176 protein-coding genes, 10 pseudogenes and 1 riboswitch (2 of these 187 cut by a window edge) are annotated in these 230,686 nt (G+C 72.1%); of the genes and pseudogenes, 84 read left to right on the top strand and 102 right to left on the bottom strand.

What is annotated here, in order from left to right; genetic code table 11:
- Positions 1-3,374, top strand: the 3' portion of a protein-coding gene (locus tag AMK33_RS01890; RefSeq protein ID WP_073930890.1) for a GH92 family glycosyl hydrolase. It extends 430 nt beyond the left edge of the window; only the last 3,374 of its 3,804 coding nucleotides appear in the window; its start codon lies beyond the left edge, outside the window; it ends in the stop codon at positions 3,372-3,374.
- Between the two features lie 164 nt (positions 3,375-3,538).
- Positions 3,539-5,503 carry an alpha-glucuronidase gene (locus AMK33_RS01885; RefSeq protein ID WP_073930889.1) on the top strand — a complete coding sequence of 655 codons (1,965 nt, stop codon included), beginning with the start codon at positions 3,539-3,541 and terminating at the stop codon, positions 5,501-5,503.
- Here AMK33_RS01885 and AMK33_RS01880 read toward each other — a convergent pair.
- The 6 genes from AMK33_RS01880 to AMK33_RS01855 are packed head-to-tail and all read right to left on the bottom strand — an operon-like array spanning position 5,497 to position 13,288.
- A complete protein-coding gene (locus AMK33_RS01880; protein ID WP_073930888.1) occupies positions 5,497-7,515 on the bottom strand; it encodes a beta-galactosidase in 2,019 nt (672 codons plus the stop codon). The two genes, AMK33_RS01885 and AMK33_RS01880, sit on opposite strands and share 7 nt — an antisense overlap.
- Positions 7,512-8,195, bottom strand: a complete 684-nt coding sequence (locus tag AMK33_RS01875; RefSeq protein WP_073930887.1) for a hypothetical protein — start codon at positions 8,193-8,195, stop codon at positions 7,512-7,514. The genes AMK33_RS01880 and AMK33_RS01875 overlap by 4 nt, the downstream gene beginning before the upstream one ends.
- The gene (locus AMK33_RS01870) at positions 8,192-9,709 is read right to left on the bottom strand and encodes a GH39 family glycosyl hydrolase (RefSeq protein WP_073930886.1); all 1,518 of its coding nucleotides are present in this window, start codon (positions 9,707-9,709) and stop codon (positions 8,192-8,194) included. Before AMK33_RS01870 ends, AMK33_RS01875 begins: the two co-directional genes overlap by 4 nt.
- Positions 9,706-11,367, bottom strand: coding sequence for an ABC transporter substrate-binding protein (locus tag AMK33_RS01865; protein WP_073930885.1), 1,662 nt, complete (start codon positions 11,365-11,367; stop codon positions 9,706-9,708). The genes AMK33_RS01870 and AMK33_RS01865 overlap by 4 nt, the downstream gene beginning before the upstream one ends.
- 53 nt (positions 11,368-11,420) lie before the next feature.
- Positions 11,421-12,302 (bottom strand): carbohydrate ABC transporter permease, encoded by an 882-nt coding sequence (locus AMK33_RS01860; protein WP_073930884.1) that lies wholly within the window; start codon positions 12,300-12,302, stop codon positions 11,421-11,423.
- On the bottom strand, positions 12,296-13,288 hold the full coding sequence (locus tag AMK33_RS01855; RefSeq protein ID WP_073930883.1) for an ABC transporter permease: 993 nt from the start codon (positions 13,286-13,288) through the stop codon (positions 12,296-12,298). Before AMK33_RS01855 ends, AMK33_RS01860 begins: the two co-directional genes overlap by 7 nt.
- A gap of 265 nt (positions 13,289-13,553) precedes the next feature.
- Here AMK33_RS01855 and AMK33_RS01850 point away from each other — a divergent pair, with 265 nt between their 5' ends.
- Positions 13,554-14,546, top strand: coding sequence for an acetylxylan esterase (locus AMK33_RS01850; RefSeq protein ID WP_073930882.1), 993 nt, complete (start codon positions 13,554-13,556; stop codon positions 14,544-14,546).
- A gap of 62 nt (positions 14,547-14,608) precedes the next feature.
- On the opposite strand, the gene AMK33_RS01845 is transcribed toward AMK33_RS01850, so the two are convergent.
- The 4 genes from AMK33_RS01845 to acnA form a co-directional block, all read right to left on the bottom strand.
- Positions 14,609-15,703 (bottom strand): lytic polysaccharide monooxygenase auxiliary activity family 9 protein, encoded by a 1,095-nt coding sequence (locus AMK33_RS01845; protein WP_073930881.1) that lies wholly within the window; start codon positions 15,701-15,703, stop codon positions 14,609-14,611.
- A 191-nt stretch (positions 15,704-15,894) separates the two neighbouring features.
- The gene (locus tag AMK33_RS01840) at positions 15,895-17,259 is read right to left on the bottom strand and encodes a caspase, EACC1-associated type (RefSeq protein WP_073930880.1); all 1,365 of its coding nucleotides are present in this window, start codon (positions 17,257-17,259) and stop codon (positions 15,895-15,897) included.
- A 13-nt stretch (positions 17,260-17,272) separates the two neighbouring features.
- Entirely contained in the window at positions 17,273-17,662 is a 390-nt protein-coding gene (locus AMK33_RS01835; RefSeq protein ID WP_073931481.1) for a hypothetical protein, read from the bottom strand.
- A 123-nt stretch (positions 17,663-17,785) separates the two neighbouring features.
- On the bottom strand, positions 17,786-20,509 hold the full coding sequence (acnA, locus tag AMK33_RS01830) for an aconitate hydratase AcnA (protein WP_073930879.1): 2,724 nt from the start codon (positions 20,507-20,509) through the stop codon (positions 17,786-17,788).
- Positions 20,510-20,816: 307 nt separating this feature from the next.
- Between acnA and AMK33_RS01825 the strand changes: the two genes are divergently transcribed.
- Both AMK33_RS01825 and AMK33_RS01820 read left to right on the top strand, forming a co-directional pair.
- Positions 20,817-21,023: a DUF4236 domain-containing protein gene (locus AMK33_RS01825; protein ID WP_073930878.1), complete on the top strand. Its 207-nt coding sequence runs from the start codon at positions 20,817-20,819 to the stop codon at positions 21,021-21,023.
- 75 nt (positions 21,024-21,098) lie between these two features.
- Complete coding sequence (locus AMK33_RS01820) at positions 21,099-22,628, top strand: UDP-N-acetylglucosamine 1-carboxyvinyltransferase (protein WP_073930877.1); 1,530 nt, start codon at positions 21,099-21,101, stop codon at positions 22,626-22,628.
- A 100-nt stretch (positions 22,629-22,728) separates the two neighbouring features.
- Here the strand turns inward: AMK33_RS01820 and AMK33_RS01815 are convergent, their stop codons facing one another.
- From AMK33_RS01815 to AMK33_RS01760, 12 genes are all read right to left on the bottom strand, one after another.
- The gene (locus tag AMK33_RS01815) at positions 22,729-23,544 is read right to left on the bottom strand and encodes a histidinol-phosphatase (protein WP_073930876.1); all 816 of its coding nucleotides are present in this window, start codon (positions 23,542-23,544) and stop codon (positions 22,729-22,731) included.
- A gap of 4 nt (positions 23,545-23,548) precedes the next feature.
- Complete coding sequence (locus tag AMK33_RS01810) at positions 23,549-24,337, bottom strand: SDR family NAD(P)-dependent oxidoreductase (RefSeq protein ID WP_073930875.1); 789 nt, start codon at positions 24,335-24,337, stop codon at positions 23,549-23,551.
- Positions 24,334-25,335, bottom strand: coding sequence for a hypothetical protein (locus tag AMK33_RS01805; RefSeq protein WP_143203796.1), 1,002 nt, complete (start codon positions 25,333-25,335; stop codon positions 24,334-24,336). The genes AMK33_RS01810 and AMK33_RS01805 overlap by 4 nt, the downstream gene beginning before the upstream one ends.
- On the bottom strand, positions 25,332-26,522 hold the full coding sequence (locus tag AMK33_RS01800; RefSeq protein WP_201262942.1) for a methionine adenosyltransferase: 1,191 nt from the start codon (positions 26,520-26,522) through the stop codon (positions 25,332-25,334). The genes AMK33_RS01805 and AMK33_RS01800 overlap by 4 nt, the downstream gene beginning before the upstream one ends.
- Positions 26,523-26,570: 48 nt before the next feature.
- Positions 26,571-27,587: an NAD-dependent epimerase/dehydratase family protein gene (locus AMK33_RS01795; RefSeq protein ID WP_073930872.1), complete on the bottom strand. Its 1,017-nt coding sequence runs from the start codon at positions 27,585-27,587 to the stop codon at positions 26,571-26,573.
- Positions 27,584-28,030: a type II toxin-antitoxin system RatA family toxin gene (locus AMK33_RS01790; RefSeq protein WP_073930871.1), complete on the bottom strand. Its 447-nt coding sequence runs from the start codon at positions 28,028-28,030 to the stop codon at positions 27,584-27,586. The genes AMK33_RS01795 and AMK33_RS01790 overlap by 4 nt, the downstream gene beginning before the upstream one ends.
- Positions 28,031-28,096: 66 nt before the next feature.
- Positions 28,097-29,269: an acyl-CoA dehydrogenase family protein gene (locus tag AMK33_RS01785; RefSeq protein ID WP_073930870.1), complete on the bottom strand. Its 1,173-nt coding sequence runs from the start codon at positions 29,267-29,269 to the stop codon at positions 28,097-28,099.
- Between the two features lie 189 nt (positions 29,270-29,458).
- Entirely contained in the window at positions 29,459-30,112 is a 654-nt protein-coding gene (locus AMK33_RS01780; protein ID WP_073930869.1) for an HAD family hydrolase, read from the bottom strand.
- Between the two features lie 44 nt (positions 30,113-30,156).
- Entirely contained in the window at positions 30,157-30,942 is a 786-nt protein-coding gene (locus AMK33_RS01775) for an ABC transporter permease (RefSeq protein WP_073930868.1), read from the bottom strand.
- Positions 30,935-31,936: an ABC transporter ATP-binding protein gene (locus tag AMK33_RS01770; RefSeq protein WP_073930867.1), complete on the bottom strand. Its 1,002-nt coding sequence runs from the start codon at positions 31,934-31,936 to the stop codon at positions 30,935-30,937. The genes AMK33_RS01775 and AMK33_RS01770 overlap by 8 nt, the downstream gene beginning before the upstream one ends.
- Positions 31,926-32,486 carry a hypothetical protein gene (locus tag AMK33_RS01765; RefSeq protein WP_235617946.1) on the bottom strand — a complete coding sequence of 187 codons (561 nt, stop codon included), beginning with the start codon at positions 32,484-32,486 and terminating at the stop codon, positions 31,926-31,928. The genes AMK33_RS01770 and AMK33_RS01765 overlap by 11 nt, the downstream gene beginning before the upstream one ends.
- Complete coding sequence (locus tag AMK33_RS01760; RefSeq protein WP_073931480.1) at positions 32,483-33,523, bottom strand: hypothetical protein; 1,041 nt, start codon at positions 33,521-33,523, stop codon at positions 32,483-32,485. Before AMK33_RS01760 ends, AMK33_RS01765 begins: the two co-directional genes overlap by 4 nt.
- 238 nt (positions 33,524-33,761) lie before the next feature.
- Between AMK33_RS01760 and AMK33_RS01755 the strand changes: the two genes are divergently transcribed.
- Together AMK33_RS01755 and AMK33_RS01750 are read left to right on the top strand one after the other, a co-directional pair.
- A complete protein-coding gene (locus tag AMK33_RS01755; RefSeq protein ID WP_073930865.1) occupies positions 33,762-35,036 on the top strand; it encodes an aspartate aminotransferase family protein in 1,275 nt (424 codons plus the stop codon).
- Positions 35,037-35,099: 63 nt separating this feature from the next.
- Positions 35,100-36,071 (top strand): class I SAM-dependent methyltransferase, encoded by a 972-nt coding sequence (locus AMK33_RS01750; protein WP_079194710.1) that lies wholly within the window; start codon positions 35,100-35,102, stop codon positions 36,069-36,071.
- A gap of 29 nt (positions 36,072-36,100) precedes the next feature.
- Here the strand turns inward: AMK33_RS01750 and AMK33_RS01745 are convergent, their stop codons facing one another.
- From AMK33_RS01745 to AMK33_RS42090, 9 genes are all read right to left on the bottom strand, one after another.
- Positions 36,101-36,829, bottom strand: coding sequence for a helix-turn-helix domain-containing protein (locus AMK33_RS01745; RefSeq protein ID WP_235617945.1), 729 nt, complete (start codon positions 36,827-36,829; stop codon positions 36,101-36,103).
- Positions 36,830-36,927: 98 nt separating this feature from the next.
- Positions 36,928-38,214: a DegT/DnrJ/EryC1/StrS family aminotransferase gene (locus AMK33_RS01740; RefSeq protein WP_073930863.1), complete on the bottom strand. Its 1,287-nt coding sequence runs from the start codon at positions 38,212-38,214 to the stop codon at positions 36,928-36,930.
- Positions 38,211-38,738 carry a (d)CMP kinase gene (locus AMK33_RS01735; protein ID WP_201262941.1) on the bottom strand — a complete coding sequence of 176 codons (528 nt, stop codon included), beginning with the start codon at positions 38,736-38,738 and terminating at the stop codon, positions 38,211-38,213. The genes AMK33_RS01740 and AMK33_RS01735 overlap by 4 nt, the downstream gene beginning before the upstream one ends.
- Positions 38,735-39,706 (bottom strand): hypothetical protein, encoded by a 972-nt coding sequence (locus AMK33_RS01730; protein ID WP_073930862.1) that lies wholly within the window; start codon positions 39,704-39,706, stop codon positions 38,735-38,737. The genes AMK33_RS01735 and AMK33_RS01730 overlap by 4 nt, the downstream gene beginning before the upstream one ends.
- Positions 39,703-40,737 (bottom strand): phosphotransferase enzyme family protein, encoded by a 1,035-nt coding sequence (locus tag AMK33_RS01725; RefSeq protein WP_073930861.1) that lies wholly within the window; start codon positions 40,735-40,737, stop codon positions 39,703-39,705. Before AMK33_RS01725 ends, AMK33_RS01730 begins: the two co-directional genes overlap by 4 nt.
- Positions 40,730-41,842, bottom strand: a complete 1,113-nt coding sequence (locus AMK33_RS44650) for an inositol-3-phosphate synthase (protein ID WP_073930860.1) — start codon at positions 41,840-41,842, stop codon at positions 40,730-40,732. Before AMK33_RS44650 ends, AMK33_RS01725 begins: the two co-directional genes overlap by 8 nt.
- Before the next feature lie 511 nt (positions 41,843-42,353).
- On the bottom strand, positions 42,354-43,133 hold the full coding sequence (locus AMK33_RS01715; protein ID WP_073930859.1) for an SDR family NAD(P)-dependent oxidoreductase: 780 nt from the start codon (positions 43,131-43,133) through the stop codon (positions 42,354-42,356).
- Positions 43,134-43,157: 24 nt separating this feature from the next.
- Positions 43,158-43,640 carry an NUDIX hydrolase gene (locus AMK33_RS01710; RefSeq protein ID WP_073930858.1) on the bottom strand — a complete coding sequence of 161 codons (483 nt, stop codon included), beginning with the start codon at positions 43,638-43,640 and terminating at the stop codon, positions 43,158-43,160.
- A complete protein-coding gene (locus AMK33_RS42090) occupies positions 43,637-44,731 on the bottom strand; it encodes a hypothetical protein (protein ID WP_073930857.1) in 1,095 nt (364 codons plus the stop codon). The genes AMK33_RS01710 and AMK33_RS42090 overlap by 4 nt, the downstream gene beginning before the upstream one ends.
- Positions 44,732-46,003: 1,272 nt before the next feature.
- On the opposite strand from AMK33_RS42090, the gene AMK33_RS01700 reads away from it, so the two are divergent.
- Positions 46,004-46,729 carry an SDR family NAD(P)-dependent oxidoreductase gene (locus AMK33_RS01700; RefSeq protein ID WP_073930856.1) on the top strand — a complete coding sequence of 242 codons (726 nt, stop codon included), beginning with the start codon at positions 46,004-46,006 and terminating at the stop codon, positions 46,727-46,729.
- A 146-nt stretch (positions 46,730-46,875) separates the two neighbouring features.
- Here the strand turns inward: AMK33_RS01700 and AMK33_RS01695 are convergent, their stop codons facing one another.
- The 6 genes from AMK33_RS01695 to AMK33_RS01670 all read right to left on the bottom strand — a co-directional run bounded on the left by AMK33_RS01695 (position 46,876) and on the right by AMK33_RS01670 (position 53,674).
- The gene (locus AMK33_RS01695) at positions 46,876-47,268 is read right to left on the bottom strand and encodes an ester cyclase (RefSeq protein WP_073930855.1); all 393 of its coding nucleotides are present in this window, start codon (positions 47,266-47,268) and stop codon (positions 46,876-46,878) included.
- 137 nt (positions 47,269-47,405) lie between these two features.
- Complete coding sequence (locus AMK33_RS01690; RefSeq protein WP_073930854.1) at positions 47,406-48,098, bottom strand: SDR family NAD(P)-dependent oxidoreductase; 693 nt, start codon at positions 48,096-48,098, stop codon at positions 47,406-47,408.
- A gap of 138 nt (positions 48,099-48,236) precedes the next feature.
- Complete coding sequence (locus AMK33_RS01685; protein WP_073930853.1) at positions 48,237-49,061, bottom strand: alpha/beta fold hydrolase; 825 nt, start codon at positions 49,059-49,061, stop codon at positions 48,237-48,239.
- A 152-nt stretch (positions 49,062-49,213) separates the two neighbouring features.
- Positions 49,214-51,973 carry an ATP-binding protein gene (locus tag AMK33_RS01680; protein WP_235617944.1) on the bottom strand — a complete coding sequence of 920 codons (2,760 nt, stop codon included), beginning with the start codon at positions 51,971-51,973 and terminating at the stop codon, positions 49,214-49,216.
- A gap of 172 nt (positions 51,974-52,145) precedes the next feature.
- On the bottom strand, positions 52,146-52,808 hold the full coding sequence (locus AMK33_RS01675) for an NADPH-dependent F420 reductase (protein WP_073930851.1): 663 nt from the start codon (positions 52,806-52,808) through the stop codon (positions 52,146-52,148).
- On the bottom strand, positions 52,805-53,674 hold the full coding sequence (locus tag AMK33_RS01670) for a helix-turn-helix transcriptional regulator (RefSeq protein ID WP_235617943.1): 870 nt from the start codon (positions 53,672-53,674) through the stop codon (positions 52,805-52,807). Before AMK33_RS01670 ends, AMK33_RS01675 begins: the two co-directional genes overlap by 4 nt.
- Before the next feature lie 112 nt (positions 53,675-53,786).
- Here AMK33_RS01670 and AMK33_RS01665 point away from each other — a divergent pair, with 112 nt between their 5' ends.
- The 5 genes from AMK33_RS01665 to AMK33_RS01645 all read left to right on the top strand — a co-directional run bounded on the left by AMK33_RS01665 (position 53,787) and on the right by AMK33_RS01645 (position 57,976).
- A complete protein-coding gene (locus AMK33_RS01665; protein ID WP_073930849.1) occupies positions 53,787-54,485 on the top strand; it encodes an SDR family NAD(P)-dependent oxidoreductase in 699 nt (232 codons plus the stop codon).
- A gap of 190 nt (positions 54,486-54,675) precedes the next feature.
- Positions 54,676-55,068 (top strand): ester cyclase, encoded by a 393-nt coding sequence (locus tag AMK33_RS01660; protein ID WP_073930848.1) that lies wholly within the window; start codon positions 54,676-54,678, stop codon positions 55,066-55,068.
- A 301-nt stretch (positions 55,069-55,369) separates the two neighbouring features.
- Positions 55,370-55,708, top strand: a complete 339-nt coding sequence (locus AMK33_RS01655) for a hypothetical protein (protein WP_073930847.1) — start codon at positions 55,370-55,372, stop codon at positions 55,706-55,708.
- A complete protein-coding gene (locus AMK33_RS01650; protein WP_073931478.1) occupies positions 55,705-57,285 on the top strand; it encodes a sodium:solute symporter family transporter in 1,581 nt (526 codons plus the stop codon). The genes AMK33_RS01655 and AMK33_RS01650 overlap by 4 nt, the downstream gene beginning before the upstream one ends.
- Before the next feature lie 82 nt (positions 57,286-57,367).
- On the top strand, positions 57,368-57,976 hold the full coding sequence (locus AMK33_RS01645) for a dihydrofolate reductase family protein (RefSeq protein WP_073930846.1): 609 nt from the start codon (positions 57,368-57,370) through the stop codon (positions 57,974-57,976).
- Positions 57,977-57,993: 17 nt separating this feature from the next.
- Here AMK33_RS01645 and AMK33_RS01640 read toward each other — a convergent pair whose 3' ends face one another.
- The gene (locus tag AMK33_RS01640; protein WP_143203795.1) at positions 57,994-59,244 is read right to left on the bottom strand and encodes a poly(ethylene terephthalate) hydrolase family protein; all 1,251 of its coding nucleotides are present in this window, start codon (positions 59,242-59,244) and stop codon (positions 57,994-57,996) included.
- Between the two features lie 710 nt (positions 59,245-59,954).
- On the opposite strand from AMK33_RS01640, the gene AMK33_RS01630 reads away from it, so the two are divergent.
- A complete protein-coding gene (locus AMK33_RS01630) occupies positions 59,955-60,803 on the top strand; it encodes a hypothetical protein (protein WP_073931477.1) in 849 nt (282 codons plus the stop codon).
- 93 nt (positions 60,804-60,896) lie between these two features.
- Here AMK33_RS01630 and AMK33_RS01625 read toward each other — a convergent pair whose 3' ends face one another.
- Together AMK33_RS01625 and AMK33_RS01620 are read right to left on the bottom strand one after the other, a co-directional pair.
- Positions 60,897-61,961, bottom strand: coding sequence for a tellurite resistance/C4-dicarboxylate transporter family protein (locus tag AMK33_RS01625; protein ID WP_201262940.1), 1,065 nt, complete (start codon positions 61,959-61,961; stop codon positions 60,897-60,899).
- A gap of 208 nt (positions 61,962-62,169) precedes the next feature.
- Complete coding sequence (locus AMK33_RS01620; protein WP_073930843.1) at positions 62,170-63,366, bottom strand: trypsin-like serine protease; 1,197 nt, start codon at positions 63,364-63,366, stop codon at positions 62,170-62,172.
- A gap of 330 nt (positions 63,367-63,696) precedes the next feature.
- On the opposite strand from AMK33_RS01620, the gene AMK33_RS01615 reads away from it, so the two are divergent.
- Positions 63,697-64,251, top strand: a complete 555-nt coding sequence (locus tag AMK33_RS01615) for a hypothetical protein (protein WP_073930842.1) — start codon at positions 63,697-63,699, stop codon at positions 64,249-64,251.
- 70 nt (positions 64,252-64,321) lie between these two features.
- Positions 64,322-64,513, top strand: a pseudogene (locus AMK33_RS45125) (hypothetical protein); the annotation flags it as partial.
- 209 nt (positions 64,514-64,722) lie between these two features.
- Here AMK33_RS45125 and AMK33_RS01610 read toward each other — a convergent pair.
- On the bottom strand, positions 64,723-65,664 hold the full coding sequence (locus tag AMK33_RS01610; RefSeq protein WP_073930841.1) for a sigma-70 family RNA polymerase sigma factor: 942 nt from the start codon (positions 65,662-65,664) through the stop codon (positions 64,723-64,725).
- 10 nt (positions 65,665-65,674) lie between these two features.
- Positions 65,675-66,883 carry an NAD(P)/FAD-dependent oxidoreductase gene (locus tag AMK33_RS01605; protein ID WP_073930840.1) on the bottom strand — a complete coding sequence of 403 codons (1,209 nt, stop codon included), beginning with the start codon at positions 66,881-66,883 and terminating at the stop codon, positions 65,675-65,677.
- A 325-nt stretch (positions 66,884-67,208) separates the two neighbouring features.
- Between AMK33_RS01605 and AMK33_RS43520 the strand changes: the two are divergent.
- The 6 genes and pseudogenes from AMK33_RS43520 to AMK33_RS01575 form a co-directional block, all read left to right on the top strand.
- Positions 67,209-67,460, top strand: a pseudogene (locus AMK33_RS43520) (MerR family transcriptional regulator); the annotation flags it as partial.
- Positions 67,461-67,761: 301 nt separating this feature from the next.
- Positions 67,762-67,980, top strand: a complete 219-nt coding sequence (locus tag AMK33_RS41060) for a hypothetical protein (RefSeq protein WP_235617984.1) — start codon at positions 67,762-67,764, stop codon at positions 67,978-67,980.
- A 139-nt stretch (positions 67,981-68,119) separates the two neighbouring features.
- Positions 68,120-68,278, top strand: a complete 159-nt coding sequence (locus tag AMK33_RS42360) for a hypothetical protein (RefSeq protein WP_158075106.1) — start codon at positions 68,120-68,122, stop codon at positions 68,276-68,278.
- 154 nt (positions 68,279-68,432) lie between these two features.
- Entirely contained in the window at positions 68,433-70,124 is a 1,692-nt protein-coding gene (locus AMK33_RS41055) for a PE-PGRS family protein (protein WP_107424986.1), read from the top strand.
- A gap of 15 nt (positions 70,125-70,139) precedes the next feature.
- Positions 70,140-70,420, top strand: a pseudogene (locus AMK33_RS43515) (hypothetical protein); the annotation flags it as partial.
- Positions 70,421-70,546: 126 nt separating this feature from the next.
- The gene (locus AMK33_RS01575; RefSeq protein WP_073930839.1) at positions 70,547-71,542 is read left to right on the top strand and encodes a hypothetical protein; all 996 of its coding nucleotides are present in this window, start codon (positions 70,547-70,549) and stop codon (positions 71,540-71,542) included.
- Positions 71,543-71,747: 205 nt separating this feature from the next.
- On the opposite strand, the gene AMK33_RS01570 is transcribed toward AMK33_RS01575, so the two are convergent.
- Both AMK33_RS01570 and AMK33_RS01560 read right to left on the bottom strand, forming a co-directional pair.
- Complete coding sequence (locus tag AMK33_RS01570; protein WP_073930838.1) at positions 71,748-72,821, bottom strand: hypothetical protein; 1,074 nt, start codon at positions 72,819-72,821, stop codon at positions 71,748-71,750.
- A gap of 332 nt (positions 72,822-73,153) precedes the next feature.
- Positions 73,154-74,476, bottom strand: coding sequence for a hypothetical protein (locus AMK33_RS01560; RefSeq protein ID WP_073930836.1), 1,323 nt, complete (start codon positions 74,474-74,476; stop codon positions 73,154-73,156).
- Positions 74,477-75,075: 599 nt separating this feature from the next.
- Between AMK33_RS01560 and AMK33_RS43510 the strand changes: the two are divergent.
- Positions 75,076-75,684, top strand: a pseudogene (locus AMK33_RS43510) (eCIS core domain-containing protein); the annotation flags it as partial.
- Between the two features lie 1,074 nt (positions 75,685-76,758).
- On the opposite strand, the gene AMK33_RS01550 reads toward AMK33_RS43510, so the two are convergent.
- Positions 76,759-77,061, bottom strand: a complete 303-nt coding sequence (locus AMK33_RS01550) for a trypco2 family protein (protein ID WP_073930835.1) — start codon at positions 77,059-77,061, stop codon at positions 76,759-76,761.
- 91 nt (positions 77,062-77,152) lie between these two features.
- Between AMK33_RS01550 and AMK33_RS01545 the strand changes: the two genes are divergently transcribed.
- Genes AMK33_RS01545 through AMK33_RS01525 form a run of 5 tightly spaced genes read left to right on the top strand, consistent with a single transcriptional unit; the run spans position 77,153 to position 84,579 of the window.
- Entirely contained in the window at positions 77,153-78,475 is a 1,323-nt protein-coding gene (locus AMK33_RS01545) for a S1 family peptidase (RefSeq protein ID WP_079194705.1), read from the top strand.
- Positions 78,476-78,521: 46 nt separating this feature from the next.
- Positions 78,522-80,831 (top strand): tetratricopeptide repeat protein, encoded by a 2,310-nt coding sequence (locus AMK33_RS01540; protein ID WP_073930834.1) that lies wholly within the window; start codon positions 78,522-78,524, stop codon positions 80,829-80,831.
- Positions 80,832-80,888: 57 nt separating this feature from the next.
- Positions 80,889-82,295: a hypothetical protein gene (locus tag AMK33_RS01535; RefSeq protein WP_235617942.1), complete on the top strand. Its 1,407-nt coding sequence runs from the start codon at positions 80,889-80,891 to the stop codon at positions 82,293-82,295.
- On the top strand, positions 82,292-83,311 hold the full coding sequence (locus AMK33_RS01530) for a hypothetical protein (RefSeq protein WP_079194704.1): 1,020 nt from the start codon (positions 82,292-82,294) through the stop codon (positions 83,309-83,311). The genes AMK33_RS01535 and AMK33_RS01530 overlap by 4 nt, the downstream gene beginning before the upstream one ends.
- Positions 83,308-84,579, top strand: a complete 1,272-nt coding sequence (locus AMK33_RS01525) for an ABC transporter substrate-binding protein (protein ID WP_073930833.1) — start codon at positions 83,308-83,310, stop codon at positions 84,577-84,579. Before AMK33_RS01530 ends, AMK33_RS01525 begins: the two co-directional genes overlap by 4 nt.
- On the opposite strand, the gene AMK33_RS01520 is transcribed toward AMK33_RS01525, so the two are convergent.
- On the bottom strand, positions 84,580-85,038 hold the full coding sequence (locus AMK33_RS01520; protein ID WP_143203794.1) for a hypothetical protein: 459 nt from the start codon (positions 85,036-85,038) through the stop codon (positions 84,580-84,582).
- Positions 85,039-85,237: 199 nt separating this feature from the next.
- On the opposite strand from AMK33_RS01520, the gene AMK33_RS01515 reads away from it, so the two are divergent.
- From AMK33_RS01515 to AMK33_RS01505, 3 genes are all read left to right on the top strand, one after another.
- Complete coding sequence (locus AMK33_RS01515) at positions 85,238-86,236, top strand: hypothetical protein (protein WP_235617941.1); 999 nt, start codon at positions 85,238-85,240, stop codon at positions 86,234-86,236.
- A gap of 209 nt (positions 86,237-86,445) precedes the next feature.
- Positions 86,446-87,135 carry a hypothetical protein gene (locus tag AMK33_RS01510; protein WP_073930830.1) on the top strand — a complete coding sequence of 230 codons (690 nt, stop codon included), beginning with the start codon at positions 86,446-86,448 and terminating at the stop codon, positions 87,133-87,135.
- Positions 87,136-87,176: 41 nt separating this feature from the next.
- On the top strand, positions 87,177-87,587 hold the full coding sequence (locus tag AMK33_RS01505; protein WP_073930829.1) for a hypothetical protein: 411 nt from the start codon (positions 87,177-87,179) through the stop codon (positions 87,585-87,587).
- Here the strand turns inward: AMK33_RS01505 and AMK33_RS01500 are convergent.
- From AMK33_RS01500 to AMK33_RS01480, 5 genes are read right to left on the bottom strand one after another with little or no spacing between them, the layout of a single operon-like run.
- Positions 87,574-88,233 (bottom strand): ABC transporter ATP-binding protein, encoded by a 660-nt coding sequence (locus AMK33_RS01500; RefSeq protein ID WP_073930828.1) that lies wholly within the window; start codon positions 88,231-88,233, stop codon positions 87,574-87,576. The two genes, AMK33_RS01505 and AMK33_RS01500, sit on opposite strands and share 14 nt — an antisense overlap.
- The gene (locus tag AMK33_RS01495) at positions 88,226-89,206 is read right to left on the bottom strand and encodes an ABC transporter ATP-binding protein (protein WP_073930827.1); all 981 of its coding nucleotides are present in this window, start codon (positions 89,204-89,206) and stop codon (positions 88,226-88,228) included. The genes AMK33_RS01500 and AMK33_RS01495 overlap by 8 nt, the downstream gene beginning before the upstream one ends.
- Positions 89,203-90,090: an ABC transporter permease gene (locus AMK33_RS01490; protein ID WP_073930826.1), complete on the bottom strand. Its 888-nt coding sequence runs from the start codon at positions 90,088-90,090 to the stop codon at positions 89,203-89,205. The genes AMK33_RS01495 and AMK33_RS01490 overlap by 4 nt, the downstream gene beginning before the upstream one ends.
- Before the next feature lie 5 nt (positions 90,091-90,095).
- Positions 90,096-91,064, bottom strand: coding sequence for an ABC transporter permease (locus tag AMK33_RS01485; RefSeq protein WP_073931471.1), 969 nt, complete (start codon positions 91,062-91,064; stop codon positions 90,096-90,098).
- Between the two features lie 20 nt (positions 91,065-91,084).
- Positions 91,085-92,674, bottom strand: a complete 1,590-nt coding sequence (locus tag AMK33_RS01480; RefSeq protein WP_073930825.1) for an ABC transporter substrate-binding protein — start codon at positions 92,672-92,674, stop codon at positions 91,085-91,087.
- Between the two features lie 202 nt (positions 92,675-92,876).
- Positions 92,877-93,059: riboswitch (cobalamin riboswitch) on the top strand.
- Positions 93,060-93,089: 30 nt separating this feature from the next.
- Between AMK33_RS01480 and AMK33_RS01475 the strand changes: the two genes are divergently transcribed.
- Genes AMK33_RS01475 through AMK33_RS01460 form a run of 4 tightly spaced genes read left to right on the top strand, consistent with a single transcriptional unit; the run spans position 93,090 to position 95,790 of the window.
- Positions 93,090-93,809, top strand: coding sequence for an energy-coupling factor ABC transporter permease (locus tag AMK33_RS01475; protein ID WP_073930824.1), 720 nt, complete (start codon positions 93,090-93,092; stop codon positions 93,807-93,809).
- Positions 93,806-94,180 (top strand): energy-coupling factor ABC transporter substrate-binding protein, encoded by a 375-nt coding sequence (locus AMK33_RS01470; RefSeq protein WP_073930823.1) that lies wholly within the window; start codon positions 93,806-93,808, stop codon positions 94,178-94,180. The genes AMK33_RS01475 and AMK33_RS01470 overlap by 4 nt, the downstream gene beginning before the upstream one ends.
- 6 nt (positions 94,181-94,186) lie before the next feature.
- Positions 94,187-94,936 (top strand): cobalt ECF transporter T component CbiQ, encoded by a 750-nt coding sequence (gene cbiQ / locus AMK33_RS01465; protein ID WP_073930822.1) that lies wholly within the window; start codon positions 94,187-94,189, stop codon positions 94,934-94,936.
- Entirely contained in the window at positions 94,933-95,790 is an 858-nt protein-coding gene (locus AMK33_RS01460) for an energy-coupling factor ABC transporter ATP-binding protein (protein ID WP_073930821.1), read from the top strand. Before cbiQ ends, AMK33_RS01460 begins: the two co-directional genes overlap by 4 nt.
- Before the next feature lie 184 nt (positions 95,791-95,974).
- Here AMK33_RS01460 and AMK33_RS01455 read toward each other — a convergent pair whose 3' ends face one another.
- Both AMK33_RS01455 and AMK33_RS01450 read right to left on the bottom strand, forming a co-directional pair.
- Complete coding sequence (locus AMK33_RS01455; RefSeq protein ID WP_107424985.1) at positions 95,975-100,816, bottom strand: DNA repair ATPase; 4,842 nt, start codon at positions 100,814-100,816, stop codon at positions 95,975-95,977.
- Between the two features lie 552 nt (positions 100,817-101,368).
- Positions 101,369-103,414: an SPFH domain-containing protein gene (locus AMK33_RS01450; protein WP_073930820.1), complete on the bottom strand. Its 2,046-nt coding sequence runs from the start codon at positions 103,412-103,414 to the stop codon at positions 101,369-101,371.
- A 382-nt stretch (positions 103,415-103,796) separates the two neighbouring features.
- On the opposite strand from AMK33_RS01450, the gene AMK33_RS01445 reads away from it, so the two are divergent.
- Entirely contained in the window at positions 103,797-104,855 is a 1,059-nt protein-coding gene (locus AMK33_RS01445) for a PucR family transcriptional regulator (protein WP_073930819.1), read from the top strand.
- A 15-nt stretch (positions 104,856-104,870) separates the two neighbouring features.
- On the opposite strand, the gene AMK33_RS01440 is transcribed toward AMK33_RS01445, so the two are convergent.
- The 5 genes and pseudogenes from AMK33_RS01440 to AMK33_RS45120 all read right to left on the bottom strand — a co-directional run.
- Positions 104,871-105,314: a DUF6299 family protein gene (locus tag AMK33_RS01440; RefSeq protein WP_073930818.1), complete on the bottom strand. Its 444-nt coding sequence runs from the start codon at positions 105,312-105,314 to the stop codon at positions 104,871-104,873.
- A 239-nt stretch (positions 105,315-105,553) separates the two neighbouring features.
- A complete protein-coding gene (locus tag AMK33_RS43505) occupies positions 105,554-105,835 on the bottom strand; it encodes a zinc ribbon domain-containing protein (RefSeq protein WP_073930817.1) in 282 nt (93 codons plus the stop codon).
- 1,104 nt (positions 105,836-106,939) lie between these two features.
- Complete coding sequence (locus AMK33_RS01425) at positions 106,940-107,338, bottom strand: RidA family protein (RefSeq protein WP_073930815.1); 399 nt, start codon at positions 107,336-107,338, stop codon at positions 106,940-106,942.
- A complete protein-coding gene (locus tag AMK33_RS43500) occupies positions 107,335-108,546 on the bottom strand; it encodes an acyl-CoA dehydrogenase family protein (RefSeq protein ID WP_443030903.1) in 1,212 nt (403 codons plus the stop codon). The genes AMK33_RS01425 and AMK33_RS43500 overlap by 4 nt, the downstream gene beginning before the upstream one ends.
- Positions 108,547-108,612: 66 nt before the next feature.
- A pseudogene (locus tag AMK33_RS45120) lies at positions 108,613-108,879 on the bottom strand (acyl-CoA dehydrogenase); the annotation flags it as partial.
- Between the two features lie 117 nt (positions 108,880-108,996).
- Between AMK33_RS45120 and AMK33_RS01410 the strand changes: the two are divergent.
- The 3 genes and pseudogenes from AMK33_RS01410 to cysC form a co-directional block, all read left to right on the top strand.
- Positions 108,997-110,619: an AMP-binding protein gene (locus AMK33_RS01410; protein WP_073930814.1), complete on the top strand. Its 1,623-nt coding sequence runs from the start codon at positions 108,997-108,999 to the stop codon at positions 110,617-110,619.
- Positions 110,620-110,654: 35 nt separating this feature from the next.
- Positions 110,655-111,476 carry a PaaX family transcriptional regulator gene (locus AMK33_RS01405; protein ID WP_073930813.1) on the top strand — a complete coding sequence of 274 codons (822 nt, stop codon included), beginning with the start codon at positions 110,655-110,657 and terminating at the stop codon, positions 111,474-111,476.
- A 111-nt stretch (positions 111,477-111,587) separates the two neighbouring features.
- Positions 111,588-112,133: pseudogene (cysC, locus tag AMK33_RS01400) on the top strand (adenylyl-sulfate kinase); the annotation flags it as partial.
- Positions 112,134-112,164: 31 nt separating this feature from the next.
- Here cysC and AMK33_RS01395 read toward each other — a convergent pair.
- Complete coding sequence (locus AMK33_RS01395; protein WP_073930812.1) at positions 112,165-114,558, bottom strand: bifunctional salicylyl-CoA 5-hydroxylase/oxidoreductase; 2,394 nt, start codon at positions 114,556-114,558, stop codon at positions 112,165-112,167.
- Between the two features lie 3 nt (positions 114,559-114,561).
- A complete protein-coding gene (locus AMK33_RS01390; protein WP_073930811.1) occupies positions 114,562-115,389 on the bottom strand; it encodes an enoyl-CoA hydratase family protein in 828 nt (275 codons plus the stop codon).
- Positions 115,390-115,586: 197 nt separating this feature from the next.
- On the opposite strand from AMK33_RS01390, the gene AMK33_RS01385 reads away from it, so the two are divergent.
- Positions 115,587-116,033, top strand: a complete 447-nt coding sequence (locus tag AMK33_RS01385; protein ID WP_073930810.1) for an ATP-binding protein — start codon at positions 115,587-115,589, stop codon at positions 116,031-116,033.
- A 15-nt stretch (positions 116,034-116,048) separates the two neighbouring features.
- On the opposite strand, the gene argF is transcribed toward AMK33_RS01385, so the two are convergent.
- From argF to AMK33_RS01315, 13 genes are all read right to left on the bottom strand, one after another.
- Positions 116,049-117,056, bottom strand: coding sequence for an ornithine carbamoyltransferase (gene argF, locus AMK33_RS01380; protein ID WP_073930809.1), 1,008 nt, complete (start codon positions 117,054-117,056; stop codon positions 116,049-116,051).
- An 85-nt stretch (positions 117,057-117,141) separates the two neighbouring features.
- A complete protein-coding gene (locus AMK33_RS01375) occupies positions 117,142-118,365 on the bottom strand; it encodes an arginine deiminase (protein ID WP_073930808.1) in 1,224 nt (407 codons plus the stop codon).
- A 30-nt stretch (positions 118,366-118,395) separates the two neighbouring features.
- Positions 118,396-120,075 carry an HEXXH motif domain-containing protein gene (locus AMK33_RS01370; protein ID WP_073930807.1) on the bottom strand — a complete coding sequence of 560 codons (1,680 nt, stop codon included), beginning with the start codon at positions 120,073-120,075 and terminating at the stop codon, positions 118,396-118,398.
- 449 nt (positions 120,076-120,524) lie between these two features.
- The gene (fxsT, locus tag AMK33_RS01360; RefSeq protein WP_073930805.1) at positions 120,525-124,805 is read right to left on the bottom strand and encodes an FxSxx-COOH system tetratricopeptide repeat protein; all 4,281 of its coding nucleotides are present in this window, start codon (positions 124,803-124,805) and stop codon (positions 120,525-120,527) included.
- A complete protein-coding gene (locus AMK33_RS01355) occupies positions 124,805-125,842 on the bottom strand; it encodes an AAA family ATPase (protein ID WP_073930804.1) in 1,038 nt (345 codons plus the stop codon). Before AMK33_RS01355 ends, fxsT begins: the two co-directional genes overlap by 1 nt.
- Entirely contained in the window at positions 125,842-127,326 is a 1,485-nt protein-coding gene (locus tag AMK33_RS01350; protein WP_079194700.1) for a VMAP-C domain-containing protein, read from the bottom strand. Before AMK33_RS01350 ends, AMK33_RS01355 begins: the two co-directional genes overlap by 1 nt.
- Positions 127,327-127,531: 205 nt before the next feature.
- Positions 127,532-130,090: a polynucleotide kinase-phosphatase gene (locus AMK33_RS01345; RefSeq protein ID WP_073930802.1), complete on the bottom strand. Its 2,559-nt coding sequence runs from the start codon at positions 130,088-130,090 to the stop codon at positions 127,532-127,534.
- Positions 130,087-131,550, bottom strand: coding sequence for a 3' terminal RNA ribose 2'-O-methyltransferase Hen1 (locus tag AMK33_RS01340; RefSeq protein WP_073930801.1), 1,464 nt, complete (start codon positions 131,548-131,550; stop codon positions 130,087-130,089). Before AMK33_RS01340 ends, AMK33_RS01345 begins: the two co-directional genes overlap by 4 nt.
- 164 nt (positions 131,551-131,714) lie before the next feature.
- Positions 131,715-132,638, bottom strand: a complete 924-nt coding sequence (locus tag AMK33_RS01335) for an LLM class F420-dependent oxidoreductase (RefSeq protein ID WP_073930800.1) — start codon at positions 132,636-132,638, stop codon at positions 131,715-131,717.
- Positions 132,639-133,243: 605 nt separating this feature from the next.
- Positions 133,244-133,714, bottom strand: a complete 471-nt coding sequence (locus tag AMK33_RS01330; protein ID WP_073930799.1) for a DUF6099 family protein — start codon at positions 133,712-133,714, stop codon at positions 133,244-133,246.
- Between the two features lie 149 nt (positions 133,715-133,863).
- Positions 133,864-134,211, bottom strand: a complete 348-nt coding sequence (locus AMK33_RS01325; RefSeq protein WP_073930798.1) for a nucleotide pyrophosphohydrolase — start codon at positions 134,209-134,211, stop codon at positions 133,864-133,866.
- A complete protein-coding gene (locus AMK33_RS01320; RefSeq protein ID WP_073930797.1) occupies positions 134,204-135,493 on the bottom strand; it encodes a biotin transporter BioY in 1,290 nt (429 codons plus the stop codon). The genes AMK33_RS01325 and AMK33_RS01320 overlap by 8 nt, the downstream gene beginning before the upstream one ends.
- A 273-nt stretch (positions 135,494-135,766) precedes the next feature.
- Positions 135,767-136,162 (bottom strand): cell division protein SepF, encoded by a 396-nt coding sequence (locus AMK33_RS01315; RefSeq protein WP_073930796.1) that lies wholly within the window; start codon positions 136,160-136,162, stop codon positions 135,767-135,769.
- A gap of 179 nt (positions 136,163-136,341) precedes the next feature.
- Here AMK33_RS01315 and AMK33_RS01310 point away from each other — a divergent pair.
- Together AMK33_RS01310 and AMK33_RS01305 are read left to right on the top strand one after the other, a co-directional pair.
- A pseudogene (locus tag AMK33_RS01310) lies at positions 136,342-139,458 on the top strand (FAD-binding and (Fe-S)-binding domain-containing protein).
- A 209-nt stretch (positions 139,459-139,667) separates the two neighbouring features.
- On the top strand, positions 139,668-140,246 hold the full coding sequence (locus AMK33_RS01305; RefSeq protein WP_073930795.1) for a YdeI/OmpD-associated family protein: 579 nt from the start codon (positions 139,668-139,670) through the stop codon (positions 140,244-140,246).
- 31 nt (positions 140,247-140,277) lie between these two features.
- Here AMK33_RS01305 and AMK33_RS01300 read toward each other — a convergent pair whose 3' ends face one another.
- The 4 genes from AMK33_RS01300 to AMK33_RS01285 form a co-directional block, all read right to left on the bottom strand.
- Positions 140,278-141,768, bottom strand: coding sequence for a glycoside hydrolase family 3 protein (locus AMK33_RS01300; RefSeq protein WP_073930794.1), 1,491 nt, complete (start codon positions 141,766-141,768; stop codon positions 140,278-140,280).
- 9 nt (positions 141,769-141,777) lie between these two features.
- Positions 141,778-142,608 carry a carbohydrate ABC transporter permease gene (locus tag AMK33_RS01295; RefSeq protein WP_073930793.1) on the bottom strand — a complete coding sequence of 277 codons (831 nt, stop codon included), beginning with the start codon at positions 142,606-142,608 and terminating at the stop codon, positions 141,778-141,780.
- Positions 142,605-143,591, bottom strand: a complete 987-nt coding sequence (locus AMK33_RS01290; protein ID WP_073930792.1) for a carbohydrate ABC transporter permease — start codon at positions 143,589-143,591, stop codon at positions 142,605-142,607. The genes AMK33_RS01295 and AMK33_RS01290 overlap by 4 nt, the downstream gene beginning before the upstream one ends.
- 88 nt (positions 143,592-143,679) lie before the next feature.
- Positions 143,680-144,960, bottom strand: coding sequence for an extracellular solute-binding protein (locus AMK33_RS01285; protein ID WP_073930791.1), 1,281 nt, complete (start codon positions 144,958-144,960; stop codon positions 143,680-143,682).
- A 371-nt stretch (positions 144,961-145,331) separates the two neighbouring features.
- Here AMK33_RS01285 and AMK33_RS01280 point away from each other — a divergent pair, with 371 nt between their 5' ends.
- The 7 genes and pseudogenes from AMK33_RS01280 (at position 145,332) to AMK33_RS01255 (ending at position 153,127) form a co-directional block, all read left to right on the top strand.
- Positions 145,332-146,096 carry a GntR family transcriptional regulator gene (locus tag AMK33_RS01280; RefSeq protein WP_073930790.1) on the top strand — a complete coding sequence of 255 codons (765 nt, stop codon included), beginning with the start codon at positions 145,332-145,334 and terminating at the stop codon, positions 146,094-146,096.
- Between the two features lie 171 nt (positions 146,097-146,267).
- Complete coding sequence (locus AMK33_RS01275; protein ID WP_073930789.1) at positions 146,268-147,791, top strand: glycoside hydrolase family 3 protein; 1,524 nt, start codon at positions 146,268-146,270, stop codon at positions 147,789-147,791.
- Positions 147,792-147,880: 89 nt separating this feature from the next.
- The gene (locus tag AMK33_RS01270; protein WP_073930788.1) at positions 147,881-148,906 is read left to right on the top strand and encodes a phytanoyl-CoA dioxygenase family protein; all 1,026 of its coding nucleotides are present in this window, start codon (positions 147,881-147,883) and stop codon (positions 148,904-148,906) included.
- Entirely contained in the window at positions 148,903-150,219 is a 1,317-nt protein-coding gene (locus AMK33_RS01265) for a DUF6271 family protein (RefSeq protein ID WP_383463578.1), read from the top strand. The genes AMK33_RS01270 and AMK33_RS01265 overlap by 4 nt, the downstream gene beginning before the upstream one ends.
- Positions 150,216-151,388: pseudogene (locus AMK33_RS01260) on the top strand (type III PLP-dependent enzyme); the annotation flags it as partial. The gene AMK33_RS01265 and the pseudogene AMK33_RS01260, both read left to right, overlap by 4 nt.
- Positions 151,383-151,922: a GNAT family N-acetyltransferase gene (locus tag AMK33_RS43495; protein ID WP_235617972.1), complete on the top strand. Its 540-nt coding sequence runs from the start codon at positions 151,383-151,385 to the stop codon at positions 151,920-151,922. The pseudogene AMK33_RS01260 and the gene AMK33_RS43495, both read left to right, overlap by 6 nt.
- Positions 151,923-151,927: 5 nt before the next feature.
- Positions 151,928-153,127: an MFS transporter gene (locus AMK33_RS01255; protein ID WP_073930787.1), complete on the top strand. Its 1,200-nt coding sequence runs from the start codon at positions 151,928-151,930 to the stop codon at positions 153,125-153,127.
- A 53-nt stretch (positions 153,128-153,180) separates the two neighbouring features.
- Here the strand turns inward: AMK33_RS01255 and AMK33_RS01250 are convergent.
- The 6 genes and pseudogenes from AMK33_RS01250 to AMK33_RS01230 form a co-directional block, all read right to left on the bottom strand.
- Positions 153,181-153,822, bottom strand: a pseudogene (locus tag AMK33_RS01250) (superoxide dismutase).
- Between the two features lie 70 nt (positions 153,823-153,892).
- Entirely contained in the window at positions 153,893-155,311 is a 1,419-nt protein-coding gene (locus tag AMK33_RS01245; RefSeq protein WP_073930786.1) for an Nramp family divalent metal transporter, read from the bottom strand.
- A 98-nt stretch (positions 155,312-155,409) separates the two neighbouring features.
- Complete coding sequence (locus AMK33_RS01240) at positions 155,410-156,369, bottom strand: phosphoglycerate dehydrogenase (RefSeq protein ID WP_073930785.1); 960 nt, start codon at positions 156,367-156,369, stop codon at positions 155,410-155,412.
- Positions 156,366-157,145, bottom strand: a complete 780-nt coding sequence (locus tag AMK33_RS01235) for an HpcH/HpaI aldolase family protein (protein WP_073930784.1) — start codon at positions 157,143-157,145, stop codon at positions 156,366-156,368. Before AMK33_RS01235 ends, AMK33_RS01240 begins: the two co-directional genes overlap by 4 nt.
- A gap of 32 nt (positions 157,146-157,177) precedes the next feature.
- A complete protein-coding gene (locus tag AMK33_RS44645; RefSeq protein WP_268817345.1) occupies positions 157,178-157,312 on the bottom strand; it encodes a hypothetical protein in 135 nt (44 codons plus the stop codon).
- 32 nt (positions 157,313-157,344) lie between these two features.
- Positions 157,345-158,382, bottom strand: coding sequence for an aldo/keto reductase (locus AMK33_RS01230; protein ID WP_073930783.1), 1,038 nt, complete (start codon positions 158,380-158,382; stop codon positions 157,345-157,347).
- 155 nt (positions 158,383-158,537) lie between these two features.
- Here AMK33_RS01230 and AMK33_RS43490 point away from each other — a divergent pair, with 155 nt between their 5' ends.
- From AMK33_RS43490 to AMK33_RS01215, 3 genes are read left to right on the top strand one after another with little or no spacing between them, the layout of a single operon-like run.
- Entirely contained in the window at positions 158,538-160,124 is a 1,587-nt protein-coding gene (locus AMK33_RS43490) for a four-carbon acid sugar kinase family protein (protein ID WP_073930782.1), read from the top strand.
- Positions 160,121-161,125 carry a 4-hydroxythreonine-4-phosphate dehydrogenase PdxA gene (pdxA, locus tag AMK33_RS01220; protein WP_073930781.1) on the top strand — a complete coding sequence of 335 codons (1,005 nt, stop codon included), beginning with the start codon at positions 160,121-160,123 and terminating at the stop codon, positions 161,123-161,125. The genes AMK33_RS43490 and pdxA overlap by 4 nt, the downstream gene beginning before the upstream one ends.
- 25 nt (positions 161,126-161,150) lie before the next feature.
- A complete protein-coding gene (locus AMK33_RS01215) occupies positions 161,151-161,954 on the top strand; it encodes a DeoR/GlpR family DNA-binding transcription regulator (protein WP_073930780.1) in 804 nt (267 codons plus the stop codon).
- Positions 161,955-162,224: 270 nt separating this feature from the next.
- On the opposite strand, the gene AMK33_RS01210 is transcribed toward AMK33_RS01215, so the two are convergent.
- Positions 162,225-162,899, bottom strand: a complete 675-nt coding sequence (locus AMK33_RS01210; protein WP_073930779.1) for a MerR family transcriptional regulator — start codon at positions 162,897-162,899, stop codon at positions 162,225-162,227.
- Between the two features lie 102 nt (positions 162,900-163,001).
- Here AMK33_RS01210 and AMK33_RS01205 point away from each other — a divergent pair, with 102 nt between their 5' ends.
- Complete coding sequence (locus tag AMK33_RS01205; protein WP_073930778.1) at positions 163,002-164,441, top strand: MFS transporter; 1,440 nt, start codon at positions 163,002-163,004, stop codon at positions 164,439-164,441.
- A gap of 85 nt (positions 164,442-164,526) precedes the next feature.
- On the opposite strand, the gene AMK33_RS01200 is transcribed toward AMK33_RS01205, so the two are convergent.
- The gene (locus tag AMK33_RS01200; RefSeq protein ID WP_073930777.1) at positions 164,527-165,819 is read right to left on the bottom strand and encodes a cellulase family glycosylhydrolase; all 1,293 of its coding nucleotides are present in this window, start codon (positions 165,817-165,819) and stop codon (positions 164,527-164,529) included.
- A gap of 391 nt (positions 165,820-166,210) precedes the next feature.
- Between AMK33_RS01200 and manA the strand changes: the two genes are divergently transcribed.
- Together manA and AMK33_RS01190 are read left to right on the top strand one after the other, a co-directional pair.
- On the top strand, positions 166,211-167,434 hold the full coding sequence (gene manA, locus AMK33_RS01195) for a mannose-6-phosphate isomerase, class I (protein ID WP_073930776.1): 1,224 nt from the start codon (positions 166,211-166,213) through the stop codon (positions 167,432-167,434).
- Between the two features lie 164 nt (positions 167,435-167,598).
- Entirely contained in the window at positions 167,599-168,555 is a 957-nt protein-coding gene (locus AMK33_RS01190; RefSeq protein WP_235617939.1) for an ROK family protein, read from the top strand.
- Between the two features lie 589 nt (positions 168,556-169,144).
- Here AMK33_RS01190 and AMK33_RS01185 read toward each other — a convergent pair.
- Together AMK33_RS01185 and AMK33_RS01180 are read right to left on the bottom strand one after the other, a co-directional pair.
- Positions 169,145-170,173, bottom strand: a complete 1,029-nt coding sequence (locus AMK33_RS01185; RefSeq protein WP_073930775.1) for a LacI family DNA-binding transcriptional regulator — start codon at positions 170,171-170,173, stop codon at positions 169,145-169,147.
- Positions 170,170-172,710: a glycoside hydrolase family 2 protein gene (locus tag AMK33_RS01180; protein ID WP_073930774.1), complete on the bottom strand. Its 2,541-nt coding sequence runs from the start codon at positions 172,708-172,710 to the stop codon at positions 170,170-170,172. Before AMK33_RS01180 ends, AMK33_RS01185 begins: the two co-directional genes overlap by 4 nt.
- A 263-nt stretch (positions 172,711-172,973) precedes the next feature.
- On the opposite strand from AMK33_RS01180, the gene AMK33_RS01175 reads away from it, so the two are divergent.
- The 3 genes from AMK33_RS01175 to AMK33_RS01165 all read left to right on the top strand — a co-directional run bounded on the left by AMK33_RS01175 (position 172,974) and on the right by AMK33_RS01165 (position 176,313).
- On the top strand, positions 172,974-174,299 hold the full coding sequence (locus tag AMK33_RS01175) for an ABC transporter substrate-binding protein (protein ID WP_073930773.1): 1,326 nt from the start codon (positions 172,974-172,976) through the stop codon (positions 174,297-174,299).
- Between the two features lie 179 nt (positions 174,300-174,478).
- Entirely contained in the window at positions 174,479-175,453 is a 975-nt protein-coding gene (locus tag AMK33_RS01170; protein WP_073930772.1) for a carbohydrate ABC transporter permease, read from the top strand.
- Positions 175,450-176,313: a carbohydrate ABC transporter permease gene (locus tag AMK33_RS01165; protein WP_073930771.1), complete on the top strand. Its 864-nt coding sequence runs from the start codon at positions 175,450-175,452 to the stop codon at positions 176,311-176,313. Before AMK33_RS01170 ends, AMK33_RS01165 begins: the two co-directional genes overlap by 4 nt.
- A 117-nt stretch (positions 176,314-176,430) precedes the next feature.
- On the opposite strand, the gene AMK33_RS01160 is transcribed toward AMK33_RS01165, so the two are convergent.
- Positions 176,431-176,976, bottom strand: coding sequence for a GNAT family N-acetyltransferase (locus AMK33_RS01160; RefSeq protein ID WP_073930770.1), 546 nt, complete (start codon positions 176,974-176,976; stop codon positions 176,431-176,433).
- Positions 176,977-177,102: 126 nt separating this feature from the next.
- Between AMK33_RS01160 and AMK33_RS01155 the strand changes: the two genes are divergently transcribed.
- The 10 genes and pseudogenes from AMK33_RS01155 to AMK33_RS43480 all read left to right on the top strand — a co-directional run bounded on the left by AMK33_RS01155 (position 177,103) and on the right by AMK33_RS43480 (position 188,800).
- Positions 177,103-178,359 carry an ATP-grasp domain-containing protein gene (locus AMK33_RS01155; protein ID WP_201262939.1) on the top strand — a complete coding sequence of 419 codons (1,257 nt, stop codon included), beginning with the start codon at positions 177,103-177,105 and terminating at the stop codon, positions 178,357-178,359.
- Positions 178,356-179,207 (top strand): Rossmann-like domain-containing protein, encoded by an 852-nt coding sequence (locus tag AMK33_RS01150; protein ID WP_073930769.1) that lies wholly within the window; start codon positions 178,356-178,358, stop codon positions 179,205-179,207. Before AMK33_RS01155 ends, AMK33_RS01150 begins: the two co-directional genes overlap by 4 nt.
- Positions 179,204-180,283, top strand: a complete 1,080-nt coding sequence (locus tag AMK33_RS01145; protein WP_073930768.1) for a PLP-dependent cysteine synthase family protein — start codon at positions 179,204-179,206, stop codon at positions 180,281-180,283. Before AMK33_RS01150 ends, AMK33_RS01145 begins: the two co-directional genes overlap by 4 nt.
- Positions 180,280-181,314 (top strand): annotated as a pseudogene (locus tag AMK33_RS01140) (dipeptide epimerase); the annotation flags it as partial. The gene AMK33_RS01145 and the pseudogene AMK33_RS01140, both read left to right, overlap by 4 nt.
- 199 nt (positions 181,315-181,513) lie before the next feature.
- On the top strand, positions 181,514-182,797 hold the full coding sequence (locus AMK33_RS01135) for an MFS transporter (RefSeq protein ID WP_073930767.1): 1,284 nt from the start codon (positions 181,514-181,516) through the stop codon (positions 182,795-182,797).
- On the top strand, positions 182,794-183,588 hold the full coding sequence (locus AMK33_RS01130) for a class I SAM-dependent methyltransferase (RefSeq protein WP_073930766.1): 795 nt from the start codon (positions 182,794-182,796) through the stop codon (positions 183,586-183,588). The genes AMK33_RS01135 and AMK33_RS01130 overlap by 4 nt, the downstream gene beginning before the upstream one ends.
- 10 nt (positions 183,589-183,598) lie before the next feature.
- Entirely contained in the window at positions 183,599-185,176 is a 1,578-nt protein-coding gene (locus tag AMK33_RS01125; protein WP_073930765.1) for an ABC transporter substrate-binding protein, read from the top strand.
- On the top strand, positions 185,173-186,126 hold the full coding sequence (locus AMK33_RS01120; protein ID WP_073930764.1) for an ABC transporter permease: 954 nt from the start codon (positions 185,173-185,175) through the stop codon (positions 186,124-186,126). The genes AMK33_RS01125 and AMK33_RS01120 overlap by 4 nt, the downstream gene beginning before the upstream one ends.
- The gene (locus AMK33_RS01115; protein ID WP_073930763.1) at positions 186,123-186,953 is read left to right on the top strand and encodes an ABC transporter permease; all 831 of its coding nucleotides are present in this window, start codon (positions 186,123-186,125) and stop codon (positions 186,951-186,953) included. Before AMK33_RS01120 ends, AMK33_RS01115 begins: the two co-directional genes overlap by 4 nt.
- A gap of 50 nt (positions 186,954-187,003) precedes the next feature.
- On the top strand, positions 187,004-188,800 hold the full coding sequence (locus AMK33_RS43480; protein ID WP_079194741.1) for an ABC transporter ATP-binding protein: 1,797 nt from the start codon (positions 187,004-187,006) through the stop codon (positions 188,798-188,800).
- Between the two features lie 23 nt (positions 188,801-188,823).
- Here the strand turns inward: AMK33_RS43480 and AMK33_RS01100 are convergent, their stop codons facing one another.
- The 3 genes from AMK33_RS01100 to AMK33_RS01090 all read right to left on the bottom strand — a co-directional run bounded on the left by AMK33_RS01100 (position 188,824) and on the right by AMK33_RS01090 (position 195,738).
- Positions 188,824-190,227 carry a glycoside hydrolase family 43 protein gene (locus tag AMK33_RS01100; RefSeq protein WP_073930762.1) on the bottom strand — a complete coding sequence of 468 codons (1,404 nt, stop codon included), beginning with the start codon at positions 190,225-190,227 and terminating at the stop codon, positions 188,824-188,826.
- Positions 190,228-190,750: 523 nt separating this feature from the next.
- Positions 190,751-192,829, bottom strand: coding sequence for a HEAT repeat domain-containing protein (locus AMK33_RS01095; RefSeq protein ID WP_073930761.1), 2,079 nt, complete (start codon positions 192,827-192,829; stop codon positions 190,751-190,753).
- Between the two features lie 179 nt (positions 192,830-193,008).
- Positions 193,009-195,738: a helix-turn-helix transcriptional regulator gene (locus AMK33_RS01090; RefSeq protein ID WP_073930760.1), complete on the bottom strand. Its 2,730-nt coding sequence runs from the start codon at positions 195,736-195,738 to the stop codon at positions 193,009-193,011.
- Between the two features lie 123 nt (positions 195,739-195,861).
- Between AMK33_RS01090 and AMK33_RS01085 the strand changes: the two genes are divergently transcribed.
- From AMK33_RS01085 to AMK33_RS01070, 4 genes are all read left to right on the top strand, one after another.
- Complete coding sequence (locus AMK33_RS01085; RefSeq protein WP_073930759.1) at positions 195,862-196,248, top strand: nuclear transport factor 2 family protein; 387 nt, start codon at positions 195,862-195,864, stop codon at positions 196,246-196,248.
- 11 nt (positions 196,249-196,259) lie between these two features.
- Positions 196,260-196,898, top strand: a complete 639-nt coding sequence (locus AMK33_RS01080; RefSeq protein ID WP_073930758.1) for a CatB-related O-acetyltransferase — start codon at positions 196,260-196,262, stop codon at positions 196,896-196,898.
- On the top strand, positions 196,895-197,785 hold the full coding sequence (locus AMK33_RS01075) for a Vgb family protein (protein ID WP_073930757.1): 891 nt from the start codon (positions 196,895-196,897) through the stop codon (positions 197,783-197,785). Before AMK33_RS01080 ends, AMK33_RS01075 begins: the two co-directional genes overlap by 4 nt.
- Before the next feature lie 181 nt (positions 197,786-197,966).
- A complete protein-coding gene (locus tag AMK33_RS01070; RefSeq protein WP_073930756.1) occupies positions 197,967-198,626 on the top strand; it encodes a DUF5701 family protein in 660 nt (219 codons plus the stop codon).
- A 51-nt stretch (positions 198,627-198,677) separates the two neighbouring features.
- Here the strand turns inward: AMK33_RS01070 and AMK33_RS01065 are convergent, their stop codons facing one another.
- The 5 genes from AMK33_RS01065 to AMK33_RS01045 are packed head-to-tail and all read right to left on the bottom strand — an operon-like array spanning position 198,678 to position 203,457.
- On the bottom strand, positions 198,678-199,517 hold the full coding sequence (locus AMK33_RS01065; protein ID WP_201262938.1) for an urease accessory protein UreD: 840 nt from the start codon (positions 199,515-199,517) through the stop codon (positions 198,678-198,680).
- Entirely contained in the window at positions 199,514-200,209 is a 696-nt protein-coding gene (gene ureG / locus AMK33_RS01060; protein ID WP_073930755.1) for an urease accessory protein UreG, read from the bottom strand. Before ureG ends, AMK33_RS01065 begins: the two co-directional genes overlap by 4 nt.
- Before the next feature lie 35 nt (positions 200,210-200,244).
- Positions 200,245-200,919, bottom strand: a complete 675-nt coding sequence (locus AMK33_RS01055; protein WP_073930754.1) for an urease accessory protein UreF — start codon at positions 200,917-200,919, stop codon at positions 200,245-200,247.
- A gap of 44 nt (positions 200,920-200,963) precedes the next feature.
- Positions 200,964-202,811, bottom strand: a complete 1,848-nt coding sequence (locus AMK33_RS01050; protein WP_073930753.1) for an urease subunit alpha — start codon at positions 202,809-202,811, stop codon at positions 200,964-200,966.
- Positions 202,795-203,457: an urease subunit gamma gene (locus tag AMK33_RS01045; protein ID WP_073930752.1), complete on the bottom strand. Its 663-nt coding sequence runs from the start codon at positions 203,455-203,457 to the stop codon at positions 202,795-202,797. Before AMK33_RS01045 ends, AMK33_RS01050 begins: the two co-directional genes overlap by 17 nt.
- Positions 203,458-203,761: 304 nt before the next feature.
- Between AMK33_RS01045 and AMK33_RS01040 the strand changes: the two genes are divergently transcribed.
- Complete coding sequence (locus AMK33_RS01040; RefSeq protein WP_073930751.1) at positions 203,762-204,979, top strand: DUF4241 domain-containing protein; 1,218 nt, start codon at positions 203,762-203,764, stop codon at positions 204,977-204,979.
- A 192-nt stretch (positions 204,980-205,171) separates the two neighbouring features.
- Here AMK33_RS01040 and AMK33_RS01035 read toward each other — a convergent pair whose 3' ends face one another.
- A complete protein-coding gene (locus AMK33_RS01035) occupies positions 205,172-206,521 on the bottom strand; it encodes a Cys-Gln thioester bond-forming surface protein (protein WP_073930750.1) in 1,350 nt (449 codons plus the stop codon).
- A 580-nt stretch (positions 206,522-207,101) separates the two neighbouring features.
- On the opposite strand from AMK33_RS01035, the gene AMK33_RS01030 reads away from it, so the two are divergent.
- Entirely contained in the window at positions 207,102-208,889 is a 1,788-nt protein-coding gene (locus AMK33_RS01030; protein WP_079194696.1) for a subtype B tannase, read from the top strand.
- Between the two features lie 8 nt (positions 208,890-208,897).
- Here AMK33_RS01030 and AMK33_RS01025 read toward each other — a convergent pair whose 3' ends face one another.
- The 5 genes from AMK33_RS01025 to AMK33_RS01005 all read right to left on the bottom strand — a co-directional run bounded on the left by AMK33_RS01025 (position 208,898) and on the right by AMK33_RS01005 (position 215,411).
- Positions 208,898-209,974 (bottom strand): peptidase C39 family protein, encoded by a 1,077-nt coding sequence (locus AMK33_RS01025; protein ID WP_073930749.1) that lies wholly within the window; start codon positions 209,972-209,974, stop codon positions 208,898-208,900.
- A gap of 277 nt (positions 209,975-210,251) precedes the next feature.
- Positions 210,252-212,354 (bottom strand): iron ABC transporter permease, encoded by a 2,103-nt coding sequence (locus AMK33_RS01020; RefSeq protein ID WP_073930748.1) that lies wholly within the window; start codon positions 212,352-212,354, stop codon positions 210,252-210,254.
- On the bottom strand, positions 212,351-213,421 hold the full coding sequence (locus AMK33_RS01015) for an iron-siderophore ABC transporter substrate-binding protein (protein WP_073930747.1): 1,071 nt from the start codon (positions 213,419-213,421) through the stop codon (positions 212,351-212,353). Before AMK33_RS01015 ends, AMK33_RS01020 begins: the two co-directional genes overlap by 4 nt.
- A gap of 91 nt (positions 213,422-213,512) precedes the next feature.
- Positions 213,513-214,370 (bottom strand): ABC transporter ATP-binding protein, encoded by an 858-nt coding sequence (locus AMK33_RS01010; RefSeq protein WP_073930746.1) that lies wholly within the window; start codon positions 214,368-214,370, stop codon positions 213,513-213,515.
- A 165-nt stretch (positions 214,371-214,535) separates the two neighbouring features.
- Positions 214,536-215,411 carry a helix-turn-helix domain-containing protein gene (locus AMK33_RS01005; RefSeq protein ID WP_073930745.1) on the bottom strand — a complete coding sequence of 292 codons (876 nt, stop codon included), beginning with the start codon at positions 215,409-215,411 and terminating at the stop codon, positions 214,536-214,538.
- Positions 215,412-215,816: 405 nt separating this feature from the next.
- Between AMK33_RS01005 and AMK33_RS01000 the strand changes: the two genes are divergently transcribed.
- The 10 genes from AMK33_RS01000 to AMK33_RS00955 form a co-directional block, all read left to right on the top strand.
- A complete protein-coding gene (locus AMK33_RS01000; protein WP_073930744.1) occupies positions 215,817-217,295 on the top strand; it encodes a sugar transferase in 1,479 nt (492 codons plus the stop codon).
- 79 nt (positions 217,296-217,374) lie between these two features.
- Positions 217,375-218,691 (top strand): nucleotide sugar dehydrogenase, encoded by a 1,317-nt coding sequence (locus tag AMK33_RS00995; protein ID WP_073930743.1) that lies wholly within the window; start codon positions 217,375-217,377, stop codon positions 218,689-218,691.
- A complete protein-coding gene (locus AMK33_RS00990; RefSeq protein ID WP_073930742.1) occupies positions 218,681-219,961 on the top strand; it encodes a glycosyltransferase family 4 protein in 1,281 nt (426 codons plus the stop codon). The genes AMK33_RS00995 and AMK33_RS00990 overlap by 11 nt, the downstream gene beginning before the upstream one ends.
- On the top strand, positions 219,958-221,328 hold the full coding sequence (locus tag AMK33_RS00985; RefSeq protein WP_073930741.1) for a polysaccharide biosynthesis protein: 1,371 nt from the start codon (positions 219,958-219,960) through the stop codon (positions 221,326-221,328). Before AMK33_RS00990 ends, AMK33_RS00985 begins: the two co-directional genes overlap by 4 nt.
- Positions 221,325-222,842, top strand: coding sequence for a Wzz/FepE/Etk N-terminal domain-containing protein (locus AMK33_RS00980; RefSeq protein ID WP_073930740.1), 1,518 nt, complete (start codon positions 221,325-221,327; stop codon positions 222,840-222,842). The genes AMK33_RS00985 and AMK33_RS00980 overlap by 4 nt, the downstream gene beginning before the upstream one ends.
- Positions 222,843-222,845: 3 nt before the next feature.
- Positions 222,846-224,780 carry an asparagine synthase (glutamine-hydrolyzing) gene (gene asnB, locus AMK33_RS00975; protein ID WP_073930739.1) on the top strand — a complete coding sequence of 645 codons (1,935 nt, stop codon included), beginning with the start codon at positions 222,846-222,848 and terminating at the stop codon, positions 224,778-224,780.
- A gap of 18 nt (positions 224,781-224,798) precedes the next feature.
- Positions 224,799-226,970, top strand: coding sequence for a bi-domain-containing oxidoreductase (locus tag AMK33_RS00970; RefSeq protein ID WP_073930738.1), 2,172 nt, complete (start codon positions 224,799-224,801; stop codon positions 226,968-226,970).
- The gene (locus AMK33_RS00965; protein ID WP_073930737.1) at positions 226,967-228,928 is read left to right on the top strand and encodes a heparinase II/III family protein; all 1,962 of its coding nucleotides are present in this window, start codon (positions 226,967-226,969) and stop codon (positions 228,926-228,928) included. The genes AMK33_RS00970 and AMK33_RS00965 overlap by 4 nt, the downstream gene beginning before the upstream one ends.
- Before the next feature lie 3 nt (positions 228,929-228,931).
- A complete protein-coding gene (locus AMK33_RS00960) occupies positions 228,932-230,458 on the top strand; it encodes a right-handed parallel beta-helix repeat-containing protein (RefSeq protein WP_073930736.1) in 1,527 nt (508 codons plus the stop codon).
- 1 nt (position 230,459) lies between these two features.
- On the top strand, positions 230,460-230,686 hold the start of the coding sequence (locus tag AMK33_RS00955) for a hypothetical protein (protein ID WP_073930735.1). Its footprint extends 1,006 nt past the window's final position; 227 of the gene's 1,233 nt are visible here — the first part of the coding sequence; its start codon is at positions 230,460-230,462; the stop codon falls past the right edge of the window.

Below are 230,686 nucleotides of genomic sequence, written 5' to 3'. Positions count from 1 at the left end.
CCAACGACGCCGCCGAACGCGACCCGAGGGACTGGACCCTCAAGGGCTCCACCGACGGCGAGGACTGGAAGACCCTCGACACCCGGTCGGGCGAGACGTTCGCGGAACGCTTCCAGACCAAGATCTACGACATCGACGCCTCCGCCGTCGCCGAGTACCGGCACTTCCGGCTGGAGATCACCAGGAACGGCAGCGGCGGCATAGTCCAGCTCGCCGACGTCCAGTTCTCCACCGGCGACGACGAGGCGCCCGTTCCGCAGGACATGCTCTCGCTGGTCGACCGCGGCCCCACCGGCTCGCCGACGGCCAAGGCGGGCGCCGGGTTCACCGGGAAGCGCGCCCTGCGCTACGCCGGCCGGCACACCACCGACGGGCGGGCGTACTCGTACAACAAGGTGTTCGACGTCAACACGAGGGTCGACCGGAACACCGAACTGTCGTACCGGATCTTCCCCTCGATGGCGGACGGCGACCTCGACTACGACTCCACCAACGTCTCCGTCGACCTCGCCTTCACCGACGGCACCCACCTGAGCGACCTGCGCGCCACCGATCAGCACGGCTTCCCGCTCACCCCGCAGGGGCAGGGCGCGTCGAAGATCCTCTACGTCAACCAGTGGAACAACGTGGTCTCCCGGATCGGCTCGGTGGCCGCCGGCAAGACCGTCGACCGCATCCTGGTGGCGTACGACTCCCCCGAGGGCGAGACCAAGTTCCGCGGCTGGCTCGACGACGTGGCGCTGAAGCCGGTGAAGCCCGAGCGGCCGAAGGCCCATCTCTCCGACTACGCGGTGACGACCCGGGGCACCAACTCCAGCGGCGGCTTCTCGCGCGGCAACAACTTCCCCGCGACGGCCGTGCCGCACGGGTTCAACTTCTGGACCCCGGTCACCAACGCCGGTTCGCTGAGCTGGCTGTACGACTACGCGCGCGGCAACAACGCGGACAACCTGCCGACGATCCAGGCGTTCAGCGCGAGCCACGAGCCGAGCCCCTGGATGGGCGACCGGCAGACCTTCCAGGTGATGCCGTCGGCCGCCTCCGGCACCCCGGACACCGGCCGTGAGGAGCGCGAGCTGGCGTTCCGGCACGAGAACGAGACCGCGCGGCCGTACTACTACGGGGTGCGGTTCGAGAACGGCCTGAAGGCCGAGCTGGCGCCGACCGACCACGCGGCGGCGATGCGCTTCACCTTCCCCGGCGACGACGCGAGCGTGCTGTTCGACAACGTCACCGACCAGGCCGGCCTGACCCTCGACGAGGAGAACGGCACCTTCACCGGCTACTCGGACGTCAAGTCCGGGCTGTCGACGGGCGCGACCCGGCTGTTCGTCTACGGCGAGTTCGACAAGAAGGTCACCGAGGGCGACGCCAGTGGCGTCAAGGGCTATCTGCGCTTCGACGCCGGCAAGGACCGCACGGTCACGCTGCGCCTGGCCACCTCCCTGATCAGCGTCGACCAGGCGAAGGACAACCTGCGCCAGGAGATCGGCGAGCGCACCTCCTTCGACAAGGTCAAGCGCGACGCCCGGAAGCAGTGGGACAGGATCCTCGGCAAGGTCGAGGTCGAGGGCGCCACCCCGGACCAGCTGACCACGCTCTACTCCAGCCTCTACCGGCTGTACCTGTACCCGAACGCGGGCCACGAGAAGGTCGACGGGAAGTACAAGTACGCGTCCCCGTTCTCGAAGATGGAGGCGGCCGACACCCCGACGCACACCGGCGCGAAGATCGTCGACGGCAAGGTGTACGTCAACAACGGCTTCTGGGACACCTACCGGACCACCTGGCCCGCGTACTCCTTCCTGACCCCGTCCAAGGCCGGTGAGCTGGTCGACGGGTTCGTGCAGCACTACAAGGACGGCGGCTGGACCTCGCGCTGGTCCTCCCCCGGCTACGCCGACCTGATGACCGGCACCTCCTCGGACGTCGCGTTCGCGGACGCGTACGTCAAGGGCGTCGACTTCGACGCGGAGGCCGCGTACGACGCGGCGGTGAAGAACGCCACCGTCGTGCCGCCGTCCTCCGGTGTGGGCCGCAAGGGCATGGCCACCTCGCCGTTCCTCGGCTACACCAGCACCGACACCCACGAGGGCCTGTCGTGGGCGCTGGAGGGCTACCTCAACGACTACGGCATCGCGAAGATGGGCGAGGCGCTCTACGAGAAGACGGGCGAGAAGCGCTACGAGGAGGAGTCGGCGTACTTCCTGAACCGTGCCCAGGACTACGTCAACATGTTCGACTCCGAGGCCGGCTTCTTCCAGGGCAGGAACGCCGAGGGCGACTGGCGGGTCGAGTCCTCGAAGTACGACCCGCGCGTGTGGGGTCACGACTACACCGAGACCAACGGCTGGGGCTACGCCTTCACCGCCCCGCAGGACAGCCGCGGCCTGGCCAACCTGTACGGCGGCCGGGACGGCCTCGGCGACAAGCTCGACGAGTACCTCTCCACCCCCGAGACGGCCTCCCCCGAGTTCAAGGGGTCCTACGGCGGTGTCATCCACGAGATGACCGAGGCGCGGGACGTCCGGATGGGCATGTACGGCCACTCCAACCAGGTCGCCCACCACGCCCTGTACATGTACGACGCGGCCGGGCAGCCCTGGAAGACGCAGAAGAACGTGCGCGAGGTGCTGTCCCGCCTCTACACCGGCAGCGAGATCGGCCAGGGCTACCACGGCGACGAGGACAACGGCGAGCAGTCGGCCTGGTACCTCTTCTCCTCGCTCGGCTTCTACCCGCTGGTGATGGGCAGCGGCGAGTACGCCATCGGCTCCCCGCTGTTCAAGAAGGTCACCGTGCACCTGGAGAACGGCCGCGAGCTGGTCGTCAAGGCGCCGAGGAACAGCGCGCGGAACGTCTACGTGCAGGGCCTGAAGGTCAACGGCAAGCGCTGGAACTCCACTTCGCTGCCGCACTCGGTGATCTCGAAGGGCGGCGTCCTGGAGTTCGACATGGGCTCGCGTCCGTCGTCGTGGGGCACGGGCGAGAACGCGGCGCCCGTGTCGATCACGAAGGACGACGAGGTGCCCACGCCCCGCAAGGACGCGCTGAAGGGCGAGGGCGCCCTGTTCGACGACACGTCGGCGACCGGCGCCACGGTGTCCACCGTGGAACTGCCCGTCACCGGGGACACCGAGGCGGTGCAGTACACGCTGACGTCCTCGGACCGCACCAAGGCACCCACGGGCTGGGTGCTCCAGGGCTCGGCCGACGGCACGACGTGGACGGACCTCGACCAGCGGACGGACGAGACCTTCCGCTGGGACCGCCAGACACGCGCCTTCTCGGTCGACCGGCCGAAGGCCTACGGCCACTACCGGCTGGTGCTGACCGGTGAGGCGACGCTGACGGAGGTGGAACTGCTGAGCTGAGCCGACCTCCGCTCACATGGCGGGTCCGGACCTTGTCCGGGCCCGCCTTCTCCATGGATTTCCGCAGGCCAACGGGTACCTCTCAGGTCACTGGTGCACCAGAATGGGGACCGCCCCCGGTGCTCTCCGGGCGGCGCTTCCAATGGCAAGGGGAGAGCACGGACATGACGTACTCGGGGGACTTCGACGCGGCCTGGCTGCCGTCGGCCGCGTTCCGGGCGGTCGGCAGTCGGCGTTCGCTGGTACGCGCCGCCGACGCCGGGCCTCTGGTGGAGACGGTGTACGGCGAACTGGCCGACGCCTGCGCGCGGTTCGGCGGGCGGGTCGTGCGGGACGGCGGCGAGGACGCCGAGCTGGTGCTCGAACTGGCCGACGGTGATCTCGGCGACGAGGGTTTCGCGCTCACGCGACGGGACGGCACCACGACCGTCACCGCGTCCGGCGGACGCGGGCTGCTGTACGGCCTGTTCCACGTCGTACGGCTCGGAGAGGACGCCTTCGCCGGTGAGCGTGCCCGCGAGGAGCACCGCCCGGCGTACGCCTCGCGCATGCTGGACCACTGGGACAACGTGGCCGTGCACCCGGTCATGGGCCAGGTCGAGCGCGGCTACGCGGGCGGTTCGCTGTTCTGGGCGGACGGGCGGGCGCGCGGGGACCTCGACCGGGTGCGGGCGTACGGCAGGCTGCTCGCGGCGTGCGGGATCAACGCCGTCGCCGTCAACAACGTCAATGTGCACGCGACCGAGGCGCGTCTGCTCACCGACCGGATCGGTGAAGTGGCGGCGATCGCCGATGCGTTGCGTCCGTACGGCATCCGCACCCACCTGTCGGTCACCTTCGCCGCGCCGATGGTGCTGGGCGGGCTGCCCGCCGCCGACCCGCTGGACGAGGCGGTGCGCGGCTGGTGGACGGAGGCGACCCGCCGGGTGTACGAGGAGATCGGCGACTTCGGCGGGTACGTCGTGAAGGCCGACTCGGAGGGCCAGCCCGGCCCGTTCGCGTACGGCCGCTCGCACGCCGACGGCGCGAACATGCTGGCCGCCGCGCTGGAGCCGTACGGCGGCACGGTGCACTGGCGGGCCTTCGTCTACGACCACCACCAGGACTGGCGGGACCGGAGCACCGACCGGGCGCGGGCCGCGTACGACCATTTCACCCCGCTGGACGGGGAGTTCGCGGCGAACGCGGTGCTCCAGGTCAAGCACGGGCCGATGGACTTCCAGGTGCGCGAGCCGGTCTCCCCGCTGATCGGCGCCATGCCGGACACGCGGATCGCGGTGGAGCTCCAGGTCACGCAGGAGTACACGGGACAGCAGCGGCACGCGTGCTGGCTGGGTCCGATGTGGAGCGAGGCGCTGCGGTTCCGGCCGGACGGTGAGGTGAGCACCGGGCGGCTGGCGGACGGGCTGGTGGCCGTGTCGAACGCCGGCGACGACCCGTTCTGGACCGGTCATCCCCTCGCCCAGGCCAACCTCTACACCTTCGGGCGGCTGGCCTGGGACCCGGCGGCGGATCCGCGGGCCGTCCTCGGCGAGTGGATCGCGCTGACCCATCCGGGGGCGGAGGAGCGGCTGGTCGACGGGCTGCACTCGGTGCTCGACGGCTCCTGGTCGACGTACGAGAAGTACACCGCGCCGCTCGGTGTGGGCTTCATGGTGCAGCCGGGGCACCACTACGGGCCGAGCGTGGACGGCTACGAGTACAGCCCCTGGGGCACCTACCACTTCGCCGACCGTGACGGCGTCGGCGTGGACCGCACCACGGCGACCGGCACCGGGTACGCCGGTCAGTACGCCAAGCCGTGGGCCGAGGTGTACGAGTCACCGGAGACCTGCCCCGACGAGCTGCTGCTGTTCTTCCACCATGTGCCGTACGGCCATGTGCTGCACAGCGGCAAGACCGTGATCCAGCACGTCTACGACACGCACTTCGAGGGTGTCGAGGAGGCCGAAGAGGCCCGCCGGGTGTGGGCGGGCCTCGCGGACCTGGTGGAACCGGCACGTCATGCGCGCGTGGCCGAGCGGTTCGAGGAGCAGCTGCGCAGCGCCCGTGAGTGGCGCGACCAGGTCAACAGCTACTTCCTGCGCAAGTCCGGGGTGCCGGACGAGCAAGGGCGGACCGTCTACTGAAGGCGCAGGACCGCCACGCCGAGCGGGTCGAGGGTGAACGGCTCGTCCCGCTCGGTGCGTTTGCCGGTGAGCAGGTCGACGGCGGGGGTGTGGGCCGTCAAGCGGGCCGGTTCCGGTGCGTGGTTGAGGAGGAAGAGCAGGCGGGTGCCGTCGGGGGCGACGCGGGTCGCGGTCTCGACGGCGGTGTGGTCGGCGTAGGGGCCGACGAGGTCGTGGCGGGCGAGGATCCGGCGGAGCACGTGGTCGACGCCCGGCTGGTCGAGGGCCGTGGCGACGTACCACGCCTCGCCCTCGCCGACGCGGTGGCGGGTGACGGCCGGGGTCCCGGCGTAGAAGTCGGCGCCGTACGTGCCGACCGGTTCGGCGCCGCGCGGCCGCACGATCTCGAAGACCAGGCGGGCGCCGGCGGTGAGGTCGCCCAGGTGGACGGGGTTCACGACGTCCTCCTGGCGTGCGTCCCATTCGTCGATCCGGATGCCCATCAGCGGGGCGAGCGGTCCGGGCACGTCGGTGAGGAAGGCCCGGTCGTGCTCGTCGACGCGGCCGGAGAGGAACGTCGCCAGCACGGTCCCGCCGCGTGCGGTGACGGCCTCCAGGCGGGCCGCCAGGCCGTCCTTGACCATGTGCAGCACGGGGGCGAGGACCACGTCGTACGGGGTGAGGTCGGCGGTGACCGGGACGACGTCCACGTCGGCGCCGGCCTGGCGGGCGGCCCGGTAGTAGGCGTGCGCCACCTCCTGGTAGCGGACCAGCCGGGAGGGGCCGTCGGACATCTCCAGGGCCCACCAGCTGTCCCAGTCGAAGAGGAGGGCGGTGCGGGCGGGGGTGCGGGCGCCGAGCGTCGCGCCGCCCAGGGTTTCCAGCTCCTCTCCCACCTCGGCGACCTCCCGGAAGACGCGGGTGTCGTCGCGGCCGGCGTGGCCGATGACCGCGCCGTGGTACTTCTCGCAGGCGCCGCGTGAGGCGCGCATCTGGAAGTAGAGCGCGGCGTCCGCGCCGTGGGCGATGGCCTGGTACGTGGCCAGGCGCAGTTCGCCGGGGCGGCGCAGCGGGTTGACGTCGCGGCAGGCGGTGGTGGACGGGGTCTGCTCCATCAGCCAGAAGGGGGCGCCGTCCTTGAGGCCGCGCATCAGGTCGTGGGCGAGGGCGGCGACGGTGGGCGGGGCGTCCAGGGGCGGGTAGCTGTCCCAGGAGGCGAAGTCGAGGTGGGGCGCCCAGCGGTGGTAGTCGAGGGGGCGGAACATGCCCATGAAGTTGGTGGTGACGGGCGTGTCCGGGTCATGGGCGCGGATCGCCTCCTTCTCGGCGAGGAAGCAGCCGAGCAGGGCGTCCGTGGTGAAGCGGTGGTAGTCCAGGGTGATGCCCTGGAAGGCGGTGTGGTCGGGGCCGCGCCAGTGCTCGGTGAGGGCGCTGGGCGGCTCGATCTGGTCCCAGTCGGTGTAGCGGTGCGACCAGAACGTCGTCCACCAGGCGTCGTTGAGGGCGTCCAGGGTGCCGTGGCGCTCGCGCAGCCTGGCGCGGAAGGCGTCGGCGCACAGGTCGCAGTAACAGGCGCCGCCGTACTCGTTGTTGATGTGCCAGGCGAGTACGGCGGGATGTCCCGCGTACCGTTCGGCGAGGCGGCCGGCCAGGGCGGTGGCGGCGCGCTTGTACGCCGGTGAGCTGGGGCAGAAGTTGTGGCGCTGGCCGTAGCGGTGGCGGCGGCCCTCGAAGTCGGTGCGGTTGACCTCCGGGTGGCGCTTCGCCAGCCAGGGCGGGAGGGCGGCGGTGCCGGTGGCGAGGCAGACCCGGCGGCCCTCGGCGGCGGCGCGGTCGAGGATGCGGTCCAGGACGGTGAAGTCGTAGGTTTCCTCGGCGGGTTGGGTGAGGGACCAGGAGAAGACGCCGACGGTGAGTGTGTCGATCCCGGCCTGGGTGAACAGGTGGTGGTCCTCGTCCCACACCTCCTCGGGCCACTGCTCGGGGTTGTAGTCGCCGCCGTAGGGGATCTTCGGGGTGCGGGGCGGGGTCATGCGGTGAAGTCCTCCTGGGTCTCGGCGATCACCGGGCGGCTGCTGTGCAGCAGGGACAGCAGCAGGGGGGCGGCGAGCAGGGCGGGCAGGGCCTCGGTGAGCAGGGCGGTGCCGACGGCCGTGAGGATCAGCAGCGAGAGGGTGCCGAGGGTGGCGCGGGGGTGTCGCAGCAGGAAGTAGGCGGCGAGGCGGGCGGTGTCGCGGGTGCGGAAGGTGAACAGGGTGGTGAGGACCAGGGCGTGCGCGCCCCACAGGAGGGAGCCCGTGCCGATCAGCGCGAGGAGCGCCGCCCACCAGCCGGGGAGTCCGGTGGCGGAGAAGTGGGTGAGGGTGAAGGCGATCACCGTGAGCCAGGCGAGGAGCGGTGCCCACAGCTTCAGCACGGATACGGCGTTGAGCCGCCAGCCGCGCAGGAAGGCGCGGGCCGGGTGGAGGTCGGTGAGGTCGCGGCTGCGGTGGTGCAGGGCGTAGAGGGCGGCGGAGGAGGCCGGGCCCAGGGGCAGCAGGCAGAGGGCGGCGAGGGGGAGGTTGGCGGGGTCGGGTGCGAGGAGGAAGAGGCCGGCGAGGCCCGGCGCCGCGGTGAGCAGCAGCAGGGCCTCGACGGTGACGAGCGTGTGGATCAGCGCGGCGGCCCGGGACAGCGTCCCGGTGCCGAACGCGTCGGCCCGTACGGTGCTCACGGCACCTCCCGGCCGAGCAGCCGCCGCTCGTCCCACCAGGGCGGGGTCTCGTCGTCGACCGGGGTCAGCTCGACGAGGGTGATCTCGTGGCGGGCCAGGGTGAGGTCGAGGTCGGCGCGGCCGTCCTCGATGGGCAGCCGGTGGTGGGCGCGGGCGGGCTCGGACGCCTCGTGCAGGACGTCGAGCTGTCCGGGCTCCGGGGAGCGGGGGCTGCCCATGTGCCGCCAGGCGGTGTACGCGTTGCCGCGCTCCTCGTCGACCGAGGAGCGGCGGACGAACGCCTCGCCGCGCGGGGCGGTGCCGAGCGGCAGGGACAGGCGCAGGGTGTGCCGGTCCGGGCCGGGTGTCCGCCCCGTCGGGTCGACGGGGGCCCAGGCGAGGACGGTGACCCGGCCGTCGGCGTGCCGGGTCACCAAGTGGTCGTCGTCCCGCGCCAGTCGCTCCTCCCCCGTGCGGGACATGAAGGCGTAGAGGTGGTAGGTGGGTTTGCGCAGTTGGCGGTGGGTGAGCAGGCCGAAGCCGCCGTGGAAGAGCGCGGTCGGGATGCCGGTCTCCTCGAAGACGTCGCTGAACGTCCAGTAGGAGAAGGAGTCGGCGTGGTCGCCGCCGGCCGTCACGACCGGGGCCAGGTAGGCGGCGTGGAAGGCGGTGTCGTGGACGGGGTTGTCGGGGCGGTAGGAGGAGCTGAACTCGGTGATGTGGACGGGCAGGCCCTCCAGCCGGGTGCCCTCGAGGGACCGGCGTGGCTCGGCGAACTGGTCGAGGAGGTCGCTCGCCGGGGCCAGTGTCTGGTGGACGCCGAACGGGACGTGCTGGGCGGGTCCGGAGCTGTAGGCGTGCCGGGAGACGAAGTCGACGGGCACGTCCCGGCGTTCGGCGAACTCGGCGAACCGCTCCATCCAGCCGTCGGCGCCGGGCGAGACCGCCGGGCCGCCCACCTTCAGTTCGGCGTCCACCTCCTTCACGGCGTGCGCGGTCGCCTCGTACAGCCGGTGGTAGGCCTGCTCGTCGGCGTTCAGCCAGAAGGCGGTCAGGTTGGGCTCGTTCCACACCTCGACGGGCCAGGTGCGCACCTCGTCTGCGCCGTAGCGGTCGACGAGGTGGGCGAGGGTGGCGCGGACCAGGTCCGTCCACTCCTTCTCGTCGGCGGGCGGGGTGACGTTGCCCTTCCACCAGAAGACCGTCTTCTCCCCCGAGGCCAGGGCGCTCGGCATGAAGCCGAGTTCGAGGAAGGGGCGGATGCCGAGGCCGAGGCAGGCGTCGAGCACCTGGTCGAGGTAGGTGAACGAGTGGTGGGTGCGGCGGGCGCCCTGCCACTCGTACGGACGGTGGATGCCCAGGCCGTCGCTGAGCAGGCCGTGGCCGCGCAGGTACCGGAAGCCGATGTCGCGCTGGAGCAGGGCGAGGGAGTCCTGGTAGTCGCGGCGCAGGGCGAGGTCGAGGCGGCCGGTGCCGACACAGGCCCGCCAGGCGTCGGACAGCCGGCCGTTCGGCGCGTCGGGGACGCGGATCACGCGTTCTCCTTCTTGAACCGTTCGTAGGCCTGGTTGTGCAGGTCGATGAACCGGTCCATGTTCTTGGCCTTCAGTTCCTTGACGTAGTCGTCCCACTCGGAGAGCGGGCGCTTGCCGAGGACGAACTGGAGGGCGTTCTGGGTGACGTGGTCCTTCAGCGGGGTGTCCCAGAGGGTGGCCTGCTCCTGCTCCTCGGCGCGCAGCGGGTGCGGCGGGTCGGTGGGCAGCGGCTCACGCCGGGCCATGGCGTCGGTGAACTTCTTCTCGTCGGGGCTGAAGGAGGAGGAGACCAGGGCCCAGCTGCCGCCGTAGGTGAACACGCCGTTGTAGAAGCCGAAGTCCTTCTGGAGGTCCTTCGGGGCGTCCGGGTCGGAGCCCATGAGGCTGATGCCGGGCCTGAGCTCGTACTGTCCGGGTCCCGAGCGGGTGAAGGTGGTGTTCTCCACGCCCCACTTGCAGAACTCCTGGCCGGCGTCGGAGTACCAGAGCCAGTCCACGAACTGCATCAGGGCGACGAAGTCGTCGCCCTCCAGGGCCTTGCTGGAGATCATCATGCCGTTCTCCAGGCGGGCACCGCCCAGGACGACCGGGCCGGCGGGGCCGATCGGCACCGGGATCATCTCGATGGTGGCGCCCTTGACCTGCTTCTCCAGGTTGTAGCGGTAGTTCTGCACCAGTTCCTGCGGGTTGGCGCTGATCGCGAAGGACTTCTCCGCCAGGATCTTCCTGAACGCCTCCTCGTCGGTCTGGGTGAAGCTCTCGGGGTCCATCAGCTTCTCGTCGACCAGCTTGTGCAGGTATTCGACGACCTGGCGGAAGGCGTCCGTGGCGCCGGTGAAGGCGAACTTCTGAGCCTTGGCGTCCCAGCTGGTGTTCAGGTACGACCAGCCGGCCCGCACGCCGTACGCCTGGCCGAGGTACTGGAACAGGGCGCCGGCGGGGAAGGGGGTGTTGGTGCTCCAGCGGTCGGTGAAGGGGTAGAGGTCGGGGTACTCCTCCTTGAGCGCCTTGAAGGTCTGGTACACCTCGTCCCAGGTGGTGGGCAGGCTCAGGCCGTGCTTGTCCAGGATGTCGGTGCGGAAGGACAGCGAGTAGCCCTGCTTCACCTTCTCGTGCAGTCCGGGCAGCAGGTAGTAGTTGCCGTCGGACTGGCGCAGTGAGTCGACCTCCGGCTGGAGGTTCCATCTCTTCACCTTGTCCCGGAAGTTGGGCATCAGGTCCACGTACTTGCTGACCGGGAGGATCGCGCCCGAGGAGACGAACGCGCTCTCCGCGCCCGGGTAGGTCTTGGGGATGAGGAGGGGGGCGTCGCCCGCGCCGATGAGCAGGCTGCGCTTCTTCTCGTAGTCGCTCAGCGGGACGGGGGTGGCCTTGAAGGTGACGCCCGTGCGCCGGGTGAGCTCCTTCCAGAACAGCCAGTCGCCCTTCATCGGGTAGTTCGGGTTGTTGTTGTGCAGGATGGTGAAGGAGAGCGGCTTGGTGGCCTTGAACTGCTGGCCTGCCTGGTAGTCCCTCATGGCGCCGTCGCGCTTCTTCGACAGGTCCTTGGCGTCGTCGCCGCCGTCACCGCCGCTGCCACAGCCGGTGAGGGCGGCGAGGCCGATGAATCCGGCGGCGCCGAGGAGCTGGCGCCGGGAAAGCTGTCCGGTGTTCTTCACGGGGAACTCCCTTGACACGTTCGCGAGTTGGGGGAAAGGGGGTGGTGCGCTGGTCAGCCCTTGACCGCGCCGAGCATCACGCCCGAGACGAAGTAGCGCTGGACGAACGGGTACAGGCAGAGGATCGGCAGCGAGGTGAGCACGATCGTGACCGCCTGGATGTTCGCGTTGACCTGGGTGAGGTTCTCGGTCGCGGCGCCGGCGCCGGTGCCCGCGGTGGCGCCCGCGAGGAGGTTGCGCAGATAGACCGTGACCGGCATCAACTCGGTGCGGTCCATGTAGAGGAACGCCGAGAACCAGGAGTTCCAGAAGGACACCGCGTAGAAGAGGATCATGGTCGCGACGACCGCCTTCGACAGCGGCAGCACGATCCGCAGCAGGATGCCGTACGTACTGAGGCCGTCGATCTGCGCGGCCTCCTCCAGCTCCGACGGCAGGCTCTCGAAGAAGGCCTTCATCACCAGCAGGTTGAAGACGCTGATCGCGTTCGGCAGGGCGATCGCCCACACGCTGTTCTTCAGGCCGAGGCTGGTGATCAGGACGTAGTTGGGGATCAGGCCGCCGGTGAAGAACATGGTGAAGACGGCGATCCCGACCAGGGTGCCGCGCCCCTTGAGGTTCTTCTTCGACAGGACGTAGGCGTAGCAGGTGGTCAGCACCATCGCGACGGCGGTGGAGACCACCGTGTAGAAGACGGTGTTGCCGTAGTTGCGCCAGAACATCGAGTCGTTGAAGACGATCTCGTACGTGGTGAGGTTGAAGCCCTTGGGCCACAGTGTCACCTCACCGGTGCGGATGTGCTGCTCCCCGCTGAACGAGCGGGCGATGATGTTGACGAAGGGGTACAGCGTCACCAGCACGACCAGCGTGAGGATCACGCCGTTGACGCCCTGGAAGACGCGGTAGCCGCGGGTCGGCCGGTTGACGCTCACCACAGGCTCGTCCCCACGGTGCGGCGCGAGAGCTGGTTGGCCGAGGTGATGAGCACCAGGCCGATGATCGCCTCGAACAGGCCGATCGCGGCGGCGTAGCTGAAGCTGTTGGACTCCACACCGGTCCGGTAGAGGTAGGTGGAGATCACGTCGGCGGTCGGATATGTCAGCGGGTTGTAGAGCAACAGGACCTTCTCGAAGCCGACGGCCATGAACGTGCCGATGTTGAGGATCAGCAGCGTGATCATGGTGGGGCGGATGCCGGGCAGGGTGACGTGCCAGATCTGCTGCCAGCGGTTGGCGCCGTCGATGCGGGCGGCCTCGTACAGGTCCTCGTCGATGGTGGTGAGCGCGGCGAGGTAGAGGATCGTGCCCCAGCCGGCGGTCTGCCAGATCTCCGAGCCGACGTAGATGGTGCGGAACCAGTCGGGTTCCTGGATGAACCGGATCGGGTCGTGCCCGAACCAGCCGAGGACATGGTTGATCGGACCGTCCGTGGCGAGCATCTGCAGCGTGATGCCGGCGACGATCACGATCGACAGGAAGTGCGGCAGGTACGACACCGACTGCACGAAGCGCTTCAGGGAGTTCCTGCGCACCTCGTTGAGCAGCAGGGCGAGGACGATCGGGATCGGGAAGCAGAAGACGAGCGTGAGCCCGCCCATCCACAGGGTGTTCCTGAACACCTGCCAGAAGGTCGGGTCGGACAGGAACATCTCGACGTAGCGCAGTCCCACCCAGTACTCGCCGAAGACCGAACCGCCCGGCTCGAACCGGCGGAACGCGATCACGTTGCCGATCATCGGCAGATAGCGGAACACCAGGAAGAACAGCAGCGGCAGCACGGCCAGCGAGTACAACTGCCAGTCCTTGCGCAGTGCGCGCCGCCAGCCGGTGCGTGCGGGTGAGCGCGTGCGACGTGGGGGTTTCTTCGTCGGCGGCGGGTCCTGCGTGCCCGGCGGTGGAGCCGACGTGGTGGAGGTGCTCATTGCTCGGGCCTCCCGTATGCAGGGCGCGGAGCCGAAAGTTTCGGGCCCTTACCGGTAACTTCGCGGCAACCTATGAGCAGCGGTAAGCGGTGTCAATGGGTGGTGCATGCCGGAAATTCGAGGGGTCGCGACGGCGACGGATCCGGTACGCATGGCTGTGGGAATGGACCTTGATCTGTTAACGTCCCCAAAACTTTCTGGTGCGCGCCCGCAACGATCGGCCGTACTGCCCGTTCGACTCCGCTTCGACTCTGCGAGGTGCCCCGTGCCCGCGTTCGACCTGCCTCCGGCTGAACTGGAGCGCCACCGCCCGGACATCGAGGAGCCGGCCGACTTCGACGCGTTCTGGGAGCGCACGCTGAAGGAGGCGTCGGCCGCGGGGGATCCGCTGGTCTCGGTACGGCCGGTGGAGAACGGGCTGCGGCTCACCGAGACCTGGGACGTGACGTTCCGCGGCTTCGCCGGCGATCCGGTGCGCGCCTGGTTCAGCCTCCCCGCGAACGTGGCCGAACCCCTTCCGGCGGTGGTGGAGTTCGCGGGTTACGGACGCGGACGCGGCCTGCCGCACGAGCGGCTGACCTGGGTGAACGCCGGGTACGCGCATCTGCTGATGGACAACCGGGGCCAGGGCGACCAGTACGGCTGCGGCGGCGACACCCCCGACCCGCACGCCCTGGCGCCGGGCGGCCCCGGTCCGGCGGTCCGCGGTCTGCTCGACCCGAGGGACTACCACTACCGCCGGCTGATCACCGACGCGGTGCGCGCGGTGGCCGCCGTACGCGCGCTGCCCGGAGTGGACGCCGGCCGCGTCGCGGCCGTGGGCAACAGCCAGGGGGGCGGACTCGCGCTGGCCGTGGCGGGCCTCGTACCGGATCTGGCGGCGCTCCTGGTCACCGCCCCGCTGCTGTGCGGCATCCACCGCGCCCTGGACCTCACCGACGTGCCCCCGTACGGCGAGATCACCGCCTACCTCTCGGTCCACCGGGGCGCCCAGGAGGCCGCCTACCGCACCCTCTCCTACGTCGAGGGCGTGTCCTTCGCCCGGCGTGCGCACGCCCCGGTCCACTTCGGGGTCGGGCTGCGCGACACGGTCTGTCCGCCGAGCGGGGCGTACGCGGCGTTCAACCGGTACGCGGAACGCACGGCCGGCGATCCGGCCAAGGTGCTCCACGCCTATCCCTTCAACGGGCACGAGGGCGGGGACGCGGTGCATGTACGGCGCCAACTGGAGTGGCTCGCTTCGCTGCTGGGTGACTGACGGGGTGCGCGGGCGGCACCGATGACGACCGGACGCGCCATCGGGGCCGCCCACGGGGCGGTTCAGCCGACCCGGCAGGGCAGGGTCGTCGTACTGTCACCGCCCGGGCCGGAGACCACATAGCCGAACGTGGCGCTCTCCCCCGGATCGAGGGAGCCGTTGTAGCCGGCGTTGTGGACCATCACGTCCTGGCCGTCGTAGGTGGCGTTGCCGCTCCACAGGCTGTCGACGCTCTGGCCGGACGGGAGGGTCCAGTCGACCATCCAGCCCAGCATCGGCACGTCGCCGCTGTTGGTGACGGTCACCTCGGACTGGTAGCCGCCGCTCCAACTGCCCGTGGTGCTGCGGGTGGCGGTGCACTCCCCCGGAACGGGGTCGGGTTCGGTCGGGTCGCCGGGGTCCTTGACACCGGTCACCTCGCCGTCGCCGCCGTCGAAGACGACGTCCGAGCAGGAGTAGAAGGTCTCCGCGCTGTCCGAGCGCTGCCAGACCATGTAGATGACGTGCCGGCCGGACTTGCCCTCCGGGAGCTGTCCGCTCCAGCGGTAGTCGGCCTCGACGCTGCCCGGGGACCCGTGGAGCGGCGGGTGGTCGACGGAGAGGAAGGGCTCCTCCTCCATGTCGGCCCAGCTGAGGGCCCGGGTCGGGTCGAAGCCGTCCTTGGTGACGTAGACGTGGAACCAACCGGGGTGCGCGGCCCAGGCGTTGTAGGAGAAGTCGACGGTCGCGCCCGAGGTGAGGTGGGTGAGCGGCCAATCGGCGCTGGGCGTGTTGAAACCGGTGAAGTTGGTGTTCCCGCCGCTGCACAGCTCCCCGTCGGGCACGAAGCCGCGGGTGCGGCCGGCACCGTCGGAGCGCAGGACGGAGAACCAGTTGTAGAAGGGGGTGGTGCCGCTGACCTGGGCGGCGGCCCTGCAGGCCGGGTTGACCGGCTTGATCTCGCCGGTGTCGGTCAACGCGTCCTGCCAGCACAGGAAGGTGCGGCTGCCGGGTTTCATCGGCGTGCCGTGGGCTTCCGCCTCACCGCCCGCCGTCACGACCAGGCCGACGGCCGGGATGGTGGCGAGCAGGGAGACCAGGACGAGGAAGAGGGCTCGGGTGCGGGTGGGGAGCGCTGATCGGGGAGCCGCCTCGCTCCCCGGTCTAGTTGTGATCATGACACACCTGTCCGCGACTGTGGGGTTGACGGATCATGCAGGGGTGCGTGGAGGGGCGAGGTGGGAGTGTCCCGACGGCGGGTTCCGGTCCGCCTGAGTGTGGGAGCGCTCCCACCTCGTCCGTGAGGGGACGGTAGCGCGGGGCAGCGCGCTTGTAAACGGTTGCCGCACCGGGGAGTCGTACCGGTGGGTCAGTCCGGGGCGCCGATCAGCCGCTCGACGTGGTCACCGGCCGGCACTCCTTCGCAGAGCCGGACCACCTGCGCCAACACGCCTTTTCCACCGGGGACGTTGAGCGCGGCCCGCACGATGCCCACCACGTCCTCCCGGAGCCGGACGCCCCTGAGATCGACCGGGCGGCCGATATGGTCACCGAGCAGCGTCGCGAACAGGAGGCGGCCCTGCGGGTCCTCCATGCACGACAGCTCACAGAGCGCATCGACAAGTTCCAGCAGCAGGAACGGCTCCGGCCACGAGGTGTCGGCCGGCTCCAGCCGCGCCCGCAGATCGTCGGCCGCGGCCTGCCCCTCGAAGAGGGCGACCGTCGACAGCAGGGTGCCCTCTCCGCCGTCCCGGTTCAGCGCCGCCCGTACGATCGCGACCACGTCCTCGCGCTGCCGGACACCCCGCAGATCGACCCGGCGGGACAGCCGCTCCCCCAGCACGGTCGCGAACTGGTGGCGACTCCGCGCGTCCTCCATGCACGTCAGGTGGGACAGCGCCCCGGTGAGGACGAGCAACGGTGACACCGGGCTCGCGGGGGGCCCGGGCCGCGGCGGCTTCACCCGATCGGGCGGCGTCGGCAGCACCGGCCGCGCCGCCCGCGCCACCACGACCCTGCGCTCCAACTCGGCCCACATCAAGGGGTGTTGCGACACCGGGGACTTCTGCAGTTCGTCGAACACGTAGTCGTACAGTTCGTGCACGCCGATCAGACCGTCCCCGTCACGGTCCGCCTCGCCGGTGCCGAGTCCCCTGATCACGGCCCTGGTGAACCGGGAGGACTCCGGCTCCGGGTCCAGTTCGGTGAGCCGCCCGTCCTCCCAGGCGTACTCGGTGCGGTTGGTCGCGGTGAGCACCGCGCGGCCGTGTCCCGCCAGTTCGTCGCCGACATGGACCGTGGTGTCGCCCTTGCCGCCGGCCAGGAAGGCGCCGCTGTAGCAGCAGTCCAGGAGCAGGACGATCGACCGGGCCCGGCAGGCGCGCATCCGCTGGTGCACGAACAGGGCGGGGACGGACGTGGAGGCGAGCAGCCGCCGGTCGGTGTCCCCGGCGGCGAAGTGCAGTTCGCCGCTGTCGCTCTTGAGGCCGTGGCAGGAGATGTGCAGCAGAAGCAGGTCGTCCCGGCGGCGGTCGAGGAAGAAGTGCTCGATGGCCCGGGTCACTTCCCGATGGCTGCCGTCGACGACCATGCTCACCTCGAAGTCGCCGGTCTCCGGGTCCTCGAGCACCTCCGCCAGCGCCTGGGCGTCCCCGGCGGGCGACCGCAGCCGCCGCAGCGCCTCGTTGTCGTAGCGGCCCGTCGCGACGAGGAGGGCGTAGCGTCCCGCGGACACGGTCGTACGCCCCTCACTCACCCTGGCCGTCGGCCGCCGGTTCCGCCTCGGGACCGTGCGCGGCCAGGAAGTCGTCGACGATCCGCCGTTGGTCGGCGGAGGAGACGGCCTCCAGTTCCAGGCTGTCCTCGCCCAGGGTGACGCTGACCGTGCGCACCGGGCGGTTCTCGATCCAGGTCCGCACCAGGTCGAGCACCGAGCGGAGCGCGATGGGGGCCAGGGTCACGGCGAGCGCGCCGACGGCGAACGCGTCCACGGGCTTCGCTCCGTCGGGGACGTCCCCGGAGCGGACAGGTTCGACGTAGTCGACGTCCAGTTCGAGCAGCCGCTCGCGCAACTGGAGTGCGAGCTGGTCGAGTTCTTCCTGGTCGCTGTCCTGACCGCCGGTCAGGACAAGACGCATGCGTTCCGTGCGGCCCACCGCCACCCCCGTCATCCGGTGAGGCTTCAGCGTACAACGGCGGCAACGGCGAGGGCCGTATCCCCGACGCCGGGGATACGGCCCTCAACTGCCCTGCCGGACCGCTTACTTGCGGATCAGGCTGCGCAGCACGTACTGCAGGATGCCGCCGTTGCGGTAGTAGTCGGCCTCACCGGGGGTGTCGATGCGGACGACCGCGTCGAACTCGACGCCCGTGTCGGTGGTGACCTTCACCGTGCGCGGGGTGGTGCCGTCGTTCAGCTCGGTGACGCCGGAGACGGAGAAGGTCTCCTCGCCGGTCAGGCCGAGGGACTCGGCGGTGTGGCCCTCCGGGAACTGGAGCGGCAGGACGCCCATGCCGATGAGGTTCGAGCGGTGGATGCGCTCGTACGACTCGGCGATGACGGCCTTGACGCCGAGCAGCGCGGTGCCCTTGGCGGCCCAGTCGCGGGACGAGCCGGAGCCGTACTCCTTGCCGGCCAGGACGACCAGCGGGATGCCCTGCTCGATGTAGTTGCGGGAGGCGTCGTAGATGAACGACACAGGGCCGTCCGCCTGGGTGAAGTCGCGGGTGTAGCCGCCCTCGGTGCCCGGCGCGATCTGGTTGCGCAGGCGGATGTTGGCGAACGTGCCGCGGATCATGACCTCGTGGTTGCCGCGGCGCGAGCCGTAGCTGTTGAAGTCGCGGCGCTCGATGCCGTGCTCCGTGAGGTACTTGCCGGCCGGGGTGTCGGCCTTGATGGCGCCGGCCGGGGAGATGTGGTCGGTGGTGACCGAGTCGCCCAGCTTGGCGAGCACGCGGGCGCCGGCGATGTCCTCGACCGGGGCCGGCTCCATGCCCATGCCCTCGAAGTACGGGGGCTTGCGCACGTAGGTGGACTCGCCGTCCCACTCGAAGGTGTCGCCGGTCGGGATGGGCAGCGCCTGCCACTGGGCGTCACCGGCGAAGACGTCGGCGTAGGACTTGGAGAACATGTCCTCGCCGATCGCGTTGGCGACGACGTCGTTGACCTCGGCCTCGGAGGGCCAGATGTCCTTCAGGAAGACCGGGTTGTTGTCCTGGTCGTACCCGAGGGCCTCGCGGGTGATGTCCACCTTCATGGAACCGGCGATCGCGTAGGCGACGACCAGCGGCGGGGACGCCAGGTAGTTCATCTTGACGTCGGGGTTGATCCGGCCCTCGAAGTTGCGGTTGCCGGAGAGCACCGAGGTGACCGCGAGGTCGTGCTCGTTGACCGCCTTGGAGACCTCCTCCGGCAGCGGGCCGGAGTTGCCGATGCAGGTGGTGCAGCCGTAGCCGACGAGGTTGAAGCCGACCTTGTCGAGGTACGGGGTCAGGCCCGCCTTCTCGAAGTAGTCGGTGACGACCTTGGAGCCCGGGGCGAGGGTGGTCTTGACCCACGGCTTGCGGGTCAGGCCCTTCTCCACCGCCTTCTTGGCCACCAGGGCGGCGGCGACCATGACGTACGGGTTGGAGGTGTTGGTGCAGGAGGTGATGGCGGCGACCGTCACGGCGCCGTGGTCGAGGGTGTAGGTCGTGCCGTCGGCGGCGGTGACCTCGACCGGGTGGGAGGGGGCGCCGTTGGAGATGGCCGGGGCGTCGGAGGCCGGGAAGGACTCCTTGCTCGCCTCGTCGACGTCGCCGCCGTCCTTGACGTAGTTGCGCACGTCCTGGGCGAACTGGGCCTTGGCGTCGGCGAGGACGATGCGGTCCTGCGGGCGCTTCGGGCCGGCGATGGAGGGCACGACCGTGGAGAGGTCGAGCTCCAGCTTCTCGGAGAAGTCCGGCTCGGCCTTCGGGTCCAGCCAGAGGCCCTGCTCCTTGGCGTACGCCTCGACCAGGGCGACCTGCTGGTCGCTGCGGCCGGTCAGGCGCATGTAGTTCAGGGTCTCGTCGTCGATCGGGAAGATCGCGGCGGTGGAGCCGAACTCCGGCGACATGTTGCCGATGGTGGCGCGGTTGGCGAGGCTCGTGGCCGCCACACCCTCGCCGTAGAACTCGACGAACTTGCCGACGACGCCGTGCTTGCGCAGCATCTCGGTGATGGTGAGCACGAGGTCGGTGGCGGTGGTGCCGGGCTTGAGCTCGCCGGTGAGCTTGAAGCCGACGACGCGCGGGATCAGCATGGAGACCGGCTGGCCGAGCATGGCGGCCTCGGCCTCGATGCCGCCGACGCCCCAACCGAGGACGCCGAGGCCGTTGACCATGGTGGTGTGCGAGTCGGTGCCGACCAGGGTGTCGGGGTAGGCCTTGCCGTCACGGACCATGACGACACGGGCCAGGTGCTCGATGTTCACCTGGTGGACGATGCCGGTGCCGGGCGGGACGACCTTGAAGTCGTCGAAGGCGGTCTGGCCCCAGCGCAGGAACTGGTAGCGCTCGCGGTTGCGGCCGTACTCCAGGTCGACGTTCTGCTTGAAGGCGTCGTTGGTGCCGAACTTGTCGGCGATGACGGAGTGGTCGATGACCATCTCGGCCGGGGAGAGCGGGTTGATCTTGTTCGGGTCGCCGCCCAGCTCCTTGACGGCCTCACGCATGGTGGCGAGGTCCACGACGCAGGGCACGCCGGTGAAGTCCTGCATGATCACGCGGGCCGGCGTGAACTGGATCTCCTGCGACGGCTGGGCCTGGGAGTCCCAGCCGCCCAGGGCGCGGATGTGGTCGGCGGTGATGTTCGCGCCGTCCTCGGTGCGGAGCAGGTTCTCCAGCAGCACCTTCAGGCTGTAGGGAAGGCGCGCGGAGCCCTCGACCTTGTCCAGCCGGAAGATCTCGTACGACTCGTCGCCCACCTGCAGCGTGCTGCGGGCGTCGAAGCTGTTCGCCGACACGACAGTCTCCTTCATTGATGTGCGCGTACCACCGCATCCTGCCGCCACGCCGCCCTGGCCTATCCGCTAAGGTAAGGCTAAGTTAGGTAGCCCTTACCAGGGTGGCGGCTGCGGTGCGCCTCGGCAGATATCTCGATGTCGAGATAACTCTAGTACACGAGGGCCGAATGGTCATGCCCGGGCCCGGTTCACCCGGCCCGGTGCGCCACCCCCACCCTCCGCCGCGCCGCGGTCCGGCGCCATCTTTGCGCCCGGACGGGGTAACCGACTGAAACGGAGTCAGTTCGGGACGGGAAGGGACACAGGAATGCCGCTCACGTTTCGCAAGAGCTTTCGGATCCTTCCGGGGGTACGGCTGAACATCAACAAGCGGTCGTGGTCCATCACCACCGGCGGCAAGAACGGCCCTCGCCACACCCGGAGCAGCACGGGACGTCGTACGACATCGATGGATTTGCCCGGACCTTTCGGATGGCGCCGGACCCGCCAGACCCGCCGCACCAGGGGATACTGACGTCACATCACCCGACCATCACTCGAATGGACCCCCCAAGAGGTGCCATCTCATATCTGAGATAACCTCATCCTCATGTCAGACGACTACCTCGTACGCATCGGCAAGCTCATCCGTGACGCCCGTCAGCACCGCGGGTGGACACAGGCCCAGCTCGCCGAGGCGCTCAACACCAGCCAGAGCGCCGTCAATCGGATCGAGCGCGGCAACCAGAACATCAGCCTTGAGATGATCGCCCGGATCGGCGAGGCCCTGGACAGCGAGATCGTCTCGCTGGGCTACGCCGGCCCGATGCATCTGCGCGTGGTGGGCGGCCGCCGGCTCTCCGGCGCCATCGACGTCAAGACGAGCAAGAACGCGTGCGTGGCACTGCTGTGCGCCTCGCTGCTCAACAAGGGGCGCACCGTGCTGCGCCGCGTCGCCCGCATCGAGGAGGTCTACCGCCTCCTGGAGGTGCTGAACTCCATCGGCGTACGCACCCGCTGGATCAACGACGGCGTCGACCTGGAGATCGTGCCGCCGGCCGAGCTGGACCTCGCGTCCATCGACGCGGACGCCGCCCGCCGCACCCGCTCCATCATCATGTTCCTCGGCCCGCTGCTGCACCGCCTGGACCGCTTCATGCTGCCGTACGCCGGCGGCTGCGACCTCGGGACGCGCACCGTCGAGCCGCACATGATCGCGCTGCGCCGGTTCGGCCTGGACATCGCCGCGACGGAGGGCCAGTACCACGCGGTGGTCGACCGCTCCGTCGCCCCCGACCGCCCGATCGTGCTGACCGAGCGCGGGGACACCGTCACCGAGAACGCGCTGCTCGCCGCCGCCCGGCACGACGGCACCACCGTCATCCGCAACGCGTCCTCCAACTACATGGTCCAGGACCTGTGCTTCTTCCTGGAGGCGCTGGGCGTCAAGGTCGACGGCATCGGCACCACCACACTCACCGTGCACGGCGTGCCCACCATCGACGTCGACGTGGACTACTCCCCCTCCGAGGACCCGGTCGAGGCGATGAGCCTGGTGGCCGCGGCCGTGGTGACGGAGTCGGAGCTGACGGTCCGCCGGGTCCCCATCGAGTTCCTGGAGATCGAGCTCGCGGTCCTGGAGGAGATGGGCCTCGACCACGACCGCACGCCGGAGTACTTCGCCGACAACGGCCGTACGCGCCTGGTGGACCTCACCGTCCGCCCCTCCAAGCTGGAGGCGCCGATCGACAAGATCCACCCGATGCCGTTCCCGGGACTGAACATCGACAACGTCCCGTTCTTCGCGGCGATCGCGGCGGTGGCCCAGGGCAAGACCCTCATCCACGACTGGGTCTACGACAACCGCGCCATCTACCTGACCGACCTCAACCGCCTCGGCGGACGCCTCCAGCTCCTCGACCCGCACCGCGTCCTGGTCGAGGGCCCGACCCGCTGGCGCGCCGCCGAGATGATGTGCCCGCCGGCGCTGCGCCCGGCGGTGGTCGTCCTCCTGGCCATGATGGCGGCGGAGGGCACGTCGGTCCTGCGCAACGTGTACGTCATCAACCGCGGGTACGAGGACCTGGCGGAGCGGCTGAACTCGATCGGGGCGCAGATCGAGATCTTCCGGGACATCTGAAGGTCCTCGGAAAAGACGCCGCCACACCCCTTCCGACCCGTGTAAACGCGGGGCAAGAGGGGCCGTGGCGGCGCCTTCGGGACTTCTCTGCCGACCGGCGTCAGGCCAGGGGGACCGTGCGGGGCACGCCCCGGCGGAACACCGTCCAGGTGCGAAAGCCGATGTCGTGCAGCACGCGCACCACGTCCGGGTACTGGTCGCAGACGCGCTCCGGGACGTGCGCGTCGGAGGCGAAGGTGAGGGGCACGCCGAAGTGGTGGGCGCGCTCCAGGAGGTCGTGCTCCGGGTACCAGCCGCCGTGCATCTTGGTACCGCCCGAGGTGTTGACCTCCATCACGGCACCGGCGTCGCGGATCGCCCGGAGCATCTCGTCGGCCGCGGCCGGCGCGGGGACGGTCCCCAGTTCCGGGTGGTTGCCCTTGAGGGCGTCCACGTGCCCCATCACCTGGAAGAGCCCCGAGCGGGCGCACTCCGCCACCGCACGGAAGTACCGTCCCTTGACCGCGGCCAGTCCGTCCTCGCCGTCCTCGACGGTCTCCCAGCGGGTGGTGTCGAAGATGTCCCGGCCCTCGAACATGTGGACGGAGCCGATGACGTAGTCCAGCGGGTACCCGGCCAGCTCCCTGGAGTAGGGGTCCATCCGGCCCCGGAAGAAGTCCGCCTCGGTGGAGACGAGGATCTCGATGCTGCGGGCGAACTCCTCCTTCAGCGCCAGGGCCTCGGCGACGTACGAGGGAAACTCCGACTTGGGCATCGCCACCGGGGGCAGCGCGTGGTCGGCCTCCTCCGCGAACATGGGTGTGTGGTCGGACAGGCCGAGCACCTTGACGCCCTTGTCGAGCGCCGCCGTGACGTAGTCGCGCAGCGGACCGGTGGCGTGCCCGCACCGCTCGTGGTGCGTGTGGAGGTCGATCACCGGCTCACACCGCCAGGTATCCGCCGTCGACGGGCAGGTCGGTGCCGGTGATGAAGCTCGCCTCGCCGGAGAGCAGGAACGCGATCGGCGCCGCGATCTCCTCGGGATCGGCGAACCGCCTCAGCAGGAACTTCCCGCCGTGTTCGGGCGCCGCCTCGGCCGTCGCCCGGTCCAGGCCCAGGGCCTCGCGGTGGAAGCGCTCGTTGTTGGCGTTCCAGACGGTGCCCGGGCTGACCGAGTTGACGCGGATGCCGCGCGGGGCCAGTTCCTCGGCCGTGCACCGGGTGAAGCCCAGTACGGCGGACTTCCCCGTGTTGTACGTCAGGTAGCCGCTCTGTGAGATGTGCGCCGAGATCGAGGCCATGTTGACGACGGCCGCGTCGGCGTCGCGCTCCGGGAGGCCCGCCACGAACTCACGGGTGACGAGCGAGAGTCCGACGATGGTCGGGTCGAGCGCGGCGTGCCAGTCCTCGGCGGTCGCCTCCAGCCCCTTGAAGACGAACCCGGCAGCCAGGTTGACCAGCAGTGTCGGCCGGTCCCAGTCGTCCGGGAGGCCCGCGAAGGCGGCCTTGACGGCCACGGTGTCCATGACGTCGCCCACCGCGAGCCGGACCTCGTACCCCTCGGCCGTCCACTTCTCGGCCGCGGCCCGGCCGTGCTCCACGCTCCTGTCGTAGACCAGGACCCGGCAGCCCTCGGAGCACAGGCGCTCGACGACCGCGGCTCCGATGCCCTGCGCGCCGCCGGTCACCATCGCGGTGCGTCCGGCGAGTCCTCGTGCCCGGCCCCTCATCCTGCCGACTCCTTCGTGGTGGTCCATCGTCCGACGAGGCGGACGGCCTCGTCGCGGTCCAGATTCTCGGTGGCTCCGTGCGGGGACAGCGTCCGCCCGGTGCCGTCGGTGACGTCCGGGTCGGTGGCGAGCGCGGCCACCGCGTCCAGATCCACGCCCGCCCGGCCCAGGGCCCGGCCGAAAGAGGTGCCGCCCAGGCCGTCGCCGTCCCCGGCGGTGAAGTACCGCCAGTTCTGGAACATGCCCTCCAGGTGTCCCGCGGACAGGTGCACGGCGTTGCGCCCCTCCGAGAGCTCGATGCCGTGCTCGCGGGCGAGGGCCCCGAGGTCACCCCGCAGCGATCCGGGTGCGGCGTGGAACGGGTGCAGCTCGCCGAGTACCTCGTCGCGCAGCTCCGCCACGGGTCGCTCGCTGTGGCACTCCAGCAGGCCGACCAGGGCGTTCGGAGCGCGGTACCCCTGGTCCAGGGCCGGCAGGAAGCCGTTGAGGACCACCGTCGGCCGGCCGCCCACCTCGGTGACGGAGGCGTACGAGCCGGAGCCGAGCTTGCTGATGCCCGCCTCCCGGCAGCGGTCCTCCAGCGCGCGCGGCGACAGGCCGCCATGAGCCATCGCCACGTAGGCCGGGAGGACGTCGCGGACGCCCGTTCCCTCCCGCAGGGCGTCGAGTTCGCGACGGGCACCGGAGGTCAGCGCGGCGACGCCGTCGACGGCCACCCGGTGCAGGCGGGGATAGTGCAGCAGCAGATCGCCACGGGCGGCGAAGTCCGCGGCCGGGACCACCGCGCAGCGCAGGACGGACACTCCCTGGCGGCCGAGTGCCTCCACCGCCGCCGTCGACATGCCGGCGGCGTGCGGGGCGGCCATGACCTCGGGCTTGACCACGACGGCGACGTGGCTGCCGCCCTCGGGCGCCGGTGCCTGCGGCCGGCCGCTGTCGGCGCGGCGCCGGGTGTCCAGCGCCGCGGCCGACAGGGCGCGTACCTCTTGGGGTGTCACCACAGGGTGATGCCCGTCTCGATCAGTTCCGCCGTCAGGTCGCCGGAGCTCGCGACCGTCTTCTCCACCAGCTCCTTCAGCGCGGTCTCGTCCGCGTCGGGGGAGGTGACGACGACCTCGTCCGGGGCCTCCAGCGGGGCTTCCTTGGAGGTGAAGATGTGCACCTGGGAGGGGCCGCCGAACCGCTCGTGGACCTCGCGGGCCAGGCGCGTGGCCATCACGTTGTAGATCTTGCCGGTGTGGTCGAGCGGGTTCTTGCCGGCGGGCGCCTCGATGCTCATCGGGCGCATCGGGGTGATGAGGCCGTTGACGCGGTTGCCGCGGCCGACGACACCGACGTCACCGGTGTCGGCGACGGAGCCGATCGCGGTGAGGTACGGGCGGCCGTTGCGGTCGGTGGCGTTCATCAGCATCTGCGCGTCCTGGATGCCGAGCGAGGCCACGTACGCCTCCAGCTCCTGCTGGATGACGGACTTGCGGGCCCAGTACTGGTCCATCGTCTCGATGTCGGCCGCGAGGAACGGCATGTTGACGACGAGGCTGAACGTGTTCCGGCGGCGGCTGCCGAAGACCTTGACGTCCCATCCGGTGTCGGCGTGGCGCTTCTTGAAGTCGGCGCCGTTGACGAGGTTCTCCAGGCCGAGCACCACCGTCTCCAGGCGCGACAGCGGCGCGTAGCCGTGCAGCAGGTTGGTGTCGTTGGAGACGAGACCGGAAGCCCGCAGCGGCACCAGGTCGGCCGCGGAGGCCGGCTGGTAGCGGGAGACGCCGCGGCCCGAGCCCTGGTGGTCGACGATGCCGAGCTCGACCACCAGGTGACGCCCGGGATCGAAACCGGTGGTGACCTCGGAGAGGACGTCGGCGGCGGCACGGAACATGATGTCGTGCACCGGGATCTCGGTGGAGCCGACGCGGTAGGCGCCCTTGCCGAACACCTTGACGCGGTACGGGGCGGTGATCTCGCCCCGCCCGAAGTCGACGTCGGCGCCGCCGCCGTACAGCGTGACCTTGTCGAACCAGTGGTGGGCGACGCCGCCGAACTCCTTCAGGCAGTGCTGGGAGTAGTAGCGGGACATGCGCTCCGCCATGGCGTCGCACATGGTGTCGGGGTGACCGACGCCCTTGCGCTCGACGAGCTCGTAGGGGAGGTCCTCGACGGTGCGGGAGTCTCGTTCGATCGACAGCATGGCCATCTCTTCTCGGGTGATGAGGGGGAGGCGGGAGAACGGGGACGGTCAGGCGCCCCAGGGGCGCGGTACCCGGCGGGCGGAGACCTCGTGGGTGTCGGCCCAGCGCCGGACCGACCGGTACAGCACGTCCCGCGTGTCCGGGACCCGGACGGTGACGTCGAAGGGGTCGGTCACCGACAGGTAGCCCTGGTAGGCACGGAACGCGGTCACCTTCAGCAACTGCGCCCGGTCCAGGTACTCCTCGGCGAACGGCAGGTAGAAGCGGTTCCACTGCTCGGGCGTCACGTACGGCAGCCGGTCCAGCGGGGTCACGTCGTGCTCGGCACGCCAGTCGTTCAGGGCCTCGAGAACGGTGTCGAAGGCGTCGCCGACCCGCTGGGCGCCGTCGCCCCGGCCGAGCACCGACAGCCGGTGCCCCTGCGGTGGACCGGAGTCGAGCAGCCGGGTCACGTGCTCGGCGACGTCGTCGGTGCTGACCATGTCCAGCAGGCCCTTCTCCTCCGCGACGAGCGCGGGCACGGCGCCGTTGCACATCGCGGCGGGCAGCCAGAAGAAGCCGCTGTAGCGGTCGAGCGCGCCGTCCGCCCGGGCCCCCGTGACGATCGGGAAGCGCACGATGTCGGCGCCGTCCCGCTCGGCGTTGACGATCCGCTCGGCATGCGCCTTGGACCACTCGTAGGAGTTGCGGTAGGCGTCGCGCGAGGGCGAGGCGATGTCGCCCTCGAGGCCCGTGACGAAGGACGAGGACAGGTGGACGAAGTGGGCCTCGGGGCCGGCCAGGGAGAGCACCGCGTACAACGGCACGACGTTGGCGTCCTCGGCGTCCTCGTCGGGGAGGTTCCAGCGGGTGTCGGCGGCGCAGTGGACGACGGTGTCCCAGGGGCCGCGCAGCTCCCGCGGCGGCTCCTCCGTACCGATGTGCCAGGCGGAGTGGTGCTCCCCCTCGCCGCCGCGGCGGCTGACACCGTGCGGTGTGTGGCCGGCCGCCCGCAGCGCACGCATGACGGCGCTGCCGACCGCCCCCGTGGCACCGGTGACCAGGATCCTCGCGGGCACGGTCACGAGACCGCCGTGATCCGCCGCTCGATGGCGTGCAGCATGTGCTCGGCGTTCTCCCGCAGTGCCTTGGTGGCGACCGGGTTGAGCATGTCGGCGAGGAGCGGGATGCCTATCTCGAAGTCGACGACGAAGGTGACGGCCGATGTGCCGCCGCCGGTGTCCTCGACGCGCCAGTACCCGTTGAAGACGTCGAGGTCCCCGGAGACCTGGTCGAAGGACATGACCCTCGCGTCGTGGTCGAGCGTGTCGACCTCGATCCACTCCAGGACCGAGCCCTTGAGCAGGACGGACCACTCACTGGTACGGGCCCCGGTGTCGGTCTCGCCGATCACGGTGACCGACTCGACGTTCTCCATGTAGGCGGCGTAGTCCTCGAGGCGGGTGACGGCCGTCCAGGCCTCGGCCGCCGGGGCCTTGATCGGCAGGTTGACCTCGACATGCGGCATGGTGGTGTGTCTCCTTGTGTGGTGCCCGGGGTGGGTTCCGTGGCGTCCGGCGGCAGGGGCGGGGCGTCAGTCGGCCGGGTCGAAGGTGATCTCACGCCCCGTTCCGAAGCTGCCGACGACCTCGTCGCAGACCAGGAGGGACGGCGGGTGGTGGTGGGCGGCGAGCGAGTCGAGCGCGAGCCCGGCCGCCTGCTGTCCGCGCCCGTAGAGACGGCTGCCGACGACCGGGGTGAGGAGGGACACCACCCGGTCGCGGGTGTCGCTGAGGGTGGCGCGCAGGCCCACCGCGGCGGCCATGGCCGCCGCTCCGTCCAGGGCGCCGCTGTCGATGTCCGCGGCGAGCTGACGGCAGGCGCCGCCGAGGGTCAGCAGTTCGCGGGTGGCGCGGCCGAGCAGGGCGGTGCGCGGGCCGAAACGCCGCGAGACGTTCACACCGTGGTACGCCGTGTCCAGCAGGCCGCTGAGGACACCGTGGTACGTGGCGGTCAGCAGCACCGAGAACCAGGCCATGCCGGAGGTGACGTTCTCGTCGATGACGTCGGCGGGGCCGCGGTGGAAGACGAGCCGGTCGTCGACCTCGACGTCCCGCAGGACCAGCCGGGCGGTGTCGGACTCCCGCATGCCGAGCGAGGGCCATTCCCCCTCGGCGTCCAGTCCGGGCGAACTGCTCGGGATCAGGGCGAGGATGGTCTCGTCGGTGCCGGTGACGCGGGCCGTCAGGCAGACCAGGGTGGCTGTGGTGGCCAGCGAGCAGGGGTACTTGACGCCGCTGACGCGGTAGCCCTTCTCGGTCCGGACGGCCTCGGAGCGGCTGGTCATGAAGTTGGGGCTGCCGCCGGGCTCGGCGAACGCGGACGCCACGAGGGCGCCGGAGCGTGCGATGCCCTCCAGCAGCATCCACGTGGTGTCGCGGTGCCGTCGGAAGTAGTCGACCATCAGGCCGACCGTGAAGGCGTGCATGTTCAGGGCGACCGCGGCGGAGGGGTCGAGCCTGCCGAGCGTGCGCTGCGCCGCGGCCGTCTCGGCCAGGTTCGCGCCGGCGCCGCCGAGGTCCTCGGGGATCGGCAGCGCGGCGTATCCGCCCGCGGCGAGGTCCTTGATGCGTTCGGTGCCGGTGACTCCCTCGCGGAGCCGGGGCGGCGTCCACGCCGTGCTCCAGCCGGCGTCCAGCAGAGCCCGGTGCGGCGGCACGCCGTCGTCGTCGGGGTGTCCTGCCGTGTTCTCGGCAGCCGTGCCCATGGTTCTCCCTTCGCCCGTCACGGACCGGCCGGCCCGGTGGTCCGCGTGCCCGGCTCGCCGTGACGGATCGACTCTAGGCAGCGCGAACGCCGTAGTTCAGCGGGTGTTTCTTTGTGCGGAACGCGAGATCGCGCGGATGCGGCTCCGCCGGTCGTCACAGGTCCGGCACGGGCCTTGCACGGCCCGTCGTCACAGATCGAGCAGGGTGAAGAACGCGTCCGGCACGGGAGCGCCGGGCGTCACGCGGACGGTGTCCCAGCCGAGGGCCGCGGCGGGTAGGAGGTCGAGTTCGGCCGAGTCACCCACCATCACCCGGCGCTCGAAGTCGCCCTCACCGATCCGCCGGAACGCGCGGGCGTCGGGCTTCTTCGGGCCGCCGTCGGCGGTGAACAGTCCCCGGTCGAAGATGTCGGGCGCCTCGGCCCGGCGCAGCAGGTCCCACATCAGGTTGCCGGGCAGGTAGCAGTTGGACAGGAGCCGGAGCGTGTGACCCGCCTCGTGCGCCCGGCGCGCGGCCTCCGCGACCGGCGCGCACAGGACGTACTCGTCGGGGTCGGCGCAGCCCAGCGCTCGCCACAGGGCCCCCTCCACCGCGGCCCGCTCCCGGACGGCGTCCTGGGCGCGCAGCGCGCCCTCCATCAGGTCGAGGGTCGCGGGCTGCGAGGCGCCCGGGTCCGTCATGGCCTCGTACAGGGTGCCGTACACGGTGTGCACGACGGCGCCGGCGGACCTGGTGTCCAGCTCGAGCGCGTCGGCGAGGACGACGGTGAACCGTTCCGGGCCCGGCAGCGGCCGGGACGTGACCAGGGTGTCGAAACAGTCGAGGACGACGAGCGCGGACATGGGTGTCCCTCTCTGACGGCGTACCGGGTCCGGCGGCGTACGGCTCAGGACCAGGAGAGTTTGCGGTGGTCGGCCCGGAAGAAGACGAGGGTGACGACGGTGAGGCCGGCCGTGAAGGCGCAGAGGACACCCGCCGGCAGCAGGACGTCCGCGACTCCGCCGCCGCGCAGGATGACCTCGTTGAAGCCTCGCATCGCCCAGTAGCTGGGCACGGCGGGAGCGAAGGGCCCCGCCCAGTCCGGCATCGCCGACTGGGGGGTCAGGGCGCCGCCCAGTCCCGCGAAGACCAGGGCCAGGATGTTGGCGATGACGCTGAGCTGGGAGATCGTGCGACACAGCGCGACCAGCGCCATGCCCACCATGACCACGCAGAGCGCCAGCGGCAGCGCCACCACCACCAGGGCGAGGTAGGAACCCGTCACTCGCAGGTCGAACAGCGCTCCCCCGGCCCCGAAGATGACGGCGAGCTGGAGCACCGCGGCGGCCAGCGGCACGACGATGCGCGCGGCCAGCAGCTCGACCGGGCGGGCGGTGCTCGCGCGCAGCCGGGCCCAGGTGTTCCAGCCGTGCTCGCGGAACATGGCGAAGCCGACCACGTTCACCAGGAAGAAGAGGAACATCACCGCCATGCCGGGGACGCCCTGTTCGGCGCCGTTGACGTCGGCGGTCTCACCGCCGGCCCGCAGGGCTGCGCGGAACAGCGGCTGCATGAAGCCCATGATGAGCAGCGGCATGACCGTGCGGACCACCAGGGGCGCGGGGTCGCGCAGCAGCAGCCGGACGTCCTGCCGGACGAGGGCGGTGATCCGCGTCAGTGCCCCGTCACGCATGCTGCTCCGCCTCGATCCTGTCCGTGCTCGCGTGGCCTTCCCCGTTGCCGCTGTGCTGCCCTCCGGTGAGCCTCAGGAAGACGTTGTCGAGGCTGGGCCGGACGACGCGCAGGGCGGACAGCCGGGCGGCGGCGTCGCCCAGGGCGGCCAGCACCCGGGCCGTGACCAGGTGGGGCTGTTCCACCCGGACGAGGAGCGTCTCCCCCTGCCGGGCCACCGGCCAGGGCAGGTCGAGTTCGGGAGGCGCGCCGGAGAAGACCAGTTCCACGGCGCTGTCGCCGTGCCGCCGGACCAGTTCGTCGACGGAGCCGCGGGCGATGACGCGCCCCCGGTGCAGGACCGCCACGTCCGCGGCGAGGTCCTCGATCTCGGGGAGGTAGTGCGTGGAGTAGCAGACGGCGGTGCCCTGCGCGGCCAGCTCCCGTACGTGGGCGACGAGGCGGGCCCGGGTCTCCACGTCGACACCCGCGGTGGGCTCGTCGAGGAGCACCAGCCGCGGCCGGTGGATCAGTGCCATCGCGGTGTGCACACGGCGTTGCTGGCCGCCGGAGAGCCGGGACGCGGGGCGGTCCATCAGCCCGGTGAGCGCGAGGGGTTCGGCCACCTCCTCGGTGCGCCGCCGGGCCTCCTTGCCGCGCAGACCGGCCAGTTCGGCGAAGAACCGCAGGTTCTGGCGCACCGTCAGGGGTGGGTAGATGCCCAGTTCCTGCGGAGCCAGGCCGAGTTCGCGGCGGGCCCGGCGCGGATGCCGCGTCACGGAGTGACCCAGCACCTCGATCTCCCCGGCGTCCGGCCGCAGAAGGCCCGCGACCAGGGACATCAGCGTGGTCTTGCCCGCGCCGTTGTGTCCCAGCAGGCCCACGATCATGCCCTCGGCGATCTCCAGGTCGACGTGGTCGAGGGCGATCGTGCCGCCGTAGCTCTTGCCGGCTCCGCGCACGGAGAGGGCCGGTGGCCGGCCCGGGGCACGGACCGGCCCCGACTCAGTCGGCACGGCGCGTCCAGGCGTCCGGCAGCAGCGGGGGCAGACCGACGCGGTCCATCAGAGCCTGCCAGGTACGGGCGAGTTTGAAGCCCTTCATCATGCCGCTGCCGGACCGGACGTCGGGCAGCGGTTCGGTGTACCCGAGCTGCGCCTCGGTCTCCGCGAGGTGGTCGCGCAGCCGCTGGAGCCACGCCTCACCGCGTTCACCGGCCGCGTCCAGCCCCTCGGCGGCGAGCGCCGTCCCGGCCTCCGCCTCCTCGACGGGGAGACCGGCGAACGGATCGAAGGCGGCCTCGTCGTGGCCGTACATCAGCTCGCCCTCGGTGCGCAGCCCGCGGATCGACAGCGACAGCTGGATCAGGTCGTACGCCATGAGGACGGCGACCTCGCCCTGTCCGGCGGCGACGGCGCCCTCGACGTCCTCCAGGCGGGCCCGGCAGCCCAGGAGGAGACGGGCGGCGCCGTGGCCGCGGAAGGTGAGCAGCCGCCGGAGGTCGGCGGACGCGTCGGCGGGACCGGTGGCCGTATCGCCGGTCACGGTCGTGGGGGAATGTGTCACGCGGGAACCTCCGGAGCCGGGTGGGCGACACCGAGCCACACCATGTTGTGCGTGAAGAGCGGAAGAAGATCCTCGGGGGGCGAGGTGCCGGCCGGCCCCGACCAGACGACGCCGTCGCTGTCGACGGCCGGCAGGCCGAGCCGCCGTACTTCCAGGGCCCGCAGCTGCCAGCGGTCCACGACCGTGCGGTCGTCCAGTTCCATGGCCCCGGCGCCGGTGGCCCAGCGCAGCACGGTGTGCAGCGTCCCGGCAGGGCCGACGAGCCGTTCGACGGCGTCGAGGCAGAACGGCACCCGCTCGCGGGGATCGGCGGGCGTCAGGACGGTGCGGAGCAGCCGCAGGTTCTCGTGGTCGCCGAGCACCTTCAGCTTCTCGCCCGCCCACTTGGCGGCGAAGTACAGCTCCCCGCCGTCGGCCGCACGGGCGTTCAGCGCGGCGACGACCGCCTCGCGGGCCCGGACCGCGGCTGTCAGCGGCTTGGCGTCGAGCAGCCAGCGGGCGGCCTGTGCGAGCCGGTGCGCCTCGACCACCCACCACTCCCGCAGGACTTCCTCGAGCCACGGCCCGCGCAGCCCCGCATGCCAGACGTCCCAGGGCTCGACGACCGCGAGGGGCAGTCCGAGGGCGAGCCGGGAGACGGTGCTGAGGGTACGGCGCCGGTGGTTCCAGGCGTCCTCGGTGACGCTCTCGAAGCGCGGCCACGGCTCGGCGGTCAGCGCGGCGGTGCTGTCGCGGACGGTGCTCGCCCGGCGGATGCCGATGTCGATCAGCGTGCCGTGCTCGTGGGACTGGATGGGGAAGCGCTTGAGGTTCTCGTTCTCGACGAGCACCAGGAGATCGAGGTCGCTGCGCACGTTGCCGAAGCCCGCGAGCACCGACCCGGCGGCCACCGCGAGGACCGGCGCCCCCATGCCCTGGTCGGCCTCCTTGAGCACGGCGTCCCTGCTCAGTCCCCGCAGGTCGAGGAAGGCGGCGAGGCGCCTCTCCAGGACGTCCGGTTCGGGGTACGCCACAGCGCCCGGGGAAGTGGTCTCCATGCGTCGGTGCACCTTTCGGATACGGACGGCGAGGATGATCACCCTGTCAAGGGCGCTGTCCGGGTTCAACGCGTGTTCCGGCAGCCGGAACACCGCTTCTCAGGGACGCACGCGGAGGGCTAGAACCGTGTCCCGACAGCTGCGGACCGTCCGCCCCGCCGACCGGCTGCGCTCCCGGAGGGGCACCGCGTCGCGCGGTCCGCGATCCGCCGGACCACGGAAGAGGACGGCTGCGCACATGACCGCGAACACCGGTGACAGGACGGCCCGGGAGGCACTCACCGCGATCCGGCGGCACCTCTCGCCGCAACTGGCCCTCGTCTACGGCATGAACGGCTCCGGCGCCGTCGAGGCGCGGGGCGAGGGCGCGCGGATGCGCCTGTCCGACGGCCGCACCGTGCTCGACTTCGGCAGTTACGCGGTGACGCTGCTGGGCCAGCGCCACCCGGCCGTGGTGACGGCGGTGCGTGACGAGCTGGACGCGATGCCGGTGTCCAGCCGGGTCCTGGGCAACCGGGCCACCGCGGCGCTCGCCGCGGCGCTGGCCGGCTGGGCCGACCCGGGCCGCCTGACGAAGGTGTGGCTGGGGCTGAACGGCGGCGACGCGGTGGAGGCGGCGCTGAAACTGGCCCGCCGGGCCACCGGCCGCCGACGGGTGATCGCGGTCGAGGGTGCCTACCACGGCAAGTCCATGGGCGCGCTGGCCGCGACCTGGAACGCCCGCTACCGCGAGTCCCTGGAGCCGCTCCTCGGCGGGGTGACCCACATTCCCGCGGACGTCTCCGCGGTACCCGGCGCCTTCGGGGGCGAGGAGGTCGCCGCCGTCCTGTTCGAGCCCGTGCAGGGCGAGGGCGGCGTACGGCCCCTGGACCCCGCGTTCCTGAAGGCCCTGGCCGGCGCGGCCCGCGCCCACGGTGCGTTCGTCATCGCCGACGAGGTGCAGACCGGGCTGCGCCGCTGCGGCCCTCGCCTGGTCAGCACCGGCCTCGGTCTCGAGCCGGACGCCGTACTGCTCGGCAAGGCACTGGGGGGCGGGGTGCAGCCGGTGTCCGCCGTGGTGGCGACGCCGGAGCTGTACGCGCCGCTCGCCGCGGACCCCTTCGTGCACACGACCACGTTCTCCGGGCACCCGCTCGGTGCCGCGGCCGGTGTGGCGGCGCTGCGGGTGGTGGAGGAACTCGCCCCGCGCGGCGCACGCCTGGCGGAGGTCTTCGGCTCCGGCCTGACCCGGCTGGCGGAGCGCTACGCCGGTCTGGTCACCGCGGTGCGCGGACGGGGCCTCCTGTGGGGCGTCGAGTTCGCGACGCGGGCCGCCGCCGGCGAGGTCCTGGTGGAGCTCGGCCGCCGGGGTCTGGTCGTCTCGCCCTGTCTGGGCCGGCCGGAGGTGCTGCGGTTGCTGCCGCCGCTGGTCGCCACGGACGAGGACGCCGAGGAGGCACTCGCCCTGCTGGATGCCGTCTACTCGGCGGTGCCCGACGAGTTCCGGACGCCGGCCGCCGCGGCCCGGCCCTGACCGTCCGGCGCCCCGCTCCACGACCGTCCGGGCCGGGCCCGGCGACAACGCGAGGAGGACGAGATGAGCACGGAACCCGGCGCCCCGGCCGGAACCCGGGAAACACAAGAGACACAGAAGACTCAAGAGACACAGGGGACTCAGGGGACTCAGGGGACACAGGCGACGCCCGACCAGACCGGCGTCCAGTACCGCTACCACCGCGACCTGTTCCCCGCGCTGCACGACTGGGAGAACACCGAGCGGGCCATCGTGGAGTTCACCGGCGAGCAGGGACCCGAAGGGCTCCTGGGCCTGGACCAGATGGGTCACTTCGGCCCCCAGGGTTGCGACGCCGTGGTCGGCGCCGTCGTCGCCCGCCCGGGCCCCGACCGTGCGGTGGACCTGTGCGAGCTGGGCAGCGGTTTCGGTGGCGCGCTGCGCTACACCGTGGACAAGCTCGCCGCCGCGGGCGTCGAGGTGCGGCGCTCCTACGGTGTCGACCTCGTCGCCGAGCACTGCGAGGTCAGCGCCCGGATCAGCCGCGCACAGGGCCGCACCACGATGACGGAGCTGTGCGCCTCGGCCACTGCCGTGCCCCTCCCCACCGCCTCGCTCGACCTGGTGCTGGTCACGGGCTCGATGCCGCACTTCCCCGACCCGGGCGCCGTACTGCGCGAGGCGGCACGGCTGCTGCGGCCCGGCGGGCTGCTGGTGTTCACCGAGGAGGTGAGCCTCACGCCGGACGGCGAGGAGCCCTCGGAGGCGTTCCGCGCGATCCATCCGCGCGGCGTCTTCTTCACCACGTCGCTGACCGACCGGACGGACCAGCTGGCCCGGGCCGGTTTCGGCGACGTGGAGCGGAAGGACCTGACCGACTGGGCCGTGGCACTGCTCGCCGACCGGCTGAAGGTGGTGCGCATCTTCCGCGGGAGCGTCGCGAACATCTACGGGGGAGCCTCGGCGGACCTCATCCGGGACACCCTGACCGCGGCCCGGGAGGAGTACCTCGCGGGCAGGCTGCTGCCCACGCTGTTCGTGGCCGGGAAGCCGTAGCCGGGAAGGCCGGCGGATGCCGTACGCCGTCAGGAGGCGGTCAGCAGTTCGGGATTGCGCTGCAGGGCGCGGGAGACGGCGGCGCACGCGGCCTTGAGGTGCGCGGCCGCCAGGCCCACGTGGAACCCGGCCTGCGGCCCCGCGACGGCCAGTGCCCCGGCGGCCGCGCCGGATGCCGTCAGTACCGGGGCGGCGACACCGACCACGCCGGGCACGTCGCGGACGACCGCGAAGCCCTGATGCCGCACGCGGGCCGGCTCGACCTCCCGGACGCGCGCGCCCCGGCCGGCCACGGCGTCGTCCTCGGCGCCGAAAGCACGGAACACCCTCGTCGCGGCCCGGTCGGAGGCCCGGGTCTCCTCCATGCCCAGTCCGCGGCCGGGTTCGTGGGTGCGCCGTACGGCGTCCACCAGGGCGGCGTCCGCGCCGGTGGGGTCGGCGATGAAGACGAACGCGCTGCCGTGGGTGAGCCGGTGCAGTTGTTCCGCGTGCGGGAAGGCGATGTCGCGGAGCATGAGCTGGCGGGGCACCCGGGCCCCCAGCATGAACAGGCCCATGCCGAGCCTGAGTCCTTTCTCCCCGCGCTCCAGCATGCCCTCCTTGACGAGCTCGGTGATGATGCGGTGGGCCGTCGCCTTGGGCATGTCGGCCCGGCGGGCGATCTCGGAGAGCGGGAGTTCCGGCTCGCCGGACCGGAAGGCGCGGAGGACGCCGAGACCGCGCGCGAGCATGGAGCGGGAGCTGTTATCGACGGACAAAAGGATGACCTCCGTGTCGGGGCGGAGCGGTGGTGCGGCGCCGGCCCGGTACGCGACCGGGCGTACCGGGCCGACGCGGGCTCCGAGAGGGGGAGCCGCTACGCGGCGAGGGCACCGGCGGCGTGCCGGTCGCGCAGTTCCTCGGCGTGGGTGACGACCTTGCGGATGCCTTCGGCCCAGGCGTCCATCAGGTCGGGGCGCTCGTCGGAGTACGTGGGCAGCCGCAGCACGCGGGCGATGTAGGCGTCGGCGCCCGGAAACTCGTCGCCCCGGTACACGCGGTAGGTGTTGTCCCCGGGGTGGTACGTGCCGGAGTGCCAGGACGGGCTCCGGAAGGCGGCCTCGCGGTGCAGCGGAGGCGAGGTGGGCCGGGTCAGCGGGACGCCCTCGGCCCTGACGGCGGCCGTGAAGACGTCGACGGGCAGGCCGCCGAGCTCCTCGGCGACGTAGAGGGGCTGGTAGCTGACGTAGTGGGCGACGCGGTCGACGTGCTGCTGTCGCACCGGCGGGGTGATGCCGGGGATGTCGTCCAGGAGGGCGCCGAGCCGGCCGTAGTTCCGCTCGCGTCCGGTCAGCACGGTGTCGAGCCGGGCGAGGGCGCCCCGGGCGAGGGCCGCGCCGACCGGGTGGATGCGGTAGTTGAGGCCGAAGCCGGTCCGGCCGTAGGCGCCGTACTCGTCGCTGGTGACGTCCTCCTCGCCGCGGTCGATGCAGTGACCGAGCATCACCGCGCGCTCGTAGATCCTGCGGTCGTCGGTGACAAGGACGCCGCCCTCGCCCGCCGTGACCTGCTTCTTGGCCTGGAGGCTGAAGGCGGCGACATCACCGTGGCGGCCGACCGGCCGGCCCGAACACTCCGCGCCGTGCGCCTGGGAACAGTCCTCGACGACCGCGAGGCCGTGTTCGCGGGCGAAGGCGGTGATGCGCTCCATGTCGGCGGGGAAGCCCATGAGGTGGGTGACCACGACGGCCTTCGTGCGCGGCGTGAGGTGGGCGGCGAGCCCGTCGGGGTCGAGGATCCCGGTGTCGGGATCCACGTCGGCGAGGACGGGGACACCGTTGCAGGTGAAGACCGGCATGGCGGTGGCGAGGAAGGTGTAGGCCGGGGCGATGACCTCGTCGCCGGGACGCAGATCCAGGCCGAAGAAGGCCGAGTGCAGGGCGGATGTGCCCGAGTTGACGGCGAGGGCGTGGGCGGCGCCGAGGCGCTCCCGGTAGCCGTTCTCCAGGGCCTGGACCTCGCCTTCGCTGCCGTTGTAGGTGATCTCACCGCGTCGCAGCATCGCGGTGACCGCTCCGATGTCCTCCTCGGTGATGTTCGGCCACTTGGGTCGCTCGGCCGGGGTCAGCAGGGGCTCTCCGCCGAGGAGCGCGAGTCGCGTCATGCCCGTTCCTTACTGAGTAGTTCTCGGATGTCGTGCGGGGTCCGCAACCGCAGGCAGGGCACGGAGCGGGCCTGCATGCGGGCGAACAGGTCGGTGTTGGTGCGCCGGACCACGGGGAACTCCCGGTGAGCCCAGAGCACGAGCTGCAAGGCGCTGCCGGGGCGTTCGCGGTTGCCGTTCCACAGTTCCTCCCGCGTGCGCAGCCGTCGTACGGTGCGACGCAGCAGCCGGGCCGTGGTGGCGCCGCGGGGCGGGTCGACCCAGACGACGGTGTCGGCGAGTTCCTCGAGGACCGGGTGGGCCGCGTCGTACTGCCCGTCGGCGATCCAGCCGTCGGTACGGTCCAGGGCGGCGACGTCGGCGAGGAACTCGTCCTCGGGACGCCTCTGCCAGCCCGACGCCCAGAACATGGCGTCCAGCTCGTAGTGGGGCAGACCCCGAGCCTCGGCGAGGGCGCGGGCGACGGTGCTCTTGCCCGCGCCCGAGGGGCCGACCACCCACACCCGGCTACCGGTCGTGCTCACGTCCTTCGCCTTTCTTCCCTTGCGAGGGGTGGTACGGGGATGTCTCCGTCCAGGAGCCGGGTCAGCGCGGCGGTTCCGTCGTGCAGGGCGGAGAAGTCCTGCCGGAGTTCGACGCCGGGCACCTGTGCCGCCAGGCGGGCGAGGAGGTCCTGCCGGACCGCCGGCGGGACGGGGCCGAAGAACGGCAGCAGGAAGTCGGCGTGCTTGACCGCGGTGGGCAGTTCGTTGGCCGTGAGCCGGGCCAGGGTCTCCTCCGGGCCGAGGGGCACGACACCGGGTTCGGGGTGGAACCGGGGGAAGACCAGGACCCTGACCGGCGCCTCGGCCAGCAGCGGAGGGCCGCCCACGAGGTCGCGCAGTTCCGCCGGGTGGAGCAGGCGGTCGGTGTCGCCGGGCAGTCCGACGACGGCGAAGGTGTCGCCGCGCACGGAGACCCGACGGGGCCAGCCCCGTCCGGTCCAGCCGCCGCCGTCCGTACGGACGGAGACGTCGTCGTTGCCGACGAAGCGGAGCCCGTGACGCAGGGCGGACAGGACGGTGGAGGTCTTCCCCGCTCGTTTCGCGCCCAGCACGAGCGCGCCGTGCCTGTCGTCCCGGGCGACCAGCCCGGCGTGCAGGAAGACCTCCGGTTCCTCCGTGTGCATCAGCCGCAGCAGGATGCGGGTGAACCGGACCAGGTTGTGCCGCAGGAAGGAGCGTGGCATCGCCGGGTCGAACAGCACCTCGCGGGCCGTTCCGTCGTACCAGAGCCGGGTGGGGGGTTCGGTGGCGCTGGTGATGACCACCTCCTCCCCCGCCGGCCGCTCCCGGTCCGCGGTCCCGATCCGCCAGCGGGCGTCGTCGGGACCGCCGGGCTCGGTGGCGACCCGGACGTAGGGGCCGAGCAGCTCCCGGACGTACGCGGCCGAGTCGCGGCTCACGTCCAACGCCACCGCGTGCCCCGAGGTGCGGCACACGTACCGCGTCATCGCGGAGTTCCCTGCGGAGCTGTGGCGATGACGTCGGAGAGGATGCCGCGGACCACGCCGGCGCCCTCGGCCCGCCAGCCGAGGTACCACTCCAGGATGCCCGGGGCGCGCCGCGCGACCTGCCGGAGGTAGGCGGGCGACGGGACGAAGTTCAGCTCCAGCACCGGGATGAGGGAGCCGAGTTCGTCCGGTGTGAGCGGCTCGCGCGCCGTCGCGGCGGCGAGGACCGCCCGGGCCCGGTCCGGCAGGACCTGGAAGCTGCCGCGGGCCTCGCGGGGCAGGAACAGCAGCGCCCGTGCCACGTCGTAGACGCGGGAGCGCAGCTGCAGCGCGTCCCAGTCGAGGACGCAGGCCAGCTCCCCGCTGTCGGAGTACAGCAGGTTGGAGCCCGCGACCTCGCCGTGGGTGAGGACCTCGGGGAGGTCTCCGTACCCGGCGAGTTCGGTGCGGGCCCGGCGCAGCACCGCCGCGTAGGCGCGCCGGGCGTGGGCGCGCACGGCGGCGCTCACGTACGGGGCGGCTATCTCGTCGACCTCGTCCAGCGCCGCGTGCGGGGGCCGCTCGGTGGTGAGCCAGAACTCCAGGTTGCGGGTGGAGCTCTGGCCGTCCGCGGGCAGCCCGTCGACCGGGACGCGGTGCAGTGCCGCCAGGAAGGCACCGGCCTGTTCGATGTCGCCCGGCCGGCCCACGTCGAAGGGCCGGCCCTCCCGCCAGGGCCGCAGTTGCCAGACGGAGCCCTCGTGGACGGCCGAGCTGTCTCCCTCCGCTGTCGGCAGGGGAGCCGCGACCGGGATGCCGGCGGCGGTCAGCCGGGGAAGGGCGGCGTGCTCGAAGGCCAGCCACTGCGGGGCGACGTCCCGCCCGAGCCGCTTGAGCGCGTACTCCCCCTGCGAAGTGGTCACGCGCCAAACGGTGTTGACGCTCTCCCGGTTCAGTGACCACGCCCGGTGGGTACCGAGGCCGTAGCTCCGGTCGAGGACGCGGGCTACGGCGGGGTCGCGATCGGGCAGCCAGGAGGCGGGGTCAGGCATTCCCGTCGACCGCCTGCAGCGCGTGGTGCTCGCCGGCCTTGCGCACGAAACCCTGGAAGTCGTGCAGTGCCTCGGACTCCTTGGCCCCCGTCCTCGGGCTCTTGAACAGGAAGGCGCAGACGGGGTCGATGATGCCGACCATGCCCTGGCGGGAGGCGCTGTGCGCGGCGCGGACGGCGTTGGCCAGCACTGCGGCGGCATTGGGGCTGTCCTCGACCTCCAGGCGTAACTCCATGTGCACGGGGGCGCCGATGATGCTTTCGCCCTCGATGCGCAGGAAGCACACCTTGCGGTCGCCGAGGTGCTTGACGAAGCCGTTGGGGCCCGCGGCGACCTCGCGGGAGTCGATGCCGGCGTTGGCGAGGGCCTTGCGCTTGGAGACCTGCTTCGAGTGGGACCTGGCCGGGTCGGAGAGGTTCAGGAAGTCGGTGTTGCCGCCGACGTTGAGCTGGTAGTTGTCCTTGACCTCGACACCGCGGCTCTGGAAGAGCTCGATCAGGGCGGTGTGCAGGGTGGTGGCACCGAGGTGGCTGCGCAGGTCGTCACCGAGGAGGGGGACGCCACGCTCGGTGAACAGGGCTACCAGCGCGGGGTCGTTGGCGACGGGCTCGGGGGTGGCGTTGACGAAGCCCGCGCCCGCCTCGGCGGCGGCCCTGGCGTACGTCTGGACGGCCTCGGTCGAGCCGGTGGGCAGCAGGCAGACCACGACGTCGGGTCGTGCGGCGGCCAGGGCGGCGGCCAGCGACTCCGGGGTCGCGACGGCGGTGGCGAGATGGGCGTCGACGGCGTCGCCGAGCGCGCCGTCGAGGCCGTCGAGCAGCGGGCCGGCCTGGACGGTGACGCCCAGGTGCGGCACGTCCACGTGGCGGACGGCGGCGGTGCGTCCCGCGTACACGGCCTCCGAGAGGTCCTGGCCCACCTTCAGGGCGTCGACGTCGAAGGCCGCGACGAACTCCACGTCGCCGAGACGGTGACCGCCGATGTACTCGTGCATCACGCCGTTGGAGGGGCCGGGCCGCTCCCGGTCCAGGACCACGGACTGCACGAAACTGGAGGCGCAGGAACCGACGCCGGCCAGCGCGACCCTGATCACGTTGTTACTCAATGTATTCCTCCGGACGTATACCTGACGATCGACAGGGATTACTCGGCGTACTGAGGCATCTCACGCGGCGTCGAGGCATCTCACTCGGCCGCGGATCGGTGCGAACAGTGGATCTGGTCCAGCAATGTTCGCCCGGTTGCGGCAAACGTATATCAGTGGACTCCATTTATCCACCAGGCGAATCCAACAAACCCCGTGAGGGCATCTCTCCGCCACATGTGACGCCGATATCCTCAAACGCACCTCATCGTGCATCGCGCCGAATTCGAGCGTCTCACGCATGCCCCCGAAAAGCGCAGGGAAAGGGAGCAGAAAATGGGCACCACAGGCCGCCCGCAAACCTCGGGTAAAAAAACAGGAGAGATCTACGGCGGGTGCGGGTTCACGAGATCATCGGCGTCGGGTGAGCGGCGCCGGACAAGAGAACGGGGCGACAGCTCCTTTCCGGACGGAGCAGCCCCGCATCACGATGTGCCGTCGTGCCGGAAGGCCCTCGCACGGCACGACGACATCACGTCACGGTGAGCCCGGCATCGACCATGAGGTTCTCACCGGTGATGAAACCGGCCTCCGAGGAGAGCAGGAAGGCGACGGCGGAGGCGATCTCCTCCGGGTCGGCGGTGCGGTGCAGCATGTGCCGGCCGCCGATGTCCGGACGGGCGTCCGCCTCCTCTCGCGACACTCCGTACTTCTCCTTGTAGCGGCGCGCGAGGTTGTCGCTCCAGACCGTTCCCGGGCTCACCGCGTTCACCCGGATTCCCGCCTCGGCCAGGTCGGTGGCCATGCAACGGGTCATGCCGATGATGGCGGCCTTGGTGGCGCTGTAGGTGACGGACCGGGGTTGCGCGATGTGCGCGGAGATCGAGGAGACGTTGACGACGCTGCCGCCGCCGGCGGCCTCCATCAGGGGCGCACTGTGTTTGACCATCAGGGCGTGGCCCATGATGTTGACGTCCGTGACGCGCCGCCACTCCTCCACGGTGGCCTCGATCCCGCGCGTGATGAACGCGGCGGCGCAGTTCACGAGGAGTTCGACACCGCCGAACGCGGTCCGTGTCGCCTCCACCGCGGCCACCACGTCGCTCTCGTCGGAGATGTCGCCGTGCGCGAAGCCGACGCGCTCACCGCCTGGGCGCCGTGCCAGTTCCGCGACCACGGACTTCCCGAACTCTTCGTTCGTGTCCATGATCATGACGCGGGCGCCCTCCTCGACGAGGCGCTCGACGACCGCCCTGCCGATACCCTGGGCGCCGCCGGTCACCAGGGCGGGCCGTCCTCGCAGTCCCTTCACGTGCTGGTCCCTCCGGTTCCGTGCTCAGCTGCCGACGACATCGGGCTCGGCGGGGGCGCCGTCGGTGAGCACGGCGCGCAGCCGGGGTGCCAGATCGGCGGGCACCAGCCGGTCCGTGGCGGCGTCCAGCTCGTCCAGCGTCCACCACCGGTGACCGGAGACCGTGTCGATCTCCCCCTGGCTGAAGCCGCTGGTGTCGACGGAGAAGTGGGAGACGCGGCAGAGGTAGAACCGCTCGCGGCAGTCGTAGGTGTTGCCGCCCCAGGAGGCGACGGCCTTCCGGTACCAGATCTGGGGGCCTATCTCGAACTCCGTCCGTCCGGTCTCCTCCTCGACCTCCCGGCGCAGGGCTTCCTCGGGGGACTCCCCTTCCTTGATGCCACCGCCCACCGGGTACCAGAAGGTCTCGCCGTCGGCGTCGTCCACGCTGGAGAACAACAGGAGTCTGTCGTCCTCGTCCAGCAGCAGAGCCCGGGCGCTGTAACGGATCTGTGGGGTGGTTGTCACGAGGGGTCTCCTGTCTTCCCGGCACCGGCGCGCGGGGCGAGCCAGGCCGTCAGAACGTCGCTCTTGTAGGTGGCCGGTGTCCACGCGCCGTGCCGGGCGGGCACGGCGGCGGCCAGTTCGCCGAGCCGGCCCTTGATGTCACCGGCCGGTTCGGGGGTCGCGTCCGCGGACAGCCACCGGCCGCGGTACGCCGTGTCGGGTACGAGGATGTGTTCTGCCAGGGCGGCCACGACCTCCCCCTCGGCGACCGGGCCGGACAGGGGCCGCGGGGCGCCGGTGTTCTCGAGCAGCACCAGCGTGTCGATCCGCGTGGAGGCCAGGAACTCGACACCGGCCAGACGCCGCATCTCCCCGTTGCTGAGCGAGATCTTGCCTTTGGGGTCCGGCCTGCGGACGGCCGCCTCACCGTGTCTGATCAGTCTGTCCTTCTCGCCGGGCCGGATACCGAGACCGGCCGCCGCTTCCCGGGTGAGGCGGGTGGACAGCGGCAGACCGACCACGGCCCATTCCGGGCCGTCGGCCAGCAGCAGGCACCGGTCGGTGGCGACGCAGTGGCCGCCCGCGCGGGCGAGCTGGACGGAGGCCGAGGTCTTGCCGGCGCCGGAGGGACCGGCGAGGACCACCCCGGTGCCGTCGGGCAGGACGGCCGCCGCGCCGTGCAGCATGAGCGCGCCGCGGTCGACGAAGTGCTCGCGCACCAGTTCCCGCATGGTGCGGGTGACGACGAGTCCCAGCTCGTGCTCGTGCGCGGCGACGATCTCCCAGGCGAGGAAGTCGGTGGTGATCAGGGCGTGCGAGAACTCGTGCCCCTCCTGCGAGACGAGGACGAACGCTCCGTCCTCGTTCCGGTGGCAGCCGTACCACCAGCCGGCGTAGGACTCACGACGCTCGGTCGCCGGTCTCGCGGTCAGCTCCGCGAGTCGCGACGGGGAGCTGACGGCTTCGATGCCGATCCGCGTGGCAGCCCGATCCGGCTCCTCACGGGCGAGCTGGTGCTGGCTGCTGACGTAGCCGAGGACCTCGGGGTCCTCGGCCCGGACCCGTAACTCCAGGTCGTGCCAGGTCGTCCGGGTCTCGCGTTGTGATCCCAAGGTGGAACGCCTCCATGACGCAGAAGAAGTGATCGTGCGGCCCCGGTACGCGGGTGCTCTATCTCCCCCGCGTACCGGAGCCGAATGCGGTCACGACCGATCCTCCTGTGGCGGACGTCTCCGCAGGAGCTGCTTCTGCGCAGGAGCGCGTTCTCTTCAGCATTCAGCTTCTTTCTGTTGCGACAGACAGTGATCACCTCAGCGGATATCCACTGCGGCACTTGTCTTCATGCCGCGGCAGACCCTCACCGCATGGCCAGATCACCTCCCGAAAGATACGGAAGAGGCCGGGCGGCGTTTATCGGTTCTCAGTGACTGGGCAAAGTGCGAACTGGCTGGTAAGTTACTGACCCGTTGGTCTCCGGGTCTCACCTGCCGGCCCCGTGGGTTTACGGACTGCAGGGGATCCTCTCAAACATCATTGTAACTTTCAACGCTCCAGTTCCCTTTCGGCGAGGACGAGCGGGGCGGTTTCCCGCATGAAGGACCACCGGCACACCGACTCGACCTCCTCACCCCTTCCGATAATGTGGCGCGAAATCGGCGCGGACTTGTCCGGCGTGGGCAGATTCAACCTTTTCTGACCTCGGCCGAACGATGCCGGGCCGAGCACCGGGGCCGACTGATGGACACCTGCCGTGGCGCGATTCTTGTCATTGGTCGGCGGTGAGGCGGGCGGTCGGCGGATCGACCGCGAGGCGCTATTGAGCCTGAACTCGCGATGTCACTGGCCGGTTATCGAGGGGTGATCGTCAAGCCCGTCTCCGTGAGGCGGCCGTTCATGGGAGGGCTGCGGTACCGGATATGACGAAGACCACTTCCTGCGCGCCGTGGGTTTCGGCGCCCCCGACCGCAGTGCCTTGCCACACCCCTGCCGACCCGTGTGAACGCGAAGGTCGCCGAGGATCCCGCGCCGTACCGGATGTACTCGCGCCCGGTTTCCCTGATCCACTGGTTCTCACCGGTGGACACGCCGTGCGCGAGGAGCGCGGAGGCGTGCGGTCGGATGTCGGGGAGGTCCAGTCGGGCCGTCGGCGGCGAGCCCTGTGAGCCTGGGAGTTCGAGCCGCGTGCTCGTCGCCGTCAGCGCTGCTCCGGTCTGTCGGTCCGGTGCGCCACGAGCCGGTGGTGGTTGTCCTCCGGGGAAGGAAGAGAGCCGTGGCACTATGGTCGGCAGGAGCTCGACGGCGAGGTCGGGCATCGGCTGGTCGCTGAGCCGGACCCGGTCCCGGCCGGCACCAGAACATGCGGATCTGCTGTTGGAGGACGAGCTGTGTCGACCATCGCGATCGTGGGGGCGGGGCCGCAACTCGGGTTCGCCATCGGTGCGAAGTTCGCCGAGAAGGGCGGCTTCGACGTGGCGCTCGTGGCGCGACGTGAAGCTCAACTCGCGGCCATGGTCGACAGGTTCCGGAGCGCAGGGGTGTCGGCTGCCGCTTTCCCGGCCGATGTCACTGACCGCCCGGGTCTCGAGAAGGCGCTGGCGGCCGCGGAAGAGCACTTCGGGTCCATCGACGTCCTGGAGTACTCACCCGCCCCGACGCTGTCGGACCTGGCGGACCGGCCGCTCGTCTCCGCGGTCGATCTCACCGTCGAGGCGGTTCTGCCCGAGCTCGAGACCAACTTCTTCGGCGCGGTCGCCGCTGTCCGCCAGGTGCTTCCCGGCATGATCGACCGTGGTGCCGGCACCGTCATCGGTACGAGCGGTGCCGGATCGGGCCCGATGGTCGTCCCGCAGGTCGCCAACGCGAACGTCGCGAACGCCGCCATGCGCAACTGGCTCCTCGCACTGAACGAGTCACTCGCCGACCGCGGAGTGCACGTCGCGCACGTCGCCCTGGGCGCGCACATCGGGAGTGGCCGGCCGAACTCGGAGCCGGACGTGATCGCCGACCTCTACTGGAAGGCCCACGTCGAGCGCGACGCCCCCGAAGTCTTCCACTACGACCTGCCCGAGGAGTTCGAGTTCCGGCTCGCCGACAAGTTCAGGACCGACTGAGTCCGGTTCGGGTGTGGACCGCGTCGCGGCACCCGCTCCCGGTGGCGTGGATGGCGTGCCGGGCGTTGAACAGAGCGTGGTGCCCCGGCCTTCCGGCCGGGGCACCACGCTCGCGTCGGGCTCCGCGCCGGCCGAGTCCGACCGGGTCAGCCCGCGAGCTGCTTCTGCAGGGCCTCGGCGTCGTGGACGGCCGACATGTACAGGAACTTCCCGTCGCGGACCCGGTAGATGGCGTACTCGACGATCTCGATCGACTTGCCGGTGGGAGCCGCGCCGAGCCACTCCTTCGTGGGGGTGCCGGTGTTGATGGCGCGGACGGCGATGTTGTCGCCGTTGATGGCGAGCTCCTGGACCTCCCAGTGGAAGTCGGGGACCGCGTCGACGATGCTGTTCAACTGTGCGACGAGAGCCTCGCGGGAGCTCGGCTCACTGTGCATGACGATGGATTCGTGGACGAACTCGTCCATGCGGTCGAACTCGCGCGCGTTGAGCGCGTCGACGTAACGCTGGTAGAAGTCGCGCAGGTCGGTGTCGGACATGGGTCTTCCCCTTTCTGTGGGCCCCGGAAGTGGGGCGGGTTCTGTGGGCCCCGGAACTGGGGCGGGGGGCGAGCGGAGTGTGGTGGTGGCCTGGGTGATGGCGGCTTCGGCGGCCTGGGGCCGGTCGGCGGCGCGTGTCACCAAGGGAGCACACCGGCACGGTCGGTCACCGTGCCGGTGGGCGTGTCCGGCCCGAGGGTGGCGATGCGCACCGCCGCCTCGGCGCCCTCCTCGACGCTGTGCCCGACGAGGCCGGTGAACTCGGTCGCGGTCTGGCCGGGGTCCACCGCGTTGAAGCGGACGTCGGGGATCGCCTTGGCGTACTGCACGGTCAGCATGGCGACCGCGCTCTTCGACGAGCCGTAGGCGGCGAGCGGATACTGCGACTCGACCCGCTCCGGGTCCTGGACCAGCGTGAACGACCCGAGTCCGCTGGTGACGTTGATGACGGAGGGAACGGTCGCCGCTCGCAGCAGAGGCAGGAACGCGCGCGTGACGCGTACCAGCCCGAAGACGTTGGTCTCGTAGATGTGGCGGAGCTGACCTGCCGTCATGTTCTCGGGTGCGGTCACTTCACCGAGAATTCCGGCGTTGTTGATGAGGACGTCCAGGTGGCCGACCCGCGCGCGCAGCGTCCGGGCCGCCGCGTCGACCGACGCGTCGTCGGTCACGTCCAACTGGACGAAGTCGGCGCCGAGCCGGTCGGCGGCCTTGCGGCCGTTCTCGGCGTCCCGGGCTCCGATCCAGACCCTCTGGCCCGCCTCGACGAGTCGGCGCGCCGTCTCGTAACCGATCCCCCTGTTGGCACCGGTGATCAATGTGGTCGTCATGTCCTGCTCTCCTGTACGCGTCTTCGGTGCGGGTGCTCCCGGGCAGCGGTTCCCGGGAGCACCCGTGGGGCCGGTCCGTGGTGGTGCGGCTGGTTTCCGTACCGCGCCGGTGAACTGTCCGCCGGTACCGGGCCGGTGTCAGCTCTCGATGAAATCGAGGAGGTCGGCGTTGACGGTCGCGGCGTTCACGGTGCACATGCCGTGCGACAGCCCCGGATAGACCTTCAGGCTCGCGTCCTTGACCAACGTGACGGCCACCTCGGCGGAGGCGGCGATCGGAACGATCTGATCGTCGTCGCCGTGCATGAAGAGCGTGGGCACGTCGATCGCCCGGAGGTCGTCGGTGAAGTCGGTCTCCGAGAACGCCTTGATCCCCTCGTAGTGCGCCTGCGCGCCACCGGCCATCCCCTGGCGCCACCAGTTCCGGATGACACCCTGGGACGCGTCCGCGCCCGGGCGGTTGAACCCGTAGAACGGCCCGGAGGCGATGTCGAGGTAGAACTGGGAGCGGTTGGTGGCCACGGCCTCGCGGAAGCCGTCGAAGACCTCGACCGGCAGCCCTCCCGGATTCGATTCGGTCTGGACCATGAGCGGCGGGACCGCTCCGATGAGGACGGCCTTGGCGACCCGTCCGGCGCCGTGCCGGGCGACGTACCGGGCGACCTCTCCACCACCGGTGGAGTGGCCGACGTGGACGACGTCGCGCAGGCCGAGGTGTGCCACCACTGCGGCGGCGTCCGCCGCGTAGTGGTCCATGTCGTGCCCGTGGCCGACCTGGGCGGAGCGCCCGTGCCCCCGGCGGTCGTGGGCGATGACGCGGTAGCCCCGCTGGACGAGGAACAGCAGTTGGGCGTCCCAGTCGTCCGAGCTCAGCGGCCAGCCGTGGTGGAACATGACGGGCCGGCCCGAGCCCCAGTCCTTGTAGAAGATCTCGGTCCCGTCGCCGGTGGTGACGTACGGCATGGTCTGCTCCTCGTGGTCCGGCCCGAGTGCCGGGCGGATTCGCTGTCTCCACGAGAGTGGCTCAGCCGCCGTACCGACAGCCTCCGTCAGCTGACTGACATCCGGCCGGCGGATTGCTTACGCCGGGGCCGGGACAGTACTACCGCCGACCGTCACGGCCGGGCGGCCGGCGGCTCGGGGGGCAGCGCGTCCAGAGCGTCGCGGAGCCCGGCGCGTGAGGTGATGCCCAGTTTCGGGAACACTCGGTAGAGGTGGGACGACACCGTCCGCGGCGACAGGAACAGACGCGACGCGATCTGCGGGCTCGACAGCCCCGTCGCCGCCAGCCTGGCGACCTCCAGCTCCTGCGGGGTGAGGGCCTCTCCCGCCTTGCTCCGGGCAGTCCGCGTCATTCCGGTGGCCCTCAGTTCCGCCGCTGCCCGGTCCTCCCACGGGTGGGCCCCGAGCTCCTCGAAGAGCCTGCGGGCGGCAGTGAGCTGCGTCCGGGCGTCGCGGTTGAGTCCCTGACGGCGCAGCCGCTCGCCGTATGCCAGATGAGCGCGGCCGGCCTCGAAGGGCCACTGTTCGATGCCCGGCAGTGCGAGGGCTTCCTCGAAGCGCTCGGCCATGTCCTCGGGGGCCGATGTCATCGCCGTGATCGTGGCCGCGCAGAGCGCCAGCCGCGACGACAGGCGGCCGACACCGGCGTCGCGTATCGCGTCCGCGTGCCACCGCGCCTCCGTGTGCCGCCCGGAGCCCACGGCGGCCTCGACGAGGTCCGGTGCGGACAGCACCGCCTCGTGGTTGAAGGGCGGCAGTGTGCCGGGGGCGCAGATCGCCGTGGCGTGCCGGTAGGCCGTCTCGAAGTCCGCGGCGCCGAGGGCCGCCCGGGCCAACGCCTGGTGGGCGTGGTTCTCCAGCCGCCGCAGGCGCCTGGGCCCCGACCAGTCCCGGAGGTTCCCGCAGTGCTCATGGCACGCGTCGAGGTCGCCGCGCTGCGCTGCGGCCATCGCGGCGACGTAGTGCCCCCCTTGGGCGAACAGGGGGTACCCCGTCTCCTCGCACAGCGCGATGAGTTCGGCCGCGGCGTCGGCCGACGCCTGCAACCGGCCGGCGTACAGGTCGTCGAGGGCGGCGAAGACCAGGGCCGGCATGCTCGCCCCCACCGCGCCGCCGTCGCGTATCACCCGGGACACCGCCTCGCGGCAGCCCGGGAGCCGGTCGAAGTACGAGGCGGCCAGGGCGGTGCGGACGACCAGGTCGGCGTCGGTCTGGCCCCTCAGCCGCGCGATCTCCTCGTCCAGACGGCGCAGCATGCCGTCGGTGACGGAGCCGAGGTCGTGGTGGATGCGCGCCAGTGACGTCGCGGCGGCGGGCGATGCCTCGGGGAACCGGGCGAGCACGTCGACCAGAGGTTTCCAGTGCTCCTGCCGGCCCGAGAACTCGCTGACGATCGTGAGGGTGAAGAGCGCGGTCTCCAGCTCGCCGTGCGGCGGGCCGGACGGGGCCGGGGCCTGCTCGATCGCCTCCATCAGGAGCGCGTGGGCCGTGTCGGCGTCACCCTCCGTGACGAGCACCAGGTAGCCGGCGGCCGCGGCCGCCGAGAGCGACCGGGCCGCCGGATCGCCCTGCACCTCGCGCATGATCTCGTGCGAGATCTCCAGGTGGCCCGTGATCCAGACGGCGATGTACGCGGCCTGCGACATCCGGCGCCTGCGGTCCGCCCGGTCGGGACTCAGCTCGGCCGCGCGCCGCATCCTCACGACCGCGCCGTCGGCGTCGCCGCGCCGCAGGCTGCTTCGGGCCGCCGACTCGATCACGGCGGCGACCGCCTCGTCGGGCACCGTCGTGGCTCTCGCGAGGTGATCACCGCGCCGCTCGGGCTGGTCCGCCAGCGCGTCGGCCAGCCGACGGTGGGCGCCGCGCCGCTGCTCGCCGGTGGAGCCGTCGACCACCGCGGACCTGACCAGCGGATGCCGGAAGCGCACGGTACGGCCGTTCTCCTCGACCATGACCAGGTGGTCGCGCTCCGCCGGAGCGAGTCCCTCGAGCCCGCCCGGCCCACCGGCCACCTCGAGGACGCCGATGTCGCCGGAGCCTTCGAGGACCGCGAGCAGCAGCAGGTCGCGCGTTCTCGGCGGCAGCCGTTCGACGCGGGCGCCGTACAGGGCACGGACGTCTCGCCCCGGGCCGCTCGCCCACCCCACCCCGTTGCCGTTCCGGTCGCCGGACACACTGGTGGACCCGGCGAACTCGAGCAGGGCGAGGGGGTTTCCCTGCGCTTCTCGCGCCACGGTCGAGAGGACTCGAGGGGGGAGGTGAGCGAAGCGCCGGGACAGCAGTCGCAGTGCGTCCGTGTCGCTCAGCGGTCTGACCTCGACCTCTGTCAGGCCGGTGGCCCGGAAGGGTTCGTCGGACTCCGCACGCTGGGCCCCGATCAGCCCGATGCGGCGACCGCCCAGTCTCCTGGCGACGAATCCCACCGCGGACCGGCTCGCGTGGTCGACGACATGGAGATCGTCGACCACGAGGAGCAGCGGCTGCTCCTTCGCGGCCTCTTCGAAAAGCGACAGCGCCGCGTTCAGGACGGTGATCCGGCTCGGCGCGGGACCGACACCGAGACCGAGCGCGACCTCGAGGGCCTCCCGCATGGCCCGCGGCAGACGCCCGAGCTCGTACGACAGTGCGGCGACGAGCTGGTGGAGCCCCGCGAAGCTGATGTCCGTCTCGTACTCGACGCCGCTCCCGCGGACGACCCGGGCTCCCTTCGCGAGTGCCAGCTCGGCGGTCGCGTCGAGGAGCGCCGTCTTCCCCACCCCCGGCTCACCGGTGAGCAGGACGGTGGCTCCGTCCGACGCGGCCTTGTCCAGGAACATCGCGAGCTCGCCGAGCTCGCGGTCCCGGCCGACCAGCCCGGTCGGACCGAAGTCCACGCCTGTCACTGTTCCCGCCCGCCTGGCATCCGCCGTGCCGCTCCTCCTGCCGCGCGAAGCGGTCGAACGGCCCGCCACGCACATGGCCGGAAAGTATCTCACCGGCGGGCGGTGTGCGCGAGGGAACCCTGTCGCGAGCCGGCCCGGCGCCCGGGGCCGTCCGACGCCGGGCTCAGCCTCGGACGGGGTACCTGATCGGGCGCGCGTCGGCCAGGTTGGCGGCGAGTCGCTCGCGCGTCTGGTGGGCGTGCGACAGCCAGGCGGGCTGGCCCGGTCCGCTGCGCCAGGACTCGCTGAGCGGACTGTTGTCGACGGTGTCGAATCCGAACTCGTCGTACAGGCGCGTGACGAGCTCGACCGCTTCGGGGTGGTCGCTGGAGACCGAGAGGGCGTGCCGGCCGGGGGTGCCCGGAGGGCTGGCGGAGAGGAAGAGGCGCGGGGCCTGGATGTGGGTGAACGCCTTGGCGACCTTCGAGGCGGGCAACTGCTCCTGCCGCAGCTCGTGCACGGTCTTCTCCCCCGAGTCGACGGCCGGGAAGTGGCCGTCGCGCCAGGGCATGTAGTTGTTGGTGTCGAGCACGATCTTGCCGGCCAGCTGCTCCACCGGCATGTCGTTGACCAGTTTCAGGGGGACGGCGATGATCACGAAGTCGCCCGCTTCGGCGGCGTCGGCCGCTGTCGCGGCCCGGACCGAGGGGCCGAGCTCGTCGACGAGGTGCGTCAGCGTTTCCGGTCCCCGTGAATTGGCGATGACCACCTGGTAGCCGTGGGTGACGGCCGCGCGGGCGAGCTGGCTGCCCACCTCGCCCGCTCCGATGATGCCGATCGTCCTCACGCGTCGCTCCTTGGGGGTGAGACGATGCCGGCGCTCTCGAGCCTGGACTCGTCCTCGCTGCCGGGGACCGCCGTGTAGGCGACGACCTTGAGGTCGGTGTCCCCGTCCGTCAGGACGTCGCAGTCGACGTTCACTTCCCCGATGTCGGGGTGCCGGATGGTCTTGCGGTCCTCGGCGTGCCGGCCCACGGCGGCATCGGCCCAGAACGCGGCGAACCGGGGGTTGCCGGCGACCCTGCCGGCCACCAGCTCGGTCACGCGCGGATCGTCGGGGAACCGGGCCGCGGCCCGGCGCAGGTCGGCCACGAGGGCCCGGTCGGCGGCCTCGGCGTTGACCGGGATCACCGGCCAGCTCGTCAGACGGCCGCGGTCCGAGGCGACCGGGAAGCGCAGCCGCACCAGGTTGCGCTCCTCGGTCCCGATCCGCGTGGGGTCGCCGAACAGCGCCGCCCACCTGGGGTTCCACCAGACCAGCTGCCAGTCCGCGGCGAAGACCGCGACCGGAGTGGAGTCGAGCAGGGGCAGCAGCCGTCGCATGCTCGGCGGGATGTCGTAGACGACCCGCTGGTCCTGAGGCGGCCGGAACCCGGCGAGCCGGTGGAGGTGGTCCCGCTCGTCCTGGGAGAGCCGCAGCGCACGGGCCAACGAGCCGACGATCTGCTCGGAGGGGCTGACGGCCCGGCCCTGCTCGAGTCGCACCAGGTAGTCGACGGAGAGACCGGCCAGCTCGGCGAGCTCCTCACGTCGCAGGCCCGGCGACCGGCGCGCCCTGTCCACCGGCAGTCCGACGGCTCCCGGCGAGAGCCGGTCCCGCCAGGCCCGAAGTGTCGCTCCCAGCTGGTTGTCGACGGCGTGTCCCTTGTTCACCACCGCATCGTAAGCAGCTCATGTCCCTCCCGGTGCTCGCCCGGGTGGTACTGCTGTTCCTACCGAAAACCGTTCCCTGGCTGGTCCGGCAGGCCCGGCGAAGGCTTGGGGCATGTCCAAGACCACGTTCATCACCGGTGCCAACAAGGGCCTCGGTTTCGAGACCGCCCGCCGCCTCACCGAACTCGGCCACACCGTGCTCCTCGGTTCCCGCGACGTCGACCGCGGACGCCGTGCGGCGGCCGAACTCGGCGCCCGCTTCGTACGGATCGACGTCACCGACGACGCCTCGGTCGCGGCCGCGGCCGCCGACGTCGCGGCCAACGAGGGCCGGGTCGACGTCCTGATCAACAACGCCGGAATCACCGGCGGCGTCGTGTCCGCCGAGGAGCTGACCGGCGCGGAGGCCACGGTGGTGTTCGACACCAACGTGGCCGGCGTCGTGCGGGTCACCGCGGCCTTCCTGCCGCTCCTGCGCGCGTCCGGCGCTCCGGCCGTCGTCAACGTCAGCAGCGGACTGGGGTCCGTCGCGCTCACCCACGACCCCGAGCGGGTCGAGTCGAAGGTGATCGCCCCCGTCTACGCGGCCTCCAAGGCCGCCGTCACGATGCTGACCACGCAGTACGCGAAGGCGTTCGGCGACATCCGGTTCAACGCCGTCGACCCCGGCCACACCGCGACCGACCTCAACGGCCACACCGGCACCCAGACCGTGACCGAGGGAACCGACGCCATCGTGACGCTGGCCACCGAGAACGCCGGCGCCGGAACCGGCCGGATCATCGACCGTTACGGCCCCCTCACCTGGTGAAGCGAAGCGTCACCGTCGTGTGCGGCGCGGCGAACCCGGTACTCCCGGTCCCCGGGCTCACGAGGACTCCGGGCCACCACCGTCGCCGTCCCTGGCCTCAGCAGCAAGTCGGGCGGGGCACCGGTCCTCGCCACTCCCCGTCGATTCGGTCCCCGCACGGGGACCGACAACGCCCCAGAAGGAGAAACCGATGACCGACTCCGGCCTCGAGGACTGGTACCTGCGCTACGTGGCGGCGCTCAACGCCCACGAGTTCGACGGCATGGACGAGTTCATCGCCGACGACGTCGTGCTGAACGGCGAACCGGGCACCCGCGACGACGTCATCACGGTCCAGAAGTACGACATCGACGCCGTTCCGGACCTCCACTGGGAGGTCGAGGAGCTGCTGTTCGACCGGGACCGGATCGCCGTACGCGCGGTCAACACCGGCACCCCGGTGAAGGAGTGGCTCGGCGTTCCCCCCTCCGGCGCCTCCTTCGAGATCGTCGAGTACGCCATCTACAAGGTCAGCGACGGTCGCTTCGTGCAGATGACGGCGCTGCACGACTCGTCCGACCTGCTGCGGCAGCTGGCCGCCTGACCTAGCCGGCGCCGGCGCGGTGTCCCAGGAGAGCCCGGGACACCGCGCCGCCGACTGCGGCGTCCCGGGGGGGGTCCTTCGGCACTTCTCCGAGATCTCCGAGGTATCCGAGTACCTTCGCGTTCCCGCCCGCACAGTGCCCGTTCACCGTCCGCACGGCTCCGGATTGGGCGGGAGAACAGTTCTGCCTCCGCGGCGCACGGAGCCGTGCGGAGGTCTGGTTGACTCCGTCCGCCCACCCCCACACCCGTACCCGCGCCCCCCTCCGGGGTGCCGGATCGACGTGAGCGGAGCCACCCACATGTCCTTCGGACCGCAGCCCCGGCACGGGCCGCCGCACCATGACGAGCCCTCGGCCGGCGCCCGGCCTCCGGCGGAGCACGAGCGACACGACGACGGGGAGGCGGCGCGACTGGCCGTCGGGCTGCGGCTCGGCGTCCGGATCGCCGTCGTCTGGCTGCTCTACGTGCTGCCCGCCGCCCTCGTACCGGCCGTGTACGGCACGCGGATCGCCGGGCCGGTGAGCCTCGGCGCGCTCCTGGCCGTGGTGCCCCTCGCCGTCGGTGTGCACGCGCTGGTGGTGTACGGGCGACGGGTCGACCGGATCGAACCGCGGCCGGACGCCCGGAGGTGGTCGTGACCACGCTGCTCGATCCCTCGTCCCGGTCCCTCGTCCTCGCCGTGTTCTCGGTGTTCGTCGTGATCTGCCTGATGCTGTGCGTCGTCACCGGCGCCGACGAGGACGACCGGGCCCTCGTACGGTCCGACAGCCGCCGGCTGCGCTCCTGGCAGCAGGGCATCGCGATGGGCGGCGACACCACCACGGTCGCGACGGTCACCGTACTGGTGGGCATGGTCGCCACGTCCGGCTTCGACGGCCTCGGCGTCATGCTGGGCAGCCTGATCGGGGTCGTGCTGCTCCTCGTGCTGATCGTCGAGCCGCTGCGCGGGCACGCCTCGCTGACGGCCGCGGACATGCTGGACGCGCGCGGCAGCGGCGGGCCCGCCGTACGCGTCTCGTGGGGCGTGGTGACCCTGCTCGTCTGTTTCCCGCTGCTGGTCGTGCAGTTGGTGGTGGTCGGCAACGTCGCCGCGGCGCTGATCGGGCAGCCCGGTGCGCGGACCGGCTGCATCGTGGTGATCGGCTGCGTGATGACGGCGCTGGCCGTCAGCGGCGGGATCCGGGGCACGGGCGTGGTGATGATCGCGAAGTCGGCGATCGCCCTGCCCGTGCTGGTGGTCGCCGCCGTGCTCGTGCTCCACCGCTTCGGCGGGGACCCGGGGCGGCTGCTCGACGCCGCCGCGCACGGCTCGGGGATGAGCGAGGCGTACTTGCGTCCGGGCGGCTACACCGGTGAGGGGTGGGTGGGGGCCGTGAACCGGATCGGGCAGACCTTCGGCATGTCGATGGCCACGCTGGCGATGCCCGCCGTGCTGATGCGTGCGATCTCGGCGAAGAGCCCGCGCGGCGCCCGGTCCGGCGGCCGCTGGATGCTCGGCGAACTCACCCTGCTGTACGGCGCGCTCGCCGTCGTCGGTGTCGGCGCTGCGGCCCTCGTCGGCGAGGCGCTGCGCGAGGCCGGTCCGGCGGCGCAGGTGTTCACGCCGCTGTTGCTCGGGCGGGCGCTCGACAGCGGCGGCGTCCTGGTCGCGGCCCTGGCCTGCGTCCTCTTCCTCACCGCGCTCGCGGCCGTGGTGGACGTGACCCTCGCCGCCGGCATCGCCCTGGGGCGGGACGTGCTGGGTGCGTCCGGCAAGCTCTCCGGCAGGCTCCCGGCGGGCAGGGCGGACGGTGCCGCGTCGCGGTGGTCGGCGGCGCTGACGGGGGCCCTCTCCGCGGTCGTGGCGGTCGTCGCCGCCGACTGGAACCTGGTGGTCGTCTCGACGCTCTGGCTCGCCGTCTGCGGCGCCGCCCTCGCTCCCGTCCTGCTCTACGCCCTGTACTGGCCCGGGTTCACCGCCCGCGGCGCGCTGTGGTGCCTGTGGGGGGCCACGGCGCTGAGCATCGTGGCGCTCGCGCTGTCGCCGTACGTGTCCGGCGCACCCGGGTCGATCTTCCCGGAGTACGACTTCAGGATCTGGGACGTGACGATCCCGGGCCTGGTGACGGTGCCGGCCGGTTTCCTGCTGGGCTGGCTGGGCAGCGTCACGGATCCGCGCCGGGCGGCGGGCGGTGTACCGGGGTCGGAGCGCCGCAGGGAACTGGACACCGTCTGAACGATCCGCGTGCCGCCTACCGATGACTTTCGGTGGGTGGCACGGTCATACCCGGTACACGCACCAGGATTCGGAGGACACCATGCCGCGGAAGATCACCGCCAGCCTGTTCATCTCGCTCGACGGCGTCGTCGAGGCGCCCGATCAGTGGCATTTCCCGTATTTCAACGACGAGATGGGAGCCGCCGTCGGCGCGGGCATGAACACCACGGAGGTCCTGCTCTTCGGCCGCAGGACGTACGACAGCTTCGCCGGCGCCTGGCCCGAGCGGGAGGCTGCGGGCGGCGAGGACGCGGGCTTCGCCAAGCAGCTCGGCGACATGCGGAAGATCGTGTTCTCACGCAGCCGGCTCGACCTGCGGTGGCGGAACTCCGAGCAGGCGCAGGGTGACGTCGCCGAGGTCGCCGCCGCGCTGAAGGGCGAGCCGGGCGGTGACATCTCGCTGAGCGGCTCGGTCTCCGTCGTCCGGCAGTTGCTGGCCGCGGGCCTCCTCGACGAACTGCACCTCCTCGTCCACCCCATCGCCGTACGCAGGGGCATGCGCCTCTTCGACGAGGGCGAGCCGTCGATCCCGCTGAAGCTGCTGAAGTCGGAGACGTTCACGACGGGCGTGCTGAACCTCGTGTACGGACCCGACACCGCGCCGCCGACGGGCGGTTACGAGGAGGCCGTCACCACGCTCGGGGAGTGACGGCCGGCTCGGAGGACCTACCAGTTCTTGTACTGGACGTCGCCGAGGCCGCAGAAGACGCAGCCGGGGCTCAGGAAGTCCTGGGTGCGGCGGAATTCCTCGTCGGCCAGGTGCCACCGGAGCCAGGCGGTGATGACGTGCTGTCCCTTGCGGGTGGCGAGGATGTGATCGGTGCCGTCGAGGATGTTGAACCACACCGGCACGTCGGTGTTGGTGTAGTCGCGTTCCATGTTGGCGGTGGCGAAGTCCTCGTCACCGCCGATGTAGAGGGCCGGGTTGCGGAGGCTGTCGGGGCCGTTTCCGTCGAACGAACCGCCGGCCACGTGGACGGTGGTCTCCAGCCGCGGTTCGTCGGCCACGTCGAACGTGCCGATGGACCCGCGGGAGTGGCCTCCGAAGGCCACCTCGGAGGTGTCGAGGTCCCCGTACAGCGGGCTGCCCGGACTGGCGTTCTGGTCCTCCAGCCAGTCGAGGGCGTCGACCATGTAGGCGCCGCTGCTGGACGAGACCTCGCTGTAGACGACGAACCCGTGCGAGGCCCACTGGCGCAGCATGTCCTCGTAGTCGGCGGGGTCGGACCCCGCGCCCGGGCCCCAGACGAGGACCGGGTGGTCCACACCGTCCCGGCCGGCGTCGGAGGGGTACACCAGCCAGCCGTCGTCGCCGGGGCCGGCGGAGTCGTCGACGGTCACCGTGTACGGACCGGGCTCGGTGACGTCGTCCACCGGGGGCAGTGACCCGGTCGGCGGGTCGGTCGGACCTCCCCCGCCGGCGGCCTCGATCAACACGTCGTCCACGGTCAGCGTCTCCAGAAGACCGTTGGCATCCAGCGAGAACCGCAGCCGCAGGTCACCGCCCTCGGCTGAGTCCGGCAGGGGGAACGACACCGCGCCCGTGGCGGTGCGCGCCGACTCCAGCGTGGTGAACGGGCCGCCGTCGACCGAGTAGGCCACGGTGAAGGTCTCACCGAGGTCCAGCCCCGATGCCGCCCGGGTGTAGGACAGTGTGAGGTCGCCGTACCCGGTCAGGTCGATGGGCGCGGACACCATGGACGGGTCGGAGAACAGCGACCCGCTGAGGCGGGCGCCGTACGTTCCGGTGCTGACGGAACCGGAAGCGGTGAAGGTGCCGAGCCCGTCGGAGAAGTCCTCGCTGTAGACCGGCACGGCGGCGGAGGCGGGGGTCGTCGCGACGCCCGCGGTTCCCAGGGCCGTGATGCCGACGGCCACGGCACCGAGTAAGCGCAGGTGCCTGCTGGTACGAGACATGTTCGGAATCCCTTCTGGCCACGCCGGTCGACCGCGTCGGCGCGCCCTTGTCGGTTGCGCGAGTCGTGCCTGCCGCCGGTCCCCGCGGATCGTTCCGGGACCGGCTCGCGCCGAGTCAAGCGGGCGGCCGGGAAGGAGGAATCGGTGAAATCACCGGCCGGGCCGGCGTCGGCGGGCAGGGCGAACGGCACGACCGGGGCGCCGGCACTCCGGTCACAGGCCGGGCGTCGGCGGCTTCGTGGCTCGCGCGGAGCAGAAAGAGTGGCCGTCCCCTTGGAATCCCCCTGGGATCTCTCCGGGGCTTCCGACCGCGTCCACGGGCACGACCGTGAAAGAGTCGAAGCGCCATCTGACCGGGTCGGGTGCTCGCAGCTACCCATCGCGGCAGGTCACGGGGCTGCCTGCTCCCTTCCGGGACATCCGAGGGGCGGTGGCGTGACGCTGCGTCGCCTTCGTGTCGAGGCCGGCGACGCCCGCGGGGACCTCCACCCGCACCCCCTCCCGGCGGACGCCGAACCCGCCGCGCTCCGCACCAGCGGCCGCGGCCTGACACTCGCGACCGCCCTCGCCGACCACTGGGACACCGTCTCCTGTCCCACCCAGCGGCAAGACCGTCCGGGCCACGCTCACGACGCCGGTCGCCGAAGCGTGATCCGCGCGCCCAGTGGCCGGTGGTACCGATCCGCGGCGTCCCGTACGGTCGGCCCGTGATGATCGAATCGAGTGAGCCGCGCAGGCTCGGAGTGCCGGTGTCCGAGGCGCGGTTGCGTTTCGAGGCGGAACGGCGGGAGGCCGGGGGTGGGCCGGGCCGCAGGTTGCTCGTGGTCGACGGGGAGCCCGCCTTCGAGCTCAGCTTCTGGTGCGGGACGTGCCCGTTCCTGTTCCGCCGACTGGAGACCGCCCGGCAGACGTTGTCGCTGGAGAGCGTGCGGGAGCGGCTCACCGGCACGCCGGCCGGTCCGGACGTCGACGGCGTCATCGAGACGTTCGGCGCGTTGCTGCCGGAGGGCGAGTACCTTCCGGTGCCGCTTCGCGTGGAGCCCCGGCTGGTCGTCCCCGGCCGGGAAGGCGACTACTTCAGCGGCGAGCAGGTGGCCACGTGGGGGCTCGACCAGTTCTGGGGCCTCCCGGAGTACCCGCACACGTCGTACTACCGGACCTTCGAGACCGCGGTCGACGCGTCCGCCCACCTCTACGAGTTCGTCGTGCCCATGGTTCCCCCGACGTGGAACGCGCGGGAGCGCGTCGAGGAGTACGTCGAACTCATGGGCCGGGGAACGGTCCCGACGGCCGTGGCGGTCTCGACGCTGGACGTGTGCGAACCCGCTCTCGACCTGTCAGCCGACCACTACCGGCACTGGGGCCTGACGCACTTCCTCCTCGACGGCCACCACAAACTGGAGGCCGCGGCCACCACCGGCCGCCCGGTGCAGCTTCTTTCACTCCTGGCCCTGGGTGAGGGCCTGGCCGGTCCTGAAGACTGCGCCCGACTGCCCGCCCTGCGCGCCCGGCCCCCCTCGGCCCGACCGACCCCCTCCTCTCCGAAGGAGCCGCGGTGAGCCCTGACGGAATCGTGAGGCGGATCGGCCCGGGCCGGTGCGGGTTCGGGAAGGGGCCGGCGGTGCCTCCGACCGCTCCGGAACCCCGGCCGATCACGTCCGTTCCGGCTCCCGCGACCTGGTGGTGAACAGGGTGTGGAGCATGGCGAGGAGGACCAGGGTCCAGGCGGTGAGGGCGACCCAGAGCCAGGTCCGGCCGATCCATTCCACGATGGGGAGGTCGTCGGCACGGCCGAGGTACATGCCGGCGACGGCGTACATGCCGAGGGGGAAGACGATGCTCCACCAAGTGGGCTCGTAGGCGAGGGGCACCCGGTGGACGTAGTGGCGCCAGACGCCGACGGCGATCAGTACGGGGATGAGCCAGGTCGCGAAGCACCAGAAGACGACCGACAGGCCGGCCACCAGTCCGCGCACCGCGTCGACCATGGGGGCGCTCTCCATCTCCACGATGCGCGCTCCCGCGACCACCGTGATGGCGACCGCGCCCATGGATACCCAGTAGGGCGGGTCGAGTTCGCGCGGTTCGAGGGGGTAGAGCATCAGGCGGAGCGAGACGAAGATCGCGGAGGCGGCGTAGAGGACGCAGCCGACCGACCAGGAGAAGACCGCGACGACGGCCAGGCCGTGGCGTGCGGCCTCGTAATGGGGCTCCAGGGTCGCGGCGGCCACGGCGACCGACTGGCTGGCGACCACCCAGACGAACCAGGTCCCGTTGGCGGCCGCCACGACCGGGCGTTCGCTGCGGCCCAGGACCGCCGCCCAGGGGATGGTGTAGCCGAGGACCACCCAGGTGAGCGCGGCGATCACGAGGAGGACGGCGGCGGGGACGAAGTGGCCCTGGCCGGCCAGGCCGACGGCGAGGACGTCGGTGCCCGCCACGAAGGTGAAGAAGAGGAACGCCTTGCGGGTGTCGTGGACGTCCGCGGCGAGCTCACGGCGGTGCGCGACGAAGCGCCGGACGGTGAGGACGACCAGCAGGCCGTACTCGACGGCGGTGAGGACGAGGAGGGACCGGGCCGTCAGGGTCCAGCCGCGCAGTTGGCAACCGACGGAGAGGATGCCTGTGGCCATGACGAGGGCGAAGTACCCGGGGGACAGACGCGCCGGTGTCAGGCCGGCCAGCCGGGGTGACGGGGGCAGTGGCGTGGAGAGCACTCCGGCACCGTATGTGATCAGAACCCCGCTGGTCCTGGGACGTTCGGCCCTCCCGGTGATGACGGGCGTGCTCCGCGGCCCCGGAGCGGTCCACGGACGGACGGCGGCTGTCGGGGCCACCGCGACGGGAATCGGCGTCCTCCCGGCCGTGAGGGCAGGGAGGACGCCGGGCGGGCCCTGGCGCGGGCCGCGAGGACGGATCTACGATCTACTTGTTGATCCAGATGCCGAAGTCCCGCGTGGCCGTGTAGAAGTCCTGGAAGCCCAGGCGTGACCCCGCACTGCGGGTCAGCGTGCCCTTGGCTATCGCGCCGCCGCCGGCGGAGGCGGTGTAGACCGGGCCGCCGCTGTCACCGCCGCGGGCCACGTCCTGGCCGTCCATCTGCTCCGCCTCCACCAGGTCCTCGGAGTCGTTGTAGAAGAAGAGGACCTTGATGTTGCAGACCGGGCCGCCGGTGGCCCGGGCGCTGGTGACTCCGGACTGGCACAGGTATTCGCCCGGGAAGACGTGGTCCCAGCCGTCGACCCGCACGCCCGCGTCGCTGTCGGGTCCTCCGGTGTACATGAAGTTGTCGGAGTTCGTGGGGATGAGCATCACGTCATGCGCGTCATGGGACTTGGTGGAGGTGCCGATGTAGGTACCCTGCGGGTTGGTGAACCGCTGACCGCTTCGACCGCAGTGCTCAGCGGTGAGCAGGTAGGTCGCGCCGCTTCCGTCACGCACACCGAACCCGGCCGTGCACCAGGAGTTGCCGAAGCTTATCTGTGCTCCGCCCGACCACGGCGCGCCGTCGTTCACACGGGAGCGTTCCTGGAGGGGCTCCTCGCTGATCGTCTTCACGGGCACGCCGGCGACCTGGCCGACCGGGCTGTGGTCCTGCGCGGCGGAGGCGGTGCGTGCCGCGCGGGTGGTGTTCTGTGTCAGTACCAGTCCGCTGCCGTCCGTGGGGATCTTGACGCTGTGGCCGAGTGAGGGGTCCTTCTCCAGCCGTGCCTGTAAGAGCTCGGAGGCGTCCTTGAGTTCGGCCAGCGAGTGGTCCGCGGCGACGATGTGCACGGGGGCGGTCTTGCGGGCCCGCTCCGCGGCCCGCTGTACGGGCTCGGGCAGATCGCCCTTCCACCACAGGGTGACGTGGTCCTCCTGGAGGCCGATGCCCGTGTAGCCCTCGTAGTGGCCCTGCTCCTGGGCCTTGGCCAGGATGCTCGCGGCGGCGACGAGGGGGCGCTGCTCGTTCATCTTCCGCAGATTGTCGTCGCCGACGACCTGTGAGATCGGGACGGCCTTCTCGCTGTCGCCGTCGCGCCGCTGCTCGGCGCTGGCGCCCGGGGCGAGGGTGCCGACGAGCGCCATCGCCGCGATCAGGGCCGAACCCGCGGACCACAGGCCGGTTCTGCTGTATCCCATGAGTATGCCTTTCCTCTTGCCGTAGCCGTCTGTGTCCAGACGTCACGGGCATCCTCATGGGCCCCGATCCACATTCGATCCACAGATGATCCACACCGCCCGGCCCTCGGCGGAGTCGGCAGCTCTCAGCAAGGGGGAGACCGTGGGCCGTTCCCCGGACGGACCGCTGCCGCCACCGCCTCGATCCAGCGGCCGTACCGGTCGAGCGCCTTGTGGAGCAGGTCGAGACCGCCTACGGTGCCGAAGCCGCAGAGGACCGTATTATCGGGTCGCCCCACCTGGTGGCCACCCCCGGGCGTGCCCCCATCGCTCAGCCAAGGAACAACGCACGTGGTACGTCGAAGCCAGAGCAGCAACCCCCGTTCGGTCGTCGTCCTGACCTCGGGTACGGACTGGCACGGCCGCGCCGCCAGTCAGCGGCCTTCAAGCGGCGGCGACTTCCCCTTGCCCAAAAAGCAGGCGGGGAAGATTCAGGTTCTGCAACGCACGATCAGACTCCTGCAGATGGCCGGCACCACCAAGCACCGGTCCGAAGCTCGCTACCTCTTCAGCCGGGCCCGGGCCCTTGTCGAAGCCCTTCCGGCTTCGCAGACCGTGCGGGAGCGCCAGCAGCTCTCCCAGCTTCGGAAGAAGTTCACAGCGGGCGGCAAGGCAGCGCCCCAGAGTGGCAAGAAGCCCAAGCCGAGCCCAGTCCTGAGGTCCAACGTCACCCCGAAGACCAAGCCGCAGCCGGTTCCGAAGCCTGACCTGGCCCCGAAGCCCAAGCCGAAGTCCCGCCGAAAGGCAAAGCGCGGCCCGTTTCCTGAGCTCGGTAACCGTTACATCGACCGTGCGGCCCTCGGCTACAGCCCCACGGACGAGACCAAAGGCTCCCGAACGCGGTGAGGACGTGCCGTCCGACACTCCAGCGGACGGCACGCCCTCAAGTCGCTCGGCGCTCCGACGCGAACCGCCCCCTCCCCCGACGGCGGAGGGCGACCGGGACACCGCGCGCCTGGCCCGGCTGGTGGACGCCGCCGCCGAACGACTGCGCTCCGGGGCCGACATCTCGTACGGCCGCCACCTCGAACGCCCCTCGTACCTCACCCTGGCCCTGGTGACCTGCTCCCCGAACCGCACGCTCCCCGAACCGGCCCGCCCGTGCGCGTGGGAGGCGGAACGGGTGCGCCGTTCAGGCTCGGCGGGTGCGGACGCGGTCGCGGTTCTCGCGCACGACGGTGAACCCGGCCGATCGGGAGAACGCCACCGCGGCCCCGTTGGCGGACGGTGTCACGACGGCGACCGCGCTCGCGCCCCGAGGGGCGAGGGCTGCGCCCGCGAGGGTCCGGACGCGTCACCGGCCTCCGGTGGCTCCGGTCACCACGCGGTGATGGCCGGCGCGTCGGGTTCGTGCTGTCGCCAGGCCTCGCCCAGGCGCGCGAGCCGGTCCGGGGCGGCGATGCCGCGCAGGCACGCGACCTTGCCGTCGCTGACGTCGAACACCACGGCGCCCACGACCCGGTCGCCGATCACGGCGAGGAGGGCCGGGGAGCCGTTGACCGGCGCGATGTGGAACACGGGCGAGCCGCCGGCCAGCCGCCGCTTCGCCGGCGTGGGCCTGAACCCCGCCCGCACGAAGGAGGCGACGCGCTCGCGCGTCGTGAACCGCAGCAGCCGCTTGGCCCGTCCGGCACCGTCCGAGACCGCCGTCACGTCGTCGGTGAGCAGCTCGACCAGCCGTTCGGTGCGTCCCGACGTGGCGGCGGCGAGGAACTCCTCGACGACCCGGCGCGCGGAGGCGGGGTCCACCTCCTCGCTGCCGCGGCGGCGCTCGGCGGCGACCCGGACCCGGGCCCGGTGGGCGTGCTGCTGGCTCGCGGACTCGGTGACGTCGAGGATCCGGGCGATCTCGGCGTGGCTGTACGAGAAGGCCTCGCGCAGGACGTAGACGGCCCGCTCGACCGGTGAGAGGCGCTCCATGAGGGTCAGTACGGCCAGGGACACCGATTCGCGCTGCTCGAAGGTGTCGGCGGGGCCGAGCATCGGGTCGCCCTCGAGGAGCGGCTCGGGCAGCCAGGCGCCGGCCGCGCGCTCGTGGCGCGCCTGCGCCGAGCGGAGCCGGTCGAGGCAGAGGTGGGTGACGACCTTGGTCAGCCACGCCTCCGGCACCTCGATCCGTTCGCGGTCCGCGGCCTGCCAGCGCAGGAACGCGTCCTGCACCGCGTCCTCGGCGTCGGCGGCCGAGCCGAGCAGGCGGTACGCCAGCGAGGCCAGCCGGCCCCGGCCGGCCTCGAAGCGTTCGACGGCTGCGCTGTCCATGTACGGCAGCCTAGGCGGCGGCCCTCGCGCCGGCCCGGTCGGGTGCGCCGGCCGGGTCGGGCGCGGTGGTCAGGCGGCGCTTGCGCTTCGGCATGCCGAAGGTCGGGTGGGCGATGCCCCACCCGGCCCCCTTGAGCACGCCCGACTTGAACCGCGCGGCGGTCCGGCCGCCCAGGTACCAGGACTTCGGCCGGACGTCCCCGTCCACCATCTGGATGATCGCGTCCCGCCGACCGAGGCTGATGTGGTTGCCCTGGTACTTCAGCGCGGTGGTCGGGACCTCGCCGCCCGTCAGGCGCGCGACGATCGCGGCGGTCGCCTGCATGTTGGTGATGCCGGCCGAGGCGCAGGACATCGGCAGCGGCCGGCCGTTCTCGCCGATCGCGTAGGCGCAGTCGCCGGCGGCGTAGACGTCCGGGTGCGAGACCGAGCGCATGGTGCGGTCGACGACGATCTGGCCGGTTCCGGCGACCTCCAGACCGCTTGCGGCGGCGAGGGGGTGTACGGCGAACCCGGCCGACCACACGGTCACGTCGGCCGGGACGGACGTGCCGTCGGCGGCGATCGCGCGCGTCGGCTCGACGGCTTCGATGGCGGTGTGCGCGTGGACGGTGACGCCGAGCCGGTCGAAGGCTCGGCGCAGGTGACGGCGGGCCTTCGGGGAGAGCCAGGCGCCCGGCTCGCCGCGGGCGGCGAGCGCGACCGAGAGGTCGGGGCGGGACTCGGCCAGCTCGGTGGCGGTCTCGATGCCGGTCAGCCCCTCGCCGACGACCAGCACGGTGCCGCCCTCGCCCAGACCGGCCAGGCGCTCGCGCAGCCGCAGCGCCGAGGACACGCCGGTCACGTCGTGGGCGTGCTCGGCCGCGCCGGGGACGCCGTGGTGGGCGACGGAGCTGCCGAGCGTGTAGAGGAGCGTGTCGTACGCGAGCTCGCCGTCGCCGTCCTCGCCGGTCACGGTGACGGTCCCGCGGTCGGGGTCGACGCCGGTGACACGCGCCACGCGCAGCCGCACCCCGGTGCCCGCGAACACGTCGGCGAGCTTGCGGGACGCGATGTCCTGACCGCTCGCGAGCTGGTGGAGCCGCATCCGCTCGACGAAGTCGGGCACGGCGTTGACGACGGTGATCTCGGTGTCCGCGGGAGAGAGCCGGCGGGCCAGGTTTCCGGCGGCGAAGGCCCCGGCGTATCCGGCGCCGAGGACGACGATGCGGTGCTTCATGGCGTTGCTCCTGTCTCGTTCGCGTGCCCTCTGAACGAGATGGCGCCCCGATTGCTGACAGCAGCCGAGTGTGACATGGGTCACCGAACCCGGAGCGGTTCACGCCGCCGACCAGGACGGCGGGTCATGTGACGGGTGGCGCAACCGACAGCCCGTCCGGTTCTGGCGGGGTGCCGCGTTCACAACCTCCCGGAGGTCGCGAGGCCCCGGGTCTCCGGTTGCCGGCCGGCTGACCCGCTCCTGCTTCCAGGCCGTGATCACCGGCTCGATCGACGTCCACGGCACGCTTGACCCTCAAGCCGCTTGAGACGCCATAGTGCTTGCCATGGACGATATGTATCCGATCGGTGATGCCGCCCGGCGTACCGGCCTGAGCGTCAGTGCGATCCGGTTCTACTCCGACGCGGGGATCATCACTCCCACCGAGCACACCGGCGCTGGACACCGGCGCTACGACATCCGTGCCATCGCGGGTCTCGAGCTCGTCCGCACCCTTCGCGAACTGGGCGCGAGTCTCGACGACATCCGTCAGTTGCTGGCCGACAAGATCACGCCGACGGATCTCGCGACGGCTCATCTGGCGCTCGTCGAACGCCAGCTCAGCCGCTTCCAGGCCCGGCGGGCCGTTCTGCGGACCATCGTCAGACAACGCAGTACGACCGCACAGGTGAGTCTCATGCACAAGCTGGTGTCCATGTCCGATGACGACCGTGTCCGGCTCGTCGAGGAGTTCTGGACCGACGTCACCGACGGCCTCGACGTCCAAGGCTTCTTCGTCGACTACCTACGCCCGTGGTGGCCCAACCTGCCGGCGGATCCGACCTCCGAGCAGCTCGAGGCATGGATCGAACTGGCTGACATGAGAACGCTCGGGACCGGTGCCCGGCACCCTCGCCCCGGAACGGGTCCTGCGCGGCGTCGGCGAGGCGGACCGCGAGCGGCGTCTGCTGGCCGCCGTACAGGACGAGTTCGGTCTCTCCCTGCCCCGGCACGCCCTGGCCGAGGGCATCCTGCCGCATCTGACCACCCGGTCCTGGAACCGCGCGCCGCGGGAGGGCGAGTCCTACGCGTACGCCACGATCAGCTTCGGGCAGTGACGAGGACGCGCGTGGCCCTGGCCGGATGCGCCACCCTCCGAGCGTCCACGTATTGACAACGTAAACACACAGAAACGAACCTCCCCAAGGCGTGAGGGTGCACGCTCCCTGCAAGATGTACCCATCTTGCACGAGACGGGTGGAACCGGGGAGGGGCAAGGAGATCGACCGCTTCCGCCGCGAGGTGCGGATCATGCGCATGCTCTCCCAGGGCCACCCGAACCTCACCCTGCTGATCGACGGCGGCGTGGACGCGCCCCGGGCGGCAGCGGTCTGCCCTATCTGGCCATGGAGCTAGCGACCATCAGGGAGCCTGCCCACCCACGCGGGTACGGGCTCCCGCCGGGAGCGGAATTCCTCGCATACGCCAAGCGAACGAAAGGGCACCGCTCTGCCCCGGCAAATGCCCCATCCACCCTTCCAACGGGACCGAGGACAGGTCAGTCTGAGGGATGCACACACGGCAGCAGCAGCGACAGGAGCGGCAGCAGGACCGGGACGCGCGGCAGAGACGATCGGGCTTCCCGTCGCGGACGGTGGACGACCCCACCGGCCTGCTGGCGCTCCAGCGCACCGCCGGGAACCGGGCCGTGACCACAGCGGTCCAGCGGGTGCGGCAGGAGGAGACCGAGGCGGAACCTCCTTCCGACGAGGCGTCCCTGGAGACGTCCACCGACCCGGACGCGGCGATCGTGCGGCTGGCCCGGTCGATCGAGGAGCACGCGCGTCAGAAGAAGCGGAAGTTCAACATCTGGGAGCCGCACAAGAAGTGGCCGGAGGACTGGCTGCCTCCCGATGCCAAGTTGCGGTGGGTCCTGGAACGGCGGCTGGTCCTTGGCGAGGTCTTCCAGGAGAAAGAGCTCAAGGACATCGAGTTGCTGTCGGAGAAGCGGCCGGCGTGGCTGAACCGTGTAGGCATCGGCACCATGGCGGAAGGCCTCAAGATCGCCGAGGGGCGGAGGTCCGCCGCGGCGAAGGCAAGCACATCCGAGGACAAGGGCAAGGGCAAGGCCACGGAGGAGAAGCCCGACTACTCGGACTGGCTGAAGCTCACCCCGGGCCGGCGCATCCTCGCCGCGACGCTCGCCTTCCGGACCCAGCGACCCGCCCCCGGCGCCCCCGTCCCGGTCAACCCCGCCTACACCCTGGGCCGTTTCATGCGGACCCAAGGGCTCGCCGAGGACAGTGAGGAGCGCCGGGAGCTGGAAGCGGAGCGGGACACTCAGATCCGGGAGACGGCCCTCGACACCCTGGTCCCGGAGAGCGTGCCGGAGGACCGGAAGCACCCCGGGGCGGAAGAACTCGCGCCGGAGCACGAGTCGCAGGACGCCTTCGCCCGGAAGATCCTCACCAACGTCCTGCTGATCCTGCGGCACGGCCTGCAGTACACCAGGGACAAGAAACACGTCGACTACCGGGAAGGTGACGTCATCCGGGCCCTCGCGCACGGCGGACGCGTGAACATCCGCGTCCCCGCCCTCCAGGACGGCGACAACCCCCATCAGTTGCTCGAATTCCTCGGCGTCACCGAGGACGGCAAGCAGGACGAACACGTCAAGGAACGCGGCTTCGCCACGCACCGCTCCTCCATCGGCCCGAACAAGGGCGGGACGTCCGGCCGTTTCGTGGAGAAGGGCGGCCTCGGGGCGTCACTGACGAATGTGGCGTCGAAGGCCGTCCCGGGCGTGACCACCCCGAAGCTGCTGGGGATCGACCAGGCGATCGGCGGCATCGGCACCAAGGACTGGAACGGCGACGTCATCCTCCCCAACGGCTCCTACGGCCACATGCTCCTGGTGTTCACCGCACCGACCACGTCCACGGACGGCTCCCTGCTCGTCGGCATCGAGACGATCGCGCCGGGCGCCTCCAGCCCGGTCGGCTACCACCACGGCGTCAAGTCCACGGAGACGACCGCCAACCCCGAGTCCGCGTTGCATGGCCACAAGCCGGACAAGATCGGCGACGGCAAGATGAAGAACAACCAGCGGCTGGTGGAACTGGCGAAGATGGGCGGCGACGGCAAGAGCTGGCACGCCTTCCTCGACGAGATCAAGAGCGACTGGGCGGACCGGGTCCGGGCGGCCAAGACCTCGGAGGAGGAGCGGGAGCTCTACAAGACACTGGTCGGCCGACGGGAGTAGGAGGGAGCCGTCGGAGTCAAGCCCCGCTCACTGGTGCGGGGCACCTGGGACGAGGCGAAGGAGGCGGCGGCCTGGCTCGGTGAGCGGCTGGCCGAGTACACCCCCGGTTCGCGGCAGAGGGCGACCGGGACACCGCGCGCCTGGCCGGGCTGGTGGACGCCGCCACCGAACGCCTGCGCTCGGGCGCCGACGTGTCGTACGGCTGCTAGCTCGAACGCCCTTCGTACCTCACCCTGACCGTGGTGACGTGCTCCCCGAACCGTACGACACCCGAACTGGCCTGCCCGTGCGCGTAGAGCAGACCCGGCACTCGCCCCCGCCCTGACCGCCCGCCTCGGTGTCAACCTCAGAGGTATCCACCAAACGGGTGATTACATCCCAAAAGCCAACGAATATTCTTGCTTCGCGCATAGTTTCACCTCATGCCCAACGTCAGTCACGACACCCTGCACGGCTTCCTGCCGGGACGTCCGAAAGCGCTGAACCGTGCGCTGGACCTCCTGGACCTCGGAATCCCGCCCGGTGTCACCACCGAGACCCTCCCGACGGACGCGTCCGGCGCCCCGAAGATGTTCACCCGGCAGATGGACTCCGTGCTGCGGGTAGTCCGTCCCGACGGGCGTGATCCGTTCATCCTGCTGGTCGAGGCGCAGACCGGCATCGAGACGAAGAAGGAGACCTCCTGGCCGTACTACGTCGCGTACTTGCGTGACCGGTACAGACTCGAGGTCGTCCTGCTGGTCCTGTGCGTGGACACGGCGACGGCGGCGTGGGCGGCCAGACCTCTGCACACCGGTCTGGGGCGTCCCACCCAGGTGACGGTGCCTCACGTTCTGGGCCCGGCGAACGTTCCGCGTGTGAGCCGGATCCAGGACGCCTCGGCCGACCTGGACTTCGCCGCGTTCTGCCTGTGGATCCACAGCAACGACCCGGACATCGAGGGCATACTGACGGTCATGGGCGAGGCCTTGGCCCAGGACACGGACCGCGAAGCGCGGGACGACCTGGCGGGACTGATCGAGGACGGCTTGGGCAGCGAACACGCCCGGAAAATCTGGAGGAACCTGATGGAAACCCTCTTCACCCCAAGGCGAGGCACCATCGTGGGCGACGCCCGTCTAGCAGGACAGGAAGAAGGACGCGAGGAAGGACGCGTGGCCGGAAAGGCCGAGCAGCTGTTGCGCCTGATGGAGCGCCGCGGCTTCTCGATGACGGAAGAGACCCGACAGCGCGTCACCACCTGCACGGACATGCCGCTCCTGGACCTCTGGTTCGACCGCGCCATCGACGCCACCACCCTCGACGAGATCTTCGCCACCCCCTCCTCCACGGACCGCGTCCCCTCCCCCGCCCAGAGCCCGGAGCACACCGCAGTTCCCGGCCAAGGGCTGACGGACCCCAGGCCCTCGGCCGGCTGACACCAAGGGCGCGCACCCGGCCGCACCCCGATCGATGGCGGCGCGCAGCTGTTCTGCCTGATGAGCCTCGTCTCGGCGTGCTCCACATGGAGCTGCGTGACGCCCCGCGGGTCTCCTTCGCCTCGACGCTCCCGGTCATACTGCCGCGCGCCTGGACATCTCCGTCACCGGCACTTCCGTGCCCGTCCGTCCCGGAGCCGACAGTTCATTGGATCAGGTCGGTGTGCGGGTGCTCGGGGGAGGTCGGGCAGACGTAGAGCTGCATGTTGTCGGCGCTGCCCACTTCCACCCTCGTCGGCTGCGCGGGGGACAGACCGGCACGGTGACCGGCGGCGTAGGCGGCGGCCCGGTCCTCGGACGGCGCCCAGCCGCGCGTACCACCGTCCCATTCGAAGGAGGCGATGGTCAGCAGCGGGACCATCCGGGCGTCGCAGACAGCGCAGTACCGGCGGTATGGGTCGGTGCGGCCCCACGGCGGCCAGCCACCGGCCTTCCAGCCGGGGGCGTCGGCCAGATTGCCGTCGTAGAACTCCGCCGGGTAGTCCGCGTACGAGCTGTCCACCTCCGCACCGGCTGCCTGCCATCTGCTCCAGTCCCCCACCACCTGCCTCAACTCCGGGCTCAGATCGAGGCTGTCGGGATACTCGGTGATCGCTTCCGGTGCCAGCAGACACGGCTCCGGCACGTAGCCCGGGTAGTTGGCCTCGTACGGTTCCGGTGGTGTGGCGAGGACATCGACGACCGAGGCGGCGGACCGCCAGAACACCGCAGTCGCGGGCTTCCAGTCCGGCTCGTGGTCGTAGGGGCACCAGAGGACCTGGAGCAGATCGGCCTCTCCGGGCGGCCGCAACAGGGGTACGTCGCGCACGTACAGCTGAGCCACGGGCAGCAGGGGGACCGGGCACTCCGCGGGCCAGGGAGGGCCGGCGTCGAGCCGCTCCGCGAGCCTCGCGGCCTTCTGTTCCATGGCCACCTCCTCCTCGGGCGTGAACGAGGGACCATAGGGGTCCTCATGCCGCTGGGCCAAACCGTGCCTGTCGAGCCGCACTTCCGCCGGCGACTGGCGGAACCCGCTGTCACCGTGCAGGTGCGAGTCCTCACAGTGCGGCCAGGGTTCCTCGGCCGGCCACAGCAACGGGCCCCCGACCGAGCTGTCCCCGACCGAAGGCGATCCCGGGCGGGGATGCAGCCGGATCGCAGGACGCGCCAGTGGAGCCAACTCGGGAAAGACCGCGGTCACCTCGACGGGCCGAGGCGGAGTAGTCCGTACGAAAACCATGCCGGTGATCCTGCCACCAGCCGCTGACATTCCCCCGCCGCCTCGATCGGCGTCCACGCTCAACCGACCGCGAAGGCTTCCCACCGACCGCCGAACCGCTCGACCGACCCGGCCGCGGGCATGCTCCGGAACATCGGGAACCCTCAGCCGCTCCACGGACACCGCGTCCGACCCGCTCCCCACCGGCGGACGCGTCCTGCCCCTCGTCACCACCCTCACCGACCACTGGGACCGCGTCCCCTCCCCACCCAGCGGCAAGACCGTCCGGGCCGTGCTGACGACGCCGGTCGACGGGTGACGGCGCCGACCGGGGAGAGCCGGAACCCGCGCGCCTACGCCTCCGCGGGCAGCGCGGGGAACACGACCACCGAGCCGTCCCGGTCACGGGCGATCTCGATCGCCACGTCCGTCGGACGGCCGTTGACCGCGACGCCGTCGCCCAGGCGGCGGAGCCGGTACGCCACGCGCAGGAGCCGGTCGACCTCACCGGTCGTGAAGACGGGGCGCTTGCTGCTCGGGCGTGCCAGCTCCAGCGTCGACAGGCGCACCAGCACCCCGGCGATGCCCGACTCCAGCTCGTCGAGACGCCGCTCGTCGTCCTTGAGGGCGCGGGCGAAGTTCTCGAACAGGTTGTCGGGCTCGCTCTGGGCTCGCTCGACCGCCTGGAGGACGTTGACGCGCCGCTTCAACGCCATGGCCAGCTCCGCCAGTTCGACGTGGGTGCGGAACGTGCCGCCCTGGTCGTCCACGCCGGGGAACGACTCGGTCAGCGTGCCGATCTCGACGGGCTCGCCGGCGGGCAGCTTGTCGAGCGCGCTCCGCCAGCGGGCCAGACGGATGTCGGCCTTGCTCAGTGCCGTGTCGATGGTGTGCACCGCTGAGTCGAGTCCCAGCGAGACACCGAGCTTGCCCTGGTCGAGCAGGATGGCCGTGGCCTTGTCGATGGCGGGACGGCAGCCGTTGAGTGCGCTGTGCTCGTCGTCGAGCTTGTCGGCCTGAAGCTGCTCCAGCAGGTCCGTGATGTGCGCGATGGCCTGCTGCCGCTTGCGGTCGGCGTGCGCGCTCACCCCGACGGCCACCGCCATCAGCACGAGCGGAGCGGCCACGGTGAGCACCGCGCCGCCCGCGGCCGCGGCTCCGGCGGTCGCACCCGCGCCACCGACCGTGCCCGCCGCCGCCGCTCCGCTGACCGGCACAAGTGTCGCTTTGGCGGCGATCTGGCCCGTCGCCGAATGCACGAGGTCGCCGTAGAACCCGCCCGTGGACCCCTTCGGCTCCATCCAGCGAACCAGCCCCTGTCCGAACTCGGCGGCGACCTTCGCCGGGACCACCACGCGGCACAGGATCTCGCCGGAGGCCGTCGCCTTGGCGGCCGTGGCGGAAGCCTTCGCCGACTCGGTGATGAGCTGCGACAGGTGCTGCGCCAGGGGGCTGGCGGCATCGAGCGGGATGCCCTGGCTGCGGTCGAGCTTGTCGGGCAGCGGGTGCGCCTCGAGCGTGGCGATCGGCTGGTCGGCCAACGCGGCCAGCACGCCGCGCAGTTCGGCCAGCCGCTCGGCCGTCATCGGCCCACTCCCGATCACCGCCGGCACCTGGGCGTCACGTGTCGCCAGCGTCCAGACCGGAACGTTCGGCGCCTTGCGGTAGTCGATCATCGTCCCCTCAACTCATCCCCACGTCAGCCTGCGTCTGACGTCCCGGCAGAACGGTATAGCCGAAACCACGGACCGTGTGTCACTCGATCCGCATCGACCACCTCCCGGCACAGCGGGCCGGCACAGGCGACGCGAGCACAACGACCGGCGCCCGCTCAGTGACTGGAACCATGACAGTCGAACAATTCCCAGCACATGCTCCGTTGACAGTGCCAACAAGCCACTCTGGCGTTGCTTATGCACGCGGGGGTCACGTCACGGGGGACGGTCCTCTCGTCCGGACCGCGCGGGAACGGGACGTACAAGTTCGCGCTGTGCGCGGAGTCCCTCGTGACCGCCGACGAGCGGCCGGGGCTCGGCCGCCTCGCACGCCTTGAACGGCGGGCCGGAACGGGTCGGTTACGGTGGTGTCACCGGATTCCCGTACCGGGCGTCGCGGAGTGTACGTGCTCGACCTGCGAGCAGGATCCGGGCGCGATGCCGGGATGTGTCCGTTCGGGCAGCGGTTCGTGCCCTCGTTTCCGTCCGCCCGGCTCTGTACGTCGGTCCGGCCGTGCACGAGAGTGGACGCCCGGTACAGCAGGTCACCGGAGGATGTCATGCGCGCTCAGCGAACCGCCCAGCAGACTGACGACGAGATGCTCCGTTCCGCCCACGGGAACGTGCGGCGGCCGGCCTCCGCCGCAGCGGCCCTGCCCGGCGGTCCGCTCTCCGCCGTGAGCCCGGCGTCGCTGCAGGCCCTTCAGCGCTCCGCCGGGAACGCCGCCGTCCGCCGCATGCTCGAGGAACGGCGTGCCGGCTCGGACGGCGGGCAGCCGTCACCGGTGGTGCAGCGCTCGAGCGTGCACGATGTGCTGAACGCTCCGGGCCGCCCCCTGGATCCAGCCGTCCGGGCCGAGTTGGAGCCCCGGATGGGTGCGGACTTCTCCGGTGTCCGCGTCCACGACGACACCGCGGCCCGTGCATCCGCCGCCGAGGTCGGCGCCCGCGCCTACACCTCCGGGCACCACATCGTCATCGGCGAAGGCGGCGCCGACAAACACACCCTGGCCCACGAGCTCACCCACGTCATCCAGCAGCGGCAGGGCCCGGTCGCCGGCACCGACAACGGCAGCGGCCTGAGAATCTCCGACCCTTCCGATTCCTTCGAACGGGAAGCCGAAGCGAACGCTCACCGGGTGCTGGCGGACCACGCCCCCGTCCAGCGGATCGTCGACGAACCCCTCGCACCGTCCACCACGATCCAGCGGATGAGGGACGAAGATTTCGACGAACTGATGAACGAAAGGGACATCGACGCATCGGACGAAGAAATGGATTACGAATTCGCGTTCGACGAGGCGTTGCGTTTCGCCCCTCCCGGCACCGTGACGGCGGAGGAACCCGCCGAGAATCCCGTCGCGAAGCCCACGGACGGCGCGTCCCGCCTGAAGCGCGCCAACGCACGTCGTACGAAGCGCGGAGTGCCGGCGAAGGGCGACCTTGTCGGGAGCAAGCCGGAGACGCCGTTCGGAGCGGTTTCCCTGAACCAGGGATACCAGGGAGACCTGGGGACCGTGGTCAAGAGCAAAAAGGACGACTACCCCGGGACGGAGGGGCGGGACTGGGAGAGGTACGCCCACCTCCTGCCGCAGTTGAGCCCTGCGCAGAGAGTGGCCCTCGCGGACGCGGTGGGGAAGGGCTCGCTGGCCGCCGACGACGAGCACCTCTTCAAGGACGATGTCAAAGCGAAGCGTGCCGCCGCCGTCATGTACGGCGTGGCACACAACTCCGAGGAGCTCCGGTTCCCCGGAGCGAGCAAGGCCTTGCGCGCGGCGTTGAGGAAGAACGGCGGAAACTACTCCGTGGAAGAGTTCTACGAGAATTTCCCGATGGCGAAGCCCGGTGGCGCGGGGTCGTTCCGGGGGGATCCCCAGCTGTCGTCACGGACGCTGGCCACGCTGGAGGAAATGTCCGACTCCTCCGAGGAGGAATGAGCGTTTCCGATCCACGCCGCGCCCACCGCGCGGCCTGCCGTCCCACCTGGGACGCGGTACCTCGTCCTTGACGTCCTCGCCCTCGTGGGCGGGGACGATTCCCGCCTGCCGCGCCGTGGAGGACCGCGGTGTCGGGTGGGTTCCCGCTTCGCCGCGCGGTGCCGGGACGACACCACGGCGCCGAAGGGGGCGACGCGCGCCCGATCATGAGCGAGGCGTGCGTCGCATGTCGTTGCCCCACCCGTCACCGGATGGTCGTCGACGCCGGCGTCCGGCTCGTCGTCGCGGTCTCCACCACTCCGCGGGTCAGTACACCTCGCGCCCGACCTCGTGGTGACGGCCGTCGGGGCGGGGAAGGGGTTTGAGGGCCACCTCGATGCGGTGGGTGGAGTCGTGGCTCACCGAGCCGCCCAGGCGGGCCTCGACGACGCCCAGGCGCAGACCCGCGCCGCCCTCGCCGGCCCGGTGGAACTGCACCGAGAACTCCAGGCTGACCTGCTCCACGTGGAACCGCCAGTCGCTCTCCGCGCCTTCCGCCTGGGCCCGCGCCAGCTCCGCGCGCACCGTGCCGATGGCCTCCGCCAGACCGATCGGTTCCGCATTCGCCATATCAACACACCGCCACTTTCGGCTGATTGACCGATCCACCCTGCTCACAAGTCTAGGGACGCCCCACGCTTTGCACGTAATGTGAGACGGCATGGGGGAACTGCGTGCGGACTGGAGACTCAGGCTGCGACGCGAGGACGCGCACGGCCCCGTCTGCGGCGCCGGCGTGCTCGTCGACCAGTACACGGCGCTGACCTGTGCGCACGTGGTGCGCCGGCCGGACGCCGTCATGTGGCTGGAGTTCGCCGAGAACGGCGGGCTCGAACCGGTCTCGGCGCGGGTCGCGCCCGGTGGCTGGCTGGCGGAGGGTGCCGGCGGTGAGGACGTCGCCGTGCTGCGGCTGGACAGCCCCCGTCCGCAGGCGCGCCGTGCTCCGCTGGAGACCGGGCTGTGGGGCGGCATGGAGGTGTACGCGACCGGTTACGCGGAGGGCTTCGACGACGGCATGAGCCTGTGGGGGCGGATCGGCGGCGCCAGCGGTGAGCGGGTCCAGCTCGACGCCGTCACCAGGTCGGAGGTGGTGCGCGCCGGGTTCAGCGGCGCCGGTGTGTGCACCCGGCCCCAGGAGGACCGGCCCGCCCGCGTGGTGGGGCTCGTCGTGAGCTGGCGCGGGGACCTGGGCGCGGCCCTGCCCGAGGACAACCGGCTCTCCTTCTCGTATCTGATCCCCGTCGGACGCATCGCCGAACTCTCGCCGGTCATCAAGGAGTTGAGCAGTCCGGGCGCCTGGGACCACGGCTTCGAGGAGCGGTTGTCCCGATGGTTCGACGATCCGGACGAGGACCCGGTGAAGATCACCGTGGTGGCACCGGGCAGTGGCAAGGACCGGTCGCTGCGCCATCTGACGCACCGCGCCCATGTCGTCCATCGTGGCGGCGCCAGCAGGCCGGACCTCATCGACCACGCGCTGGACCAGGTCACCTTCCCGGCCGGTGAGTACCTGGCGTACTGGGACTGGCTGCGCGGCGCCAAGGCCCGGCCGGAGCGGGCGGCCGACCGTGCGCCCGTACGGCCGGTCACGGTCCTCGTCGACGGGCTCGACGAGGAGCCGCAGCCGGGTCCTCTCATCGAGATCCTCGCCCGATTACGGATGTTCGGCTTCCGGCTGCTGCTCGTCTTCCGCCACGAGGGCGGGCCCGGCTGGGCCGCGTCCCGTGACCTCCTCCTGCGGCCCGCGCTCCTCCACCACGCGGACACCCTGCTCGACCGCTTGCAGCGCGCGGAGTTCAGCCGGGCGATACGCCGCGACATCGTCGACAGCGCCTCCCTCGGCTCCGTGACCGAGACCGCCGACCGGCACCGCGCCACCCGCCGCCTGCTCGACGACGTACGGGACCCGCAGCAGCAACTCACCCGGCTGCGCGCGCTGATCAGGGCCCTGCGCGCCGACCTGAGACGCTGCGGGGACCGGTGACGCCGTGCACCGTCCGGGCCGGGCGGCGAAGGAGGAGCACGCGAGGATGACGACCTGCCCGCACCGGCGTTTCACCGGAGCTCCCTGCGGCGGCGCCGTACTGCCCACCGGCTACTGCGCCACGTGCGGTCGCGCGCAGGACGGCCCCGGACTGCCCGCCCTGCCCGAGGACCCCCGCGAACTCGGCCCCCGCGAACTCCTCGCGCTCCCCGAGCGCGAGCCGCGCCCCGCCGGGGAACGTCTCGTCCGGCCCGAGGCACCGCCGCGCATCCGCATGAGCTGCTCGTCCGCCGACTGCGGCATCACCTTCGCCCCGCCCTACACCGAGGGCCCGGTGCCGATCGAGGGGTTCTGCCCGGCGTGCGGCGAGCGCTACTCGTACCGGCCCGAACTCGTCGAGGGCGACCTGCTGCGCGACCAGTACCGCGTCATGGGACCCATCGCGCACGGCGGCCAGGGCTGGGTCTACCTCGCCGAGGACACCCATCTCGGTGACGTCGTCGCCGTCAAGGGACTGCTCAACCGGTACGAGCACGACGGCGCCCGCCTCGCCGACGTCGAACGCCGCAACCTCGTCGCCATCCGTCACCCCCGCATCGTCCAGATCCGCGACTTCGTGGCCCGCCGGGACGACACCGGTCAGGTCACCGGCGGCTACATCGTCATGGACGACGTCGGTGACGGCACCCTCGCGAAGGTCGCCGAGGAGGTCCGGCGCGGGGAGTCCGTCCTCGACATCGAGCACGTCGCGGCGTACGGCTGCCAGATCCTCGAAGCCTTCGTCCATCTGCACGCCGACGGCGAACGGGTCTTCGTGTACGGGGACATGAAGCCCTCCAACGTCGTGCACCACCGGGACGGCATCAAGGTCATCGACCTCGGCGGCATGCGCGAACAGGGCCAGAGCCTGCCGCCCGCCCATGTCACGCCCGACTACATGGCGCCCGAGACCGGGACGTCGGCCGTGCCCACCGTCGCCCACGACCTGCACACCGTCGGCGTCACCCTGCGGGAACTCGCCCGCTGGGCCGTCGCCGACGTGCCCGGTCTCGGCACCGCCTCCTTCGACCGGGTCGTCGACCGTGCCGTACGGACCGACCCGGGCCGCCGCTTCGCCGACGCACGCGAGATGGTCGGCCAACTGCGCGGCGCCCTGCGGGAGATCCGCGCGCTGCGCGGCAAGAGCGATCCGCCGGAGCCCTCCGACCACTTCCGGCCGTCCAGCAGACTGCCCGGCGCCCGGCTCGGCACGGTGCCGGACATCGGGCACTGGCTGGACCGGCCCCGCCGCGACCGGTACCAGCCTCCCGTGGCACCGGTCCTCGACCTCGGCACGCCCACCCCCGCCGAGATCGCCGCCTGTCTGCCGGTGCCCAGGCCCTATCCGGGCGATCCGCAGGCCACGCGGTTCGAGGTGAGCAGCGGCTACGACCCGGGCCGGCTCCTGGAGCAGGAGGAGGAGAAGCCGCGCTCGGTGGAGATCCGCCTGCACAACGTGCGTGTCCTGCTGGGCCGGAACACCCGCGACGACCTGCGGCGGGCCCAGGAGGAACTCGACACGGCCGACTCCGTCCCCGGGCCGTCCGCCGTGCGCCGGTGGCGGCTGGAGTGGCACCGCGCCCTGCTCGCGCTGTGCAGCGCCGACCTCGACGACGACCCCCGGCAGGTCGCCGAGGCCCGCCACCACTTCACCCAGGTCCACCTCGAACTGCCCGGCGAGTACGCGCCCAAACTGGCCCTCGCCCACTGCGCGGAGTGGCTCGGCGACGACACCGCCGAACCCACGGCCAAGGAACTGTACGAGGCGGTGTTCGCCCGCAACCCCGCGCACGGCGGCGCCGCCCTCGGCCTGGCCCGGCTCGCGCTCCGCGCGCGCGACCGCCGGACCGCCATCGACGTGCTCGGCCGGGTCGGGCAGGGCACGCTGGACCACACCGTCGCCCGGATCGCCGCCTTGCGCATCCGCGCGGCCCGGCTGCCCGGAGACGGTGACCCGCTGCCCCTGCCCGCCGAGGTCGACGCGGCGCTGGCCGAACTGCACGGTCTGGTGGGCCGGCGTCCGGGCGACGGGGAACCGAGCCTGTCCGAGGACGAGGCGCTGCGCCTGAGCACCGAACTCCACGAGTGGAAACTGGACGCGGTGCACAGCCTCAGCGACCGTCCCGGCGCTCCGGGAGGGGGAGCCGGACGGCTCACCGCCCACGCCCTGCGCCGGCTGAGCGCGCCGGAGCGCGCGTCGCGCGAGCGGCTGGAGTCGCTCTACCGGCGGCTGGCGGCACACCACCACGAGCCGGCCGCCGCCCACGAGCACCTGGTGGACCTCATGCACGCGGTACGGCCGCAGACCGTGTTCTGACCGCACGGCACGACGGAACGGAACAGCACCCGGCGACGAAGGTGAAGGAAAGGATCGGTGACGTACGACATGAGCAGCCCCACCCGGCAGCCGCAGCCGGGCATCCGACTCCACGTCGACCTCGGCGATGATCCGCGCCCGCACCGCAGCGCGAAGATCGAGGCGCATCTGCGGGTCGACGTGGCCGCCGACGGCGCCCCCACCGACCTGCCCGCGGTCCAGCTCGCGGTGATCATCGCGGTGGACGTCGCCGAGTCCAACCGGGCGGCCGTCCGGCACGCCCTGCCGGCGGCGCTGCGCGCCCTGCCCGACCGGATCTCCTTCGCCGTGCTCGGCAGCGGTCCCGAGCCGGTCCGCTGCTATCCGCGGGGCGACGACGAGTGGGCCGTCGCCGACCAGGGCGCAAGACGCCGGGCCGCCTTCGTCGCGGGCTCGCTCCCGCTGCACCGGGAGGGTCCGCGTCCCGCGGGGTACGCCGCCTGGGTGGCCGGGGCGCGTTCCCTGCTCGCCGGCCGGCCGGTGTCCGTACGCCATCTGGTGCTGATCACCGACGGCAGCAGTGCCGCCGCCACCGACGGGCACCGGCTGGAGGAGGAACTGGAGGCCTGCGCGGGGCAGTTCACCTGTGATGTGTTCGCCGTGGGCTCGGACTGGGCGCCCGACCCGCTGCTCACCCTCGCCGAACGGCTGCACGGCACGGCCGAGTTCGTGGACGACGGGCTCGGCCGTGCGATCACCGCCGCCATCCAGCGGCTGCGCCGGGTGCACACGCCCCAACTGCCGATCGAGGTGACCGTACGGCCCTCCGTGCGCCAGGTCTCGCTCAGCGAGAAGGCGCCCCGGCCGCACCGCCTCGGCGGCCTGCCCGAACCCGGCCGGCCGCACCGCTGGAGCTTCCCGACCTACCAGTGGGAACAGGGCGGACGCGACTACCTGCTCACCCTGGTCGCCGACTCCGACGGCGACCCGCTGGAGACCGAGCTGCAGTTCGCCATGGTCTCCATCGGTGATGTCCACGCGCCCGTCACCGCCCGCTGGCACCTCCCCGAGCAGTCCCCGCCGCACGCCCCGGCGGGCGCCGACAGCGTGCGCACCCTCAACGCCACCGCCAGGATGCGGAGCGCCCTGCGCCAGGGACTCGTCGCCCTGCGGGAACACCGGCGCGACACCGCGGAGGACCGCCTGGGGCAGGCCGCCCGGCTGGCGGTGCGGTTCGGCACGGACTGGGTGCTGGACGAGATCCGCGCGGTCGCCCACATCGAGGACGCGGCCGAAGGGCGGGTCCGGCTGCGCGCCGTCGACGCCGGCACCCTCGGCCCGATGATCCTGCGCGCCGGGTCCCGTCCCGGCGGCCCCCTGGCCGACGCCGTCGGCGCCCGGCCGGGTCCGGGCTGCGGCAACTGCGGTGCCCCGGCGGGGAGCGAGGCCCGTTACTGCATCGTGTGCGGGGAGAGACTGCTGTGACGGCCGGACGCGCCGCCTCCCGGCACCGGTACTCCCCCGCCGCGTTCTGGCGCGGGCGCCTGGGCTCCTGGCGGACCCGCCGGCTGCTGGAGGCGCATCTGCTGGTGCTGTTCCTGCTCACGGCCGTGGCGTCGACCGCCCTGTTCCTCTCCAGCCGTCAGGTCCAGCACGGCGCCGAGGCACTGGCGTCCCGCGAGGCGCCGGCCGTGCAGGGGCTCGCCGCCAGCAGGCTCGCGGCCCTGCGCGCCCAGGAGGAGGTCGACCACCTGGTAAAAGAGAACCTCATCGGCGTCGTGGGCTCGGGCGAGGCCTACCGGTCCCAGCTCTCGGCCGCCGACCAGGGCCTGTCCCGGATCGCCGACCGCACGGACCAGGACCTCGGCACGGTCAAGGGTCTGCTCGCCACCTACAGCGACTCCCTCGCTCTCGGCACGTCCCTCTACCGTGACCAGCCCCTCATGCGGGAACTGAGGCTCCGGGAGGCCGAGTCGCTGCTCACCCGCGACACGGTGGGAGTCGCACCGCGCCTGAAGGTCCTGCAGCGCACCCAGTTGGAGCACGCCGAGGCCACGGCCGCCATGGGATGGTGGCAACGCGCCGGGTGGTGGATCACCGAACTCGCCCTGATCGCGGTGGCGCTGACCCTCCTCTCGGCGCTGTTCGTGCTGCGCGACCGCTGCGGCCGTGACTGGAATCCGTATCTGCTCGTGGCCTTCGTCCTCACCGTGCTGCTCGCGGTGGTCCCGCTGATGACGGCGTACTCCACCCAGGACGATCTCGCCGGAGCGCTCGCGGATCTGCGGCGGATCACCGAGGAGTCCTGGCGGAGCGGCCCGCCGGACGAGGCGCAGCAGAAGGTAACGGAGATGTCGGAGGAGGTCCGGCTGCGACTGGCCGACGGCGCGTGGGCCGAATCGGTGCACCGGGGTGCTCTCGTCGGGAGCCTGCTGGCCGTCGTCCTGCCCGCGCTGGGGCTCGGCCTCCGGCTCGACGAGGACTACTGGAGGCGACGGTGACCCGGCGGTTCAGGATGCTGGTGTTCGTGGTGGTCGTGCTGCTGATCGCGGCCGGCGGCATGGTGGTGGTCTGGGCGCAGCACGACGACGAGGAGCCGGTGACCATCCTCGGGACGTGGACGGCCGAGCAGGAGGAGCAGTTCGAGGACGTGCTGCGGGGTTTCGGCGTCCCCTTCCGCTACCAGGGCACCGCGGCCCAGCGGGAGGTGCTGCTCTCCAAGGTGCAGTCGGGTGAGCCCCCGGACATCGTGATCATGCCGGGCCTCGGCGAACTCGCCGAGTACGCCGAGAGCGGCCTCCTGGAGCCGCTGGACGAGTTCTACGAGCCGCGGGAGTACGGCACTCCCTGGATGTCGGCCGGTTCGTCCTCCGGTCATGTGTACTGGGTGCCGGTCAAGGCGGATCTGAAGAGCATCGTCTGGTACCGCGAGGGTGAGGAGCCGGGTGATTCACCTGCTCCGCTGAAGAGTTGGTGCATCGGCATGGGGGACGACGGCGCCTCCGGCTGGCCCGGCACCGACTGGATCGAGGACCTCGTGCTGCAACGGGAGGGCCCGGAGGTCTACGAGAAGTGGGCGCTGGGCACGGGCGGGGTGAAGTGGTGGCGAAGTGATCCGGTGCGCACCGCCTGGGAGGCCTGGGCCGGTCTGCTGCGGCAGGACGAGCGCGCGGCCGAGGATGCTCTGCTCACCGACCACCGCGGCGACCCGGACGGCCACGGTCTGCTGTTCGACAGCCCCCGAGGCGGGTGCTCCTTGGAGCACCAGGGTTCCTTCGCGCTCTCCTTCTACCAGTCCGAAGCGAAGCACGCGCGCCTGATGGACTCCGCTCCGCTCCTGCCCGACGGCGGCGGCCGGGCCCGGGCCCGCGAGGTGACCGGCGACTTCGCGGCGCTGTTCAGCGACCGCCCCGAGGCACGGGAACTGATCGAAAAGCTGGCCTCGAAGGAGGGCCAGCAGGCATGGGCCGACCGGGCGGGCGTCTTCTCGGCGAACCGTCGGGTGAAGCCGCAGGGCGACGCGGTCAAGGTCGAGATCGCCCGGCGGCTCCGTGAAGGGCCCCGCTGCCTGGACGCCTCGGACGTCATGGCACCCGCCGTGCGGGACGCCTTCTACGAGGCCGTACTGCTGACCATCGCACGGGCCGCCGCCGGCCGGGACCCCGACGTTCCGGGCCTCCTCCAGGACGTGCAGCGGGTGCAGGACGCGCAGTCCGCACCGGGGGCCGGCGGCAGAGCGGCTCCGAAGACGGTGTGCAGTACGCGGTGATCAGTCGAGGTCCGGCGGGAAGACGTGGTGGGCTCCCCCGCGGACGAGGACCCGCCAGGCCTCGATCCGCCCCGAGCAGTCGGGGAACGCCTCCAGCCGGAACGCGGGCTCCCAGCTCACGGTGAGTTCACCCGCCTCGCCGACGGTCACGCCGCCGACGGAGGGGCGGAGTTCGCCGAGCACTCGGTTGAACGTGGCGGTCCGGGCGTCGTAGACCATGCGGAACTCGTCGAAGGCCTGTGGTCCCGCGCCCTTCTGCGCGTACCGCATGTCCGCGGAGCCCAGGAGGATCCTCCCGTGCCGCACGATCCGGAACGGGCACTGCATGTGGACCATGACCGTCTCGCCCCGGAGGCCGTCGAACTCGACGACGCCCATGTCCACCGCTCTGCCGACGGAGCGGACGACCGTACCCGCCAGGATCCGGGTGATCTCGTCCACGCGGGTCCCAGCAGCCACCGAACAGCCCCCGCCCTCCTCGAGAATGTGATGACAGTTATACCCCCGGCCCGTACAACCTTTCGAGACGCTGACCCGTCTTCCCAGTGACCACTTCGGTCGCGTTCACGAGGAGACCGTCATTTCCGCCATACGCAAGACCCTCACCGCCACCGCCGTCGCCACCGCGGTCCTGGCGGGTTCCGCCGCCTGCGGCACCGTGGAGAACCTGTCCGCGGGACAGAAGCTCGACCAGGCCTTCGAGAAGCTCGGCAAGGAGCGCTCGCTCTCCCTCGAGCTGGACCTGGACACCGACGCCGCGTCGCTGAAGGCGCTGGACGCCGGGTCGGCGCCCGAGGACGCGATGCCCGAAGAGGTCGCCGAACTGCTCAGCAGTGCGCGGATCTCCCTGTCGGTGCAGTCCAAGAAGCCGCTCGAGGAGTCCGGCGAGAAGGACTTCAACGGCATGGCGCTGAAGTTCAGCGGCCCGGACGGCGGCCTGTTCGAGTACCGGATGGTCGGCGACTACACCTACCTGCGTGCCGACCTGGACGCGATCGGGCGGATGAGCGACAGCCCCATGCCGTCGGCCGACGAACTGCCCGACAGCGCCGGCGCGTTCAAGAAGCTCCTCGCCGGTGAGTGGCTCAAGGTCGCGACGAAGGACCTGGAGGAGACCAGCGAGCAGATGTCGGGGGCGGAGGGCGCCGAGGCCGGGGAGCCCTCGGCGGAACCCACGCTCGACGCCAAGACGCAGAAGAAGCTCACCGAGGCACTGCGGCAGGTCATCGCCAAGGAGGTCGACTTCAAGACCTCCGAGGGGTCGGACGGCACCGAGCACATCAAGGCCACGGCGCCCTTCCGCACGCTGATGACCGAACTGACCGACGAACTCGGCCCGTTGGCGAAGGAACTGCCGCCTGGCGCCGAGCTGCCGACGGCCAAGGACCTCAAGGACGCGCCGAACGAGAAGGTCACCGCCGACTTCACGCTGAAGAACGGCGAGCTGACCGAGGTCTCCATCGACCTGGCCAAGCTGACGGAGAGGGCGAAGGTCAAGAAGTTCGCGCTGGTGCTGCGCCTGGGCAAGGGCGAGAAGGCCACGGCCCCGGCGAACGCCACCGAGGTGAACATCGACGAGCTCATGGAGGGCTTCTTCGGCGGCTTCGCGGCAGGGGCGCTCGGCGAGGAGGAGTTCGTGGAGGGCACCGAGGGCTGATCCAGAGGTCCGTGGCGGGGCGCCGTTCTCCCTGAGGGGGAGACGGCGCCCCGTCTCGTGCGAGCACACGGTGGCCAAGCCGCACGCCCCGCACAAGATTCCGGCTGATCCGGCGAGTTGGCGCGAAAGCCGATCAACCGGTCTTCACGTCTTCTACACTTCAGGGCGCGCACAGAGCGCACAACGGGGGCTGCGGGGGGTGTCGAGGCGTGTCGGGGGACGAGCAGAACCACAACTTCAGGGCCGACGCACGGGATCGCAACACCATCCTGCAGGCCCTCGGCGACATCAACATACGTGTCTCGAAACGGGCCGGATTCATGAGTGTGCTCGCCGCCGCCGTCGGCGCGGTGGCTCTGTACGCCTTCGTCTTCGACGGAACGGAGCAGCGTTCCGGTCTCGCTCCGCAGGCACAGCGCTCCGGTGCGGGCGACTTCGGAAGCGCCACCACCGAAACCCCTCCCGGGGCCCCTCCCGAGGCGGCGACCGGGAGCGGGAGCTCCGATGCGCCGCAACCGCCTGCCGAGCAGTGGCGGGGCACCTTGGTGCTCGGCCTCCAAAGCCCCAAGGAACTGGACTCCGACCCGCCCAGCACCCCGGGCCTCTTCGGCGGTGGTGACATCAGCATCGGGCTCCTCGACTCGTGGCAGGTCATGCCGGGCATCGGGAGGACGGTGACGCAGTGGACGGGGGACGGGAGGACTCCGGGCCACGCGGACTGCGCCGAGGCGACGGACGCCGGTTCGAGCACCGCGCCGGCGAGTTCGGGCACCGTGCTGTGCGTACGGACCGACGAAGGGCGCGTCGCCCGGCTGGTGGTGACGAAACTCTCGGAGGGCGTGCTCACTTCCGTGGAGATGGACGCCGTCATCTGGGAGCCGTCCGCCGACGCGACGTGACGCGTACGGCATGACCGACACAACCGGAACATGGAGGCAGCGTGGATCCAGTGGTACTGGCGGCCGGGACCGCCCTGGTGAGTGCGATGGCGACCGACGCCTGGCAGCAGGCGCGTACCGCGATGGTCGATCTGTGGCAGCGTGTGCACCCCGCACGGGTCACCGCCATCCAGGAGGAGCTGGACGAGGTGCGCGAGGAGGTCCTCGCGGCACGCGGCGCCGACGACGCCGACGCGGAGACCGGGCTCGCCCAGGACTGGCAGCGGAAGCTCCAGCGGCTGGTGAACAACGATCCGGGGCTGGCACGGGAGCTGCAACGCGTGCTGGATCAGGAGCTGGCTCCCCTCCTGCCGCAGCGGGGCGATGCGGCCGGTCCCGGCACGGTGACGGCGACGGTGACGGCCAGGGACAACAACACCATCATTCAGGGACGCGACATCACCATCCGGTGACCGTCTTCCAGTCGGCCGTGCGGTCGCACCAGCGGTTCAGGAGGGCCCGGTCGTGGCCCACGGCCAGCAGGCCCGCGCCCGTCGAGGTGCGGTAGGCCTCGACGACCCCGACCAGCGCGGCCGTGGTCGACGCGTCCAGCATGGCCGTCATCTCGTCGCAGATCAGCCAGCGGGGGCGCAGCACCAGCGCGCGGGCGAGGCAGGCGCGCTGGAGCTGGCCGTCGCTGACCTCGTGGGGGCGGCGGGTGAGCAGGTCGGGGGTCAGGCCGACGGTTTCGGCGAGTTCGGCCACCCGGTCGGGGACGGACGAGCGGCGGCCCGTGGCGCGCAGGGGTTCCGCGATCAGGTCGGCCAGGCGCAGACGCGGGTCGGCGGAGAGGCGGGGCTGCTGGAAGACGACGCCGACGGCGGTGCGCAGTTCGCGTGGGGCGCGGTGGCGCCAGCGGTGTACGGGGGTGCCGTCGAGGACGACTTCCCCGGCGTCCGGGCGGTGGAGGAGGGCGGCGACCCTCGCGAGGGTGGACTTGCCGCAGCCGCTGGGGCCGAGCAGGCCGACGGACTCGCCGGGGGTGACGGTGAGGGTGGCGTCCCGTACGGCGGGGGCCTGTCGGTCGTATCCGGCGGTGATGGCGCGTAGTTCAAGCACGGATGTCCTCGGGGGTGGGTGCCGGGGCCGGGTGGTGGCAGGCGACCGACCCGGTGAAGGGCGGGAGGGTCGTGCAGGTGTCCGTGGCGCGGTCGCAGCGGGGGGCGAAGGCGCAGCCGTCGGGGAGGGCGCCGAGTTCGGGTGGCAGTCCGGGGATGGGGGTGAAGGACCGGTCCGGGAGTGCCTCCAACAGGCCCCGGCTGTAGGGGTGGCGTGGGCCCGGTGTGCCGAAGAAGGCGCTTGCTTCGGTCAGTTCGACGATGCGGCCCGCGTACATGACGGCCACCCGGTCGGCGACGCGTTCCGCCGCCGCGAGGTCGTGGGTGATCATCAGGAGCGCCCGGTCGCCGTCGGCGTCGACGTGGCGGCGCAGTTCGTCGACGGTGCGGTCCACCAGGTCGCGGTCCAGGCCTGTGGTGGGTTCGTCGGCCAGGAGGAGGGGTGCCTCGCCCACCAGGGCGAGGGCGGTGGCGGCGCGCTGGGCCAGGCCGCCGGAGAGTTCGTGGGGGTGGCGGTCGAGGTGGCCCGGCGGGAACCCGGCGCGTTCGGCGGCCTGTTCGGCCGCGGTGCGCAGGGCCGTGCGGCCCCGGACGCCGGTGAGCTGGGCGACCGTCTCCTCCAGTTGGGAGCGGATGGTGCGTACGGGGGTGAGGTGGGCGGCCGGGCTCTGCGGGATGAGGCCGATGCGGCGGCCCCGCACGGTGCGGGCGAGGGTGCGTTCGTCGGCGGTCAGCAGGTCCAGTCCGCCGAGCAGCGCGCTGCCGGCGGTCTGGGCGTTGGCGGGGAGCAGGCCGAGGAGGGCGGAGGCGAGGACGGACTTGCCGCAGCCGCTCTCGCCGATCAGGGCGAGACATTCGCCGGGCGCCACGTCGAAGTGGGCGTCGGTGACGGCGGCGACGCGGCGCCCGCCCGGCAGCAGGAAGCGTACGGACAGTCCTCGGACCGACAGCACGGGAGGTCGCTCGGTCGTCACAGCGTCAGCTCCGATCGGCGGCGGGGGTTGATCCGCTCCCGCCAGACACCGGCGAGGCCGGCGACGGCGAGGGTGGGGATGATCAGGAACAGGCCGGGGAAGAGGGTCGGCCACCACTGTCCGGCGAGCAGGGAGCCGCGGGCGCCCTGGATGAGGGTGCCGAGGCTGGCGGTGTGGGTGGGCAGGCCGAGGCCGAGGAAGGACAGGGCCGACTCGTGCCACATGGCGTGCGGCACCATGAGGACGGCGGCGAGGCCGGCCTGGGGCAGCACACCGGGCAGCAGGTGCCGTACGACGACCCGCCACCGGGAGGCGCCGCCGGAGACGGCCGCGTCGATGTAGGGGCGGGAGCGCAGCGAGAGGACCTCGGCGCGGACGATCCGGGCGGTGGACAGCCAGTGGGTGAGGCCGACGGAGATCACCACCGGCCAGACGCCCGGCCGGAACATGGCGACGATGAAGACGCCGAGCAGCAGGTGCGGTACGGAGGAGAAGGTGTCGACCAGGCGCATGACCGCGCGGTCGACCCAGCCGCCGAGCGCGCCGGCGGTGGCGCCGACGGCGGTGCCGATCACGGTGGCGGTGAGGGCGGCCACCACGCCCACCAGCAACGACACCCTGAGCCCGTAGACGCAGCGCAGCAGCAGGTCGCGGCCCACGTCGTCGGTGCCGAAGGGGTGGGACCAGGACGGCGGCAGGAGTTTGGCGGCGAGGTCGACGGCCTGCTGGTCGAGTCGGACCAGCGGCGGTACGAGGAGCACCGCGAGGACCGTCACGGCGACCAGGGTCGCGGAGACGCGCAGGCGGAGGGTGTGGGTGGAGCGGCGGGCGGTGCCGTGTGCGCGCCACACCGTCTTCGTCACGGCGGTGGTGGTGTCAGCCATGTGGGTCACATCTCATTCAGCTTCACCCTCGGGTCGATCAGTCCGTAGAGCAGGTCGGCGAGGAGGTTTCCGGCGAGGACGGCGGCGGTGGCGAGGGTGGTCAGCGCGGCCAGCAGCGGGAAGTCGACGGAGGTGGCCGCCTCGACGGTGGCCGCGGCGATGCCCGGCCAGCTGAACACGGTCTCCACCAGCAGGGCGCCGGTGATGAGTTCGGGGACGCGGGAGCCGATCAGGGTGAGCACGGGGAGCAGTCCGGAGCGCAGGGCGTGGCCGAGCAGGACGGTGCGTTCGCTCAGGCCGCGGGCGCGAGCGCCGCGCACGGGGTCCTCCGCGAGGGCGTCGCCGACGCCCTGACGGACGTACAGCGTGAACCAGGGCAGTTGGGAGACGGCGAGGACGCCGGCGGGCAGGATCAGGTGGCTCGTGACCTGGCCGAAGGTGACCTGTTCGCTGCCGGTGTCGGTGAGGCCGCCGGCCGGGAGGACGTCCAGTTCGAGGGCGAACAGCCAGACGGCGAGCAGGGCGGTCCAGAAGACCGGGGCGGCCTCCAGGGCGTACGCGAGGGAGGTGACCGTACGGTCGAGGAGCGAGCCGGGGCGGCGGGCGGCGAGGACGCCGAGCACGGTGCCGAGCAGGACGGCGGCGGCGAACGCGACGGCGCACAACAGGGCCGACCAGACCAGGCGTTCGCCGATCACCTCGGCGACGGGCTGGCGCATCACGGTGGACTGGCCGAGGTCGCCGCCGAGCGCGGAGGTCAGCCAGTCCCACCAGCGGGCGGTGAACGGCCGGTCCACGCCGAGGTTCTCCCGCAGCCGGTCCAGGGTCTCCTGGTCGGCGCCGAGCGCGGCGGTGCCGGCGTACGCCTTGACGGGGTCGAAGGGGGAGGCGGCGGCGACGGCGAACACGCCGAAGGTGACGACGAGCAGCACCGGCACGGCGAACAGGGCCCGCCGTGCCGTGAGCCGGGTCATCTCTCCCCAGGGGAGGGCGGTCATGTGGCGGGCTGCCAGTCCTCGACGTTCCACCAGGGGCCGCTGGCGAAGCCGTGCTCGTGCGGTTCGGTCTGGGTGGTGAGGTCCTTCCAGCGGTCGGCGAGGACGTACATGTGGTCGATGTGGGTGAGGAAGGTGTAGCCGGGGTTCTTCACCAGTTCGCGCTGGAGGGTGTCGTAGGCGGCCTTGCGGTCCTCCGGGTCCTGGCTGCGGCGGCCTGCGTCGAGGGCCTCGTCGACGGCCGGGTTGTCGTAGAGGGCCATGTTGTTGAAGCCGTCGCCGGCGAGGGAGGAGTGCAGGAGCGTGTAGAGGCCGAAGTCGGGGTCGCCGGTGCTGCCGAAGCCGGCGAGGACGGCGTCCCGGTTCATCCGGGGTTCGATGACCTCCCAGGTGGCACTCTCCACCTCGACGTCGATGCCGGCCTTCTTGGCGTCGGAGGCGTAGGCGAGGGCGTGGTCCTGGCGGACCTTGTCGCCGGAGGGGTAGTAGAGGGTGAAGCGGGCGGCGCGGCCGTCCTTGGCGCGGATGCCGTCCTCGCCGGCCTTCCAGCCGGCCTCGTCGAGGATGCTCTTGGCCTCGTCGAGGTCCTGGGGGCGGTCGATGCCCTCGGCGTACCAGGGGTCGTCGACGGGCAGCGGGCCGTAGGCGGGACGGCCGGCGCCGTCGAGGATCTTGTCGACCATGGCCCGGCGGTCCACGGCGAGGTCGAGGGCGCGGCGGATCGCGGTGTCCCCGGCGACGGGGTTGCCGGTGGGGAGGCTGACGGCGCGGAAGTCGTACGACGTCGCCCGGTACGTCTTCCTGCCGTCGTCGTTCTTGAAGGTGGCGGCGAGGTTGGGCGGGAGGGTCGCGCCGTCGAGGTCGCCGGAGCGCAGCCGGGTGGCGCGGACGTCGTCGTCGGCGATGATCGCCATGGTGAGCTTTTTCACCTTCGGGGCGCCGCCCCAGTAGTCCGGATTGGCCTTGAAGGTGAGCTTTTCGCCCTTGCTCCAGCCGGTGAGGACGTACGGTCCGGTGCCGACCGGCTCGGTGTTGAAGGAGCCGGTGTTGGGGTCCTGTCCGCCCGCGATGTGCTCGGGGACGACGGGCAGCACCGTGCGGGCGGCGAAGGCCGCGTAGGGGTAGTCGAGGGTGAAGACGACCTTGTCGTCGCCGTCGGCCCGGACCTCCTTGATGGCGTCCAGTTCGCTCTTGGCGGTGTTGTTGGTCTTCTCGTCCAGCACGGTGTCGTACGTGAAGACCACGTCGTCGGCGGTCAGCGGCTCGCCGTCGCTGAACTTCACGCCGTCGCGCAGGGTGTACGTGTAGGTGCGGCCGCCGTCGGTGACCTCGGGGAGCGCCTTCGCCAGGGCGGGCTTCAGCTTCATGTCGGCGTCGCGGGCGAGGAGTCCGTCGAAGATCTTGGAGTTGCCGTCCTTGCCGTAGCCGAGCAGCGGGCTGAGCGTGTCCGGTTCGGACGGGACCCCGATCACGACGGATCCGGCGGACGCTCCGCCGTCCGCGCCGCCGTCGCTCGGCGCCGAGCAGGCGGTGACCGCACCGGCCATCGCGACCACGGCGGCGGTACCCCGTATTCGTCGGGTCGTCATCGAACCTCACATCCCTGTTGCCCGGAAATCGTTGTTGCATATTAATTGCAGCTAGGTACTGCCCAGGACGGCGGCCCCCCACTCCCCCGCTCCGACGGACGGCGCCGCTCGTGTCAAGTGCGCAGGTGTGCGCCGGGGTGCGAGCCGCCGGGCGCCGTCCGCGCGCCCCCGGCGGCCGCTTGTCACCGGACCGGAACGGGCACTACTGTCACCACGCCTTGGTGACGGGAAATCGGTGCGATACCGGTGCGGCCCTCGCCACTGTGATCGGGAAGTCCGGCTCCAGTCCTCGCGGACGGCCACTGGGTCCCTCGGGACCCGGGAAGGCGGAGCACGGGCGGTGGTACCCGTCAGCCAGGAGACCGGCCAAGGCACGTCAACCATCCACGAGGTGCTGGAGAGGGTCTGCTGAGCCATGCACATAGCCGAGGGTTTTCTGCCACCTGCGCACGCGGTCGCCTGGGGTGTCGCGTCGGCGCCGTTCGTCGTCCACGGAGCCCGGTCGCTCATCCGTGAAGTCAGGGAACATCCCGAGAGCACGCTGCTGCTCGGCGCGTCGGGAGCGTTCACGTTCGTCCTGTCCGCGCTGAAACTGCCGTCGGTCACGGGGAGTTGCTCCCACCCCACCGGCACGGGTCTGGGCGCGATCCTGTTCCGGCCGCCGGTCATGGCGGTGCTGGGCACCATCACCCTGCTGTTCCAGGCACTGCTGCTCGCCCACGGCGGGCTGACCACACTGGGCGCCAACGTCTTCTCGATGGCGGTCGTCGGCCCCTGGGCCGGATACGGCGTCTACCGGCTGCTGCGCCGGTACGACGTGCCGCTGATGGTGGCGGTGTTCTTCGGCGCGTTCGTCGCCGACCTGTCGACGTACTGCGTGACGAGCGTGCAGCTGGCGCTCGCCTTCCCCGACCCGGGGAGCGGGTTCCTGGGCGCGCTGGGCAAGTTCGGCTCCATCTTCGCCGTGACGCAGATCCCGCTCGCGGTGAGCGAGGGGCTGCTGACCGTGCTGGTGATGCGCATGCTGGTGCAGTCGAGCAAGGGGGAGCTGACGCGGCTCGGGGTGCTGGTGACGTCGGCGGCCGGGCGGAAGACGGCGAAGTCGTCCGACTCGGCGGAGGCGGTGGCCCGATGAGCCGCAACGCGAAGATCAACACGCTGCTGCTGGTGCTGGTGGCCGCGCTCGCCGTGCTCCCGCTGGCGTTCGGGCTCGGCGACCACAAGGAGGAGCCGTTCACCGGCGCGGACGCCGAGGCCGAGACGGCGATCACCGAGATCGACCCTGACTACGAGCCGTGGTTCTCCCCGCTGTACGAACCGCCGTCCGGCGAGATCGAGTCGGCGCTGTTCGCCCTCCAGGCGGCGGTCGGCGCGGGCGTCCTCACGTACTACTTCGGGCTGCGGCGCGGGCGGCGGCAGGGGGAGGCGCGGGCGCTGGCGCGGCTGCGGGCCGAGGCGGACGCGGACGCCGGTGACGAGGCCGCTTCCGAACGACGACGGGTCTGACGGCACGTGCTGCCGATCGACGCGGCGGCGCACAGCAGTCGCTGGCGCCGCCGTCATCCCGTGGACAAGGCCGTACTGGGGCTGGGACTCACCCTGCTCGCCATCTCGCTGCCGCCGTGGCCGGGCGCGGCCCTGGTGCTGGTGACGGCGCTCGCGGTGCTGCTCGGCCCGGCGGGGGTGCCGGGGCGGCGGCTGTGGCGGGCGTACCGGGTGCCGCTGGGCTTCTGCGTCACCGGGGCTCTGACGCTGCTGGTGCGGGTGGGCGGGCCGGGCGGGTTCGTGTCCTGGGCCGAGGACGGGCCGCTGCGCGCCGGGGAGTTGATGCTGCGCACGTCGGCGGCCTCGCTGGGCGTGCTGCTGTTCGCCTTCACCACACCCATGTCGGATCTGCTGCCGCGCCTGGTGCGGGCCGGGGTACCGGCGCCGCTCGTGGACGTGGCGCTGGTGACGTACCGGATGAGCTTCCTGCTGCTGGACTCGGTGCGCCGCATCAGGGAGGCGCAGGCGGCCCGGCTCGGACACACCACCCGCGCGGCGGCCTGGCGGTCCCTCGGCGGACTCGGCGCGACCGCGTTCGTCCGGTCCTTCGACCGGGCGGCGCGACTGCAGACCGGGCTGGCCGGACGCGGTTACGACGGCACCCTGCGCGTGCTGGTGCCCGAGGCCCGTGTCTCCGTCCGGTTCACGGCGCTGAGCGTGGCGCTCCTTGCGGCACTGGCCGCCCTCACCTTCGTACTGGAAAGGCCACTGCCGTGAACGAGTCCGTGCTGGTCGCCCTGCGGGGCGCGTCGTTCGCGTACGAGGACGGCCCGCCCGTGCTCAGCGGCCTGGACTTCGAGGTGCGCGAGGGGCGCGCGTTGGCGCTGCTGGGGCGCAACGGCAGCGGGAAGACGACGCTGATGCGACTGCTCAGCGGCGGACTTCGCCCGGACAGCGGCGAGTTGACCGTCGAGGGCCGGGCGGTGCGGTACAACCGGAAAGGGCTGACGGCGCTGCGCACCACCGTGCAACTGGTGGTGCAGGACCCCGACGACCAGTTGTTCGCGGCGTCGGTCGGCCAGGACGTGTCGTTCGGGCCGCTCAACCTCGGCCTGCCCGACGCGGAGGTGCGCGCCCGGGTGGCGGAGTCGCTCGCCGCGCTGGACATCACCGCCCTCGCCGACCGTCCCACGCACCTGCTGTCCTACGGGCAGCGCAAGCGGACGGCGATCGCGGGCGCGGTCGCCATGCGGCCCCGCGTCCTGGTCCTCGACGAGCCGACGGCGGGCCTGGACCCCGACGGCCAGGAACGCCTCCTCGCGACCCTCGACGGCCTGCGCGAGAACGGCACGACGGTCGTCATGGCCACCCACGACGTGGACCTCGCCCTGCGCTGGGCCGACGACGCGGCCCTGCTCACCCCGTCCGGCGCACACACCGGCCCGGCGGCCGACATGCTGGCCCGCACGGAACTCCTCGCGGCGGCGGGGCTGCGGCTGCCGTGGGGAGTCACGGTCGCGCGGCTTCTGCGGGCGCGGGGGTTGCTGACCGGTACGGCCGCCGGCCCCCGGACTCCGGAAGAGCTGGCGTCGCTGGTGACCGCGTCCACCACGGACACCGACGTCCCGTGAGGGACGGTCGGGTCGCGTGACCGATCTCCACCAGCACGGTGTGTACGACGAGGGGCAGGCGCCGTCCGTCGCCGAGGTACACGCGGGCGGCCCGGCGGCGGAGGTGACGCCGAGCCGTATGCCGCGCGTGTCTCGGACGACCAGGGTCCGGTGGGCACCTCCGCGGGAGCAGGGCGGGGCATCGTCAGTTGTTCTCGGGGGTCGGGTTGGCCATCAGCCGGCGCGGGTCCGCCGCCCGGGTGATGGCCGACTCGACGGCGGCGATGCGGTCGCCGAGGAGGGCGAGGGCGGCCACCGCACGGGCCAGGGCGTCGTCGTCGGGACCGCCCAGGGTCAGGGCGCGGACCTGGGCCGCCTTCAACTCGGCCCAGCGGGCCGACTGTTCGGCGGTGAGTCGGCCGCGCAGTTCGGCGAGCTTGAGCAGGTTCGACTCGGCGCCCGTGGTGAGGGTCTGGGCCTCGGCCGTGTAGTGGTCGTCGATGACGGCGGCCAGCTCGGCGGCGTTCATGACGGGCTGGATCCGCTGGGCGATCTTGTTCATGTTGCGGTAGGAGCCCTGGAGGCGGAACGGCGGCTCGGTGCGGGCGTCGTCGGACTGGGCGGCGGAGGCGATGTACGCCGCGTTGACGGTGAGGACGGTCCGGCGGGCGGTGAGCAGGTGGCGCAACACCGCCAGGACGCGGTCCAGTTCGGTGGGGGCGTAGGGGTGGGTGAGGCGGTCGGCGCGGGCGGTGGGGTCGTTCTCGGCGAGGCGGATCAGCAGGTCGAGGTCGGCGCGGTCGCGGCCGGCGAGCGGGGCGAGCACCGGGTTGGCGGTGAGGGCGTTCTCCACGAAACTGAGCGCGAAGACGTCCTCCTTGCCGGTGAGGACGTCGCCGAGGTTCCACACGTCGGCGCGGTTGGCCAGCATGTCCGGAACCCGGAAGGCCTCACCGGACTCGGTGTAGGGGTTGCCGGCCATGCAGACGGCGAACCGCTTCCCGCGCAGGTCGTAGGTGCGCGGCTCACCCTCCCACACACCCTCCATCCGGCGCGTGGCGTCGCACAACGGGATGAACTTCTGGAGCAGTTCGGGCGAGGTGTGCTGGATGTCGTCCACATACAACAGGGTGTTGTTGCCGGCGGCCAGCGCGAAGTTGATCTTCTCGATCTCCTGGCGGGCGGTGGCGTTCGGTGCCTCGGCCGGGTCGAGCGAGGTGACCGCGTGGCCGAGCGCGGGGCCGCTGATCTTCACCAGCACCAGGCCGAGGCGGTCGGCGACGTACTCCATGAGGGTCGTCTTGCCGTAGCCGGGCGGGGAGACGAGCAGCAGCAGGCCGCCGGTGCCGGTGCGGCCGGACTCGCCGGTGGTGCCGAGCTGTTTGGCGAGGCTGTCGCCGACCAGCGGGAGGTAGACCTCGTCGACCAGGCGGTTGCGGACGAACGACGACATCACGCGCGGCCGGTGGTCGTCCAGGCGCAGCCGGGTGCGCTCGGCGGTCACCAGTGCGGTGCGGCGGCGCTGGAAGGCACGGAAGGCGGGCACGTCACGCTCCCTGAACTCCTCGGTGCGGGCGAGGAATTCGTCCAGGCGGAGGGTGAGGCGGCGGTCGGTGATCCGGGGGTGGGTGCCGAGCAGGCCGTCCACGGTGACGGTCAGGGGCGCGTCCGATGTGTGGCGGGGCGTGTCCGGGCAGAGTTCGGCGGCCACGGCCTCGGCGAGGTCACCGGCGGTCAGCTCGTCTCCGGTGGTCGCGGCGTACGCGGTCAGCCAGGCCTCGACCAGTTGGCGGCGGGCGGTGAGGTCGGCGAGGGCGGGGAGGTCGTCGTCGTAGGCCTCGGTGGTGACCTTGCGGCGGAACGTGTCGAGGAGCGTGCGGGTGCGGGCGCTGATGACGAAGCCCTCGGGGCCGGTGGTCAGTTCGTCGAAGAGGTAGGCGGCGCAGGCCTCCGGGCGGACGGGGGCTGAGGCGTCCCAGACGCCTATGGTCCGGGCGAGTTCCTTCCGTAGCGCGTCGAGGGCGGGCGGCGGCCCGAAGGCGTCGCGGACGCGGGCCAGGGAGCGGGCGCGGCGGGTGAGGTCGGCGCGCTCCTGTGCCGTGGTGCCGTGCGTCCAGTACAGCAGGGCGTGGGCGCGGGCGGTGGGCTCGTGGCGCAGCAGGCCCGCGCCGTCGTACAGGGGCAGTACGGCGGTGAGGATCGCGGTGGCGTCATGGTCGTGGACGCCCCGCTCGTACCCCTCGTCGTACGCCTCCTCGGCGGTCCGGCGGACCAGGGCGGCGAGGTCGTCGGCGCCGGTCAGGGCGTCGGGGCCGGGTTCGTGCAGCAGGCGGGCGGCGAGGTGCTCGGCACGGTAGACCTCGGGTGACTCGGACGGCAGGTGCCGGTTCCAGAGCGGGCGGTCGGCGAGGAGGGCGGGGTCGGTGACGGGGGCGCGGTAGTCGGTGCCGGTGAGGGCGAGCGCGAGGCCGTCGCCGTGCGGGACGACGGTGAGGTCGAGGGGCTGGGTGGAGACGGCGAACCGGTGGTCGCCCAGCCGGATGGCGCGTCCGCCGTCCGCGTAGAGGTCGGTGCGGTCGCGCAGGGCGCGGGCGGCCTCCTGGCGGGCGGAGCGCAGCCGGCCGTCGAGTTCCTCGGCGCGGACGCGGTCGCCGAGTCCGCGCAGTTCGTCGGCGGTGCGGCGGACCTTGGTGACGAGCGGGTCGGAGGCGAAGTAGGTGCTGACCGCGTCGGTGTCGGGGAGCGTGGCACAGCGCCGGGTGATCGTCTCCAGTACGCGGTCGGCGGCGGAGGCGAGCTGTTCGGCGCGGCGGGCACGGGCGTCGGAGAGGCTCTGCTTGCGGGCGGAGAACGCCTCGTAGAGTTCGGTGCGCCGGTCGGCGAGCTCGCCGAGGACGTCGTCGAACTCGGCGAAGCGGGACTCCAGGGCCTCCAACTGGGCCAGGACCCGTGTCAGTTGCTCGTCGCAGGTCTCCGGGGTGTCCGCCGCCGCGAGGGCGCCGGTGACCGTCTGGCCGAGGAGGGAGAGTTCGGCGGCGAAACCGGCTCGCGCCTCCCGGTCGAGGAGGGACCGGCGACGGGCGTCGAGGGTGGCGCGGGCACGGTTGACACCGCCCATCTCCTCGGCGACCCGCTCCAGGACGACCGTACGGACGGTGGCGTCGGCGATGTCGAGCCCGGCGACCACCTCGGTCACCGTGCGCAGGCCGTCGGCCAGTTCGTCCAGATGGGCGGCGACCGGGGCGGCCTCGGCGGTGGTGGTGACCGACTCGGCGTCGGCGACGAGTCGTTCGACGTCCGCGTGGTGGGCGGCGAAGGCGTCCTCGCGGGCCAGGAAGGCGATCGCGCGCTGCCCGAAGGAGGCGAGGTCGCCCTCGGCGCCGTCGGCGAGTGCGTCGATGCGGGCGTGATCCGCGTACCGCATGTCCTTCAGGGTCAGCAGATGGCCCTGGGCGTGGCGGAGTTCGGTCAGTCCGGTGACCCAGGCGGCGGCCTCGCGGGGCTGCTCGCCGCGCAGCCGGCGCACCACCGAGGCGATCCGGTCCGCCGCCTCGTCGAGCGCTTCGGCCGCCCGGTGGGTGAGGTCGCGTACGGTCTCGAACTCGGCCAGTACCTGGTCGGCGGTGGCGCGCATCTCCGTCAACGGGGCGCGCAGGTCGCCGAGTTCGCTGTCGCCCAGCCAGTGGTGGGTGTCCAGGGCGCGGACACAGGCGGCCGCCAGGGCCGTGTACACCTCGGTGGTGGGGGTGGTCTCGGCGACGGAGCGGGCCAGGGACAGACAGTCGGAGATGCCGCGTACGAGGTCGGCGTTGCCGACCCGGGCCAGCGGGCCCTCGCCGACGGGCTGGGCGGCGGCGTGGGTGTCGGAGACGTAGGGCGAGTGCCACAGCTGTACGGGGTGGACGCGGGCGGGTTCGTCGCCGTCGGGACGCAGCAGGGCGAGGAGTCCGTCGTCGAACAGCGCCCAGCCGTGGCAGGCCATCGGGGTGGCGACCGCCTCACGGATGAGGTTGTACGACAGCAGCAGCGCGCGTCCGTGTCCGGGCGCGTGGAAGACGTACAGCACGTCCTCGCCGTGCGGCGAGCGCACCTCGTGTGCGAACTCCATTCCGGTGGTGTCGAGTTCGTACGTCTTGTGGGGGCCGGCGGCGAGGCAGTAGCCGCCGGGGAAGACGATGCCCTGGTCGTCGGGGAGCCGGCGGGGGCCCTGTCCGATGCCGTCGAGGCGGACGACGGACCGGGTGAGGGTGTTGAAGACCAGGTGGCGGTGGGCGGTCTCCTTGTAGGGGAGGATCCGCAGCAGGATCAGGGGGCCGACGCGGGCGTGGGCGATCTCGGCGTCGGCGAGGGACTGCAGGGGCTCGTCGACCGGTTCGCTGTGGATGCCGTCGGGGGTGCCGGTGTCGTTCTCGGTCTTGACGGTGAGGGTGCCGCCGAGGGTGTCGACGAAGACCTCGCCCTGGACGGAGACGTGCGGGTGGCGGCCGAGGACGTGGTCCTCGCGGGTGGTGGGCGTCCAGTCGATGTCGGCGGGCGGGGTGCGGGCGTGGTCGCGGTCGCCGCGCGCGTCCAGGAAGACCGCCGACCGGCCGTCCTCCGGGATCGTCCAGCGCAGGACGCGGATGTCGCCGGCCTTCTCGCCGGTCTGGAAGACGGCGAGCAGCTTGCCGTCGACGCGGCGCAGCCGCAGCAGGCGGGCCTGGCGGTAGTAGCGGTGCAGGGCGGCGAACTCGCGGACGAAGTCGGGGTCGTCGAGGAGTCCGGGGACGGCGTCGTCGGGGAGGCGGTTGAGGTCGCGGTCGTGCGGGGCGAGGACGTCGGTGACCGCGGTGCCGGCCTCCGGGCGGGGCCGGGTGTCGTAGCCGAAGAGGAGTACGTCGCCGACGGCGACGATGTCGCGGGGCACGGCGGTGCGGTCGGTGCGCAGCCGCTCGGTGCCGGTGAGGCGCAGTTCGGGGGCACCGAACTCATCGGCACGGCGGTGGTTCAACGCCTCGGTACGGCGGGCGAGTTCGGCGGCCTGGGCGGCGAGGCGGTCGCGCAGCACCTGGTAGGCGCCGCCGTCGACCGCCGCGTCGGTCCCGCCCGGCGCGGGCGTACGGGACGCCCCACGGGGCCCGCCGGCACCGGCCCGCTCACGAGCGGTGTCCGCGCCGGACGCCTCACGGGATCCGGCCCGTCCGGACGCCCCACGGGATCCGCCCGGCTCGGACCTCCCGGGGGCTCCGCCCGGCCTGGAGTCCCCGTCGCGCCCGCCCGGGCCGGAGGCCGCCCGGGACCGGCCCCCGTCGGGCGTGCCCTGCGTTCGGCCCGTGCCGGAGGACCCCCGGGAACGGTCCGAGCCGAGCGCCCCCTCGGAGCCGACCGCTCCGGGCGTGCCGTGGAGGGCACCGGGCGCAGAAGCGGTGCCGGGCGCGGAAAAGGCGCCGGTCCCGGAATGACCGGGAGCGGTGCTGGTTCCGGGTGTGCCCGGGCCCGGCGTTCCGCGCGGGGCCGTGTTCGGGGGCTCGTGGGTGCCGGTGGTCATGGCTGGCTGCCTCTCGGAAGGTGCGGTCGGGAGCCGCCGTCCCCTGTGCGGCGGCTCCCGACCGGAGGGTGGTCAGGCCCTGGCGTGGCCGTTCAGCTCGGCCAGCGGTGTGTCCGAGAGGCCCAACTCACCGGCTTTCTCGATCAGTTCTTTGAACCGGCCGGTGTTCTCACCGCCCTGCTGCATCAGTCGCATCAGCAGCGCGGACACCGTGAGGTTCTGCACGTCGGCGGTGGAGACGGAGCCCAGGATCCGGCTCAGGTCGTCGGTGAAGCTCGCCGAACCGTCCAGCCAGGGCCCGGCGAGGGCCTGCGCCGTCTCGGAGTGCCGGACGAAGCCGTCCACGCCCTTGCCGAGCGCGATCGAGGACACCAACCGGTCGAAGAACACCGACTCGCCGCCGACGATGTTGATGTCCGCGTTCTCCAGTCCGGTGGCGAGGACCGTGGCCTGTGCCTCGGCGACCTGCCGCTGCACGTCCAGTCCGGCCAGCCGGATCTCCTTCTCGGCCTCCAGCCGCAGCCGGTACTCCTCGTGGCCGCGGGACGCCTCGTCGAGGGCGGCCATCGCCGCCGCCTTCTCGGTGAGGCCGGCCGCCTCCGCGCGGAGCCTGCCGCTGATGGCCTCCGCGTCGGCGAGGGCCTTGGCCCGCGCCCCCTCGGCCTCCGCGCGCAGCCGGGCCTGGGTGGCCTCGGCCTCGGCGCGGCCCGCCTTCTCGATGACGTCGGCCTCCTTGTCGCGGACCTGCACGACGGCCAGCCCCTCGGCCGCGGACTCCGCCTGGACGCCCTCGGCCAGCCGCAGCTTGGCCCGTGCGTCGAGGTCTGCGGTCTTCAACCGGGCCTCGGCGAGGGTGAGTTCCTCGGCGGCGCGGTGCGTGGCTGCCTGCTCGGCGGCCTCCGCGGCCTTGATGTCCTTGACCAGCTTCTCCTGCGCCTCGGCCTCCGCGGCGATGATCACGGCCTGACGCTGCCGCTCCGCCTCCTCCACGGCACGGAGCTTCTTGATGGCCTCCTCCTGCTCGGCGACCGTACGGTCCACGGCCACCCGCTCCCGGATGACCTCGGCGATCTCCCGCTTCTCCGCCTCGACCTCCTTGTCGGCGGCGATCCGGGTCAGCTGGGTCTCCCGCTCGCGGGCGATGACCTCCAGCAGGCGGTCCTTCTCGATGCGCTCGCTCTCGACGGCGATGACCCGCTCGCGGTTCTTGGCGGCGACGGCGACCTCACGGGCCTGGTTCTCGCGCTGCACGCCGAGCTGCTCCTCGGTGCGCAGGAAGGCGCTCTGCGCGCGCAGCCGCTCCTCCTCCACCACCCGCGCGGTCTCGGCCTCCTCACGGGCCCGTACGGTCTCGATCTCCCGGCGCTGCTTGATCTCGGCGTCGGCCTGCCGGCGCTCCAGCTCCAGGATCGCCTCGCGGGCGTCGACGTCCTGCCGGGTGATCTCCTTCTGCTCGTTGCGCTGGGCCTCGTTGGTGCGGACGTGCTCCACCGCCGTCAGCTCGGTGATCTTGCGGATGCCCTGCGCGTCGAGGACGTTGCCCGGGTCGAGCTGGGTCAGCGGCGTCTGCTCCAGGTAGTCGATCGCCGCGTCCTCGAGGTGGTAACCGCTGAGGTCGACGCCGATGACCTCGATGATCCGGTACCGCAGTTCCTCGCGCTTGGTGTAGAGGTCGGTGAAGTCCATCTGCTTGCCGACGGTCTTCAGCGCCTCGGAGAACTTGGCGTGGAACAGCTCCTGCAGCGTGTTGCGGTCACTGGCCCGCGCGGTGCCGACGGCCTGGGCGACCTTGATGACGTCGTCGACCGTCTTGTTCACCTTGACGAAGAACGTGATGCGGATGTCCGCGCGGATGTTGTCCCGGCAGATCAGCCCTTCCTTGCCGGCCCGGGTGATCTCGATGGTCTTCACCGAGATGTCCATCACCTCGGCCTTGTGCAGCACCGGCAGCACGACCGACCCGGTGAAGGTCACATCGACCTTGCGGATCTTGGAGACGATCAGCGCCTTGCCCTGCTCCACCTTGCGGAACAGTTTGGAGACGACGAGCAGGCCGATGAGCATGAGCAGCAGGGCGACGCCGACGAGTACGGCGATGCCCACGGTGGCGGCATCCATGGGACACGTCCTCCCGGGCTAGAAAGTAAGTCGAGCGGTGCCTCGTTGGCGAGGCGGATGAAGGTCCGGTGGAGGAGGAGACGGCTCAGTCGGCGCCGCGGTTCTGCGCCGGACGCGGACGGATGCCGTCCGCATCCCGCGCGCCCTCCCGTTCACCGCTCACCGTTCACGTTCGTGGGGGTAGCACCGCTCCCCTCCGGGTTCCGGCGCGGGCACCTGCCGGTGCCCGGCACCGGAACCATCCGCGGTGCTCCCCGCGGACCATGCTGCCCGCTCGGGGCGCGCTCGCGCATTGCCGGAACCCGGCAATATTCATTAGGGTCTTGATGCCGGTGCGACACAACCGGCGCGTCAGGGAAGCGTCAAGAACCGGGGGGAACGCGTGACGGAACGGGATGTCCCGGAGGAGTATCTGGAGGGCTATACCCGCATTCTGGCCGAGGTCGCGGCCACGGGCAGACGCCTCACCCGCGACGAGATCGCCTCCCGGCGGGCCCTGGGGGAACGGGCCGCGGAGGCCGGGTTCGGTCTGCGTTCCCTCGTCAGCGCGCATCTGTCCGGCGCCCGCGGTGCGTGGCCGCGCGGAACGGACTCGGCCGACGGCGCGCTCGCGGCCGTACAACAGGTCGTGGACGCGTTCGCCGAGGGGTACGAGCGGGCGCAGCGGCTGGCGGTACGCCAGGAGGAGGCTGCGCGGCGGGAGTTCATCGACGACCTGCTCTACGGCCGCAGCGATCTGGGGCGGCTGGCGGAGCGCGCCGAGCGCTTCGGGCTGCGGCTGTCCCACGAGCACGCGGTCGCGGTCGCCCGGGGCGCGGTCGCCTACGACGAGGGCGACCCGGTGCCGCGGCAGGTGGAGCGCGCCCTGATCTCCCGGTTCGGTGACCGCAGCATCCTGCTCACCACCAAGGACGGGCGGCTGCTGTGCATCGCGCCCGGACACCAGAGCGAGGTGCTCACGTACTTCGCCAAGCAGGCGCACGCCGCCACCGACGGTGGCCAGGTCGCCGTCGGGCGCCCGCAGTCCGGTCCTGGCGGTGTCGTCCAGTCCTACGAGGAGGCCCTGAGCTCACTGGAGATAGCCGAGCGGCTGGGGCTCGACGATCCGGTGCTGCGCGCCGCCGACCTGCTCGTCTATCCCGTGCTGGCCCGCGACCGCCAGGCCATGGCCGACCTGGTGCACAACACCCTGGGGCCGCTGACCACGGCCCGCGGCGGTGCCGCGCCCCTCCTGGACACGCTCACCGCGTACTTCGACTCCGGCTGTGTCGCCGCGGAGGCGGCCCGGCGGCTCTCGCTGAGCGTGCGCGCGCTGACGTACCGCCTGGAGCGCATCCACAAGCTCACCGGCGCCAACCCGTCGGACGCGTCCCACCGCTACATGCTCCAGACGGCGGTGATCGGAGCGCGTCTGCTGGACTGGCCGGCCGGCGAGCTGTGAGCGGCCGGGCCCGGGTCAGCCCTCGACCAGGGTGATGTCCCGGTGCTCGATCGCGTGGGGGACGGGCAGCAGGAGGATGCCGCTGGGGCGCAGCTCCATGAGGGTGGCCTCGACACGGGCCCGGCCCGCCTCGATGACGCCCGCGGGCACGGTTCCGGTGTTCTCCCAGCGGTGCTCCTTGCCGTCGCAGACCGCGCGGGTGCCGCCGACGGAGTAGTGGGTGTCGGACGAGGGCCGGCTGACCGAGGAGCTGACGAAGACCGGTCCGTCGCCGCCGAGGCAGCGGTAGGTACCGGAGAGGGTGACGGACCCGTCGGCCATCCGGCCCTCCGCGTCCACCGTCACGGACTCCGAGGGGGCGGCGGGGGCGGCCGACGCGGGTGAGGGGGCCGCCGCGGCGAAGCCGAGCAGCAGCAGCGCGGAACCGGCCGCGGCGCCGAGGGCGGGACGTACGGGCATGGGGAACCTCCCGGAATGGGCGTGATGAGGGGTTCCACAAGTACCCGGCGCGGGGTCCGGGGCCGGTCATCGTCACCCCTTCGGTGGCGAGTCGGCCCCGGCCGTCGGGGAACCGTCCCGGGATCGTCCGGGGGCTGTCACGTTTCCCGGCGGTCGGTTCCGACGCATGCACGGCCCGGGCATGGTCTGCGCATCCGATCCATACGGATCGTTCCACCAATCTGACATCCTCCCCCTCCTCAAGGGAGGGGGATTGCGACCCGGGTGGGTTGGGGTTCACGGGTGCTCGAGCGGTTGGTGGCCGCTGTCACCCCTCCGGCACCGGCTGTGCGCCGGGGGCGGGGGATCCCGCCCTGTCCTGCCGCGACGTTGACTGCCGCGTTCTCGTCGGCGTTGCAGGTGAAGCCGCAGGACACGCAGAAGAACTCGGCTTGGCTCTTGCGCGAGTCCTTCTCGATCCAGCCGCAGGCACTGCACCGCAGCGACGTGTAGAAAGCGGGTACGTCCTGTGGCCTTCTCACCGGTGCGGCGGCGCGGCAGACCCCAGCCCCGGGCCAGGATCGCACGGTTCGGCCCCGCCTTCTGCCGGACGTCTCTGCCCGGCTGCTCGTCGGTTCCTCTCGCGGAGGCGGTCATGGGCGTGATGGTGAGCTTCTCGAACCGGATCAGACGGCAGGTGCGGGCGAGCACGGTGCTGGTCTTCCCGCCCCAGTCCTTTTCGGCGAACCGTCCGGATGGGACTCCGGAACGCGGTCGGCGCCGATGACGCGGAAGCCCTCGTGCACATGCTTCCTGCGCCAGGTCGGCTCACCGAACCCAGAATGGACACCCGAGGCTGTTCGGGACTGGTGGCGCGACCGTGGGCGGGTCATCGAGTACCTGGAGTCCCTCCTGCCCGGATGGTCGTCCAGCGACAGGCCGGACGAGCGGGAAGCCGCGGAGGGGCTGAGGGACTTTGCCGCCTACATCACTGAAGGGCTCGGCGCGGACCTCCGGAAGTACCTCTTCCGGCTCGAAGAGGGCTGCTGTCCGAAGAACTCCGGACCACTGCCTGAGCTCCGATGAGCAAGGACGGCCATGGGGTGCCCGGTGCTCTCGCACCTGGACACCCGTGAAGTGGGCTCGGGTACGCCGTGGCGCGACCTCGATGACCGTGGCCGTGCCACAGCCCGACACGCTCGGATGCTGCCAAGTACCAAGACCTCTGCCCACTGTTTTCAGTGACTCGACTGCGATCCGCCCAACCGGTCAGCCAGTCGGTGCAGTTCGGACAAGCCTGTGCCCGTTGTCCCGTCCTGGTCATTCACGCGACAGAACGTCCGCGGTTCGTCGAGATCCGCGACAACCTCCTCGCGCGCATCCTGGAAGCCGAACACGAGGGCTCGCTCGTCAGGAACCGGGTCGCCGCCCATCCCTCGACGACGAAACCGCCACTCACAGAGCGCAGAAATCATGGGACACGAAAGTCCCCCTGTCCTGCAGACCGTCCATCAGCCCCACGGTCCGCTTCACGTCCGAGGCGAGCTGCTCCCCGACGGCCGGGTGGTCGCCCCGCACCGGGTTCCCCGCCGACCGGCTCGCGGTCGCCGCCTGAGCCGGTCGCCGCCTGGGCCGGTCCGCCCCTCTCAGGGCAGCAGGGCGAAGCCGTCGAGTTCCACCAGGGCCTGTTCGTCCCACAGACGGACCACCCCGACGACCGCCATCGCCGGGTAGTCCCGGCCGGCCAGCTCCCGCCAGATACGGCCGAGTTCGCGGGCGTGGGCGCGGTACGCGGCCACGTCGGTGGCGTAGACGGTGACGCGGGCCAGGTCGGCGGGGGTGCCGCCGGCCGCGCGCAGGGCGGTGAGGAGGTTGGTGAGGGCCCGCGTGAACTGTTCGGGCAGGGTGTCGCCGACCACCTTGCCGTCGGCGTCGAGGGCGGTCTGGCCGGCCAGGAACACCAGCCGGGAGCCGGTGGCGACGACGGCGTGCGAGAAGCCGGCCGGCGGGGAGAGCTCGGGCGGGTTGACGCGCTCGGCGGTCACCGGTCCTCCAGGTTCCTGTACAACTCCTTGGCGATGATGCCCCGTTGCACTTCGCTCGCTCCTTCGTAGACGCGGGGTGCGCGGACCTCGCGGTAGAGGTGTTCGAGCAGGTGCCCGCGTTGCAGGGCGCGGGCCCCGTGCAGCTGGACGGCCCGGTCGACGACGTACTGCGCGGTCTCGGTGGCCAGCAGCTTCGCCATCGCGGCGCGCCGGGGGACGCCGTCGGCGCCCTCGTCGTACGCCGTCGCCGCCGCGTACACCATGAGCCGGGCGGACTCCGTGCGCAGCGCCATCTCGGCGACCTGGTGGGCGACGGACTGGAGGTCCTTCAGCTTGCCGCCGAACGCGTCCCGCCGGGCGGTGTGGGCGAGGGTCGCGTCCAGGGCGGCCTGGGCCATGCCGACCGCGAAGGCGCCGACACTGGGACGGAACAGGTTGAGGGTGTCCATGGCGACCCGGAACCCCCGGTCGACCTCGCCGAGCACATCGTCAGCGGTGACTGGTACGGCATCGAAGCGGAGGGCGCCGATGGGGTGCGGGGAGAGCATGTCGAGGGCGGCCCCGGTGAGTCCGGGCCGGCCGGCGGGCACCAGGAAGGCGGTCACGCCACGCGCGCCGGCACCGGGGGTGGTACGGGCGAAGACGGTGTAGAAGTCGGCCTCGGGGGCGTTGGAGATCCAGCACTTCTCCCCGGTGAGCCGCCAGCCGGAGGAACCGTCGGGCTCGGCGGCCAGGGACGACGGCGGATCGGATACGGCAGCTTCCCCCGCCGGTCCGTCCCCCGCCGGCACCGGCCCGGTCGCCCGCGCGTGGACGCCCGCCCGGCCGTCGCGCGCACCCGACACCGGCGCGGCCGTCTCCTCGGTCCCCATCGGAACACCCCGCGCACCGGCGCGCCCGTGCCACGCCGCCGCACCGGGATCCTCGTCCCGCGGCCCAGCACCCACTCGGCCCTCACGCACACCATCACGCTCGCCCGGCACCGAGCGGCCTCGCGCCGACACATCCGGGGGCGCGGCCGGTCCGGCCGGCCGGGCATCCGGAACCCCGCCGCGCTCGCCGCGCCGCGATGCGTCCGGCGGCTCGTCCGGCGGTGCGGCCCGCCGGGGTGCCGCCGTCGGGGCGGCCCTGCCGTACGGCTCCGCCGTGAGGGACAGGGCCGCCGCGTCCGAGCCCGCGTCCGGCTCGGTCAGGGCGAAGGCCGCCACCGCGGTACCGTCGGCCACTCGGGGGAGCCAGCGGGCGCGCTGGGCGGGGGTGCCGTGGGTGTGGACGGGGTGGGCGCCGAGGCCCTGGAGGGCCAGGGCGGTCTCCGCCTCGGTGCAGGCGTGGGCCAGGGACTCGCGCATCAGGCACAGCTCGAGGGCACCGGAGGTGAACAGGCGGGACAGCAGACCGAGGGTGCCGAGTTCGGCGAGGAGGGGGCGGTTGACCCGGCCGGGTTCACCCTTCTCGGCGAGTGGCCGCAGGCGTTCCGCGGCCAGGGTGCGCAGCTCCGCGCACCAGGCGAGTTGCGCCGGTTCGAGCGAGAATGCGGTCATCGCCGGTCCCTTCCCTCGCCGCTGGGCCACTCCCGAGGTTATCGCGGACCGTTGACTGCCGTCACCAACGCGATACGCTCCTGATGCGAGCCCACCACGCCAAGGGGGCGAACCGCCATGAACCCACGGGCCACCGCGCACGTCGACACCTTCGCCCGCGACCACCTCCCGCCACCCGACCAGTGGCCCGAGCTCCGCTTCGACCTGCCGGAGCTGCACTACCCCGACCGGCTGAACTGCGCCGCCGAGCTGCTGCACGGCCCGCCCGACGCCCGCCCGGCGTTCCGCACCCCCGACGGCGCGACCTGGACGTACGGCGAACTGCGCGCCCGCGTGGACCGGCTCGCGCACCTCCTCACCGGCGACCTCGGGATCGTCCCCGGCAACCGGGTGCTGCTGCGCGGCCCCACCACACCGTGGCTGGCCGCCTGCTGGCTGGCGGTGCTGAAGGCGGGCGCGATCGCCGTCACCGTGCTGGCCCAGCAGCGCCCGCACGAGCTGAGCACCGTCTGCGAGATCGCCGAGGTCCACCACGCCCTGTGCGACATCAGGGCCGTCGACGACCTCGCCAAGGCCGAGATCCCGGACCTCTCCCTCACCACCTACGGCGGCGACTCCCCCGGCGACCTGCTGAACCGCCCGGCGCCCACGACGCCGTACGAGGCCGTGCCGACCGCGGCCGACGACGTGGCGCTGATCGCCTTCACCTCCGGCACCACCGGACGTCCCAAGGGCTGCATGCACGTCCACCGGGACGTGCTGGCGATCGCGGACACCTTCTCCCGGCACGTGCTGAAGCCGGTCGCGGACGACGTGTTCGCCGGCAGTCCCCCGCTGGGCTTCACCTTCGGCCTCGGCGGCCTGGTGGTGTTCCCGCTGCGGGCCGGGGCGAGCGCGCTGCTCCTCGAACAGGCCCGCCCCGACCAGCTGTTGCCCGCGATCGCCGAGCACAGGGTGTCGGTGCTGTTCACCGCGCCCACCGCCTACCGCGCGATGCTCGCCGGACTCGACGGCCACGACGTCTCGTCGCTGCGCCGCTGCGTCTCGGCGGGCGAGAACCTGCCCGCCGCCACCTGGCGGGCCTGGCACGAGCGCACCGGGCTGCGGATCATCAACGGCATCGGCGCCACCGAACTGCTGCACATCTTCGTCTCCGCCGCCGACGAGGCGATCCGCCCCGGAACGACGGGAGTTCCGGTCCCCGGCTGGCAGGCGCGCGTGCAGGACGCCGACGGCACGCCCGTGCCCGACGGCCGGCCGGGACTGCTCGCGGTGCGCGGCCCCGTCGGCTGCCGCTACCTCGCCGACCCGCGCCAGCGGGAGTACGTGCGCGGCGGCTGGAACATCACCGGCGACACCTATGTCCGCGACCCCGACGGCTACTTCCGGTATGTCGCCCGCGCCGACGACATGATCATCTCGGCCGGGTACAACATCGCGGGCCCCGAGGTCGAGGACGCCCTGCTGCGCCACCCGGACGTCGTGGAGGCGGCGGTGGTCGGGCGGCCGGACGAGGCACGCGGCCAGGTCGTGGTGGCGTACACGGTCGTCGAGGAGGGCGCGGAACGCGACGCCGAGGCGCTGCGCGCCTTCGTGAAGTCCGAACTCGCTCCGTACAAGTGCCCGCGGGAGATCGTGTTCATGGACGCCCTGCCCCGCACGGCCACCGGCAAGCTCCAGCGGTTCCGGCTGCGCGCTCCCACCGGTGCTCCCACCGGGACGGGGGACGAGCGTGCGTGATGCCGGGGAACCCCGCCATCCGTGTACGACTTAAGATGATCAACGTGTCCGACCAGCAAGCCCCCCACGCTCCGAGATCCCTCATCGTCACGCTCTACGGCGCGTACGGCCGCTCCGTGCCGGGCCCGGTGCCCGTCGCCGAGCTGATCCGGCTGCTGGCCGCGGTCGGCGTGGACGCCCCGTCCGTCCGCTCCTCGGTGTCCCGGCTCAAACGGCGCGGCCTGCTCCTCCCGGCGCGTACCGCACAGGGCGCGGCCGGATACGAACTCTCGCCCGAGGCACGTCAGTTGCTCGACGACGGCGACCGCCGCGTGTACGCCACCGATCCGCCGGAGGACGAGGGCTGGGTGCTCGCCGTGTTCTCCGTACCGGAGTCCGAACGGCAGAAGCGGCACGTCCTGCGCTCCCGGCTGTCCGGACTCGGCTTCGGCACGGCGGCCCCCGGCGTGTGGATCGCCCCCGCGCGGTTGTACGAGGAGACCAGGCACACCCTGGAGCGCCTGCGCCTCGACAACTACGTCGACTTCTTCCGCGGCGAGCACCTGGGCTTCGCGCCCACCGCGGCGGCCGTGGCCCGCTGGTGGGACCTGGCCGGGATCGCCGAGCAGCACGAGGCGTTCCTGGACCGGCACGCGCGGGTGCTGCACGCGTGGGAGCGGCGCACGGACACCCCGCCCGAGGAGGCCTACCGCGACTACCTCCTCGCCCTGGACTCCTGGCGCCACCTCCCCTACACCGACCCCGGCCTGCCCGCCGCCCTGCTCCCCGCCGACTGGCCGGGCACCCGCTCGGCGGCCGTCTTCCGCTCCCTGCACGAGCGGCTGCGGGACGCGGGGGCGGTGTTCGTGGGCGTGTAGCGGCCCGGCCCCGCTCAGCCAACCCTCAGCTCGTTCATCCCGTCCTCTCACATTCCTCGCCTAGCCTTCATCGCGTCGTAGGGCGGACGGGGGAAGAGAGGACGGTTGCGCATGACCACCACGGCGAGGCCCCAGGGGGCCACCGTCTGGCTCACCGGGCTGCCGAGTGCGGGCAAGACCACCGTCGCCGGACTGCTCCGTGACCGGCTGCGGGCGGACGGGCGCAGGGTGGAGGTCCTCGACGGCGACGAGATACGCCGCTTCCTCACCGCGGGCCTCGGCTTCTCCCGGGCCGACCGGTGCGCGAACGTGCGGCGCGTCGGCCTGGTCGCCGAGGTGCTGGCCCGCAACGGCGTGGTCTGCCTCGTCCCCGTCATCGCCCCGTACGCCGAGAGCCGCGACGCGGTGCGCGCCCGGCACGCGGCGAGCGCGACACCGTACTTCGAGGTGTACGTCGCCACTCCGGTGGAGGTCTGCGCCGCACGGGACGTCAAGGGCCTGTACGCCCGTCAGGCCGCCGGCATGCTGACCGGGCTCACCGGCGTCGACGATCCGTACGAGCCGCCCACCGACCCGGCGCTGGTCCTGCGCACCCAGTCGCAGACCCCGTGGGAGTCGGCCGACGCGGTCCACGCGATGCTGGCGGAGCACGGGCTGGCCCGGCGGGCGGGGCTCGCGACGTCCGAGGTCAACTCCCGAGGCCGAGACGGGGTTTGGGTGCGTCCGTACGGCCGGTCCGGGGCCGCCTGCTGCCCGCCCGGTACGGTGCCGGCCAGACCGCGCCCGGCCCCTCGTAACCCTGCTCGGCCGCCGCGTGGAGCGTCCAGTGGGGGTCGTAGAGGTGGGGGCGGGCCAGGGCGCACAGGTCCGTACGCCCGGCCAGGATCAGGGAGTTGACGTCGTCCCAGGAGGAGATCGCGCCGACCGCGATCACCGGGACGCCCGCCTCGTGCCGTATCCGGTCGGCGAACGGGGTCTGGTACGAGCGCCCGAACTCCGGTGTCTCGTCGGCCACGACCTGCCCGGTCGACACGTCGATCGCGTCGGCGCCGTGCGCGGCGAAGGCGCGGGCGATCGCGACCGCGTCGTCGGCCGTGGTGCCGCCCTCCGCCCAGTCGGTGGCGGAGATCCGGACGGTCATCGGCCGGTCCCCGGGCCACACCGCGCGCACCGCGTCGAACACCTCCAGCGGGAAGCGGAGCCGTTTCTCCGGTGAGCCGCCGTAGGCGTCGGTGCGGTGGTTGGTGAGCGGGGAGAGGAAGCCGGAGAGCAGGTAGCCGTGGGCGCAGTGCAGTTCCAGCAGGTCGAAACCGGCCCGCGCGGCCCGCACGGCGGCGGCCGTGAACTGTTCCCTCATGTCGGTGAGCTGGGCCCGGGACAGTTCGCGGGGGACCTGGCTGTCCGGCCGGTACGGCAGGGGCGAGGCGGCGACGAGGGGCCAGTTGCCGTCGTCGAGCGGCTCGTCCATGCCCTCCCACATCAGTTTGGTCGAGCCCTTGCGGCCGCTGTGGCCGAGCTGCACGCCGATCGCGGTACCGGGTGCCCGATCGTGGACGAAGTCGGTGATCCGCCGCCAGGCCTCGGTCTGCCTGCCGGTGTAGAGGCCCGCACAGCCGGGCGTGATGCGCCCCTCGGGGCTGACGCACACCATCTCCGTCATCACCAGTCCGGCCCCGCCCAGCGCGCGGGCGCCGAGGTGCACGAGGTGGAAGTCGCCGGGGACGCCGTCGACCGCCGAGTACATGTCCATGGGCGAGACGACGACCCGGTTGCGCAGGGTCAGTCCGCGCATCCGGAACGGGGTGAACATCGGGGGCGTACCGGGCGGGCAGCCGAACTCGCGCTCCACGGACCCGGTGAAGCGGGCGTCGCGCAGCCGCAGGTTGTCGTGGGTGACGCGGCGGCTGCGGGTGAGCAGGTTGAAGGCGAACTGGCGGGGTGGCTGGGCGAGGTGGAGGGGCAGGTTCTCGAACCACTCCAGGCTGGCGCGGGCGGCGCGCTGGGTGGAGGCGACGACCGGTCGGCGTTCCGCCTCGTACGCGGTCAACGCGGTTTCCAGGTCGGGCTGTTCGTCCAGACACGCGGCGAGTGCCAGCGCGTCCTCGACGGCGAGCTTGGTGCCGGAGCCGATGGAGAAGTGCGCGGTGTGGGCGGCGTCGCCGAGGAGCACGATGTTGCCGTGCGACCAGCGGTCGTTGACGACCGTGCGGAAGGTGGTCCACGTGGAGTTGTTGGACTTCAGGGGGCGTCCGCCGAGCGCGGCGGAGAAGATCTTGGCGCAGCGTTCGACGGACTCCGTCCCGTCCATTTCGTTGAATCCGGCGGCGTGCCAGACCTCCTCGCGCATCTCGACGATCACGGTGGAGGCGTCCGCCGAGTAGGGGTAGCCGTGCAGCTGCATCACGCCGTGCTCGGTCTCGGCGATCTCGAAGCGGAAGGCGTCGAAGGGGAAGTCGGCGGCCAGCCAGATGTAGCGGCAGCGGTGCTCGGTGATGTGGGGACGGAACACGTCCGCGAAGGTCTCGCGGGTGGTGCTGTGGACTCCGTCGGCGGCCACGACCAGGTCGTACGTCTCCGCCAGCCGGGCGGGGGCGGGGGCCTCGGTCCGGAAGCGCAGATCGACTCCGAGGGAGTGGCAGCGGTCGTGCAGGATCTCCAGGAGGCGGTGCCTTTCCAGGGCCGCGAAGCGGTGTCCTCCGGAGGTTTGGAGGGTGTTCCGGTGGACGATGTCGATGTCGTCCCAGTGGACGAAGGCTTGCTGGAGGGCTCCGTAGACCTCCGGGTCGGCGTGTTCGATGCCGCCGAGGGTCTCGTCGGAGAGGACGACGCCGAAGCCGAAGGTGTCTTCGGGAGCGTTGCGCTCCCACACGGTGATCTGGCGGTCGGGGGCGAGGCGCTTGAGCAGCACGGCGGTGTAGAGGCCCCCCGGGCCTCCGCCGATGATCGCCACCCGAAGGGGGTGGTTTTTCTCGTTGGGCGGGTGCGGCGCCGTCGTGGCTTGTCGCGCCCACGCGGCGGTAGCCGCAAATTCAGAACAGCCCCGCGCCCCCAGCGGTGTCGCAGTCCCCTGAGTCGAGAACATTCGCTACCTCCCCTGCCACTTCGGGGGCCTCTTCTCCGTGAACGCCGCGTGGAATTCCGCGTAGTCCTCGGCGTTCATCAGGAGGGCCTGGGTCGAGGCGTCCAGTTCGATCGACGCCGACAGGGGCATGTCCAGTTCGGCTGTCAGGAGGGCCTTCGTCTGGGCGTGGGCCAGGGCGGGGCCGTCGGCCAGGCGGTGGGCCAGGGTCTGGGCGGCCTCGTCGGCGTGGCCCTCGTCCGTCAGTGCGCTGATCAGGCCGATGCGTTCGGCCTCCGGTGCGCGTACCGGTTCGCCCAGCATCAGCAGCCGGGTGGCGTGGCCCAGGCCGACGACCCTCGGGAGCAGGTACGCCGCGCCCATGTCGCCGCCCGACAGGCCGACCCGGGTGAAGAGGAAGGCGAAGCGGGCGCTGGGGTCGGCGACCCTGAAGTCGGCGGCCAGGGCGAGGACCGCGCCGGCGCCCGCCGCCACTCCGTGCACCGCGGCGATCACGGGGAACGGGCACTCCCGTACCGCCCGCACCACCTGGCCGGTCATCCGGTTGAAGTCGAGGAGCTGGGCGGTGTCCATCGAGAGGGTGGCGCCGATGATCTCGTCGACGTCGCCGCCGGAGCAGAAGCCGCGCCCCTCGCCGGCCAGCACCAGGGCGCGTACGGCCCGCTCCCGGGACAGTTCGGCGAGCAGGTCGCGCAGGTCGGCGTAGGCGCCGAAGGTGAGCGCGTTGAGCTTGTCGGGGCGGGCGAGGGTGACGGTGGCGACGCCGTCGGCGACGTCGACGCGCAGATGCTCCCAGCGGGCGGTGCGGGCGGCGGAACCGGTGAAGGGACTCATGAGGGCGGCCTCCTAGGGCGGGCACTGCGCTGCTCAGTGAGTTCTGCCCCATGAAGTTATCACCCGTCGGTGACTGCCGTCACGTGCACGCGATACGCTGTTCGGGCGCCGTCATGCGCGCGGCGGGACCCGCCCCCTCGAAGGGCCGTACAGGGTGCGCCGTACCATGGAGGGCTGAAAGCAGGAGCACCCGCTCCATGAACGGACTCGCTGTGCACGAACCTCCCACCGCCTCCACCTCCTGGCGCGTCGCGCTGCCGCACACCACCGCGGCGGTGCCCGTGGCCCGTGCGCTGGTCCGTACGGCGCTGGCCGAGCGGGAGCACTCCGCCGACTGCGACACGGCGGAGCTGCTGACGGCGGAGCTGGTGGCGAACGCCGTGGAGCACACCTCGGGGAGCACGCCGATAGAGCTGGTGGTGCGGCTGCTGCCGACCGGCTGCCAGGTCGAGGTGCACGACGCCGACCCGGAGCCGCCCGGCGATCTCACCCGCCCGACGCCCCTCGGCATGCCCGACCCCTGGCAGGAGCACGGGCGGGGACTGCTGCTGATCCGCACCCTCAGCTCGTCCTGCGGGCACCGCCCCACCGAGTCCGGCAAGGCGGTGTGGTTCCGGCTGCCGGGCCAGCGGCGCCCGGTCTGAGCGGGACGCGGGAGCTCAGGCGAGGGTCGCGACCAGGACGGCCTTGATCGTGTGCATACGGTTCTCCGCCTCGTCGAAGACCACCGAGTGCGCCGACTCGAACACCTCGTCGGTCACCTCCAGGGAGGTGAGGCCGTGGGTCTCGAAGATGTCCTGGCCGACCTTGGTGCCGAGGTCGTGGAAGGCGGGCAGGCAGTGCAGGAACCCGACGTCCGGGTTGCCGGTGGCGCGCAGGACGTCCATGGTCACCGCGTACGGGGCGAGGGCCTTGATCCGCTCGTCCCAGACGCCCTTGGGCTCCCCCATGGAGACCCAGACGTCCGTGGCGACGAAATCGGCGCCCGCGACGCCCTCGGCGACGTCCTCGGTGAGCGCGATACGCGCCCCGCTCGACACGGCCAGCTCCCGCGCCCGGTCGACGATCTCCTGGGCGGGCCAGTATGCCTTCGGGGCGACGACACGGACGTCCATGCCCAGCAGGGCCGCGGTCACGAGGTAGGAGTTGCCCATGTTGAAGCGGGCGTCGCCGAGGTAGGCGAAGGCGATGTCGGTGAGCGGCTTGGCGCTGTGCTCGGTCATCGTGAGCACGTCGGCGAGCATCTGGGTGGGGTGCCAGTCGTCGGTGAGCCCGTTGTAGACGGGCACCCCCGCGTACGCCGCGAGCTCCTCCACCTTGGCCTGGCTGTCCCCCCGGTACTCGATCCCGTCGAACATCCGGCCCAGCACCCGCGCGGTGTCCTTCACGGACTCCTTGTGGCCGATCTGCGAGCCGGACGGGTCGAGGTACGTCGTCGAGGCGCCCTGGTCGGCGGCCGCGACCTCGAACGCGCAGCGCGTACGCGTCGAGGTCTTCTCGAAGATCAGCGCGATGTTCCTGCCCCGCAGGTACCGGTGCTCGGTCCCGGCCCGCTTGGCGGCCTTCAGTTCGGCGGCCAGCTCCAGCAGGCCGAGGAACTCCGGCGCGGTGAAGTCCAGCTCCTTGAGGAAGTGGCGGCCGGCGAGGGCGGTCGGGACAGTCGCCATGGGGCGCTCCAGGGATGGGGGACACGAACGCCTGGAAGTCTATACGAAGTTTTGTATTTCTATACAGTTCCTTCGCGCGGCTTCCTCACACCGCGTCCCGCTGGACGGGACAGCTCATGCAGCGCGGCCCGCCCCTGCCCCGGCCCAGCTCGCTGCCGGGGATCTCTATCACCTCGATGCCCTGCTTGCGCAGGTGCGTGTTGGTGGTGGCGTTCCGCTCGTAGGCGACGACGACGCCCGGTTCGACGGCCAGGACGTTGCAGCCGTCGTCCCACTGCTCGCGCTCGGCGGCGTGCACGTCCTGGGTGGCGGTCAGCACCCGGATCTCGCTGAGCCCCAGCGCGGCGGCGATCGCGCGGTGCATGTGCTCCGGCGGATGGTCGGTGACCTTCAGCTCCTTGTCCCCCGCGCCCGGCTCGATGGTGTACGAGCGGAGCATGCCGAGGCCCGCGTACTGGGTGAAGGTGTCGCCGTCGACCATCGTCATCACGGTGTCGAGGTGCATGAAGGCGCGCCGCTTCGGCATGTCGAGCGCGACGATGGTCTCGGCGGAGCCGGCCGCGAACAGCTTGTGCGCGAGCATCTCCACCGCCTGCGGGGTGGTCCGCTCGCTCATCCCGATCAGCACCGCGCCGTCGCCGATGACCAGTACGTCCCCGCCCTCGATGGTGGACGGGTAGTCGGCCTGCCCCTCGGACCACACGTGGAAGGGCTCCGCGCGGAACAGCGGGTGGTGCCGGTAGATCGCCTCGAAGTGCACGGTCTCGCGCTGCCGGGCCGGCCACCGCATCGCGTTGATGGCGACACCGTCGTAGATCCAGGCGGAGGTGTCGCGGGTGAAGAGGTGGTTGGGCAGCGGGCCGAGCAGGAAGTCGTCGAGCTCCATGGCGTGGAAGCGCACGGAGGTCGGCTCCGGGTGGGCGTCCAGGAACTCCCGCTTGGTCATCCCGCCGATCAGCACCTCGGCGAGCTCGGGCGCCGGGAGCGTCTCGAACGCGGCCCGCAGGTGGTCGGTGGCCAGCGGGCCGTACTCCTTCTCGTCGAAGACGCGGTCCAGGACGAGCGCGCGGGCCGCCGGGAGGTCCAGCGTCTCCGAGAGCAGGTCACCGAAGAGGTGGACGGTGACGCCCCGGTCGCGCAGGACGTCGGCGAACCCGTCGTGCTCGGCGCGCGCCCGGCGCACCCAGAGCACGTCGTCGAAGAGCAGGGCGTCCTTGTTGCTGGGGGTGAGCCTTTTGAGCTCGAGATCGGGCCGGTGCAGGATGACGCGGCGCAGCCGCCCGGCCTCGGAGTCGACGTGGTAGGTCATGCCTTTCATCCTGACCGTCCGGGCGCGTGTTCACCCCTGTCCCCGGGTGATCGACTCGGGCCGGGCCAGCAGCCGCCGTGCTCCGGGCCCGCGCTCCAGCCCGGCCCGGGCGACGATCCACCCGGCGAGGAGGTGCGGGTCACCGGGATCGCGGGCCAGGTCGTCGTCGTACCCGACGAGCGCGGCGGCGGCGTCACCGGCGGCGAGGTGTTCGTCGGGGGTACGGGGGTCGGTGGGCGGGAGGGCGAAGGCGTGGGTGCGGACGTCGGGCCAGGGGGCGCGGTCGGGGCGGAAGCGGAGGGGATCGCCCGGCCGCTCGGGCGGTGCGGTCGGGGCGACGTTGCGCAGGCGCCACTCGGTGCGGTGCAGGGCGGCGGCGGTGCGGGCGCGGGTCAGGGCGGCTTGGGGCACGGGCTCGCGCAGCCAGGTGTCCAGGCTCCGGGCGAGACCGGTGACCAGGGCGTGCCCGGTCTCGGTGAGGCATCCGCTGGTGAGGAGGGTGCGCACGACGAGCCTGCTCTGCGTCCGGCGCAGTGCGAAGTGGTAGGCGGCCGTCTCGGCGTGCTCCGGGTCGGACAGCCGGTCCCGCCAGAACCCGGCGACGCCGGTGAAGGCGTAGGCGCCGTGCAGCAGACCGGTGAGGTGGCGCGGGTCGGGGCGCCACGGGGCGTAGTAGCGCTCCGCGCGGTCGTCGCGCAGCAGCGGGAAGAGGTGGAAGAGCGCGGCGAGCTTGCTGTGCTGGAACTCGTGGACCAGCGCCTCGGCCAGGGCGAGCGGCGAGGAGGGGCGGGCGACGACCATCGCGCCGTAGGAGTCACCGCTGGACGCCGACACGCGGACGTCGGGCGGCGGCGGGGGCAGCAGGCCGGTGCGGGCCCACGGTACGACGGCCCGGATCACGGCGGGGTCGAGCCGCCCGGGGCCCGTCCCCTTCCCGGCCGCGAGGATCGCGACGGCCTCGTCGAACAGCCGCTGCCAGGCCACGGCCTCGTCGGCGTCCAGCCGGGCGGGCGGCACCGGGTCGTCGAGGTCGCGGTAGGGGTCCAGGTCCTCCAGGGGTACGGCGACGGGGCCGACCGTGAGGGTACGGAGGGGGAGCCAGCGGGTGTCGTCGACGGGCGGTGCCTCACCCACCGGGACGGGCGCGGGGCGGCAGGTCAGGCTCGCCCGCCGGCCGTCGCGTCCCGGGCCGGTCAGGGTCAGCTCTCCGGCACGGGTGCTCGCCCTGCCCGCCGACAGGCCGGCCGCGCCGTCCGGGAGGCGGGCCAGTCCCAGGCCCGGCAGGTGCAGCGCGCCGTCGTCCAGCGGGACGCGCAGGGCCGTCTCCGTACCGGCGTGCAGCGAGGCGACCACCGCGAGGGTGTTCAGCCTGGCCGCCTCCACCCACAACCGCGGCCCGGTCGCGGTGCCGTGCACCCTGCGCAGCATGTGCGCGATCCAGGCGCCGGTCGTCGGGGCGAGCAGCAACCGCTCGACCGGCTCGGGCGCCCGCTCGGCCGCCTCCTTGAAGACCCGCCAGGCCTCCGCGACGGGGCTCAGCGGCGTGGGCAGGTCCCAGAGCTGCTTCAGCAGGGTCCGCAGCAGCAGCAACCGGCGTGCGCGCTCGCCCTGTTCGAGGAAGGCGACGGCCCGGTCGGAGTGGCCGCCCGCGGCGAGTTCCGCGAAGAGGGGCGCGGGCATGCGGAGCGTGCTGGGCTGCTCGCTGGTCATCACCGGGACCTCCGGTCGGGGGAACGGGTGTGCGGGGACCCGGGTACGGCCGGCGCTGTTACTCGGCCCGGGCGGGCTCGCCGCCGCCCCGGATGCTGCCGCGGGACCGCAGGACCTCGGTCAGCAGGCGTGTGTCGGAGTGGAGCGGTGCCAAGCCTTCCACGGCTGTCAGAGGGAGTGCCGTGAGGTCCACCAGGTCCGACTCCCACCCACGGGTGTCCGTGACGGCTGACCGCTCATGGGCGGACGCCGCCGCATGGTGCAGAGTGGGTGGCTGATCCACGGTGTGTCCCCTCCTCGCACGGTGACGCCTGATGCCCCCGTGCCTCCATTCCATCATGGCCGTTCCCACCCGCGCCGGGATCGCACGATCATGCCACTCAATCACGTCCCACGACGCGGGGCGCCGAACTCGTGCGGGATTCCGATGAGTTGCTGCCCGCTCGTCACTACAGCGGCATGGGTGCCAGGTCGCACTCGATGCGGCGGTGCAGACGTGCCGCGACGAGCCAGGGATGGTCCGCGCCGACCACGCGGGTGAAACCCTCCACCGCCTTGCGCTGCGTTACGTCCGCCTCCGGTCCGCGGCCCAGGCCGCGCAGGTCGAGGGCGAGATTCGCGGTGCAGGACAGGGTCAGCGGATGTTCCGCGCCGGCGACCTCGGCGAGGAGCGCCAGATTGGTCCTGTCCATCCGGTGTGCCAGGTCGAAGTCCAGCCGCGCGTACGCCGTGTTGGCCTGCCCGATCGCGACGGTCAGCGTCATCACGTGCCGGGGCCCGAGCGTGCCGGCCATGCGGCGGGCCGCGTCGTCCTCCAGTTCCCGCGCCGTGTCGAGGTCCCCGAGCGCGCGCAGGGTGGCGGCCAGGTTCGCCTTGGTGAGCAGCGTGTACGCGTGGTTCTCCCCGAGCAGCGCCGCATAGCGCCGTGCGGTCTCCTCGCCCAGTCCGCGGGATCGCTCGAGGTCACCGGCGAGACGCTGGTCGACCGAGAGGTTGACGGCCGTCGACAGTGAGTCGGCGTGCCCGGGACCGAACCGGTTCACCAGACGCCGCCGGGTGTCCTCCGTGAGCACCAGGGCGTCGTCGAGGGCCCCGTCGCGACGGCGGCAGACGGCCAGGTTGCGGGCGATGCGCAGGGTCAGCGGGTTGTCCTCGCCGAGCTCGAGGCGAGCACGGTGGAAGACGTCCTCCTGGAAAATCCTGGCGCCGGGGTAGTCACCGCTCTCCCCCATGTCGATGGAGAGCCCGTTGAGGCTGTTGAGGGTGAGGTAGCTGGTGGGTCCGAACATGAGCTCCCGCAGCCGGGCGTTCTCGCTGTCCAGCGGCAGCGCCGCGTCGAACTGCCCGCACAGCCGGAGGTCGACGGTCAGGCTGTGGGTGGCCTGCAGGGTGATCGGGTCCTCCGGCCCGAACTGGGAGCGGGCCAGCTCGGTGGCCTCCTGACCGAGCTCCCTGGCCTCCGTGAACCTGCCCTGGTAACGGCGGACGTCGGCCGTCTGGCAGAGCGAGTCGATCAGGTCCTCGTCGTCGACCTGGGCGCGGCGGGAGACCTCCAGGGCCCTCTCCGTGATCGGGATGGACTCCGCGACCTCGCCGATCTGACGCAGGAGGAACGCGAAGGTCTTCGCCATGCGGATGACGTCGATGTCCTCCTCGCCCGACGCGGCCAGCCAGGCGCTCCATGCCTGCCGGCCGAGTTCGGCGGCGCCCACCTGGTCGCCCCAGTAGTAGAGGAACAGCACGGTGTCCCGGACGAGTTCGCGCACGTAGGTGTCCGTGCTGGTCACCGCCTGGGAGGCGACCAGGTGGGGCAGCAGGTTCTGGTAGCTGCGCCATTCCGCGGACGAGGCGTGGTGGCCCGGCTTGGCCGCCGACAGCAGTTGGTGGGCGGCGTCGCGCATGCGGTCCCGCTGCTCGGGGCCCAGCTTGGCGAGCAGCACGGTCTGCAGCATGCGGTGCATCTGCAGGGTGTCGGACCGGGGGTCCACCCTGATCAGGGAGAACTGGTTGAGGTCGCGGACGGCACGGCTCATCTTGATCGACTGGCGCAGCAAGGGGTCGACCTCGGGCGTGATGTTGATGCCGCGGCTGCCGCGCAGCATGGAGCGGGGAATGGGCTCGGGGGCCATGCTGGCGCAGATGTCGAGGAGTTGGCGGGCTCCCGGGTTGTTCTCCTGGATCCGCTCCAGTGAGATGTCCCAGGCCGCGGCGACGGAGACGGGGTAGTCGGGCGCCGGTTCGAGTTCGAGGATCTCCGGGCTGCGCTGGGCGAGCAGGTCGAGGTACTCGTCGACGAGCATCCCGGTGACCGCGTGCCAGGCGCCCGCCTGTTCCACCGCGAGCGGCAGGTCGCCGAGAGCGTCGGCCAGCCGGTCGGCGTCCTCCGCGGACAGGTCCGGGGAGCGTTTCTGCAGCAGCTCCACGGACTCCTCGCGCTCGAAGACGTTCACCGGCAGCGGGGTGGCGACCCGTTCCCAGGCACGGTTGCGGGAGGTGACGATGACCTTCCCGGGGCCGTTGGCGGGGAAGTACCGGCGCACCGCGTCGACGTCCTCGGCGTTGTCGAAGACGAGGAGCCAGTCGTCGTGCGGCACTCCGGTGCGCAATGCCTCCAGGGCCGCCGGCACGGCCGTGCCCGCCGCCGGGGAGCCCGCGCCGTCCTGGCCCGTCGGTGTCACTCCCAGTGCGGTCGCGAGGGAGGTGAGCGCGGCCAGGATGAGCGTCTCCCGCTCGGCGGGGATCCAGCAGATCACCTTGTAGTCGTGCTGATGCCGGTAGATGTACTCGAGGACCAGCTGGGACTTGCCGACGCCGCCCAGCCCGTGCAGGGCGTGCGGGAGCACGGCCGCGGTGTCCTGCGCCCCGAGTTGTTCGTCGACCGCCCGCAGCAGCGCCGTACGGCCCACGAACGACGCGTTGCGCAAAGGGACGTTCACCAGGAGGGCGGGTCCGCCCGACGAGGTCGTGTTCATGCCAGGCCATGCCTCCGAGTGGTCACCGGACGAGAGGGAAGCGACTGAGTCCGAGTATGCGGGTGATGCCCGGCCGGGCACCTGATCACGGGGCGCGTCGGCCGGGTGCCGTGCGGGACCGGCCGTGGGTCCGAGGTCCGCCTCGATTCTGCGGGCCCGCTCGGCGTAGGGCCCCGACAGCGCCCTCATGACGGCGAGTTCGGACTGCTGCCACGCCCCGGCGGACGCGTCGGGCAGCCCCGTCCCCGCCGGATCCCGCAGCGCCGCGCGCAGAGCCACACCGTGCGCTCCCGCCGCCGGCAGCTCGCCGAGGATCGAGACGGTTCTGGCCAACTGGCCGCGGGTCGTGGTCGCGAGGAGGGCCTCACGGGCTCCCTCGGCGAACTCGGGCCGCGCCCTGCCGTCGTCGCCCCAGTCGATCAGACCGCCCATCAGGATCTCGGCCAGGTGCTCCGGACCGGCCTCCGGGACGGTCCGCCGGCGCACCTGCTCGACGAGGGCGAACTCGAACGGGACGGCCGCCAGCCGGGTGGCGAGGCGCCGGGCGACCGGGGTGGCCAGGGAGAGGAAGCGGTGGACCGCCGCCGCGGCGGCGCGCGGTGACCGCGCAGTGCGCAGCCCCGGCGCCGGGACGCCCATCACGAGCGTTCCCGGCAGGACGGCCGGCAGGGCGCGGCGCACACCTCTCCCACCCGTGACGAGGTCGGCCCAGGCGGCGATCGAACCGGACTTCAGGGACAGCACCGGGACGGGTGCGACGCCGTCGCCCACGGACGGCAGGGGGCGCATCGGGTCGGGGCCCTGGGTCGGCGGACGCAGTGCGAGGCAGTCGTTGGCCGCGCCGAGGCCGCCGGCCTCCAGGACCGCGGGATGGGGGTGGAGCGAGGAACGGTGCCGCATGTGGGGCGGCAGCAGGTGCGTCAGGGCCGTGGGACCGGCCCGCCCCAGCCGGTCGAGCAGCGTGTCCGCCGCGGAGCCGGCCCAGCCGTGGGCGAGGCCGTCCGTGACGACCACGAAGAGGCGGTCCCCCCTGCCGCCGAGGAGTTCACCGATGCGGGCCGGGGTCCGCGCCCCGCTCCAGCGCAGCGACACAGGGCCGGTGGGGGCGAGGGTCAAAGCCACGGTCCGTACGCTCCGGAAGGCGCCGCTGTGTTCGGCGGCCGCGGCCAGACTCGCCGTCTCCTCGTGCCAGACGGCCATGGTGGGGGCGTCGTCGACGAGGAGGATCAGGTCGAACGCGCGGATGTCCGCGGGCCGGAACCAGGGCAGCCACAGGCCGTCGGTGATGCCGCGCTCCGCCGTGGCCTCCTCGTCGAGTTCCACGGCGGTGCGGGAGGGCACGCGGCGCGCCAGCCGGTGCAGGGCGACCGCGAGTCGCGCCGAGCGCCGGCCGGAGACGGGTGCCCGCCGGCCGGGCTCCGGCAGTACGGGCGGGCCGAGCCGTATCCGGCCGGTCCCTTCGGGATCGGGCACGGGCAGCGCCGTCGGGGCGGCGCCCGGCCCGTCGTCCGGCGCCTCGGGCCGCTCCGGAGCGGTCGCGGGGGAACCGGACGGCGGCGTGTCCCGCGTCGGCCCGTGCTCCCCGTCGGGTTCGGCGCCGGACGCCGCCGTGCCCTCGCCCGCCCGCGCCCGGTACGCGGCCAGCCACACGGCGTCGGCCAGCTCCTGCCAGTGCGGTACGACGGTCACATCCGGGTCGGCGGGGGCTCCGCCCTCGGCCCCCGTGCCGGGCGCACGCTCCCTGGGGAACCCGTTCATCAGCGGCCCTTGGCCAGGTCGCGCAGCAGTGTCTCGATGAGTCTCCGGCCGTCGCCGTCGGTGCGGAAGCCGTCGACGGTGGTCAGCCGGGCGGCGTTCAGCAGCTGGTCGAGCGAGTGCGTGCCGCCCGCCCGGACCCGCTGGAGGAACACGTCGACCATGGCCTCCGCGTCCGGCGGCAGGCTTCCCAGGTGCCCCGACACGATGGCCAGGAGCTGTTCCCGTGTGGGGGCCTGCATCTCCAGGGGCAGACAGCGCCTGCGGAAGGCGGCCGGGAACTCGCGTTCGCCATTGCTGGTGATCAGCACGACGGGGAACTCGCGGCACTCCACCCGCCCCCCGGAAACCAGCGCGGACTGCCTGGGGTCGTCGGTGTGCACCCGGGCCGAGTCGGCGGCGTCACGGACCAGTTCGGGAATGTCGTAACTGCCGTTCTCCAGTACGTGCAGGAGATCGTTCGGCAGGTCGATGTCGCTCTTGTCCAGCTCGTCGGCCAGGAGGACACGGGGGCGTTCGTAGGGCAGCAGTGCCGTGCCCAGGGGCCCCAGGGTGACGAAGTCGCCGAGGGCCGGGGGCTGCCCGCCGTCGGTCGGCGTCCGCTGTTCGACGGCCTGCCAGGCGGCGATGGCCTGGGCCCGCCCGATGGCGTCATAGGCGTACAGGCCGTCGCGCAGGGTCGTACGGCTGACGATGTTCCACTGCAGGACCCTGCCCAGCCCGAGTTCCCGGGAGAGGAGGTACGCGAGCGTGGACTTGCCGATGCCGGGCGGGCCCGTGATGAGCAGCGGACGGCGTAACAGCAGGGCGGCGTTGACCGTGTCGATCTGCTCCGGGCCGAGCTGTGGAACGTGGTCGCCGGGGCCCAGACGGCGCAGCGCGGCCTCGGGATCGTCCGGCGGTGGCGGCTGCGGCGGTCCGCCGCGGAACCTGCGCCAGGGGGGCGCGTCCGGCAGCGGGGGCGGCGCCGCGCCCTGGACCGCTCCCGTCGCTCGGAACACACGCCAGTCGGTGCCGTCGGTCGCGTCCGGCCCGCTCATCACCGGGTCTCCTCGCTGTCGTGGTCGTCGAAGCCGTAGTCGGCGGCGGTCTGGATGTCGACCAGCCGGTGGGGGTCGTCCCAGAGGAAGGCGATGTGCCGGCCCAGGAGCAGGGGCCCCGCCACATCGAGTCCGGCCGTGCGCCGCAGCCGGTGGATGGCGACCGGGATCTGTGTCGGCGTGGGGACGGAGGAGAACACGGCGGTCACCACTTCGCGGCGCTCCTCGCTGAACTCGCCCCGGCGGTCCCAGACGGCGAGGCCGATGCCCTCGGCGATGGCCGCCTTCACCGCCTCGGTCGCCGCGCCCCCGTCCGGGGCGTCGAGCACCGCGGCCGTGCGGCTGGGTTCCGAGGCCAGCGCGGCCTGCCAGACGTCCGGTCCGGTACGGTCCGACGTCCGCCAGCCGTGGACTCCGATCCCCCGGTTGCGCAGGGTCTCCCACCGCTCCAGCCACTGTTCCCTGACCAGCAGGTCGTCGGTGCGCATCCGTTCCAGGCTGCGCAGGTGGACGCCGTACCTCAGTCCGAGGGGCTGGGGCCTGCCGTCCACCGATCTGACGGTCAGCCCCGCCATGTCGTGGTTGAGCAGGTCGTAGGGGAGCACGAACTCGACGTAGGGCGGCGTCTGTCCCGACATCTCGGAGACCGGGGCGTACGGCGTGGGCGAGAGGCGTACGACCTGCCGCAGGACACGCTCGACGGCCCGGCCGAGACGGTCGAGGCTCGTCGTCTCGGGTTCCGCGGCCCGGGGCTGCCAGCGGCCCGGGACGGTGTTCAGCCACGGGCGCACCACGACGTCGTCCGAGCCGTCGCGGGCCGGCTCCACGGCCACGACCAGGCAGCGCGGGATCGTCGGGTCCGCCGTGGTCCCGGCCCGCTCGGTCCGTCGGCGTTCCAGCGCGGTGAGCAGGCCGGCCCGCCGGGCCCAGCCGCTCGCCCACGCGGACAGGGCGAGGCGCCTGTCCGGCGACGAGGTCAGCTCCGCGGCGTGCTCGATCAGGAGGACCGCGGGCGGCAGGCCGTCCGGCTGTACGTTCAGCTCCGTCGCGTAGGTGAAGAGCTGGACCGGTGAGAGGCCGGGCGGCAGGTCGAGGTGCAGGTCGCTCGCCAGTACGTTGCGCAGCGCACCGGCGGGAAGGACGCCCTGCACGGTGCGCAGGAGTGCGGAGGCGGTGTCCAGGTCCTGGTGGTCGAGGGGGCCGGGCAACGGGTCGGTGTGCGCCTCACCGGGGCCCAGCAGTTCCTCGAACACGCCGGCTGCCGCGGCTCCCTCGAAGACCCGCACGACGTCGACGAGCACCCGCTCCCCCGCGGGGACGCTCAACGCCGCGCGTACCAGGGCGATGACGTCCTCGCGCAGTTTGGTGCCGCGTAAGTCCACGTGCTGGTTGAGCTCTTCGGCCAGCATGCCGGCGAAGTACGTGCGCCCCGCCTGGTCCTCGAGGCAGCTCAGCCCGCACAGCGCCTCGGTCAGACGGAACAACAGATCCCTGGCCGGCGCGCGCCCCACCCCGTCCAATCCCGACGCTGTCTCCACCGACCTCCCCCCGTGAGCCGGTTCCTCTGGCGGACCAGCGAAGCTAGCACGTGAACTGCCGTGAACCAAGTGACGTCGACAGACACCGGCCCGGTCCGGACAGGGCCTCGGAGGGCCTTGTCCGGACCGGGCCGCGGCACGCGTCCGCCCGCTACAGCCGCGGGTCCACCGGCTCCGACTCCAGGGCCAGTACGGCGAAGACCGGCTCGTGGACGCGCCACAGCGGCTCGCCCTCGGCGAGGCGGTCCAGGGCCTCCAGGCCGAGGGCGTACTCGCGCAGGGCGAGGGAGCGCTTGTGGTTGAGGAAGCGGTTGCGCAGGCGGGCCAGGTTCTCCGGGCGGGTGTACTCGGGGCCGTAGATGATCCGCAGGTACTCCCGGCCCCGGCACTTGATGCCGGGCTGCACCGGGCGGCCCTTCTGGTCGCGTACCAAAGCGCCGACCGGCTTGACGACCATGCCCTCGCCGCCGCGTCCGGTCATCTCCAGCCACCAGTCGACTCCGGCACGTACGGACTCGGGGTCGGCCGTGTCGACGTAGAGGCGGCGGGTGGTCTGCAGCAGTCCGGTGGTGTCGTGCTCGACCAGGCGGTCGATGAGGGACAGTTGCTCGTCGTGGGGCAGGGCGGCGAGGCTGCGGCCCTGGACGGCGAGGATCTGGAACGGGGCCAGGCGGACGCCGTCCAGGCCGTCGGTGGTCCAGCAGTAGCGGCGGTACGCGTCGGTGAACGCCGAGGCGGAGGCGGCGCGTTCGCGCTGGCGGTTCAGCAGGTCCTCGACGTCCGCACCACGGGCCGCCGCACCCTCCAGGGCCGCCAGGGCGCCGGGGAAGACCGCACCGGAGGCGGCGCCGACCGCCGCGTACTGGGAGCGCAGCAGCCCGGACGCCTTCAGCGACCACGGCATCAGCTCGGCGTCCAACAGCAGCCAGTCGGTGTCCAGCTCCTCCCAGAGACCGGCCTCGGTGACGGCCGTGCGCAGCCGGCCGAGGATCTCCTCCGTGACGGAGATGTCGTCGAAGAAGGGGCGGCCGGTGCGGGTGTAGAGCGATCCGGTCGGGCCTCCCGTGGCGCCGAAGCGCTCGGCGGCCACGTCGGCGTCGCGGCAGACCAGGGCGACCGCGCGGGAGCCCATGTGCTTCTCCTCGCACACGACCCGGGCGACGCCGTCCCGCTCGTACTGGGCGAACGCCTCGACCGGGTGCTCCAGGTAGCCGTCGAGGTGCGAGGTGGCGGTGGGTGCCATGGTCGGCGGGAGGTACGGCAGCAGGCGCGGGTCGATCGCGAAGCGGCTCATGACCTCCAGGGCCGCGGCGGCGTTCTCCTCGCGGATCGATATCCGGCCGTGGTGCCGGGTCTCGACGAAGCGGCGGCCGTGCACGTCCGCCAGGTCCAGCGGGCGGCCCTCGTGGCCGCCGGGGGCCTCGGTGTGCAGCGGGCGGGTCGGCTCGTACCAGACCCGCTCGGCCGGTACGTCGACCAGTTCCCGCTCCGGCCAGCGCAGCGCGGTGAGCTTGCCGCCGAAGACGGCGCCGGTGTCCAGGCAGATGGTGTTGTTGAGCCAGGTGGCCTCCGGGACGGGGGTGTGGCCGTAGACGACGGCGGCCCGGCCTCGGTAGTCCTCCGCCCACGGGTAGCGCACGGGCAGGCCGAACTCGTCGGTCTCGCCGGTGGTGTCGCCGTAGAGGGCGTGGCTGCGGACCCGGCCGGAGGTGCGGCCGTGGTACTTCTCCGGCAGACCGGCGTGGCAGACCACCAGCCGGCCGCCGTCGAGGACGTAGTGGCTGACCAGTCCGTCGATGAACTCCCGCACCTCGGCGCGGAACTCCTCGCTCTGCTCGTCCATCTGCTCGATGGTCTCGGCGAGTCCGTGGGTGTGCTGGACCTTGCGGCCCCTGAGGTAGCGGCCGAGCTTGTTCTCGTGGTTGCCGGGCACGCACAGCGCGCTGCCCGCCTTCACCATGGTCATCACGCGGCGCAGTACGGCGGGGCTGTCCGGGCCGCGGTCGACGAGGTCGCCGACGAAGACGGCGGTACGGCCCTCGGGGTGCACGCCGTCGACGTAACCCAGCTTGCCGAGCAGCGCCTCCAGTTCGGACGCGCAGCCGTGGACGTCGCCGACGATGTCGAAGGGCCCGGTGAGGTGGGTGAGGTCGTTGAACCGCTTCTCGGTGACGATTGTGGCGTGTTCGGCCTCCTCCACCCCGCGCAGCACGTGCACCTTGCGGAACCCCTCGCGCTCCAAGTGACGCAGTGAACGGCGGAGTTCGCGGGTGTGGCGCTGGATGACCCGGCGGGGCATGTCGGCGCGGTCGGTGCGGGCCGCGTTGCGCTCGGCGCACACCTGCTCGGGCACGTCGAGCACGATGGCGATCGGCAGGACGTCGTACTTCCTGGCCAGCTCGATCAGCTGCCGCCGGCCGTCCTGCTGCACGTTGGTCGCGTCGACGACGGTGCGGCGGCCGGCGGCCAGCCGCTTGCCGGCGATGTAGTGCAGCACGTCGAAGGCGTCCCGCGACGCGCTCTGGTCGTTCTCGTCGTCGGCGACCAGACCGCGGCAGAAGTCGGAGGAGATGACCTCGGTCGGCTTGAAGTGACGGCGCGCGAAGGTCGACTTGCCCGAACCGGAGGCGCCGACGAGCACCACGAGGGAGAGGTCGGTGACGGGCAGGGTGCGGCCCCGCGGCTGCGGGGTCCCGGTGGTGGTGGTCATGCGGCCTTCGCCTCCTTCACGGTGTCGGCCGTGAACACGGCCATCTGGGTGGGCGGTCCGACCTCGGGGTCGTCCGGGCCCACGGGCACGAACCCGACGCCGTAACCGTGTCGTTCGGCGACTGTCCGCGCCCAGGCGCGGAACTCCTCGCGGGTCCACTCGAAGCGGTGGTCGCCGTGCCGGACATGGCCGGCCGGGAGGGTCTCCCAGCGCACGTTGTACTCGACGTTGGGGGTGGTCACGAGGACCGTACGGGGGCGGGCGGCACCGAACACCGCGTACTCCAGGGCGGGCAGCCGGGGCAGGTCGAGGTGCTCGATCACCTCGCTGAGCACGGCGGCGTCGTAGCCCTTGAGCCGCTTGTCGGTGTAGGCCAGTGAGCCCTGGAAGAGCCGCACGCGCGCCGCCTGCCGCTCTCCCATGCGGTCCAGTTTCAGCCGCCGGGAGGCGATGGTGAGCGCCCGCATCGACACGTCGACGCCGACTATCTCGGTGAACGACGGGTCCTTGAGCAGTGCCTGTACGAGCTGGCCCTGACCGCAGCCGAGGTCGAGCACCCGGGCGGCGCCACAGGCATGGAGCGCGGCGAGGATCGCCTCCCGCCGCCGCACGGCGAGCGGGGTCGGCTTCTCCTCGGACTCGGTCTCCGCCGCCACGGCGTTGTCGATCTCCTCGACGTCACTGTCGTCCGCCTCGGCCAGCCGGACCAGTTCAAGGCGTTCCATGGCCTGCCGGGTCAGCGACCAGCGGCGGGACAGGTAGCGGCTGGTGATCAGCTTCTGTTCGGGGTGCGCGGGCAGCCAGCCCTCACCGGCCCGCAGCAGCTTGTCGACCTCGTCGGAGGCGACCCAGTAGTGCTTGGCGTCGTCGAGGACAGGGAGCAGGACGTAGAGGTGGCGCAGTGCCTCGGCGAGGGTGAGCGTGTCCGACTCCAGGACCAGGCGCACGTACCGCGAGTCGCCCCACTCGGGGAACTCGGCGTCCAGGGCCACGGGCTCGGCGGTGACCGTCCAGCCGAGCGGCTCGAAGAGCCGGCGGACGAGTTCGGGGCCGCCGCGCGCGGGCAGCGCGGGCACCTCGATACGCAGCGGACGCGGTTGCTCCGGCAGTTCCGGGCGGGCGGCGCACACACCGCGCATCGCACTGGAGAAGACACCGCTCAGCGCGACGGCGAGCAGGGAGGACGCCGCGTACGGGCGGTCGTTGACGTACTGCGCGAGTGCCGCGTCGGGGGCGCCGCCACGGCCCTTGCCCTTGCCGCGCCGGACCAGTGCCACCGCGTCCACCTCCAGCAGCAGCGCCGCCGTGCAGCGCTCGGCGTCCGCCTCTGGGTAGAGGACGTGGGCCGTGCCGTAGGACGTGGAGAACGCCTGCGCCTTCTCGGGATGCTTGTGCAGCAGGAAACCGAGGTCGGTCGCGGGGCGCTCTGCGGAGCCGGTGGTACTGATCGTCAGGAACACGGTGGTTACACCTCGAAACGCCTTCTGAGCTGGGGGTACACGCCGGATTCGGGCGTGTGGTGCCAACGTACCGGGAACGGTCGGGGATGCCCCGGGAATTTACGGGCGGATGCGGCGGGGCCGTCCGTTCCGTACGGACGGCCCCGTTTCTCGTGGAGCCCGTGTTACGACAGCTGGGACTGGACCTGGGCGGAGATCAGTTCCAGGTGGTCGAGGTCGTGCAGGTCGAGGACCTGGAGGTAGATGCGGCTGGAGCCGGTCTCGGTGTAACGGCCGATCTTGTCGACGACCTCGGCCGGGGAGCCCGCCAGGCCGTTGGTCTTGAGTTCGTCGACCTCGCGGCCGATCGCGGCGGCGCGGCGGGCGACCTCCTGGTCGTCCTTGCCGACGCAGACGACGAGGGCGTTGGAGTAGACGAGGTCGCCCGGGTCACGGCCGGCCTCCCGGGCGGCGTCGCGGACCCGGCCGAACTGGCGCACGGTGTCCTCGATGGAACCGAAGGGCATGTTGAACTCATCCGCGAACCGGGCTGCCAGGCGCGGGGTGCGGGTCGCGCCGTGGCCACCGATGAGGACCGGCACCTTGGGCTGGGCCGGCTTGGGGAGCGCGGGGGACTTGGTGAGGTCGTAGTAGGTGCCGTGGTAGTCGAAGGTCTGGCCGGCCTCGGTGGCCCACAGACCGGTGACGATCTCCAGCTGCTCTTCGAGGCGGGCGATCTTCTCCTTCGGAAAGGGGATGCCGTACGCCTTGTGCTCCTCCTCGAACCAGCCCGCGCCCAGGCCGAGTTCGACACGGCCGCCGGACATCTGGTCGACCTGGGCGACCTGGATGGCGAGCACGCCGGGGAGGCGGAAGGTGCCGGCGGTCATCAGGGTGCCGAGCCGGATGCGGTTGGTCTCGCGGGCGAGACCGGCGAGGGTGATCCAGGCGTCGGTGGGGCCGGGCAGGCCGTCGGCGGAGCCCATGCTGAGGTAGTGGTCCGAGCGGAAGAAGGCGTCGAAGCCGAGGTCTTCTGTGGCCTTGGCGACGGTGAGGAGGGTGTCGTAGGTGGCGCCCTGCTGGGGTTCGGTGAAGATTCGAAGATCCATGGGTCCATCCTGCACGCTTGCGGGCGGGGGCCGGCGTCTGCGGGGTGCCCCGGCGGTGGTGCGGGCCGGGGGTGGTCGCGCAGCCCGGCGCCTGCGGGGTGCCTCCCCCACTCTCGGCTTCTCCCCCACTCTCGGCTTCTCTCGAGCGGGAGGTGCCCCCATGAGCGGGAGGTACCCCCACCGCCCACCCGTGCCGCCCCCTGGGGGTACCTCCCAAACCCTTGAGGCACTGGGGGAGGCACGACTGCCCGCGGAGGACGGGTACGGCGGCATGCGGCATGACTGTCCGCGGATCGCGGGCACGGCGGGGTGGCGGTAGGTAGCCGCGTACGGCGGGGAGGGGACGGGGCGGGGGTGGCCGCCCGCAGTGGCCGGCGCGTCCGCACCCCGCACCCCCTCCAAGGAACCCATTTCGCGCCAGTCCGAGGACGGACACCCCCGACCCGGCCCCGACCCACCCACCGACCGCAGGCGCTACCCCAGCCCCCACCGAACCGAAAGCTGCGCCGCAGGCATAAAACCCGAGCCCCCACCGAACCGAAAGCGGCGCCGCAGGCATAAAACCCGCACCCCCACCGGACCGAACGCCGCGCCGCAGGCATACGTCAGCCGGCCTCCCGTTCCGGTAGGGCCTCGTCGCGGGATGTCAGTTTGCGGAGCATTTCCTGGACTCGGTCGCGGGACTCGTCCGCCGCGTCGATGGCCTCCATGCACTGCCAGTACGTCGCCTCGTCGTCCGCGGAGCAGGCGAGGCCCACCAGGGCGATGCCGACCTCGCCGAGCAGGCCGCCGAGGTGCATCAGGACCGGGCGGGGCTCGCCCAGCTCGGTGAGCCGATCCGCGCGCGGTCCGCCCGGGCCGAGTTCCGGCGTGCCCAGCACTCCGCAGCCGCGGCCCGCCAGCTCGGCCAACCCCAGTGCCTCTCCGCGCAGTTCGGGCGGGCCGACGACGGCGAGGCGGCTCCCCGTCGCCTGCGCCAGGGCCTGCGCCTGCCACACCTCGGTCAGCAACTCCCGTACGCCGCCGCTCGCGGCCAGGGCGCGCCTGCTTGTCACGATGAGCCGCACAGCGTCCATGCGCTGCCCCCGTCTGTCCGACGCGCTGCCCACGCGTCCGCATCCGTTGAACTCCCTTGTTCACTACCCAGAGTGAGGGCACGTGAGACAAAAAGCCAGAGGAAGACCGAAATCTGCGGACAATGAATCGAACAGAGCCCGTTCTTCACTCACGGAGAGTCACCGGGCGGCTCTTCCGTCGGGAACCTGCGCTCGTTGCGGTCGATCTTCGCCGCCAGCGCGGCCAGCGGATCGACACCCAGCACCTCGCAGAACTGCAGCAGATACGCGAGGACATCGGCGACCTCGTCGTTCACGCGGTGCGCGGTGTCCGGGTCGTCCATGACGCGGGCTGACTCCTCGGGCGTCGACCACTGGAAGATCTCCAGGAGTTCGGAGGCCTCCACACTGAGCGCGGCGGCGAGGTTCTTCGGGGTGTGGTACGGCTGCCAGTTCCGCGCGGCGGCGAACTCGGCGAGCCGGTGCCGGAGCCCCGCGAGGTCGTACGGATCAGTCACGGTCCAGGTGTACCACCGTCACCCCGCTCACCCCCACCGCCCAGGAGGCGTCGCTCACCGCGCCGACCAGCCGGATGTGCCCGCGCTCGCACATCCGCGCCGCCAGGCGCAGCAGCTCGCCCCGCTGCCCCGGATCGAGCGCCCGGTCCAGCCCGTCGGCGAGGACCGTGAGGGTCTGGAGCGCGGCCGGGACCTCGCCGGGCGCGTCGACCTCCAGCACACCGGGGCCGGTGAGCAGCACCAGGGCGAGGGCGGTGTACCGCAGCTCGCCGTCGCCGAGGCGGCGCAGGTCGGTACGGGTGCCGTCGCCCCGGTCGAGGAGGGCGCGGACCAGGTGGCCGGTGTCGTACGGCTCGGCGAGCAGGTCGGTGACCGGCCCGGCGCATCCGGCACGCACCGCCTCCACCAGGAGGGCGTGCCGGCGTCCGCACTCGGCGCGGGTGCGCCACAGGACGTCGGCGAGGTTGTCGCAGCCGCCGAGCAGCCGCCCGGTGCCGGTCGGGACGGGGCCCCGCATCCGCTCGGGGCGGGGGTCGCAGGGGAAGACTGACCGCAGGGCGACCACCATCTGCTCGGCGGCGGCGAGCACCCTGCGCTGCCCGTAGGTCTTGCCGGCGACGCGCAGCGGCAGCAGTGCGGTGCCGAGCCGGTCGTCCGGCAGTGGGGCGCGGGTCACCGGGGTCGCCCCGGCCGTGTGCCAGGCGGCCTGTACGGTGCGCCGGCCGGGGTCGCGCAGGGCGGTCTCCAGGAGGACCATCCCGTTCGCCGTCAGCCGCTCCCCCACGATCCGCAGCCCGGGTTCGGCCTGTACGGCGACCTCCAGCCGGACCGGCCCCTCGGGACCGTCGGCCGTGCAGCCGATGCGGAAGCCGCGGCGGCGCTGGGCGTCGGCGCGGGCCCGCTCCGGCACGCAGGCGCCGGGCTCCGGGAACGTCTCCCCCAGCTCGGCCCCGCCGCCGAGCCGGGCGAGCGCCTCGTACGCCCGCAGCGCGCTGGTCTTGCCGCTTCCGCTGGGCCCGGTGAGCAGGGTGAGCGCCCCGAGCGGGAGCGCCACACCGCGGTGCCCGGCGAAGGCGGACAGCAGCAGCTCGGTGACGCGCGGCCGGTCGGGGTGGCCCACGGTGCCGCCGGCCCGTCCGTCCGTCAGGGACCGCGAGCGGCCGTCGACGCCGATGGGCTGCGCGGCCGGCGCGCCCGGTACGGCCGGCGCATCCGGTGCGGCCGGGCCCGAGGGGTCGGGCGACGGGCTCATGTCCGGGCGGGGCGGGGAAGGTGGGGTCATGTGCGGACGCTAAGGGAGCCGGTGCGTGGCGAACCGTTCCGCTCGGTGGGCCTTCCCACGATCGGGCGACGCGCGTCCCGGTGCCGGCCGGGGGCTGGTCGCGCGGCCCGGCGCTTGCGGGGTGCCTCCCCCACTCTCGGCTTCTCCCCCACTCTCGGCCTCGCTCGAGCGGGAGGTACCCCCACCGCCCACCCGTGCCGCCCCGGGGGGTGCCTCCCAGGCCCTTGAGCCACTGGGGGAGGCACGACTGCCCGCGGAGGGCGGGGTCGCCGTTCAACTCCCCGGAACCCCCACGCCCTCCATCAGTCCCGTGACCTCCGTGCCGGACGGGGTCAGGAGGAAGACGTTGCGGTCGACCCGGTGCATGCCGCTGGCCAGGCCGAAGACGACGCCCGTGCTGAAGTCCAGGACCCGTTTGGCGGTCTCGGTCTCCGCGCCGGTCAGGTCGAGCAGGACCGGTATCCCGGACATCAGTGTCTCGGCGACGTCGCGGGCGTCCGCGAACACGTTCACGCGCAGCACGACGAAGCGGCGGCGTGCCTCCGTCGGGGCCTCGGGCAAGGCGCGGTGGCCCACCGCGGACGGCCACGCGTCGCGGCCCCGCAGCGGAACGACCTGGGCGAGCCCCTCCCACTGTTCGTCGGTGACATCGTGGCTGTTCACCGGCATGCTCCGTCCCCTGTCGCGCTGACTGTCTGCATCGGGCAATTCTTACTCATGGTCACCCGTTCGGCCCAATAACGACACGCTCCGCCATCGCGGGACGTGCGCACAGTGACGCTTGCCCCGGGCACCCGGGGGTACTCGGCGCGCCGCCGAGGACCGTGCCGTTCGTGAAGGAGGCCCTCATGAGCGGGCTGGATCTGCCCGACCCCGTCGTCCGTCACGACGTCGGCCCTCCGGTCGACACGGAGGCGCTCGCCGCGGCGCTCACGGAGCGGGTCGACGGGGAGGTCCGGTTCGACGCGGGGAGCCGGGCGGCGTACTCGACGGACGCGTCCAACTTCCGGCAGACGCCGATCGGCGTGGTCGTCCCGCGCACCGTGGACGCGGCCGTGGAGGCGGTGGCGGTGGCCCGGGAGCACGGTGCGCCCGTGCTGTCGCGTGGCGGCGGGACGAGTCTGGCGGGGTAGTGCGTCAACACGGCCGTGGTGCTCGACTGGTCGAAGTACTGCGCTGAACTGGAGTCGGTGGACGAGGACGCCCGTACGTGCCTCGTGCAGCCCGGCATCGTGCTGGACGAGCTGAACGGCCGGCTCGCGCCGACGGGGCTGCGCTTCGGGCCGGAGCCGGCCACCCACGCGAACTGCACGATCGGCGGGATGATCGGCAACAACTCCTGCGGCGCCACCGCCCAGCGCACCGGCAAGGTCGTCGACAACATCGCCCGCCTGGAGGTGCTGCTCTACGACGGCACCCGCTTCTGGTGCGGCGAGACCGGTGACGAGGAGTACGCCGGGATCGAGGCGCAGGGCGACCTGCGGGCGGCGGTGTACCGGCGACTGCGGGCGCTGCGGGACACGTACGGCGACGAGGTGCGGCGGCGGTTCCCGGACATCCCGCGCCGGGTCTCCGGCTACAACCTGGACTCCCTGCTCCCCGAGCACGGTTTCGACGTCGCCGGGCTGCTGGTGGGCAGCGAGTCGACGCTGGTGACCGTGTTGCGCGCGGAGCTGGAACTGGTGCCCGTGGTGAAGGAACGCACGCTGGTGGTGCTCGGGTTCGAGAGCGTCGACCGGGCGGCGGACGCGGTGCCGGACATCCTGCCGCACGAGCCGATCGCGCTGGAGGGCGTGGACGCCCGGCTGATCCACGACGAGCAGCTCAAGCACCTGAACCCCGAGGCGCTCGCCGAACTGCCCGAGGGGCGTGCCTTCCTGATGGCGCAGTTCGGCGCCGACACCGTCGACGAGGCGGACGACCGGGCCGACCGGATGCTGCGCGCGCTGCGCGAGACGGAGCACGATCCGAAGGTGGCGTTCCTCGACGACCCGGCGCGGGAGCAGGAGTTGTGGGCGGTGCGCGAGGCGGGACTGGGGGCCACCGCGCATGTGCCGCACCGGCCGGACACGTTCGAGGGCTGGGAGGACTCGGCGGTGGCGCCGGAGCGGCTCGGCGACTATCTGCGCCGGCTGCGGGCCCTGTACGACGACTTCGGCTACCTCGGTGACACCGGGCCCAGCCTGTACGGGCACTTCGGGCACGGCTGTGTGCACACGCGGATCCCCTTCGACCTGTACAGCGCGGAAGGGGTGGCGGCGTACCGGAGGTTCATGGAACGGGCGGCCGATCTGGTCGCGGAGTTCGGCGGTTCGTTCTCCGGGGAGCACGGGGACGGGCAGAGCCGGGGCGAGTTGCTGCCCCGGATGTTCGGGGAGCGGGTGGTGGAGGCGTTCGGGCGGCTCAAGGCGGTCTTCGACCCGTCGAACCGGATGAATCCGGGGAAGGTGGTGGCTCCGTACGGGCTGGACGAGAACCTGCGGCTGGGCGGCGACTGGGCGCCGCGCGATCCGCGCGACCTGCACTTCCGGTTCCCGGACGACGGCGGGTCGTTCGCTCAGGCCGCCAACCGGTGTGTGGGGGTCGGCAGGTGCCGGCAGCACACCAACGACGGCGGCGCGGTGATGTGCCCGTCGTACCAGGTGACGCGGGAGGAGGAGCACTCCACGCGCGGGCGGGCGCGGCTGCTGTTCGAGATGCTCGACGGGCACGGCGACGGCGCGATCCGCGACGGCTGGCGTTCGGAGGCGGTGCGGGACGCGCTGGATCTGTGCCTGGCGTGCAAGGGCTGCAAGAAGGACTGCCCGGCGGATGTGGACATGGCGACGTACAAGGCGGAGTTCCTGTCCCACCACTACGCGGGGCGGCCGTGGCGCAGGCCGCGTTCGGACTGGTCGATGGGGTGGCTGCCCGCGGTCGCGCGGGCGGTGGGGCGGTCGCGGCTCGGCCCGGTGGTCAACGCGCTCACGCACGGCCCGCTGGTGTCGCGGGCGGCGAGGGCGGTCGCCGGGGTGGCGGACCGGGAGGTGCCGCTGTTCGCGGGCGAGACGTTCGAGCAGTGGTTCGAGCGGCGGGAGCCGTCCGGTGACGGGGCGCGCGGGACGGTGCTGCTGTGGCCGGACACGTTCACCAACCACTTCCATCCGCACATCGGGCGGTCGGCGGTGCAGGTCCTCGAACACGCGGGCTGGCGGGTCGAGTTGCCCACCGAACCGCTGTGCTGCGGGCTGACCTGGATCTCCACCGGGCAACTGGGCGTGGCCGAGCGGGTGCTGGCCCGTACGGTGCACCGGCTGGCCGCGCATGTGCGGGAGGGCGGTCTCGTGGTCTCGCTGGAGCCGAGCTGCGCGGCCGTCTTCCGCTCGGACGCGGCGGAGCTGTTCCCCGGCGACCGGGACGTACGGCGGCTGCGCGACCACACGGTCACGCTGGCCGAGCTGCTCACCGAGCACAGCCCCGGCTACGAGCCGCCGCGGGTGCCGGACCGGTCGGCGCGGGCGCTGGCGCAGGTGCACTGTCACCAGCACGCGGTGATCGGCTGGGACGCCGACCGGGAGCTGCTGAGGCGTGCCGGGGTGGATGCCGAGCGGCTGGAGTCGGGGTGCTGCGGGCTGGCCGGGAACTTCGGGTTCGAGCAGGGGCATCTGGAGGTCAGCGAGGCGTGTGCGGAACGGGTGCTGCTGCCTCGGCTGCGGGGCGAGGACGAGTCGACGGTGGTGCTGGCGGACGGGTTCAGCTGCCGGACCCAGATCCACGAGTTCGACAGCGGTGGCCATGAGGCCGTCCACCTCGCCGAGCTGCTGGCCTCGGCTCTTCCGGGCGGTTCGGGCAGCGCGTACGGCACCGCGCCGGGTGCCCGGCCTGTGCCTCCGGGCCGCGCCGCCCGCGCCCTTGCCCTGGCGGGCACGGCCCTGACGACAGCGGCAGCCGCCGTGGTTCTGCTGCGTGGGCTGCGTCGTCACTGACTTTTTCGCCCCCGCCGCCCCTTCCCGTCCCGAACTTGGGGCTCCGCCCCAGATCCCGCTCCTCAAACGCCGGAGAGGCTGAAAATCAGCCTCTCCGGCGTTTGAGGAGCGGAGGTTCGGGGGCAGCGCCCCCGGGGGACGGGAACGGGAAGGGGCGGCGGGGGCGAACTCTCGTTGACCTGCGCCGCTCGGGCCGGTTGCATGGGCGTATGGCTGGTGATGTGGAACCTGTGCGTGGCTTCGAGACGCAAGAGGACTGGGAGGCGTGGCTGGAGGAGCATCAGGGGGACGTCGACGGGGTGTGGCTGAGGATTCCTAAGAAGGGGTCCGGGATCACCGGGGTCGACTACGCGACCGCCCTGGAGTCGGCGCTGTGCTACGGCTGGATCGACGGGCACAAGAAGGGGCTGGACGACACCCACTGGCTCCAGCGGTTCACTCCGCGGCGGGCACGCAGCCGGTGGTCGGCGGTCAACCGGCAGAAGGCCCTCGATCTCATCGAGCAGGGGCGTATGCGGCCGTCCGGGCTGCGCGAGGTGGAGCGGGCGCGGGCGGACGGCCGCTGGGAGGCCGCGTACGCGAGCCAGAGCACGGCGACCGTCCCCGACGACCTGCGGGCCGCGCTGGACGCGGCACCCGGGGCCGGTGACTTCTTCGGCACCCTCGACAGCCGCAACCGGTACGCGATCCTCCACCGGATCCAGGAGGCCAAGCGGCCCCAGACCCGGGCGGCCCGGATCGAGAAGTTCGTCGCCATGCTCGCCGAGGGGCGGAAGATACACCCGTAGACATGCCCGTGGATCCACCCGTGACGGCGGGTCAGCCCGCCAGGACCGCCTCCGCCGCCGCCACACCGCAGACGCGGGCCGCGCCGTGGGTGGCGATGTGCGTCGCGCCGCGCGGCGGCGACTGCGGTACGCCCATCTCCACGACCACGGTGGACGGGTCGGCGGCGAGCAGGGTGTCCAGGGCCGTGCGCATCCACGGGTGCCGGTGCTCGTCGCGGACCACGGCGACGACGCGCCGGCCGGCCGCCGCCTTCAGCGCCTGCTCGCCGGCGTCGGGGCCGGTGAAGCCGCCGGTGGTGGTGCCGGGCAGCAGCCGTTCCAGCTCCGCGCCGACGCCCCACGGCGTCTCGTCGCCCACGGCGATGTTCGGGACCGGGTTGAAGGTGGCCACGTACACCGGCCCGGTGACCGGCGCCGAGCCGCCCGCACGGGTGACGGTGACCGCGCGGCGGGCCGCCGTGAGGCCGATCTCCGGCTCGGGTCCGACGGCCGCGGCCGGGGAGCGCCGTACGCCCGCGGTCCAGTCGGCCAGGGCGCGCACCCGGGCGGCGGCGTCGGCGAGCCGCTCCTCCGGGAGTTCGCCGGAGCGTACGGCGCCCACCAGCGCGTCCTGGAGGCTCTGTACGGTGCCCTCGTCGCACAGCCCGCCGCCCACGCAGATCGCGTCGGCGCCGGCGGCGATGGCCAGGACGACCCCGTGCTCCAGGCCGTACGTGCCGGAGATGGCGCGCATCTCCATGCCGTCGGTGACGATCAGGCCGTCGTAGCCGAGTTCGCCGCGCAGCAGGTCGGTGAGGATGCGGCGGGAGAGCGTGGCCGGGCGGTCGGGGTCGAGGACCGGCACCCGGATGTGGGCGCTCATGACGGCGCGGGTGCCGGCCGCGATCGCCGCCCGGAACGGCTGGAGCTCCCGTTCGTGCAGCGTGGTGGCGTCGAGGTCGATGTGCGGGATCGCGTGGTGGGAGTCGACGCTGGTGTCGCCGTGGCCGGGGAAGTGCTTGGTGCAGGCGGCGACGCCGGTGGACTGCAGGCCCTCGACGTAGGCGGCGGTGTGCCGGGCGACCAGGGCGGTGTCGCCGCCGAAGGAGCGCACGCCGATCACCGGGTTGTCGGGGTTGGCGTTGACGTCGGCGGACGGGGCCCAGTTGAAGTTGACCCCGCACTCGGCGAGCCGACGGCCCAGTTCGCGGGCGACGTCCCGGGTCAGGCCGGTGTCGTCGACCGCGCCGAGTGCGTGGTTGCCGGGGAAGGAGGAGCCGGTGCGGACCTCCAGGCGGGTGACGTCGCCGCTCTCCTCGTCGATGGCGACCAGCAGGTCGTCCCGTTCGGCGCGCAGCTGCGCGGTGAGGGCGGTGACCTGTTCGGCGGTGGTGACGTTGCGGCCGAAGAGGGCGACGGAGGCGAGGCCCTCGGCCAGCCGCCGACGCACCCAGTCGGGCGCGGTGGTGCCGGCGAAGCCCGGCTGCAGTACGGCGAGCGCGTCCCGGGTGAGGGTGTCGGTGCCGGTGGTGGTTGTCGTCATCGGGTGGCGTTATCCCTTCACGGCGCCTGAGGTGAGGCCGCTGACGGCCTTGCGCTGCAGGTAGACGAAGAGGATCAGGATCGGGATGGCGAACAGGGAGGAGGCGGCCATGGTCGCGCCCCAGTCGTCGCCGAAGACGGTCTGGAAGCTGGACAGCCACAGGGGCAGGGTCTGCGCCTCGGCCTCCTTGTTGAGCACCAGCACGAGCGGGAACTCGTTCCAGGCGGTGATGAAGCCGAACATCGAGGTGGACATCAGGCCCGGCGCGAGCAGTGGCAGGATGACCCGGCGGAACGCGGTGAGGCGGCTGCAGCCGTCGACCATCGCCGCCTCCTCCAGCTCCTTCGGCACGGCGGCGACGAAGCCGCGCAGCGTCAGGATGGTGAAGGGCAGGATCATCATCATGTAGAAGGCCGTGAGCGGCACCAGGCTGTTCAGCATGGAGGCGTCCCGCACGATCATGTAGATCGCGATGACCATGACCTCCCAGGGCGCCATCTGGGCGAGCATGAAGCCGATGATGAAGCCGCGCCGCCCCTTGAACCGCATCCGCACCAGGGTGAAGGACGTGACCAGGGCGATGATCAGCGAGAAGACGACCGCGAGGACGGTGACGATCAGCGAGTTGCCGACGAAGGTCCAGAAGTTGTCGACGCCGATCGCGGTCTTGAAGTGCTCGAAGGTGACGTCGGTCGGGAACCAGACCGGGTTCTCCGAGATGATGTCGCCGGTCGGTTTGAACGCCGTGGCGAACATCCAGTACACGGGGAAGACGAAGCCGATGAACAGGACGACGGCCGTGACGTTGGGCCACAGGCGGCCGAAGAGCGAGCGCTTCACAGCTCGTCCTCCTCTTGCTTGAGCACGATCCTGAGGTAGTAGGCGGTCAGGCCGAGCAGGATCAGGATGGTCAGGACGGCGATCGCCGCGCCCATGCCGTAGTGCTGGTTGCCGACGCCCTCGACGTAGGCGTAGACGGGCAGGATCTCGGTGAGCCGGTCGGGGCCGCCGCCGTTGAAGGTGAAGACCTGGACGAACGCCTTGAAGACCCAGATGATCTCCAGGAACGTCGTGGCGTAGAGGAACGGCCGCAGGAACGGCATGGTGACCGTGGTGAAGCTCCGCCAGGCGCCGGCGCCGTCGAGGGACGCGGCCTCGTAGAGCTCCTTCGGGATGGTGGTGGTCGCCGCGTAGAGGTTGATCGCGACGAACGGGATGGACATCCACACGATCAGCAGGGTGACGACGAAGAACGTCGACATCTGGCTGCTGGTCCAGCTGTAGTCGGCCATGGAGTGCCAGCCGAGCTTGTCCAGGACCCAGTTGACGACGCCGAAGCGCTGGGCGAACAGCCACTGGTAGACGGTGGTGGCGGCCACGACGGGCATCGCCCAGGCGAGCACCAGGCCGAGCAGCAGGGTGAACCGCATCCGCTTGCCGAGGCGGGCGAGCAGCAGGCCGGTCAGCGTGCCCAGGATCATGATCAGGACAACGTTGGCCGCCGTGAACAGGATCGAACGGAGGGTGACCCGCCAGAAGTCCTCGCCGGTGAGGACCTCCTTGTAGTTGTCGACGCCGTTCCACTCGGTGACGTGCTGGATCAGCTGCGCCATGTTGAGGTTCTGGAAGGACAGCAGCAGGTCCTTCAGCAGCGGCCAGCCGAGCAGCAGCACGGTGGCCGCGACGGCGGGCAGCAGCAACAGGTACGGGGCGAGCGCGCCGGCGCGCGACGCGGCTCTCGGTTTCTGCCTGCCGGGCCCTGTGTCGTCCGCCTTGCGGACGTCCGCCGGGCCGGAGGGCGGCCGTTCGGTCTGCACGGTCATGCTCGCGATCTCTCTTCTCGACGTACTCGACGCCGGGGCGGGGGCCGGCGAGTGGCCGGCCCCCGCCCCCATCCGTGCGCTCGCGCGCCTACTGCTGCTGCGCCAGGCGCTTGTTGAACTCGCCCTCGACCTGCTTGGCGGCCTCGGCCGGGGACTTTCCGTTCAGGACGGCGGTCAGGTACGTCTTGATCGGGTTGGGGTCGTTCTCGACGGCGGCCCACTCGGGGATCAGCGGCGTGGTGCCACCGACGGCGGCGGCCGGCGCGGCGGCCTCGGCGGGGGCGTTGCCCTCGAGGTTGCCCAGCAGCGACTCCTTGTTGGGGATGACGCCGTTGGCCTTGGCGAGCGCGCCCTCGAACTTGTCGGAGAGGGCGATCTTCAGGAACTCCTTGGCGAGTTCCTGCTTCTTGCTGCCCGCGGCGACGGCGAGGTTGGAGCCGCCGAGGAAGACGCCCTCGGGCTTGTCGGCCGTGGCGCCGGGGATGGTGAAGTAGCCGAGGTCCTGCTCGATCTTCGGGTTGGCCTTGATCGCGCTGGCGCCCTCCCAGCCCATGCCGATGAACGCGCCGGTCTTGCCCTTGGCGAAGACCTCGCCCTGCTGCGGGGTGGCCTCGTCCTTGTCCTTGGGCGCCCTGGACAGGGCCTGGAACTTCTTGTAGGTCTCCGTGGCGGCGGCGACCTTCGGGTCGTCGAGGTTGGAGACGTACTTGTCGCCGTCCTTCTTGACCAGCTCGCCGCCCTCGCCGATCACCAGGCCGACGAAGTGGTACCAGTTCTGGCCCGGCAGGTAGATCGGCTCGGCGTCGGTCTTCTCACCGATCGTCTTGAGGGCGTCGTAGAACTCGTCGCGGGTCTTCGGGGTGTCCTTCAGCCCCGCGTCCGCCCAGACCTTCTTGTTGTAGACGACGACGCGGTTGACGACGAACCACGGCGCGGCGTACTGCTTGCCCTCGAAGACGGACGACTTGTTGAGGGACTCGGACCAGTCGGCGCCGATCTCGGACTTGAGGTCGCCCAGGTCGGCGAGGCCGCCGGTCTTGGCGTAGGCCGGGGTCTGGGTGTTGCCGATCTCGAAGACGTCCGGCGGGTTCTCCTCGGACAGGGCGGTGGTCAGCTTCTGCTGGATGCCGTTCCACTGCTGGTTCTCGAACTTGACCTTGGCCTTGGTCTTCGCCTCGAATTCCTTGGCGAGGTCCGCCTGCCAGTCGTCGGGCGAGGAGCCGTCCATCACCCACACGGTGAGCGTCTCGCCCGCGTAACCGTCAGCGCCGGCCTTCTTGTCGTCGCTACCGCCGTCATCGCCACCGCACGCCGCGACGGAGAACAGCATGCCCGCGACCCCGATCGCGGCTATCAGCTTGCGCTTCACGCGCCACCCCTCCTCAGGAATGCCTTACTCACCCACGCCCTCGGCGGTGACCCCCACAGTGGCGCAACAGCTCGGCGGGCTGGGACCCGGCTTCCTCTAAATGGTTTAGACCAGCAAGGGGAGCTTGGCCTAGACCTATGGCTCTGTCAAGGGTCGTGAACTCACGCCTGGATAACGGCTTCGACACCCCTGGCGGGGCGCAGAACTCCACCCAAAGAGGGACGGGTTGAAGCTTGGACTAGACCAAAGCGAGAACGCACGGTTATAACGGGGTCGCCGAGCGTGCGGCGCCGAACCCGGCCGTCCGCCGACGTGCACCGCGGCCGGCACCTGCCGTCCGCGCGCCGGACACCGCAGCCGGAAGGCAGGTCATGAGCACGGACGTCAGCAGCGCCCAGGCCGATACGGGGGCGCCGGGCCGTATCGGGCGCGTACCGAAGTACTACCGCATCAAGCAGCGGTTACTGCAGATGACCGACGAGCGCGCCCCGGGCGCCCCGATGCCGGCCGAGCGCCTGCTCGCCGTCGAGTTCCGCACCTCCCGCACCACGATCCGCAAGGCCCTGCTGGAGCTGGTCAGCGAGGGCCGGCTCGACCGGATCCAGGGCAAGGGCACGTTCGTCGCCCGCCCGAAGGTCTACCGGACGCTCCAGCTCACCTCGTACACCGAGGACATGCGGGCGCAGGGGCTCAGCCCCACCTCGCAGGTGCTGGACATCGGGTACATCGCCGCCGACGCGGAGCTGGCGGCCCTGCTGGAGGTGGATCCGGGGGACAGGGTGCTGCGCATCGAGCGGCTGCGGCTGGCCGGCGGGGAGCCCATGGCGATCGAGGCGACCCATCTGTCCGACCGGCGCTTCCCCCGTCTGCGCCGCAACCTGTCCCGCTACACCTCGCTCTACACCACCCTCGCCGAGGTGTACGGGGTACGGCCGGCGGAGGCCGACGAGACCATCGAGACCTCCCCGGCGACACCGCGGGAGGCGGGGCTGCTCGCCACGGACGTGGGCCTGCCGATGCTGCTGCTGTCCCGCCACTCGCGGGACGAGACGGGAACGCCGGTCGAGTGGGTCCGCTCGGTGTACCGGGGCTCGCGCTACAAGTTCACGGCGACGCTGACGCGCCCGGGGCCCTGACCGGGCGGTTCATTTCCAACACGGCCTGTTCCCAAGGGTGTTCGGCCGCCGCACCGAAAGGGCATTCCTTGACAGGGCCCAATGGTCCAGTCCAATATCCCAATGGTCTGAACCAGTCGTGGCGCGTTCCTCCCGCAACCGCCGCGTGCACAACCTTGCACGGAGGCCCGCATGACCGAGAGCAGCCACCCGCGACTGCTGCGGTGGGCGCACTCCGTGCTCCAGCCGGGCTTCGAGGGGACGACGGTGCCGGACTGGGTGCGCCGCCGGATCTCCGAGGGGCTCGCCTCGGTCGTCCTGTTCGGCCGGAACATCCACGGCCCCGAGCAGGTGGCGGGGCTCACCACCGCCCTGTACGCCGAGAACCCCGGCCTCGTCGTCGCCGTCGACGAGGAGGCGGGCGACGTCACCCGGCTCGAAGCCCGCACCGGGGCGTCCCGGCCGGGCAACCTGGCGCTCGGCACACTCGACGACATCGATGTCACCGAGCAGGTGGCCCGGGACGTCGGCCGGGAACTGAACGGCCTCGGCATCACCCTGAACTACGCGCCGAGCGCCGACGTGAACACCAATCCGCTGAATCCGGTCATCGGGGTGCGTTCCTTCGGGGCGCGCCCCGATGTCGTCTCCCGGCACGCCGCCGCGTGGGTGCGGGGGCTGCAGTCGGCGGGGGTCGCCGCGTGCGCCAAGCACTTCCCGGGCCACGGCGACACCGTGGTCGACTCCCATCTCGGGCTGCCGCAGGTCTCGGCCGACGCCGGGACCCTCGCGCTGACCGCGCTGCCGCCGTTCATCGCCGCGATGGACGCGGGCGTGCGGGCCGTGATGACCGCGCATCTGCTCGTGCCCGCCTACGACGACCGGTGGCCGGCGACCCTGAGCCGCCCCGTCGTCGGCGACCTGCTGCGCGGCGAACTCGGCTTCACCGGGCTGGTCGTGACCGACGCCGTCGAGATGGGCGCCGTGGCCGACCGCTACGGCGTGCCGGGCGCCGCCGTCCGGGCCGTCGCCGCCGGCGCGGACGCGGTCTGCGTCGGCGGCGGGACCGCCGCCGAGGAGACCACCACGCGGCTGGCCGACGCCCTGGTGAACGCCGTACTGGACGGCCGGCTGCCGGAGCGGCGGCTCGCCGAGGCGGCGGGCCGGGTCCGGGAGTTCGCCGAGTGGACGGGCGCGCTGCGGCGCGGCGCCTTCGTCTCCACCGGCACCCCCGGCATCGGGCTGGCGGCGGCCCGGCGGGCCGTCCGCATCCATCACAAGCCCGACCGCGGCACCGGGTTCCCGCTCGTGGGCATCCCCCACGTGGTGGAGCTCTCCCCCGCCACCACCCCCGCCATCGACCCCGGAACCCCGTGGGGCGTGGCGGAACCGCTGAGGGCGCTGTGCCCGGGCACCACGTCCGTCCGGCTCGGCGAGGACCAGCTCCAGGGTGGCGACGAGGTGCTGGACCGGCTGGCCCTGCGGCCGGCGGCCGGCCGGCCGCTGGTCGTGGTCGTCCGGGACGCCGCCCGCTACGGCTGGATGACCCGCGCGCTCGCCGGCCTGGTACGCCGACGGCCCGACGCCCTCGTCGTCGAGATGGGCGTTCCCGCGGGTGAGCGTCCCGGGGCGGTGTACCTGGCGACGCACGGCGCGACGCGCGTGTCGGGCATCGCCGCGGCCGAGGTCCTCATGGGCCGCACCGGGCCGTCGTAGCGACGGCCGACCGACCACCGAACCCCTCTTCCCTTCCTTCTCCCCTTCTGTCCGCATGCCGTGAGTGATCCCGATCTCCGGAGTACCGCATGACGACGCACCACCGTTTCTTACACCGAGCCCCCTCCGGGCGCCCCTACTTCAGCGCCGACGGCGAGACCTACCTCGCCGGGACGCAGCTGCGGCACCTGACCAAGGACCTGCCGCTGCGGGTGCTCTCGGAGGAACAGTTCGCGTCCTGGCAGAACCACGGTCACGTGGTGGTGCCGGAGGCGATCTCCCCCGACGCCGCCAAGCTGCTGCTGGAGTTCGCCTGGGAGTTCCAGGGCCTCGACCCGCAGCGCCCCGAGACCTGGTACCAGGAGCGCGCCTTCCGCTCTGACCTCGACCGTGACCTGTTCGTCTACGGCTTCGTCGAGGCGTACCAGCACCAGCTCATCTGGGACAGCCGGCAGGCGCGGCGGGTGTACGACGCGTTCGTGGACGTGTGGGACTGCGAGGAGCTGTGGGTCACCCTGGACCGGCTCAACCTCAACCCGCCCAATGTGCGGAACCGTTCGCGTTCCCTCATCGACCCCACGGACGAGGGGTTCGACATCGAGCTGCACTGGGACGTGGACACCACGGCGAGCGTGCCGCCGCAGCGGGTGCAGGGCATCATCGCGCTCACCGACACGGAACCGGACCAGGGCGGCTTCCAGTGCTCCCCGGAGCTCTTCCGCCGGTTCGAGGAGTGGAAGGTCGCACAGCCCGCCGACCGGGACCCGATCCGTCCGGGCGCCGACCGCACCGAATTCCCCGTCGTACGGCCCCAGCTCAAGGCCGGTGATCTGCTGATCTTCAACGGGATGCTGGCGCACGGCGTGGCGCCCAACACCTCGGCCGACGGGGTGCGCGCGGTGCAGTACCTGTCGATGATGCCCGCCCTGGAGGAGCACGAGGAGCTGCGCCGCTCACGGGTGGAGTCCTGGCGCACGCTCAGCACCCCGGAGTGGAACGCGACCCTGCTCGGCGACGCCGTGAAGCACGAGTCCCTGCGCTACGGGCCCGCCGAACTCAACGTCCTGGGACGGAAGTTGCTGGGGCTGGACTCCTGGCACGAGTCGACGCGATGAGCGAGGAAGCCGACATGCACCGGATATGCCTGAGCCTCCCCACCGACCGGGAGTGCTCCGCGACCATCACCGCCATCGGCGGGGAAGCCTCGTACGCCGCCCGGAACTTCGACGTCGAGGTGCACCTGCTGATCCTCGACTCCTCCGACGGACAGACCCGCGAAGCCCATGCCCGTACGGTCGCCGCGCTCCCCGGGACCGCGGGCGTCGTCGTGCACCACCTCGACGAGTCCGCCCAGCGGGACTTCCTGCGGGGCGCCATCGACCGGGCCGCGCTCCCGGAGCCGGAGCGGATCCTCGGCCTCATGCTCCCGGACGCGCTCTCGTACGGCGCCTGCACCAACCGGGCGTTCCTGGTCGCGGCGGCGCTGGGCTGCCGTTCGCTGCACCGGCGCGACTCCGACTGCAGTTACCAGGTCTTCGACGGCGAGCCCGTCCATCCGATCCACCACGAGCTGACCTCCCTGGGCAAGCGCGCCCGTGACGCCTTCGCCGGCGTGTCGGAGGTGACGCTCGACCCCGCGCTCGCCGACCGGCCCGTCTCCATGGTGGGCGCCTCCTTCATCGGGGAGCTCTCCGTCGACATCGGCGGGATACGGGAGCTCGACAAGGAGGTGTACGACGAGGTCGTCGGCCTGTGGGCGCCCGGCCACTGGTCCGCCGAGCAGAAGCGGGAGCTGGCCGAGGAGTCCTTCAAGGGCGCCGGGATGCTGCCCTTCACGGGCGACCACTCGACGCTGACGCTGGTCGACCCGATGCGCGTCGACATGTCCAACATCGCCTTCGACCGGGACGTGTACGAGCGGCTGCCGCTGCCGCCGGCCACCGCGACCATCGGCAGTGACTACTTCCTCATCCACGCCGTGTACGACGCCGCGCTGCCCGGTGTCCTGCACAACCGGCACATCGAGAACTACTACACCGGGGAGCGCCGCACCCACGCCGGCTTCCTGGCGTACCAGACACGGTTCGTGAAGTTCCTGCTGTCCATGCTGTACCTGCACCACGTCTACGAGCGGATGGCCGAAGCGGGCGACGCGCTGCTGGACGACGGCGGGCGGCTCGACCCGGCGCCGTTCGCCGCGTTCCTCACCGAGAGCGTGCGGCTGGACCGTACGGAGAACGAGCGGCGGCTGGACACGGTCGCGGCGGCGTACGGGCGACTGGGCGGGAAGTACGCCGAGTTCGCGCGCGGCATGACGGCCGACCGGGAGCGGCTGCTGGACGAGGCCGCGCTGGACACCGAGGACTTCGTGGTGCTGATCGGCGCCTGGGAGGCCCTCGTGCACGCGAGCCGGGGCGCGCTCCGGTGACCGCGGCCCTGCGTGCCGCCCTCGCGGCCGCCACCGAGGACGCGCTCGTCTACGACCTGGGCGGGATCGCCGCCCGGTACGGCGCGCTGACCGCGGAACTGCCCGGCGTGGACGTGCGGTTCGCGATGAAGGCGTGTCCCGTGGAGGAGGTCCTGGCCTGTCTGGCCGGCCGGGGCGCCGGTTTCGACGCGGCGAGCCCCCGGGAGATCGTCCGGGCGCTGGCGACGGGCGTGCCCGCGCACCGGGTCCACTACGGCAACACCGTCAAGTCCGACCGGGACATCGCTCGGGCGTACCGGCTCGGTGTGCGGGACTTCGCCACGGACAGCGTGGAGGACGTGGCGGCACTGGCCGAACACGCGCCGGGTGCCCGGGTGTTCTGCCGGCTGGCGACCAGCGGTGAGGGTGCGCTGTGGGGGCTGAGCCGGAAGTTCGGGTGCTCGGCGGACGACGCCGTACGGGTGCTGGCGGCGGCGCGGGACGCGGGTCTGGTCCCCGCCGGTCTCTCGGTGCACGTCGGGTCGCAGCAGATGACCGCCGAGGCGTGGCAGCAGGCGTTCGCGGCCCTCGCCGAGGTGCTCGCGGCGCTGCACGGCCGCGGGATCGTGCCGGACCACGTCAACCTCGGCGGCGGTCTGCCGGCGCTCGGCTACGCCGACCGCCGGGGTGAACGGCTCGACCCCCCGCTGGACAAGATCCTCGCCGTGCTCCGCGAGGGCATGGAGCGGCTGACGTCCCTCTCCCCCCGCCCCCTGGCCTTCGTCATCGAGCCGGGACGCCATCTGGTGGCCGACCACGGAGCGGTCCGGGCCCATGTCTCCCGGCTGACGTCCCGCCGCGGGCCGGACGGGGAACGGGAGCACTGGCTGTACCTGAGCTGCGGGAAGTTCAACGGCCTGTACGAGATGGACCAGGTGCGGTACCCGCTCGTCTTCCCGTCCCACCCGTCCCACCCGGACGGGGCCGACGCGGACCTGGTGCCGGTCGTGGTCGCGGGTCCCACCTGCGACAGTGACGACGCCTACGCCCACGAGCACCGCCGGGTGCGGGTGCCGAGGGCGGTCGCGTCGGGCGACCCGGTCTGGGTGCTGTCGGCGGGCGCGTACGCCGCCAGCTACATGACCGAGGGCTTCAACGGCTTCGGCCCGCTCCCCCGCGTCTGCGTGGGCGGTGACACCCCGGAGGTGCGCGTACGCGCGATCGCCGAGGACGACTGGCCGCGGATCGCCGCGCTGGAGGCCGAGGTGTACGCGCCGGCCTCGCTGTCGGAGGGCGCCGAGGCGCTCCGCTCCCGGGGCCGGGCCGCCCCGGCGACCTGCTTCGTCCTGGAGACCGGTGACCGTGTCGCCGGCTATGTGCTCGCCCTGCCCTACCCACGATTCCGGTATCCGGACCTGACCCGGCCGGAGGAGCGGGCGTACGACTCCCGCAATCTGCATCTGCACGACCTCGTGATCGCGGACGACCTGCGCGGCAGGGGGCTGGGCAGCAGACTGCTGCGGCACCTCACGGCGGTCGCGCGGCGGTCGTCGTACGAACGGATCTCGCTGGTCGCCGTCGGCGGGACGGGGGGCTTCTGGGCCGGTCACGGTTACCGGCCCGAGCCGGGGGCCGAGCTCCACGGGAGTTACGGCGACGGCGCCGTCTACATGTCCTGCCCGGTCCAGTACGACCGCTCCGGCGGCCCGGAAGAGGGGTCCTGACGTCCATGCTGCCCACCCTCGGCGATTTCCGCCGTGACCAACTGGCGATCGCCGCCCTGTTCTCCTTCCTCGGTTTCCAGTACGCCACCTGGGCCTCCCGGCTGCCCGCCCTCAAGGACCGCTTCGACCTGGGCGGGACGGAGGTGGGTCTGCTGCTGATGGCCGCCGGGGTCGGGGCGGCGGTGTCCTTCCCGCTGGTCGCGCCGCTGATGCGGCGGCTGGGCGCCCGGCGGCTGGCGCTCTGGTCCGCGCTGGCCCTGGTGGCGGTGCTGCCCGTGCTGGCCGCAGTCGGCAGTTATCCGCTCGCCCTGCTGGTGATCCTCCTCGACGGTATGGCCGTCGGCTGTCTGAACGTCGCCATGAACGCGCAGGGCGCCGCCCTGGAGTCCCACTACGGGCGGGCCGCGATGGCCCAGTTGCACGCGACGTTCAGCGGGGGCTCGCTCGGGGGCGCGCTGCTGGCCTCCGGGGTGAACACCGTGACGCACTCGGTGACCGCGCACTTCGCCGTGGCGGCGGGGCTGGGGGTGCTGCTGCTGGCGGGTTCCAAGCCCCGGGTGCTCACCGACGCGCCCGCTCCCCCGGCTTCCCCGGCCGGGGAGCAGCCGGCCGAGGGCGGGAAGAAGGGTCTGCGGAGCCTGACGGGTGCCTCGCGCACGGCTCTCGTACTGGGCTGCGCCATGGTGTTCGGCACGGTCGTCGAGGGTGCCATGAACGACTGGTCGGCGCTCTATCTGACGGAGGAGACCGGCGCGTCGGGGCGGCTGGCGCCGCTGGGCATCGCCGTCGTCTCGGTGATGATGGTGGTGGCCCGTCTGCTGGGCGACGGCTGGCGCAACCGGTGGGGCGACGCGCGCATGGTGCGGGTGGGCAGCACGATGGCCGGCACCGGTCTCGCCCTCGCGCTGCTGGCCGGCGGCACCTGGCCCGCGCTCGTCGGCTTCGCCTGCGTCGGCCTGGGCATGGCGACGGTGACCCCCTGTCTCTACGTCGCCGCCGCCACGGAGGGACCGGGCGCCCTCGCCCTGGTCGCCGCCATGGGCACCACCGGCCTCCTGGCGGGCCCGGCCCTGATCGGTTTCGTCGCCGGCCACTCGGACCTGACGACCGGCATGGCGGTGGTCGCGGCGTCCGCGGTGCTGGTGGCGGTGTGCTCGGGGTGGGTCCGCTTCAAGGAGCGGGAGGGCGAGCCGGTGCCCCACTGAACGTCGGAGGGCTCCCGCACGGACCGTCCCGTGCGGGAGCCCTCCGACGTGTGTCACGGCGCGAGCGGCGGACTGTCGCCCCGCTCCTTGGCGGCGGTGTGCCGGCGGGCCGCGTCCTGCCAGTCGACCACCTTCCACATCGCCTCGATGAAGTCCACCTTCTGGTTCCTGTACTGCGGGTAGAAGGCGTGCTCCCAGGCGTCGAAGACCAGGATCGGGGTGGAGCCCTGGGCGACGTTGCCCTGGTGGTCGTGGACCTGCTCGACGATCGGCCGGCCGCTCAGCGGCTCGTACGCCAGGACGCCCCAGCCCGAACCCCGGGTGGTGGCCGACGCCTTGGAGAGCTGCGCCTTGAAGCGGTCGAAGGAGCCGAAGGACTCGGCGATGGCGTCGGCCGGTTCGCCCACGCCGTCCTTGTCCAGCGGCTCGCCGCCACCGTCACCGGTCATGTTGTGCCAGTAGATCGAGTGCAGGATGTGCCCGGAGAGGTGGAAGGCCAGGTTCTTCTCCAGGCCGTTGATCGACCCCCAGGTCTCCTTCTCCCGTGCCTCGGCGAGCTGCTCCAGGGTGTCGTTGGCCCCCTTCACTTAGGCCGCGTGGTGCTTGTCGTGGTGCAGCTCGATGGTCTCGGGGCTGATGACCGGGGCGAGTGCCGCGTAGTCGTACGGCAGTTCCGGGAGCGCGTACAGCGCCATGTCCGACGCCCTCCGCCCTTATTGCGACTCGTATACAACTGCATGCTGACAGCAAGAGGTGGTCCGGCGGCTACTCCGGCACGGCTCCGAGCGTCTTCAGGACCCCGTACACGCCGACGCACAGGATCGCGGCGCTGCTGAGGACGAGGGCGGCGGTGAGCCAGGCGTTGGTGCGGAAGCGCTTCGGCACTCCGGTGTGGCGCAGCCGCCAGACGGCGACGACCACGGCGAGCAGGAAGACGCCGCCGCCGATGCCGCCGATCTGCACCATCAGCACCGGCGACTGCATCCAGAGGAAGAAGCAGGTCCACAGCAGCGGCAGGCACCAGGTGAGGATGCGGATGGTGCGGGTGCGGGCGCGGACGTCGCTCCAGTCGAGGACGCCGAGCAGGCCGAGCGTGTTGGTCCACAGCCGGGGCACGGAGGCGGTGGAGCCGATGAGGGTGGAGAAGAGGACGGCGAGCGCGCCGACGAGGAACAGGTACTCGGCCCAGGGGCCCATCGTGTCGGTGTAGATCCGCGAGAGCGTGGTGATCATCTCGTTGCCCTCGGGCACCAGGCCCTGCGGGTGGAGCACGGCCGCGCCGATGACGTAGAAGGAGAGGGTGCACAGCACGCAGACGGCGAGGCCGGTGAGGGCGTCCAGGCGCATCACCTTGATCCAGCCCTCGGCGCGGCGGGCGCGCTCCTCGCTGCCGTCGTCGGGGCCGGTCCAGCGGGCGTAGCCCTTCTCCAGGCACCAGTAGGTGTACGTGGTCATCTCGTCGGCACCGACGCCGGTGATGCCGAAGACGGCGAGCGCGATGCCGACGGTGCCGGCCGGGATCTCGAAGCCGAAGCCGCTGCCCAGTTCGGACGAGCCGTAGCCGAACCCGGTGCCGGGCAGGCCGACCGCGAGGCTGACGGTGACCAGGGTGAAGACGACGACGGAGACGAGACAGGCGCGTTCGACGAGGCTGTACTTGCCGGACTGCAGCAGCAGGATGGCGGCGACCGTGACGACGACGGCCCAGAGCGCCAGGGAGCCCCAGCTCAGTGGTTCGCCGATGACCGGCCACAGCACCGAACAGGCCGCCGCCGTACCGCCGATGATGCCTCCGCGCTGGAACATCTTGGCGAAGTCCATGCCGATCCAGAGCCAGTTGATCCAGCTCAGCCGGCCGATGCGGGGGCCGACCTCGCGGTAACCCTCAAGGGCGGTGCGCCCGTTGAGGATGGTCCACTGGGCCAGCTCCATCTGGACCCAGACCTTGACCGCGGTCGAGACGATCACCAGCCACAGCAGCGCGAATCCGGCCTCGGCGCCGAGCGCGGTGGTGGTGATCAGCTCTCCGGAGCCGACCACGGCGGCCGACAGCACGAAGCCGGGGCCGAGATGGCGGATCCGGTCACGGAAGGCGGTGGGTGCCGGGCGGGCGTCCTCGGGGCGCAGGGCGTACGGATCGGCCTGCGCGTGCTCCGCCGCTGGGGCGGTGGCGGTGGTCGACATGGCGGTGTTCCTTTGCTGTTTCCGGCGCCGTCGCCGGAGCGGAAGGCAAACAGGGCGGGTAAGGGCATGGGGGGTGACGTGGTGGGTCGGCGGCGGGGTCAGCCGGCCGCGTGGCGCGGAGGTTCGCCGGCGAGGACACGGAGTACGTCCTCGGCGACCATCAGGCCCATCGCGCGGTTGGCCTCCGGGGTGCAGGCGGCCATGTGGGAGGTGAGGGTGAGCCGGGGCGCCGTGCGCAGGACGTGGCCGGCCGGGAGGGGTTCGACGGCGAAGGCGTCGAGCGCGGCGGCGGCCAGGTGCCCGGAGTGCAGGGCCTCGGCGAGCGCGGTGTCGTCGACGAGGCCGCCGCGGGCGGCGTTGACGAGGATCGCGCCGGGTTTCATGGCACCGAGGCGGGCGGCGTCCAGGAGCGGGGCGCCGGCGGGCGGGAGGTGCAGGGTGACCACGTCGGCGCGGGCGAGGAGCGCGTCGAGGGTGACGGGTTCGGCGTCCGCCGCGGTCACCGCGTCGTCGGGGACGTACGGGTCGTGGGCGAGGACGCTCATCCCGAAGGCGCGCGCGTAGCCGGCGACGAGCCGCCCGATGCGCCCGAAGCCGACGACGCCGAGGGTCCTGCCGTGCAGTTCGGGGCCGAAGAGCTTGGGCCAGCCGCCCTCGGTGACGGAGGTGTGGGAGGCGCTGATCCGGCGGGCGGCGTCGAGGACGAGGCCGAAGGTGTACTCGGCGACGGCCCGGGAGTTGGAGCCGGGCGCGCAGACGACGGGGATGCCGCGGTCGCGGGCGGCGGCGACGTCGATGGTGTCGGTGCCGACGCCGTGCTTGGCGATGACCCTCAGCCGCGGGGCGGCGTCCATGACCTCGGCGGTGACCGGGTCCATGCCGGCGACGAGCGCGTCGGCGCCGGATATCCGGGCGAGCAGTTCGTCGTACGGCAGGGCGCGGTCGTCGTACGGGCGGACCGGGCCGGCGCCGCCGTCGGCGAGGAGGGTCCAGGGGTCGGGCGAGTGGCGGGCGAAGGTGGGCGTGGTGATGAGGGTGGTGCGGGTGGATGTGCTCATGCCCGGCTGCCCTTCCGCGCCGCGTCCAGGTGGGTGGCGGCGATCTGCTGGAGGTGGACCACGTCGGCGGCGACGGACGCGAAGGTGAAGCCCTCGTCGAGCCGGCGGGCGGCGCTCGCGCCGTCGCCGTTGTGGATGCCGGCGGCGATACCGGCGGCCTCGGCGGCCTTGCGGATCCGGGTGAGGGCCTGCTCGAACCCGTCGGCGACGCCGGGGTCCGTGGAGGTCCGGCCGCCGATGGCCAGGCGCAGGTCGGAGGGGCCGACGTAGATGCCGTCGAGTCCGGGGGTGGCGCAGATCTCCTCGACGTTGGCGAGTCCGTCGGCGGTCTCGATCATGGCGAGGACGGCGGTCTGCTCGTGGGTGTCGGCCGGGTCGGGGCCGATGCGCAGCTGGGCGCGCATGGGGCCGTAGGAGCGGCGGCCGTGCGGCGGGTAGCGCACGGCGGCGACCGCGTCGGCGGCGTCCCGCGCGGTGTCGACGAGCGGCACGATGACGGCGGCGGCGCCCGCGTCGAGCGCGCGGCCGATGTACGTCGGGTCGTTGGCCTCGACGCGGACCATGCCGACGGCGGTGGAGCCGCGGGTGTCGGTGGCGATGAGGTTGTTCAGCAGGCCCTGGTAACCGAAGAGGCCGTGCTGGGCGTCGAAGGCCAGGTAGTCGTAACCGAGCCGGGCGAGACGCTCGGCGGCGACGGGCGAGTCGAGCAGCGACCAGTAGCCGATGAGGGGGCGGCGGTCGCGCAGGGCGGCGGTGAAGTGCGCGGCGGTGGTCATGAGAGGGCTCCGGACTGGTGGGGCGGCTGCGGTCAGTGGTTGCAGGCGGGCATCGGGCCGCGCCGGGCGGAGCCGACGGCGTCACAGGCGGCGGTCACGTCCTCGGGCAGCGGGCCGGCCTGGGCGGCGGCGGAGTGCGCGGCGGCGGAGTGCGCGGCGGCGGTCATGAGAGGGCTCCGGACTGCTGAGCCGGGTGCGGTCAGCGGTTGTAGGCGGGCATCGGGCCGCGCAGGGCGGAGCCGACGGCGTCACAGGCGGCGGTCACGTCCTCGGGCAGCGGGCCGGCCTGGGCGGCGGCGATGTTGGCCCGCAGGTGTTCCGGCCGGGAGCCGCCGAGCAGGAGGGCGTCGGTGGAGGGGCGGTCCAGCAGCCAGCGCAGGGCGAGTTCGGTGAGCGGGAGGCCGGCCCCGTCGGCGATCGCGGTGAGCTGTGCGACGGCGGCGAAGAGGTCCTCGTTCCAGTAGCGCTCCCGGTACATCGCGGCGAGCTTGGAGTCGCCGAAGCGGCCGGTGGCGGGGTCGGCCTCGAAACGGTGCCGGCCGGTGAGGAGGCCGCCGCCGAGCGGGTTGTAGACCACGGTGCGCAGACCGCTCACCGCCGCGTACTCGACGTACTCCTCCTCGATCCGGCGGGCGAGGAGGTTGTGCAGCTGCTGCGCGACGACCGGGCGCGGGGCGCCGACCTCGTCGGCGGTGCGGGTCAGCTCGGCGATCTGCCAGGCGGCGAAGTTGGACACGCCGAGCGCGCGGATCTTCCCCTCCGCGACGAACTCGGCCACGGCTTCGAGGGTCTCCGCGAGCGGCGTACGGCGGTCCGGCTGGTGCAGGTAGAAGAGGTCGACGTGGTCGGTGCCGAGCCGCTTGAGGCTGCCGTCGAGGGCGGCCCGCAGACCGGCCGGGGAGAGCGGTGCGTGCTCGCCCTGGTCGGGGTGCGGGATGCCGGCCTTGGTGGCGAGCACGATCCGGTCCCGGCGTCCGGGCAGCAGGTCGGCGAGGATCCGCTCGCTCTCGCCGCCCGCGTAGCCGTTGGCCGTGTCCACGCCGGTGAGGCCGGCGTCGAGGGCGGTGTCCAGCATGGCGGCGGCGCCCGCGCGGTCGACGGTGTCGCCGAACGTCATGGTGCCCAGGACCAGACGGGAGAGCGGTAGGGGGACGAGCGGGAGCTCGATTCCCTGTGGGCTTCCCTGCGCGCTTCCCTGGGGGCTTCCGTGCGGGCCGGGGCGGGTGCCGGTGCTCACGAGCGGTTCCTTCCGGTGCGGGACGGTGGCTTCTCGGTGGGTGAACGCTCGCATGACTGCGCGTTATGCGCAAGAGTCTCGCGCGAATCGCGCAAGCTATGCCATCATCAGGGCACTGCGATACCGAGTTCACCGAGTTCTTGGAGGAGGTCCGCGTGTGCCGTGGGGACGACACCGCGGTCGTCGCGCTCGCCGACGACCTGTCGGGGGCGGCGGAGGCCGCCGCGCTGCTACGGCTGCCCGCGCGGCTCGTGCTGCACGCCGACGACCTGGGAGTATCCGGTGCCGACGGGGAGGCCGTGGTGGTGGACCTCGACTCGCGGTACCTGGACGACGAGGCGGCGGCCGATGCCGTACGGGCCGCGGTGGACGCGGTGGGGACGGCGACGGGGCGGGCCCCGGCCGGTGCCCGCACGGACACGGACACCACGGCTTCACGCGCGTTTCGCGCACTCAATTCCCGCGAGTCGTACGGCAGTCCGCTCTGGTTCAAGAAGTGCGACTCGCTGCTGCGCGGGCCGGTCGGCGCGGAGGCCGTCGCCTTCGCGGAAGGGGCCGAGGTCCTGGTGATCGCGACGGCCCTGCCCGCCGCACGGCGCGTGGTGCGCGGCGGCGTGGTGCTGGTCGACGGGGTGCCGCTGCACGAGTGCGCCGCCTGGCGCGCGGAGGAACGCGCCGCGCCGCGGTCCGTCGCCGAGGCGCTGGCACCGCTGCCGACCGCGGACGTACCGCTGGAGACCGTACGGCAGGGCCCCATCGCGCTGGCCGGCCGCTTCCGGGAGCTGACGGTCCGCGGACGGCATCCGGTCTGCGACGCGGAGACCGACACCGACCTGACGGTGATCACCACCGCGGCGGCACTCCTCGGCCCGGGCGCCCGCCTCCTGGGCAGCGGCGGCCTGGCGGCCGCTCTCGGCCGCCGGCTCGCCGCGCGGCGCGCACACGGGCCGTCGGCGGAAACCGGACCCACGGCCGCTCGGCCGAAGGCGACCGAACCGTTCGCGACGCGGCCGACGGGACCACCGATGGCAGTCCGGTCGGCGGGACCGGCAGCGGCGGTCGCCCCTGGGGCGCCGTCGACGTCGGCCGGACCGATGGCGGCTTCGGTGTCGGCGACGCCGTCGGGGGACGCCGAGCCGGCGTCACACCCGTCGACGGCGGCCGAGCCCGCGGTGACCGGAGCGGCCATCCCGGCGGTCCCGGTCGAGGCTTCCGCCCGGCCGGCTGTCGAGGACGGGAGGTCGGGGGGAGCCGGGGGCGTCGCGCGGCCCCTGCTCGTCGTCGCCGGGAGTGCGGAGCCCGTGGTGGCCGAGCAGATCGGGCGGCTGGTCGCGGCCGGGGCCCGGCATCTGCCGCTGAAGCCCGAGGAGTTGGCCGGGGCGGAGGGCGTCGTGCTGCCCGAACTCGCCACCGGGACGGTGACCGTACTGTCCGTCGACGGGTCCGACGGCGTCCGGCCCGGTGCGGCACGCGCGGTCGTGGCCGGACTGGCGCGGGCCGTCTCCGCGCTGCCGGGACGCCCTGACCTCGTCCTGACCGGCGGCGAGACGGCCCGCCGGGTGCTCGACTCGCTCGGTGTCACGACGCTCCGGCCCGTCGGCGAGATCCACCACGGTGCCGTGCACTGCAGGACCGACGACGGCCGGTCGGTCGTCACCCGCCCCGGGAGCTTCGGCGGCCCGGACTCGTTCGTCCATATCGCGGCGGCACTCCGCCCCTCTCAGCAAGGAGCCACCCTGTGAACGCGCAGCAGCCCCTCCCCCTCATCGGTGTCACCATGGGCGACGGCGCCGGTATCGGGCCCGAGGTGATCGTGCCCGCGGTGCTGGACGCCGCGACGCTGGACCGGTGCCGGCCGGTGGTGATCGGCGACGCCGCCCGGCTGCGGGAAGCGGCCCGGATCCTCGGCACCGAGTGCGAGATCGTGACCGTACCGACGCCGGCGGCGGCCGAGTCCGCACCGGGCCGGATCAATGTCGTGGACCTGGGACTGCTCCCCGCCGGCCTGCCCTGGGGCGCACTGTCCGCCGCCGCCGGCAACGCCGCGTACGAGTACGTCAAGCGGGCCGCGGAACTGGCCCTCGCCGGTGAGATCGACGGCATCTGCACCGCCCCCCTCAACAAGGAGGCGCTGCACGCCGCCGGGCACGTCTACCCCGGACACACCGAACTGCTCGCCCACTTCACCGGGGTGGAGGAGGTGTCGATGATGCTCTCCACCGAGAAGGTGAAGGTCATCCACGTCACCACCCACATCGGTCTCATCGACGCCGTCAACCGGATCGAGCCCGGCCTGGTCGAGAGGACCGTGCGCCGCGGCCACGAGGCCATGGTCCGGGCGGGGGTGGCCTCACCCGTCATCGGCGTCTGCGGCATCAACCCGCACGCCGGCGAGAACGGCCTGTTCGGCTACGGCGAGGAGGAGGAGAAGATCGTCCCCGCGCTGGAGAAGGTGCGCCGCGACGGCATCGACGCGCGCGGCCCGCTGCCCGCCGACACCGCGTTCTTCCTGGCCTCGCGGGGCGACTACGACCTGATCGTGGCGATGTACCACGACCAGGGCCACGGCCCGGTCAAGGTGCTCGGCATCGAGGCGGGCGTCAACCTCACCGTCGGTCTCCCGGTGATCCGCACCTCCGTCGACCACGGCACGGCCTTCGACATCGCCGGTACGGGGAAGGCCGAGGCCGGTAGCATGATCGAGGCGCTGCGGCAGGCCGCCGAGATGTCCACCGCCCGCTGAATCCACGTACCGCGAAGGACACTTGATGCCGCCCAACGGATCCCAGGCTCGGCGCGAGGAGATCCTGCGACTCGCCACCACCACCGGCCTGGCCAGTGTCGAGGAGCTGTCCCGGCACTTCGGCGTGACCGCCTCCACCATCCGCCGCGACCTCGCCCGGCTCACCGCCGACGGCCGGCTGGCCCGCACCTACGGCGGGGCGATGGCGCTGAACGCGCACCCGGAGGCGTCGCTGCGCCAGCGCACCACGGAGGCGTACGAGCAGAAGCGGGCCATCGCCCGGTGGGCGGCGGCGCAGATCCAGCCCGGCGAGACCGTGCTGCTGGACGCCGGTTCGACGGTCGGGGCGCTGGCGCACGAGCTGCGTACGGCGCAGGACCTCACCGTCGCCACGACCGGTCTGACCGCGCTGCACGAGCTGGCGGACGTCGAGTCCGTTCACGTGGAGTGTCTGGGCGGGACGTTGCGCCCGCTCAGCCAGGCTTTCGTCGGGCCGCTGACGGAGGCGGCGCTGGAGCGGATGACGTTCGACCGGGTCTTCCTGTCCGCGGACGGGGTGACCGCGGACGGGGGGATCTGCGAGGCGGACCTGCGGCAGACGCGGCTGAAGGAGCTGATGGCTCGGCGGGCCGCCCGGACGTATGTGCTGGCGCACGCGGCGAAGTTGGGGCGGGCGCCGTTCCACGCGTGGGCCACGTTGCCGCAGGGATGGACGTTGGTCACGGACACCTCGGCGGCGGAAGCGGATGTGGCGGCGTTCGTCGAGCGCGGTACACGGGTGGTGCTGGCGGAGGTGCTGGAGGAGCCGGCACCGCCGCAAGAGGGCTGAGCAGCGGCACCGGGGGACTCTGTGCCGGTGTGGGGCGAGGGGGTGTTTGCGCGGCCCGACGCTTGCGGGGTGCCTCCCCCGCTCTCGGCTTCTCCCCCATGAGCGGGAGGGACCCCCACCACCCACCCGTGCCGCCCTGGGGGTACCTCCCAGGCCTTCAAGGCACTGGGAGAGGCACGACTGCCCGCGGGAACAGCAGTGGGTGACGGCCTGCCGGGGCTCCTCAGCCGGCGGAGGCCAGGCGTCGGCCACGGCCTCGCCCGGCCTCCGTCACTCCTCCTCCCCCTCCTCCGAGCCCCCGCCGAACAGGCGGGCCGACTTGTCCTCCTGGGCGAGGCGGCGCATGGCCAGCAGGGCCGGTTCCAGGAGGACCGAGACCAGAACCGCGCGTTCGGCCAGCTCCAGCACGCCGGACACGCCTTCCATCTGCTGGACGTCCAGCTCCGAGATACGGTCCGCCAGCCGCGCATAGGGCAGCAGGGACCGCCAGTCGATGCCCGAGTCCATGTCCGACAGGGCGTCCAGGACCTCACCGAGGCTCCGTATGGCGGCGGTGCCGGAGTGCACCTCCCAGCCCATCGCGGCGACCAGCTCGCGCGCGTCGGTGACACCGCCCGTCTCCTCGCCCGCCTCCTGCCTCTCCCGCTCCCGCGCCTGTTTCTGCTGCTGGGTGACGGGGCGGGCGTCGGTCACGATGCCGAAGATCTGGTGCAGATCGCCGTCCTGCTCCGTGACGGCACCCAGGATCTCCTTCACCGCCCCCACCGGCAGCCGCCGTACGCCGACCAGCGTGCGGACGAGACGGAGGCGGCGCAGGTGTTCCTCGCCGTAGTCGGCCTGGTTGGCGGCCGTCGCCCGGCCCGGGGGCAGCAGACCGTCCCGTAGGTAGTACTTGATCGTGGGGATGGAGACGCCGCTGCGGCGGCTGAGTTCCGAGATTTTCACAGATCCTCGCTCACTCACTGGATAACGGATAATGGATCGCACTACTATCCATCACAGGTCGAGCCGGTCGGCTCACCCTTCCCATGTGACGGGGGTATTGTCATGAGCACTCTCAAAAGACCGTTATGGTTGGTCATCCTCGCATGCAGTCTGCCGATGTTCATGGTCGCGCTCGACAACCTGGTGGTGACGACCGCGCTGCGGACCATGGCCGTCGACCTCGACGCGTCCACCGAGGACCTGCAGTGGTTCGTCAACGCCTACGTCCTCAGCTTCGCCTGTCTGTTGCTGACCGGGGCGGCGCTGGGTGACCGGTTCGGCCGGCGCCGGGTCTTCGTGACCGGCATCGCGCTGTTCACCCTGGCCTCGATCGGCTGCGGCCTCGCCGACAGCAGCGGACAGCTCATCCTCATGCGGGCACTGCAGGGTATCGGCGCCTCGGCCGTGATGCCGCTGTCGCTGACGCTGCTCGCGGAGGAGGTCCCGGACGAGAAGCGCGGCCTGGCCCTCGGACTGTGGTCCGCGGTCAGCGGCACGGCCGTGGCGTTCGGGCCCGTGGTGGGCGGTGCGGTGGTCGACGGCCTGGACTGGCAGTGGATCTTCTGGATCAACGTCCCGGTGTGCCTGGTGGCGGTCCCGCTGGTGCTGTCCGTGCTCCGGGAGAGTTCCCTGGCCGGCACCCGGCTCGACCTGCCCGGCATGCTCCTCGCCACGGCGGGACTCCTCGCGACCGTCTGGGCGATCGTGAACGGAGAGGAGGAGGGCTGGGGTTCGGGCCCCGTCCTGTCGGCGTTCACCGGCGGAGCCGTCCTGCTGACCCTGTTCGTGCTGTGGGAGCGCCGGGCGGCCCAGCCGCTGCTTCCGCTCTCCTTCTACCGCGAGCGGGCCTTCGTCCTCTCCAACCTGGTCTCCGCGAGCATGTACTTCGGCGTCTTCGGGTCGATCTTCCTGCTGGCGCAGTTCTTCCAGGTCGCGCCCGTCCGCACCCCGCTGGAGGCCGGTGTGCTCACGCTGGCCTGGACCCTGATGCCGATGTTCGTCGCGCCGGTCGCCGGTGCCCTGACCGACAAGGTGGGCGGCGGACGCCTGATGGCCCTCGGCCTCTTCCTCCAGGCGGCCGGGCTGGCCTGGATCAACCTGGTGGCCACGTCGGACACCCCGTACTCGCGCATGGCCGGCGCCATGGTCGTCGCGGGCGTCGGCATGGGCCTCGTCTTCGCACCGACGGCGGCGGTGGTACTGGGCGCGGTCGGGCCGCGGCACCGCGGCAAGGCGTCCGGCGCCAACAGCACCGTCCGCGAGATCGGCGGCGCCCTCGGCACCGCCATCCTGAGCAGCGTCTTCATGCGCTACGGCGACGACCGCACCGCACAGGGGTTCGTGGACGGCATGCGCCCCGGCATCTGGATCGGCGTCGCCGTGGTCCTCGCGGGCGCCCTGTGCGCCCTCGCCATCCCCCGCCCCGACGCCACCGCCCCGACGGCTCCCGCGTCCGAGGACCACGAAGAACCCGACCGGGCCCCCAGCCCGGCGACCCGCTGAATGCCGCCGGGCACGGTGGAGCACGACCGTGACGGCCCCGGCCCCTGGTGGGGCCGGGGCCGTCACGGATCTCGGTGACCGTCTCTCAGTAGTCGGCGGAGCTGCCGCGGACGACACAGGACCGGCTGTTCTCCCAGCCCCAGCCGTCGCCATCGGGGTCGGAGGAGCTGCCGTTCACGCAGTACGGGTAGCCGTTCGGAGCCGTGCCCGCGGAGCCGGTGTCCGCCGCGCTGCCGCGGACGACGCAGGAGCGGCTGTTCTCCCAGCCCCAGCCGTCACCGTCCGGGTCCGACGAACTGCCGTTCACGCAGTACGGGTAGCCGTTCGGAGCCGTGCCCCCGTCGCTGCCCCCGTCGTCCCCGCCGCCGTAAATGGTGGCCCGCTCGGAGGTGGCCGCGATGCCGTTGCTGCCGTTGAAGAAGCGGTTGCCCCAGCTCGTGAGGGAGTCGGCGTCGAAGCCGTTGACCATGTCGAGGTACTCGACGCCGCTGCCGTTGCCGCTCCAGGACCAGCCCATGTAGCCGACGCCCAGGGACTCCGCGGTCGCCATGATCGCGTCCTCGTCCGGGTTGCCGTCGCTGTGCTGGTCGCCGAACTCGCCCACGACGATGGGCAGTCCGTTGTCGACGAAGTGGTTCAGGTAGCCCTGGACCTCTGCGGCGGTGTCGTAGACGCCGTACATGTGGATCGAGAAGATGGTGTTGCGGTCGGGGTCGGAGGCGAAGACCGAGGCCGCGTTGTCCCGCATGGTGTGGGACCAGTCCTGGCCCCAGTTGGGGGCGTCGACCATCAGGGCGTGGTTGATGCCGGCGCCTCGGAGCTTGCCGATGGCCGCCTTGGTGGCGTCGGTCCAGGCGGCGTAGCCGGTGTTGCCGAACGGCTCGTTGCCGATGTTGACGACGACGTAGTCCTCCTGGCCCTGCAGCGCGCTCTTCACGCCGATCCAGTAGTCGGCCGCCTGGTCCAGGGACGCTGCGGCGCCGTCCTCGCCGTAGCCGGTGGTGTCGTGCACCTCCAGGACGCAGATGACCTTGTTCGCCTTGCACTGGTCGATGATCGTGGAGACCTGGGACGCGGTCGTCTCGGTCCAGCGGTCGCCGCTGCCGAGAACGACGCGGACGGTGTTGGCGCCCTTGGCCGCGATGTCGGCGATGGAGGTGGTCTGCTCCGGGTACCAGGTGTAGGCGTGGTTGACGCCGCGCATCACGAACTCGTTGCCGTTCGACTCGTACACGCGTCCGTCGTCGACGCGGAGACCGGTGGGCGCGGCCTCCGCGTCGCCGACGGAGGGGCCCAGGACCGGGACCAGCAGGCCGGCGACGGCGGCGAAGGCCGTGCCTGCGACGGTGCGCAGCAGGCGTCCGGGTTGCTTTGCCATGTTGCTCCTCAAGTGGGGTTGGAACACGACGACACCTTCCGTCTGACGCCGCCCGACCCTTTGACAACGTTGTCCAGTCAAGGGACCGGTCCCGTACGGCAGTCGACGGGGTGATGGCGGCACCGGCGTCGTGGTGCGGGCCACGGACCGGTCGCCGTTCCCTATGAGAGCACCCAATGTTTCGGTCATGTCAATAGAGGCGTCAACATTTTCGGTGCCGATACACGCCACGGAGACGCGATTCACTAAACCGGTTGCTAAACTTGGGAAATTTTCACCCCGACTGTTGTGGGGCATGTTTCATGCCATCTATGTTCTTGCCGGACCGGCACCGCGAATCAGCAGCTCATGACTTTTGCTATACCGGTTTACTTACGGATATCGTACGGCCGTGGATCTCATCCGACCGATCATCAAGCCGTATGCCTGGGGCTCGCGCGAGGCGCTGGCCCGGCTCCAAGGGCGGAGCGTTCCCTCGGCCGGGCCCGAGGCGGAGCTGTGGATGGGCGCCCATCCCGCCGGGCCCGCCGACCTGACCCGGGACGGCCGCGCGACGACCCTGCACGAGGTGGTCGCGGCAGCCCCGGAGCGCGAGCTCGGCGGCGAGTGCGCCCGCCGGTTCGGCGGGCGGCTGCCCTTCCTGCTGAAGGTGCTGGCCGCCGAACAGCCGCTGTCCATCCAGGTGCACCCCGACCGTGAGCAGGCCCGGACGGCGTTCGGCGCGCAACTCGGCGCCGGTGACGGGCAGGGGACGTACGCGGACGACTGGCCGAAGCCGGAACTGCTCTACGCGCTGACCCGCTTCGAGGTCCTCGCCGGTTTCCGTGAACGTGACGAGGCCGTGGCCGTGTTCGACGGGCTCGGCCTGGCGGACGTACGCCCGGTCACCGACATTCTGCGCGCCGGTGACGGCGCCACGGCGCTGACCGAGGCCCTGCGGACCGTGCTCGAGGCCGGGCACGACGACTCCGGGCGCGGCGACTCCGGGCTGGTGCCGGCCGTCGTGGCGGCGTGCGGGCGGCAGGCGCGGGTCCCCGGCCCGTACGCGGCCGCGTACGACGCGGTGGTCCGGATGGCCGGGCACCATCCCGGCGATCCCGGCCTCGTCGCCTCCCTGCTCATGCGGCACCGGGTGCTGGAGCCGGGGACCGCGCTGTTCATGCCGGCCGGCGGACTGCACGCCTACCTGAAGGGCGTCGGCGTGGAACTCATGGCCGCCTCCGACAACGTGCTGCGCGCGGGGCTCACCACGAAGGAGGTGAACATCCCCGAACTGCTGCGCGTCACCGATCCCGCGGTGCGCGTGCCGGTGGTGCGGCCGAGCGGTGTCCCCGGCTCGCGTACACGGGTGTACGCCTGCCCGGTGGAGGAGTTCGCCCTGTACCGGACCGAGCTGGGCGGCCCGCCGGAGCCCGTCGTGCCGTCGTCGGGTCCCCGCGTCGTGCTGTGCGTGGACGGCTCGGCGCTGCTGCGCGGGCCGGGAGGTGACGAGCTGTCACTGGGGCCGGGCGCGTCGTGCTTCCTGTCCGACTCCGATCAGGACGTCACGGCGCAGGGCGACGGAACGCTGTTCGTGGCCGGCGCCGGAGCCGGAGCCGGTGCCGCCCACCGGTAGCCGGCTTCTCGCGCCACGGCCCGTACGGACGGGCCCGCAGGAGGGCAGCACGGCGCGAACTCACTTGGGAACAAAGGAAGACAACGTTGTCCATCATCACTCCCGACCGGGCCGCACCTCAGGTGGGCCGCGCCCCGACATCGACCGGAAGGAAGAGCTCACAGGTGTACGCCGCGCTGGACATCGGAGGCACGAAGATCGCGGGAGCCCTGATCGACGAGGAGGGGTCCGTCGTCCGGCGCGCCGAACTGCCCACACCCGCACGCGAGTCGACGTCCCGGATGGCGGGGACGGTCGACGCGGTCATCGACGAACTGGCCGCACACCCGGCCTGGGGCACGGTGTCCGGTCTGGGCATCGCCAGCGCCGGGCCCGTCGACACGGCGGCGGGCACCGTCAGTCCCGTGAACATACCGAGTTGGCGGGCGTTTCCGCTGGTGGACAGCGTACGCGCGCATCCGATGCTGTTCGACGGCATCGAGCCGGTGCTGCTGGGCGACGCCGTGGCGGTGGCGGCCGCCGAGCACTGGCGGGGCGCCGCGAGGGGGGTGGACAACGCCCTGTGCATGGTCGTCTCGACCGGGGTGGGCGGGGGGTTCGTCCTGAACGGCCGGCTCCACCCCGGCCCCTCCGGCAACGCCGGGCACATCGGTCACATCTCCGTCGACCTGGACGGGCCGCCCTGTGCGTGCGGGGGGCGGGGTTGTGTCGAGGGGTACGCCAGCGGCACGGCGATCGCCCGCCATGCCGTGCGGGCGGGCTGGACGCCGCCGGCCGGCGCGGAGGCGACGGCCGCCGCCGTGGCCGTCGCGGCACGTGCGGGGGACGAACGCGCTCTGGCCGCATACGACCGGTCGGCCAAGGCCCTGGCCGCCGCGATCGCCGGCAGCGCGACGCTGCTGGAGGTCGAGGTGGTCGTGATCGGCGGCGGTGTCGCTCAGGCCGGTGACGTCCTGTTCACTCCGCTGCGCCGCCATCTGAGGGCCTTCGCGGTCCTCGGCTTCACCCGCGGGCTGGAGGTCCGGCCCGCCGCACTGGCACGGGACGCCGGGCTCGTCGGGGCCGCCGCCGCGGCCCGCCGTCAGGCCCACGCGTCCGGTACCCCGACCGTCACCGGCTGAGGAGGAACAGGGGGCCGGCATCTCCCGGCTGCGGCGCTCGCTTCGCACGGAAGTGATGTCTCGGCCGGGAAAGGCGGCTGGGATGGGTCTCGTCCGGATCGGACCGGCTCCAGGAAACAGCGTCCTGCGGCTGAGCCGAGCGTGGACGATGGGGCACCACTCGTGGGCGTCCCCTCGCGTGACGAAGCGCCTGCCGGCCCCTGCGACCCCGGCGGGATCCAAACGGTTGCCGTCGACTCGGCATCCGCACACGCCCACGACAGCGCCGTACACCCGCGCGGCACGACGGTGTGCGCGCCGGGACACCGTCCTCCCCGCGGTGGACCACCGATCCCGGGCCAGCCCGCACGGAAGCAACAGGAGTACAACGTCCCCGAGACCCGTCGCCGTCGGCGCCCACACCAGCGCCGTACGCCCACACGGCTACGACGATATCCACGCCAGGGCACCATCGTCCCCCGCGGTGGACCACCGGTCCCGGGCCAGCCCGCACGGAAGCAGCAGGTGTGTTCCGTCGTGCCGCGCGGGTGAACAGCGAAAGGGGCGCGGCTCGGAATCGAGTCGCGCCCCTCCCCGTCTCCGCCTCCGCCTACCGGCGTGGAGGCGCCGTCGACCCCCGTGGTACCAGCGAGGGTGTCGACACCGGTCGGGAGGTGACTTCCTTGCCGGCGATCACGTCGAAGAGGACCCGGGCCGCCTCGGCGCCGAATCCGTGCACGTCGTGGCTCATCGCCGTCAGGGTCGGGTGCGTCAGGCGGCACAGCTGGGAGTCGTCCCAGGCCAGCAGGGACAGGTCGTCCGGTACCGAGACGCCCATCTCCGCGGCCACGCCCAGTCCGGCGACGGCCATGATGTCGTTGTCGTAGACGATCGCCGTGGGGCGGTCGGACGACAGGAGCAGCATGCGGGTCGCCCGGGCGCCCTCCTCCCCGGAGAAGCCCGTCTCGACGTGCCGGCCGCCGTTCAGGCCGAGTTCCCGCATCGTCCGCTCGAACGCGTCCGCGCGGATGGCGCTGTGGCCCAGCCCTGTGGGTCCGCCCACGCGGGTGATGCGCCGGTGGCCCAGGGCCGCCAGATAGCGCACGGCCTCGGCCACGGCGGTGGCGTCGTCGGTCCACAACGACGGGAAGCCGCCGGTGAGATCCGGATGCCCCACGCCCACGGCCGGCAGTCCGAGCTTGCGCAGCGGCGCGATCCGCGGGTCCCGCTGGTGGAAGTCGACCAGGATCGAACCGCCCACCTGGCGCTCCCGCCACCAGCGCTGCTGGAGCTGGATCTCCTCCTCCAGGGAGCCCACCAGGCGCAGCAGCAGCGAGCAGTCGCGTTCGACGAGCACGCTCTCGATGCCGGAGATGAACTCCATGTAGAAGGGCTCCAGGCCCAGCAGCCGGGCCGGCCGGCAGACGGCCAGCCCGATCGTGTCGACGGAGTTGCGCGACAGACTGCGGGCGGAGGAGTTCGGCGCCCAGCCGAGCTGGCGGGCCGCCGCGAAGATGCGGTCCCGGGTGGCCTCGGACACTCCCGGTTTGTGGTTGAACGCCAGTGACACCGCGCCCTTGGACACGCCGGCGGCCGCGGCGACGTCCTTGATGGTGACGCGTTCCGGCGGTGTGCTCACGCGGGTTCCACGCAGAACAGGGCCGCGCGCACCGCGTTGGCGCCGGTCTCCGCGGCGTTGTTCACCCGCAGCCGGACCTGCTCCCCGGGGAGCAGGGTGTGCAGTCCGGAGTCGCAGACGGCGTCCGGTCCGAGCCGGTCGGCCTGCAGGAGCAGATCGCGTACCAGGGTGTGTGCGGTGACCACGACCTCGACACTACCGCCACCGGAGCCGACCGGGGTCCCCACCGCGACGTCGTAGTGGGGGGCGGGGTAGGCGAAGTCCTTGTCGGCGACGGGGAAGTGCACAGCACGCAGGCTTCCCCCACTCTCGGCTCCTCCCCCACTCTCGGCTCCTCCCCCACTCTCGGCTCCTTCCCCACTCTCGGCTTCGCTCGAGCGGGGGGACCCCCATGAGCGGGGGGACCCCCACGCGTCCGCGACGAGGAACTCCTTCGTGGCGAGCGCGTCCGGGGCGAGCTCGCCTGGCACGGTCTGCCGGTGCACCCGGCGGGCGGGGACGGTCAGGTCGAGCCGCCGCTCCGCCACCACGGTGCCGTCCGCCCGCATGCGCCGCAGGGTCACGGAGGCGTGCCACGGCTCGGCGGACTGGTTGACCACGGTGAGCACCGGGCCGTCGGCGCCGGGCTGGAGGGTCAGCAGGCGGTCGGCGTAGACCCGGCGCAGCTCGTGGTAGAGCGGCTTGAGGCGTCCGTCGCCGTCCACGGCGGCCCAGGAGCTCACCGGCCAGCAGTCGTTGAGCTGCCAGACCACGGTGCCCGCGCACACCGGCCAGTGCGAGCGCCAGTGCTCGATCCCGGCGGCGACCGCCCGCGCCTGCACGACCTGGGTGAGGTAGTGCCAGCGGTCGAAGTCGTCCTCGGGGAGCCGGAAGTGGCGGGCGACGCCCCGGTTCAGTTTTCCGTTGCCGTCCTCGGCCTTCTGGTGGTGCAGCATGCCGGGCGAGTCCGGAGCGAGGCTTTCCCCGGGCAGCGCCCGTCGCAGGGTGGCCATCGCGGGCGGCGCCTGCCAGCCGAACTCCGCGACGAAGCGGGGCACCGAGTCGCGGTACTCGGCGTAGTCGCGGCGGTTCCACACCTCCCAGGAGTGGTGGGTGCCGTGCGCGGGGTCGTTGGGGTGGTGGTCCCAGGAGCCGGACCAGGGGCTGCCGGCGGTGTAGGGGCGGGTGGGGTCGAGTTCGGCGACGAGGCGTGGCAGCAGGTCGAGGTAGTAGCCGCCGCCCCAGGAGTCGCCGGCCAGGGCGGGCTCCCAGTCCCAGTCCCGGAAGCCCCACAGGTTCTCGTTGTTGCCGTTCCACAGGACGAGACTGGGGTGCGGCATCAGCCGGACAACGTTGTCCCGCGCCTCGGCCTCGACCTCGCCGCGCAGCGGCTGCTCCTCCGGGTAGGCGGCGCAGGCGAAGAGGAAGTCCTGCCAGACCATGAGGCCCAGCTCGTCGCAGACGTCGTAGAAGGCGTCGTCCTCGTAGATGCCGCCGCCCCAGATCCGTACCAGGTCGATGCCCGCCTCGGCGGCCTGGCGCAGCCGTGTGCGGTAGCGGTCGGGGGTGATGCGGGAGGGGAAGACGTCGTCGGGGATCCAGTTCACGCCGCGGGCGAAGACCGGTACGCCGTTGACGACGAAGGTGAAGCCGGTGCCGTGTCCGTCGGCGGAGCGGTCCAGCACCACGTCGCGGAATCCGATCCGGCGCGACCAGGAGTCGAGCTGCCGGGATTCCGTACCTCCGGTGCCCCGGGAGACGAGGGCCACCTCCAGGTCGTACAGCGGCTGCTCACCGTATCCGCGCGGCCACCACAGGTCGGGGGCGGGTACGTCGAGGGTCAGTACGGCGCTGCCCCCGGCCACCGTGCCACGGGCCTGTACGCCGCCGACCTGCGCGCTCACCTCGAGGTGGTGGTCCGTGCCCTGCTCGGTGCGTTCGATGTCGATGCGGAGTTCCACCCGGCCGGCGCCGTCGTGGACCGTGACCAGGGGGCGTACCTCTGCCAGGCGGGCCGTCGACCAGCGTTCCAGCCGGACCGGACGCCACATCCCGGCGGTGACCAGGGTCGGTCCCCAGTCCCAGCCGAAGCCGCACGCCATCTTGCGGATGTACTGGAACGGCTCGGGGTAGACGTTGGGCCGCTCCCCCGTCAGCGCCCGCACCGCCTCGGCCTCCTCGTAGGCGGAGGTGAACTCGATGCGGAGCGGGCCGTGGCGGCCGGTGACGTCGAAGCGGTACCGCCGGTGCATGTTCCGTGTGCGGCCGAGCTCGTGCCCGTCGAGCGTGATCACGGCGGCGGTGTCCAGGCCGTCGAAGACCAGGTCGGTGCGTTCGTGGCGCTCCGACGCCGTCCGGGCGGGTTCCAGGTTCCGGATGTAGGTCCAGGCGCGGCGGCCCACCCAGGCCACCTCGGACTCGTTCAGGCCGAGGTAGGGGTCCGGGATCAGGCCGGCCGTGAGCAGATCGGTGTGGACGCAGCCCGGGACCCGGGCGGGCAGCGGACCCCCGTCGTGGTCGAGGCTCCAGCCCTCGGTGAGCTGGACGGCTTCCTTCATGTGCGGCTCCTTCGGCGGGACGGCCGGTCTCGTGTCCGGCACAGGTCAACCTAACCCCCGGGAAGTAAACCGGTCTAGTCCCCCAGCCCTCAACAGAGATCCACGCGAAGTCCCAGCTAGAGGCATACGAATCCGATGTACACCTCTACGCCGCATAACGATTGAGCATCGCGACACGCTTCTGAGCTTTACCGGTTCACCTCCGGCTGACATAGTCGCCACCACCGCAGCCCGAGCCGCAATCCAATGGAGGAGTTGGGCCCATGGGGAAGAAAGCGCTGAGCGCCGCACTGCTGGCCGCCACGATGCTGACCGTTGCAGGATGCAGCGGAGCGAGCGGAAGTGCCGACCCGAACGAGACGGCCGTCGCACCACTCGACCCGGGCAGCGTTTCGGGCGACATCACGGTCCTGACCAACCGCACCGACCTGGTGCAGGACAAAACCATGGAGAAGTACGCCGCGGAGTTCAACAAGACCTACCCCGAGGTGAAGGTCGAGTTCGAGGGCATCACCGACTACGAGGGGGAGGTCAAGATCCGTATGAACACGAAGAACTACGGTGACGTCCTGCTGATCCCCTCGGCGATCTCCAAGGGCGACTACCCCGACTTCTTCGCGCCGCTGGGCAACGCCGGATCGATGAAGGACACCTACCGCTTCACCGACAAGACCGATGTCGACGGCAAGGTCTACGGCATCGCCGCCTACGGCACGGCCAACGGTTTCGTCTACAACAAGGCGCTGTGGAAGAAGGCCGGCATCACCGAGTGGCCGACCACCCCGGAGCAGTTCCTCGACGATCTGAAGGCGGTCAAGGACAAGACCGGCGCCACGCCGTACTACACCAACTTCAAGGACGGCTGGCCGCTCGCCGGCCAGTGGACCAACAGCGTCGGCTCGGTGAGCTGCGACACCCAGGCCTCCGACAAGCTCGCCGCGACGGACGAGCCCTGGGGCGAGGGCACCGATCTCAACGCCCTGGACACCCTCCTCCACGACATCGTCCACCAGAAGCTCTCCGAGAAGGACCCGAGCACCACCAACTGGGAGAGCTCCAAGACCCTCCTGGCCAAGGGCGAGATCGGCAGCATGATGCTCGGCAACTGGGCGATCGCCCAGATGCGGGACGCCGCCGAGAAGGCCGGTGAGAACCCCGACGACATCGGCTTCATGCCGGCCCCGTTCCAGCAGAACGGCCAGTTCTGCGCCACCCTGGTCTCCGACTACCAGCAGGCCGTCAACATCCACTCGGACAACAAGGCCGCGGCCCGGGCCTGGATCGACTGGTTCACCGAGAAGTCCGGCTACTCGGCGAAGGACGGCGTGGTTTCCGCGCTCCTGAAGGAGCCCCTGCCGGAGAACCTCGAGGAATACGTCGACAACGATGTCAAGATGGTGGAGCGTTCCGAGAAGCAGACGGTCCAGGTCAACGCGATCGACGACGCCGCCGAGATCGGTCTCGGCAAGCAGGACTACCGCCGCAAGCTCATCGACATCGCCCGCGGCGCCCAGGACGGCTCGCTCCAGGGTTACTTCGACGAGCTGAACGAGCGCTGGTCCGAGGCCAGGAAGACCGCCGGTTCCTGACCCGGCGCACACCGGGTCCCGGCCGGCCCTCGGCCTCTCCGACCGGACCCGGCCTTCCCGGGGGCGGCCGGGTCCCGGCCGCCCCCGGGCCAGCCCGGCCAGCCCGGCCGCCCCCCGGCCTCCCCGGCCGGGACCCGGCGCACCAGCGTCCAGCGGATGACGAAAGGCCTTCGCCCCCAATGACCCGAACCGTTTCCACAGCATCACCGCCCGCTCCGGTCGCCAAGCGGGACCGGCCCTCCGGCCGCCGTTCCCGGCACCGCGGCCCGGGCCGGGGCACCTGGCGGCAGCAGCCGCTGCGCCGGCTCACCCCCTGGCTGTTCCTGCTGGCTCCGCTGGCCCTGCTGGTCACGTTCACGTACGTGCCCGTGGGCAACATGCTGTACTACAGCTTCACCGACTGGGACGGTGTCAGCCCCGAGCGGAACTTCATCGGTGCCGACAACTACACCGAGGTGTTCACCCGGCCGGAGATGTTCCGGGTCTTCACGGTGAGCTTCTACTATCTGGCCGCCTCGGTGGTCCAGATCGTGATCGCCCTGTACTTCGCCACGGTGCTCAGCTTCGACCTGCGCTTCCGGAACCTGTTCAAGGGGATCCTGTTCTTCCCGTACCTGATCAACGGGGTGGCGATCGGCTTCGTCTTCCTCTACTTCTTCCAGGACGGCGGCACCCTCGACTCGGTGCTGTCCTGGTTCGGGGCGGACACCGACCACGCCTGGCTGGGCAGTCCGGAGTCGGCCAACACCTCGCTCGCCGGGGTGTCGGTGTGGCGCTTCACCGGCCTGAACTTCGTCCTGTTCCTCGGCGCGATCCAGTCGATCCCCGGCGAGCTCTACGAGGCCGCCCAGCTCGACGGCGCCAGCCGCTGGAAGCAGTTCAAGCACATCATCGCGCCGAGCATCCGGCCGGTGCTGAGCCTCAGCGTCATCCTGGCGATCTCCGGCTCACTGTCCGTGTTCGAGATCCCGTACATCATGACCGACGGCGCGACCGGGACCTCGACCTTCGTCATCCAGACGGTCAAGTTCGCCTTCCAGTTCAACAAGACCGGACTGGCCTCGGCCTGCGCCGTGGTGCTGCTGGCGATCATCCTGCTGATCACCTGGATCCAGCGCCGCCTCGTGCCCGACGAGAAGGTTGACCTCGTATGACCCTCACCGCCCCTGCTCAGGGCCGCTCGCGCCGGCGGCCCCGCGTCGCCACCACGCTGACCTATCTGTCGCTGGTCGTGGCCTCGCTCGTGGTGCTGCTCCCGCTCGCCGTGGTCTTCCTGACCTCGCTGAAGTCCTACGGAGAGATCCAGGACGGCCAGGGGGCGCTGGCCCTGCCGGACGACTGGTCCAACTTCGCCAACTACGCCACGGCCTTCAACGACGGCCACCTGCTGACCGCCTTCGGCAACACGGCCTTCATCCTGCTGTTCTCCATCACGGGCACCGTGGTCATCGGCTCCATGACGGCGTACGCCATCGACCGCTTCGACTTCCGCTTCAAGAAGCTGATCATGGCCCTGTTCCTGATCGCCACCCTGGTGCCCGGTGTCACCACCCAGGTCGCGACCTTCCAGGTCGTCAACAGCTTCGGCCTGTTCGACACCCGCTGGGCGCCGATCCTGCTCTACATGGGCACCGACATCGTGTCGATCTACATCTTCCTGCAGTTCATCCGGGGCATTCCCACGTCACTGGACGAGGCGGCCCGGCTCGACGGCGCCAACGCCTTCACCATCTACCGGAAGATCATCTTTCCGCTGCTGAAGCCGGCGATCGCGACCGTGGTCATCATCAAGGGCATCACCACGTACAACGACTTCTACATCCCGTTCCTCTACATGCCCTCGGAGGAACTCGGCACCATGTCCACGGCCCTGTTCCGCTTCAAGGGCCCGTTCGGCGCCCACTGGGAGAACATCTCGGCCGGAGCGGTCATGGTGATCGTCCCGACCCTGGTGGTCTTCCTGTTCCTGCAGCGCTACATCTACAACGGGTTCGCGCAGGGGGCGACGAAGTAGTCGCGGTCGCGGATGCCGATGGGGGGAACCGGTGTCACCGGTTCCCCCCATCGGCATACAGGGCCGGTACGTGCACCGAGGACGTGATCCGGATTCCCCGAGGGAGATCGCCGCCGGTCAGAACGGGATCTCGAAGTGGACCGTGGCCACCCCCGGGCCGTGTTCGCCGGTGGTGCGGGCGTCGAAGATCTCCTTGGCCATGCTGCGCCAGAAGGCCTCCGCGCCCTCCACCCGCGTGTTGGTGTGCAGGTAGAGGGAGTCGTAACCGGGGGTGTTCGCGACGAAGTCGCAGGCCGCGTCGACCAGGGTGCGGGCGAGGCCCCGGCGCCGGTGCTCCGGGCGGACGTAGACGCGGGCCAGTTGGGCGGTGGTGCCGGACGGGTAGCGTTCGGCCAGCCAGCGGGGGTGGGGCGGGTGGGCCGGGCCCGTCGAGTGCACACCGGTGGTGGCGACCACCTCGCCGTCGTGGACCGCCACGAGCAGGACGTGCCGGGGGTCGTCGAGGTAGGTGCCCTTGAGGTCCGTCACGTCCCGGTGCCAGCGGGGCACGTAGCCGTATCCGAACTCCTTGTAGAACGTGTCGAGCATGACGGCGCGGGCACCGTCGGTGTCCGCGGGCGTCGCGGGGCGCACGGTGTAACCGGCGGGCGCGGTCCGACTCATCGCGAGGTCCTTCCGTATCGGGGTCCTCACAGTACCTGACAATGAAAATGATTACCGATATCGTGTCGTCGGTCGCGGTCCTGACGCCAGGGCCGCGCCGTAGGCGACGACACGAAAAGGGGAGCCGTGGCTCATCTGCTGGTGGTCGAGAGCTGGGTCGGATCGATGAGCAGGCTGCTGCCACGCGCGATCCGGGAGGGCGGGCACGAGTTCACGTTCCTCACCCGCGACCTGCACCACTACCTGCGCTCGGCACCCGAGGGCACCGCGCACCCGCTGCTCGGGGCGCGCAACGTGATCACCGCGGACACCAACGACACCGAGACCCTGCTGCCTCAAGTGGAGCGACTGCACTCCGTGTTGGGCTTCGACGGGGTGATCACGTCGTGTGACTACTACCTGCCGGTGGTGGCGCGGACGGCCGCCCGGCTCGGGCTGCCCGGACCGGCTCCCGAGGCGGTCGGGAACGCCTGCCGCAAGGACGCCACCCGCCGGGTCCTGGCCGACGCCGGGGTGCCCGGTCCGCGGTTCGCGGTGCACGAGGAGTGGGCCGGACTCGCCCGTTCGGCACGGGAGATCGGCTACCCGCTGGTGGTCAAGCCCGTCGACCTGTGCGCCGGCATGTACGTACGGCGGGTGGACGACGAGGAGCAACTCGCCGCCGCCGTGAAGGCACTGGGCGAGTTCCCGGTGAACGCGCGCGGGCAGCGGCGGGCACCCGTCGTACTGCTCGAAGAGCTCCTGGACGGTCCGGAGGTGAGCGTCGAGACCGTGTCGCACGCGGGCGCGGTCCATGTCGTCGGCGTGACCGACAAGAGCGTCGGCGGGGCACCCGCGTTCATCGAGACCGGCCACATGTTCCCCGCCGCCCTGTCGTCCGCGGACGCCGAGGCGGCCGAGCAGACCGCGCTCGGCGCGCTCAAGGCGCTCGGGCTGACGGACGGCGTGGTGGCGCACACCGAGATCAAGCTGACCTCCGCCGGGCCACGCGTGGTCGAGGTCAACCCGCGGCCCGCCGGGAACCGCATCACCGAGCTGATACGGCATGTCACCGGCCTCGACCTCGCCGCGGCCTTCGTGGACGTGTCCCTGGGCCGCGCGCCCGATCTGCGGCGGACGGACACCGGGCTGCGCAGTGCCGCCATCGGCTTCCTCGTGCCGGGGGCCACGGGCACGCTCGAAGCGCTGGACGGCAGTCGGGTGCGGACCGCGCCGGACGTGCTCGAGGTGCAGCTCGCCGAGCCGGGGCGGCAGGTGAAGGCGGCGGGCAGCAACAACGAGTACCTGGGGCACGTGATGGCGGGGGACCCGGCCGGCACCGGCGCCCGCGCCCGGGTCGAGGCCCTGCTCGACGAGGTGCGGTCCGGGCTGGTGATCCGATGAGCCCCACCGCCCCGGCGTCCGCCCGCGCGGCGACGACGTACGACGAACTCCTGGCGCTCGCCCGCGCCGGTGAACTCGGTCCGGATCCGGCCGGGCTGCGGATCTCCGTGGCCTTCACCACCCGGCAGGCCGTACGGCACGAGGGACGCGGCACCGGTTACCGCAACGAGGTGCTCAGCCTGCGCCTCGCCGAGGCCGTCGGCAGTTGCGCGGTCGAGCCCGGCACGCTGCCCGACGGCGCGGTGGAGGACTGCGTCGGCGCGGACGTGGCCCGCCTGTTGGAGCATCCGATGCCGCCGGTGCGGGTCGCCGCGCTCGACGCGTACCTGATGCACGTCACCCCGCACGCTCCGGAGAACGGGGCGCGGCCCGTCGCCCTGCCGGCCGGGACGTCGCTGGAGAAGTCCCGGGTCCGGGCCGAGGCCGTCGCCGGGCTGCTCGTGCTGCCGCCCGGGGCGACGGTGCTCGTGGTCGGCGTGGTCAACTCCCTGCTGGAGGCGCTGCGTTCGCGAGGACTTGGCTATGTCCCGTGCGACCTCAAGGGCGGGGTCACCGAGTGGGGCGAGCCGGTCGTCACCGACGCCCTCGGCGCGGCCGGCCGGTGCGACGCGCTGCTCGTGTCCGGGATGACACTGGGCAACGGGACCTTCGACGCACTGCGGGAGCACGCGCTGCGGCAGGACAAGCAGTTGGTGATGTTCGCCCAGACCGGCAGCGCCGTGCTCCCCCGCTTCCTGGGGCACGGGGTGAGCGCGGTGTGCGCGGAGCCGTACCCCTTCTTCTGGCTGGACGGCGGTCCCGGCACCATCCACCGCTACCGCGCCGGCCGTCCGGGAGGCACCCGGTGACCACCGCCGCCGTACGGTCCGCCGCCCGCCCGGAACTGCTGTCCCTGCTCGGCCGCACCCCTCTTGCCCGCATCACCGCCGGCCTGCCCGGACCGCACCCCGGCTTCTGGGCCAAGCTCGAAGGGCTCGCCGCGGGCGGGATGAAGGCGCGGGCCGCCGTCTCGATGCTGATGGGCGCCCGTGAACGCGGTGAACTGCGGCCCGGCGCACCGGTGGTGGAGTCCACCTCCGGCACCCTCGGCATCGGGCTCGCCTTCGCCGGACAGGCCCTCGGACATCCCGTCGTACTGGTCGGCGACAGTGAATTAGAGCCGAGCATGCGGCAGTTGCTGCGCTCGTACGGGGTACGGCTGGAGATCGTGGACCGGCCAGCGCCCCAGGGCGGCTGGCAGGCCGCGCGCCTCGCCCGGCTGCGCGAACTGCTCACCGTACTGCCCGACGCCTACTGGCCCGACCAGTACAACAACCCGGACAACACGGCCGGTTACGCCTCGCTGGCCGCCGAACTCGCCGCGCAACTGGACCACCTGGACGTCCTGGTGTGCAGTGTGGGTACGGGCGGGCACAGCGCCGGCATCATCGGGCCGCTGCGCCGGCACTGGCCCGCGCTGCGGCTGATCGGCGTGGACTCCACCGGCTCCACCATCTTCGGCCAGCCCGCCCGGCCCCGGCTGATGCGCGGCCTGGGCAGCAGCATCCATCCGCGCAACGTCGCCTACGACGCCTTCGACGAGGTGCACTGGGTGGGCCCCGCCGAGGCCGTGGACAGCTGTCGCCGTCTGGCGCGGGGCAGCTTCGTCAGCGGCGGCTGGAGCACCGGCGCGGTCGCCCGCGTCGCCGCGTGGGCGGCCCGTGTCCACCCCGGCGCGGTCGTCGCCACCGTCTTCCCCGACGGGCCGCACCGCTACCTCTCCACCGTCTACGACGACGACTTCACCACCGCCCACGGCGTCGACCCGGACGCGGCGGTCACCCGTCCCGTGGAGATCCCGCACCCGTACGCGGCCGAGGCCGCCGGCTGGGCGCGGTGCACCCGCGTCACCGACCCGCTCGCACGTCCGGAGGAGAACCGGTGAGGACCGGCCTGCGCACCGTGCGTCTCGAACTCACCGAGCCGCTGCGGATATCCCGCTCGACGATGTCCGCCCGTGACGCCGTGTGGCTGAGCGTCGAGCACGAGGGCGTGACCGGTCACGGCGAGGCCGTCAGCAGCGTCTACTACCGGCTCGACGCCGAGGGTCTCGGACGTCACTTCACCGCCGTGGGCGCGGACCTGGTCCGCTTTCCCGACCCGGAGACCGCCCTGGAGGCCCTGCGAATACGGGAGTTGGCCGCCGGGAGCACTCCCCCGGCCGTGACCGCCGCCGTCGACGCGGCCCTGCTGGACCTCGTCGGCAAGCGTGCGGGCAGGCCCGTCCACCGACTCCTTGGCGCCGCGGACACCCCGGTCGCGGCCACCGCCCGCACCCTCGGCATCACGTCCCCCGCGCACGCGGCGGCGCAGGCCCGCTCCCTCGTGGCGAGCGGCTTCGAGGTGCTCAAGGTCAAGGCGGGGGCGGCCGATCCCGAGGAGGACGTCGAGCGCGTACGGGCCGTACGGGACGCCGCGCCGGGCGCGCGGCTGCTGCTCGACCCCAACGGCGCCTGGACCACGGGACAGGCGGAGGCGTTGCTGCCCCGGTTCGCCGCACTCGGCGTCGAGGCCGTCGAACAGCCCCTCGCCCCCGGTGACCCGGAGGCCCTGGCGGCGCTGGCCGAACGCTCACCGCTGCCGGTCGTCGCCGACGAGGACGCGGTGGACCTGGAGGACGTACGCCGGCTGGCCGGGCGCGTCCACGGCGTCAACGTCAAGCTCGCCAAGTGCGGCGGGGTGCACGCGGCCCTGCGCATCGCCGAGTTGGTCGACGGCAGCGGCACGGAGCTGATGCTGGGCTGCCTGACCGCCAGCAGCCTCGGGCTCGCACCGGCCGTACACCTCGCCGACCGGGCCCGCTGGGCCGACCTGGACGGACACCTGCTCCTCGCACACGACCCGTGGACCGGCATCGGCGGCGAGGACGGCCGGGTAAGGACGAGCGACCTGCCCGGCCTGGGCGTCGAGCCACGGGAAGGGCGCCGTGCGGCCCCGGACGAGAGCCGCACGGCCCGGGAGAGGCGCCACACGGACCCGGACGGACGCCGTACGAACCTGGAGGGGCGCCGCGCGGACCCAGACGGGCGCCGCACGGACCGGGAGAGGCGCCGCACGGACCCAGACGGACGCCGCGCGAACCTGGACGAACGCCGCACGGACCTGGAGGGGCGCCGTGCGGACCTGGCATGAGATACGTCGTTTCCCGCTCGCCGTTCAGCTCCTGCTGGTCAACCAGCTCGGCGTCAACATCGGCTTCTACCTCCTCATCCCCTACCTCGCCACGCACCTCACCGAGAACCTGGGCCTGTCGGCCGCCGTCGTCGGCGTCGTCCTCGGGGTCAGGAACCTCAGCCAGCAGGGCCTGTTCGTCATCGGCGGCTCCGCCTCCGACCGGCTCGGCGCGCGGGGCGTCATCATCGCCGGCTGCGCCCTGCGCACCGCGGGCTTCGCGCTGTTCGCGCTCGGCGACCACCTGGCCGTCCTGCTCGCCGCGTCCGTCCTCAGCGGGTTCGCGGGGGCGCTGTTCAACCCCGCCGTCCGTGCCTACCTCGCGCAGGAGGCCGAGGAGCGCAGGGCCGAGGCGTTCGCCCTGTTCAACGTGTTCGCCACCACCGGCGCGCTGATCGGGCCGCTGCTGGGCAGCGCGCTGCTGCTCGTGGACTTCCGTACGTCGGCGCTGACCGCCGCCGGGATCTTCGCGGTCCTGACCGTCGCGCAGGCCCTGGTGCTGCCCGCCCGGCGGGTCGAGCCGAGCGGGGGCGGGGTGCTCGCCGACTGGCGGGAGGTGCTCGGCAACCGCGCCTTCCTGGCGTTCGCGCTCGCCATGGCCGGCCTGTTCACCCTGGAGAGCCAGCTTTACCTGCTGCTGCCCGACGGGGCACGGCGGGCCACCGGCTGGGACGGGGCCGCCGGTCTCGTCTTCGTCGTCGGCGCCGTCGCCAACCTCCTGCTCCAGTTGCGGCTGACCCGCGCGCTCAAGCGGCGCGGGGACCGGGCCCGTTGGGTCGCGGTGGGGCTGGGTCTCATGGCCTCGGCCTTCCTGCCGCCCGCCCTGGTCACGGGCGTGTCCGGCGGTCCGGACGGCGTGGCCGACGCGGTGCTGCGGGTGCTGCCCGTGCTGGCGGGCGCCCTGCTGCTGTACCTCGGGGTGATGGTCGCCCAGCCGTTCGTGATGGACATGGTCCCCGCCTTCGGCCGCCCTGGACTGACCGGCACCTACTTCGGCATCTTCTACGTCGTCTCGGGCGTCGCCGCCGCGATCGGCAACGCCCTCGTGGGCTGGGCCATGGACACCGGGCGGGACGGTGACGCCGCGTGGCTGCCGTGGGCGTGCTGCGCGCTGGCCGGGCTCGCGTCCGCGCTCGGCGTCGTACGGCTGCGCCGGCTGGGATCGCTGCCCGCGCCGCCGGAACAGCCCGCCGTACCCGCGCCCGCCCGAGGAAGGACCCCGGCATGACGGACAACCTGCTCACCGACAACCCCACGCTCTACGAGGCCCGTTTCCCCGACCCCGGCCGGCTGGCCGGACGCTGGGCGGAGGACTGCCTGCGCCGGCACGGGGCGGGGAAGCGGGTGCTGGACATGGGCTGCGGCACCGGACGCGACGCCGCGTGGCTGTACGGCACCGGCCGTGCGGTGACGGGCGCGGACCTCTCCGAGGCGATGCTCGCGCACGCCCGCGAGCACCATCCCGGACCCGAGTACGTCCGTGCCGACCTGTACGGATTCGACCTGGGGCGCGGGGAGTTCGACGCCGTGGTGTGCCTGGACAGCGCCCTGCTGTACTGCCACACCAACGACCAGCTCGACGGCTTCCTGTCCTCCTGCCGCCGCGCCCTGGCACCGGGCGGCCTGCTCGTCGCGGAGATGCGCAACGGCGCGTACTTCCTCGGCCGCACCGACCTGCTCGACACGCCCAAGGCCGACGAGTTCACCTGGCGGGGCACCGTCCACCGGTCCGTCACCACCCTCACGGTGGACCGTACGGACCAACTGCTGCGCCGCAGGCGCGTATGGACCGCGGACGACGGGTCGGCACCCGTCGAGCAGCGGTCCGCGTGGCGGCTGCTGTTCCCGCAGGAACTGCGCCACCTGCTGGCCACGCACGGCTACGAGGTCCTGGAACTCCACGACGGACCGGGCCCGCGCACCGAGCCGCCCTGGCAGGAGGGTCTGCTCCCCGGCCGTACCACCGACGCCGACCGGCTGCACGTGGTGGCCCGTCTCACCAGCACGACTACACACTGAGGGACCTCACATGCACGACGATTCGACCCGCTCTCTCCCCTTCCCGGCCCTGCGCCGCCGCGGCTTCCTCGCCGCGACCGGGCTCGGCGCGCTCACCCTGGCCGGATGCGGCGGCGGTTCCGACTCCGACGACGGTGCGGGCGACGGCTCGCCGAAGAAGGGCGGCCGGCTGCGCGCCGCGTTCGCGGGCGGCGGCGCGAGCGAGACCCTCGACCCGCACCTCGCCAACCTGTTCGCCGACGTCGCCCGCGCCAAGGCCCTGTTCGACAAGCTCGCCGACTACGGCGCCGACCTGTCCGCACAGCCCCGCCTCGCCGAGAAGTGGGAGCCGAACAAGGCGCTGGACCGCTGGCAGGTCACCCTGCGCGAGGCCACCTTCCACGACGGCAGCCCGGTCACCGCGCGGGACGTCCTCCACAGCTACCGCCGTATCGCCGACCCAAAGCAGGCGTTCCGCGCCAAGGCGTCCCTGGAGCCCATCGACCTCGACGCCAGCCGCGCCACCGGCGAACGCTCCATCGAGTTCGTGCTCAAGCGGCCCACGGCCGAGTTCCCCAACGTGCTGGCCGCGTTCGGCGCGTACATCGTGCCCGAGAACGCCACCGGGTTCGACAAGGAGCCGGTCGGTTCCGGCCCGTTCCGCTTCGTGTCGTTCGCGCCCGGCCGCTCGGCGGTCTTCCGCCGTTACGACGACTACTGGGAGGGCGCCCCGCACCTCGACGAGATCGAGTTCGTCGTGGCGAACGAGGAGTCGGCCCGGGTCAACGCGCTGCTCGGCGGGCAGATCGAGTACGCCCACGAGCTCAACCCCACCACCGCCCGCGCCCACGAGGACAAGGGGCAGATCGAGATCGTGCGGCTGCGGGGCAGCGCGATGCAGGCGTTCTGCATGAAGACCGACCGGCCGCCCTTCGACGACGAGCGGGTGCGCCAGGCGTTCTTCCTCATCGCCGACCGCCGGGAACTCGTCGACGGCGCGCTGTCCGGCGCGGGCGAGGTCGGCAACGACCTGTTCGGCAAGGGCTACGAGTACTACGCCGACGGTCTGCCCCAGCGCGAGCAGGACCTCGACAAGGCCCGCGCGCTGCTGAAGCAGGCCGGCGCCGAGGGCCTGAAGGTGACCCTGGACACCTCCGCCGTCGCCGCCGGGTTCACCGAGGCCGCCAGCATCTTCCGCGACCAGGCGAAGAAGGCCGGGGTCACCGTCGAGGTGCGGATGGGCAGCAAGGACTCCTACTGGAGCGACATCCTCGACAACGGCGCCCTGTGCTGCTACCGCTCCGGCGCCATGCCCATCGAGGCGCACATCTCCCAGCGGCTGCTCACCGACTCCACCACCAACGCCACCAAGTGGCGGCACAAGGACTTCGACGCGCTGTACCAGCAGGCCCAGTCCACCCGCGACAAGACGGAACGCGCCGCCGTGTACGAGCGCATGCAGCGCCGCCTGTACGGCGAGGGCGGCTTCCTCATCTGGGGGTTCGCCGACTGGATCATCGGAACGGCCCGCAACGTCAAGGGGGTCGACACGAAGGCGCCCGCCAACACCCTCGACTGGGCCCGCTTCGACACGGTGTGGCTCGCGTGAGCGGACTGCGCTCCTTCGTCGCCCGGCGGCTGCTCCTCGGCGGCGTGCAGACCGTGGCCGTGGTGCTGCTGGTCTTCGCGCTCACCGAGGCGCTGCCGGGCGACGCCGCGGTCTCCCTCGCCGGGGACCAGCCCGACCCGGCCCGCATCGCGGCCATCCGGGAGGCGATGGAGCTCGACCGGCCGGCCTGGGAGCGGCTGGCCGACTGGGCGGCGGGACTGCTCCACGGCGACCTCGGCACCTCCCTGGTCTCCGGCCGTCCGGTGCGCCAGTACCTCGCCGACGGCTTCGGCCCCACCCTGCTGCTGGCCGCGCTCACCGTGGCACTGCTCGTACCGGCCGGGTTCGGGCTCGGGGTGCTGGCCGCCCGTCACGCGGGCCGGCCGGTGGACCGGCTGATCAGCTCCGTGACGCTCGCCGTGTACGCCGTCCCCGAGTTCGCCCTCGGTGTGCTGCTGGTGACCGTGTTCGCCCTGCGGCTCGGCTGGCTGCCGCCGACCGCCGTCGGCTACGGCACCGACCTGCTCGCCCACCCGGCCGCACTGGTCCTGCCCGTACTGGTGCTGCTGTCGCGGCCCGTGTGCTCGCTGGTGCGGCTGGTGCGCGCGGGCATGATCGACGCGCTCGCCTCCCCGTACGTGGCGCAGGCCCGCCGCTACGGCGTGTCCGGCGCCCGCGTCCGGTACACCCACGCGCTGCCCAACGCCCTGGCTCCCGCCGCTCAGCAACTCGCCCGCACCATCGACTGGCTGCTGTGCGGGGTCATCGTCGTGGAGGCCCTGTACGTGATCCCCGGACTCGGCACGGTTCTGCTGGGCGCCGTCGCCGAACGCGACGTGCCCGTCGTCCAGGGGCTGGCGGTGGTGTTCGGCGTCCTGACCGTCGTACTGAACCTGGGCGCCGACCTGATCGCCCACCGGCTCGCACCCCGGGCGGGGGCGGCCGCGTGAGGAGTCCGCGTACGGGCCGCTTCGCGCTCGGCCTCACCATCGTCGCCGTACCGCTCGTACTCGCCCTGCTCGGGCCGGTGTTCGCGGGTGAACCGGGGGCGCGGGCCGCGTCCTTCACGCTGGGCGAGGGCCACTGGCTCGGCACCGACTTCGTGGGGCGCGACGTCTGGCGGCAGGTGCTGCACGGGGGCCGGCCGGTGGTGCTGACCGCGCTCGCCGCGACCGCCCTGGCCTACCTGGTCGCCCTCCCGGTCGGTCTGCTCAGTGCGCTCACCCGGCTCCGCTGGCTGGAGGAGCTGCTGATGCGGCCCCTGGACGTGCTGCTCGCCGTGCCGTCGCTGCTGCTGATCCTGCTGGCCGCCACGGTGTTCTCACCGGGCGCCGTCGGTCTCGCCCTGCTGGTCGCCCTGGCCAACGTGCCCGACGCGGCCCGGCTGGTGCGCGCCGCCGCCGCCGAGGCCGCCGCCCGGCCCGCGGTCGAGGCGCTGCGCATGCAGGGCGAGACGTGGTGGCGGATGGCCGTCGGCTATGTCGGCCGCTCCATGCTGCGCACCCTGGCCGCCGACGCCGGCACCCGGCTGACCGGCGTGCTCTACCTGGTCGCCACGGCCGCGTTCCTCGGTGTCGGCGTGGCTCCCGACGCCGCCGACTGGGCGGTCATGGTCGACCGCAACCGCACCGGCCTGTTCGTCCAGCCGTGGGCCGTGGTCGTCCCCGCCATGCTGATCGTCGCGCTGACGACGGGGACGAACCTCCTCTTCGACGCCGCGCTGGACAAGGGCGGGCGCCGGGGCCCGCGCCGGACAGAGAAGGAAGCACGCCCGTGAAGCACGAGTACGAGAAGGGCACCAGCGGGGATGTCGGCGTGGGCATCGGCGTGCATGCCGACGTGGACACCGGCGTGGGTCCCGTGGCCGAGATCCGCGACCTGCGCGTCGTCGTCGACGGCCGGGCGATCGTCGACGGGGTGAGCCTGCGGGTGCTGCCCGGCAGGGTCACGGCGCTGATCGGCGCGTCCGGCAGCGGCAAGACCACCACCGGCCTCGCCCTGCTCGGCGAGTACCCGGCGGACGCCCTGGTCACCGGCGACGTACGGGTGGAGGCCGGCGGCCTCGTCGGCTACGTACCCCAGCATCCGGCGGCGGCGCTCAACCCCGCCCGCCGGGTCTCCGCGCTGCTGACCGACATCGCCCGCGCCCGGGTGCGTCACCTGCCGGTGCGGCAACGCCGGGCGGCGGCCCGCGAACGTGTCCTGCGGGCGTTGGCCGAGGCACAACTGCCTGACGCCGAGACCCTGTCACGGCGCTATCCGCACCAGCTCTCCGGCGGCCAGCAACAACGCGTCGTCCTCGCCCAGGCGTTGCTGCTCGGGGCGCGTGTCATCGTGGCCGACGAGCCCACCACGGGCCAGGACGCCCTGACCAAGGGCCGTATCGTCGAGCGGTTCAGGGCCGTCGCGGCCCGCGGCATCGCGGTGGTGCTGCTCAGCCACGACCTGGACGTGGTGAGCGCACTCGCCGACGAGGTGGTGGTCCTGCGGGCGGGCCGGGTCGTCGAGTCGGGCCCGGCCCAACGGGTCCGGTCCTCGCCCCGGCACGAATGGACTCGCGAACTGTTCGGCGGGCAGGTGGAGTCGCCGGACCCGGACGAGTCGGCCAGTCGGCCGGGAGCGTCGGCACGCGGGCCGCTCGGTACACGTACGGAGTCGCCGGACCCGGACCCGGACGAGCCGACCGGGCAACCAGGACCGCGCATACACAGGCTGCCCCACGCACGTACAGAGGTACCGGACCCGGACGAGCCGACCGGGCGGCCGGGGGTGCGGGCACGTGGGCCGCTCAACCGGCATACGGAGTCGCGGGACCCGGACGGCCGCACCGCCCGCACCGGGCAGCCCGTCCTGCGGGTGCGCGGGCTGACCGCCCGGCACCGTGACGGTGCCCGCGGCACGGCAGTCGTCCTGCGTGCCCCCGCACTCGACCTGTACCCGGGCCGGTCGCTCGCCGTCGTCGGCCGGTCCGGCAGCGGCAAGACCACCCTGGCCCGCTGCGTCGCCGGCCTCCACCGGGACCACGACGGCGAGATCCTCCTGGACGGCACACCGCTGCCGCGAAGCCTGCGCGACCGCAGCCGCACCCAACTCGCGGCCGTGCAGTACGTCTTCCAGGACGCGCACGCCGCCTTCGACGAGCACCGCCCCGTCGTGCACCAGGTCGCCCGCACCGCGGTCCGTCTGCGCGGCACCGACCCGGACACCGCGACCCGGGAGGCGCTGACCACCCTGGCCGGCCTCGGACTCCCGGAGGAGCTGGCCCACCGGCACCCCGGCCGGCTCTCCGGCGGCGAACTCCAGCGCGCCGCCCTCGCCCGCGCCCTGCTCGCCCGCCCCCGTGTCCTGGTCTGCGACGAGATCACCTCCGGCCTCGACACGGTCACCCGCCGGGGCATCCTCGACGTGCTCACCACGCTGGTCCGAGGCCGCGACGACCTGTCCCTGGTCCTGATCACCCACGACCTGGACACGGCCGCCCTGGCCCACCGCATCGCCGTACTGGACGCCGGCGAACTCGTCGAACAGGGCCCGGCCGAGGTGGTCCTGACCACCCCGGCCCACCCCTTCACCGCGTCCCTCGTACGGACGACGACCCGCTTGACGGCGGGGACGGTCACGTGACGCACGCGCCGCTCGCCGTGCGATCAGTGGCCCACCGAGAAGGTGGCGTCGGCGCGGTCCGTGGCGGTGGTGATCGGGTCGACGCGCAGGGCGTAGTCGGAGTGCCGGATGTAACGGGTGGGGTGATTGTGGGAGCGGAAGGAGGACCAGGAGGCGTCGGCGAGGCCGGCGACGCGGTGGAAGGTGGCGTCCTGGGCGAAGGCGGTGGTGCCGTCGTTGGCGTCGAGGCGGAGCGCGTAGTCGTAGTGCCGCAGGTGGCGGGTGGGGTAGTTGACCGACTGGAAGGAGATTCCGGAGGAGTCGGCCAGCCCGGGGACCAGCTTCCACTGCGAATCGGTGTACGGGTCGAAGGGATAGGTGTCGATCCGTGCCAGGTAGTCGGCGTGGCGCACGTAACGGGCCGGGTAGTTGTAGGACTTGAGCCGGTTCCAGGCGGGGGCGCCCCAGCGGGCCAGCAGGTTGGTGTACTCGGCGGCGGTGATGGGGGCGATGGTGCAGTGCTTGGCGTTGACCGGGTGGGTGTAGAGCTTCTGGTCGACCGGGGTCCAGGTGCCGACGGCGAGGTCGGTGGTCCGCCAGGCGTAGAAGACGCCGTTGGGGGTGTAGGTGTCGCCCCACAGGTACCAGGTGTTCGAGGTCAGGGACTTCACGAGCGTCGGCGCCTCGGTGCCGCCGTGGGCGACCGACGTGCTGAACGGCGTGAAGCTGCCCGGATTCAGCGTGGTGGAGCGGGCGCCGACCAGGCCGCCGGTGCTGCTGCTCTTGAAGTAGAGGTAGTTGACGCCGTTCACGCCGACGGCCATGTCGCCGTCGATGATGTCGTAGCCGGGGTCGAAGAACACCTGAGGTGCGGAGACGGTCGTGAAGTCGCTGGTGTAGTTGACCATCAGGACGCTGTGACCGCTGTTGTTCACCGACGAGTAGATGATCGCGTACTGGCCGCGGCTCGCGTCCCAGAAGGCTTCGGGGGCCCAGCTGTGGGTGACCATGTCGTGCAGGTGGGGACGGCGGTAGTTGGTGAAGGTGCGCAGGTCGGTGGAGTCCCACACGTGGATGGTCTGGCTGTTGTAGCCCCAGTCGGTGCCCTTGAGGTCGGTGGCGAGGACGACGAAGCCGCCGTCCCGCTTCCGCATGATGAACGGGTCGCGCAGCCCGCCGGCCCCGGCGGTGGGGGTGACGACGGGGTTGTTCTGGTTCAGCGGCGTCCAGTTGAGGGAGTCCGTGCTGACGGCCAGGTGGAGGCCGTAGTCGGTGCCGAGGCCGTTCGGTGACTCGGTGAAGTAGCCCATGACGTAGGCGGAGTCGGCGGCATGGGCGGACCGGGTGCCCAGGGACAGATCGGTGGCCAGGGCCGCCGTCGTGGCCGCGGCGGCACCGAGGAACAGTCTGCGGGACGGCATGGCCTGGCTGTGGGGGCGTGCGCTCATCGACTCTCCAGGTGTGGGGCGGGTGCGAGAACGGAACGGGCGTGACCTGCTCGACAACCCCATCATCGTTCGATATGACGAACAAGGTTCGGGAAGTCGGTCGGAAACTAGGACCCGGCTGACGAGCCGTCAATGCTTTCCGCGCGACTCCGTCCGCACCGCGCCGTAGGGCACGGTCCCTCGCCGCACCGTCAGGAGGCATGCACCCATTCCGAAAGCGGGAGCATTCCGGCCTCCAGTGTTCACGCCTCGACGTCACAGCCCAGGCTGCGTATGACGAACCAGGCGAGACCGGCGGTGGTGATGCCGGGGTCGTCCTTGCGCGGAATGCCACCGCCGCCGACCGGTTCGGCTTCGCAACCGCGGTCGGCGACACGAGCGTGGCACAAATAATCACAAGGCGGACAATGACTGCGTGAGGACCGTTCGCCGACCCACAGGACGCGAAGGCGGCACACGGCATTCGGCCGTCACGTCCCCTCAACGGGCCCATCGGGCCATCGGATCCGCGGTGCGCCGTCGCTCAGGTGAGCCGGGCCAGCAGGGCCCGGACGGCCCTCTGGAGCTGTTCGTCCTTCTCGATGCCCAGGAGCCAGTCGCGAGCCGGACGCTCCAGTTCCGAGCGGAGTGACGACAGAGCGGGTCTCGCCGCACGTCCCATCCGGTCCAGGCAGGCCACCACGAAACCGGCCGTCGCCTGGTTCTGCCGCCAAGCCCCGAGCAACACCTCGAGCACCGTGTCCGACTCCGTCTCGCCGTGGATGTCCCAGATCGCGGCGGCACAATGGACGCGCACCCACTCGTAGTCGTGGTCGAGCAGTTCCCGGAGTCGGGGGAGGGCCGGTGCGGCGGGCCGGCCGATCCGGCCCAGCACGTCGGCGGCTCCGGTGGCCGAGTACCACACGTCGTCGGCGAGGAGTTCGCGCAGCAGGGGCAGCACCTCCCCGGGGTCCCGGCCGATCTCCCACAGCGCGGCGACAGCCGCCGTCCTGACCTGGCCGTCGGAGGAACCGGTCAGCGGACGGATCGCCTCCAGGGCGGATGCCGCCGTGGTACCGAACGTGCCGAGTGCCTTGAGGACGGGACGGGCGATGGCACTCCCCTGTCCGTGCCGCGTGGCTCGGGCCAACGTGTCGACGAGGGTGGGGACGGCCGCCGGGTCGCCGAGCCGGACCAAGGCGGTCACCAGCGCACCGGCGCTCATGTCGACCCACTCCTGCCGCGGATCGATGCCGCGCAAGAGCTCACACAACCGCGGCACGAGCCGGTCCGCGCCCTGCGGAACGGCGCCGGCGACTTCCACCGCCCGCCAGGCGTCGACTCCGCTGTCGAGGGCCACCAGCAGACTGGGCACGGCCCGGAGGTCGCCGAGTCTCGTGAGTGCCCGGACCGCCTCCTGGTGGGCTCTGCGGAGCCTGCGCCGTTCGGTGGTCCACACGTCCGGACCGTGCGCCGCGCGCTGGGAGTCGACGAGCGCGGCCAGAGCCTCGCGGGCAGGTTCGGCGATCACATGACAGGCGTCGAGAACGGCGGCCGCCTCGGCGACGACGTCCGGGTGAGGTGCGTCCAACTGCTCGGCGACCAGCAGGATCAGCCGCGTGTGGTCGCCGCGCCACCCCTTCATCAGGTCGGCGCTCATGCGGATCGCGTCCAGGCGGGAGCCGAGTTCCGGACCGCGCAGCTGCTCCTCGATCAGGGCCGTGCGCTCGGGCACCCGGCCCGCCAGCGCGTCGTGGAAGGCGCGCAGGAGCCCCGTGGTCGGCGCGTGGACGCGCCCTTGACGGTCGAGATCCTCGAAAGCCGCGACGACCTGCGGGGGCACACCGTCCGTCGGGGCGGTGGGGGTTTCCGGCCGGGACGGGTCCGCCCATGTCTCCTCCGGCACCGCCTCGCCCGCCGACTCGCGCAACAGCGCGATGGCGGTCGGGACGACCTCGTCGTCGATGTCCTGGGGGGCGCAGCGGGCCCGTTGGACGACGGCCGCGAGCCGGGTCACGGAACCGGCCTCCTCGTCGGCGGCCAGCGTGGCGAACCACTCCGTCGCCTCGTCCTTCGCCTCCGGCCGGCGCAGCACCAGTTCGGCCGCCGCGTCCAGGACCAGCAGCCGCTCGACGACGCCGGATTCGGACGCAAGCCGTTCCCGCAGTACGGCCATGGCCCACCGGGCGTCCTCGATGAGCAGTCCCAGCGCCGGAACGGCGGCCCGGCGCACGCGGAGGTCGTCGTCCGACGCCCACTCGACGAAGGCCTCCGCTCGCGCGCGCAGCGCCGCGGCCGCACCGGCGTAGTCGGCATCGCCGACGTACTCGTTGTCGCAGCGCTCGACGCTCGTGCCGGCGATGCTCACGAGGAGCCGGACGACCTCCGCCCGGTCGGGGGTGGTGTCGTCGCCCGCCAGCTCCAGGAGGAACGGCAGACTGGCCGTTGTGGCCTCGTACACGTCTCCCTGGTGGTGGACAGCGCCGTAGTACCGGTCGAGGGCCTTGGCCCGTTCGTCGGTGTCCGGGGAGCGGAGGGCCGTCAGCAGGGCCGGTATCTCCTCGGCGGTGCCGTAGGCATGCCCCATGGAGGACCAGTCGATGTCGTGAAGTCCGTCGAACATGTGCGGCACTATGCCTGTCCGGACTGACATCGCCTGTACGGCCGCCCCTGTGGGGCCGGTGAGTACCGTGGCCTGCGATCGGCGGGTCACCGCGATCGGGAGCCACTGTCGTAGGCGGGGATCACGCTGCCCGGGGGAGCACCGGCCCCCTCCGGGCCGGTCCGGGCCACGAAGCGGCGTCATGGCGCGGCATCCGTGGGTGCGAGGGCGGCGAGTTCGGTTCGCGCGGTGACGCCGAGTTTGGGGAACGCCTTGTAGAGGTGGTACCCGACCGTGCGCGGACTGAGGAACAGCTGCGCGGCGATGTCCCGGTTGGACAGGCCGCGTGCGGCCAGCCGGATGATCTTCCGTTCCTGCGAGGTGAGCACGGACAGTGCTCCTGTTCCGTCCGCGGCCCCGGACCCGGGTACGGTTTCGCCGGTCGCGTCGAGCTCGGCGCGGGCCCGCTCCGCCCAGGGCGTGGCGCCGAGTCTCCGGAAGGTCTCGAACGCGTCGCGGAGTTGGGTCCTGGCCTCGGACTTGCGGCGCATGCGGCGCAGCCACTCGCCGTAGAGGAGAGCGGTTCGCGCGCGTTCGAACCGCCGGTCGTCGGGGTGCAGCCGCAATGCGGCCCGGTACAGCTCCGCCGCGTCCGCTTCCGGCGCGAGCAGCGCGCGGCAGCGTTGGACGTGCGCGTCGATCCACGGCTGCGCGGCGTCGTGTGCCCAGGCCGTGAGCCGTGCGAGCGGCTCACGGGCGTCGGCCGGCCGGCCGAGCCGCACCGCCGCCTCGACCAGGTCGGGAATGCTGCGCAGGCCGGGAAGCTGATGGCTCACCGGTCCGGTGTGCAGGGCGGCCAGGCGGGTGCGGGCGGACTCCCACCGGGCGTGGCCGAGGTCGAGCAGGGCCAGTGCCCAGTGCGCCCAGGACATGCCGGGCGGGGCCGTGTCGGGCTCCGGCGCGGCGAGCGCGTCGTCGGCGAAGGCGTGACAGCGTCGCTCGTCGCCCGTCACCGCGGCCAGGTAGGCCAGTACGCCGCTGATCTCGGCGATCCACTGCCGGTGTCCGAGCTCCTGGGCGATGTGCAGCGCTTCGGTCGCCTCGTCCCAGGCGTCGGTGTGCCGGCCGAGGAAGGTCGACGTGCGGGCGACACACGCCAGCGCGGGCGGTGTCCGGCCGATCCATCCGCGGTCGCGGCACTGGGCGAGGAGCTCGCCGGCCACCCGGTGTGCCTCGGTGTCCTGGCCGGCGGCCTGGAGGCTGGTGGCTCCGACCAGGATCGTGTCGTGCGGGCCGCCGAATCCGGTCCGTTCGGCGGCCGCGACGCGTCGTGTGAGGGTCCCGTGGTCCCGGTCCCCCTGGCCGATCGCGGACCGCACCGTCCAGGTCAGCAGGCGGGCCACGTGGGTGAGCGGCTCTTCGGGCGGCAGCGGCAGGGCGGCCAGCCGGTCCGCGGTGTCCGCGATCTCGTCCTTCCCGAGGTACCAGGCGGCGTGCACCGCGTCGAGCATCATGTGGGCGGCCAGTGCCGGATCGTCGTCCCGGGTCAGCTCGGCCGCCTCGGTCAGCAGCCGGCGGGCCGTGCGGAGCAGGCCGTGGTGGAACGCCGCGGCGGCGCGGACCCGGATGGCGCGCACGGTCAGGGCCGGGTCGTCGGTGCTCGCCGCGCCGTGCCGGGCGAGTTCCACCATGCGGTCGATGTCGCCTTCCTCGGCGATCGCCTCCGCGGCCAGCACGAGTCGGCGGGCCCGGTCCGTGCCGGACTCCGTGAGCTGCGCGGCCCGTTCGTAGGCCGCCGCCGCGGCGGCGTATCCGCTGCGCTCGGTGGCCCGTCGGGCGGTGCTCTCCAGTTCCGCGGCCACCTGCTCGTCGGGGCCGGTGGCCACCACGGCGTGGTGCCAGGCGCGCCGGTCGGCGTCTTCCGGCCGGTGGAGGGCCTCGGCGAGGGCCGTGTGCACCACGAGGCGGAGACTGACCGGCGCCGCCTGGTAGACGGCCGACCGCACGAGGGGGTGGCGGAAGCGCACGGTGTGGTTGTCCACCCGGAGCAGCCCCGCCGTTTCCGCGGGCACCAGGTCCGTGGGGCGGCAGCCGAGAGGGGCGGCCGCGCGCAGGACGACGTCGCGGTCACCGGTGTCCTCGGCGGCCGCGACGAGCAGCAGGTGCCTGCTCGGCTCGGGCAGCCGCCGTACCCGGTCGAGGAACGCCGCCTGGACCGTGTCGGTCATGGGCAGGGCCTGGCCGGCGGCGACCGGCCGGCCGGCGGCGAGGGCGAGGGGCAGTTCGAGGAGGGCGAGCGGGTTGCCCTGTGCTTCGGCCAGTACCCGGTACCGGTTGGCGGGGGACAGCGTGGCGGCGTGCTCGGCCAGCAGGCCGGCGGCGGCGGGCGCGTCGAGCCCTTTCAGCGGCAGGTGGGCGAGTCCGGGGGCGTCGAAGCCGGTCCGGGCGGTGATGATCAGCGCCGTGCCCTCGGCGTCGAGCCGCCGCGCGGCGAACAGCAGGGCCTCGGCCGACGCCCGGTCCAGCCACTGCGCGTCGTCGACGAGGCACAGGACGGGCCCGCCGTCGGCGAATTCGGCGAGGAGGGAGAGGACGGCGAGGCCGACGAGCATGCGGTCGCCCGGTTCGGCCGGGGCGAGACCGAAGGCCCCGCGCAGGGCACGCGCCTGCGGGGCGGGGAGGGCGTCGGTCCGGTCGAGGGCGGGCCGCAGCAGCAGGTGCAGGCCGGCGAACGGCAGGTGGGCCTCGGACTCGACCGCGGTGCCGCGCACGACCCGTAAGCCGTCGGCCGCCGACGCCGCGTACTCCAGCAACGCGGTCTTGCCCATGCCCGGCTCCCCGGTGATGAGCAGGCAACCGCTGCGACCGGTCCGGCAGTCCGCCAGCAAGCGGTCGATGACCGATATCTCGTCACTCCGTCCGTGCAACACGTGGCGAGCGTACTTAAGCCAGCCGGCGATCCCGGGCCGGATTGCCGGGGCGTGACGGATTCCGCTCCCGGCCCCCGGCCCTAGCGTGGTGGAACAGAGCACGGCGGCGGAGGGAGATCGACCATGTCCGGCTTCGAAGAGCTGGCCAGGCGGTACCTGGCGAGTTGGAACGAGCGCGACCCGGCCAGGCGCCGGGCGCTCGTCGACGAACTGTGGACCGACGACGCCGGTTACGTCGATCCGATCGTGACGGCCGAGGGCCGCGACGCCATCGAGGACGTGGTGGCCACGGCCCAGCGGCAGTTCCCGGGCCTGGTGTACCGGCCGGCCGGGAAGGTCGACGGCCACCACGACGTGGCCCGCCTCGCCTGGGAACTGGCGCCGGCCGGCGGCCCTGCCGTGATCGTCGGACTCGCCGTCATGGTCGCCGAGCGGTCCCGGCTGCGCCGCGTCTACGGCTTCCTCGACCCCGTCCCCGCGGTCACCACTTCACCAGGAGCTGGAAGTTGACACCCGATCCGATGACCCTCCACCCGCTGCCGGCACATGAGCGGGTGGTGTTCCTCAAACCGCTGGTCGGCTCGCCGAAGATCGTCGTGGGCGAGTACACCTACTACGACGACCCGGACGGCGCCACCGGCTTCGAGCACCACAACGTGCTCTACGCCTACGGCCCGGAACGGCTGATCATCGGCAAGTACTGTGCCATCGCCACGGGCACCCGGTTCCTGATGGCGGGCGCCGACCACCCGACGATGGGTGTGTCCGCCTTCCCGTTCACCATGTTCGGCGGCGAGTGGGCCGAGCGGACCCTCGACATCGTCACCGGCATGCCCAGCAGGGGCGACACCGTGGTCGGCAACGACGTCTGGTTCGGGTACCGGTCCACCGTCATGCCCGGCGTACGCATCGGCGACGGCGCCATCATCGCCGCCGGCGCCGTCGTCACCGCGGACGTACCGCCGTACACGATCGTCGGCGGCAATCCGGCCCGCCCGATCCGGCAGCGGTTCGACGACGCCGACATCGACCGGCTCCTGCGTGCCGCCTGGTGGGACTGGCCGGCGGAGCTGGTCACCGAACACGCCCGCACCATCATGGCCGGCACCCCGGCCGACATCGCCCGCATCGCCGCCGACCACGGACCGGAGACCGCATGACAGACGTGTCGATCGAGGAACACCCCGTGGGCGGCGGCGGACCGTACGCGGTCACCACCGGCCCGGACGGCGCGCTGTGGTACACCCTGGTCCACAGTGGCCGGATCGGCCGGCTCGTGCCCGGCACCGAACCGGAGAGCCACCGGCTCGACCCCGACTGCGGGCCGACGATCATCACCACCGGACCGGACGGCGCCCTGTGGTTCACCGAGTACCGGGCCCACCGCATCGGCCGGATCACCACCGACGGCGCCGTCGCGGAGTTCCCGTTGCCCACCGCGGAGTGCGGGCCGTTCGGCATCGCGGCGGGGCCCGACGGGGCGCTGTGGTTCACCGAGACCACCGCCGACCGCATCGGCCGCATCACCACCGGCGGTGAGGTCACCGAGTTCCCGCTCCCGGCCACCGGCGCGTTCCCGTCCGCGATCACCGCGGGACCGGACGGCGGGATGTGGTTCACCATGAACCAGGCCGACGCGATCGGCCGGATCGGCACCGACGGCACGGTCACCGTCCACCCGCTGCCCACCGCGGCCTCCGCACCGGTCGGCATCGCCCTCGGTCCCGACGACGCCGTCTGGTACGTCGCGATCGCCGCCGGCCACATCGGCCGCATCACCACCGGGGGCGAGGTCAGGGAGTTCCCGCTGCCCGACCGCGCCGGCCGGCCGCACGCCATCACGACGGGCGCCGACGGCGTCCTGTGGTTCACGGAGTGGGGCGGCAACCGTGTCGGCTCCATCACCACCGAGGGCGTGATCGAGGTGCACGACCTGCCCACGTCCGGCTCGGAGCCGCACGGCATCACCCTCGGCCCCGACGGCGCCGTGTGGACGGCGCTGGAGACCGGCGCCCTCGCCCGTATCACCCCGAAACCGCTGCCCTGACCCAGGAGAGAACCTCGCCCGTGGCGTTCGGCCACACGATCGTCCCCGCCCGGAACCGCGAGGAGCCGGACCGGTTCCCCGGTTCTTCCGCGAGTTGTCCGAACTCCCCGAGGGCGTACTGCCGCAATTCGCCGATGATCGCCAAGCCCTGTCCGTGACCCGAACCGCCCGAGAGGACACCATGACACACACCGCCATCGACCCCGGCGCCGAGTTCGACCGGCAGGTCCGCAACCTCGTCGAACGGGACCGTCCGACGACGGCCCGCCTGACCCCGGAACAGTTCACCGCCCTGGTCTCACCCCTGCGCGACCTCGTCACCGGCATCGGACACGGCACATGGGCGCCGGGCACCGGGCGCGTGCCCTTCCTGCTCGTGGTCACCCGGGAAGTCGTCCCGATCGAGCAGACGATGGCGCGCACCACCCTCCGCGGAAAGACCCAGCCCGGTTTCGTGGACCGGTCCTTCGAGCCCGGCGCCCTCGAACGGTTCGTCACCGTCAAGGAGACCGGCCTCCCCGACCGGCGTGCCTACCTGCTGTTCGACATCGAGCGCGGGGAGGAGTTCTGCGGTGCCGTGCCCAAAGACGCCATGGACACCATCGCCGCCAGGGGACGCACCCCGCTCACCATCGAGGAGGGGATCGCGTTGATCACCCACTTCCCCGAGATCCTGGTCAAGAACAAGTGCTTCTCCCTCGGCGGTTCACGCTCCGGCGACCGCCGCGTCCCGGCGATCTGGATCAGCCGGCACGCTCCCAAACTCGGCTGGTGCTGGGAGGGCAACCCCCACACATGGCTCGGCATGGCCTCGGCCGGCTCCCGCCGCGCCGCCGCGTAGCAGGACGACTGGAAGTTCGTCGATGAGATCGGCGTGCTCGGCGTGACGTTCTCACCTCGAGGGCGACGTCGCCGCGTCGGAGACGTGTGCGAGCGCGGTGTCGAGGAGGTCGCGGAGCCGGGTCGGGGTCGGGGCGACGGCGGTGGCGAGGAGTGCCGTGCCTTCGGCGAGCGGCGCCAGTACGCAGTGGCCCCGTTCCGGTTCGCCGAGGAGGACGGGCTCCGGGAGCGGCACCGGTTCGGGGGCGACGAGGAGGAGCTGGCCGGTCGCCCGGTGGCCGCCCAGTACGGCGGGGCCGTCCCACGCCGGGGCCGGGGCCCCGTAGACGGTGTGCTGGTCGAGGACCGGGCGGCCGTCGCGTCGTACGGTCAGGCGGGTGGACAGGTGGCCCGAGGGTTCGGCGGTGCGTCCGAGGAGTTGCTCCTCGCGCAGCAGGAGCCGGGAGGTTTTGGCGAGGTCCACCTCGTACGTCTGGTGCAGGGTGCTGCCCCGCGCGCTGATCAGCGGCTGGGGCAGCCAGTTCAGTGACGCGTGTTCGCCTACGGTGAGCCGTACGTCGTAGGTGGCGGGGTCCGTGGTGGAGCCGCGCAGGGCGATGGTGGCGGCGGACGTGGTCACCTCCAGCCGGGTGTGCGCCTCGGCGGTGATGTCGAGCGCGAGTCTGTCCCCGCCGAGCGGTGCGCTCATCGCGCCGAGCACGCAGACCCGTGCCCGCTCCCCGCGGGGCCGCAGCCGGCGCAGGTGGAAGGGGCCGTCGCTGTGCAGGAGGGGGAGTGTCGTGGCGCGGCCGTTGTGGGTGGCCCTCAGCCGGGCGGTGGCGCGGACGCCGGCGGGGTGGGGGCGGGGCTTCGGAAGGTCCCCGGCCGGGGTCTGGGCGGCGGCGGCCGTCACCCGGTGACTCCGGCGTGCCAGGCGGCGAGGCGCTCGGTGACCCAGTCGGTGACCGGGCGGATGCCGTCGGCCGTGGTCAGGCTGGTGAAGGCGTACGGCAGGTCGCCCCGCTGCCTGCGGGTGTCGGCCCTCATGGTGTCCAGGTCGGCTCCCACGTACGGCGCCAGGTCGGTCTTGTTGACCACGAGGAGGTCGGCGGTGGTGATGCCGGGGCCGCCCTTGCGGGGGATGTCGTCGCCGCTGGCCACGTCGATGACGAAGACCTGGGTGTCGACGAGTCCGCGGGAGAAGGTCGCGGTGAGGTTGTCTCCCCCGGATTCGATGAGGATCAGGTCGAGTGGGCCCAGGTCCTGTTCGAGCTGCTCGACCGCTTCGAGGTTGGCGGAGATGTCGTCGCGGATGGCGGTGTGCGGGCAGGCGCCGGTCTCCACGGCGGTGATGCGCTCCGGTGGCAGTACGGCCTCGCGGCGCAGGAAGGCGGCGTCCTCCTGGGTGTAGATGTCGTTGGTGACCACGGCGAGGGACAGCCGGTCCCGCAGGGTGCGGCACAGCGCGGCGACGGTCGCGGTCTTGCCCGAGCCGACCGGCCCGCCGAAGCCGATCCGCAGGGCGCGGCGGCTGCCGTCCGGGCGCCGGGCGTCGGCGCTGTGGGTGTGGCGGTGCGGCAGGGTCACGGGGTGGTCCAGGTGCACGGGGGCTCCAGGGCGGTGCGGTGCGGGCGGGCGGGTCAGGAGGCGAAGAGGCGGACGGGACGGGCGGCGTGCTGCTCGCCGGTGATGTCCAGCAGCGGGGCGGACGCGGCGGGCAGGACGGTGACGCCCTCGACGGCCACGCGCTCCGCCGCGCGGGCCGCGGCACCGGCGACGGTGTCGCACTCCTCGGCGAGCCGTGCCAGGACCGCGGTGGCCTCGAACGGGTCGAGGCTCAGCAGGCGTACCGCCGCGGTCGCCGGGCCGCCGACGCTGTCGTAGGCGGCGGCGTGGGCGGCGTCGAGCGGGGTGAGGCCGGCGGCGCGGGCCGTGACGCCGAGGACGACCGGCTGGTGGGCGCCCTGGGGGCGGTGGTGGGCGAGGTGGTCGAGTTCGGTACTGGGCCAGGTGGCGCGGGCGGCGCGCATCAGTTGCCGGCCGAGGCGGCGGGCGACGCGGCGCAGGGCCGGTGCGGGGGTGCGGGTGTCGGCTGCCTCGTCCAGGGCGAGGGGGTCGTGTCCGGTGGCGGCCGCGGCGGCGAGACCGGCGGCGGTCAGTCCGGCGGTGTGCAGCCGCCCGCGGCAGAACGCCTCCAGTCCGGCCGTGTCGTGGACGCTTCCGGAGGCGACGGCGGCCTCCATCCCGCCGGAGTGGGCGTGCCCGCCGGCGGGGAAGCGGCCGTCGGCCAGGAGGAGCAGGGCGGTGCGGCTCATGGCCCGCCTTTCGCATGAGGTCCGGGGCCGGCCCCGGCCGGGGATCAGAACAGGAAGTACCGCTGGGCCAGGGGGAGTTCCGTCGCGTAGTTCCGTCCGACCTCGTGTCCGTCGACGCTGGTGCGGACGTCGGAGGTGGTGGCGCCGCCGATGGTGACGTCGAAGGTGTCGGGGTCGATGTCGATCTCCGGCAGCCCGTTGTTGTGCACCATGTCGGCCTTGGTGACGCCCCGGGTGGAGCGGATCGCGCGCAGCGGCTTGAGCAGTCCGGTCCGGGAGAGTTCGCCGTCGAGGGCGGCCTCGGCGACGAAGTTGAAGGAGTTCGCCGCCGGGGCCCGGCCCTGGGAGCCCCAGACCGGGCGCGGCAGATAGGGCTGCGGGGTGGGGATGGAGGCGTTGGCGTCGCCGATCTGCGCGTAGGCGATCTGGCCGCCCTTGATGACCATGTGGGGTTTCACGCCGAAGAACTTCGGCTCCCACAGGACCAGGTCGGCGAGTTTGCCGTCCTCGACGGAACCGACCTCGTGGTCGATGCCGTGGGTGACGGCGGGGTTGATGGTGTACTTGGCGACGTAGCGCCGGGCCCGGAAGTTGTCCGCGTCGGCGTCGTCCTCGCGCAGATGGCCGTAGCGGGACTTCATGACGTGCGCGGTCTGCCAGGTCCGCAGGATCATCTCGCCGATGCGGCCCATGGCCTGGGCGTCGGAGGACATCATCGAGATGGCGCCCATGTCGTGCAGCAGGTCCTCGGCGGCCATGGTGGAGGGCCGGATCCGGGAGTCGGCGAACGCCATGTCCGCCTCGACCTCCGGGTTGAGGTGGTGGCAGACGATCATCATGTCGACGTGTTCCTTCACGGTGTTGACCGTGAAGGGCCGGGTGGGGTTGGTCGACGCGGGCAGTACGTTCGGCTTGCTCGCGAGGCTGATCATGTCGGGGGCGTGGCCGCCGCCGGCGCCCTCGATGTGGAAGATGTGCAGGCCGCGGTAGTCGGCGGTGTCCTTGGTCCGGCGGTTCTTCTTGGTCGCGGCGAAGGTGTGGTGCACGAAGCCGGACTCGTTGAGGGAGTCGGCGTGCAGGGCGACCTGGACACCGGTCTCCTCGCACACCGTCAGGGCCGCGTCGATCACGGCCGGGGTCGCGCCCCAGTCCTCGTGGATCTTGAAGCCGAGGGCGCCGGCCTTGACCTGGTCGTGCAGCGCCTTCTCGGAGACGGTGCTGCCCTTGGCGAGCAGGCCGATGTTGACCGGGAAGGCGTCGAGCGCCTCGAAAGTCCGCTGGATGTGCCACTTGCCGGGCGTCACGGTGGTGGCCGTACTGCCCTCGGCGGGGCCGGTGCCGCCGCCGATCAGGGTGGTCACGCCCGACGCGAGGGCCTCGTGGATCTGGCCGGGGCACAGGAAGTGCACGTGCGTGTCGACGCCGCCGGCGGTCAGGATGCGTCCCTGGCCGGAGATCACCTCCGTCTCGGGTCCCACGACGAAGGACGACGCGCGCGGGTCGGTGTTGCCGGGCGGCGTCATGGTCTCGGGGTTGTACGCCTTGCCGATCGCCTGGATCCGGCCGTCGCGCAGCCCGACGTCGGCCTTGACCACGCCCCAGTGGTCCAGGATCAGCGCCCCGGTGATCACCGTGTCCACCGGCTTGCGCTCATGGTCGCGCGGGATGTGCGACTGCCCCATGGACTCGCGGATCACCTTGCCGCCGCCGAAGACCATCTCGTCGCCGCTGCGGCCGGGCCCGCCGCACCAGTCCGCGTCGATCCTCAGCCGGAGGTTGGTGTCGGCGAGCCGGATCCGGTCCCCGGTGGTGGGCCCGTACAGGTCGGCGTAGCGGGAGCGCGTCAGCGGCTCCCAGGGCTTCGCGTTCTCGTTCTCAGTCCTGTCGGGCATCGAGGTCCTTCTCCTCTTCGCTCTTGTCGGCCTGGAGTCCCTGCACGATCCGCTCCCCGGCGATGGGCACCAGCATCACGGTGCGCGCGTCGCCGGGCTCGAACCGTTCGGAGGTGCCGGAGGCGATGTGCAGCCGCATCCCGTGGGCGTCCTCACGGGTGAAGCGCAGACCCTCGTTGACCTCCGCGAAGTGGAAGTGGGAGCCCACCTGGATCGGACGGTCCTCGGGATTGGCCACCTCCAACGGCACGGGTGTGGCGCCCACGTTGAACGCCACCCGGTACTCGTCCTCGTCCGGCAGCAGCTCCCGCTTCCCCGGATGGACGTCCACCTCGGTGTCCGCCTCGTCGAACGGGTCGTGGATGGTCACCAGCTTCGTCCCGTCCGGGAACGTCGCCTCGACCTGGACGTTGGTGACCATCTCCGGTACGCCGTCCATGACTTCGTCGCGCCGCAGCACATGGCGCCCGGACTCCATCACCGAGTCGACCGTCTCCCCGGCCCGCGCCTCCTCGTAGACGTGTGCCGTCAACAGCGCCATCACCTCGGGATAGTTCAGCAACAGCCCGCGCTCACGGCGCCGCCGGGCGACATCCGCCGCCACATGGACCAGCAGGCGCTCCTGCTCGTGCGGAGTCAGATGCATGCCGTCCCCCTCTCCTGTTCCGTCGCTCCACGACTGCGTCCGCCGCAGGGCGATCCTCGGGGAGCGGAGACCGCGGCGCAGGGAGAACGGCCCCGTCATGCCTGATGGAATGAACCGGAAGCACGGGTCGCGCAGGGGCGCGGCGGTAGACACGTCGGCCGCCCCCTCACCCCGATCGCGTTGCCGATGCCTGCGTCACCGCGGCCGGAGCCGTTGTCGTAGGCGGGGATTAGGCTGCCCGGGAATTGATCAGCAGGTCGCGGTTCGTCCTCGGGCGGCCGGAACCGGGCCGGAGGGGCGGGGCATGGGCAAGGACACGGTGGCGGTTTCCTACGCCGAGGGCTGGGACGCCGTTGCCCGGCGCGCGTTCAGGCCGCTGACGCGGGCGCAGGCGGAGGAACGGGACGGGGCCGGGGAGCCCTACGTGGTGCTGCACCGGGCCCCGGGGCGCGCGGTCCCCGCGGAAGTGCATCTCATCGCCTGGCGTGACCACTTCGTCGGGCAGTGGGCCTACGACGAGCTGGGACGACGGACCCACGACGTCGACCTCCGGCTGCTGGAGGACGACCGTCTGTTCCTGCGGCGGTACGTGGAACGACGGTACGCCGCACCGGAGCAGCCGGACCTGGCGCCCGACGCCTGGCGGCTCACGGTGGAGCTCTACCCCGATCACAGGGGCAGGAAGATCCTGGAAGAGCGTGGTGACAAGGGCGGGTCGTTCCACACCCTGGCCGATATGCCGGAGGAGCGGCGGTGGCACGACCGGTCGGAGTTCGGAGTCCGGGCGGCCGACGCGTCCCGGCCGTCGGACGGGACCGCACCCCATGACGTCACCGCACCGGAGGCGGCTTTCGCGGGCGACGCGTCGTTGTGGCACCCGCCGGAGCCCCGGCGCATGGAGTTGGCGGTCGCCGACCTCTTCCAGCCGGGGAACTCCTTCCCCATGGAGCCCTGGGAGAACACGGAGACGGCCGAACCCCGGCACATCGCCATGGTGCGGATCCCGACCGGGCGCCTGGCCGTCTCGGACCCCCTCGACAAGGAGCCCCGGGAACTCACCGAGCGCGTACCCCCCGGCGAGTACGCGCTGGAGACGGCCGTGATCGTCGGCGAGGGCACGTACGGCGAGGAGCGGTTCCCGGTCACCGAGGAGCCCGTCGTGCGCCTGCTGATCCGGGACGAGCCCGCCGTCACCTGGGAGTTGGCGCTGAGCGAGGGCGAGGACCCCCGTCTGCTCCTCGACGGCCACGCCTACGGCTTCGGCACCGACGGGGCCGCCGGCTGCTTCGCGGACGCCGCGGCCTGGGAGACGCTGTCCGGGAAGGTCAGGCGCTACTACGAGGAGCAGGACGGCGACGCGTGCGTGTCCGTCGGCGACGGCCACATACACGCCGTCGACGAGGCGACGGGAAGCGACCTGGTGTCGTTCTGCACCGGGGGCGACGGGACGTGGCCGGTATGGCTCGGCCGCTCCGCCGCCGGCGAACTCGTCTCGGTCGTGGTGATCACGTCGTACCTCTAGCGGCGCAGCGCGCAACGCCTGCGTCCTGTGCCCTGCGCCATGCGTTCTGTGCCCTGCGTTCTGTGCCCTGTGCCCGCAGGGCACTGTCCGGTGGCGTGGAGTGGTCGAGTCCGGTCGGGACGGGCCTCCGTGACGGACGGGCCCGGCGCACGCGTCGCGTGTGCCGGGCCCGTCGGCCGGGTCAGCCGCCGGTCACTCCCCGGCGGCCGCCTTCTTCTTGCGCAGGAAGAACATCGCCGCGCCGCCCGCGACCACCAGGGCCACCGCGATGCCCGCGATCACCGGCGTCGCGCTGGAGCCGCCGGTGTTCGCGAGGTCGCCCTCGCCACCGGTCGTGTCGTCGGCGGAGCCGCCGGCCGGGCTGGGGGCCGAGGACGGGGTGTCACCGTCGGTGCCCGGCGTCCCGGTTCCCGGGGTGCCCTGGGTCTTGCAGTCCAGGACGCCCTGGAAACGCTCCGAGAAGCCGTTCGGGCCCTCGATGGTGAAGTCGTACGCCGCGTCCTCGTCGACCGGGACGGTCACCGTCTTGCTGCCGCCCGCCTCGATCGTGTGCTCGGTGCCCGCGAGTTCGAAGGTGAACGGGGTGTCGCCCTCGTTGCTCGCCGTGACGTCGACGCCGCCCTTGGCGCAGTTCTTCTCCGCCGTGACCGAGGGGATGGCGCCCTTGGTGGCCCAGTTCGCGGTCGCGTCGGCCGTGACCGTGGACTCGCTGGAGCCGGCGAGGATCTGCGTCTGGCTCTTGCTGGGGCTCGCGAACGCGCGGCCGACCGGGATCTCGGTGGTCGCCCGGACCGTCAGCGAGGCCGAACCGTCGGCCGTGCCCTCGGGGACGTCGAAGTACAGCTCGGTGCCGTCGCCGGCGGACGTGAGGGCCTTGCCGTCCTTGTCGGTCACCTTGACGCCGGCACCGGCGGCGTCGGCGGAGGCGGCGACGGAGACCTGGCCGGCGTCGGTGCGCACGGTCACCGGGCCGAGCTTGCCGCCGGCCTTGCCGGAGACCGCGTTGGGTTCCAGCGTGAGGGAGGTCTTCGGCTCCTGGAGGTTCTGCGCCTGGGCCTCGAGCCAGTCGGCGAGCTTCTCGGCCTGCGCGTCGCGGGCCTCGACCTTCGCCCCGTCCGAGAAGCGCCAGATGGCCACCTGGGTGCCGGCCGCGGCGGTCTTGGCCGTCAGCCCCTGGGCACCCGACTTCTGGGACAGCGCCGTCAGGTCGTCGACCTGCGGGTACGAGTTCTGGAGGATCCAGAGGATCTTTCCGGCGTTCTCGTTGGCGCCGAGCGAGGTCTGGGCCCAGGGGGTCTCCAGGTACTTCGCCTTGTCCTGGGTCGGGTTGTGGATGTCGATGCAGTACGACTGCAGACGGCCGCTGCCCTCGACGCTCATCTCGAACAGGCCGGCGGCGATGTTCTTGGTCTTGCCGTCGCCGAGGTCCAGACGGGCCGAGTCGTACGTCTTCAGCCCGTCGAGAGTGGCGACCGCACCCCCCTGGTGATGGACGTCGTCCCCGTCGGCGGCGGCGTTGCCCGCGCCGGCGAGGAGGCCCATGGTGAGCAGTCCGGCCGTGGCCGCCCCTGCGGCTATACGCCGTCCTGTGGTGCGCCGCCCGGTCGTGGCGGACGCGGAATGAAGAGCAAACACAGATTTCCCCTCCGGCGGGACCCGCAACGGGACACGCGAGATGTGTTCACACGTGATGCGTGCATGGAAGAGTCACGCCAGTCGTCTCAAGTGCTGGACAAGCACACGGCGATCTTATGGATGGAAGCGTTCCGGATCTTCGTTCCCGACGTCGCACGGCCATTCCGAATCGGAACCGTTACTTCCCACGACCGGAGTGTCCTCATCCATCCAATCTTCACAACCTGACCAGCACTTCTGCACACTTACCGGCCGGTCGGCGGCAGCCGCCGGCATGCGCCCGAAATGAGCTCCCGTGTCCATGTGCCGTGCCGGGGACGGCGGTTGGGTTGCCATTGAGGGATCGGTGGCCGGTGACTCGTGAAGCGGGAGTCCGGAGAAAATGTCCGCGAGATTGCTGGGCATATTGTTGACAATCTTGTAGCGTGCGTCACGCCTTGCCCCCGAGGCATCGGCGAAGCACCTGGTGCTCGATGAGGGGAGACCCATGCAGCGGTTGACCGCGTCCCACGGACGTGATGCGCTCGCCCACCCGACGCGCGTGCGGGCGGGACGCCCGGTGGCCCGCGAACGCCTCCTGAGAAGCGTGGCGATCACGGGTTCCCTCGTTCTCACGGCCCTCGCGGTGCCGGCCTCCGTGGCGACGGCAGCCCCTTCGGGGAGCCGCGGCCATGCCGCGGACCCCCAGGACGCGGTGCTCGCCTTCGACTCCACCGGCTACACGACGATCACCGTCACCGTCGACGGCCGGCCGGTGGGCGTGCGCTGGTACAAGGAGATCTGCTACGTGGCGAACCCGGTCGCCGCCGCGGCACAGCAGTCCGGTGGTCCCGGCGGCGGCAGCACCACCATCCCGAACACCGCCTGCGGCTACCAGAGCATGAACGTCTTCGTCCCCGAGAGCGCCTTCGGCGACCGGCGGGCGCCGGTCTACTTCGCGGTGAACAACAGTGGCTGGATGGCCAGTTACATACGGGCGAGCGTGACCGCCGGCGCCTCCTACGACAGTTCGACCAGCAACGTAGGTGCCGCGTTGAAGGCGGGGTACGTCTTCGTCGACGTCGCCAACCGCAGCCGCGGGCTGGTCGGCGCCGACGGCTCCTCCCCCGGCAAGGCCCCCGCGGCGGTGGTCGACGCCAAGGCCGCCGTGCGCTACCTGCGCCTCAACGACGCCGTGATGCCCGGCAGCGCGGAGCGGATCGTCGTCAACGGCACCAGTGGCGGTGGCGCGCTGGCGTCGATCCTGGGGGCTTCGGGCAACAGCTCCGAGTACCACTCGTACCTCGCCGCGATCGGCGCCGCCGGCATCGATGCGAAGGGGCGCAGCACCCTGAGCGATGACGTCTTCGCCGTCAACGCGTACTGCCCGATCACCGACCTCGGCAACGCCGACGTGGCCTACGAGTGGCTGTACGACGTCCTCGGCACCCGTGACATCACCGGCTCGAACCCCTCGCCCGAGGGAGCCGCCGAGATAGCGGCCCGGTTCGCGGCGTACGAGAAGAGCCTGGGGCTGCGCACCCCCGACGGCTCCCGGCTCACCGCCGCGACCATGCTCGACACCATCGAGGAGGAGGTCGTCCGCTCCGCGGAGACCTACCTGGAGGCGGACCCCGCCCACACGATCCCGCCGCTGGGCGGCACCTTCGAGATCACGTCGAGGGGCACCACCACGTCGTACGTCAACGACTGGATCGACGTCGACAGCGCCACCCGCACGGTGCGCTCCGTCGACATGGCGAAGTACCTCACCTTCGTCGCCACCCAGGCCACACTGAAGACGACCCCGGCCTTCGACGCGGTGGGCGTCGACGGGAACACCACCAGCCGCACCGAGACCAACCTCTTCGGCCCGCCGACGCAGAAGTACCTCAACTACACCGAGTTCGGCTGGAACCACAACGACGTGCCCGGCGACGGCAGCGGCCTCGACGACACCGAGCTGACCTGGAAGCAGTACACGAGCAGGAAGAGCACCACCGTCGACGACCAGGTCCACCTCATCAACCCGATGGACTTCATCGGCACCCGCGCCGACACCGCGCCCAACTGGTACGTCCGCCACGGCACCCGCGACCGGGACACCGCCTTCACCGTGTCGGTCAACCTCGACCGCGCACTCGCCGCCGACAAGCAGGTCGAGGACCTCGACCACCGGCTCGCCTGGAACCAGCCGCACGCCGGCAACTACGACGTGCCCGAGGCCATGGCCTGGATCGCCGAGGCCGTCCGCACGGCCGGGGACCCGCTGACCGGCCGTCGCTCCTCCCGGTAGCCGGGGTACTACGGGCGCGGGCGGCCGATGGTCACAGCACCGCGGAAGCCGTCCGCCGAGAGGGCCGACATGGTGTCGAGCGACGGGTCGGGGACGGGCAGCAGATGGGCGTCGACCCAGGTGTCCCCCGTGGCCGCGTCGGCCCACGGGTCCTCGATCACCACGGCACCGGGCACGGCGGCATGACAGAGCACCCAGTGCGGCACCTCGAAGCCCTGCATCCGGGCGAGCGAGAGCAGGAGCAGTACGTGCTCCCGTCGGCCGAGCGCGTCCCGGAGCGCGGTCATGGAGAGACGGGTCGGGTCGATCGGGACGCCGGCCCGTCCGGCGTCCGCGCGCGACGCGTCCTGGAGCAGGGCCCGCCACTCCTGTTCCTTCTCCGGGAGGTGGTCGAGCAGGACGGGCCGGTCCGTGTCGAGGTGGACCGTGACGGGGGACGACGGCCACGCCCGGCGCACGGCGACGCCCAGTCCGACGGGCTCGCACGCGGGGAAGTTGGTCGCGTCGCGCCACAGCGTCAGCTCCGCCCGGCGGTCGAACCCCTCCCCCGGCAGCGTCCCCACGTGCGCCTGCGCGACCAGGGCGGTGACGGCGCCGCACGTGAAGTGCGTGGTCTGCCCGTAGTACGGGGGTTCGGGCACCGTGCCGTCGTGCAGCCAGCGCACGTAACCGGTGGCGGGCCCGGCCGCGTCCTCCGCCTGCGCGAGCGGAGGACGCAACGGGGCGAAGCCGGCGGCGGCGGCGTCCTCGGGGCGCGCCGTCCACCCTTCCCACTTGACCTGCGCGAGCTTGTGGCGGCGTGCGTGGGCGACGACGGCTCCGACGGCCGCCGACACGTCGCCCACGGCGTCGACGATCTTCAGATAGGCCGTGTGCGGACGTGCCGTCACGAGCGCGGCGGCGGCCCAGTCCTCACCGTCGTCCCCCGGTACGGCCACGAGGTGCGGGGCGTGGGCGGACCGGTCGGCCGCACGCCAGCGCTCCGGCACCTCGTGACGCCCGAGCCGCCTCAGGAGGTCCGGCGACGTATCGGTTTCGAACGGGACGACGATGCTGTTCACGGGCGTTTCCTGCTGAGGCGGCATTGCGGTGTTCCTGACGGGGCGGAGGGGATGAGGGACGGAGACTCACTCGCGGGCCCGTGACGGCTCGGACTCGGCTCCGAGCTCCGAGCTCCGGGCTCCGGCCGACGGACCGGCAGCCGGAGGCCGGACCCGGCCGGCAGACCGAGAACCAGGGCCGGTCGACAGGCCGAAGGCCGAGGTCGGTCGACGGGCCGGGGCAGGCGGAGCCCCGGCCGTCGCTCGGTGTGGCCCTGGGCCGGTGGTGAGCCGGGTGGCGTGGGTGTGTTGTCGGCCCGTGTCATGCACGGGACTTCCGGAGTATCCAGACGAAGTACGGGGCGCCGACCAGGGCGATCATGAGGCCCGCCGGGACCTGGGCGGGGGCGACGAGGGTGCGGCCGAGGGCGTCGGCCACGCAGACCAGTACTCCGCCGAGCAGCATCGCGACCGGGATCGCGCGGCCGTGCCGGGCGCCCACCAGCGACCGGGCGAGGTGCGGGGCGACGAGCCCCACGAAGCCGACGACGCCGATGGCGATCACGCTGAGCGCCGCGAGCACCGCGGCGATCGCCAGCGCGGTGAGGCGGGTGCGTTCCACCCGGACGCCGACGACGCGCGGGGTGTCCTCGTCGACGGCGAGCAGGTCGAGCCGACCGCGCAGGAAGAGCAGCACGGGAAGCGCGAGCGCCAGGGCCACCGCGACCGGTACGACGTCGGGCAGCGTACGGCCGTAGGTCGTGCCGGAGAGCCAGGTGAAGATCCGGGGCGTGTTGTACGGGTCGGCGCGCAGCAGGAGGAAGGTGGTGACGGAGGCGAGGCCGTACCCCATGCCGATGCCGATCAGTACGAACCGGTCGGGCAGGAAGCCGCCGCGCCAGGCCAGCAGGGCGATCACCGCGAAGGTGGCGAGCCCCGCCGCGACCGCGACCGCGACGAGTACCGGCCGTCCGCCGGACAGGCCCGAGGTGACGACGCTCGCCGCGCCCAGCCCGGCGCCCGCCGTGATGCCGAGCACCCCCGGCTCCGCCAGCGGGTTGCGCACCGCGCTCTGTACGACGCATCCGGCCAGTCCGAGCGCCGCGCCGGCGAGGACCGCGGCGGCCACGCGCGGGACCCGGTCGTCGAGCGCCTGGCCGATCAGGTCCGGGGCGGCGCCCCGGGCCCAGAGCGCGATGTCGCCCGTCCGCAGCCAGAGGCTCCCCGCCAGGACCGCCACGAGGGCCGCCCCGGCCAGGAGCGTCACCGCGCCGAGCACGACGAGGAGGAACCCGCGGCGGGACCGTACGGCGACCCGCGCGTGCGGCGCCTGCCGGATCCCGCCCGTGTCGCGGAGGCGGAGCGCGAGGACCACGATCACGACGGAGCCGAGCAGCGCGGTCGGCACGCCGGTGGGTATGGAGGCGGCCCCGTCCGCGCCCTGCACCGCGCGCAGGACCGCGTCCGCGAGCAGGATGAGCAGCGCGCCGAGGAGACCGGCCGCGGGCACCAGGAGGAGGTGCCGGCGCAGCGCCCGGACCCGTCCCGCGACCAGGCGGGCCAGGACGGGGGCGCCGAGGCCGACGAAGGAGATCGGGCCGGCGAGGGTCACCGCCGTGCCGGTCAGGAGGACCGCGCAGAGCACGGCGGTCACGCGGGTGGCCCGGACCGGCACGCCGAGGGTGGAGGCGGCGTCGTCGCCGAGGTTCATCACGTCCAGCCGCCGGGACAGCGCCAGGGCGGCGCACAGCACCACGGCCACGAGCGGGAAGGCGCGTACCGACGCGTCGATGTTCAGTTGGGCGAGCGAGCCGCTCCCCCAGGCGAAGAGGCCGGTGGTGTTCTGGTCGAACAGGATGAGGAGCATCCCGGTCGCCGCGTCCAGGGCCATCGCCGTCGCCGATCCGGCGAGGATCAGCCGGGTGCCCGCGGTGCCGGCGGCCCGGCCCGCGAGGAGCAGGACGAGTGCCGCCGCGAGCAGGCCGCCGGCGAAGGCGACGGCGCCCGACGCCCAGAGCGGGACGGTGAGGCCGAGGGCCGCGACGAGCGTGAGCGTGAAGTAGGAGCCGGCGGTGACCGCCAGGGTGTCGGGGGAGGAGAGCGCGTTGTGGGTGACGGACTGGAGCAGCGCGCCGGCGCAGCCGAGGGCGAAGCCCACCGCCACGCCCGCGAGCAGGCGCGGCAGTCGCGAGCCGGTGAGGATCTCGCCGACCGGTGCCCCGCCGGGGTTCTCCTCTTCCTCGGCGAGGTGGCGCACCAGGTCGCCGACGCCGACGCCCGACGTCCCCTGCGTCAGGTGCCACATGCCCACCAGGACGGTCACGGCGAGGAGGAGGGCCAGGACGGCCGCCCCGGCGGGGCCGCCGCCGCGCTCGGTGCGCGGCGGCGTCGTCCCCGCGGGCGCCGCTGTGTGCGGTGCGCTCACTTCTTGTCGAGCACGTCGACGTACGCGTCGATCGCCTGCGCGCAGGAGCGCGGTCCGCCCGCGCCCCACACCCGCGCCGGGAACGCGTGCGCGCGGCCTTCCTTCACGGCCGGGAGGGTCTTCCAGATCGGGTTCTTCTCCAGCGCCGCGACGTACCCGCCGGCCCCTTCGTCGTTGGCGTAGAAGAGGTTGGCGTTCCCCACCGCGGTGAGTCCCTCGACGTCGGTCTGCGCGAGGCCGTAGGAGGGGTCGACGCCTCCGTCCCCGTGGTCCTTGTTGACGTCGTCGGTCCACGCGGGGTTCATGCCGAGTTCCTTGCCTATCTCGGTGAACAGGGCGCCGTCGCTGTAGGGGCGGACGGTGAGGTTGCCGCCCTGGAGCCATCCGTCGAAGAAGAGGAAGTCCTTCGTCGGCAGATCGGCGTCGGTGACCTTCTGCTTCGCCGTCGCGAGGTGCTCGTCGAACTCCTCGAGCACCTGGTCGGCCCGCTCGGTGCGTCCCGTCGCCTTTCCGATCATGCTGAACACCTCCCGCATGTTCCCGATCGGGTCCTTCGGGTCCGCCCCTCGCGTGGCCATCACGGGGACGCCCCTCTTCTCCAGCTTCGCGATCGTCTCGTCGTCGGCGTCGAACGCCTCCACGATGATCAGGTCGGGCTTGGCCGCGTAGAGGGTGTCGAGGTCGGGTTCCTCACGGGTGCCGATGTCCGTCACCCCGTCGGGCAGCTTCTCGGCGCTGACCCAGGTGCTGTACCCCTTCGCGTCGGAGACCGCGGTGGGGGTGACGCACAGGGTCAGCGCGTCCTCGATCTGCTGCCATTCCAGGACGGCGATCCGTTGGGCGGGCTTGTCGAGCTTCACCTGCCGGCCGACGCCGTCCTTGAAGGAGACCGGCGCGGTCGAGGTGGTCGTGGTGTCCTCGGCGCAACTCTCCGACGCGGGCGACGCACTGGCTCCGGCGCCGGTGCCGGCCTCGGTCTTGTCGACGTCGGTCGTGCCGCAGGCCGTTGCGGCGAGGAGGGCGAGCCCGGTGGAGGCCGACGCCGCCAGGCGACGGGCACGGTTCATGGAGGGGCCTCTTTCTTGCGGTTCGTTACATGGTTCGTCGGGCGGCGGAGTGCCGTTTCAAACGGAGTGCCGTTTCAAACGGAGTGCCGTTTCAAACGGGGTGCCGTCCGACGGGGTCGATACGGAGACGGCCCGTGCGGGGGTCGGTGCCGACCTCGACACGGATGTCGTAGACCTCGCCGATGTTCTCGGCGGTGAGGACGTCGGCGGGTGCTCCCACCGCGTGCACGCGGCCGGAGCGCATCAGGACCAGCGTGTCCGCGACGCGGGACGCCTGGTCGAGGTCGTGCAGCACGATCCCGACCGCGATGCCGTGCTCCTCGACGAGGTCGCGCACCAGGTCGAGCGTCTCGATCTGGTAGCGCAGGTCCAGGTGGTTGGTCGGTTCGTCCAGCAGGACGACGCCGGTGTCCTGGGCCAGGCAGGCCGCGAGCCAGACGCGCTGCATCTCCCCGCCGGAGAGTTCCCCGACCGGCCGGCCGGCCATGTCCCGCACACCGGTGACGCCCATGGCGTGGTCGACGGCGGTCCGGTCCTCGGCGGTCGGTCCGGCGAAGCCGCGCCGGTAGGGGTGGCGTCCGAAGGCCACGACCTCCGCGACCGTCAGCCCCTGGGGCGCGGGCCTCGACTGGGAGAACAGCGTGACCTCGCGGGCGAACCGACGGGGGCTGAGCAGGGCCGTGTCACGCTCGGGCGATCCGTCGGAGGAGCCGAGCGTCACCCGGCCGGTGTCCACCCGGTGCAGTCGGGAGAGTGCGCGCAGCAGCGTGGACTTCCCGCTGCCGTTCGGCCCCACCAGGGCGGTCGCGCGGCCGGGTTCCAGGGTGAGCGAGACGCCGTGGACGACCGGTTCGCCGCCGTACCGCAGCACCAGGTCGTGCCCGTTGAGGGCGGTCGCGGGGCCGGCCGCGGGGCGAACGGCGTGCCGGAGGAAGGGACTTGTGAACATCGAGGGGTCCGGACGGTCGGAGGGGCAAGGAGTACGGCACCCTCCGGCCGGCTTCACCGGCCGGGCCGCGGACTCCCCCACGCACGGCGGACACCGTTCACGGCGAGCAACAACTAAGGGTTACCTAACTCCGAGAAGGTTATATTCCGCTCGCCGTGTCGACAATCAGGAGTTCTGGACACGCGATACGGGATTCCGGACACCCTCGGGGGTGCCGTCGGCCGTGTCGAAGAACGCGCCCGGCGTGGTTCCCATGACCCGCCGGAAGGCGGCGATGAAGGAGCTGGGCTGCGCGTAGCCGAGGGTCTCGGAGACCGTCGTCACGTCGAAGCCCTCGGAGAGGAGCGTCAGCGCCCGGTGCACGCGCAGCACCTGCCGCCACTGTGCGAAGGAGAGACCCGTCGTGTGACGGAACGCGCGGGTGATCGTGCGGTCGCTGATTCCCAGCCACCGCGCCCACTCCTCCAGCGAGCGGGGGTCGGCGGGATCGTCCAGCAGGGCTTCGGCGATCGCGTCGATCCGGGCGTCACCGGGCAACTGCAGCGCGAACTGGCGTTCCGCCGGCTGGAGCACGTCGAACACGACCGACTCCGCCCGCGCCCTGGCCGCCGCGTCGAGGTCCGTGCGGGCCAGGTGGGTCAGCAGCGACGCGAGCAGCGGCGTCATCGCGATCGCCTTCGGTTCCCCGAACACGAACGGTGTGCGGTCAGGGGCGAAGAAGGCGTCGTGGAACTCCGCGCCCGCCGTCGCCCGGCCCCCGTGCACCACTCCGGCGGGCATCCACAGCCCGTACCCCTCGGACACGGTGAAGACGCGGTCCGCCACCCGGGAGGTCAGCGTGCCCCCGCGCACCCAGACGAGTTCGTGCGAGGCGTGCGCGTGCGGCGCCCACTCCGTGGGCACGCGGGGGATCCGGAACCCGGCGGCGATGACGAAAGGGGCCGCCTCCCGCTCCGGGGGCACCCCGACCCTGCGCACCACGGTGCCCGCCTCGCGCCGCCACATCCCGGGGCTCGCCTCACCACGGGACGATCGGACCATACGGGCGATTCTATCCGGGGTCCTCGCCCGGTTTCCCGGGTGGATCGCGGTGATCGGCAGGTCATACGCGCCCTGCGCCCGCGGGCGGTCACCGGCCGGCCGATCCCGTCTCAAAGCTTGCGCACGAATCACACACATCCCCTCTACATACTGGCCCCGATGGTCTAGATTGACCTTGCTTCAGCCGTTCGGGCACAAGGTGACCATTGATGACCCCGGGTGCGGGGAGCACCCGAGGTCGCCGGGGTGGGTCGTTCAACCAGTTCTGGAACAGCCGGGACGGCATGTGCGGGGGGCGGGGGCCTCCCGTGGGGAGGAACAGCGCGGCGCGGGAGGCGGGGGCCTCCCGGGTGGAGAAACGGTGTCAGGGGAACACGTCGAACCACTGGGGACCTGGGGGGTTCTGTGCGGCAGGGGGAATTAGTCGGCCCGTTTCCGTCGACGCGCGAGCGTCCGGCGAACGGGGCAATCAGCAGACCCGCGACCGACTGGGAGCAGCGGTACCGCCGTACCGTGATCACCGGCGACACGGTGACCACCGCCTTCGTGGTGGCGGCGATAGGCAACTTCTTCGGGGTCCGGGACGCGGCCAACTGGCATGAGAAGTGGGGGATTCTCGCCTTCGGCACCTGGCTGCTGGTGCTGGGGGCGCTCGCGGTGGGCCGGGCGTGGTCTCCGTCCGTTCTCGGCCAGGGCGCCGAGGAATTCCGCCGGCTCGGACGCTCACTGTTCATGGCGACCGTCGTCCTGGCGCTCGGCGGAATCGCCCTCACCTCGCGCAACATCAAACTCTGGATCTTCGTGGCGATCCCCGCGATCGCGGTCGTCACCATGATCGCGCGGTATCTGCTGCGCCTGTGGCTGCACAGGGAGCGGAAGGAAGGCCGGTGCCTGAGACCGGTGCTCGCCGCCGGGAGCCCGGCCACCGTGCACGATCTGATCACCCGGACCCGGAGGTTCCCGCACCTCGGCTGGCGGGTGGACGCGGTGTGCACGACGGACGGTCTCGGGCCCGACGGTGACCGGGTGGACGGAGTGCCCGTCGTCGGCCGGCTGACGGACGTCGCCGACCACGTCCGCCGCGACGGCTACCGGGTCGTCGCGGTCACCCCGGACCCGCACTGGTCACCGCACCGGCTGCAGCGGCTGGCCTGGAACCTCGAGGGCAGCGACGCCGAGATGGTCGTCGCCCCCGTGCTGATGGAGGTGGCCGGCCCTCGGCTGCACATCGACGCGGTGCTCGGGATCCCGCTGCTGCGGGTCAGCATGCCGACCTTCACCGGGGGCCGCCGGGCGGTCAAAGGGGTCGTCGACCGGCTGGGCGCGGCGGTCCTGCTGCTGCTGTTCGCGCCGCTGATGGTGGGCGTCGCACTGCTCGTGCTGACGACCAGCCGGGGCGGGGCGTTCTACCGCCAGCGCAGGGTCGGCAAGGACGGCCGCGAGTTCACCATCCTCAAGTTCCGCACCATGGTCGCCGGGGCCGACCGGGCCCGTGCCGAGCTGGCCGACCTGAACGAGGGCGCCGGCCCGCTGTTCAAGCTCCACCGGGATCCGCGGGTGACCCGGGTGGGAGCGGTGCTGCGCCGGTACTCGATCGACGAACTCCCGCAGCTCTTCAACGTACTCACCGGATCGATGTCGCTCGTCGGTCCGCGGCCTCCGTTACCGGAGGAGTCCGCCGCCTACGGCCCGGACATCCGGCGGCGGCTGCTGGTCAAGCCCGGCCTCACCGGCCTGTGGCAGATCAGCGGACGCAGCGACCTGTCGTGGGAGGAGGCGGTCCGGCTGGACCTGCGGTACGTGGAGGACTGGTCGCTCGCCCTGGACACAGTGATCTTGTGGAAGACACTGCGTGCGGTGCTCTACGGGCAGGGGGCCTACTGATGCGCGAAGGGCGGCGTCGTCGTACGGACGGCGTACGGACCGCAGGCCGCGAGGGCCTGCCCGGGGGGAGGAACGGAACGTGAGAGTCAGCGTTTTCGGGCTCGGCTACGTGGGCTGCGTGTCGGCCGCGTGCCTGGCCAGCATGGGCCACGAGGTCATCGGGGTGGACGTCAACCAGGTGAAGGTCGACCTGGTCAACGACGGCAAGGCCCCGGTGGTCGAGGAGCGGATCGGCGAGCTCGTCGCCGAGGTCGTGGAGTCCGGGGCGTTACGCGCCACCGGCGACGTCCGCGAGGCGATCATGGACAGCGAGATATCGCTGATCTGCGTGGGCACGCCGTCGGAGCCCAACGGCAGCCTGTGCACCACGTACTTGGAGCGGGTCACCGAGCAGATCGGCGCCGCGCTGGCCGAGCGGGGCGGGCGGCACACCGTCGTGTTCCGCAGCACCATGCTCCCGGGCACCTGCCTGAACCTGCTGGTGCCGATCCTGGAGAAGTACGTCGGCGGCACGGCCGGGGTGGACGTCGGGGTCGCGGTCAACCCGGAGTTCCTGCGCGAGGGCACGAGCGTGCGGGACTTCTTCGACCCGCCCAAGACCGTCATCGGCGAGCTCGACCCGGCGAGCGGCGACGCGGTCCTGGCGCTGTACGAGGGCCTGCCCGGCGAGGTGTTCCGGGTGCCGGTCCCGACGGCCGAGGCGATCAAGTACGCGGACAACGCGTTCCACGGCCTCAAGATCGGCTTCGCGAACGAGCTGGGCGCGGTGTGCCAGGCGCTCGGAGTGGACTCGCACCAGGTGATGGACGTGTTCCTGGCCGACCGCAAGCTGAACATCAGCCCCGCCTATCTGCGGCCCGGCTTCGCCTTCGGCGGCTCCTGCCTGCCCAAGGACCTGCGCAGCCTGGTCCACGCGGCGCAGCGGGCCGACGTCTCGGTGCCCATCCTCTCCCACGTACTGCCCTCCAACGCCGACCACTTGCAGCGCGCGGTGGGGCTGGTGGAGCGCACCGGCAAGCGCCGGGTGGGCATGTTCGGGCTGTCCTTCAAACCCGGCACCGACGACCTCCGCGAGAGCCCGCTCGTCGAGCTGGCGGAGCGGCTCTTCGGCAAGGGGTACGACCTGAAGATCCACGACGCCAACGTGAGCCTGTCCCGGCTGCTCGGCGCGAACCGCGAGTACGTCGAGACCCGGCTGCCGCACCTCGCGCAACTGCTCGCGGACTCCGTCGACGAGGTGCTCGAACACGCCGAGGTGTGCCTGGTCGGGACCAGGGACCCGGCCGTGCTGTCGAAGCTGCCCCACGGCGACGGTCCGGTGATCGTCGATCTCGTCCGCCTTCCCGACGCCGAGGCGCGCCGGGCCGAACCGGGGTACATGGGCCTTGCTTGGTGACACGTCGTTCGACGACACGGCCGGTGGCGACCGGCACGGCCGGCGTGCGCTGATCCTGGTGGAGAACCTGTCGGTGCCGTTCGACCGGCGGGTGTGGCAGGAGTGCACGACACTGCGCGACGCGGGCTGGACGGTGCACGTCATCTGCCCCCAGGGAAGCAAACGGGACACGGAACCCGAGGCGGTGATCGACGGGGTGCGGATCCACCGCTACCCGTTGCGCGCGGCCACCGGAGGGCCGGCCGGCTACCTGCGGGAGTACGGATCGGCGCTGTGGCACACGGTCCGGCTGGCCCGGAAGGTCGGCCCGGTCCACGTGGTCCACGCCTGCAACCCGCCCGACCTGCTGTTCCTGCCGGCCCTGTGGCTGAAGCGGCGCGGCGCGCGGTTCGTCTTCGACCAGCACGACCTGGTGCCCGAGCTGTACCTCTCCCGGTTCGGCCGCGGCAAGGACCTGCTCTACCGCGGCGTGTGCGCGCTGGAACGGATGACCTACCGGGCCGCGGACATCGTGCTCGCCACGAACGAGAGCTACCGGGACGTCGCGGTGCGCCGTGGCGGCCGGCGGCCGTCGGACGTCTTCGTGGTGCGCAGCGCGCCCCAGACCGACCGGTTCCGACCGGTGCCGCCCGAGCCGGAGTTGAAGCGCGGCAAGCCCCATCTGCTGTGCTACCTCGGCGTCATGGGCCCGCAGGACGGCGTCGACTACGCCTTGCGGGCCCTCGCGAAGCTGCGCGACGAGGTCGGACGGACCGACTGGCACGCGGTGTTCGTCGGCTCCGGTGACGCCTTCGACGCGATGGTGGAGTTGTCCCGGACGCTCGGGCTCGACGAACAGGTACAGTTCACCGGGCGCATCCCGGACGCCGACCTGGTGCGCTACCTGTCCACCGCGGACGTGTGCCTCTCCCCCGACCCGCGCAATCCGCTCAACGACGTGTCGACCATGAACAAGGTCCTGGAGTACATGGCGATGGGCCGGCCGATCGTCTCGTTCGACCTGAAGGAGGCGCGGGTCTCCGCCGGTGACGCCGCCGTCTACGCGCCCGCGAACGACGAGTCCGAGTTCGCGAAGTCCATCGCGCTGCTGCTGGACGATCCGGAACTGCGGGCCCGGATGGGCAAGACCGGCCAGGAGCGGATCGGCGGGGAGCTCTCCTGGCGGAACTCGCAGGCGTCGCTGCTCGCCGCCTACACCGCCGCCTGCCGCGACCGGGCTCCGGTGCCGGCGGGCGCCCGGGGCCGGGCAGGGAAGAGGCCGCGTCGTTGAACGATGACACGATACGCCTGGCCACGGTCGGGCGGATGATCCATCGGCGGTGGCGGCTCCTCGCCGTCCTCGCCGCGCTGGGCGCGCTCGTCGGCTACGGCACCTCCGTGCTGTTCCCGCCGCGCTACACGACGTCGGCATCGGTCCTGCTGCCGGGGGCGTGGGAGGAGCGCGAGCTGCTGACCCAGACGGAGATCGCGACCAGTTCGGTGGTGGCCGACCGGGCGGCCGCCACGCTCGACTGGGCCGGGGTCGACGGCGACGAGCTGCGGGAGCGGGTGAGCGCCGCGGCCGCCGACGGGAACATCATCAAGATCTCGGGCACGGCCGACACCCCGGAGCGCGCGCAGCGGCTCTCCGACCAGGTGGCCCAGGAGTTCGTCGCCTTCGCCGCGCGGATCACGGGCGACGACACCGGCTCCGACGCGGCGGCACGGCCCGAGGAGCTGCGGAAGCTGGTGGTGCGGACCAGCCGCCGCATCACCGAGCTGGCCGACGCGGTCGATCCCGGACGGACCGTGGAGAGCGTGCAGACCCGCACCGAGCTCGCGAAGCTGCGTACCGCGCTGCAGGAGGCCGTCAACGAGCTGGAGCAGGCCGACCCGGCCGCCGGCGAGGCCAACATGGTCGTCATGGGGCCGGCGGTCCGGCCGGACGGTGAGGCACCGCCGACACGGGTACAGCTCATCGTCGGCGGGGCGCTGCTGTTCTTCCTGCTCGCGGTCGTCGGCCATCTCGCCGCCGCGCGGATGAGCCGTCGGCTGCGCACCGAACCGGAGATCGTCGCGGCGCTCGGCGCGGTGCCGCTCGGTACCGTCGACGTACCCGTCGAACGGCCCGCGCACCCGCCGGAAAACCGTGACCTGCGGGCCCGGATCCGCCGGTTCCTCGGTGTCGACGTCCGGTGGGACGTACCGGCCCCGCAGACGTCCGGCGACGAGGCCGGCCGGCGGATCCGCTACCGGCGGGTGTGCGCCCGCCTGCGGGAGAGGTTGGCGCGCTCCGGGCGGCGGTTGCTGGTCGTCGTCCCGGACGGCGACGAGGTCGCCCACCGGGCCGCCGGGCGGCTCGTCACCGAGGCCGAGGGCGATCCGCTGCTGCGGGTGACAGAGGTTTCGGTGTCCCGGCCGATGGTGCCGGACCGCGGCGACGAGTCCGGTGCCCTGGTCGTGCTCAGCGCGGGCAACTGGACCGCGGGGGAGCTCACCGGCATCGCCGAGGCGTGTGCGGACGCGGGGCACGAGATCGTCGGCATCGTCGTCGCCGGCCCGGTCCGGGCCCGTACGACACGGTCCGCCGGCCGTCCTCGGGACGCCGCCGCGCCGGCGCTCGCGGTCGGCAACGACGCGACGGGAGGTCCAGGATGACGACGCGTACGGGTTCGGAGTCGTCGGCCGCTCCGCTGCTGGACCTGCAAGCACTGGTGGTCGCGGTGCGCAGGCGCCGCCGCCTGTGGTGTTCCCTGGCGCTGCTGGGACTGCTGGCCGGCGCGGCGGTGGCGGTCCTGCTGCCGGCGCCGCCGACCGCGGTGACCACGGTGCTGGTCGCGCACGAGGCGGACCAGCCGAACGACCCCGGAACGCTGATCCGCACCGATGCCGCACTGCTGGGAACCACGCGGATCGCCGGCCAGGCCCTGCGGTCCCTCGGTTCCCAGGAACGCCCGGAGGACTTCATGCGGGACTACCAGGGCACCGGCCTGACCAACAACCTGCTGCGGATCACGGTGACGGGTGACAGCGACGCGGAAGCGGTGGCCCGCGCCGAGGCGCTGGCCGAGGCGTTCGTCGCGGACCACGTGAAGCGGATCAAGGAAGCCGCGAACGCCGAGTCCAAGGCCCTGCTCGGCCGGCGCGACGACATGCGGGACGAACTCGCGCGGGTCAACGAGGAGATCGGGGAGGGACCGTCGCAGAGCGACCCGGAGGCGTCGGCGAACCTCGAGTCGCTCTTCGCCCGCCGGGCCGAACTCACCTCGCGGATCACCGACTTCGACCAGCGCGCCGAGGAGGCGCGCCTGGGCACGCCCCGGCTCGTCGCGGGCACGCAGATCGTGGACGCCGCGCGCGCGGTGGACCACTCCCTGCCCAGGGCCGCCGCCACCAACGCCGGGATCGGGCTCGTCCTCGGGCTCGCGCTCGGCCTCGCGCTGGCCGCCGTCGGCGCGGTGGTGGCGGACCGTCCCGTGCTGCGCCGGGAGATCGCGGCGAACCTGGGCGCCTCCGTCATCGCGGAGCTGCCCCGCCGGCCGGCCGGGCCGTGGCGGCGCCGGCGGATCCGGGCGGCACGGGAACGGCTCACGGTCTCCCTGGCCCGTACCGTACGGGGCTCCGCGGAACCGGTGTCGCTGCTGGAACTGGGCTGTGCGCGCGGTGCGAGCACGATCGCCCTGGACCTCGCCGGGGCACTGGGGGCGGACGGTCCGGTGGCCGTCGTCGACGGTCTGCCCGGCCCGCAGCTCGCCAAGCGCCGCCCGGAGCCGGGAGACCCCACCGTGGTCAGCGGCGCGGACGCCGCGGCCGTGTCGCCCGATGGGCGCCGGGTCGGTGTCGGCTCGGTGGCACCCGGCACCGCGTGGACCGACCTCCGGTACCTCGGCACCCGGACCGTGCTCGTCGTGCGGGCCGGGCACGGCAGCGCCGCATGGCTGCACACCGTGGCACGGCAGCTCGCGGACCAGCGCATCACGGTGATCGGCGTGGTGCTGATCGACCCCGATCCGCGTGACCGGACCGACGGCACGCTGTGGGACGGGCCGCACACCACGCCGCGCGACCGCGGCGAGCGGCCGGCCCGGCAGAACGGGACGGAGCGGCGGGGGACGGAGCGGCTGCCGATGTCGGCGGCACGGGTCCCGGACAGCGACCAGGAGGCGCGGTAGGACATGTGTGGCATCGCAGGCACGTACCGGTGGCCGGACGGGAAGGCCGTGACCGACCGGCTCACCGATGTCCTCGCGCATCGCGGCCCGGACGGGGCGGGCCGGTACAGCCATCCCGTCGGTGACGGTGAAGTGCACCTCGGGCACCGCAGGCTGGCCATCGTCGACCTGTCGGAGACCGGCGCCCAGCCGATGGTCTCGGACGGCCTCGTCCTGACGTACAACGGCGAGCTCTACAACGCGCCCGAGCTGCGTACGGAGCTGACGGCCGCCGGGGTGCGCTTCCGCGGCACCTCCGACACCGAGGTGGTCCTCGAGGCCTGGCGGCGCTGGGGCACGGACTGCCTGCCCCGGCTGCGCGGCATGTTCGCGTTCGGGATCTTCGACGAGCGGACCGGTGAACTGGTGCTTGTCCGCGACCAGTTGGGCATCAAGCCGCTGTTCCTGCTGCGGCGCGGCACGGGTCTGGTGTTCGCCTCCGAACTCAAGGCGCTCGCCGCCGTGACCGGCGGGTCGCTGGAGGTGGACCCCGCGGCCCTTGTGGCCTCGCTGCTGTACTACTGGGTGCCGGACTCACGGTGCGCGTTCCGCGAGGCGGAGAAGCTGCCGCCGGGGAGCTGGCTGAGGTGCCGGCCCGACGGCCGGGTGGAGCGCGGCCGGTTCTGGAACCTGAAGGACGTCGCCGCCGAGGGCCGGGAGCGGGCCCTGGCCGGCGAGCGGCCGGACCTGGCCGCCGTCGTCGAGGAGTCGACCCGGCGGCACCTGCTCTCCGACGTACCCGTGGCGACCTTCCTCTCCGGCGGTCTCGACTCCAGCTACCTGACCGCGCTGGCCGCCCGCCACCAGCCCGGGATCTCCGCCTACACGATCGGGTTCCGCGCCGAGGACGCCAGGTTCGAGGCGATGCCGGACGACCTGCGCTACGCCCGGCAGGTGGCCGAGCGGTTCGGTGTCGACCTGCACGAGATCGAGATCGCCCCGGACGTGCTCGACCTGCTGCCGCGGATGACGTACCACCTGGACGAGCCGATCGGCGACCCCGCCGCCATCAACACCTTCCTGATCTGCTCGGCCGCCCGGGAGGCCGGGGTCAAGGTGATGCTGTCGGGGATGGGCGCCGACGAGCTGTTCGCCGGGTACCGCAAGCACCTGGCCAACCTGATCGCGCTGCGCTACCAGCGCGTCCCGCGGCCTCTGCGGCGCGGGGTGTCCGCGGCGGTGGACCGGCTGCCGGTCGCGACGGCCCGCCGGGGGTACCGGTCGGTGCGCTTCGCGAAGCGGTTCCTCTCCTTCGCCGACCTGCCGGAGGAGACCGCGTTCCGGCGCAGCTACACCATGTACGACCGGGACGAGCTGCTCGCCCTGATCGATCCGGACCTGGCCCCGGCGGTCGACGACGTGCTCACCGAGCACGCGGACACCTATCAGGACAACGACCTCGACGACTTCGTCAACCGCATGTGCCTGGGTGACGCGCGGATGTTCCTGCCGGGCCTGAACCTCGCGTACACGGACCGCTCCAGCATGGCCGCGTCGACCGAGGTGCGGGTGCCGTACGTGGACGTCGAGGTGGTGAAGGCGGCGTTCGCCTTCCCCGGCGACCGCAAGATCGTCCGGCGGCAGGGCAAGGCCGTCCTCAAGGAGGCGGCCACGTCGGTCCTGCCCCGGGAGATCGTGTACCGGCCCAAGGGCCTGTTCAGCGCCCCGCTGCGGGCCTGGATGAGCCGGGATCTGGCACCGCTGGTGCGCGAGGTGGTCGACGACGGCGAGCTCGTCCGTTCCGGGATCCTGCGCCGCGACGCGCTTCAGCGGCTCGTCGCCGAGGACGCCGCCGGGCAGCGGGACTTCTCCAAGCATCTGTGGCATGTGCTGACCCTCGAGTACTGGTACCGCGGCGCGACCTCCAAGGCCGGCCAGACCCCTTCCTTGACGGCGTAGAGAACAAGAGGACTTCCGGTGAAACAGGTTGTGCAGAACTACAAGAGCGGCGAGCTGGCGCTGCTCGACGTGCCGGTGCCGGGCTGCAAGCCGGGCGGTGTGCTGGTGCGGAGCGCGTACTCGCTGATCTCCACCGGGACCGAGCTGATGAAGGTCTCCGAGGCCGGCATGTCGATGGTGGGCAAGGCGCGTTCCCGGCCGGACCAGGTGGCGAAGGTCGTGCAGAGCGTGGCCGCCAACGGGGTGCCCGCCACCTACCGCAAGGTGATGGGCAAGCTGGACTCCTACACGCCGCTGGGCTACTCGCTGTGCGGGGTGGTCGAGCAGGTCGGCGCCGGGATCGACGACGTGAAGGTCGGCGACCTGGTGGCCTGCGCCGGCAACGAGCACGCGCTGCACGCCGAGCTGAACTGGGTGCCGAAGAACCTCTACGCCCGGGTGCCGGACGGTCTCGCGCCGCGGCACGCGGCCTTCGGCACCGTCGGGTCGATCGCGCTGCAGGGCGTCCGCCAGGGCGAGTCGCGGCTCGGCGAGGTGGCGCTGGTCATCGGTCTCGGGCTGATCGGGCAGCTGGTGGTGCAGCTCCTCGCCGCCTCGGGGGTACGGGTCGTCGGGGCCGACCCCGACCCGGCGCGCTGCGAGCTCGCCGAGCGGCTGGGCGCGGCGGCCTGCGGCGATCCCGCGTCCGCGGCCGTGGAGACGGCCGTCGCCGAACTCACCGACGGTCACGGCGTGGACCAGGTGTACCTGGCCGCCGGCGGCGGCAGCAACCAGCCCGTCGAGCTGGCCGCCCGGCTCTGCCGGGACCGCGGCCGGGTCGTCGACATCGGCAAGTGCCGGCTGGACCTGCCGTGGAACGCGTACTACGAGAAGGAGCTCGACGTCCGGTTCTCCCGTTCGTACGGCCCCGGGCGCTACGACCCGGAGTACGAGCTTCAGGGGCGGGACTACCCGATCGGCTATGTGCGCTGGACCGAGCGCCGCAACCTGGCGTGCTTCCTCGACCTCGTCGCCCGCGGCAGCGTCGACGTGGAGCCTCTGGTCTCCCACGTCGCCGACTTCGACGACGCCGTCGAGACGTACCGGAGCCTGAAGGACGGCGAACTGAAGGCCGTGGCCGTGCTGTTCCGGTACCCCGGACAGGAGGTCGAAGCGGAGGCCCCGGTGGTGGCCGTGCCCGCCGTGAACGTGAAGCGGAGTCCGGTGAGGGCCGCGAGGACGCCGGTGCGCCTCGCGTTCGTCGGCGCGGGCAACTACGCGTCGTCGATGCTGCTGCCGCACCTGGCGCAGCGCGACGGCGTCGAGCTGTCGACGGTCGTCACCACGACGGCGCTGTCCGGGGCCAACGCGCAGCGCAAGTTCGGCTTCGCCGGGGCGACCACCGATCTCGACGCCGTGCTCGGTGACGAGTCTGTCGACGCGGTGTTCGTGGTCACCCGGCACAGCTCGCACGCCGAACTGACCCGGAAGGCGCTGCTGGCCGGCAAGGCGGTGTTCGTGGAGAAGCCGTTGGCGCTCACCGAGGACGAACTGGCCGGTGTGCTCTCGGCGGTGGAGGAGTCCGGCAACGACCGGTTGCAGGTGGGCTTCAACCGCCGGTTCGCGCCGCTGCTCCAGGAGGCCAGGAAGCGGTTCGGCGCCCGGACCGGTCCGGCGAGCCTGCGCTACCTCGTCAACGCGGGCCGCCTCGACCACGGTAGCTGGTACCTCCAGCAGGGCACCGAGGGTTCGCGGTTCGCCGGTGAGGGCGGGCACTTCATCGACACGGCGAGCTGGCTGCTGGAGGCCGACCCGGTCTCGGTGTACGCCGTCGCCCCGTCCGGCAACGAGGACCTTCAGGTCGTCCTGCGCTACCCGGACGGGTCGACCGCCACGATCAGCTACGTCACGACCGGATCGTCCGGGTTCCCCAAGGAGACGCTGGACCTCATCGCGGACGGCAAGGTGCTGCGGCTCGACGACTTCGTCCGGGCGTCGGTGTACGGCCGTAAGCGGTGGGTCAGTTCGCGGCTGCCCAAGGCCCGGGACAAGGGCCAGAACGCCGAACTGGCCGCGTTCGTCAAGGCCGTGCGGACCGGCGGTCCGATGCCGGTGCCGCTTCAGTCGCTGGTCGCCACCACGGCGGCCACCCTCGCCGTACAGGCCGGTCTGGCCGGGGGCGCGCCGGTGACGCTGGCGGGGGCGCGATGACCATGAGCGCGGGCTGGTACCTGCGGCGGCTGTCCCGGATGGGGCCGCGGGAGATCGGCGGCCGGGTGGGCGACACGGTGCGCAGACGGCGGTGGCGGTCGGCGCCGCCGGACTGCCCGAGTGTGACCGGCGCCCGGTTCACCGCGGTCCTGCCCGCGGGGACGATCGCCGCGGTGCCGCCGGACGCCGCGAAACGCCTCGTCGCCGAGGCGGACCGGCTGATGGCCGGGCACGCCGAGTACTTCGGGGTGGACCGCGACGACCTGATCGACCCGGACTGGTGGTACGACCCGAAGACCGGACGCCGGGCTCCGTCGGGTTACGCCTTCGACGTGCCGTACCGCGACGAGGACGCGGTCGGGGACATCAAGCAGATCTGGGAGCCGTCCCGGCACCAGTACCTCACCCGGCTCGCCGCCGCCTACGCGCTCACCGGGGACGAGCGGTACGCCGAGCGGGTGGCCGAGCACCTGCGGTCGTGGTGGGCGGCCAACCCGCCGCTGCGCGGGGTGCACTGGGTCAGCGGCATCGAACTGGGGATCCGGCTGCTGTCCTGGGTGTGGGTCCGCCGGCTGCTCGACGGCTGGCCGGGCGCGTCCGCCCTGTTCGAGGGCAACCCGGTGGCGGTGAACCAGATCTGGCACCACCAGCGCTGGCTGGCCGCCTTCCCCAGCCGGGGGTCCTCGGCGAACAACCACGTCATCGCCGAGACCGCCGGGCAGTTCGCCGCGGCCTGCGCGTTCGGGTGGTTCCCCACCTCGGCGCGCTGGCGGGCCGACGCGCTGCGGTCGCTGGACCGGCACCTGCGCGGCAACACGTTCCTCTCCGGCCTCAACCGTGAGCTGGCCACCGAGTACCACGGGCTCGTGCTGGAACTCGGCCTGGCCGCGGTGGCGGAGGCGGACGCCGCCGGTGTGCCGGTGCCCGCGACGGTCCGGCTGGTGCTGCTGCGGATGACCGACGCGCTCGCGGCCGTCGTGGACAACCGGTTGCGGCCGCCGCGCCAGGGGGACGCGGACGACGGACACGGTCTGGTCGTGGACGGCACGGGCACCGACCGCTGGGGCTCGCTGCTGGCCACCGGGGACGCCGTGTTCGGCCGGCTCGACTGGTGGCCGAAGGTGACCGGCACCGACGTGCGCACCCCGCTGCTGGCCGCGCTCGTCCGGCCGTACGCGGAAAAGGGAACCGCACGCCCGGCGAGCAGGCCGGCCCACTTCGCCGACGCGGGTATGACGATCCTGCGCGGTCCGGAGGAGATCTGGTGCCGCTGTGACGGCGGCCCGCACGGCTTCCTGTCCATCGCCGCGCACGCCCACGCGGACGCGCTGTCCGTGGAGGTCCGGCACGACGGGGTCGACGTGCTCGCCGACCCGGGGACGTACTGCTACCACGGGCAGCCAGAGTGGCGGCGGTACTTCCGGTCGACCCTCGGCCACAACACCCTGCAACTGGACGGCGGTGACCAGTCCGTCTCCGGTGGCCCGTTCCTGTGGACCCGGCACGCCCGCAGCCGCGTCCTGGCCGTGGACACGTCCGATGAAGGTGTGGCCCGCTGGTGTGCCGAGCACGACGGCTACCAGCGTTCCGTGCACCGCCGTCGGGTGGAACTGACGTCCGCTACGCAGGAGTTGAGGGTGGTCGACGAGGTGCGCGGCCCGCACCGGTCCGTGCGCCTGGCGTTCCACCTCGGCCCGGAGATCACCGCGGACCTGGTGGGGAACCGGGCCGTGCTCACCTGGACCCGGGACGGCGAGGACCGCTCCGCGGTGCTCGACCTGCCCGGGCAGCTGTCCTGGCGGGCGCACCACGGCGAGACGGAGCCGCCGCTGGGCTGGTACTCCGCCGGCTTCGGGCGCAAGGAACCCACCACCACGCTGGTCGGCACCGGCACCGGCTCCGCCGACGGCACGGAGAAGTTCACCACCGTCCTCGGGTTCCGCGGTCAGGGGGCCTGATCCGTGGGGATGAAGTGGCGGCACCGGGCGTTACCGGCGGCACCGCTGACGCTGGTCCTGCTGGCGGCGGCGACCGGCTGTGACAGCGGCACGCCGGACGCGCGGCCGAAGCCGACCGCCACGCCGTCCGCGTCCGTGGCCCGGGTGTGCGACAAGCCCGCCGCCGGGCCGGCGAAGGCGCCGGCGGGCGCGGTGACGGTCGACCCCGCGGTCGCCGGTGACCTGGCCGCGAAGACCAAGAGCAGTCCCCCGGGCACCACGTTCTGGCTCCGGCCGGGCAAGCACCGGCTCGACCCGGACCGCTACGCCCAGGTCGTCCCCAAGGAGGGGAACACCTACCTCGGCGCGCCGGGCGCGGTGCTCGACGGCCGCAGGACCAACCAGTACGCGTTCGGCGGCACCGCCCGCGACGTCATCCTCCGCCACCTGACCGTGCAGGGGTTCGTCGCGCCGCACGACGAGGGCGTGGTCAACCACGACTCGGCCGACGGGTGGGTGATCGAGCACTCGACGATCCGGAACAACTCCGGCGCCGGGCTGATGGCCGGCGCCCGCCAGCAGGTGCGCGCCAACTGCCTGCGCGACAACGGCCAGTACGGCATGAACGCCTACAAGGCCGACGGCAACCTCCACGACCTGGTGGTCGAGGGCAACGAGATCACGGGCAACAACACCGGTGACTGGGAGCGGCGGCGGCCGGGCTGCGGCTGCACCGGAGGCGTCAAGTTCTGGGCCGTCGACGGCGCCGACGTACGCGGCAACTGGGTGCACGACAACCGCGGGACCGGATTGTGGGCGGACACCAACAACAACGACTTCCGCATCGAGGGCAACGTGCTGGAGGAGAACGACGGTGCCGCGCTGATCTACGAGACCAGCTACAACGCGGTCGTCCGGGACAACACGATCCGGCGGAACAACTGGGTCGAGGGCCGCAGGTACGCCGACCGCGGCGACACCTTCCCGTTCGCGACCGTCTACATCTCCGAGTCCGGCGGCGAACCACGGGTCCGGGCCCGCACCGACAGGATCGAGATCCACCGGAACGTGCTGGAGGACAACTGGTCCGGGATCACCCTGTGGGAGAACGCCGACCGGTTCTGCAACAGCCCCGCCAACACCTCGTCCGGTGACTGCACGCTGCTGGTGAAGGACAAGGACCGCTGCGCGCAGCCGGCGATCGCCACCGCACCGCTCTACGCCGACTGCCGCTGGAGGACCCAGCGGGTGGACATCCACGACAACCGCTTCGTGCTGGACAAGTCCGTCGTCGACTGCACGGTGATGTGCGACCGGATGGCGGTGCTGGCCAACTACGGCACCTACCCGGACTGGTCGCCGTACCAGGGCGAGCGGGTGTCCGAGGCGATCACCCGCGAGCAGCACAACCGCTGGCACGACAACACCTACGTCGGACCGTGGAGGTTCACCGCCCACGACCCGAGCAGGGTGCTCGACGCCGTGCAGTGGCAGGGGCATCCGTACCGGCAGGACGCGGGCAGCACCTTCCGCGCGCAGGGCGGTGGTTGAGATGGGCACGGACCGCACGCCGAAGCTCGTCGGGACGGCCTGGGGGCTGCTGGTCCTCAACACGCTCGGCTCCGCCGGGGCGAAGACCATCGTCCCACTGCCCCGTTCCCTCATCCAGATGGTCACCATGGGCGCGCTGGCCGTCGCGTTCACGCTGGCGCTCGCGGTCAATCTCCGGCTGCGCGTCCGGCCGAGCGCCTACCTGTTCCTGCTCACCCTGCTGCTGGT

It is taken from the genome of Streptomyces sp. CB02400 (assembly GCF_001905725.1).
GTDB classification, from domain to species: domain Bacteria; phylum Actinomycetota; class Actinomycetes; order Streptomycetales; family Streptomycetaceae; genus Streptomyces; species Streptomyces atrovirens.
Note: the sequence above shows the minus strand (reverse complement) of the source record. Positions and strands in the feature narration are given on the sequence as shown.

Coding starts and splice junctions, on each gene's coding strand:
- AMK33_RS01470 (WP_073930823.1), top strand. CDS start 93,806: ATGAGCCGCAACGCGAAGATCAACACGCTGCTGCTGGTGCTGGTGGCC.
- AMK33_RS01740 (WP_073930863.1), bottom strand. CDS start 38,214: ATGACGCGACTCGCGCTCCTCGGCGGAGAGCCCCTGCTGACCCCGGCC.
- AMK33_RS01030 (WP_079194696.1), top strand. CDS start 207,102: ATGCAGCGGTTGACCGCGTCCCACGGACGTGATGCGCTCGCCCACCCG.
- AMK33_RS01550 (WP_073930835.1), bottom strand. CDS start 77,061: ATGGCGAATGCGGAACCGATCGGTCTGGCGGAGGCCATCGGCACGGTG.
- AMK33_RS01255 (WP_073930787.1), top strand. CDS start 151,928: ATGCTGCCCACCCTCGGCGATTTCCGCCGTGACCAACTGGCGATCGCC.
- AMK33_RS00980 (WP_073930740.1), top strand. CDS start 221,325: ATGACGACGCGTACGGGTTCGGAGTCGTCGGCCGCTCCGCTGCTGGAC.
- AMK33_RS01085 (WP_073930759.1), top strand. CDS start 195,862: ATGTCCGGCTTCGAAGAGCTGGCCAGGCGGTACCTGGCGAGTTGGAAC.
- AMK33_RS01335 (WP_073930800.1), bottom strand. CDS start 132,638: ATGGATCTTCGAATCTTCACCGAACCCCAGCAGGGCGCCACCTACGAC.
- AMK33_RS01235 (WP_073930784.1), bottom strand. CDS start 157,145: ATGACCACCGCCGCGCACTTCACCGCCGCCCTGCGCGACCGCCGCCCC.
- AMK33_RS01845 (WP_073930881.1), bottom strand. CDS start 15,703: ATGATCACAACTAGACCGGGGAGCGAGGCGGCTCCCCGATCAGCGCTC.
- AMK33_RS01605 (WP_073930840.1), bottom strand. CDS start 66,883: ATGAAGCACCGCATCGTCGTCCTCGGCGCCGGATACGCCGGGGCCTTC.
- AMK33_RS01370 (WP_073930807.1), bottom strand. CDS start 120,075: ATGACCAGCGAGCAGCCCAGCACGCTCCGCATGCCCGCGCCCCTCTTC.
- AMK33_RS01885 (WP_073930889.1), top strand. CDS start 3,539: ATGACGTACTCGGGGGACTTCGACGCGGCCTGGCTGCCGTCGGCCGCG.
- AMK33_RS01170 (WP_073930772.1), top strand. CDS start 174,479: ATGACCCGAACCGTTTCCACAGCATCACCGCCCGCTCCGGTCGCCAAG.
- AMK33_RS01125 (WP_073930765.1), top strand. CDS start 183,599: ATGCACGACGATTCGACCCGCTCTCTCCCCTTCCCGGCCCTGCGCCGC.
- AMK33_RS01385 (WP_073930810.1), top strand. CDS start 115,587: ATGAACGGACTCGCTGTGCACGAACCTCCCACCGCCTCCACCTCCTGG.
- AMK33_RS01205 (WP_073930778.1), top strand. CDS start 163,002: ATGAGCACTCTCAAAAGACCGTTATGGTTGGTCATCCTCGCATGCAGT.
- AMK33_RS01775 (WP_073930868.1), bottom strand. CDS start 30,942: ATGCGTGACGGGGCACTGACGCGGATCACCGCCCTCGTCCGGCAGGAC.
- AMK33_RS01275 (WP_073930789.1), top strand. CDS start 146,268: ATGACCGAGAGCAGCCACCCGCGACTGCTGCGGTGGGCGCACTCCGTG.
- AMK33_RS01015 (WP_073930747.1), bottom strand. CDS start 213,421: ATGAACCGTGCCCGTCGCCTGGCGGCGTCGGCCTCCACCGGGCTCGCC.
- AMK33_RS01810 (WP_073930875.1), bottom strand. CDS start 24,337: ATGAGGGGCCGGGCACGAGGACTCGCCGGACGCACCGCGATGGTGACC.
- AMK33_RS01070 (WP_073930756.1), top strand. CDS start 197,967: ATGACACACACCGCCATCGACCCCGGCGCCGAGTTCGACCGGCAGGTC.
- AMK33_RS01880 (WP_073930888.1), bottom strand. CDS start 7,515: ATGACCCCGCCCCGCACCCCGAAGATCCCCTACGGCGGCGACTACAAC.
- AMK33_RS01545 (WP_079194705.1), top strand. CDS start 77,153: ATGGGGGAACTGCGTGCGGACTGGAGACTCAGGCTGCGACGCGAGGAC.
- AMK33_RS01410 (WP_073930814.1), top strand. CDS start 108,997: ATGAACCCACGGGCCACCGCGCACGTCGACACCTTCGCCCGCGACCAC.
- AMK33_RS01825 (WP_073930878.1), top strand. CDS start 20,817: ATGCCGCTCACGTTTCGCAAGAGCTTTCGGATCCTTCCGGGGGTACGG.
- AMK33_RS01620 (WP_073930843.1), bottom strand. CDS start 63,366: ATGGGATACAGCAGAACCGGCCTGTGGTCCGCGGGTTCGGCCCTGATC.
- AMK33_RS01345 (WP_073930802.1), bottom strand. CDS start 130,090: ATGACCACCACCACCGGGACCCCGCAGCCGCGGGGCCGCACCCTGCCC.
- AMK33_RS01760 (WP_073931480.1), bottom strand. CDS start 33,523: ATGGAGACCACTTCCCCGGGCGCTGTGGCGTACCCCGAACCGGACGTC.
- AMK33_RS44645 (WP_268817345.1), bottom strand. CDS start 157,312: ATGACCGCCGCCGCGCACTCCGCCGCCGCGCACTCCGCCGCCGCCCAG.
- AMK33_RS01080 (WP_073930758.1), top strand. CDS start 196,260: ATGACCCTCCACCCGCTGCCGGCACATGAGCGGGTGGTGTTCCTCAAA.
- AMK33_RS01045 (WP_073930752.1), bottom strand. CDS start 203,457: ATGCATCTGACTCCGCACGAGCAGGAGCGCCTGCTGGTCCATGTGGCG.
- AMK33_RS01320 (WP_073930797.1), bottom strand. CDS start 135,493: ATGACCCCACCTTCCCCGCCCCGCCCGGACATGAGCCCGTCGCCCGAC.
- AMK33_RS00965 (WP_073930737.1), top strand. CDS start 226,967: ATGACCATGAGCGCGGGCTGGTACCTGCGGCGGCTGTCCCGGATGGGG.
- AMK33_RS01785 (WP_073930870.1), bottom strand. CDS start 29,269: ATGGGCACGGCTGCCGAGAACACGGCAGGACACCCCGACGACGACGGC.
- AMK33_RS01475 (WP_073930824.1), top strand. CDS start 93,090: ATGCACATAGCCGAGGGTTTTCTGCCACCTGCGCACGCGGTCGCCTGG.
- AMK33_RS01055 (WP_073930754.1), bottom strand. CDS start 200,919: ATGAGCCGCACCGCCCTGCTCCTCCTGGCCGACGGCCGCTTCCCCGCC.
- AMK33_RS01280 (WP_073930790.1), top strand. CDS start 145,332: ATGAGCACGGACGTCAGCAGCGCCCAGGCCGATACGGGGGCGCCGGGC.
- AMK33_RS01570 (WP_073930838.1), bottom strand. CDS start 72,821: ATGGTTTTCGTACGGACTACTCCGCCTCGGCCCGTCGAGGTGACCGCG.
- AMK33_RS01130 (WP_073930766.1), top strand. CDS start 182,794: ATGACGGACAACCTGCTCACCGACAACCCCACGCTCTACGAGGCCCGT.
- AMK33_RS01750 (WP_079194710.1), top strand. CDS start 35,100: ATGAGCACGGAACCCGGCGCCCCGGCCGGAACCCGGGAAACACAAGAG.
- asnB (WP_073930739.1), top strand. CDS start 222,846: ATGTGTGGCATCGCAGGCACGTACCGGTGGCCGGACGGGAAGGCCGTG.
- AMK33_RS01150 (WP_073930769.1), top strand. CDS start 178,356: ATGAGCCCCACCGCCCCGGCGTCCGCCCGCGCGGCGACGACGTACGAC.
- AMK33_RS01095 (WP_073930761.1), bottom strand. CDS start 192,829: ATGTTCGACGGACTTCACGACATCGACTGGTCCTCCATGGGGCATGCC.
- AMK33_RS01790 (WP_073930871.1), bottom strand. CDS start 28,030: ATGCCGCATGTCGAGGTCAACCTGCCGATCAAGGCCCCGGCGGCCGAG.
- AMK33_RS01755 (WP_073930865.1), top strand. CDS start 33,762: ATGACCGCGAACACCGGTGACAGGACGGCCCGGGAGGCACTCACCGCG.
- AMK33_RS01405 (WP_073930813.1), top strand. CDS start 110,655: ATGATCAACGTGTCCGACCAGCAAGCCCCCCACGCTCCGAGATCCCTC.
- AMK33_RS01035 (WP_073930750.1), bottom strand. CDS start 206,521: ATGGGCCTCCTCGCCGGCGCGGGCAACGCCGCCGCCGACGGGGACGAC.
- AMK33_RS01215 (WP_073930780.1), top strand. CDS start 161,151: ATGCCGCCCAACGGATCCCAGGCTCGGCGCGAGGAGATCCTGCGACTC.
- AMK33_RS01655 (WP_073930847.1), top strand. CDS start 55,370: ATGTCCTTCGGACCGCAGCCCCGGCACGGGCCGCCGCACCATGACGAG.
- AMK33_RS01685 (WP_073930853.1), bottom strand. CDS start 49,061: ATGCCGTACGTCACCACCGGCGACGGGACCGAGATCTTCTACAAGGAC.
- AMK33_RS01575 (WP_073930839.1), top strand. CDS start 70,547: ATGCCCAACGTCAGTCACGACACCCTGCACGGCTTCCTGCCGGGACGT.
- AMK33_RS01265 (WP_383463578.1), top strand. CDS start 148,903: ATGAGCGAGGAAGCCGACATGCACCGGATATGCCTGAGCCTCCCCACC.
- AMK33_RS01800 (WP_201262942.1), bottom strand. CDS start 26,522: ATGCTGTCGATCGAACGAGACTCCCGCACCGTCGAGGACCTCCCCTAC.
- AMK33_RS01690 (WP_073930854.1), bottom strand. CDS start 48,098: ATGACGACCACATTGATCACCGGTGCCAACAGGGGGATCGGTTACGAG.
- AMK33_RS01100 (WP_073930762.1), bottom strand. CDS start 190,227: ATGAGCGCACGCCCCCACAGCCAGGCCATGCCGTCCCGCAGACTGTTC.
- AMK33_RS01695 (WP_073930855.1), bottom strand. CDS start 47,268: ATGTCCGACACCGACCTGCGCGACTTCTACCAGCGTTACGTCGACGCG.
- AMK33_RS01300 (WP_073930794.1), bottom strand. CDS start 141,768: ATGACGACAACCACCACCGGCACCGACACCCTCACCCGGGACGCGCTC.
- AMK33_RS01490 (WP_073930826.1), bottom strand. CDS start 90,090: ATGGCTGACACCACCACCGCCGTGACGAAGACGGTGTGGCGCGCACAC.
- AMK33_RS01855 (WP_073930883.1), bottom strand. CDS start 13,288: ATGAGCACCTCCACCACGTCGGCTCCACCGCCGGGCACGCAGGACCCG.
- AMK33_RS01660 (WP_073930848.1), top strand. CDS start 54,676: ATGACCGACTCCGGCCTCGAGGACTGGTACCTGCGCTACGTGGCGGCG.
- AMK33_RS01725 (WP_073930861.1), bottom strand. CDS start 40,737: ATGCCTGACCCCGCCTCCTGGCTGCCCGATCGCGACCCCGCCGTAGCC.
- argF (WP_073930809.1), bottom strand. CDS start 117,056: ATGGCGACTGTCCCGACCGCCCTCGCCGGCCGCCACTTCCTCAAGGAG.
- AMK33_RS01025 (WP_073930749.1), bottom strand. CDS start 209,974: ATGCCGCCTCAGCAGGAAACGCCCGTGAACAGCATCGTCGTCCCGTTC.
- AMK33_RS01780 (WP_073930869.1), bottom strand. CDS start 30,112: ATGTCCGCGCTCGTCGTCCTCGACTGTTTCGACACCCTGGTCACGTCC.
- AMK33_RS01245 (WP_073930786.1), bottom strand. CDS start 155,311: ATGTCGACCACCGCCACCGCCCCAGCGGCGGAGCACGCGCAGGCCGAT.
- AMK33_RS01160 (WP_073930770.1), bottom strand. CDS start 176,976: ATGAGTCGGACCGCGCCCGCCGGTTACACCGTGCGCCCCGCGACGCCC.
- AMK33_RS01440 (WP_073930818.1), bottom strand. CDS start 105,314: ATGCCCGTACGTCCCGCCCTCGGCGCCGCGGCCGGTTCCGCGCTGCTG.
- AMK33_RS01240 (WP_073930785.1), bottom strand. CDS start 156,369: ATGAGCACATCCACCCGCACCACCCTCATCACCACGCCCACCTTCGCC.
- AMK33_RS01395 (WP_073930812.1), bottom strand. CDS start 114,558: ATGTTCTCGACTCAGGGGACTGCGACACCGCTGGGGGCGCGGGGCTGT.
- AMK33_RS01540 (WP_073930834.1), top strand. CDS start 78,522: ATGACGACCTGCCCGCACCGGCGTTTCACCGGAGCTCCCTGCGGCGGC.
- AMK33_RS01315 (WP_073930796.1), bottom strand. CDS start 136,162: ATGCCGGTGAACAGCCACGATGTCACCGACGAACAGTGGGAGGGGCTC.
- AMK33_RS01200 (WP_073930777.1), bottom strand. CDS start 165,819: ATGGCAAAGCAACCCGGACGCCTGCTGCGCACCGTCGCAGGCACGGCC.
- AMK33_RS01645 (WP_073930846.1), top strand. CDS start 57,368: ATGCCGCGGAAGATCACCGCCAGCCTGTTCATCTCGCTCGACGGCGTC.
- AMK33_RS01560 (WP_073930836.1), bottom strand. CDS start 74,476: ATGATCGACTACCGCAAGGCGCCGAACGTTCCGGTCTGGACGCTGGCG.
- AMK33_RS01820 (WP_073930877.1), top strand. CDS start 21,099: ATGTCAGACGACTACCTCGTACGCATCGGCAAGCTCATCCGTGACGCC.
- AMK33_RS01450 (WP_073930820.1), bottom strand. CDS start 103,414: ATGGATGCCGCCACCGTGGGCATCGCCGTACTCGTCGGCGTCGCCCTG.
- AMK33_RS01050 (WP_073930753.1), bottom strand. CDS start 202,811: ATGCCCGACAGGACTGAGAACGAGAACGCGAAGCCCTGGGAGCCGCTG.
- AMK33_RS01835 (WP_073931481.1), bottom strand. CDS start 17,662: ATGCGTCTTGTCCTGACCGGCGGTCAGGACAGCGACCAGGAAGAACTC.
- AMK33_RS01485 (WP_073931471.1), bottom strand. CDS start 91,064: ATGACCCGGCTCACGGCACGGCGGGCCCTGTTCGCCGTGCCGGTGCTG.
- AMK33_RS01040 (WP_073930751.1), top strand. CDS start 203,762: ATGGGCAAGGACACGGTGGCGGTTTCCTACGCCGAGGGCTGGGACGCC.
- AMK33_RS01665 (WP_073930849.1), top strand. CDS start 53,787: ATGTCCAAGACCACGTTCATCACCGGTGCCAACAAGGGCCTCGGTTTC.
- AMK33_RS01270 (WP_073930788.1), top strand. CDS start 147,881: ATGACGACGCACCACCGTTTCTTACACCGAGCCCCCTCCGGGCGCCCC.
- AMK33_RS01355 (WP_073930804.1), bottom strand. CDS start 125,842: ATGAGCGGGCCGGACGCGACCGACGGCACCGACTGGCGTGTGTTCCGA.
- AMK33_RS01375 (WP_073930808.1), bottom strand. CDS start 118,365: ATGACCTACCACGTCGACTCCGAGGCCGGGCGGCTGCGCCGCGTCATC.
- fxsT (WP_073930805.1), bottom strand. CDS start 124,805: ATGAACGGGTTCCCCAGGGAGCGTGCGCCCGGCACGGGGGCCGAGGGC.
- AMK33_RS41055 (WP_107424986.1), top strand. CDS start 68,433: ATGCACACACGGCAGCAGCAGCGACAGGAGCGGCAGCAGGACCGGGAC.
- AMK33_RS01175 (WP_073930773.1), top strand. CDS start 172,974: ATGGGGAAGAAAGCGCTGAGCGCCGCACTGCTGGCCGCCACGATGCTG.
- AMK33_RS01640 (WP_143203795.1), bottom strand. CDS start 59,244: ATGTCTCGTACCAGCAGGCACCTGCGCTTACTCGGTGCCGTGGCCGTC.
- AMK33_RS01165 (WP_073930771.1), top strand. CDS start 175,450: ATGACCCTCACCGCCCCTGCTCAGGGCCGCTCGCGCCGGCGGCCCCGC.
- AMK33_RS01730 (WP_073930862.1), bottom strand. CDS start 39,706: ATGACGCGGTACGTGTGCCGCACCTCGGGGCACGCGGTGGCGTTGGAC.
- AMK33_RS01010 (WP_073930746.1), bottom strand. CDS start 214,370: ATGTTCACAAGTCCCTTCCTCCGGCACGCCGTTCGCCCCGCGGCCGGC.
- AMK33_RS01290 (WP_073930792.1), bottom strand. CDS start 143,591: ATGACCGTGCAGACCGAACGGCCGCCCTCCGGCCCGGCGGACGTCCGC.
- AMK33_RS01075 (WP_073930757.1), top strand. CDS start 196,895: ATGACAGACGTGTCGATCGAGGAACACCCCGTGGGCGGCGGCGGACCG.
- AMK33_RS01480 (WP_073930825.1), bottom strand. CDS start 92,674: ATGACGACCCGACGAATACGGGGTACCGCCGCCGTGGTCGCGATGGCC.
- AMK33_RS01005 (WP_073930745.1), bottom strand. CDS start 215,411: ATGGTCCGATCGTCCCGTGGTGAGGCGAGCCCCGGGATGTGGCGGCGC.
- AMK33_RS01305 (WP_073930795.1), top strand. CDS start 139,668: ATGGCTGGTGATGTGGAACCTGTGCGTGGCTTCGAGACGCAAGAGGAC.
- AMK33_RS01630 (WP_073931477.1), top strand. CDS start 59,955: ATGATCGAATCGAGTGAGCCGCGCAGGCTCGGAGTGCCGGTGTCCGAG.
- AMK33_RS01390 (WP_073930811.1), bottom strand. CDS start 115,389: ATGAGTCCCTTCACCGGTTCCGCCGCCCGCACCGCCCGCTGGGAGCAT.
- AMK33_RS01610 (WP_073930841.1), bottom strand. CDS start 65,664: ATGGACAGCGCAGCCGTCGAACGCTTCGAGGCCGGCCGGGGCCGGCTG.
- AMK33_RS01330 (WP_073930799.1), bottom strand. CDS start 133,714: ATGGACGCTGTGCGGCTCATCGTGACAAGCAGGCGCGCCCTGGCCGCG.
- AMK33_RS01180 (WP_073930774.1), bottom strand. CDS start 172,710: ATGAAGGAAGCCGTCCAGCTCACCGAGGGCTGGAGCCTCGACCACGAC.